This window comes from Phyllobacterium brassicacearum (assembly GCF_003010955.1).
Classification (GTDB): Bacteria; Pseudomonadota; Alphaproteobacteria; order Rhizobiales; family Rhizobiaceae; genus Phyllobacterium; species Phyllobacterium brassicacearum.
In genome coordinates, this window is sequence record NZ_PGGO01000002.1 from 1 (window position 1) to 226,921 (window position 226,921).

Genomic DNA, 226,921 nt, shown 5'->3' on the forward strand with positions numbered 1-226,921 from the left:
GGCTTGTGCGACCCCAGGCTTCCTTGGCGGCATGTGCTGCATCCAGTGCAGCCTCGACATCGGTTGCATCGGATCTGGCGATTTCGCAAAGCACCTGACCGTTTACCGGCGACGTGTTGTCGAAGTAGCGTCCGGATTTCGGCTCAACGAACTGTCCGTTGATGAAATTACCGTAACGCTTCTTGAAATTGGGTTTGACTGTGCGGTTGAATTCTACCTTGTTCATCGATCTTCTCCTCCCTGGCGCAGGTGCCCGCTCATGCGAGAACCGCCTGCGCTATGAAACACCGCCTCCCGCGGCATCTGAGGGAACATTTCAGCAAGGGCTGCCGCTGTCATCTGGTGCAGCCGAACAAGAAATTGAAAGTGTCTCAGATTTGAGACAATCGATGAAGTGATTCAGCTGGCGACGCTGAGCGTCAGTGGATACCCAGCTTTTTCAGTTTCCGATGCAGGGTTGCGCGGCCGATACCCATCATTGCGGCAGCGAGCGAAATATTGCCGCCAGCGCTTGCAAGAACGCGCTGTATCACACTGCGCTCAGCGGCTGCGAGTTCCCGTTCCGCGTCCGCGTGCTGGCCCAACAGATTTGCCGCAGGAAGAGGCTTGCTCATGGCCTCGTCATTCAATCCCAGCAGGCGACGCGCCGCACGCGAAGCCCCGATGACAAGATCATCCTCGTCGACGGCGATCAGCGCATGCATGGTCCGGTCGCTTATTGGATCTCCGACTCCCTGCGCCAACACAATACGCGCCTTGGGGAAGGCCAGACGGAAATTCTCGGCTTCGACCCGCCGTGCGGCGTCAACGACGGCAACCGCAATCAGTTTGACGAAATCCTCCGTCAGGTCCCAACGGGCAGACGAAACGTCGATTGCGGCCATCAAGCGACCACGATGATCAAAGATCGGAGCGACGGTGCAGGATAGCGCTGTATTCCTGCTGAGGAAATGCTGATCGCGGTGAATGGTCAGTGCCCGCTGCTCGGCAAGCGCTGTTCCGATGCCATTGGTCCCTTCGCTTTCCTCACTCCATACCGCTCCGGTCCAAAGACCCATCCTGTAGAAGACTTCATCGTCGGACGCAGAGCCGCGGCGGTCGACTGGAACGCCATCCTTGTCGGCCAGAAGGACACAGCATCCGGCACCGCCAACGGCTGAATAGAGGCGATCAAGGCTGGTCTGAGCGGTGTGGATCAGGGAACCAAGGCGCTCGCGTGCCTCTTGCAGTTCACGATCTGTCAGAACGTTTGGCGAGGTACCTTCCTCGGGATTCAAACCGTAGAGGCGCATCGATCGCCGCCATGACGCAATCAGCGCTGACTGCGCTGCGGCGCTGCCGGAAAGCGCAGATTGAATATGGTCAGCGTGTAAACAGTTCTGCAGTGTTCCCATGTTCTCCTCCCAGAGCCAGGGCGATCCGCCGATCAATTAGCCATGTTAGTCCCTTAAGTATGCCACCAGGTTCGCGGGCCCGAAGCAAAGAAATAATTCTCGAACACGATCTCGGACGACCGTTTTTGCCAAGTGGGCTCCCATCAGTCGGCCCTTACAGGGTTGGTCGTAGCTGCGAGACGTTCAGCAATGTGTTCACGTGGTGCTAGTGTGCCATCAGAACAGGTATGCTAGGCGCATTAATCATCGATTCTGTTACGCCTCCCGAAACACGTTCAAACATATGAGAATGACAGTGGTTACCAATGACTATCAGATCGGCGGAAATGTCTCTCGCGTGATGTTTGAGTACACTCGCAATTGACTTTCCCTGGCTTGGCAACCGATCCAGCACGGCCGTAATCCCATGGCCCGTGAGGTAGGCAACGATATGGTCTCCGGCGTCTCGGACACTTCGAGTGGGCCCGTTATCAGCGTCTACAAGTGTAACGTGCACTTCTTCCGCAGCAATCATTAGATCTAGCACTTCATGGGCCGCGCGGGTGCACTCCACACTTGAATCCCATGCCAAAAGGATGCAATTCGGTTGGAGCGGCGGCTTGCAACCGCGCGGAACAATCAGGATCGGGCCGTCGGACTCAAACAGACCGCTTCGAACTGCCCTCTCCTTCAAATTCTCGTTTTCGAGCAAGTCGCGACCGATGACCGTCGCGCCCCTAAAGCGCGCGCGTCTTCCGATCAAATGCGCTTCCCAAGTGCTGTCGGGAAGATCATCAACAAGGGTCGTTGGTTTATCTGCATCGCTCAGCAGCACTTCAAGCTTATTGATGAACGTCTTGAGCGTATCGATGTCTGACCGGAGTTCATCGGTTTTCTTCCGATCACGATCGACCTGTTTGCTATCGATGAGACTCAATAGGGTTTCTAGGTTCATCTTCTTCTCCGAGTAAATCCTGAAAATTGGTGCTCGTTGAATTTACCGCTAGTTGGGCACTCGTTCGTTGCGCTGGGACAAAGGGAAAATGCGATGACGGATGGAAGCAACCGGACTCCAGGTGTCAGTGCATCATGAAGACGGGAAGTGGTGGGGCGTCGATCATTGATCTTGTCACACCACCAAAGACCCGCTCGCGCAGGCGCGAATGCCCGTACGCACCCATCACGATTAAATCGGCCGAAATGTCGACGGCGTGTTGCCTGATGACTTCCGTGGCGGCGCGCCCCCAAGCAGGCAGGCGATCTGTCACAACCTTGGCACCATGACGTGCGAGGAAGGCAGCGATACTTGCAGGAAGGACGGGATTGGTTTTATCCGCTATGTTGCCCGTATCGACGACGGTTACGTGAACCTCCTCTGCTCCGGCCATCACATCGATCGCAGCGCGGGCCGCTCGCATCGCTTCCATCCGCGCATCCCAGGCAAACAATACTTTTCGCGGCCGCAATGTCGGATGCGCATCGGCCGGCAGGATCAAGATCGGGCTTCCCGAGTGAAACAGCACCCCTTCGATGGCAGAGGTTCTCAAGTCGGGTTGGCACAACAGGTCGGGACCGACGATTGTGAGATCCGAATAGCGGGCACGTTCACCGATGATCTCATCAGCCCAGCGCTCCGCGACGTAACAAATGTCAACGTTTGTCGACACGCCACAGGCGATCGCTAGTGATCGGATCCGTTGCTCGCGGGCTTTGATAGCAGCAACGTCCGCCTCGCGCTCGAGTGTCCAGGCGTCTGCAAGGATCGCCCCATATCCGCCCATCGGGACGGGGGTCAATCCAACGATCAGTACGCTCAGATGTGCATTGAGCTCGTTGCAAATATTGATCGCGTTCATGATGTCACGGTCACATCGATCTGTCCCGATAATGCAGAAGACGCTCTTGCACGGCATGACGTAGTCTCCGGTCCAACTCCGAGAGGCACATTACGTCTGCAGATCGCTATCTTCCTTGCGCTGGATCAAAGCAATCAAAGATGACGCTGGTAGATTTCATTCGAAAAGGAGAAATCTTCCATGGGCGAAACAGCGCAACTCACGTCCAAATTCCGGCGCATACGTATGGAACTCGCGCGGGAAAAAGGACATCCGGTACGGAATCCGCACGAAGGCTACGATCTTTTGGTTCCACTTGATGAGTGCGGTCGACTGGACGAGGACGAATACAAGCATCACCAGGACCTGTGTCGAGTTCGCCGCTTTCGACCCAAGGGCTCGGACCTACTGGGCAGAGTGCGCCGCAAGCCCGGGGGCCAATGGTATTTCGAATATGCCAACGGAGACTGCGACGACGAACTCGCCCTTCATTGGAGCGGAGAACATTTCCTCTGGGGTGAATACATTTCTGTTCAAAGCGGCGGGACGATCCACACCTACAGGATCACGCACATTGAAAGACCCGTAGAATAGTCCGTGAACTAAACGCACACCTGATCAGCAAAAAGGATCCGAGGCTGTGTCCCACCGCGACATACCGCGACCCGCGATACATACATATGGCTTAGGGGAACGATGTGCCGCCTGGTTAAGGAAATGAATTGTTGCTCGCTTCAAGCCAAACTGATCGGTGTGTCCATATGCAGTCCTCTTTGCTTCGCGACAACGTGGAACCAACTTTCCCCTTGTAGACCACTTGCTCGAAAGGAGCGCCTCCATGCAGCAAACAGCGCATCTGTGTTCTGGTTTCCGCCGAGTGCGTTTGGCACTGGCGAGGGAAATCGGCCGACCGGCCGGCGATCCGCGGAAAGGCTACGATCTGATGATGCCGCTCGACGGGCGCGCGCGACTCGATCTCCGAAAATGGGAGCATCATCAACGTTTGTGCACCGTGCGCCGTTTCCGAACGGTGGGCGAGGACGTGTTCGGCCACCTTCGACGCAAGGCAAGCGGGCGTTGGTACATCGAGTATGAGCAGGACGTAGACTACTTCTTTCATTGGGGTGATCAGCAGTTCATGGAAGGAGAATATATTTGTGTGAGAAGCGCCGGGAAAATGGAGACCTACGTCATTTCGGCGGTTGACGCGCCAGAGAACTTCAGAACGTTCACCTACGAGGTCGTATCGTGACGTACAAAACCATCCTGGCCAACCTCAACATAGACGGTCCGACAACTCCACTTATTGAGTTTTCGGTCAATTTGGCGGCTCGGTTCAATGCTCACCTCATAGGGTTCTCCGCCGCTGACACCCCTGTCCCGTCACCCACACTTGAGGGCCATCTGGTGGAAGGGGCATCCATGCGGAGGGACAGGCAAGAAATTGAGCAGCGTTTACGAAGTTTGCGCGAGGAGTTTGGCAGGATCGCCGGATCTACTGTTTCCAATGAATGGCGGGACGCAATTCAAAATCCGACCCGGTGCCTCGTTGAAACCTCACGAACGACCGACGTGATCGTCATGACCCTCTCGGGAACTGCAAGTTTTGGGAAGGCGGATCGTTCAGTCCATCTTGGCGACCTGGTGCTGCAAGCGGGACGTTCCGTCCTGATCGCAGCCCGAGGCGCTCGTTGCATATTTGCGAACACTGCATTAGTTGCTTGGAGGGACACTTGCGAAGCACGGCGGGCTATCCTCAATGCTGTTCCGTTGCTTCGTCAAATGAGAGAGGTCGTCGTAGCAACGGTAATCGCCGAGACAGACGGCCGCATCAAGCAGAGTCTCAATGATGTCACCACATATTTACTGCGACACGGAGTAAATGCGCGGTCGGAAATTATCCAAGAAAAACACGAAAGCAGGGCGTTGCTGCAATTCGCACGATTCATTGATGCCGAACTTGTAGTTTACGGGGCATATGGCCATAGCAAAGTGCGGCGCATGCTTTTCGGCGGCATGACTCGTTCGCTACTGAACGAGGACGGTATCAGTCGTTTCATGTCCTGCTGAGACGCATAAATTCTCAGACGGCCAAGTCCCTGATAGAAGCTTCAACATCGCAAATTGCTCGTTTGACAACATCCGAGGTTATTCTGCAGCCTTCCGAGGCGAGCCTGTGCGCTTCATTCGTGTACTCTGCCACGGCGTCGCGATAGAAATCATCTAAAACACCGAACGCGTTGTGATACTTTCCGGATGCTACAAGTTCGGTGATCAAATGCATGTCTTGTTCGAGGCGGTGCTGGTAAAATGACAACAGCCCAATCTGGACGCGGATCATTTCCTGGAGAGCATGTGCCCGTCTGCTCACAGCTGCCGCGCCAATTTTTTGGCCGTTGATCGTCATTGCAACTGAGTTGATAAAGGGCTTGGCTGTAGGGGCACAGCTATATGTCATGTCGTCGGCCTTTCTAAAAGTCAGGCTGGTTTCAATAGCACTCCAACATCTCACGGCAAACCGAAGTCATCCTTGAGCTAGGTCAAATAATTTTGTCCTATTCTTGGTGCTTTAAACCGTGAACCGCCTGCCACAGTTTCTGAACTGCCCCAAGCCTTGCGCTGGATCAAAGTGACACAACGCATCGATGGTAGGAATTCGGAAAACAACATGGAAGGCTGTCATGAACACAACACAACTGACTCGCAGATTCCGACGTGTGAGCTTGGTACCCGCGCGAGAACGTGGCCATCCCTACAGCGATCCTGATGAAGGCTATGACCTCCTTATTCCGCTTGACCGGGATTCGCGCCTCGACCAAGCGGAGTGGAGGACCCATCCACACTTGTGCCGAATCCGACGCTTTCGTGCGAAGAACGTTGCATCGTACGGACAGCTGCAACGCAAGCCGGACGGTCAATGGTATATCGAATACTCTAACGGCAAAACTGAAGTCGCATTCCATTGGAGCGATGAGCACTTCGTTGAGGAAAAATACCTCTCGATCAAAAGTGGCGAAACAATACACTGCTACCGCATCACCCTCGTCGAGAGACCCTGACCCCTCCTGATCGAGGAAAACGAGCTTCAGCGGGTTACGTCATCTTGGCCAACAGGAGTCCTCCTGCCGCCGCAATGTATGCCGCACATTAGCCTTAGCCTGATGGCTCTGATTGTTGTTGAAAAGACCGCATTTATTCTGCTCTGTGTTCTTGATACGACTCCGCACTCAATCCGGAACCCGATAGCACCATGCCAGCACGAGACATACCCGGCCTCAGGGGACGGCTTCTGCAAGCCGCCCTTTCCCCACGATTTGAAGGGACCCGGGGATATATGCTCGCGGCTATAGCAGTAGCGATCGCTTTCTTCATCCTGTTTGCCCTGCAAGGCCTGTTACAGGACAGGGCTGTTTTCAGTTTGTTCGTACCTGCAATCCTGGTCGCCTCAATTGCCGGCGGCATCGGTCCTGGACTCGCTGCCGTCTGTTTCTCACTTCTATCAGCTCTTTATTTGGGCGGCATGCAATTCGACCACTCGGAAAACGTGGTTGAGTTTGGCGTTCTCATTACCATCGGCCTTGTGATTGCATGGATGGGTGGACTGCTTCATCGCGCGAGACGGGTCAACGATAAGACGGTGAGCGACCTCGACGCTCGGGAAGCGCATCTCCGATCGATTCTGGATACTGTGCTCGACGCGACGGTCGTCATTGAAATGGATGGAACAATCACATCATTCAACGCTGCAGCTGTCCGCCAATTCGGCTACACGGAGGCTGAGGTTGCCGGCCGGAATGTCAGCATCTTGATGCCTGAACCCTATCAACACGAGCATGACGGTTACATCAACAGGTATTTGAAAACAGGCGAAAAACGCATCATCGGCATCGATCGGGTAGTCGTGGGCAAACGCAAGGATGGTTCAACTTTTCCGATGAAACTTGCAGTCGGAGAAATAAAGACAGGAGATAAAGTCTTCTTCACCGGGTTCATCCGCGACCTCACCGAGCGTGAAGAATCTGCGGCACGGCTACAGGAAATCCAGGGGGAACTGGCGCGACTGGCACGGCTCAGCGAGCTCGGGGAGATGGCCTCGACGCTGGCGCACGAACTCAACCAGCCACTATCAGCCATAGCCAACTATGCTCAAGGATGCACCCGCCTGCTGCGCGACATGGATGATACCCTCGCATCGAAAATGCGTGAAGCCTTGGAAGAGACTTCGCGGCAGGCATTGCGTGCAGGCCAAATCATCAGGCATTTGAGGGAGTTCGTGACACGCGGTGAAACCGATAAAACGGAGGAAGATATCCGTAAGCTGGTTGAGGAAGCTGGTGCCCTGGCACTCGTGGGCTCGCGTGAACGTGGCATCAGATCAGTGTTCGAGTTCGGTTCCGAAGCCAAGTTGGTCATGGCCGACGGTGTGCAGATCCAACAGGTCTTGATCAACCTGATGCGCAATGCCATGGAAGCGATGCGGGACAGTGAAAGGCGCGAGTTGCTGGTGCAAACCAGTTTGGACGGGGACGGAAGAGTGGTCGTTGAGGTTGCCGATACCGGAACCGGAATTCCCGACGAGGTTGCAGCGCAGCTCTTCAAGCCCTTCATGACCACGAAACCCGGCGGCATGGGAGTCGGTCTGTCGATATCCAAGCGTATAGTTGAGTCCCATGGCGGCGAAATAACGGCAAGGAAGAACGAGACCGGGGGCACCACATTCCGCTTCACGCTTCCGGCAATCGAGGATGCACACCCAAATGGCGATTAATGACTACACGGTCCATATAGTGGACGATGAAGAAGCTGTGAGAAAGTCATTGGCGTTTTTGCTGACCATGTCCGGCTTCACCGTTCGCGTACATGAGTCAGCAACGGGGTTTCTTGCTGCTGCGCCGACGATCCGCCATGGTTGCCTGGTCACGGACTTGCGCATGCCGGACATGAGTGGCGTGGAATTGCTGCGTAGCCTGAAGACGGCGGACCTTCAAATTCCGTCAATTGTCTTAACAGGGCACGGGGACGTGCCTATGGCGGTGGAGGCGATGAAGGCCGGGGCGCTGGACTTTATAGAAAAACCTTTTGACGAGGAGCTTTTGATCGCGGCGGTCAAGCGTGCAGCGGCACAATTGACTAATACGCACGAAGGTTTGGACGATACTTTGACCATCCAAGCACGGTTGGAGGAGTTAACCGAGCGCGAGAGGCAAGTCCTTTCAGGTGTGGTGGCGGGTCTCGCCAATAAAACGATAGCCTACGATCTGAACATTAGTCCACGCACGGTTGAGGTTCATCGCGCCAATGTCATGGCAAAAATGAAGGCCAAGAGCTTGCCGGAACTCGTGCGAATGGCACTTAATGTCAGGCTCGACTTCGATTGACAGTCTCACGCGGTCAATCTGCCGATTTGACTTAGCGCAATGCGCATCCTCAAAGACGCGATTAAATTAGTTTGGGCCATCTCCGGCGATCGATCACTCGGTCATATTTCGAGGGAATGCCCATTGTCAAATTCAGGCCAAATTCTTGTTGTTGCCCCCGACCGCGGGTTGCGACGGTCGCTTGAGTTTGCGCTCGAGGTTGAAGGATTTATCGTACTGCCGTTCGAGGATGTGACCGCTGCTCTTGCATCGCCTCGCGCCGCAGAGGGCGCTTGCATTGTAATAGACGAAGACGCGCTTTTGGATGACCCCTTGGCAACGGCTACTGTTCAACGATTCAAAAGGCCCACAGTGCTGCTGATAGATCGCTCTCGGCCTGTAGCGGAATCACTCGGCATGCAGGTACTCCGAAAACCAGTCTTGGGAAACGCTCTCATAAGAGCCGTAAGAGCGGCTGAAACTAACCGCACGGTTTAATCTACGTAGAAACGCGTAGGTACATAACCGAATTTTGCGACCCGACGAATTAGGCAATTGATGTCCCATCAAATCAAATGGGGAGATCGTTATGCTAGCCTACACCACAATTCAAATGTCAGCTCAGCTCAGATCGGATGGAGGCGAGACTCCGATCATTCCGTTGCCGTTCTGTCCTCATCCACAGCAAATAAATTTTTTCGCCCCTGGCTCCGAAATATACGCCCAAGGCGAAAAGGCAGTAAATATTTATCAGGTCGAGTTTGGTGCCGTCCGTATCTATCGGCTACTCGCCGATGGGCGGAGGCAAATCAGCGCGTTCCATCTATCCGGCGAGATCTTTGGCCTTGAAGCCGATGCAAACCACCATTTCTTTGCCGAAGCGATAACGGGCACCAATCTGCGCGTGTTTCCGCGCTCGAAGCTCGGCGACATCTCCCAGGAGCTCTTCTCACTGACATTGCGCAGCCTCACACGAGCGCAAGAACATTTGCTCGTTCTGGGCCGTCAGACTGCAGCCGAGCGCGTGGCGGCGTTCCTGCTCGATCTGGCGGAACGTCAGGGCGGCCTGGAACAGATTGAGATGCCCATGTCGCGAATGGACATCGGCGATTATCTAGGCCTCACAATCGAGACCGTGTCCCGGGTGTTTTCCAAATTAAAGGATACGGGAATCATTGCCCTCCCAACTCTGCGAAGCGCAGAAATTAGAAAATGGAATGCCCTTCAGGCGATGTGCGAGTGAGCCCCAATATAAACCCGTGAAGTCTGCGGCCAAACCATGAGAAGCTATTTGCGACGGCTGACCGGGCGAGTGAGAAGCGACGCTGCCGACCGCCACTTGGCCTATATAATGACTATCGTCGCGGGCGCGGCGAATGCCGGAGGATTTCTGGCAGTAAAGCAGTATACCTCGCATATGTCGGGCATCGTTTCGTTGATGGCCGACAGTTTTGCACTCGGCGACGTCAAACTTGCCCTTTTCGGATTGGGAGCGTTTGCCTCGTTCGTCGCAGGAGCAGCCGTCTCGGCTATCCTGGGTCTCAATTGGGGACGGCGGCAAGCGCTCCAGAGCGAGTATGCCTTTCCACTGATGATCGAGGCCATTCTCTTGCTTTGTTTTGGCCTCATGGGCAGCAACTTGTCCCGGCATGAATGGCTCTTTGTCCCTGCAATCGTGATGCTCCTTTGCTTTATCATGGGCCTGCAGAACGCAGTGATTACCAAGCTTTCCAACGCGCGAATTCGGACAACCCATGTCACGGGTATGACGACAGATATGGGAATTGAACTTGGAAAGCTGGTCTACTGGAACACAGTGCGCAACGATCTGGAAATACCACTTGTGCGCGCGGACCGCGCGAAACTGGGGGTTCACGCATTGCTAGTCTTCTTGTTCTTTGCCGGAGGCATAATTGGGGCAGTCGGATTCAGGCTCGCAGGCTTCGGCGCAACGGTAGTGCTCGCCATCGTACTGCTGGCCTCCGCTGCCGTCCCATTCAATGATGATGTGAAAGCAACGCTGGCCAAACGCTTCCGCGTTGATCAATGGCGTTAACGTCAGTTGATTGAGGTCAACACACGCAACCACTTACCAACTGCGGAAGGCTGACGGTCAAAACCACTTCGGTATGCGCTAGAACTAATTCCCAGAGGCGAAAGGCAGGAGTAGGCCGTCGCCCGCGTGCTGCCGCTGATGTCTCACTAAACTAGGCTACGATGAGCAAGTCCTCGACCATTTGAACACCGGGTGCGGACCAAGCGGCCTGCGCCGCCAGGTTGCGGTCCGACCAAACCTTCACGCGCCCTTCGAGCGTTACCTTGCCAGAATCGTCGACCGCCACCCTGATGTCCGATGCCCCGACATGAGCATTTCTCTTCAAGGCATCCTCAATTCGTTTTTTTAAGTCAAATGACGATAAATGCGGTTTGACCTGAATGTTGTTGGTCACGTCGAATACGCCTGCCAGCCCTCGGACCGCTTCGATAGCAGCGATTTTCTGGTAGTTCCATTCAACTGTGCCGGTGAGCACGACCGAGCCATCCTCAACCTGTACCTGGACGGCTCCTTCGGGAATGGCCGTGTTCCAATCGAGCAATTTCAATGCCCGCTTGGCGATTTCATCGTCGGCTGTGCGATGGCGGCCGGCCGGCCGCACTTCCATATCTTGAGCGATGCCGCGAACTCCCTTCACCCGGCAGACGACGTTTACGGCGGTGTTTTTTTCTATGTAGGTCGGCACATGGCCCGTCAACGTCACTACGCCATTCTCAACCGACACACCGATACTTGCAGCGTTGAGACTCGGCTCGAATTCGAGTTCGTCGAGAACGTTCTGTCTCAAAACCATATCGCTCATCGTGAATTCCCTTTCTGCAACGGCCATTGCCGAGACCGGAATTCTCGCGTTTTCACCCTTTCTACGCATTGATCGAGATCAATGCGTAGTCGGCGAGCAATCCGCTTATCGGTCGTATCTCTATTCCTCTGCTCATTGAAAACGGTGCTGTCGCGGCTCCACAGGAGAGTCCGCCATTGAATCCCTGCGACAATGCACTATTTCTGGCATCTACCCGTAAACGAGAATTCAGGCAGCCAGTAATGACGCTTGGACTTTCCGGGATTGAATGGGCGCTCCCCGGCAACGGGTTGAGCGCCCATTTCTTTTGATGCACCCTTGGGCAAACCACTCCCGATAGTCCTGCATGCGCATGGCGATGCCTGAGAACAAAAAGATCATCCCCTTGCACCTTCAATCATCCGTTGCAATTCGCCCCGGGCATAAGCGTCAAGGTCATCCGGAAACAGTCCGGCATCGACGTAGTCGCGGAAGACTTCAAATCCCGCCAGCGCAACCAACGCCCTCCTCAACAACGATTTTCTCGAAGCCGGAAGATTGACCGCAAGAATGTCGAATGCGGGTAACTCCGCCTTCGTATTGCCAAAGCATTTGTCGAACCCGGTCATCGGATATCCGGGGAGCTTAGGGAAAACGGCTCCGCCAGTCGGGATCCGCTATGGCTTCTGAGAAACCCTCTAAACCGGGAGAAGAGCGTCAGGCTTAACATTGCCAATTGACGCGTAGGTATGGGTCTCTCTTACACCGGGTAAGGGCAGGATGACTTCCTGCAGGAAACTTTGGTAAGCAGCCATATCCGGGATTCGCGCCTTAACCAGATAGTCGAACCCGCCGACCACCATGTGGCATTCCAGCACTTCCGTTGCTTTGGCTACAGCTTTCGCAAAGCGATCGAAAACATGAGGAGCCGTGTGATCAAGCCGGACCTCTATGAAGACAAGCGTTCCCCGCCCAATCTTTTGCGGATCGAGGACGGCTCTGACCGCTGTGATGAACCGATCCTTGAAAAGCCGTTTAACCCGTTGGCTGGTGCCAGTTGGCGACAGCCCTACACGCTCGGCCAAATCAAGCGTGGTTCTGCGACCATCCTCTTGAAGAAGCCGAAGGAGGCTGCGGTCTATTGAATCAAGATTATCCATTTGCATGACTCACATATTTTCCGTGTTTTCTGCGCGATAAACCCGCAATATATCGCAAATCAATGTATTTAACCACGCCGTTTGTCGCAATATTCTGTTTTATCGCCTGGTTCTAATGGCGAACCACGCGCCCGAAAAGAAAACGATGGAGGTTCAAAAATGTCCCAACCAGCACTTGGTCCGCTCAGTAAGAGTTCAGCCGAAATTATGAAGGGAGAAACAAAAATCTTAGTTTTGAGTGAGGCGGACGTTGTTGAATGCATCCGACTTGGTGAACTTCTGGAGGTCTTGGCTCACGGCTTTAAGGCACTCTCGCTTGGCAAGGTCATCAATCCGGAACGTCCGCAGCTTGATATTCCCCGGATGGGCTATTCACTTTCGATGCCGGCTTGGATGGAAGGCATGAATTTGACCGTGAAGATTGTCAACGTCTTCGAGGGCAACCTCGTCAACGACATACCCAGCCACCTGGCCACTATAAGCCTGTTCGATCCTCGATCGGGTCTACCAATTTGTGTCATGGATGGAACCTATATAACGGCTGTGCGAACGTCTGGCTCTGCCGTCCTATCGATCCGTGAACTGGCTCGTAAGGACGCAAAAATTGCTACCGTCGTCGGTGCAGGCGTCCAGGCGAACCAACATCTGCATCTGTTACCATTGGTCCGTAATTTCAGTGAGATACGTGTTGTTTCAAAGCATTTCGAAGACGCCAAGAGATTGGCTCGGCTTCACCCCAACGTTCGACCTATGCAGAATATCGAGCAAGCTGTCAGCACATCAGATGTGGTCTGCCTTGCAACTCACTCCTACGAACCAGTACTCGACCCAAGCTGGATTCTTCCCGGGACTCACGTTTCTTCTGTGGGTGTTGCACCTCCCGGCGGAGAAATGCCAAAAGAGCTGATTCGCAAGGCAACACTCTTTGTGGAGACTAAAGATTCCTTCAAACCGACCCCGGTAGGTTCTTGCGAACTTGCAGGGCTTCCGCCGGAAAGCGGCACTGAACTTGGCAACGTCCTGCTCCATCCGGAGCTTGGGAGGGAATCGAGTGAACAGATTACGGTTTACAAAGCAATGGGAATCGCCATGGAAGATATGGTGGCAGCGGACCTGGCCTATCGCTGTGCGCAGCGACTTGGCAAAGGACAAACAATCACGCTTTGATTGAAGCAATGGAATCACTCCACGGCCCTTTGCTGTGAAGTGATCGTGGTCAGCCCCGGCACCAACTCCGACCGAGGCGGGCGAGCGGAACAACAGCGCTCTGACTAACTCTCTTCCCTATCGCTAAGAAAACCGACGACTCCATCGGAAGACTCCCGTAGGTTCCTTTTCCATTGCGCTGCACTAATGCGCAGCGATCCGCCCGGCATAGATTGGACTTGGTTCACTCCGCACCCCTGGTTTCGTGCGAACTCCAACAAGATGGCCCACTGACCCTTGATGATCTTGCGTTCTGCCTCACGCAATGCGAACCAGCCTCAACGCCCTACATCTCCTTAGCGTCGGCACTCGCCTGCTTATGAGTTGCTAAAGCTGGTTGCTTACCTCAACGAGGTTGCCGTCCGGATCCCTGAAGTAGACCGAAAGGATCTTGCCCATTGCTCCGGCCCGCTCGCCTGGTCCGTCGATAACTTCTATACCCTGACGTTTGAGGTGCAGGATGACTTCATCCAGCGGGGTGTCGGTGAGCAAACAGAAGTTGCCACTGCCTGGAACGGTGTCGCGGGCGATACCTGGAGCTGCCGCGGCATCCTGAAGACTGATCTTGTTGGTGCCGAAATGCAGCGACCACTTGCCGGGCCGCTCTTCCTGCGGCTCCATGTGCAGCATCCGCTCGTAGAAGCGGCGGGTGGCATCAACATCGTTGACACAGAGCACGATATGGTCGAGCGCACGCATCTTCATGCTATATCTTAACCCCACACGCTGTGAGGTGCGAGCCGGCAAGAAAAGTTTGCGGACGTTGAACACCGTTGAGCGAAGTTTCTGCCACTGCCCCGGTGCTGGCGTTGGTGGCCTGGCTCTCTGACAAATCGGCAAGCTGGCGAGCCGGGTGAAAACATGACCTGGGGCTTTCCTTACTGTCACCTCAGCCTGGGCTGGAGTGTGAGTTTCATGTGCCGGTTGACGTCCTTGTAGAGCAGATAGCGGAAGGGGCCAACGCCGCCGGCATAGCAAGCCTGTGGGCAGAAGGCGCGCAGCCACATGAAATCGCCGGCCTCTACCTCGACCCAATCCTGATTGAGGCGATAGACGGCCTTTCCTTCCAGCACATAGAGGCCGTGTTCCATCACGTGCGTCTCCGCGAATGGAATGACGGCACCGGGTTGAAGCGTAACGATTGTCACATGCATGTCGTGCCGCATGTCGTCAGGATCAACGAAACGCGTGGTTGCCCACCGGCCGTCCGTACCTGGCATTGCTGAAGGTTCGATGTCGTTTTCATCGAGGATGAGCGGTTCCGGCAGATCGATGCCCTCGACGGGCTCATAGGCTTTGCGTATCCAGTGAAAGCGTACGCTCTGCTTCGCGGCATTGAGAACGGACCAGTCCGTTGCCGGGGGGATGAAGGCATAGCCGCCGGGCCGTAGCACGTGCGTCTTGCCGGCAAGCGTCAACTGCAGTTCGCCCTCGACAATAAAAAGAACGCCCTCGGCATCGCGATCCGGTTCCGGACGCTTGCTCCCCCCTCCGGGCGCAACTTCCATGATGTATTGCGAGAAGGTTTCGGCGAAGCCAGAAAGCGGTCTTGCAAGCACCCAGCATCGGGTCTTGTTCCACAAGGGCAGTGGACTGGTGACTATGTCCTGCATGACGCCTTTGGGAATGACGGCATATGCCTCGGTGAATACAGCACGACCTGTCAGAAGGTCGTTTTGCGAGGGATGACCTCCCTGCGGGGCATAATATGAATTTCGGGACATGAAAAACTCCTGAACGGTCAGATGCAGTATTGGCCACCTGACAATGCGGTAGACAATGTTTCCTGCCGGAACTCAAGCGGCGTGCCGGCACCTGGCAAATAATTACTCAGCCGCGCTTGAGCGGCCGCACCCGACCGGTCAGGCCTCTTCGCCTTCGGCAGGTTGCTTCTTGGCGAGAAGGCCGAAGTCGCTCACGATCAGATTTGTCATATAGTGCTGTTCGCCGCCGCTATCGGTGAAGCTATCCTGGCGCAGTCGGCCGCGGACAAACACGAGATCGCCCACCTGCACGTGCTCCGCGACATAGTTTCGCGTGCTCTTGCGAAAGATCACCACTTCGTTCCAGTGGGGATCATCCGCCCAGTTGCCCTGATCGTCCTGTCGGCGATAATTGGCCGCGACCGTTACACGAATGGCACCCTCGAACGGCTTGATCTTGCCAACGCGACCGGTGACCTGGAACTCTGCAAAGTTTTTCATTGGCGCTCTCCTTAATGTTGTTAACGGCATGTTAACGAGCCTGTGCAGTCGCGAAATCCATCAGAATTGCGGAGGTCCATTATTGCGAAACCGTCATTCTGATTGACGCAATTAGTCGTGCCAGGCGCAAATATCCCACTTGATCAACAGCATGACGGGAACGCACCCGGCAAAACTCGCAACTCCAGTCATCGCATTTCGCCGACTCCGGATCAATCGTGGTGTCCACTCGGCAGGTGTCTGAACGGCTTTGCCGGCGGACGATCAGTTCCGGCAATCGCGGCGATCAGCCGGCGGTTTTGATTGGAGCGCGAGGCACGAATGGTCTTGTCCAGCTGGAGCGGCCCGGCGCGATACCGTCCTGTCAGGCTGCCTGCCGCCCGCCGACAACAATTGCTCCGTGTTATGTCGTTAACAAAGCACGCAAAGGCCTGAAGGTTGCGAATAGCGTTAGGTTATATGTTTCGGTTTGCATGTAAAACAGCCACACGCGCTTTTGATGTCTCTTCCAGGTGCTCCCTGATGAGGCGTTTGACGTAGTAATTCAATGACCTATCCTCAGCCATCGCCAATTCCTTCAGTTTCTTTCCTGTCGTTCTGTCAATTCGTATACTAACAATCATATCACCCATTGTTTACTTCCCATCAACCAATGCTCATGTGTCGCTGTTTGCAGTCATTTGTATACATATTATCATTTATGTACTGATTATTACTCACAATCGAGCTAATTATAAATCAAAAATCGCAATATAGTTTAACTTTTTGTGTTTATTGAGAAATTTTATTGTGTTAATCATGACGTCGAGCCTGCTGCCGACAACCGAACTGAAAGAATGAAGTATTGTGAAGAAAGCACTGCTTCTGATTTTGATACTCACTGTTGGTACAGCGCCGGCATTGGCTGACGCACCCGATGCTGAAAACGCCGGGAAAAGCTCCGGCGGCAAATCGTCGGGGGGCAAATCGTCTGATAAGTCTTCTTCTGGAAAAGACAGCGCACCACGCGGTTTTTCCAAAGGCGGACCAAACCCGCCTGATCAATCCAGCTTTAACGTTAGCAGGAAGGACGCTGTGAAAGGCCTTGCAGCTGGATTGGATGCGCTAGGCGATCTGGCACCTTCCGGACCCGGAAAAGCTGGTGCCAAAGCGGCCGGAAAGGCGTTAGGTGATTGGGCTGATCGTCAACAGGACGATCCGAATGATCGCACAGGACGTCGCGGCGATGATCGTGGCCCGGGTGGTTCCGGCCGCAGCGGTGGTGACCACAAATAGCAGGAGAAATGCATGATCGGGATGGCAGTAACACTTTACGCGGTAGCTCTGCTCTGTATTGCTGCCATCCCTTTCTGGAAACTCCGTGGCAACCTAACCGCCCTGCAATATGGCGCGCACATGATGCTTTTCGTGGCGCTCGCAGGCGTCGTCCTTGGCGACATCTTTCCGCAATTCACAACATGGGCGATCCTGGCTTATGCGTTCAGCGAGGAATTGCCACGGGGAGTGTTGCTCTATCTCCTCGTCATCGCCGGAACCGGGGGCATTGCCCAACGTGCGATTTTGGGCGCGACCTTTGGCTGGCTGGAATTGTTCATCAAACTCTACACCGAGTTCAGTGCGGGATCAGCCACGATTGACGCACTTCCGTACCTTGGCGTTGTCGGAGGAGAATCCGTGCTGTTTCACATCGTCATATCAGTTGTGATCTATCGAAATCTGAAAAGTCCAGGGCAACTCATCTGGTCGATCATATTGGCGACACTGCTGCATACCGCGGCGAATCTCTTTGTTCAGAATGAGGTCTTCGGCGTAGCCGACAATCTGGCGAAGTATGTGCTTCCATCAACGTGTCTTCTGATCGTTTATGCCCTGATGCTTGGCATTGCCTGTTTCAGGAAGCTCCGTAGCGGCGAGGTCCGTCGCCTTCTCTCCGCCTGGAGGCAGTAGGCTCAAGAGGCGACGTACAAGGGCCCCTCGTTTTGTTCTGCATGGCAAAGCGAGGGGTTTTTGTAATACAACAGTATGGTAATGTAAGTATTTGTATGATAATGTAAGTATTTTATCTTTTTTGCCAAGCACAATTGTAATTTTGTCAAAGCTACATTAACGTCTTCCTTAGGTGATATATTCAATGCACCGGAGAATGCTCTATGACGCAGCGCACGCAACCTTAATAATGCTATTTGTTATTGTCGCATTCGTCAGAGTCTGCAGAAAACAGCAATCAGCGGCGGACCTTCCGACCAGATCGGAGGTGACCACCCAGTAAGAGAAAATTGCCCTTCGATATGAGGCAGAGGCGTTTCAAACGCCTCTGCTCCTGCAATCAAGCGAGGCCCCGTATGAACCGAACTATCGCAATGACAATCGCCATCGTCCTGTTGAGCGGCAGCCAATTGCTCGCTGTGGACACAAGCTCCGGTCGTCGCATGGCCGACGCCATGACGAAAAAGCTGAGAACATACGGCGTAATCGGGCGCATCTCTGCAGTTGCAGCCTTTCAAAACGAAGGTAAGCCAACTTGCAACCTGAGCCGTTTCAACGGAAGCAAGGCGCTGACGTACCTAAAGGACTGGAAGGTTGACCAGAACGTAATTGCTGGAATCGAAGACCTGAAGAAGTATGGCGATCCACTTACTGCCGGGTTTCAACAACCTGACATTGTGAACGCCAGACGTAATGCATTGTTGGTTCCGCACGATGAGGCCTTCTGCAAGCAGCTCGATCTCGACGCAGGCAAGGCAGATCTTTTGCAATGAGATTCTGAGGTGACAGATCCGCATGGAAATATTGAAGATGCCAACGGTGACGGTCGCAGGTAGCCGTACAGCATCGGCCAACGTGTGACCGCGGACCGGTTTATAGTTAGGGACTTGTTAAAGGATTGAAAGTTAACGTGACCCGGCTGATCCAACAATCAGCCCCGTTCTGCCGCTGTATCGTGCATCCGGCAGGAGGGTTTTGGGCTTTTGTCGCCGGGATTTCAGGCTACGACCGGCGTCAAAAAACCAGGCTGGTATTTCGTCATCAGCTTCTCAGACCTGGTCCGCTACTCCTTGGCGGACCAAGTCACTTTTTCAACCTTGGGTAAATCGTGGACCTGCACCACCCCGGCAAAGGGGCGGGCCCGAATGGGCGGCGCCAGGCCTCACTTTTTGGAACCAACCTCAATGCAACACGTTTAAGAGTTGCCGAGACAGCGTTGGACAAGTTCCGAAATGCATCTCGACAGGGCTCAGCGTTTTCACGACCAAAACCGTGACAATCTGGGCCCACTTTTTTGCCCGGAACAAATTGCCTCCGAACAAAGTTTCCCTGGCACGCTGAGACCAGTTCAGCAGAAACCCTAACCAGCCAACCCATCTGATTGTTCAGGACTCCTGGATTAACGGAGGGGCGTGACGCTCACCATCTTTTTTACTTCATATCAGAAGCCGGGATATGTCTTCCGCCCCTAATCATTTCTATTGAGCAGGCGATTTATTGCCGGGATTCGGCGACTCGCGCACCATGTGGAAAAAAAGAAAGGGGACCGATATGATGCGAAATCACGATATCGAACCGCTGCACTTCCGAGATTTTATGATCCTGCTCGCCTTGGTGGCGACGCTGACAATCGGACTTTGGGGAACAGTCTCAACGATTGCGAGCAACAGACAGAATTTTGAAGTTCCGCCTGTTGTCGCGAAGTAGCGTGATTTGAGATCAACAGGATGCTGAGAGGCTGCGTATCCACTAACTCTCCAGACCGGACAGATGCTACGTCGTCCTCACTCCAATTACCGACATCACGATTTATTGTAACTCTCTGGGAATTCATTGCACATTTCTGATGTGCCGATCATCCGTTAACGGCATAGGCTCGGCGCGAGCGGATTTCCCCAAGCGAGCCACCGCCGAGCCTCTTTTTTCATTTCCAATGCGACGATGCCTGCGCCGTTCCCAAGTGTGATTTGACTCAAATTGTGTGCATGGCGACAGTTGATTGTCGGATCTTGGGTTCGGCGCGGAGGCTCGGTGTGTTTCTACCTTACTCTGCGGGCAAACTACCGAACCTCTTCTACAACCTCAGAGAGCCGCCGCCGCAGCGAAGAATTGGTCCACCGTAGCCGCAACGAAACCCAATGCAGCATATCGGGCCTGCAGCATCACGGATGCGCCTTCGAAACGCTTCGACGGCAGACGGGAAGTGCGAGGAAAACGAACGGCTTTGCCTGCTGCCTTTTGACACCGCATGAAATCGACGCCGCGTGCATGTAAACCCTTGCGCAGTAGCAACTCGGGTTTCGTATTCGTCCCCCGGATACCGGACATCATCCGGCTGCGTGTCTGCGGATCTACAATATCAGGCAACAGCCCTCATCTTCCTGCGCGTTGATTTGTCCGTTTGGACAGCCCCTTTGATAAACGGCTCCATGTGCCGCGCCACAGCCTCCACCACGGGCACCACTACCACATTGCCAAACTGGCGATAGGCCTGCGTATCAGAGACGTCGATAATGAACTCCCTTTCGCCGGGCTTTTCGAAGCCCATCAGACGGGCGCATTCGCGTGGCGTCAGACGACGAGGATTTTTCCGTTTCTGGCTGACGAGTATTTCCGAACCGTCCTTATGATAGCGGGCACAAAGAATCCACAAAGATTCAATACGTAGTTTTCACAACCATCCCGGTACCGGAATTTATTCATACCCAGAATGCGGAATAGCGCGTGCTGATCGCGACCGTGTTTTCAACCGGGTTTTCTGTCGGCCAGAGTCATGCATTTTTCATTGGTTCTGTAGCTGGTCGGGTTTTTCACTATCGGCCTCTTACTTGACCACGAGCCATCCTTGACGCCTTATTGGTTGTTCGATCAGCGATCCGTCAGAAAACAGGGACGCACACGATACTGCCCGGGAACCATGGGAGGGTCCTCGCTTGACGCTACGCCACCAGATCATTGCGCTTGCGATCATTCCGCTCGTCATTGCAATCCTCGCGATCACTGCCTTTATCACCTGGCAATCGGCAAGCCTCACGCAGGACAATATCGCGACATTCGAGCAGAACATGCTGAAGGCCAAGGAGACGGAGATTCTCAATCTCACCCACCTCGCCCTGTCGGCGATCCAGGCCACCTACCGCGATGCCGGCGCGGACGACCAGGGCGCCAAGGACAAGGTAGCGGCAATCCTGACCTCGCTCGATTATGGCAAGGACGGATATTTTTTTGCCTATGATTTTGAGGGAAACAACGTCGTTCATCCGCGCCAGAGCTTCCGGCACGGCCGCAACTGGCTGGACCTGACCGACGCCGACGGTGACAAGGTGATCGCCGAGCTGATCACCACGGCCAAAGCGGGCGGCGGCCTGCATCAGTACAAATGGCAGAAGCCGTCGAGTGGGCAGAACGCCGACAAACTGTCTTTCGTCGTCAGCCTCGACAAGTGGAATTGGATCGTCGGAACCGGCGTCTACCTCGATGACGTCTTCGCACAGACTGCCGCCGCCAATGCCAGCATGCGCGCCAACATCAAAAGGACTTTCGTCATCGTGGCGCTGATCGCCGTGCCCGCTGTGCTGGTCGTCTTTACGACCTGCATGCTCCTGACTTTCCACGAGCGGCGCATGGCCGATGGCAAGCTGAAAGAACTGACGCAGCGGGTGATCGATACGCAGGAGGAGGAACGCGCGCGGCTCGCCCGCGAACTGCATGACGGCATTTCGCAGAACCTGGTTGGCGTCCGCTACGCCATGGATCTCGCCGGACGGAAGGTCAGGACCGACGTCAACGACGCAGCAATCACCATTGACCGGGGCGTGGAGGCGCTGAACGGAGCCATCAAGGAAATCAGGCGGCTCTCCCACGATCTTCGCCCGCGCGTGCTCGACGATATGGGTCTGACCGCTGCACTTGAGGCCCTTTGCTACAATTTCCAGGAACGCACCGGAATGACCACGGAAATCGACGCTTCGGATTTCGTCGACCGGCTCAGGCCCGAGGCGAGCACTGCGCTCTATCGCGTCGCACAGGAAGCGTTCAACAATGTAGAACGGCATTCCGGCGCGAGCCGACTTACCGTCAGACTCTGGAGCGAGGACGGTCGGGCTCGCATGACGGTTTCTGACAACGGAACCGGCTTCGGCGACGGCAGGGCGGGAGAATCGGTCGGGCGCGGCCTCGGTCTGCGCAACATGCAGGAGCGGATAGCGCATTTCCGCGGCCTGCTTCTGATCGACAGCACGGCAGCGGGTACGGGGCTGACGGCGATGATGCCGGAATCAGCGAACTTGCGGACCCATGAACAGGTCGTAGCCGCATGATCGAACATCCGAAAATCAAGGTGCTCCTGATCGACAACCATCCGCTGGTGCTGGACGGGCTGAAAGCTGTGCTCGAAACCTTTGAGCACATCGAAGTCGCCGGAACGGCCGGGCTCGCGCAGACAGGCCTCGACATCGGGCGACAGACCCGGCCCCAGGTCGTGCTGATGGATATCAACATGCCGAAGCTGAATGGCATCGACGCCATCGAACTCTTCCGGAAGGAACTTCCCGATGCACGGGTCGTGATGCTGTCCATGCATGACAGCCGGGAATACGTCTCCTCGTCAGTGATGCGCGGCGCTGCCGGCTATATCCTCAAGGATGTATCAACCGAGGAGATCGTTTCAGCGATCGAAACAGTAGCGGATGGTGGAAAGTATTTTTCCTCAGGTATCTTCGATGTGCTGATGGAGCGGGAGAGCGAAAATGACGCCGATCCTCTGACTCCGCGCGAGCGTGACACCCTGAGCCTGATCGTTGCGGGCAAGAGTAATCGGGAGATTGCCCAGGCGCTCGGGATAACGCCGGCCACGGCCGAAACGCATCGCAAAAACCTTAAAAAGAAGCTTGGCATCGCCACGACGGCGGGTCTGATCCGATATGCGCTCGATCGCGCGATCAGCGTCAAAGAGGCCTAGATCGCGTCTACCCACTTCTGGGTAGCTCCGGACATTTCACCACACTCGCCACCTTGAAGGGTCGAAACCTTCGCCATAGGACATTCACGCGGCTCCGTCGAAGGCGGGCCGCTGGGAGGAATTTCATATGGATACGTCGGCTTCTGCATAGTCGGAAACCCAATTGCAACGGCCCGAGCAAAACTCGTCGTGGCCGCCGGCTGACACACCCGCCTTCCACTTTTGAAAACTGGAACACGGCGGCCATACGCGGCGCCAGAAAGGTATCCGACATGGAAAAAACCTACAGCAAAGCAGCGCTCTGGCTGCTTGTCATTCCCTATATCGGCCTGCTCTGGCCGCCATTTTACAATATCCGGGAGCCCGCCCTGTTCGGCTTCCCCTTCTTCTACTGGTATCAGCTCCTCTGGGTACCGATCACCGCTGCGTTGACCTGGATCGCCTATCGGAGCACACGCCATGACGACTGATATCAACAGCACGGCGCTCGCCGTCTTTATCTTCTTCTTCGTACTGGTCACGGTCCTGGGCTTTGTCGCAAGCCGTTGGCGCAAGCCAGAAACGCTCGCCCATATCGACGAATGGGGCCTCGGAGGTCGTAGCTTCGGAACCTGGATCACCTGGTTTCTGGTCGGCGGCGACTTCTACACCGCCTATACGGTCATCGCCGTTCCGGCGCTGGTCTACACGGTGGGCGCCTATGGTTTCTTCGCCCTGCCCTACACCATCATCGTCTACCCCTTCGTCTTCATGGTCATGCCTGTTCTGTGGAAACGCGCCAGCGATTTTGGTTATGTGACGGCCGGCGACGTAGTCCATGGCCAATACGGATCGCGGGGCCTCGAACTCGCCGTGGCTGCAACCGGCGTCATCGCCACCATGCCCTATATTGCCCTTCAACTCGTCGGTATGACAGCGGTCCTGAAGGCGCTTGGGCTACATGGTGAACTGCCGCTCGCCATCGCATTCATTGTTCTGGCACTCTACACCTATTCCGCGGGATTGCGCGCCCCGGCGCTGATCGCTTTCGTCAAGGACATCATGATTTATATCGTCGTGATCGCGGCCGTCGCGCTCATACCCTCGAAGCTCGGCGGCTATGCCAATGTCTTCGCTTCCGCCGATGCCGCGTTCCAGGTCAAGGGAAAGGGTGATCTCCTGCTCGACAGCAGTCAATATGTCGCCTATGCGACGCTGGCGCTCGGCTCGGCGCTTGCGGCCTTCATGTATCCGCATACGCTGACGGGTATCTTCGCGTCAAATAGTGGCAAGACGATCCGCAAGAATGCGATCATGCTGCCTGCCTATACGCTGCTGCTCGGCCTGCTCGCCCTGCTCGGCTATATGGGCCATGCCGCGAACCTGCAGCTCGACAGCGCAAACGACGTGGTCCCGGCGCTGTTCAAGACACTTTTCTCGGGCTGGTTCTCAGGCTTCGCCTTTGCAGCGATCGCTATCGGCGCCCTGGTGCCGGCGGCAGTGATGAGCATCGGAGCGGCCAATCTCTTCACACGCAACTTCTGGAAAGCCTATGTCAATCCTGACGTCAGCGACGCTGGCGAAGCCAAGGTTGCCAAGATCACATCGCTCGTGGTCAAGGTCGGCGCCCTTCTCGTCATCCTGTTTCTGCCGACGCAATTCGCGCTTGATCTGCAACTGCTGGGTGGCATCTGGATCCTGCAGACGCTTCCCGCCCTGGTCTTCGGCCTTTACACCAACTGGTTCCGCGCACCCGGTCTGCTTGCCGGTTGGTTTGTGGGCTTCTTCGGCGGCACATTCCTTGTCTGGGATGCCGGCTGGAAACCGCTGCACCTGATCAGCCTCGGCGGTGAACCCTTCACCGTCTATACCGGGTTGCTCGCGCTTGCAGCAAATATTGCCGTTGCCGTGGCGGTCAACGCGATCGTTCCGGCAAGATCGACGGTCCAAGCATAGCAATTCATGCGAAGGGCCGTAAAGCGGTCCTTCGCATGAACCTGGCCGCGCCACCTCAAGGCAATTCCTACATCAACTGTGCCCGGTACCGGGCACGGAGAAGCGCAACTACGGCAGCATGGCCAACGTCGCCCTGGTATCTGGGCGCAAATCCGAATACGGCGGTTTATTCCGCCCTGAGGTAGCGGTGATTGCCTTTACCATACCCGACAGGGAGCTGTTATGAACCTCTGACTTGAAATCAATCATCAGGCTTGCGGGGTTGCAGACTTGTAGGGGAACACTTTGCCGTCGAGATAGCAATGATCCCCTTTACCGCGCGAATTGTCGTATCCAACTACCTTTTGCCGTGATGGCCGTAAAGCAACCGGCATTTAAAAGAATGGAAGCTTCCGGGCACTGGTACTTTCCAGATGACAATCTCGCTGATCGCACATCTGGAAAGACTTCGTTTCCCCTGAATGTAAGTGCTGCTTCCATGTTGGCAATCATGCCAACAGTAAGATGTTGTCAACGATGACGACGCCGATTTCGCGATCCAGTTCGATTTTTCCGATAGTGCACAGATAATCCATACCGCGACCCTTAAATATTAGAGTGCACCGGACCAGGCGGGACGGAACAGAGCAAAAAGAGCGGTTGCTGCAGGTGTTCGCGCAGATCGGTCAGCGCTGCGTTTTCGCGGAGGCGGAAATCGGGCCCCTCCTGATCAGAGTAATGCCAACGGAATTGCCAACAATCGCGGATTGCCAGTCTCGATGCGTCCGATTTTCGCCATATGGCGATCGCAACTCCGACAGAAAGAGATCTGCCCGGGCTCGACAGGCAACAGCAAGCAAAATATCTATAATATATGACCACAATAAACGATGATACGATTGCCAACCGCATCAGCCGGGTCCTCGCTGACAGGATCGTAACCGGGCAGCTGGAGCCGGGTGCGAAGCTGCGTCAGGACCATATTGCGGAGGAATTCGGCGCCAGTCACGTACCGGTGCGAGAGGCGTTCCGCAAACTGGAAGCGCAAGGGCTGGCAGTCAGCGAACCTCGCCGTGGCGTAAGGGTCGCATCCTTCGACCTGAAGGAAGTGCGGGAAGTGGCGCTGATGCGTGCTGAACTCGAGGGGCTTGCACTTCGGCAGGCTGCGCCGCATTTGACATCATCGATCCTCGACCAGGCAGAAGCGGCCACCGTCGCTGGAGACAATTCGCGGGACGTGCGTTCCTGGGAGGAGGCAAACCGGCGATTTCACCGGCTGATCCTTGTGCCGTGCGCAATGCCGCGCCTGCTTGCGGCGATCGATGATCTCCATTCCGTGAGCGCGCGTTTCCTGTTCTCGGCCTGGCGGTCCGACTGGGAAGTGAGGACCGACTATGATCATCGGGCGATCCTGGGGTTTCTGCGCCGAGGTAACCTCGACAATGCTGTTGCGGTGCTTGAACGCCACGTCCAATGGATCGGACAAAAACCGGTCAAAAGCGCAACCGGTTCGACGCGGGACGCTTTTGCGATTGTCGGGTAGCTTCCTTGCCTAGCGGCAATACGTGTAGGCAAACTCGTTGAAATGCCTACAACGAAGTTGGAGTTCCTGTAGACCGGTGGCCACAGGTATGTCCACGAAAGGGCGAAATGCTCCATCAAGATATTTCCGCAAGAGGAAAGGACGAGCCCACAGCGGACTCATTATCAACCTAGATTCCACAATCGGGTTAGTGGCAGGGGCCTTACTGTAATCCCTTTTGAACGGGGTTGCGCTTTCCCGCATGCGCCGTTTAAATTTATAGATAATTTGTGATTCTATCTATAAGAGCCGCTTCAAGTCGGGAGGATTTGCATGTCAGACAGGTCGGTGTCGGATAATAAAGACTATTCGGCACCTGACGATCGAAGGGTGAGCATCGCGGAAGCCAGGAAAATCTATAATTTGCCCTTTAACGACCTGCTGTTTCAGGCGCACACCATTCACAGGGCGCATTTCGACCCCAACGCTGTGCAATTGAGCAGGCTCCTGTCGATCAAGACGGGCGGGTGTCCGGAAGATTGCGGCTATTGCAGCCAGTCGGCGCATTATCCCACCGGTCTCAAGGCGTCCAGACTGATGGAGGTCGAGAAGGTCATCGCTGAAGCGCGAAAGGCCAGGGAGGGCGGAGCGACGCGCTACTGTATGGGGGCGGCCTGGCGCAGTCCGAAGGTCCGCGACATGGACATGATCGTCGCCATGGTCGAGGGCGTCCGCTCGCTTGGCATGGAGACCTGCATGACGCTCGGCATGCTCTCGCCTGATCAAGCTTGCAGGCTCGCCGATGCCGGCCTCGACTACTACAACCATAACATCGACACGTCGGAGCGCTTCTACAGCGAAATTATCACAACGCGCAGTTTCGCGGATCGTCTGGAGACGCTGGCGAATGTGCGGGAGGCAGGGATCAAGGTCTGCGCAGGCGGCATCCTCGGCATGGGCGAGACGAGTGATGATCAGGTCGCCATGCTGGTGACGCTCGCCAATCTTCCGGTTCCGCCGGAAAGCGTGCCGATCAACATGCTGATCCCGATCCCTGGATCCAGACTCGGTGACGCCGCGCCGATTGATCCCATCGACTTTGTCCGCGCCATTGCGCTTGCCCGCATCCTGATGCCACAAACGCATGTCCGCCTTTCTGCGGGCCGCACGGAAATGAGCGATGAGATGCAGGCGCTGTGTTTCTTTGCCGGTGCAAATTCCATCTTTGTCGGCGATACGCTGCTGACAGCCGACAATCCCGGCGAAGATCATGATGCCGGGCTGTTTCGCCGCCTCGGTCTGAAGCCGATGACGCTGGATGCAGCTGAATGATGCCCGAGCGTCTTGCCCGCTACGTGACGACGCTGAACGGGCTGGAGCGGAAGGGACGGAGGCGCGAGTTGGTAGCGCAGAATGGCATCGATTTTACATCGAACGACTATCTTGGTCTCGCCAGATCACCGCGCATCCGCGCCGCCATTGCCGGCGCGCTCGAGCGCGGAGTTGCCGGCGGTTCAGGTGGCTCCCGGCTGCTTCGGGGCAACCATCCGGAGCATGAGGCGCTTGAAGCGGAGGCTGCCGCCTTCTTCGGGACGGAACGGGCGCTGTATTTCTCCAGTGGCTATGCCGCCAATACCGCGCTGTTCTCGACGCTGCCGCAACGCGGCGATCTTGTTGTCCATGACGCTCTTGTCCATGCCAGCGCGCATGAGGGTATCGCGGCGAGCCGTGCAGCGGCTGTTCCCGTCCGCCACAATGACGTTCAGCATTTCGACGATGCAATCCGTCGATGGCGGGATGCGGGTGGTATGGGCCACCCATGGCTTGCAGTTGAGAGCCTTTATTCGATGGACGCAGACCGCGCCCCGCTGGCCGAGCTTCTGAAGCTGGCAGATCGGCATGATGGCTTTCTGGTCATCGACGAAGCGCATGCGACTGGCGTTTTTGGACCCAATGGCCGCGGTCTTGCTGCCGGGATGGAAGGTCGGGACAATGTCATCCTTTTGCATACATGTGGGAAGGCCTTGGGCGTTGCGGGGGCGCTTGTCGGCGCGAACAGCGTCGTTTGCGAGTACCTCATAAACCGTGCGCGGGGCTTCATCTACTCCACAGCACCTTCACCTTTGATGGCAGCTTCTGTTCGGAAGGCTCTGAAAATACTGGCGGATGAACCGGAACGCCGCGCAAAGTTCGAACAACTCTGGACGTTCGCCAATGCGCAACTGACTGCGGCGCTTGGGTTCGAAGGCAGCGGTTCGCAGATACTGCCGGTGATGATCGGGGACAACAGTCGCGCAATGCGTATCGCCGCACGGATGCGGGCCGAGGGCTTCGATATTCGCGCGATCCGCCCGCCGACAGTGCCGGAAGGGACAGCGCGGTTGCGGATCGCCATCACACTCAACGTCGACCGGTCTGCGATTGTGCGCATGTTCGACGCTTTGGCGAATGTGTTTATCGAGGAGGCTGCATGACGCTCCGTTTTGTTGTCACAGGGACCGACACCAATATCGGCAAGACCGTCTTTGCAGCGGCATTAACCGACGCGCTTGGTGCCTCTTACTGGAAACCCGTCCAGTCAGGGCTTGACGGCGAAACGGACAGCGAGACTGTCCAGCGTCTCGGACGGATATCGTCAGCACGCATATTTCCCGAGGCGTGGCGGCTCAACACGCCGGCCTCGCCGCACCTTGCCGCCAGAATCGACAATGCCCGGATTGACCCGGAAGCACTGTCACCACCGGTGACGGAGGCTCCGCTTGTCATCGAAGGAGCAGGCGGCGTGCTCGTCCCCTTGACCGAAAGCGAAGTGTTCGCGGATGTCCTTGCCCGCTGGCAGATACCGGTCGTCCTTTGCGCCCGTACCGGGCTTGGAACGATCAATCATACCCTGTTATCACTTGAGGCCTTGCGCCACCGCTCCATTCCGGTTTTTGGCGTGGTCTTCATCGGCGACGAACAGGCCGACACGCAAAAGATCATCGCGAAACTCGGCAATGTGAACTGCCTTGGGCGTCTGCCGTGCATCGACCCGCTGACGCCTGACACCTTGCGCCAGGCCTTTCGGGATCATTTCGATGTCTCTTCCTTTCAGAAAGGGATCCTGTGACGCCCTCCCCTGTCTGGCATCCCTTCACCCAGCACGCACTTGAACCTGCAATGAAGCGCATTATCAGGACAGAGGGAGCTTATCTCTTCGACGATCAGGGCAATGCGATCCTCGATGCCATCTCCTCCTGGTGGGTCATCACCCACGGACATCGGCATCCACTGATCATGGATGCGATCCGACATGCCTCCGAGTCTTTCGACCAGATCATCTTTGCCGAATATACCCACCAGCCGGCGGAAGAGCTGGCGAAACGTCTGATTGCCATCGCCCCTGCCGGTCTCGACCACGTGTTCTATTCCGATAGCGGCTCGACCTGCGTCGAGGTGGCGCTGAAGATGGCCCTGGGTTTCTTTCACAATTCTGGCGCGCCGCGCTCACGCATTGTCGTCATGGAGCATGGCTATCATGGCGATACGATCGGGACGATGTCAGCGGGCGAACGGGGCGTGTTTAATGCGCCCTATGAACCCATGCTTTTCGGTGTGGATCGCCTGCCGTTTCCGGTGCCGGGACGGGAGCAGGACACACTCGACGCTTTCGAGGCCTTCTGCCGGGGCGGACAGGTTGCAGCGCTGCTGATCGAACCATTGGTGCTCGGAGCCGGCGGCATGCTGATGTACCCGGCTTCACTGCTGGCAGAACTGAAGGCGATCGCGACAAGGCACGGCAGCCTGATGATTGCCGATGAGGTGATGACGGGTTGGGGCCGCACGGGCACTCTCTTTGCCTGCGAACAGGCGAACATCGCGCCGGATATCCTGTGCACGTCAAAAGGCTTGACCGGCGGGTCTTTGCCTCTGGCAGCGACCTTGTGTTCGGCGGAAATATTCGACGCGCATCTTTCATCCGATCGCAGCCGGACCTTTTTTCATTCGAGCTCCTACACTGCCAATCCGATCGCCTGTGCGGCAGCGCAGGCCAACCTTGACGTCTGGAAGACGGAGCCGGTCACAGCACGTGTCCAGTCGCTTGTCGCCATGCATGGGACAAGGCTGGAGCGGTTCAAGGCTGACTCCCGTTTCGGTAACGTGCGTCAGACCGGGACGATCGTTGCGCTGGATGTCAATGTCCCGGCGACCGGCTACTTTTCCGAGGCAGGGCCAAAGCTCAGGGCTTTCTTCAAGGGAAGACATCTCCTGATCAGGCCACTTGGCAATGTGATCTACCTGATGACGCCCTATTGCGTGACAGCCGCCAATCTCGATCGTATCTACGATGCCATTGATGAGGCAGCGGACATGATTGTCCAGGGCGGTGCCCGATGAACCCGGTCAAGGCAAGCCGGATCGCCGGATTTGGCCATTACGCGCCAGAGCGCCGTGTTGAAAATGCACAGATTGAAATTCAGCTCGGTCTTGAACCCGGCTGGATCGAGCGCCGGACCGGCATTCGATCCAGGCGCTGGGTGGCGGAAGGAGAGCTATTAACCGATATCGCGGCCAATGCAGGGGCAGCCGCCCTATCCGATGCCAACATCTCACCGGGCGACATCGCCCTGACTATCCTCGCCACCTCGACCCCGGATCACTTGCTGCCTCCATCAGCACCCCTGCTTGCCCATCATCTGGGTTTAGTCAATTCCGGCGCGATCGACCTTGCCGGGGCCTGCTCCGGGTTTATTTATGCGTTGACATTGGCCGACGGCTTTGTCCGCACGCAAGGCAGACCCGTGTTGGTGGTCGCAGCCAACATCCTGAGCCGCCGCATCAACCCGGCTGAACGAGCCACCGCCGTGCTCTTTGCAGACGCAGCCGGCGCTGTTGTTCTGGCTCTGTCAGATGATCCTGAGACGGGACTTCTCGGCGCGGACCTTGCATCGAACGGAAGCCGCTATGACCTCATCTCCATTCCGTCGGGGGGATCGAAGCAGCCATTTGGCCCGGGTGTGGCCGCCGAGGAATGTTTGATGACCATGCGCGATGGCAGGGAAATGTTTGCGCAGGCCGTGAACATGATGACACTCTGCGCCAAGCGGGCACTGGCACATGCAGGGCTTTGCACATCAGGTATCAGCCGGTTTGTCCCGCATCAGGCCAACGCCCGCATCTTCGACGTTGTAGGTGAGAATGTGGGGATTGAACCTGAAAGGATCGTCCGCACGATTTCAGAGTATGGCAACTCCTCCGCTGCAACCATTCCTCTGTCGCTGTCGCTTTCCCACCAGGCAAGGCCATTCATCTCGGGAGAAAAACTGCTGCTGACAGCAGCCGGTGCCGGCCTGACAGGCGGTGCGATTGTGTGGGGGACATAGCAGAACCAGTTCGTCTGCTGCCAAACCTGAGGACTACCAGTTCCATAGTACTGAAAATTTGGCAAACGCCAGAACGAGAACCCTCAGGGTCAATTTAATTGATCGCAATCTTGATCCGAGCCTGCCATCAACCTCAAATCAGGATGCCGGTGATCCGATTGCAACTGCCATCTGACCGTTGCGGAGTGCCTATGTGCATTACCTGGCCTCGTTTTCACCAGGGATCAAAGCGCACGGGGATGCAGCTATGCACTGAATACGCGGGTACCGTATCCCATCTATGACATCTTCCCGGCCATCGCCAAACTTCGCTGGTCCCTTAAATTCCCGCGTATGCGCAATGATATCGAGGGCGTAATTTAATACACCTCGCGAAGTCGCAGTTCGTCCTTGAACCCACCTGGCTTGATGGACTGACGGCATAATACTAGAGACAAAGGGCCTGCCGCAGGGGCGCATTGCCCGCGAGCTTGTAGTCAAGGTCTTCCTCGATATGATCGATATGATTCCGGATCACTTCGGCGGCTCTCTTGCCATCCCGAGCAACAAGTGCATCGAGAATATCCGCGTGCTCCGATCGCGCGCAGCTCGAAGCACCCGATTGCCCGTAGAGCGCGATGACGAGTGATGAGCGGGCGACCAACTCGCGCATGAATCGTTCAAGGATCCGGTTCGCCGCGACTGATGCCAGCATGAGATGATAGTCGCCAGAAGCCTTGATGGCAGCGCGGCGCGCATTGGGCCCACGCTCGGCCAGCAACCGCTCCTCATCCTTCAGATGCGCCTGAAACAGCCTGATGTCGGCTTCTGTCATCCGCTCGGCCGCCCGCTCGGCGATTTCCGGCTCGATCACCCGGCGGGACTCGAATATCTGGCGCGCTTCATCCGGCGTCGGGTGGGCGACAAAGGCACCGCGATTTCGCTCGATCTTTACCAGCCCTTCGAAAGCCAGCATCTGCAGCGATGCACGGACCACCGTGCGGCTGACGTCGAACAGTTCACCGACTTCCGTCTCGACCAGTTTCGCTCCGGGAGAAAGCCGCCGTTCGACAATGGCATTATGCAGCGCATCACGTATAGCTTGCGCCCGATCATCCTGCACGTCGTCTCGAACCGGCAATGCGCCATCCGCTTGATTCATTGTCATACCCTGTCTGCACTATTCCTTTTAACGCGATTTGTGCGCAAGACCAGCTCCAATATTGCACACCGTTGAACAGGATTGCATACAATTTCATCGTTGATTGAAAACATGAACATATTTTGTGCGTCGCAGCATCACAGCTTCGAATTGATGTTTGTGCACTCAAATATTGAAGCAAGGATTTCAGGGAGTTAACCGACGGGACGGAAGTTGGCACGATACATGCAGAGTCTCATTCAGTCAGAAAGGGAATGCTGCATGGGCAAAGCCGCTGAAATTGATATCGTCTCCGTTTCCAAAGTTTACGGCGCCACCACGGCCGTCGATACGATCAGCTTGAAGATACCGGCAGGCACCTATTGCTGCCTGCTTGGCCCGTCGGGCTGCGGCAAGACCTCGACGCTGCGCATGATTGCTGGCCACGAAACGATCTCAAGCGGCGATATCCGCCTCGGCAACACCGTCGTCACCGATTTCCCGCCGGCAAAACGTGGGACTGCGATGATGTTTCAGTCCTACGCGCTGTTCCCGCATCTCGATTTAATCGACAATGTCGGTTTCAGCCTGAAGATGAAGGGTATCGACAAGGAGCAGCGCCGTGCCAGAGCGCTGGCCATGCTCAAACTCATGCAGATGGATGGCTACGCAACACGGCGCCCCGCACAACTTTCCGGCGGTCAGCAACAGCGCGTAGCGCTTGCCCGTGCCTTGATCACCGATCCGGAAGCGCTGCTGCTGGACGAGCCGCTATCGGCGCTCGATCCATTTCTCAAAATCCGCATGCGCGCGGAATTGAAGAAGCTACAGATAAACCTCGGCATTACCTTTGTGCATGTGACCCATAGCCAGGAAGAAGCGATGGCGCTGGCCGATCTGATCGTTGTCATGAATGACGGCAAGATCGAACAGGCCGCGCACCCGCGCATCGTGTTCGAGCGGCCCGCGACCGCCTTTGTTGCCCGCTTCATGGGTGACCACAATGTCATTTCAGGCCGTGTGACGAACAGCGTGAATGGTCTGGTAAGTTTCGAAATTCCAGAGGGCGTCTCCCTCAGCGCATCGGGCCAGGCAGAAATCGGCAGTTCCGTCGACATCGGCATCCGCACGGATCGCGTGCGCATCAGCGATGCACCCGCCCCAGGCTTCGGCTTCACCGGCATCGTCGCCAACATCGAATATCGAGGTTCTTCCGTGAAAATCTCGGTCACCGGTGCAGGCATTGATGACTTCACCGTCATCGTCAGTGATCAGGCCTTCTTTGAAAAACCTGTTGCGGTGGGCGACGCCATCCCGCTCGCCTGGGATATTAACGACGCCATCATTCTTGGCCGTCTCGACTCTTGAAAAAACCAAACAACAAAAAGGGGAATTGAAAATGACTGATACAACCGATCACAAATCAGGATTGAGCCGCCGCACATTTCTCAAGACTGGCGCTGCGGCGGCAGGCCTGGCCGCCGGCTCGGGAGCAATCACGGGGTTTCCGACGATCTGGGCGCAGAACATCAAGAATGTCACACTGCGCCAATTCGGTACCGGTGTCTCCAACCTCAACGACGTCGCCAACAAAGTGAAGGAGGATTTGGGCTTTACCTTGCAGATGACCGCACTCGATTCCGATGCGGTCACTCAGCGTGCAGTTACCCAGCCCGACAGCTACGACATTGCCGATATTGAATACTGGATCGCCAAGAAGGTCTTTCCGGCAGGCGTGATGCAGCCGATGGACGTGTCGAAGATGAAATATTTCGACAAGATCGCTCCACTCTTCATCACGGGCAAGCTCACCCCCGAAAGCAAGATCGCCCAGGGAACAGCACCACATACTGTTGGCTTCGTGGAGAGTGCGGATTCGGTCACGTTTGCGTCTGCCCCGACCAACTGGATGACGCTGATCCCGACGATCTACAATGCGGACACGCTGGGCATTCGCCCCGACCTGGTTGGCCGCGACATTACCAGCTGGGCCGACATCATGGACCCGGCCTATAAGGGCAAGGCATCGATCATCAATATTCCGTCGATCGGTATCATGGATGCGGCAATGATCTGCGAGTCCATGGGCATCGTCAAATATGGCGACAAGGGCAACATGACCAAGGATGAGATCGACCAGACAGTCGCATTCCTGATCAAGGCCAAGGGCGATGGCCAGTTCCGCTCGTTCTGGAAGACCTTTGATGAGAGCGTCAATCTGATGGCGTCGGGCGAGGTGGTGATCCAGTCAATGTGGTCGCCTGCGGTTGCCGCCGTGCGTTCCAAGGGTATCGCTTGCAAGTATCAGCCGCTGAAGGAAGGTTACCGCGCCTGGGGCGGCGGTCTTGGCCTTGCCAAGCATCTGAGTGGCATCGAGCTCGATGCCGCTTACGAATACATAAACTGGTACCTTTCTGGTTGGGTCGGCGCCTATCTCAACCGTCAGGGTTATTATTCGGCGGCTCCTGAAACCGCCAAGAAATTCATGACTGCCGATGAATGGGGTTACTGGATGGAAGGCAAGGCGGCGACTGGCGATATCGTCGCTCCGGATGGCAAAGTAATGGAGAAGGCCGGTGCGGTACGCGACGGCGGCGCCTTCGAAGCCCGCATGGGTGCCGTAGCCTGCTGGAATTCGGTTATGGACGAAGATCGCTACATGGTCCGCAAGTGGAACGAATTCATCGCCGCTTGATGTTTGAAAGTGGCCGCCCTGCCTTTGCAAGGCGGCCATCGCTTGTCACGAGGAAAACAGGCCATGGCAGCAATTGCAGCAGATGACACAACGACAAGTTCAGAGAGCGTCGTAAGGCCCCGACATACTGGGAAGGTGAGGCGCGGCGGTGCGTCCTTGTCCTCTTATCTTCAGGCAACGCCGCTGGCGGTGATCCTCGGCCTGTTTCTGCTCCTGCCCATCCTGACCATCGGCATGGTCAGTTTCTGGGATTATGATTCCGTACGAATATATCCCGACTTCGTCACCTTCAACTACACCGAGACACTCGGGTCCTGGGTGACATGGAAGACCTATCTCAACACCATCAAATTCACGGTGATCGTCTGGTTATTGACCGCGGTAATCGGCTTCTGGGTCGCTTACTTTCTAGCATTCCACATCCGTTCGGCTACCATGCAGATGGTGCTGTTCCTCATCTGCACCGTGCCGTTCCTCACGTCGAACATCATCCGCATGATTTCCTGGGTACCGTTTCTCGGGCGCAACGGGTTGATCAATTCATCGCTGATCCAACTTGGCATTGTCCCCAAAGCGCTGGAATTCCTGCTGTTTTCCGAGTTCGCCGTCGTCCTTGCCATGGTGCACCTCTACACGCTCTTCATGGTAACCCCGATCTTCAATACACTAATGCGCATTGACCGCTCGCTGATTGAGGCCGCGCGCGATGCGGGTGCCTCCGGCTTTCAGGTCTTGACAAATGTTATCATTCCACTCGCCAAACCCGGGATCGCTATTGGCTCGATCTTTGTCATTACGCTCGTGATGGGCGACTTCGTCACCGTCCGCTTCATGTCAGGCGGACAAAGCGCATCTGTCGGTCTGATGATGTCGAACCAAATCTCGCTGCTGCAATATCCGGCCGCTGCCGCCAATGCCGTTATCCTGTTGATCGTCGTCCTCCTGATCGTTGCCGTAATCCTTCGTGTCGTCGACATCCGGAAGGAACTTTGACATGCATTCAGAAAGAGGCTCCCGAGAATTCTACATCCTCGCATTCTTCTTCTCGCTGTTCGTGCTGTTCCTTTATGGACCGCTCTCGACGATCTTTATCCTGTCGTTCCAGGGTCCGTCCGGAGGCCTGACATTCCCGATGAACGGCGTCTCCGTGCACTGGTTCGGCAATCTCTTCGAGCAGCAGGCGGTCGGTGATTTCGGCGGCTCGTTCCGCCGTTCCATAATCCTCGGCCTGATGACGACCACGATAACCGTTGTAGTCTCGCTGCTGGCTGGCCTCGCCTTCCGGCGCAAGTTCAAGGGATCGACCTTTCTGTTCTATCTGGCGATTTCCAGTCTCGTCGTTCCCTCGATCCTGATCAGCCTCGGCATCGGCCTCTTCTTCCAGGTGCTGGGGATCAGGCCGGCCTGGTGGTCGTCCGGCCTTGGAGCACACCTGACTTGGACCCTGCCCTTTGGCGTACTCATCATGTTCGCTGTGTTCAATCGCTTTTCTCCCGCTTATGAGGAGGCTGCGCGTGACCTTGGCGCCACACCGTGGCAGACCTTTCGCCATGTCGTGCTGCCGATGATAGCGCCAAGTCTGGTAGGTGTCGGCCTCTTCGGCTTCACTCTTTCCTACGATGAATTTGCCCGCACACTGATGACCGCCGGCACATTCAATACCCTGCCGCTGGAAATCTACGGCATGACGACAAATGTCACGACGCCGGTTCTGTACGCCCTCGGCACAGTCACAACCGTTTTCTCCTTCCTGATCATCTTCATTACGCTGACGGCGATCATTGTCGTCGGCCGCCGCCGTGGCCGTATTGGATAAAACACAGATAAAATGCGCATTCTCCTCGTCAATCCCAATACCACTTCGAGCATGACCGCGTTGATCGAAGGCGCAGCAAAATCCGTCGCTTCCCCAACGACTGAGGTCGTCGCCAAAACATCGCGCATGGGCCCGGTGTCGATCGAAGGCTATTATGATGAGGCCTTCGCGGTACCAGGGCTGCTTATGGAAATCGCCGAGGGCGAGGCGACAGGCGTCGAGGCGGCCATCATCGCCTGCTTTGATGACACGGGGCTTGATGCAGCGCGGGCGATGGTATCAATCCCGGTTCTCGGCATCTGCGAGGCAGCCGTCGCAACGGCTGCGCTGGTTGCCCAGCGTTTCAGTATCGTCACCACGCTCGAACGGTCTATCATGCCAGTGAAGGGGCTGGTGCATCGTTATGGTATGACGGAGCGTGCTACCGTACGTGCCGCGAATATACCCGTATTGTCCCTCGATGATCCATCATCGGGAGCATCGAACAAGCTTCGATCGGAAATCGAAAAGGCGCTCGAGATTGACGCTGCTGAAGCCATCGTCCTTGGTTGCGCCGGCATGGCCGACCTGGCCCATCATCTGCAGGAGGAATATGGCGTGCCGGTCATTGATGGTGTCAGCGCAGCCGTCAAGCTTGCTGAAGGCCTGATCTCCCTTAGCCTCAAGACGAGCAAGCGCGGTGCCTATGCAACGCCCCTGGCCAAATCCTATCACGGTATGCTTGCACCCTTTGCGCCAGGATTCGCTCCCTAACCAGGTAGATCGATTCGTCAGATCATGCCCCGTATCGAACATCGGTCTCACGAGGGACTTAATAACCGGGCGGAGAATTCGCATCTGCCACTTCGAAAACGGGAGCGGGCGATGCAGGGCTTCCGGTCCCCGGGAGGTCTTCGTTTCGATCTTTTCGGCTATGCGCAACCTCTTCGTCCCGTCGCGCTCCAAATGTTCCGCATTTCAAATTCACCTCCATCGCCTCAACGCCCACGCACAATGGAAGACGGTGACAGGTGCATTAGCCTGAAATCTGACAGCCAAAAGGATTTCTCCGCCGCGAAGAGTTAACCTGACAACACCCACGAGCCAATGCGGCAACTGCACGACCGCAAGCGGATCATTCAACCAATCGGTTGACTTTCTGAAAACGCGCATTTATATTCAACCACATGGTTGAATTAGAGACACTTCAGATGAGTTCCGTCTTTCACGCCCTCGGCGACGCCACGCGCCGGCGGATGCTTCGCGAACTCGCCAGTGGCGAGCGAACGGTAGGCCAACTTGCGGAACCCTTCGCAATCTCGCTCGCCGCCGCCTCGAAGCACATCAAGGTGCTGGAGAACGCCGGGCTGATCCGTCGCGAGGTGCGCGGCCGAACCCATCTGTGCCGCCTCGACCCCGGACCGCTCGCCAGCGCCCACCAGTGGCTGAGCTTCTACGAGCGCTTCTGGACCGACCGCCTAGATGTGCTCGAACGGCTCCTTCGCAAGGAGGACGCACCCGAATCCCCAACCCACAAAGGAGACGACCAATGACCGAACACGCGACTCTGGACGCCTATGGCGTGCTGACCGAGCCTGCCACTTTGAAGATCCAGCGCCTTCTGCCCGGCCCCATCGAGCGCGTCTGGGCCTATCTCACGGACAGCGAACTGCGCAGCCAATGGCTGGCCGCGGGTCGGATGGATATGAAGGTCGGCGCGCCCGTCGAATTCGTCTGGCGAAATGATGAGCTTTCCAATCCGCCCGCTCAGCGGCCAGCCGGCTTTCCCGAGGAGCACCGGATGCAGAGCCGGATCACGGAGCTCGATCCGCCCCACAAGCTCTCCGTCACCTGGGAAGGCAGCGGCTACGTCTCCTTCGAGTTGCAACGACAGGGCAACGAGGTGTTGCTCACCGTGATCCATCGCCGCCTGCCCGATCGCGAAACCCTGCTGCAGGTCGCAGGCGGCTGGCATATGCACCTCGACATTCTGATCGCCCGCGCCACCGGCAAGGAGCCGGAACCATTCTGGGACGGCTGGAGCCGCCTCAAGCAGGAATACGACCGGCGGCTACCCGCCTGACGGAATTCACCAGGTGCAGGCTCCGCCCGGTCCAACGGGCGGAGCGTGTTGTAACCATCCGGCCATTAAGAGGATAAGAGCTATGAAAATCACCTTGGCCCTGCCAATCATCGCAATCAGCCTTATTGGCATCTCGGCACGTCCAGGCCAGGCCAATGAGACAACTATCGAGCAAATGCCAGCCAGACTCGAAACTCAGTTTGCACTAAGCGCACTGCCTCCCGCGCTGCGGGACCAGGCAACCGTTTATCTTCTCGATCCGAAGAAGGGCTATCAACTTTCCCGACAGGGAACGAGTGGTGTGACTTGTCTTGTAGAGCGCACTGTCTGGGAACTGGCCGACTTTCGCGACGACATCTATATTCCTCTCTGCTACGACGCTGTGGGCACAAAGACTTACTTGAAAGTCATCATGGACACGTCCACGCTTCGCAGTCAGGGAATGAGCCCTGTTGCATTGAAAGCTGAAATTGAAAGTCGATACAACAACAAGACCTATAAGGTTCCAGAAAAGTCAGGTTTGTCTTATATGGTCGCGCCGGTCATGCGCACCGTGGGCCCCCCTGACATGAAGGTTCATACCATGCCCATGCCGCATGTGATGTTCTATGCTCCGAGCATCACGAACGAAGACATTGGAGCATTTCCAGATCTCAGTGTTCATTCCAGTCTTCTTTATCCGTTCATTGATAAACAGGGAATCGCTGAGCAAAGCTACATGATCCAACTTATCGGAGAGGCAGAGAAGGCCAAGATCATGGCTGATGAGAAGACTCTTCTCGATGATCTCTGCACCTATCGCGATATTCTTTGTCTTCCGCATACGGAGCATTGACACGTACGGATGCGCTATCAAAAAGCGGCCGACCGAGATCATTGCGCGACTCGGCGCCGACACAGCCGATATCACTTGCCAGATCCAAAAAGACTTCATAGCCGAGATGGCGACCCGTCTTCTGATTGAGTGCACGGTTGATCATTTTGCATCTCGCTCCATGATCCACTCGACCTCAGGCGCGGGAATGAACCGCCACTTGCGCAGCGGACCGGCCATGACATTGAGATAGTACATCTCAAAACCATAAGGTGCGCCGCAGGGGTGGTGCCCTCGCGGCACCAGCACGACGTCGTGATCCTTCACTGCCATGGTCTCATCGAGAAGCCCGTCGTCGGTGTAGACGCGTTGTATGCCAAAGCCAGAAGCGGGATTCAATCGATGATAATAGGTCTCCTCGAGATAGGTGATCCGGGGGAAATCGTCTTCATCATGCCTGTGGCTCGGATAGGACGACCAATGTCCAGCTGGCGTGAATACCTCCGTCACCAGCAGACTGTCGCAATAGTCTTCACCCTCCATGGCGATATTGTTGATATGCCGCGTATTGGCTCCCTTGCCGCGCCCCGTCAGCGAAATCCCGTCGGGACCGATGCGCCGTGCACGATGGCCGCTCTTGCCGGGCGCCGAGCACACCGCGATTGTACATTCGGTTTCAGCGTCCGCCCACCAGTCACTCGCATTAGGCACATAGAGGCAATGGGGCGCCGTTTTCTCGAACACGTCCATACGGTCGCCCAGCACACCCCAGTGCTGGCCGGCCGCATGGAAAGCCGCCTTCCCCTCGACCATGACGAGGATCACCTCGCGGTCGCCAGTGGCTTCCTCGACGACTTCACCCGGCCTCAATCGGTAGACCGAAAAGCCGACGTAGCGCCAGCCGGCGGATTGAGGGGTGATCTCATGAACTTTTCCATGAGAGCCAAACGGCCTGCGCAGCAATCCGGTCATTATCTCTCTCCGTCAATCAAACGGTCGTTGATGGGCAGCGTTTTCGTTGTAGCGCGCGCGAGCGCGCTCGAGACGGTCGGGTCCTCCGACCTGGGGCACTGCGACATCCCACCAGTGACCACCAACGCCTGTGGCGGGAACAGCGTCCGTGTCGATAACAATCACGCTGGGAATATCTCGGTTCCGGGCTTCAACGATCCGGACTTGCAGTTCCGCTATCGAGGCGACTTTCTCCGCATGCGCTCCCATAGACGCGGCATGCGCAACAAAGTCGATCTCTGGCTGCGTCTCGACATTGCAGTCCTTGTACATGTTGTTGAATTCGGCGCCACCGCACTCGATCTGGAGCCGATTGATGCATCCGTAGCCGCGATTGTCAGTCAGCACGACGGTGAACGGGACGCGGCGCGTAACAGCGGTCGCGAGTTCCGAGTTTGCCATCATATAAGAACCGTCTCCGACGAAGCAGATGACTTCCTTGTCGGGGAGGGCAAGCTTGATGCCCATGGCGCCGGCGACCTCGTAACCCATGCAGGAAAAGCCGTACTCCATGTGATACCCGCCTGGCATCGATTGCCACAGCACCTGCAACGCGCCGGGCATCGTGCCTGCAGCACACATGACGACCGTGTTGTCGGTCGCCACTCTTTGCACAGCACCGATCACCTGCGCGTCGGTGGGCAGGTTGTCCGGCCCCTCCGAAGCGGGAGCTGCCGTCACCCGACCAACGGCAGCATGCCAGTCAAGACGGCTCTGACCGTTAATAGCGGCGAAACGAAACGGACCAAGTGCTGCTGTCAAACGCTCGAGCGTGACCTTGGCATCTCCCACGCAAGGCAGCGCGTCGTGCTTCATTGCGTCGTAGCCAGCGAGATTGATCGAGGCCAGTCGACGGGAAGGGTTGCGAAAAAGCGCCCAGCTTCCAGTGGTGAAATCCTGAAAGCGCGTTCCAACGCCGATGATGAGGTCAGCGTCCGCACAAAGGGCATTGGCGCATTCCGAGCCGGTGACACCCGGAGACCCGAAATTCAACGGGTGATCCCACCCGTTCGCACCCTTCCCCGCCTGAGTTTCCACGAACGGAATATTGTGGAGCTCGGCAAACGCAGCGAGTTTGGCTTCGGCTCGCGAATAGATGACACCGCCCCCGGAAATGATTACCGGCTTCCGGGCGCCGCGAATGGCTTCGGCCAGGTCGGCAACATCTCGTGGGTCCGGTTCCGGGCGACGGATGCGCCATGTCTTCTGTTTAAAGAAGGCCTCCGGATAGTCGTAGAGTTCGGCTTGAACATCTTGACTGAAACCAAGAGTGACCGGACCACAATTAGCAGGGTCGGTCATTACGGCGAGCGCCCGCGGCAGGCACGTAAGAAGATGCTCTGGCCGGGAAATGCGGTCAAAGTAAGCAGATACTGGTCGGAAGCAATCGTTGGCGCTGACCGTACCGTCGTTCATATCCTCGATCTGTTGCAAGACTGGATCCGGACGGCGATTGGCGAAAACATCGCCCGGGATGAACAACACGGGCAGACGATTGACGTAAGCGAGAGCGCAAGCCGTCACCATGTTGAGCGCCCCCGGCCCGATCGAGGAAGTAACCGCGTGGGCTCGAGTGCGCTTCAGCGTCTTTGCGTAAGCAATCGCTGCGTGAGCCATCGTCTGTTCGTTCTGGCCGCGCCATGTCGGCAGCGCATCGCCGATCCCGTGCAGCGCCTCTCCGATACCTGCCACGTTACCGTGTCCGAAGATTGCCCATACGCCTTCGATGAAGCGTTCGCCCTCTTCAGTCATCTGTAGGGACAGCCATTTCACCATGGCCTGCGCAGCCGTCAGTCGTACCGTCTTTGTCATGCTGCCTTCTCCCGTGCGACGGTCCTGGCCTGATCCCAAATTGAGCACAGGCGCCGATAGCGATCCGCCATCTCTTCGATGGCCGTCTCGTCTTCCATTTCACCTGTCATCCAAAGCCTTGCGACCTCGCCGAAAATTGTCCGGCCAACCGCGAAGCCTTTGACCAGAGGGAATGCCGCAGCAACCTCGAAACTGGCCGCCAGCTCTACCTCCGGCGCATCCAGACCCAACACCACGATGCCACGCGTGTAGCGGTCATTTTTTTCGATCGCGGAGATGGTGTTAGCCCAGGCGCCTTGCGTCTTCATCGGTTCGAGCTTCCACCAGTCCGGAAAGATGCCGACGTCGTAGAATTGCTGGATCAAAACAGCAGTCGTCTCGTCCCCGACCGGCCCGACCTTTGACGGAATGATCTCCAGCAGGAATTCAAGGCCGTTTCGCCGCGAGGCTTCGAATAGACGTTTGATCGTCTTTTCCTGGTCCGCGCGCGTTTCAGCATCGTCGTCCGGATGGCAGAAGCAAAGTACCTTGACGACGTTTTCCCGCGCCCACTCACCAAGGCCGCCGTAATCGCTTCCCAATTCTGGTTCCAGAGCGAGTGGCCGCGACCCCGGCCACTCGCACGGCCGTCCAATCCACAGGCCGGACCCCGACGCAGCCTGAAGCGCTTTTCTTCCGATCCGATTGTCACAGAGAATACCGTAGCCGAGCCGTCCGGCCTGAACTCGCATGGCTGCCTGAAGGCAAAGCTCCTTGAAGGCGCCCCCCTTTTCGGGCGTGAAGCCCGGCATCTGCTCAAGCTGCATGCGGTGATCGAAGGCGAAGACCCGATATTCCGGCCAGTCTTCTGCGTGATTGCGATGGCGGTTTGTCGACCAGTGGATCTGCTCGAGCTCGGCATCGTTGCGCAAATCCGGCTGTTTGATGCCACGTTCCAGAAAGAACTCCAATTCCTCCAATGACGGATAGGCCGGCGTGCAGCCATGCCGGGAAACGGCGAAAGCGCCGCAAGCATTGGCGTATTTGAGCGTCGTCGACCAGTCCTTGTCCTCAAGCCAGCCTTTCAGCAAACCAGAGAAGAAACCGTCTCCTGCCCCAAGGACATTGAACACTTCAATCGGGAAGCCCTCGCCCGACACGCCCTCATCAAGATTGTCGGGGATTGCGCCATCGAATGCGACCGCACCCTTGGCGCCACGCTTGCAGACGAGCGTCGCTGCGGATACGCCACGAACGGCCCTGAGCGCTGCCACAGTGTCCGTCGTGCCACCGGCAATGTGGAACTCTTCCTCGGTACCGACGATCAGATTGAAGAAATGGAGTGTCGACTGGAGTTTATCGGTCACCTGCCGGCTCGCCACGAACCGGCTTTCCCCGTCGCCATGACCGGCGACGCCCCAGAGGTTTGGCCGATAGTCAATGTCGAGGGTCGTTTTAGCTCCGTACGCACGCGCGAACCCAAGTGCTTTTAGGACGGCCGCTTCTGTCCGGGGATTGGACAGATGCGTGCCGGTGACGACCACGGAGCGAGCAGACGCAATATACTTTTCGTGGATGTCGCCTTCATTGAGTGCCATATCGGCGCAGTTCTCGCGGTAGAAAATCAGCGGAAATGTGTCCTCATCTCGAATTCCGAGGAGAACCAGCGCTGTCAGCCGCTCCGGATCTGTCATCACGCCACCTGCGTCGACGCCTTCGCGTTGAAGTTGTTCGCGGATGAAGCGGCCCATATGTTCGTCGCCAACTTTCGTGATCAGGCCGGACCTCAGTCCAAGGCGCGCCGCGCCGCAGGCGATATTGGTCGGTGACCCGCCAATATATTTGTTGAACGAGCCCATATCCTCCAGTCGTCCGCCAACCTGTAGGCCGTAGAGGTCGACCGAGGACCGGCCGATAGTGATGACGTCGAGTGATTTCATGTCAAGACTCCGAATTGTTCAGAAACCGGTGCGCGCGAGGAAAGAGCGGCTGGCCGCCAAATCCTCAAGGATTGAACCGGTGTTACGCGGATCGCGCTCCTGTTCGATGGTGATGTAGCCGCTGTAATCAAGTTCTGTGAGAAGTGTGCGGATGGCTGGATAATCGATCGAGCCACGCCCGATCGGACACATGACGCCTTTGGCACAAGCATCGAAGAAGCGGATACGCTCGCCCATCACTTCCCGGTAGGTTCCGCTATCGATGTCCTTGAAATGGATATAGTCGACGCGGTCCCAATAGCGGCGCAAGGTGGCAACGGGGTCCATCCCGGAATAGGCCATATGCCCGGTGTCAAGGCAGAGGCCTGCCAACTCGGCGGGAACGTCGTCCACGATACGCTTCAGTTCGTCGGCAAATTCGATATAGCCGCCGGCGTGCGGATGGATAGTGGCGCGTACACCATATGTGTCACGAGCAAGCGTCGCGACGGCGCGGATGTTTTCGACCATCGCGTCCCACGCGACATCGTCAAGTCGTGGGGCACGGTCCGAATGACCGGCAGCATAGTCTCGCTCCTCATGTCCCCAGTCCATCACCGTCAGAAAGGGCGCCGCATAGCGCTGGCCCGGATGGGTCTCGGGCTTCGGCAATCGGGTGATCAGCGCGCAAATCTCTTCGGTCTGGCGCAGCAGATTGTCTCGGTTCGACGGCGAAACGAGATCGTCAAAGATTGTTCCAGCGACAACCTTCAGGCCGCGTTGGTTGAGCGCCTCAGACACCAGGCCAAGGTCGAGCGGCAGATAACCGTACGGTCCGAGCTCAAGTCCGCCAAATCCGGCCACCTGCGCCTCGTCGAGCACCTTCTCCCAAGGGGGCAGATGCGGGTTCTTCACATCATCGACACCCCAGCAGCAGGGCGCGGTAGTAATGGTGATCGGGTTAGCCATCTCGTCCTCAAGGTGGTTGGCGGGGGCCGCGACAGCGGCCCGCGCCGAAATCAGCGGCTGATCGTCGCTTGCAGCGCGGCAATGGAGGACTGGATGCCGGCCTCGGTCGACATGGTGAAGTCTTCCATCTCGAGGCTGACCCAACCATTGTAGCCGACCATGCGGACCACCGAGAAGAACTCCTTCCACCATTGCAGGTCGTGGCCTGCCCCGACGGCAACGTAATTCCAGGAGCGGTTTGCAACGTCGGTTACGTCCTTCAGCTCAAGCAGGCCGTTTACATCCGCGAGCCCGCGTTCGATACGGGTATCCTTGCCATGGCAATGGTGAATGGCCGGACCGAGTGCACGCGCCGAGGCGATCGGATCGGCGCCCATCCACATCAGGTGCGACGGGTCGAGATTCATGCCAACGGATGCGCCAACCTCGTTGCGCAGGCGAAACAGGGTTTCCGGGCTCCAGACGAGCATAGCCGAGAAGTTTTCAAGCGCGTATTTTTCAACGCCTACTTCCTTGGCGAGTTTCACCAGATCGTGCCAAAGCGGAAAAGCACGGTCTTCCCACTGATAACGATCGCGCTCAGGCATCTCATCGGGCCAGCTCTTGGTGTAGACAAGCCAGTTGGGCACGTTGTCGCCAGGTGCCGCTTCCGGCAACCCGGACATCGTCACGATGGTCTTGATCCCAATCTCGCCGGCGAGACGGATGGTTTGTTCCATCTCCTTGCGATGACGCTTGCCCATGTCACCGGGATCGAGGGGATTGGCCGAACAATTCAGTGCCGCGATCTTAAGACCGCGCGCTTCGATTTCCTTGAGTTTGGTTTTCAAGAGCCCCTTGTCGGCCAGAAGGTCGTCAGCGCGAAAATGCGGCGCGCGGGACCAGCCGCCACCAGTCATTTCAATGCCTTCAACACCGAGCTTTACACATTTGTCGAGCATATCGGTGAATGACAGGTCGCCCATCACGTCGGTGCAGATCGAAAGTTTCATTGTGCTATCTTTCCGGAGTAGAGATTGTCGGGGCGCTCGATGACGTGGGCAGCGACGCGCCTCTCTTTGGTCACTTGAAATCGACCCAAGCGGAGCCTGCATCGGCCGAACTGACGCAGTTTTCCAACCAGCGGACACCTTCGGTGCCCGCCTTGATGCCGGGGTAGTGGTGCGTCTTCAGGAAGGCTTCGTCGCCGCGATTTTTCGCGTCGATCGCCTGCGCAATCCAGAGATAGATATTCGACCAGCTATCGCCGAGACCTTCCGTATGCAGCGCACCCATACGATCAGCGACAAGGCTTTCCTCTTCAAGATAGGGCATGCCGTGATGCAGGATGCGATTCGGTTCACCCTGAACTTCGTAGATCAGCTGGTCAGGATGCGCGTCGGACCATTCGACGGAAGCCTTTGAACCAACGAAGCGATACCGCTGCGAACCCATATTGCCTGCATTGACAGACGAAACCCACAGGCGGCCACGAGCTCCGTTGTCATAATGCATCAGAACTGTTGCATGGTCCTCGAGCGGCGCACGGGTCGGGATGAAGGCTTTGCGGTCGCAGAGTAGCCTTTCGATCTTCAGATGCGGCAGAACTACTTCGGAGAGGTAATAGAGATGCGTGCCGATGTCGCCGAGAACGAAAGTCGGGCCAGCGGTCGTCGGATTGGTACGCCATTTTAGAGCCTCGCCCGCGCCAACGTCGTCGCCAGCATTGAAGCCATGGGTGTACTGCATATCGACGATGCGGATATCACCGAGCATGCCCTTCTTCACCATGGCTGCCATCTGAAGAACCAGCGGATGACCGGTGAAACCATAGGTTACCCCGACGATCAGGCCCTTTTCCTCGGCCAATTTCGCAACTTCATCGCATTCCTCAACGGTAAAGAATAACGGCTTCTCGCAGATCACATGGAGGCCGGCTTCAAGGCAAGCCTTGGTGATTTCGTAATGTGTGAAGTTTGGCGTGGCAATCGAGACGACTTCGACACCGTCCTCACGTGCTGTCTCCTTGGCGATCAGTTCCTTGTAATCGGCATAGCAGCGATCAGCCTCGACACCGAGTTTGACGCCGAAGTCGCGGCCACGCGCGGCGTCGAGATCGAAGGCCCCGCAGATGAGCTTGTAGGTCCCGTCGCGCAAAGCTCCGGTCCGATGCTTATAGCCCACCTGACCGGTGCGTCCACCGCCGACCATACCCCAGCGCAGAGGCCGTTCTATCAGTCGTTCGCCATTTATCATGTCTGTTCTCCTCCGGCCTCGTGCCGGCTTTGGTTTGCCAAAGCTTCCGCCCGGCGGCGGGACGGTCCCGTCGCCCACGTAAGCTGTCTCGTTGAATCTGGCCTGTGTGGTTGCTTCCGCGCCCTGGCCTATTTCTTCCAGTATTTGTCCACGTAACGCTGCATCTCGGAGCGCATGAACGTGCCCGAATGGTCGGCCTTGTCCTCCCAAGCGAAGACGCAGGCCGTCATGATACCGTCAAAGCCCACCTCGGCCAGTGTGCCGAAGAAATCGTCCCACGGCACTTCGCCCTGGCCGATATTAAGATGCTGATGGACGCGCGCCTGCGTGCCCGGCGGATTGAGAATGTAACGCAAGCCCGAACTGGCCTTGTGATTGAACGTATCGCCAACATGAACATGGGCCAACACATCAGCACATTCCCGCAGCATCGCTTTCGTATCGTCGCCGAAGTAGAAAGTGTGAGGAGCGCAATAAAGGAACTTGACGTTATTGGAGTTCACCGTGCGGATGATGTCCACGGCGGGTTGCAGTGTCTCGCACCAGTCTTCGGGATGTGGCTCGACATGCAGGTTGATGCCTTCCCTCTCGAAGAGAGGCACCAGATCCTCCATCGAGCGCCACCATGCATCCTCACAGGTCTCGATCATGCTGCCGGTGTGGCAGCAGTAGCAGGATCCCTTGTCGGGATGCGGTCCGCGGCCGAATTCCGAGTTCATCACATCCACTTCCATCTCGACCGCGATCTCGATGGCACGCTTCCAGTGCTTGACGGCAGCTTGCCGCTCGGCCTCGTCGTTGGAGGCCCAGCGATACATCGGCAGGATAGAAGCAATTCCGACGTTTGCACCCTTCAGTGCACGCTTGAACGATTTGATCCGATCAGGAAACACGCGGGGCGCCTTGAACCACTCAAGGAAGTCTCCGCGAGGAGAAAGTTCAATCCAGTCGTAGCCGAGTTCTTTCACCTTGGCAGGCAGTTGCTCAAGGCTTAAATGGCGATGCATGAACGGGTCGAGAGCGATTTTCATATGTATTACTCCGAGTGTCGGCGGCTGTTAAAGAAGCCCCGGCCGGTAGCGGCCGGGGCAGGTTCGGCGTTCAAGCCGCGGGAGGATTGTGTTGTGCTGCGAGATGGCCTTCGATCTCAGCCTCGAGTTCCGCCATGGCTTCGCCGCCTGCCATCAGGTCGGTGATCTCTTCGCGGGACCTTTCGCCCTTGCGGAAATCGGCGGCAACCGCGCCACGGATCAGCACCGCAAAATGGTCGCCGACGGTCATCGCATGTGTCACCTGATGGGTGATAAAGATCACAGCGAGGCCACGTCGACGTGCCTCCAGCACGATCCGCAGGACGTGCGCCGCTTCCTTGACGCCAAGTGCCGCGGTAGGCTCATCAAGGATCAGTACCCTGGCTCCGAAGTGTACGGCCCGGGCGATTGCCAGCGATTGGCGCTCGCCACCCGACAGACCGCCGATCAGCCGGTCGCCGTCATCGATGCGGGTGATGCCGAATTCCTGCACAGCCTTGACGGCAATCTCGTTGGCCTTCTTCCGGTCGTAAACCTTGAACGGGCCGAAGCCTTTGGTTGGCTCGACACCGATGAAAAAGGATCGGCCGATCGACATAAGCGGGAAAGTGCCGCCGAACTGATGCACCGTCGAAATCCCGGCTTCCTGGGCATCCCGAGGGCCGCGAAACTCGACGGGTTTGCCATCCATCAGCAGCTCGCCGGAACTGGGCTTGAAGACGCCAGCCATGGTCTTGATCAGAGTGGATTTGCCCGCTCCGTTATCACCGAGGAGGCAGAGCACTTCACCTGCATGCACCTTGAGCGAGATGTCGTGAAGCACATCGATCGGGCCGAAGGACTTGTCCACGTTTCGTAATTCCAAAATTGGAGTGATCATCACATATCCCTCACTTCTTCTTCGGCCTGTAGGCCAGCGCCATGTTGCGGAAGGTGTTGTTCATCAGGACAGCCAGTAGCAGCATGATGCCGATGATCAGGCTCGACCAGTTGCGATCGAACGTCGTGAAATAGATGCCCTGATTGACGATGGCGAAGGTGATTGTGCCGAAGAATATTCCGATTACTGAGCCGAAGCCGCCCGTAAGCAGAACGCCGCCGACGACAACCGAGATGATCGAGTTGAAGATGAAAGTCATGCCGCCCGAAACCTGTGCTGAATTGAAAAGAATGGCCTGGCACATGCCCACGAAAGACGCGCTGGTAGCTGAAAGGACGAAGAGAATGATCGTCAGACGTGTGGTCGGGATCCCGGCGTTGCGGGCGCTGACCTTGTCGCCGCCCATCGCAAAAATCCAGTTTCCATACGGCGAGTAGTGAACGAAAAAGATAAAGAGGGCTATGATGGCGAACCACCACAGGATGATCACCTGGAATGAGCCGCCGACAAACTGACCGAAGATGAACTTGGCCAATGGATCGGCTGTCAGAGCCACGCTTGTCGTGCCTGTCACGAGAACTGAAAAGCCCAGCAGAAGGCCCTGAACAGCAAACAGTGTACCAAGCGTAACGATGAGCGACGGGACCGCAGTGCGCACGACAAGAATGCCATTAATCAGGCCCACCCCGAGACCAAGAAAGAGCGAACCAAGCATACCGACCCAGATCGGTAGATCATAATGGCCGGAAAGTACCGCGACCATCATAGATCCTGCAGGGATCATCGCGCCGATAGAAATATCGAGTTCCCCCGCTATCATCAAAAGCCCGATTGGAAGCGCGACAATGCCGAGATTGGCGGCCACGTTGAGCCAGCTCGCCGCTCCGGCGGGCTCCAGAAATTTGGTGCTGCCGAAGATGACGAAGAACACAAGCACGGCAATAAGGCCAAGAAAGGCGCCCGCCTCGGGACGGCGCAGGAGGTTGCCGAAAGAAAGGTTGTTCATGTGCGATACCCCAATTTTGGGCTTGAGTTACGGACGCCGTGGGCCAGACACTCGGTACACTCCGCCCGCAGATCGATGTGCGGGCGGTGAGCCGGTTTCGATCCTATCAGCGGGCGCCTTTTTCAACGCCAGCAAGCGTCACATCGATATTCGATGCATCGACAATTCCAGGACCGGTGAGGACCGGAGCGGTCGGCAAGTTGGTGCCGTAGTCGATATGCGAGGCAAGCAGCGTTACGCCGAGCAGCGACTGCAGATAGGGCTGCTGGTCGATTGCAAAGGTCTGCGTACCGTCTTTGATGCGCGCTAACCCGGAGGCGTTCAGATCGAAGGTCCCATGGAAGACTTTTCCGGCCTTGCCCGCCTGCGCGATGCCACTTGCAGCCGCGTCGGCATCTGTGGCGCTGACATTAAGGATGCCGTCAACGGTGTCGTCCTGGAGCAGCGTTGCCTTCGTGGCTTCTGCGATGGCGGTCTGGTCACCGAAGCTCGTCGCCGGAAGTGGGAGTTGCTTGCCCGCCCCCCCCTTTCCGGTGATGCCATCAATAACACCCTTGCACCGGGCCTCCTGGTTCGCCGCACCTGGAACGGTGTTAACGCAAATGACGTTCTTGGCACCCTTGGAAGCAAAGTACTCTCCGGCGGCCTTGCCAGCGGTGAATTCGTCTGAGCCGACATAATTGATCGCACCAAGCTCACGGGCCTTATCGATACTTCCGGCGTTCATCAGGATAACTTTTATATTCGCCGCGACAGCCGCCTTGATGGCCTCGTCTTCCGCCTCTGGTACCCAGTTCGGGACAACGATGCCGGTTACGCCTTGGCTGATGGCAGTGCGCACAAGCTGGGCTGCGTCAGGTCCGAGATTGTCATAGGTTTGCAGCTGCAGGTAGCTTACGGAGCCGCCGTTCTTCTCAACCACTAAGCGGGCATCATCAACGCCCTTCTTGATGCGGTTCCAGAACTCGTCATCCGTCTTGCCGCCAACGACAGCGATGTTTGCAGCAAATGCCGCCGGAGCGGCGAAGGACACAATAGTGGTCGCAAGCAACGCTGCACAAAAGTGCTTCATATGTTTCATCAAAACTCTCCTCCCAAATCCATCCATCGATGGCTGCAGTAATTGCGTATTGATCTGTAGCGCTTGGAATGCCAGAATGGAACCATCTTGGCTGACAGAGGATCATTTCATTCCAAAGCATGCCATTCACAAATGACACAGAACGGAACTTCTGAATGAACAGACCAACCATCTCTGATCTGGCGAAGACCGCAGATGTCAGCCTCTCGACGGTAAACAGGCTTCTGCACGGGACGGGCACGGTTCGACCGGAAACGGTAGACCGCATTCTGGATGCCGCCGATGAGATTGGTTTCTATGGCCTGGGGGCCCTGCGGCAGCGTAAACGCGAGAACCTCCCGCATCGAAACCTGGGATTCCTGATGCAGCAGTCTCACCGTCCGCTCTATCAGATGTGGGCAGAAGCACTAATGTCGGCCTCGATGCGACGAACCGATGCGGTCATCGAGCCTAATGTTGTCTTCGAAGATGATCTTTCACCCGAAGCGGTGTCAGCCAATCTGCTGAGCATGGGACAGACCTCGGACGCCATTGCCGTCGTGACGGCCGATCATCCGCTTGTCAGTCAGGCAATCGATGAATTGCGCGGCAGGGGCATTCCGGTTGTGGCGTACGTGACCGACTTGTCGGCCGCTAGCCGGGCAGGCTTCGTCGGGACGGACAACTGGAAGAGGGGACGCACGGCAGCGTGGTTTATCAGTCAGACGGCGGATGGTCCGGGCAAAGTGTTCCCCCTCGTCGGGAGCAATCGCTATCAATGTCAGGATATCGCAGATGCCAGTTTTCGCTCCTATATGCGCGAGCATGCTCCCGCATACAACGTTAGCGAAACGCAGCTCACGCACGAGGTACCCGACAATGCCTACTCTATTGTTCGCCGCCTGATCGAAGAAGAGCCTGACCTTAGGGGTATTTTCGTAAACGGTGGCGGGATTTCCGGCGTCTTGCGCGCTTTGCGTGAATTGCCGCTGGACGAGCAGCGCACGATACGGATCGTTTGTTCTGACATCGGACCCGAAACTCGCAAAGGATTGAGCGAAGGCTTGATCACCGCATCGCTTTGCCACCCTCTAGATAAGATGCCGCAGGAACTGATTGATGTCATGCTGCGCTTGATCGAGCGGAGGGATGCCGCATCAATCGAACAAAGAATCGTCCCGTTTGACATCCTGACCCCGGAAAGCATTTGGACGTAGCTTTTACCAAAATCATTCGGCGGTTTCATTGCGTCAACCTACAATACGTGATCTAGCGAACGCCGATAACGTATTGATTTCAAAGGTCACTCGCGTTCTTGCGTTTCCGAAAGGGTTAAAGCCAGCTACCAGCCAGCGGGCAACGCTTGCGGCACAGCAGATCGGCTTCAATAGCTTCGATCTCATTGGAAGCCGAACTCCTTCCACTGGTGCAAAGCGAGTTCGTATACAAGCGCCCCCAACACCATCTTATCTTCGGGAAATCGCTCATCTACGAGAAACCAGTGCACGATCTCGTCTCTTCGATCGGACTCGTCTATGCCGTGATAAGCACCAAGAGCCTCGAATGAGGATCCATGGCAAGACATCAAAGGCAAGCTATTCGACGTGCAAACTCAAAGTTCTTGCGGCTTCTAACGACCTCTGCCTTCAATCTCGATGAAAAGCTTTACATCATCTCCTATCATGCCAAGTGCAGCCTTCATCCCGAAGTCGCTTCGCTTGACAGTCGTCTCGGCGCTGAAGCCAACGACATGACTCTTGTCCCAAGGGTTTTCGCCTTCCTTGTTGAAGACGACGTCCAGAACGGCAGGCTTGGTGACGCCTGCAATTGTCAGGTCGCCGAGGATGGTTCCTGATTTCGCGCCGGTCGTTTTGAATTCGTTGCCAACGAAAGTGATATCCGGGAATTCGGTAGCATTGAACCAGTCAGCGCCCTGGATGTCGCTGTCACGCTGTGTATTGTTGGTGGAAATGCTCGCGACCTTCACCTTCACATCAAGCGAACTCGCTTCTGGCTTGGCTGTGTCAAACTCGAAGGTTCCTTCAAAGCCCCTCGCAACACCAATGACACGCGAGAAGCCAAGATGGTCGATGAAGAATGCGATGTTGGAATGAACGATGTCGATATCGAAGGTTTTTGCCTGAAGCTGTCCTGGAGAAAGCACGGCGGCAAAAGCGGCAGATAAGATGTGGGCACGCGTAAGCTTGAACATTGACATTTCCTCCCTTGTCAAATTGGAAAGCTGGAACCGTATGAAAAAATGGCGATCGTGACTGCGCATGCGGCGGGGATTGCGCAAAGGAGCGCGAATCCCAGCAGACGAGTGAATCTGGCCTGAAGCCCGGCCAACCACTGCATGCGCCGACTGACTTCCGGAACGAAGAAGATGAGGCCGAGCGTCGCGAGCGCGAGGAGATCGGACTTGCGCGTTATCAGGGTTACTGCACACACGACCGCTAGCATCCCGCCAGCGCCGCCCAGAACGGCAGAGGTGCCGAACGGATTATCTTCCGTGCCGAGACTCCAGGGCAACGTCGCCAGAACCGCAACCGCAAAGATCAGGCAAAGCTGAAGACTGGTCGAAGATGCGCCCAGCAGGGCGATCGGGGCAAAGCCCAGCGACGCGATGGCAAGAAGCAGGGCGCGCTTCACGCCGTCCTCCGCCGCAGTTCCTCCCATCTTTCGCTGCAGCAAGAGCATCACGGCAACACCGGCGGCTGCGGCAACGAGAATCTCCAGCGGAGCCTCGCCCAACCGGCTTTGCCCGATATACAAGGCTGCTGCCAGCGGCTGGATCAGTATCAGCATTGCCGCGAGGCGTGGCCGACCCGCGAGGTCGGCCGCAAGGCCAACAAGAGCGCCGGCGAGTGCTATGTAGAAGACCTTGTTCGCCGCTCCTATCGGCGGAAAGGCCGGGACTTTGTTGTAGGCGACGGCATAGGCAGCGAGAAAAGCTGCCGATACGATAGCGCCGGACCAGGCTACGCCGAGACGTGACATGCGGCAAAGGCCGGCCAGCGTGAAGGCAACAAGGCCAACCGATACAATCCCAAACAGGAGCGCGTCCTGAGGAGAGTTTGCCACGGGTTTATACCGAACAGGCCACGGTGCCGCAACGCGGCAAGTCACAAGCAGCAAACGGAGAACTTGTAACGCCTTTACACCACACAATAGTGCGCATGACGACAGATGTGTCTTGATGATGCGTCAACATGTTATTCCCTCCCAATGTCAGCTCTGCATACCGATAAAATGCAAATACTAATCAGTCTCCCAATACAATAGGTATTTCAATTGTGTCCGATTGTCAACGATTGGTTACCTTGAACCTGCCATCGATCAATCTTCAGGCGCCAGGGTTACGATCATCCCTTCAAACTCTGGCTTGAAGGGAATTTGGCAAGAAAGGCGCGACTGCTCTCGCCGGTGATCTGAACTGTCAAGCAACTCATCCTCATCGATGGAAAGCGCCGGCAGACGACCATTCATGCCGTCATCAACGTAGACATGGCAGGTGGCGCAGGAACAGCAGCCGCCGCAGAGCGCAAGGAGTTCGTCGAGACCCGCATCCCGGATATGCTCCATGACTGACACGCCATTGCGTCCCTCAACAGGGACGACCTGGCCGGCGCGCGTGATTACTGTAAACGTAGACATCTCGATCCTCCCATATAGTCCGCGTCACGCATCGCGCGGCGATGACGCCAATTCACCTGCTCACCAACGATTTCAATGTGATGCTGGCGTCGGCCAGAATATCCGCAGCGATGCGCGCGCCGCGCTCAACAAGGGCGCGACCCTCGACATAATCTTTCACGGCATTGACGCAATCGAGCGCGATGACAACGCCCTCGCGGAGATAGACGACGCTAAACTTTCGCTCGTTTGGGTCACCCCGGACGACAGTCCGATCATATCCGCTCGACAACCCCACCGTCTGAAGACGCAGGTCATATTGGTTGGACCAGAACCAGGGCACCGAAGCATAGGGCACCGGTCGTCCGCATAGTGTCTTGGCCACCGCCGTGGCCTGGTCGCTTGCATTCTGGACCGACTCGATCCGGAGGCCATGGCCAGAGACCATACGCGCGCAATCGCCGATGGCAAACACGTCGGCCAGGCTGGTTCGGCAATGCTCGTCTATGTCCACTCCGTTGCTTCCCGCGGCGCCCGCGGCGATCAGGGGCTCGACGCAGGGCAGGATGCCGATCCCGACGATTGCCATGTCAGCAGACAAGGTTTCGCCACCGGTCAGCCGCACGCCGGTCAGGTGGCCATTGTGACCGACAAAGCTCTCGACGCCGGTTCCCAATCGCACGTCGACGCCGTGATCGCGATGCTCCTTTTCGTAGAAGCGAGAGAGAGGCTCGGCTGCCACGCGGGCAAGGACCCGGTCCATTGCCTCGAGGACGACAACTCGCTTGCCAACCTTGGTCAGAACAGCTGCCGCCTCAAGCCCGATATAGCCACCTCCGATCACGACTACGTGCTGGACGTTGCCAAGTTCCGCCATGATACCGTCGACATCGCCCCGACTGCGCACGGAATGGATGCCGCCAAGTTCCTGACCGGGACAAGTCATTTTCCGGGGCCGCCCTCCGGCGGCCCAGATCAGATGGCCATAGCCAAAGGCCGTGCCATTCGCACAAAGGATGCGCTTTTCCCTGGCTTCTAGGGCGATGGCTTCGTTTCCGAGCAAGAGGTCGATATTCCGCGCAGCCCAGAATTCGGGAGGACGGATGAGAATGCGCTCGAATGGTCTGGCTCCGGAAAGATAATCCTTGGACAGCGGCGGGCGCTCGTAGGGCAGATCGCAATCGTCGCTGACAAGCCCGATCGATCCGGGAAACCCATGCTGTCGAAGCGAGATCGCCGCCTGGACGCCACCGTGTCCACTGCCAACAATAAGACAATCGTAGTTCATCTCCGCGCTCCTCCCATCAGGCGCAATCGCTTCGAAATCGGTTCTTAAGCTGTGGTTCGCCGGATGGCGCTGCGCTCCATCAAGACCGCGTCGCGCCGATCAGGATAAAGGCCATCGTTGCCGGCGATGTGCCCTTGTTACGCCAGGCATGGCGTGTACCGCCCTGGATCGCAATGTCGCCCTGCCGAAGATGGACCTCCGCGCCGTCGTCGAGTTCCAGCCAGATCTCGCCTTCGAGCACGATGTCGTAATCGACCGTGTCCGTCGTGTGCATGCCGGGAGCCTCACTCTCGAAGAGCTCGGCGAGCCCAGGCAGATGCCGGCGCTGTTCTGCGTCGGCAGTTACCGGATCGAAGGACGGTCCAGCCATTGCGGAATCCGGCGGGAAGCGCACGACCATCAGACGCGTCTCACCCGGAGCGGGCGTTATGCATATTCCGGGCAGAGCCGGGTCAGTTCTATCGAGTGGCAGACTGAGCTGCGACGGCGTTGCCCAGCAGACCGAGGTCATGAAGCCCGGCACCGACTGGTGCAGGTGGGCGTTTGGAACGGTATCGTCGCTGATGAAGACCGACTTGCCATCGCGAATACCCGTCACCACACGGCGCGGCACTCTGGTGCTGATATCAATCGACATAGACAAGCCCCTCCTCCAGCAGTCTGAGACGCATGTCGTTCACGTCGAGGCTGAGTTCTCCGGCTGCATAACGCTGGCGTTTCTCCTCCTCCATCCGTTCCCTGCGGCGGGCTTTTTCCAGCACATCTGCGGCGCTCTCCATCGGCACCACGCAGACTCCGTCATCATCCGCAACAATCACATCGCCCGGCCGGACGAGACATCCGGCGCAAACAATCGGAACCTGTACGTTCGCCAGGGTCTCCTTGACGGTCCCCTGCGCGGAAACCGTCCTGGACCAGACGGGAAACCCCATCTCAGTCAGCGTAGCGATATCGCGAACACCCGCATCGATGACCAGCCCGTGAATGCCGCGAGCCATTGCAGACGTGGCAAGGAGATCGCCAAAATAACCGTCGTCACAGGGTGAGGTCGGGGATACGACGAGAATGTCACCTGGGCGCGCTTGCTCCAGTGCCACATGGATCATCCAATTGTCGCCAGGCGCCACTTCGCAGGTCAACGCGTTGCCGGCAATCTTCACAGGGCGATAGATCGGACGCAGAGACGAGGCAAGAAGCCCTTTTCTTCCCTGCGCCTCATGAACCGTCGCGACACCCAATTCGCCAAGAGCGCGAACAATGGCGTCGTCTGTCCGCATCACATTTCTCACTACCTTCGCCATGCTTACCTCCCGTAACTTCCATTGCAGGCGCGGCCGTCAACGATGAAGCCGCCAACTGATCAGGAAGCCTCCTCCGACTTCAATTCAGGATACCGCTAGTATCCGAATTCTATCTGGAATGTCAATAGTCATTTCGCATTGGGGGTGTTGAATCCGCACCGGACGCTGTCGCGACACCACGGCCAAAGAAAAGGGGGCAGCCTGCCCCCTGCGAACCACAGGTTCTTTTTCGATCAGTGCCTGGGTGTCTTGCCTTCGAACGAAATAACATCGCCCATTGGTTGATAGGCTGCCCCGTCGAACTGGAAGAGCTGAAGTGATTCGATCGGATAGACGTCCTCGCCGGTTTTTGTCGTCAGCGTGATACCCGGCAGCAGCAAATCCAGCTGAGCGTGATCGAGGTTGCGTGCAGCCTCCATCATAGCCTCGCGGGTTGGCGCTTTCATCGATTCAAGCACCTTTACCAGCGCATCGCCGATCGCATAACCGGATTGGCCGAGTGCGTCTTCCGTCGAGAACTTCGACTGGGCGGCCGCGTGATCGGCCAGGTAGCGTTTCACGCCCACATCATCTCCGGGCATCGATGCGTTGACCTGTTTCAGAAACTGGCTGGTAATGACCCCTTTGGCATTTTCGAGGCCCGCCGGTTTCAGTGAGGCGATCGACGCTGCAATGTTGGAGATGAGTGTCGTCGGCTTCCAGCCGCTTTCGGTGGCAAAGCGCACGGCTTCGGCACCCTGCCTGGGTCCGGTGATCACGACAAGCGTATCGGCACCGGAAGCCTTCAGCGTCGAAAGCTGCGTTTCCACTGTGGGATCGGCCGATGTCACAGGCTGAGCCGCAACGATCGTGACGCCGGAGTCACTGATCGCACTTTCCAAAGCGGCCTGGAACGTCTGCCCCGTTTCCGTGTTCAGATAGAGAAGAGCGACCTTGGCCTGACGTTTGTTGTCGAGGAGATATTTTGCGAAAGTCGCCGCCTCTGTGGTGAAGGACGGCACGAAGCCGATCTCCCATTCAGGACCGGCGAGTTCATGTACACCGGAATACATGAACAGGTTGGGAATGCCGCGCTGATTGATGTAGCGCCCGATGGCCTGGTTGTTCGGCGTGCCGGCCGTCGCCACTACGGCAAGGACTTCTTCCCGCTCGACGAGCTTGCGCACATTGGTAAGCGTGCGCTGTGGATCCAGTCCGTCATCCTCGACCAGCAGTTCGATCTTGCGCGTTTTGCCGTCGGCCATTCTAACTCCGCCAGCGACATTGATCGGATCGGTCCTTGTCCTTACACCATCGGCAATGGCGCCAAGCGCAGCTACCGGACCGGTCAGCGGTCCAGAAATCCCGATCTTCACCGTATCATCGGTAATGCCGGCCGACGGCTCCTCTGCTCGTGCTGGTGCCGCAGTCAGCATAGCGAATACAAGCGCCTGCAACGCAAGCGGGGCTTTGATGAGTGTAGGCAATCGCATGTCATTCTCCTCCCAATTGTCCGGGCAAGGGGCCCGGAACCCGTGACAGATCCTTTTTGTTGAAGATGCCTCCCAACGCCTGCAGGCTACGGCCAATCGGAAGCCCGGCTATGCCTTGCCGTGCCACCATCATCATGGCGATCAGGCAGAGACCATAGATCAGCCCCCCGAGTGCAGGATTAATGTCCGTTGTCCAACCCGGCACGAAGACGATGAAAACGGCGCCAATGAACGCTCCGGCCATGCTGGTGATACCGCCAACGATGCCGCCGATCAGAATGTCGATCGATTTCATCGGCAGGAATGACTGCGGACTTATGAAGCCGTTCAGGATGCAGAAGAGGCCGCCGCCGAGACCCGCCAATGCTGAGCTGGCCGCGAAAGCGGCCAGCCGCGCCTTGGTCAGATTGACTCCCAGCGATTCAGCGATCAGTGGATTGTCGCGCAATGCTCGCATCAGACGGCCAGTGTCACCACGCAGCAGTCGCCTCAGCATGAAGACCGAGATAGCAGCGCAGATCAGAGAAAGGCCATAGAGCCACAATTCCTGGCTGCCCGGGAACCACTTGGGCGCCAGCGGCTGGTCGGTCGCGAGACCGGTAACGCCGCCAGTGATCCAGTCCATCTTCAACAACAGCTGCGGAAACGCGCTAGCTACGCCGAACGTGACGATCGCAAGCTGCAGTCCCTGCAGGCGTAGTGCCGGCAGACCGATCAGAACACCGATGAGGCTGGTGATGATGGCTGCAAAAGGCAGAGTCGCGATCGGATCCATGCCGAAATTCACATTGAGGATGGCGGTCGCATAGGCGCCAATGCCGAAGAGTGCACCCTGAGCAAGACAGATCTGGCCGCTGAACCCTAAAAGCAGGTTCAGGCCGAGGATCGCGATGCCATAGCAGACAGCGATGCTGAACTCGAACAGCATGAAGTCCGGAGCAAGAAACGGGAGACAGAGGGCCACGGCCGTGACAAGCGCTGCGGGAGCGGACTGGAACAATCGGGTGCCGTTCATACTTTCACCACTGTGCTGGAGCCGAAGAGGCCGACCGGCCGAACCAGGAGAATTACAAGCGTCACGGCGATCGGAATGACGACGCGCAGATCCGCGCCGATGAAGGGGAGGAAGGTCGCACCGAGGCTTTCGGCAACACCGACGATCAATCCGCCGACCAGCGCTCCGAGCGGGCTATCCCAACCGCCCAGCGTTGCCGAGGCGAGTGCATAAAGCAGGATCGGCAGCATCATGGTCGGGCTCAGGAAAAGACGCGGGCCAACGAGGACAGCTGCGATGAATCCGATCGTGGCCGCAAAACCCCATCCGAGCATCAACATTCTTTCGACCCTGATGCCGACAAGCAGGCTCTTCTCGCTGCTATAGGCCGAGGCCCGCATGGCAAGCCCGAGACGGGTAAACCGGAAAATTGCACCCATGGTCGCGGCAAGACACAGCAGTACGAGCAGGATGCAAAGAGCGCTTGCGGTCACACGGACGCCAAGGATGTCCCAACCGCCGCTCGGGAACATTGCCGGGAACGCCCGCTGGTCGGCCCGCCAAAGCCACAGACACAGCGACTGAAAGAACACGAACAGCCCCAACGTGATGACGACGATCGTTTCAACAGGCGCTTTGGAGACCGGCTTGATGACGGCACGGAAAACAAAGACCCCGAGCAGGAACGACGCGGCCCCGACTATGAGGAAGGACAGCGCTACCGGCAGGCCCCATTCGCAGAGTTGCCAGGCGCAATAGGCAGAAAGCGTGGCCATCTCGCCTTGGCCAAAGTTGACGATGCGCGTCGCACGGAAGATCAGAACGAGCGCAAGTGCGAGGGACGCATAGATGGCGCCGGAAGCAAGGCCGTCAATGAGCAGTTGGAAAAAAAGCACCATTTCAAACCCCCAGGTAAGATTGCTGGACCGCCTCATTGCGCAACAGATCGCTCGCCGGGCCGCTGACCGTGATATCGCCGGCCTCCAGGACATAGGCGGTATGCGCGAACTGCAACGTGAGATCGGCGTTCTGCTCAACGACAAGCAGCGTCATGCCGTGATCGTGATTGAGCGACTTGAATATCTCGAAGATTTGCTCGGTTATCGCCGGCGCCAGTCCGAGGGACGGTTCGTCGCACATCAGGAGCTTCGGGCGGGACATCAGCGCCCGGGCGAGTGCCAGCATCTGCTGTTCGCCGCCGCTGAGATTGCCGGACTGCTGCCGCCGGCGTTCGGCGAGGCGCGGAAAAGCTGTGTACCAGCGTTCCATGTCTTCTTTGATCTGCCGTTTGCTGTTTATGGTGTAAGCGCCAATGGCGAGGTTCTCTTCAACGGTGAAATCACCGAAGGTGCCGCGCCCTTGCGGAATCTGTGCCAGCCCCAATTCCACGCGCCGGGCCGGGCTGCACTGGCGCAAATCCGTCCCGCCGAATTCAACAAGACCTCGCGACGGAAGAAGCCCCGACAGAGCACGCAGGATCGTGGTCTTGCCCGCTCCATTGGCACCGAGAAGGGCAACAATCGAGCCTTGTTCCACGGTAAAGCTTACCTTGTGAAGTACATCCGTGGCGCCATATCCTGCGCAAAGGTCCCGGACTGTGAGGATATTCATCTGGACCTCCCGAGGTAAGCGTTGATAACGGCCGGATTGGTTCTCACCTCTTCGGGCCTGCCGCTTGCCAAGTTCCGGCCGAGATGAAAGACCTCGACCCGGTCGCACAGGCTCATGACGAGCCCCATATGATGTTCGATGAGGACGACTGTTACGCCATAGGCTTCCCGCACCCGTGAGACCAGGGCGCCAAATTCTGTCACCTCGCCATGGGTGAGACCACCGGCGGGTTCATCAAGGAGCAGAAGGGTCGGCCTCGACGCCAGTGCGCGGGCGATCTCCATGCGTTTCTGCGTCGCATAGGGCAAAGACCCGGCAGCTACGTCGGCGACGTCCTCCAGGCCAAGGTCGGCAAGGATGTCCCTGCAGCGGCGCTCTATCTCCTGTTCCCGTTGCCATGAATGTCGGGGACGCACCAGGGCATCAATAAAGCACCCACCACTGATGTGATGGGCGCCGAGCATGACGTTTTCCAGCACAGTCATGCCGACGTAGATGCCAAGGTTCTGGAATGTCCGTGCAATACCGCTGCGAATGACCTGGCGGGGTGGCAGGGTCTCGATCGGTTGCCCGTTCAGCCGGATCGTGCCGGTGGCCACGGTGCTCAGCCGCGTAATACAATTGAACAGCGTCGTCTTACCCGCGCCGTTGGGGCCGATCAGACCGCAAATCTCGCCCATATGCACATTGAGCGAGACGCTTTTTAGCGCCTGAATGCCGCCGAAACGGACATCGACGTTTTCAACCGAAAGCACTGGGCAGCCCTCCTCGGCAGCCGGCGCAACCACAGCCATAGTCTCTCCTCCCTTGCCCTGGAACTACTTGTGCGAGCCATCTCTCCTCGTCGCGTTTCGCTCTCCTCAAAACGCGGTTGACAGCTCTTGATCCTTAACATACCGTAAAGTATCTGAAATCCTAACAGTATGTCAACCGCTACTTTACACAGGCAAGGAGAATTGTGGTGCCGACGTTAGACGCCACGTTGACGGAGCACGGAGGAGAACGTCCTGACGTTGGGCAGGCGGCTCCTCCCGCCCATTTTGGGCGCATGACAGACCTCAACCCGGTGCCTCGGCAATCCATCCGAGCCTCACCCTAAACAAAGGAGATTACTTTGATTGACGCGCGTACTGCCCCTTATGCCATCCTCGTCCTGCGCGTAGCGCTCGGCCTTTTGTTTCTCGCACATGCGGGGCTCAAGATCTTCGTGTTCACGCCTGCGGGAACGGCTCAGTTCTTTGGGAGCCTTGGGCTTCCCCCTGTGCTTGCCTATTTGACAATAGCGGTCGAACTTGCGGGCGGCTTTGCGCTAATCGCTGGCATCTTCGCACGCATCGCTGCCGTAGCACTCATTCCCGTGCTGCTTGGAGCCATATTCACCGTGCATGCCGCAGCTGGCTTCTTCTTCACCAACCCCAATGGCGGATGGGAGTTTCCTGCATTCTGGATCGTTGGCCTCGTTGCCGTCGCTCTGGGCGGCGACGGAGCGCATGCGCTTCGCCCCACCCTGAAGGCCTAGTGCTTCTGTCCGGCGGGCCGGCGCGCCAATGGACGCACAGGCCCGCCGGAAACATGTGCAGGGAGCGGCGTGGACAAAATTTTAGCCCTGCCAGCCGGTAAAAATGCTTATCGATTCTTACGGCCACCATACGATTGAGCTGAAATCCACCGGCTTTCCGCAAGGCGAAAATCGACTATGCCAATGACCAGGTGCGAAATGCCCTTGGGCGCGGCCATTCGAAGTTGGATGCACAAACCTGGAGCTCAAAGATTTTGATTGAATGTGGGCGCCGATTGGAGCGGTCGGCACCCGACAGCAGCACATCAGCTTGCGGTCGCGCGCTCCAGGCCATATGCCTTGTACATCGAGGTCAACGCGACCTTGACCAGTTCACCGACCGTCGGGCCATTTGTGAAGCTGGACGCTGCGCCGTACGTTAACTCGAACACAATTCCCCCGAGCGCCGCCGGTTCGGCCGGTGCCTTGCCGTCCGGGAACAGACGCAGCAAGATCTTGCCCAATCCTTCCCACTGTGCACGAAACAGATTCGAGTGTCGCTCGCCAAAAGTCGCGTCGCGTCTCGCGCGCCGAAAAAGTTCCAGCGCCAGCATGCCCCAGCTTGGGTCCGTTGAGCGCTGTTGCGCCCAGTTGCTGAGAGTGTCAATCAACAGCTGTCCGTCATCGATGTCCCCGAGAAGACGTTGCAGTTCCGTGACGTCTTCTCCGGAATGGGTCTCCAGAAGGTAAAGGAAGATGTCTTCCTTCCCGTTGAAGTTGGAATAAAACGCACCTTTGCTGAACCCCGCCTCCTCGGCGATGCGCTCGACTGTTGCGCCCTCATATCCGTCGCGTGCAACAACTTCACGCGCAGACACCAGCAGTTTTGCTTTCGTCTGCGCCTGGCTCTGTTCGCGTGTCAATCGCGCCAACTTTACACTCCTTGATTGCTCCGGCACTCAGATACTAACGCGTATCCCGAAAGCCGGCTGGCGTCAATGGAGTACGGAAAGTATGCAGGACACGGACCAGAACATCATGAATTCAGGCCCTTGCTTCTGCCATCGCCAGTTCCAGCCGTTTATCTTGAGTACGGCATAGCTGGCGCCCAGCAGAACCGCTACCGCCATGCCCGCCGCCAGCCAAGGAAAGATATTGAATACCAGACCCGCTCCAGCAATCAGCTCCACGATGATCGTCAAAATGACGAACAGGCGAGCAGGATGAAATCCGGCTTTGGCAAATGTCGCAGAGGCGGGACCGACATGTCTGATTTTCCCGACGCAATGCGGGATGAACCACATGCCGCACAGTACCCGCAGGATAGTCATAGGTTCAAAGGCGAATTCCATGACTTTATCCACCTAAGCTGCGACAGTATTGTTGACGAAGCTGTCGTCATACGCTGTCCGCGCCTGATCCAATATATCCTTCAGTTGAACCCGTTGTGCCCGTTGGCCGCCGGTTAGAGTAAGCATTTCAACCTCCCGATTTCGCAATAAGCCTGTGACCTGCGCAGGCAGGGCCGAGCCGGCATTTATCCTTCTGATTCAAGCCACCGTCGCATCTGCTGAAAGATATGGCTTGCAATTTCAGATACCCATCAGTATCTACAGACTATACCGAACGTCAAGACAAAATGGAGCCCGGCTCACCGAGGGGAAGACAACAGGAGGTACAACGAATGTCTGCGCGGCGTGGGACAGCCGACGATCGACCGGCTGATGCATCCGAAGCCGACGTTGTCGTCCAGGCACCAATCCGCAGCAGCATGACACCAGATCGCGGGGTCGTGCGGCACCATCCCTGTAGCAGTGTCCGACACACCGTTGCGCCCTACCAGCCGCCACGGTCCTTCTTCAATGCAACGAATGCGGGTACGCCCGCTTCGCGACAAAGGATTTTCACATGAAAGCACGCGCTGCGGTAGCCTGGGCGGCCAACAAACCTCTTACCATCGAAACGATCGATATCGGCGGACCCAAGGCCGGCGAGGTCCTCATCGAAATCATGGCGACCGGGGTCTGTCACACTGACGCCTATACGCTCTCCGGTCTCGATTCCGAAGGCAGGTTCCCGGCAATCCTCGGCCATGAGGGCGCGGGCATCGTTCGGGAGGTAGGCCGGGGCGTGACGTCGCTCAGAGTTGGTGACCACGTTATCCCGCTCTACACGCCGGAATGCCGGGAGTGCAAAACGTGTCTTTCCCGGCGATCGAATCTGTGCACCTCGATTCGAGGGACGCAAGGGCTGGGGCTGATGCCGGACAAGACCACCCGCTTCTCCTGCGACGGCGGAGAAATCTTCCACTACATGGGCTGCTCGACCTTCTCGAATTTCACGGTATTGCCGGAGATCGCAGTCGCCAGGATCCGGCAAGACGCACCTTTCGACAAGATCTGCTACATCGGCTGCGGGGTAACCACCGGCATTGGGGCGGTGATCTACACCGCAAAGGTCTGGCCGGGCGCCACTGTTGCCGTCTTCGGCCTTGGCGGCATCGGCCTCAACGTGATTCAGGGAGCCCGCATGGTCGGCGCCGACCGGATAATCGGCGTGGACCTCAATCCGGCAAAGGCCGAAATGGCCCGCAAATTCGGCATGACGGACTTCATCAATCCGCAGGATGTCGGCTCCGACAAGATTGTGCAGGCGATCCAGGATTTGACCGGAGGCGGTGTCGATTTCTCCTTCGATGCCACCGGCAACACTACCGTCATGCGCCAGGCACTCGAATGCTGTCATCGCGGTTGGGGTGAATCGATCGTGATCGGCGTCGCGGAAGCCGGCAAGGAGATATCGACAAGGCCATTCCAGCTGGTGACGGGGCGCGTGTGGAAAGGCAGCGCCTTCGGAGGTGCGCGCGGACGCACGGACGTTCCAAAGATCGTCGAATGGTACATGGACGGCAAGATCAACATCGACGATCTCATCACGCACACCATGCCGCTGGAGGAGATCAATACCGCCTTCGATCTGATGCGTGAGGGCAAGTCGATCCGGTCCGTCGTCACCTTCTGAGAAATCGGTTCAAACGCGGCTCGGTGCGAGGCACCCTCCATTCGTAACGGCAACAAACCCATGGGGTAAGATCATGGCTTCTTCTGGCTACACCTATGAAGTATCGCTAAGGCTGGTTCGAGGACGCGACGGTCACGCTCCCGGCAAGCCCGCCACTGTGACCTTCGAACACATCAGTCATGATGATATCATCGCTATTGTGGAACGCATGCGCGGCAATTCCGGCTTCCCGCCGGAAACGGCGGCGGCGGTGGCGCTCGGCACCAAGCTGCTTGGGGAAGTCATGCTAAAGGAAAAACACAATCCGCTCTTCAATCCGCTAAGAGCCGGGCTCCATGCTTTCATAACTGCATTAAAAAACACTACAACGACCGAGCGGACTGATCCTTGATCAGGCGTCGACCAATGCACTGTGCACCTCGCCGGTATCCGCCGGATACGGCGGGTGCCGACACAATGGAACAAGAACCGCACAATGCAGAAGCTGAGCATTCAAGGTCGAAACCAGTCCATGCCCGGCAATGAGCAATGCAGCTACAGGAAGGATCCGGCGATCCCGTCCTTTTCGGATGATAGGCCCATCTTCGTCTTCGACGGCCAATGCGTCTTTTGTTCTGGCTGGGTCAAATTTGCGCTAAAGCACGACAAGAGTGGCAGGTACCGGTTCATGACTGCGCAGTCGGAAGTCGGTTCGGCGCTGTATCGGCACTATGGACTTGACGACCGGGAATACAAAACCAACCTGTTTCTTCAAGACGGTCGGGCCTATTATCGCGCTGAAGGCACTATTCGGTTTGTCGCCGGCCTCGGGTTTCCCTGGACGATCTGCCGCATCCTGCGCCTCATTCCGGGAAAGTGGGCGGACGGGCTCTACGAATTCGTAGCGCGCAATCGCTACCGGCTCGCCGGGAGAACGACAGCTTGCTTCGTTCCGAAGCCCGAGGAAAGAGAACGCTTCATCCTTTAGGATATTCTATAGCGCCCGCCCGTATTGGCGGGCGTCGGCTTTCGAGCCATCGACCGGCAATGTCGTCACAGAAGGGCCGAGCAGGCCTGCCCTGCCCTCCCTTGAATGGGTACAGGCCCACTTTTATTCATAGTCGCTGTGAGTCCGCTTCGCCGGTCGGCTAGAGCGTAACAGCGTAGTAGGTAAAGCCGCCGTCGCCCTTGGTCACGCCGGAAATCGCTTCATTGATTTTTTCCAGCGGCCAGACCATCGGCTCCATAATCGACAGGTCAACCACATTGCCTTCGACCATGGCGGCGATTTCCATGCCCTCGGCCGCGGTGAACCAGACCGAGCCGATCAGTTCCATCTGCTCGTCCATCCACCATTTGACGTCGACGGGCAGATCGCCTGCCGTGCCACCGATATTGATGATGCGGCCGCCACGCCGGACCCCCTTCATGGCATCGAGCATGGACTCCAGGGGTGCCTTGGCACCAAGCGTGTCGAGCATCAGATCGACCCCCACACCGCCGGTTCTGGTTTTGACGAATTCAGCGGTAGAGCCGGTCCGGTTCGAGAAGGTTTCGATCCTGTTTGGGGCAAGCGCCTTCAGGCGAGCGAGCAACTCATCGCCGCGCGCGACTGCGTAAATCTTGCCGACACCCATGGCGAGCGCGAAGAGAGTCGCTCCTATCCCGAGGGTTCCAGTCGCACCATTGATGATCAGCGAGCGCCCCGGTAACGGGCCGCATTTCTTCAGGGCCGAGTACGACGTGCCGAGATAGCCCATGCGCGATCCCTGCACAAAAGACATGTTGTCGGGGATCTTCACGATCTGTGCTTGCGGCGCCAGCATGTATTCGCAGAAGCCACCGTACGGATAACGCTTGAACATCTCCAAGCTCTTCGGGTTGTAGCCGAAATAGCCGCCGAGCGTCCAATGCTGACAGGCCTGCGGATGACCCGACGAGCACGCGTGGCAAGCTCCACAAAAACGGCCAGGATTTACGTAAACCCGGTCCCCAGGCTTGAGGCCCACGACCTGTTCGCCGACCTGGTGAACGATCCCAGCAGGGTCGAGGCCGTGAATTGCAGGCCGCGGCGGCAGAGGCATCTGGGGGTACCACGTCTCCCAATTCGCAAGGACGTTCCCGAGATTGGGCACCATCCCGCAGGCCTTGACTTGCACCACGACATCGCTGCCGAAGCCGACTGGCCGTTCCACTTGTTCAATTTTCATCGGCTCGCCAACCGCGTGCAACCGCGCGGCGCGCATCGTCTGCGTCATGATTTCCTCCCAGTTATATTAGATACCAATAGTTTTCAAATACCAAAAAGTATCCGTATTGGCAAGACTGTTGCACCATTGGTCGGCTGGCTTGCCTGAATATCCGAAGATCCCCCGCTTCGAATCGCAGAAGCGGCCCTGAGTTTCGCAGCGAAGTTGCCCGGCCCATTGACAGCTGGATCGCTTTAGGATACCAATTAGTATCTGAAGTCTTTAGGTATGCGAAATGCTTCATCGGCCCGGCTTCCGGCCCGGCACGAACAGAGGAATCGTAACGGCGGGAGGAGCAGAGCTGAATCAGCACTGCCGCCTCAATGTGTTTAAACGGGAGGAAGAAATGGCGAACGACGCGTCGGCGCTGACTGGCGACAATTTGTATGCAGACCCCTATCCGGTCTATGCGCGGTTGCGCAAGGAAGCTCCAGTGGCCTTTTTCGAGGGGACAAAAGAGTATTTCGTCACCCGCTATGACGATTGCCGTACGGTCGGTGCAAATGACAGGATTTTTGGCCCGTCAGGCGCCGCCGACCGACCTGAGGCTCGCGTCATGGGCATGCCGAACGTCCTGACCATGTCGGGCGAAGAGCATGCATGTCTGCGGCAAGGCATTGAAATCGATCTGACAGCGGAGCGGGTTCGTTCCTATGTCGATCGCCTGACGCGGCCCGTGGTGCAGCGCTTCGTCGACCAGATCAAGGACAAGGGCGAGGCAAACCTGACGATGGAACTCTTCGAGCCGATTTCCGTGCGCTGCATCGGTGATGTGATCGGGCTGACGGGGACCTCGAATGACAATCTGGTCGAGTGGTTCCACGCCATGGCGCTCGGCCTGCAGAATGTTTCCAACGACCAGGGCGTCTGGGATCGGCTCGATGCGGCGCTCGAGGACATTAGCAATCAGCTTGGCGCGCTCTACGATGTGGCACTTGTCAAACCCAACAACACGCTGATGAGCCACGTCATGTATGGCGGCATGCCGGAAGGCAAGGTGCGCAGCCTGCAAGAAATCTCGCCAACGATGCGCGTCATCATTCTGGGAGGGCTGCAGGAGCCTGGACATGCGGCAGCGAATGCCTGCGCCGGCCTGCTTTCGAACTCCGATCAGGCGAAGGTGATGGCGCAGGACCCTGCGGCACACGCGCTCAGGGCTTTCGATGAGGGGTTGCGCTGGATCGCGCCGATCGGGGTGACGCCGCGTGTAGCCGCTATGGATTTCGATATCGCGGGCACAACGATCCCCGCCGGTTCCTCGGTGGCCATCGTCATGGGCTCGGCAAACCGCGACGAAGCACGTTTCGAAAATCCGGAGCAGTTCGACATGTTCCGCAAGAAGAAACAGCATGTCTCTTTCGGATTCCGGCCGCATTTCTGCTCGGGCCATTTCCTGTCTCGGGCGATGGGTGAGATCGCGCTTGAGGAGGCATTCAGGCAGCTCCCGAACCTGCGTCTCGATCCCGACAAGGAGCTGAAGGCCAAAGGCTGGCGCTTCCGAGGCGTGAACGTTCTTCCAGCAAGATGGGACGCGTGATGAGTTTGATTATCGACTGTCACGGCCACTTCACTACCGAGCCGCAGAAACATCATGACTTCCGCAAGGCACAGGTTGACTATGCGGAAGGCAAGGCGAATGAAAAACCGGTTTACCCGGGCATTTCCGACGAGGAATTGTCCGCGATCATCACAGGCAATCAGTTGCGGCTCCAAAAAGAGCGTGGCTGCGACCTGACGATCATCAGTCCGCGCGCGTCCGGAATGGGACACCATATTGGAGACGCCGATATCGCGACCGAATGGGCGTACATATCGAACGATTGCATCAAACGCATCGTCGAAATGTTCCCGAAGAATTTCGCTGGCGTTTGCCAGCTGCCGCAGACGGTTGACGGTGACCTCAAGCCGGTGATCGCGGAGCTCGAACGCTGCGTCGATCAAGGCTTCGTCGGTTGCAACCTCAATCCTGATCCCTCAGGGGGTCGGTGGAGTGCGCCGCCAATCTACGACGAATGGTGGGATCCTGTCTGGGAGGCCATGGCCGCGCTTGACGTGCCGGCGATGATCCATGTGTCAGGCTCATGCGAACGATGCCTGCATACGACCGGCGCCCACTACATCAATGCCGACACCGCCGTTTTTATGCAGCTGGTTCAGGGCGACCTGTTCGAACGGCATCCGAAGCTACGCCTGATCATCCCGCATGGTGGCGGGGCGGCGCCTTATCACTGGGGGCGTTACCGGGGCCTGTCGATCATGCTCGAGAAGCAGCCGCTTGGCGAGCATCTGATGAACAACGTGTTCTTTGACACCTGCGTCTATCACCAGGCAGGTATCGATACGCTCTTTCGGGTGGTCGACAAGAAGAACATCCTTTTCGGCTCCGAGCTGCTTGGTGCCGTGAAGGCCGTGGATCCGGAAACGGGGCACAACTTCGATGACACCAAGCGCTATATCGACGCGCTTGATCTCAGCGCCGAAGACCGGCACGCGATCTTCGAAGGCAATGTGCGGCGCGTTTTTCCGTTGCTCGACAAACGACTCAAGGCACAGAACCGCTAGTTCATCGCCGACATATTGGAGGAATGTTCATGACGATCACAGTTAAATTGGCCGGTGGCGCGCAGGGGTTCAACTGGCTGCCGGTCTTCGTCGCTGAAGAGCAGGGGATGTTCGAGAAGCGCGGGCTCAAGATTGAATATTTGCGCATGGGCAGCGTCGACAAGGCAACGACTGCCGTTCTGGATGGCGAGGCAGATCTCGCGATCACACCACCTGAAGGAGCTGTTGCAAATTACGTCCGGGGCGGCGAACTCCGTGTGGTGGCCTCGAACTCCAACCGTCTTCCCATGTCGATCGTGGCAAATGCTTCGATCAAGTCGATCGCCGAACTAAAGGGTAAGAAAATCGGTACCTCGTCGCTAACCGAGGGTACGGCAATCTACACGCAGGTGCTGCTTGCCCGGGAAGGGCTCAACTATCCGGGCGATTACGACTTCGCGCTCGCCGGCATCCACACCAAGCGCTGGGAGGCGTTGCAGGCAGGCGAGATCGATTGCGCGCCGCAGCCGGCGCCATGGAATTTCGTGGCCCAACAAGCGGGCTACAACCTGATCGGCGAGGTCAATGACGTCATTCCGGAAATTCTTTTTGCCGCGCTCATCGCCAACAGGAGTTGGCTTGAAGCGAATAGCGAGACGGTCGGGAAGCTCCTGGAGGCGCTGGCCGACGCCTATGCGATCACCAACGATCCCTCAAGGGAGGAGATCACGCTGCCAATCTTCCAGCGCGTCACCGTGCCGGACGATGCAGATCTGGCTCGCCGCGGGCTACGTTATATGCGTGACATGGGCATGTGGCCTCAAGGCCTCTCCATTCCCGACAAGGCGCTTGACGCGACGATCGACCTGATGATCCGCGCGGGTCTGCTCGACGAAGGAAACCGGGTATCGGCCGCTGGCGTCTTTGACCGCTCCTACCTCCAAAAGGCACTTGGGTGACACATGCCGAAGACATCCAGATAGCGGGCCGCCTGGCGCCGGCACAATGATCTCGATCTCAGGCTCTTCGGAACTTCAGAAGCGGAGGTGAGCAGTATTCCTCCGAGCTCCAGACATGGCACATGGTCTGCTGTTCCGCCATGTCGCGCCGCAAACTGAGCGCACAATCGACAGACCCAGAACTGGCTAGGTCGGCTTCACCAAGCGCGAGGCAATTAACACGCACGCCCATTTCGGCCAGTGCCCTGACCGTGGAGCTGACATCGATCGCGTCGCGGCCGAGCCGGTCGAGCTTCGTCACGATCATCCCCGACCTCGAAGCGGTCCGTGAGCCGATCAGGTGGAGTGGTCGCGGCCACTCCACCTGGCTATTCAGCTGCTGGCCGCCTTTCAATTTTATGTCGTCACGCATTTGCGCGCCGGCGTGAAGCGTGCGGGATCTATTTTGGCCGAGCCGCTCGTGCGCGCCGATGTCCCGTCTCAATTGCTCGACGGGCAGTTGGGGACCTCAGCTATTCATGAATATAGCTTATGACGACATGCAGTCTTTGCAATCTAATCAAATGGTCTGATGTTCAGTACAAGATTGGAAGGCGTGCCTTTGTCGAACCATGCCCTCGAGTGGAGGCATCAAAGCGCCTCGCTAGAGCATCGTGGGCAACTCCGGTCCGCGCGCGAGGTTGACTATCCTCTGCTTTCACCTGGTCCGCAGCCGACACTGGGAGACGAGTTAAGGCGGCGGTCACTTGGTTTTCAGCCTCTTCGGATGCAGGGCTACTGGCGCGGACCGCGACATACCCTCCATCGATTTATCGGTTTCTGGACCGCCTGTTATAGTACAGGGGAAACCGGAGCGCCGGTGGCGACATATATTCCGACAGCCGTAGACTTTTACGCGACAATCTCAACATGGAAGCGTTCAGCCCGGCAAGGCGATCGGCGGTGATGACTTGAAAGGTAATTCTGGCGAGACGTGCGCGAGTTCATGTGCTCCAAAAGTCGAAGTGCAGCTTCACATCCGTCGAAAACTCAGACACCACTCAGCCGGTGCAAAGCTTCGGCGACGGGCGTATCGCCTTGAGCTAGTTCGATTATGATACGGTTCACTTGCGGACTGTCGACCAGTTCGGCAAGCATCGCAGCCACATCATCGCGTGAGACATCGCCATACGGAACGGCAAGTCCCGCACGTACCTTGCCGCTGCCGGCCTCGTCCAGCAGCGTTCCCGGCCGCAGGATGACCCAGTCAAGGTCGCTTTCGGCCAGATGGATATCGGCGAGTTTCTTCACGGCCATATAGTTCTCAAAACTATCCGGCATCTGCTTGCCGCGGAGCGCTTCCGGAAAGGCGGAGACCAGAAGGAAGCGCCGGATACCGGCCTGCCGAGCCGCTGCCACTGCCAGTTCAAGACCGAGGCCATCGATAGCGTTAGTCATCTTCGGGCCGCCCTTGCCGCCAGCCCCTGCAGAAAACACCACAACGTCGCTGCCAGCCATCAGACGGGAAAGGCCGGCGGCATCAAGCTCCAGCAAGCTGCCCGGTACCGGTTTCGCACCAAGCTGTGACAATTCATCGGCCTGTTCGGGGTTTCGATGCAAAGCGAGCACCTGATGGTTCCGCTCGGCAAGTTGCTTGATAAGGCGTTTGGCAACTTTGCCAGCGCCGCCAACAATGAATACCTTAGTCATGGCGTATCCTTTCACGGATTTGGCGGGGTGTACCCAGCCGGAACAGACGGCCTAGTCAGCCGGTTGCGTGGGTGTGGTAGATCTTGTTGACCACGGTCCAATTGCCTTCAACCTTCAGCAGGTTGAAGAAGTCCGTGAAGGAGAAGCCCGAGATGTCGTTGGTGTCGATACGGGCGCTGGCCGCGGTGCCAACGATGTCGATGCGCACGATCGCAGCCTTGGCATCAGGCGACGGCTTGAAGGTGCTGTCGATCGTATCGAACAGACCCTGGATCGGCCCCCCGACCAGCTTGTTGTCGCTATCGATGCCGAAGATCGTCGCCTGCTCGCTAAAGGCGGGCTTCATGATGGCGCTGTCGGCCTTGGCACCGCCTTCATTGTACTTGTTCAGCACTTCGACGATGGCGTTATATTCATGGACATAGATGGGATTGCTCATGGCATGACTCCTGTTGAGTAAAATAGAAAAACTCTTTGATGCTTCATCCAGTATGGAGAAGATCCTATTATCCGAGGATCGTCGGCATAACTGTCTGGTCTTAAAGTCCGAGGGCTCGGCAGACCTCCTAAAGTGGCACATGGCGTGGAATGGCGCGGTGACGCCGACGATCTCCGCGATGTCTTCCAGTTGCAGGGAATAGTTGGTTTCGGCCGCCCTCGACTGGCCATGACTGCACACCGGCGTTGGCAGTCTTCGATCAGACCCGCAAGCATCTCACCTGACTTTGATTGCAAGAAACCGAGCGACCGGTCATTCGCATGTATCAAAATATCATTTGCCCGATTGCTTCTTCCACTCTTCGTAGCGGGCCTTGTTTTCAGCGTTTGCCGGATACAATCCCGGTAGGGCAGCGCCTTGATTGACCTGCTCCATGATCCACCCCTCAAGACGCTCCTGCTCGGGTGCTAGCTCAAGGATATCGTCGATCAAAGCTGCGGGGATGACCACAGCTCCATCGTTATCGACGACAATGATGTCATTCGGGAATATGGCAGCACCGCCGCAGCCGACGGGCTGGTCCCAATCGACAAAGGTGAGACCGGCGACTGACGGCGGAGCCGCGACGCCCGAGCACCAGACCGGAAGTTCTGTCCCCAAGACACCGTCGAGATCTCGGACCACGCCGTCGGTAACAAGTGCTGCCACGTGCTTCGTCGCCATCCGAGCGCAGAGAATATCGCCAAAGATGCCGGCGTCCTTGATACCCATGGCGTCAACGACCGCAATGCAGCCGTCCGGCATCGCTTCGATCGCCGCGCGGGTTGACTTGGGGGACGACCACGATTCAGGCGTTGCCAGGTCCTCGCGCGCCGGAACAAACCGCAGGGTGAAGGCACGTCCCACGAGACGTCCCTGCCCGGGTTTGATTGGCATTGCTCCGCGGATCCATACGTTGCGCAAGCCCTTCTTGAGCAGGGTGGTGGTCAGCGTCGCCGTCGTTACGCCGGAGAGGATTTCTTTGATTTCAGCATCGGTAGCCATTGGAATGCCTTTCGGGTTGTAGTGTTAGATGCTTGCGATCATTCCACCGTCCACGCGAATGATGCTTCCGGTGATGAAAGATGCCCTCGGACTGGCCAGGAACGCGACCACGTCGCCGTATTCCTGCGGCCTGCCATAACGGCCGACCGGGATCGATGCTGTGCTTTCCGCACTAACGTCTTCGATCGAACGCCCTTCCCGCTTGGCTTTTTGCTCATCAAGGAACATGATGCGCGGGGTGGCGATGCGACCAGGCACCACGATGTTGGACGTGATCCCGGCGCCGCCGACCTCCTTAGCAAGTGTCTTGGACCACCCAACGAGAGCCGATCGCAGCGCATTCGACAGCCCGAGATTCGGGATGGGAGCGATTATACCGGACGAGGTGGACGTGATGACGCGGCCCCATCCGGTATTGCGCATGCCCGGCAGCACCCGGTCTGTCAGTGCGATCACCGAGAGAACCATGGATTGGAAGAACTTGGCCCACTGCTCCGCTGGCTGGCCCGAGACGGTGGTCGGCGGCGGTCCACCGGTGTTGTTCACGAGGATGGCAACGTTGCCGTAACGGCTCTCAATGTCCGAGACATTGCTCTCGATTGCCGCAAGGTCGCTGATGTCCCATTCGATCGAGAATGCTTCGCCGCCCACCGATCTGATGCTGTCGGCCGTCTTTGCTGCAGCACCGCCATCGATGTCGGCGACAACCACTTTTGCGCCTTCTGCGGCAAGCGTATGGGCAATTGCCCCGCCCAGACCACCGCCAGCACCCAGTACAAGTGCGCATTTTCCTGAGATTCCGAGATCCATTTTCGTTCTCCTTTGATTATTCAAGCGCACCGCACGCTTCACCGATGCGCGAGCATGCGGCACGCAAGCGCTCGGTCGAACTGGCAAAGGAAATGCGGAAATAGTCTCCAAGCCCGAACGCCGAACCAGGAACAACAGCGACACCGGTTGATTCAAGCAGGTACGTCGCGAACTGAACGTCGTTTTCGATTGTCTCGCCGTTTGGCTGACGCCTACCTATGATCCCCGCGCAGGAGGAGAAGAGATAGAAAGCACCATCCGGCCGACGGCAGCTGAGACCAGGCGTCGAATTGAACGCGTTCAAGCAAAGGTCACGGCGTTCCTGGAACACCGCATTGCGTTCCGTGAGAAAGTCCATCGGCCCTGTCAGCGCAGCCACAGCAGCCGCCTGCGAAATAGAACTGGAATTGGTCGTGCTCTGCGACTGGATCGTCGCCATCGCTTTGATGAGATCCGCCGGACCACCGGCATAGCCGATACGCCAGCCGGTCATCGCAAATGCCTTGGAAACTCCGTTGCAGGTGAGGACACGCTCGCGCATGCGAGGCTCTACCGCCGCGATGGTGGCAAATTCCCAGCCGTCATACCGGATGTGCTCATACATATCGTCTGTCAGCACCAGGATGCTGGGGTGGCGCAGCAGCACCGCGGCAATGTCCTTGAGCTCGCTGGAAGAGTATCCCGACCCAGTGGGATTGCTTGGAGAGTTGAGAACAAGCCATTTCGTGCGTTCGGTGATCGCTTTCTCCAGGGCACTTGCCGTCAACTTGAAGCCGGTATTCTCGCCGCACGCAACGGTAACCGGCACACCGCCAGTCAAAAGCACCATATCGGGATAGGAGACCCAGTAAGGTGCAGGTATGATGACCTCGTCGCCTGTATCCAGCGTTGCTGAGAAGGCATTGAAAATCACCTGTTTTCCGCCTGTGCCAACCGAGACATTCGATAACTCGTAGTCGAGGTCGTTCTCGTTCTTGAACTTTTGAACAATGGCGCGCTTGAGGTCTGGCGTCCCGTCGACATCGGTGTACTTCGTTTCGCCGTTGTCGATAGCCTTTTTGGCCGCGGCCTTGATGTGATCGGGCGTGTCGAAATCAGGCTCGCCCTGCGAAAGAGCGATGATATCTTTGCCATTTCGCCGAAGCTCTGCGGCCAGCCGGGTTATCGCGATTGTCGGTGATGGCTTCACCGTCTTCAACCGTTGCGACAGGCTATCGGGGTCAAATCGCAAAGTCATCGCATGTCCTCTAGGCCAAGTTTCCGCCCTAGATTGACACGCGTATGAACGTGAGAAAATATGCGTTTTAGTGTGTTTGACATTCAGAAAGGCTAAACATTGGAGACCCGATTTCTGAAAACATTCCTATCCGTCGTCGAATCCAGTTCGATCGCTGCAGCCGCCCGCAAGGAGAACATTACGCCGTCCGCTGTGGTCCAGCGGCTGCGCGCACTGGAAGACGAAATCGGCGCGGTTCTGGTGCGCCGAGCCGGCCATTCGATGCGACCAACCGAGGCCGGCTCATCTGTGATCGAGACCACCCGGCGGATCGTGGAGGCCGCGGAAAGCATGCAGACAATTGCCAACCAGAAGGAAGAGATCGGCACCATTCGCATTGGCGTGATCCATTCGATGATCACAGGTCTCCTGCCTGAAATATTGACCACGATGAAAGAAAGGCGACCGGGTATTCAAGTGGAAGTGCAGCCCGGCCAGTCATCGGACCTCTATCAAAAGATGGGCGAAGGGCACTTGGACGCCGCGATACTGGTCGAGCCTCCATTTGCGATTCCAAAGGAATATGGCTGGTACGAACTTCGGCAGGATCCCCTGATTGTCTTAACCAGCATCAATGAAACTGAGACGGATCCACTCGCCCTGCTGAGGAGTGCACCGTTCATCCGCTACGATCGAAAGCATTGGGGCGGGCGACCCGGAGACACATACTTGCGGCGTATCAGGCTGAACCCGAAGGATAAATACGAACTGGACTCGCTCGAGGCGATTGTCGTGCTGGTGAACCGCGGGTTGGGCGTGTCCCTGGTGCCTGATTGGTTTCCCCCCTGGCCAGAGGGCTTGTTCTTGCGAAAGCTTCCTTTAGAGGGCGCGCCCTCCCGCGGCGTCGGCCTAATCTTCCCAAGGCTTGCATCAAATGAGCGTCTGGTGCGTGCCTTTGCGGAAGAGGCCCGCGACGCCGCGAAATTGAAAGAAGCATCATTGGTAAATACTTAAAAAAATCAATGTCTATGCGATTTGTTGCTCGAGTCGAAATCACTTGGAACGCTACTACTAGGAAGAAATAAACCTCCGATCTCGCGGCAAGGCGGATCTCGACGACGCCAAAGCCCTCGCCCTGCTTGTCTCCGACAAGTTTTTTTAACGAACTCTATTCCCCTTTTCTTGGCCATTCTTCCAATTGGCTTTTTGGCCCGCACTTTTGTTCGATCTCTGTGTCGTTTCAATGCTCAGGGCTCATTCCGTTCCCGGATTCTGTCGCCACTAACAACATGGTATGGATGAAGCGGAGTCTTGCCTCCGATAAGTCGAGTCTCAGCGTCGTCCTCCATTCCTCGAGCGTGTACTGAATCATGGGCAAGAGCGCGGGTCCCGACGAAATCGACATTGCCGAGAAAGCCCAGACACTAGCCCCGCGGCGGCCAGTCAAGGCTGCACCACGGGGCGCGCGGGAGCTGCAAGACGCTGAGGCGAATGATGTTACTGCTTGTTCTTCCCACCCTGCCAGAGGCCTGTCTCGTCGTTACGCCACCATAGCCCTCCGACAATAGCTGCAACGCAGAGCAATATCACGAATAAATAATACGAATCTTTGGGGAAAAATTGATAGGAAATGAGTGTGGCCACACCGACAATCAAACCTCTCAATAGCAATCTTGCCAGAAATGAAGTTCTTATAATTGCGTTGTTTGCTGATACTAAAAGTTCCATCATTGATATCTTCCTTCCATAAATCACATGCGTGCTTCGGCTCTTTTGCGATTAGTTCCTGGAATTCAGCAACTAGTGATGATCGCCAGCATCTCGACCACGTCCACCTGGACCACTGCTGCCCCCGCCGTAATTGCCCATTGCGTCGTACTGAGAGTCGTCAGGCACGCCACTCCAATCAGTGTCGCCCAGTTGTTTGCCGACACGCTCCCCGATTTCTCTTCCGGCCTGGCTTCCCAGGCCTGTTCCTATGGCGCCCCCGGTTGGACCGCCCACTGCAGCACCTCCAGCTCCGCCGAGGCCAGCGCCAACAGCGCCGCCGATTCCGCCGCCAATACTCTCGCCATCAAGTGCACCGGCAAGCACCGGTTGTATAGCAATAATCACAGCAAGCGCAGAAGCCGAAGTGATCAGGGCAAGAGAAAAGGGACGAGCTTGAAATGGTTTCGTTGTCCGCATGTCTGAATAATCTCCTCAATTGTTAAAGCCTCCCAGGAACGACGATGAAAGTGTTCTTTCCTGGCAGAAGTATAATCACATGAAATATTGCAAATTGACCATGTATGCTGGTATCTATAATATGACATATAGTATATAATAAATATCCAATGATAAATGGATATGCCGAGCCGATCATGATCTATGATCGCAATGGACCAATTCCACGCTCATACATTTCGCAAGATTCTGGCCCGCAACATGCGGATCCGGCGTGCGGAGCTGGATATCACCCAGGAAGAGGTTGCTCTGCGTACGGGACTCACCCAGGCGTATCTCAGCGGCATCGAGCGGGAGAAAAGGAATGTCACCCTGGACAACATTCAAAAAATTGCCCTGGCTCTCGAAACAACAGGGGCGGAACTGCTCAACATTCGTTAACAGCTTGATCGTATTGGACGTTACAGTAGTCGCTGCCGGAGGATGGCCCTGACGTATTTGGTGTCGCCCTCTGATCGCGAAGGCCCCTGCTCTAAAGGTGCATGCTCGCGGCTGCTAGGGAGTCTAGTTGGAGCGGGGCTTCTTCCTTGGAACCACTGGTTTCTCGATCGCTTCTGGGCACACAAGAAGCGATCCTGTAGTGCCTTTCTGTTCTGTTTTGGTCACCTCGTCGCCTCTGAGGCGGCGTTTTGGGCAAGCTGGCGAAGTGACATGCAATGAAACCGAAAACATCTCACGGCAAAACGCCAGTCCGAATGTGTGACAATCCCTGCTTTCCACAGGCCGGCAGTCCCTGTCGTAAGTTGACTTCGGTTATCAGTCGGGCATGTTGAGGAAATCATGGCCACCGATTGGGTCACGACACTGCAGGAACAAGCGGATTTTGCGACACAGATCGCAGAAGACGTGAAGCAGACCCTCAAAATGCCAGATCTGACAGCTACCCAGGCGTCCCGGCTCTATCGGGTGGTCGAGCAAGGGGCTCAAAGCTTTGACCGCATTATCGATGAAATGGAGCAACACGATATAGAGAGTAGTCTTACCGAGGCAGCCGACACGATCGCTGACATGTGGACTAGTCTTTCGATCGCTACTGCAAACAGGTTACGCGCTTTACAGGGCCTGAAGCCCATCGAATTCCCGTCCGATGAAAGCGTTACCGACAGCAATACTTGAAATGAAAGTTTGGAACCTACAATCTTCCGGTTATGGAAATTACCTGGAAGCCGATTCACCTCGATGCTCGTAACAACCCAGATGAATTTGTCGCGATTGCGTCCGACATCGTTATCGGCCGTATTTACCGCATTTGCGGCGGCCCCAAACACGGAAATTGGTACTTCAACTTTCAGCTTGGTCGCAGGCCCTTTCGTACGAGTGCCATGAACGGAGTCGTTTCGAAACGAAAAACAGCTCAACAACGTGTGTTGCAATTATTCATAGATTTCTTGGCAACGCCATCTGATGATGGCGGCGGCAAATCCGGCGCGCCTAGCGGCCAGTAGCGCTATCTTACATATGCCGAAGATGCCGCGGGTGCGCACTTGCACACAACCGGAGATTGTTTAACATTCTTTGCACAACGGTGCGTAGAGCGGGATCATCAGTAGTAGTCGGAATGCCTTTATGGAGCGCCTGAAGAGGGTCATCCTCGAGTACGAGGAGACGATCGAAAGGCTCGAGACCGGGCAAGAAATGGGCCACCGAAGCGGTACGGCCAGGAATGGTATTGCAGCGAGCACAAACGGGACGGTGAGAACGGAGGCTAACCCGTCAATCGCTTCTGACCGATGTAGATATCAGCTTCTCGCGCAGCTTCCAGGCTGTCCTTAGTCCGATGCCTGCCCCACCCCCCAACGGCTTTACTGCTACCGAGGATGAGCTGTCGAACGATGTAATACTTTTAATCGAAGGAATTATTATAAGTATAAGTGTCGAGGTGACACTTAAGACAAATACGCGCATGTTAAACTGCCTAAAAACTTACTTTCGGCGAGGGAGAAATCGGGATGACACAGAAAAAACTGGTGCAAATGGTCTTACTTGGCATCGGAATAGCACTTGCCGGTGCGGGCGCCCCCGCGGCCTACGCGGGCGACTATGGTTGCGAGCCGCCGGGAGAGCAGGCCAAGGGCAACAACGGATGGGGACAAGAGAAGAACAAGGGTACGACGGACGGAACCAATAATGGTAGCGACGATGGCGCCACGGCGGAATCGAAGTCTGTCAGCACGGCTCGATAGTTCCAACACATTCATTTGGACGGCGGCGGTATTGCGTTATCGCCGTCTTTCGCTGTCCGGACCCAGGCATTTCTGATACCGTTTTGAGACGATGGAAGATTACAAACCGTTCAAAATCGTCTCTGTCCTGCGCGACGGCAAGGCAATAGGCATCACCTCTGCCTACGACGCAGCGGTATTCATGCTGGAGAAGTGGCCTGATGAGGATGGTCTCAAAGCCAGGCGGGCGCGCCAAATCCTATTGAGCTGTCTCGCTGGAGAATGCTCGGCCGCTGTCGCTCGTGTGGCCTTTGTTGAAGCTGCAAAGGAAGCGGGCATCTTTATAGAGACGACGCCGCAGCTGCCGGACTTCTTCTTGACGACGGTCATGCCGGCGCGATCTACAATGCTACCGGTCCCGTAGCAGTGACCGGCGCAGACCGAGCCGCAATCATTTCCGAAATCACGGGGAAGCCTCTGCGCTTTACCGTGCTCGATGAAGCGCAGCTTCGCCTCAGTCTCCCGCAGGCCGGCGTACCCGATCGATACATCGACTCCTTGATCGATATTGAAAAGCATTTCCTGGCGGGTAGTTTCAACATCGTCACTGGAGATGTGGAACGCATCTCGGGCCGTCCACCGCAGCGCCTTCGCGAGGTTCTTTTACAGCAACTCGCCTAGCCGATGGCTGTCTCGCGGCTCGCCCGTCCTGGCCCAGGCCCAACCGCAAGGACAACCAATCAAGCTTGTCGGCATTCAGAGCAGAGCGGCCCACGCCCCCTACAAATCAAGGATGAGCGAGCCACAGTCAGGCAAGACCGTCGAGCACGTAATGGTATGAGTCTAAGAGTACAGCGCAACAATCCAAACAAAGGCGCAACTTTTGCCGACAAAGAGCAATTTCTATAAAGTTCATCCCTTGTGCAATCGCCAATGGTGCTGAATAGGGGATCGTCGGGTCTGTAAAAGACGCCATAGACGACAATGGTAGGTTTCTGCGTTGGAGAGGAGGACTACGGGAAAGCGGTCTCTGGAGTGCATTAGCACACAGGAACCTGCCAGCCGAGCATGGGGGAGCCTCGAATGCCGAAGAAGATTCGGAACGCGACTTCAGAGCATCGCCTCGCCGATTGGTATGAAAAAAGCGGGCTGGCGCGCTTCTGCGAAACCATGGAATTCCGCGCCAAGGGTACCGTTGAGATGTCTGATGTCTCTAACAAGCGGCTGCATGGAACGGTCCCGGCTGCGACGGGAATCCTTATCGTCAACAGCCGTGGGTTTGGGCATTATCGACGCAACCTTGGCTACGGCTGGGAAGAAGGCCGTCAAAACGGTACCGTGACACTTGTCTTGCCGGCAAATTGTGATTGGGATGTCGCTTTCGAACACCACACCCGGTCTTTATCATTAGACCCGGCCCAACTTGAAACGCAGATGCATGTCCGCGCCGAGCGCCTTGCGGCAGCGTTCGAGCGCCTGTCAAATCACTGCTTCACCAAAAACTTCGTCAATAGCCTGATGAAGGAGATGTGGCACAACAGCGCCGAGGAGACGGGATGGCTTGGCGAACTCTTCTGCGACAGTGCATCGCTGGCACTCGTAGCTTACTTGCTCCGCGAGGAACTGCGGTCCGATCAACAAGCCAAACGAGGAGGGTTAGCACCGCATCAAATGAGAATGCTCATCGAATTCATGTCGTCTCGTCTCAGTAACAAGCTCCGGATATCGGAACTGGCGGGTATCGCAGGCTTAAGTGAATATCATTTCATTCGGGCATTCCAGCGGGAAACTGGCATCACGCCGTACCAGTATGTCCTGCGTATGCGGGTCAACAAAGCAAGCGAGTTACTGCGGCAACAACCATATATTTCCATCGACGAAATTGCGCTTCTGTGCGGATTTGGTTTGGCGTCTGCGCTGGCACAGCAGTTCCGGCGCCTGATGGGTATGAGCCCCCGGGCATATCGTGATCGGCTGTGACTGGGAGCGACCATTCACTTTGCCCTGTTTGCGGAGTCCAGCCATTCCAGCACTACAAAGAAAGAAGTCAACGCTCCTTGTTCGATTATGTGAAGGGCGAGCATCCCTGACAGCGGCTATCTGTCCGGTCGTTTCCTGACCAGGTGCCGAATGTTGAGAGCGACTTGAGTGAACGGGTCCCCTGCAAGATCGGCTATCGTATAGTGATCGAGACGCGCGAAAAAGGCAGTTTTCGCGTGCTCGATTGCGAAACGATAGATCGAATTCGGATGCTGGACAACGCCGTGTTCGTCGGGTTCCAGCCAAGGGACAAGGGCAAGATCCTGCTCGAGCATGGCGATCATTTCGCCAAGAGAGAGCGTTGACGGATCCCGGATGAGTGAATATCCGCCCGACCGGCCAGCATGAGACGTGATTATTTCGTTATCGTTCAAGGTTTTCAGCGGGCGCTTGAAGGCAGTTGGTTTGATGTCAAAGGTTTTCGCCATGTCTGCGATAGAGACAAGCTTCTCTTTGCTGGCAGCCATATAGACCAGGGCTTTCACCCCGAGGTCTGTCGTAAACAGCAGATGCATTAGTTTATTTCCGCCCTTCAGCCGCGGATTTCTTAAGCGATTTCGCCGCTCTTGTCCAAATATTGCTGTCACCATCAAATTATTGCCATAACCGGAAAAGTGTTTGATCGTATGGACTTATCATCAATCAAGGTAAATGGGCACATCCATTGCTTTTGTTTAATCTAACTCGTATGTGACACTTTCTATTTTTTACGATCGCGACGTGTCCGAAGCCATAGCCAACACGGTCACATAAAAGCGCGTTATTGCATTGAATTTACACATATTTATAACTTTTTGAAACTCGTTGTCGCGGTTGAGTTTCAAGCAAAATCCTGATCGTTTGAACAATGCAATTGAATTGTCACACTTCTTTTATTGACATCAAATGTCATTAATAGGTATTTCTAATCTTCTATTTTAGGAGACCAATTGTCGTCAGCAAGCGACTTGCAGGAGAGACGATGAGTTCGAATGTTCTTAACATGGCGTTGTTCCTGGGCGGCTTGATTGCCGCTGGAATGGCAGTTCCAGCGCCTGCCAGGGCCGATGACTGGGCCTGCAAAGTTGCGCTTTGCATTTCAAATCCGGCTGGGCCAATGGCAGTTTCCCAATGTGTGCCTCCGATGAGAAAGCTCTATCGTCATCTGGCGCGCGGCGGTTCGTTCCCGATCTGCAAGTCGGCTGATGGCGATGTGAATGTCAGGAGATATGGCCAGGAGCACTATGACGATTGTCCGGCTGGCACGAAAGCGGTCAACCGAACGATTGGAGACAAGGGGCGTGGAAACCGCCGTTACTGCGAAACATTCGCGCCAGTTAAGGGCGCTCGTTCCATCGGCCGGGGCGACTCTGATCGTCAATATGCCGTTCGCATCATCAACGGCAAACGCGTTTGGGGAAGGGTCCAACTCAGTCTGCCGCCACGACGGGAAAAGCCAAGCTATCTGGAATACGTCGTCCGGGGTCAAACACAGCGCATCTGGTGGTGATCCATGGATGCTCTTTCGATTTTAGCACTCGCCACGCAATGCGTGACGGCAGCGCCGGCCCCGGTCGTTGCCGCAATGGCAATCGCGGAAACCAATGGCTCAGCCTATGCAGTAACGATCGGCGACGAACCCGTGTCGCCAGCAGATATCGACGCAGCGGTGCAAGCCGCTGCAATCGGACTCTCGAATGGCCACGTCGTCAAAATTGGCATCGCGAGCGTCCCGACAACGGAATTCGATAAGCGAAATATCGCTTATTCCGATGGTTTTTCCATCTGCCGCAACATGGCTGTCGCCGGCGATCAGTTGCGAGAGTCCTGGCAACGGTTCGGCGCTCGAGACGAGCACTGGCGTCTCGCCGTGCTCGAAATCGCCACCGGTAATCCCGGCGTCGAAGGTGATTTCGCGCACAGGTTCGACACAGCGATGACCGAAGTGCGAAAGGCTGCGCAGGGTCTTCGGCAACCGTCAGGAGCGGCCGTAGCTGAAGCACCTGCGAAACCGGCCGCTCGTAGCGGTTCGTCATATGCCGACACAGAAACCGCACCCTCTGAACCAGCAAAGGCAGCTGGTGCATGGGACGTCTACGGCCGCGATTCATCGCAGTCGCTCTTGATTTTCTCAAAGTGAACCAAGGAGCTCACGAATGTCTATCAGCGCATCGCGCTTCCTCCCGTTGACTATTGTGGCGCTGTTGCTGTCAGTGCTTTTTGTTGAGCCGGCCGCTGCTCAAAGCCTCGGCGGCGCAGAGAACATTCTCCAGACCATCGTTGATGCCCTGACCGGCAACATTGCCCGTCTGATCGCAATCATTGCCTGCATCATCATAGGCTTCGCGTTCCTCTTCGGGTACGTGGATCTTCGCACTGTCGGCTACTTTGTCGTGGGCGCCATCATCGTATTCGGTGCCAAGGAAATCGTAGACCTTCTGGCACAAAAATAGGCAGGCGCTCGAAACGATGGCGGCATACGTTCCCGATACAGAAAAGCCAACAGAAGATTTGCTGTTCCTTGCCTGCACTCGACCGACAATGATGGCCGGTGTAACGATCGAGGCTGGCTTCATCATCCTCATTGTCACCGGCATTGTTTTCCTCGCCGGTGGCAGTCTGCTTTACCTGCTGTCGGGTGTGTTCATTTATGCAGCGTGCCGCACGATGTGCGCGCAAGACCCTAACCAGTTTGCAATTCTGTTTGCCTGGGCTCGCACCAGGATGCGGTGCAAGACACGGGCATATTGGGGTGGCTCGTCCACCGTGAGCCCGTTGCGTGTGCGCAAGCCACGAACCTGGCGTGAATTTGAAAAATGGGAGGCCTGGAGATGAAACTTGCATCGGGCGCGCATGCATTGCGACGAGAAGCAGATGCGGCGGAGCAGCTTCCCTATCGCCGGCACATTACCGATAATGTTATCGGCCTCCGAAGCGGTCAGATGATGGCGGTGATCGAACTCGAAGGCGTATCCTTCGAGACCACAGATCAGACCGAACTGAACGATCTTCATACCAAGCTCAACTTGCTCTGGCGCAACGTCAATGACGAACGTCTTGCTCTTTGGTCCCACGTCGCACGCATGCGCGAACGCAATTACCCGGACGGCACATTCCGTTCGGATTTCGCCCGCTGCCTGGACACAAAATACAAGGAACGCATGACCGGCGAAAAGCTCTATCGTAATCGCCTGTTTCTTTCGCTTGTATGGGCCCCGGCGCGGGGCATGGAGAAAGTTTCGTCCCTGGCGGCACGGCTGCGCGCAGCTCGCAAGAAGGGCGTTGAGTTGAACGAAAAGGCACTGCGCGATTTCGAGGTTGCGTTGCCGACGATTGTTGCGGGCCTGGAACGCTATGGCGCGCGCCTGCTCGGCCTCTATCACCACAACGATCTCATTTACAGCGAGATCAACGAATACCTGAACGCAATCGGGACGCTTGATTTCCGGCGCTTTCCGTTGGTTGCAGGGCCTATAGGCGGAGCAATCCTGCTTGATCGGCCGCTTTTTGGTCGAGAGGTAATTGAGCTTCGCGGTGCGGGGTCGTCCCGCTTTGCGGGCATGTTCGGCGTCAAGGAATACTCGGCCGTCACACGACCCGGTATGCTGGATTCCCTTCTTCGGGCTCCTTTCGAGTTTGTCCTGACGCAATCGTTTGCCATGGCCTCGAAAGCCGAGAGCCGGACAATCCTTTCCCGCAAGCAAAACCAGATGACCAATGTGGGCGACCGTGCACTTTCGCAAATTGGTGAGCTCGATACTGCGATTGACGATCTGGAATCGAACAGGCTCACCATGGGGCGCTATCATCTGAATATGATGGTCGTTGCGCGCGACACGAAAGCCCTGTTGGATCAAATGGCAATCGCGCAACGCTATTTGTCGGACGGCAACATCGTTGCAGCTCGCGAAGATCTGGCGCTTGAACCGGCCTACTGGTCGCAGTTTCCCGGCAACTTCCAGCATCGCCCGCGGGCCGGACACATATCGTCGCGAAACTTCGCATCGCTTGTTCCCTTCCACTCCTACCCGAAGGGCGAGCTGACGTGCGAATGGGGGCCTTCGGTAGCGCTGCTGAAAACCCCGTCCGGTTGCGGTTTTCACTTGAACCTGCACGTGGGAGACCTTGGAAACACGTTCATTTGTGGTCCCTCGGGTTCCGGAAAGACCGTTCTGCAGAACTTCATACTTGCGCAGCTTCAGAAGCACGAGGCGACGATGGTGTTCTTTGACAAGGACCGTGGTGCTGACATTTTCGTCAGAGCTGCCGGCGGAACCTATCTGGCACTGCAAAGCCGTCGCCCGACTGGCTGTGCACCTCTGAAGGCGCTCGATCTGAATGATCCCTCTCAGTACGATTTTGCAGTCAAATGGGCGACAAAGCTGGTGCACAGGTCTGACAAGCCGCTAACGGTGACCGAGCAGAGGGAAATCGAAAACGGCATCGTCCAATTGCGTCATCTGCCGCAGGACCAGCGCACCATTGGCGCACTGCGGGCGTTTCTGGGGCAGCGCGACCCGGAAGGCATCGGGGCTCGCATGGAGCGTTGGACGAAAAGCGGGCCGCTCGGATGGGTGTTCGATAATGAGTTCGATGCTCTTGGCCTCGATGCGAAGTTCATGGGCTTCGACATGACGGATTTTCTGGATGATGCCGAAGTCCGTACACCTCTCATGATGTACCTGTTCTATCGCATTGAACGACTGATCGACGGGCGCCGCATCGTTATTGACATTGACGAATTCTGGAAAGCGTTGGGTGACGAGGCATTCCGTGACCTGGCCAGGAACAAGCTCAAGACCATTCGTAAGCAGAATGGCTTGATGGTGTTCGGTACACAGTCGCCGGCGGACGCGATCAAATCTCCGATCGGCTATACGATCATCGAACAGTGCCCGACAAAGATTTTTATGCCGAATGCCTATGCCACGCCTGAAGACTACATTGATGGCTTCGGGCTCTCGCGCAAGGAATTCAAACTTATCAAGGAAGAGATGACTGTTGAAAGCCGGCAGTTCCTCATTAAGCAGGAACATAATTCGGTGGTGGCTGAGCTGTCCCTCCACGGTTTCGATGATGAATTGACCATTCTTTCCGGCCGCACCGCGTCCGTAAATCGTCTCGATGAAATCCGTGCCCGGGTAGGCGAAGATCCGGCGATCTGGATGCCGATCTTGCTAAACGAAGGAGTTTCCGCATGACGAGGATCTATGCAGTTCGCTCGCAAAGCCAATTCGGGCGGGTGTGCAAACTGATACGCGTTTCACGCTCGATAGTCCTGGCCACAGGAGTGGCATTGGCTGCAGCGGCCAGTGCGCATGCTCAGGGCATCCCTGTCATAGACGCGACTGCTGTTGCCAAGCATCTGGAGCAAATCTCCGAGCTTCAGAAGCAGCTCCAGGAAGCCAGGAAAATCTACGATACCGCAAACCACCTCAAGGAGAGCATGAACGGTATCACCGACATCAAAGACGTCGCGGGGCTCCTTAGTAACAGCGATTTTCAGCAATATCTGCCGCAAGAGTATAGCCAATATTCGGGTGCGGTGAATGATCTGATTAACGGCAACGTGGGCGGCTTCGCAAAGCAGTACGATTACTATCAGCGCGAGGGCAACAGCCCAGCAAATGATTTTTATTACAATGAGTTGAACCGCCGCAAAGATGAAACCTACAAAGACATGGCCGTAGGCGAGGCTGTCTACAATCAGGCATCCAGGCGTGCCGAAGGTCTAAATGAGCTCAAGGACAAGCTGGCGTCCGCGTCCACACCAAAAGAAGTCCTCGACCTTCAGGCCCGCATTTCGGCCGAAAGCGCATTTCTTCAGAACGACATTAATCGGATGCAGGGCCTCGCGATGATTCAAGAGGCGCGCAATCGCGTCGATCGACAGCGTAGCATCGAAAGAAAAAACCAATATCTGGACGAAATTAGAAGTGCAGTCGGGTCGAAAGGTTAACTATGCGATACGCAATTTTTGTGCTGGCAATCTTCTCTCTTACTGCGTGTGGAGAAGACATGACCAAGAAAGCAGATCACGATGCTACTGCCCGCGATGTCCAATATTTCCTCGATAATCCGGATGAGAGGAAGGCTGTCTTCTCCAAATGTGAGAATAATCCAGGTGAATTGAGAAACGCTCCCGAGTGTCAGAACGTCAGAGAAGCAAATAGTAAAGCTTACCTCGATGACATCAAGAAGGCTGTGAGCAAATAAAGGTCACCGAAAAATGGCGTACGCCTCCGATTTTGTAGAGAAATTTACTGATCCACTGGATAGATTCATGACGGATGGCGTAACGTCACTTGCCGCAGCCGTGAAAGGTCCGCTTTATGCTGGCGCAACGCTCTACATCGTAATTTTCGGCATATTCATACTTCTTGGCTACGTGCGTGCGCCGATTTCCGACTTTATCGGAAATGTCCTCAAGATAACTATCGTAGTCACATTAGCCACCAAAGTAGGCGACTACAATTATTATGTGAAGGATCTATTCTTTACACACCTCCCGGAGGGTATAAGCAACGCAATAGGAAAAGTAGCTAGTGGCGACACATCTGCAACGTCCGTGAGCAACGGAAAAGCGTTTGACGATGTGACCGATCAATTAATCGCATTCTCAACGGCTGTTTATTCCCAGTGGGATTGGGACAATTGGTATCCTCTTTTGGCAGCGGCAATAGTGCTACTCGGTCTCATTCCTATCGCGGCTTTACTTGCCGTCGTGTTGCTAGCAAAGGTAGGACTCACCTTGATATTGGTGCTAGGGCCGGTTTTCATACCACTGTTTCTATTTAGGCCAACGCAGTCATTCACGTCGGCGTGGATTAGCGCGCTAGTGAACTTTGTCGCTCTACAAGTTCTGTCTATCACCTTCATCACCTTAATGTTGAATATCACGACTGGCTTTATCGACGATGCACAGACGCTGGAAGGTGGCGCGCAAGCGGCAGCGGCCTTAAGCATTTTCTTAATTTTCGTCCTGGCTCTTATTCTGGCGGTCTACCTCCCTACCATTTCTGCGCATCTTGCCGGCGGAGGGTTCCAGATTGGATCCAGCCTCATCAATTCAAGTAGCGATCCGACACGTACCGTAGGCAGCGCAGCGGGCAGTGGTGCTACGCGCGCCGCCAGGTGGGGCTGGAACAAAGTGCGCGGCCTTGGCCAGAGCAATACTGTCAAAAAAACGGGGTAGTTATGTCATTAGTTTTTCGCGTGCTGACGCTGTCAGCCACCCTGTGTCTTGCCCTAGGTGCCTGTGCGTCCATCGAAACAAAGGGCCTCCCTAGATGCTCTGGTCAGGATCGCCGGCCGCTAAACGGTGACCTTTGGCAATGGAGCGATGCGCAGCCTTCGTCACAAGCCGGAGCTGAACCGATGGAATTTGCCGCCGCGAATGCGCAGCAGTCGGGAGGCGTCACCGCGTTACATCGGATTGTCGCTCCCGAGGGTGCGCCGCGATGGAATATCGCAGCATCCGAACAGCATTGCCGGTAGGGGGAAACTGGCATGGTCACTGAAGAAAATCTCAAAGAATATTTCGAGCGGTCCCGACGCTGGGAACAGGATGAGCTTCGCTCCGCGCGTCGCTCGAAGCGATTGGCGTGGACGGTCGCGGCTGTGGCAGCGGTTGGAATGATTGTCTCGGTCGGTGCGGTTGCAGCGTTGGCTCCGTTGAAAACAGTTACGCCGTTCCTTGTACGCGTCGATAACACAAATGGCATTGTGGATACGGTTGCGTCTCTGAAGGACGCACCGGTGCAGGTTGACGATGCCATGTCACGCTATTTCGTGGCTAAATATGTTCGGGCTCGCGAGGGCTATTCCCCTGACACGGCGAAATTTAACTATGATGTGGTCAGCAACATGTCCGCCGGCCCGGTTCAGGAGTCTTACGCGAATGCTATTTCGGGTAACAATCCCGCCTCGCCGCAACGTATCTACGGCGCGCAAACCAGGGTGTCGGTAGACATTACATCAGTCCAGCTCGTCAGTCCTGGCCTTGCTTCGGTGCGTTATCGCCAGACGATTGAGTACGAGCAAAACCGCACGACAAAGCACTGGATTGCAACGGTAGTTTATCAGTTGCTTCCGGAAGCCGAGTTGACCATCCAGCAACGTCTCATCAATCCGGTTGCCTTTGCCGTCACAGAATACCGGACCGATCCGGAGGTCATAGAGTAATGGGGTCCTTGCGCACCTTTTTGCTGGCATGCGGTGTTGCGTTGGCTGTATCGCCCGCATTCGCGCTGGACACACCTGTGGGTGGGTCCAGTGACAGGCGCATTCGCTTCGTGGACTACACCCCGAACGATGTTGTGAAAGTCGTTGGGCGTTTCCGCGCAAGCACACAGATTGAATTCGCGCCTGGCGAAGAAATCGCCCATGTGGCTATCGGCGATAGCGTGGCATGGGAAGTAGCACCAGCAAAGAACATTCTGTTCGTGAAGCCGCGCGAAAAGAACCCGGCGACGAATTTGCAGGTCGTTACGATCCGGCAGACTGGCGAGCGGCGCGTCTACCAGTTTGAACTGCAAGCGGCCGAAGGCGACGTGCGACGAGAGGATGCCTATTTCGTCGTACGGTTCCGCTATCCGAGCGATCTTGCGGTACAACGCAAGGCAGAAGCTGCCGCACAACGGGCCGCGGTCGACCGCAACCGGGTAGACGATGCGCTATCGTTGCATCAAACCTACGGCGCGCGAAACTGGCGCTATAGCGCGCAAGGATCCCGCGCAATTCAACCTGATGCAATTTATGACGATGGCAAGGTCACAACGTTGCGCTTTGCGGGCAATCGCGAGATCCCGGCAATCTACATGGTCCAAAGCGACGGTAACGAAACCCTGATTCCGTGGGACGCCCGCCAAAACGGTGAGGTTGCCGTCATTCACGGCACTTCCCGCGAATTCCGCCTGCGTCGGGGTGGCGACGTCCTTTGTATTTTCAACGAAGCCTATGATCCGGTCGGCGTGAATCCCGGCACCGGCACCACATCGCCATCCGTGGAGCGCGTTGTTCGGCCCAAACCGCGAGGGAGCGACCGTTGAGCAACAAAAATCAGAAAAACGAAGAATATCAGATCGATGGCGAGCGCGGCTCAGGAATTACTTCTGTCGCGGGTGAATCGAGTACGGGGCAAAATTTCGGCAAGATGGTGCTGGTTACCTTTATAACGGTCGTCGGGCTCAGCTTTCTTTATTTGACTTGGAATAGCGGCGAGGAGGCACCAGGAGAAGATGATCAGCGGCGCACGTCGATTTCACCCTCCGTGCCCTTCACGCCCGCTGCAACTCCGCGACCGGCCGATCCGGCTCCGGCTGTTGCGCAACCGAATGAGCCCGAGCCGGCACCTGCGGATCCGGAGATCAATGAAATGCTGGAAGCGAGCATCCGCGCTCCAGTTATCGCGTTCAGTGCCGACGTGAACAGAAACGACAACCAGCAAGCCTCTGGCGACGGTGCACCGCAGGACTTTTCGATGGGACTGCCTCCGGGTCTCGTGGAGGGACAGCAGCAGCAAGATCGCTTGCGTGACAAGTTGCAGCCCACGCCACTTGAAGGCGTGAGCGCATCGGTTCTGCCAAACCTGCACATGGTGGTGCCGCAAGGCACGCAAATTCCCTGCATATTGCAGACTGCCGTTTCGTCTGATCAGCCGGGTTTCGTAACCTGCGTGGTGCAACGCGATGTTCTCAGCGCTTCCGGCCAGGTCGTGCTGATGGAAAAAGGCTCGACGGTCGTTGGCGAATATGAAGGCGGACTTCGACGCGGACAGCGCCGAATGTTTGTGCTGTGGAACCGCGCAAGGACACCAGGTGGCGTTATCATCAATCTTGAATCGCCGGCGGCAGATGGCCTTGGTCGATCCGGCTTTGACGGAAAGATCAAAACGCATTTTTGGGAACGGTTCGGCGGCGCCATCCTTATGTCAGTTGTGTCAGATGCGACGAAATACGCTTTTTCGCATCTGGTTGAGGGCCAGGACCTTGAGACCGAGAACACTGAACGCGCCTCACAGGATGCCGCATCGATCGCGCTGGAAAATTCGATCAACATTCCACCGACGCTCTACAAAAATCAGGGTGATGTGGTTTCCATCTTCGTTGCGCGTGACCTCGATTTTTCAAGTGTTTACGACTTGAAGCTAACGCAAACGCGCAAGCAGATTTATGACCGTGCTGTCACCGGCGACATGCGACGGGCTCCTGGTATCATTACCAAATGAGTGTTGATACGGGAGCGCTGCGCACATTTCTGGAACCGATTGGTGCGTTTCTCAAAGAAGACGGGCTAACTGAACTGTGCATCAATCGCCCGTATGAAGTCTGGTGCGAAGGGCGTAATGGCTGGTCGCGGCATGAGCTCAAGGACGAGAAGCTTGGCTTCTCCGGCCTTATGGGATTGGCGCGGCTTGCTGCGTCCTTCACGAAGCAGGATATCAATGAAGAGTGGCCGGTGCTCTCTACAACCCTCCCAGACCGCGAGCGCTGTCAGATCGTTATTCCTCCAGCCGTGCCGGAAGGCACGGTTTCGGTGACTATCCGAAAGCCGTCCGATGTGAAATTCAGCCTGTCAGACTTCGATGAACTGGGCTTCTTCAAAAACGTCGCTCCTGATACCGGTCAGATAAGTGACGTCGACAAAGAGCTTGTCAACCTTCGGAAGAGGGGTTCATGGCTCCGTTTTTTCGACCTGGCGGTCAAGACCCGGAAGAACATCATTATTTCCGGGGCGACAGGTTCTGGTAAGACAACCTTCTCCAAATCCCTTATCGAGTGCATTCCGTCGCATGAGCGTATCATCACCATTGAAGATACGCTCGAGCTTGATGTGCCACTACCGAACCATGTTAGGTTGCTCTATTCCAAGGACGGGCAAAGCCTGTCGAAAGCTGGGCCGAAACAGCTTCTGGAAAGCTGTTTGCGTATGCGGCCGGACCGTATCCTGCTCCAGGAACTGCGCGACGGAGCAGCCTTTTTCTATTTGCGTAATGCGAACTCCGGTCATCCGGGATCGATCACCACGGTCCATGCCGAAAGCCCGATGCTCGCTTTCGAGCAACTGACCTTGCTGGTGAAGGAATCGGAAGGCGGCTCGCAAATCGACCGGGCCGATATTCGCGCGCTGTTGCTTATGCTGGTCGATATCGTCGTCCAGGTAAAAAAATTTCCGGACGGTCGTCGGCAGGTCACCGAGGTCCATTTCGATCCGGAGAAGCAGCTGGCGCAAGGTATCTAATTCACGACGGTGGTGCTGCATGTCTTTCAACCCGAAATACACGCTATGGGGTCTTGTCGGCACCCTTCTCCTTATGGCGGTGATCGTCTTTGCCTCGAATTTTGCGCTGCTCGTCACCCGCTCACATGACGGTCAACTTCATCTCTTCGACGTTTTCAGTCTGTTGACCGGATCTGACGAGCGTGCGGCGGGAGCGGCGAGGCTCGGCCTCATCATTGGAGCCGCCGCCGCGTTCTTCGCTTTGGTGGGGATCTGGCGAGCACGGAATGCGAAAGAGCTTTACGGCTCCGCGCGCTTCGCCTCTGAAGGCGAGATCAGGAAAGCGGGCCTACGCTCCAGCACCGGAATAGTGGTTGGCAAGCTCCGCGGCCGCTATCTGATCTTCGGCGGCAATGAGCATGTCATGGTCTATGCGCCCACACGTGGTGGTAAAGGTGTCGGCGTCGTTATTCCGAACCTGCTCAACTGGCCAGGTTCTGCCATTGTTCTCGATATCAAGAAAGAAAACTGGCAGCTCTCGGCCGGTTTTCGCAAGGCGTCCGGACAGGACGTCTATTTGTTCGATCCTTTCGACCCTGAGGGCCGCACGGCGCGCTATAACCCCCTCGCCTATGTGCGCCGGGACAATCCGACCGATCTCTACGACGACCTGCAGCGCATTGCCGGAATGCTGTTTCCGGTAGAAGGCCGAACGGTCGATCCATTCTGGACGGAGAGCGCCCGCACGGCATTTCTGGCGATCGGCGGCTACGTGGCTGAGACGCCAGAACTGCCTTTCACCATAGGCGAAGTACTCCGCCAGTTTGCAGCATCGTCAGACATCTCCAGGCACTTCAAGACTGTCATGCAAGACAGGGCCGCGGATCGCCCGCTTTCGTGGCAATGCCAGACGGCCATGAATGATTTTCTGGCTGCGTCAGAGAACACGCTGCAGTCGGTGCGCAAGACAGTGACTGCCAAGCTCGGGCTTTGGCTGAATGCGCGCATTGATACGGCGACGAGCGGAAACGATTTCGATCTGCGCGACCTCCGGCGCAAGCCCATATCCATTTATCTCGGTGTCACGCCCGACAATCTCGACCGCATGGCTCCGCTGCTGAACCTCTTTTTCCAGCAAACGGTTGATCTCAACACGCGCGCCCTGCCGGAACGTGATGGGAGCCTGACGCTTCAGGTCATGCTCATGATGGACGAGTTTCGCGCCATGGGAAACGTCGAAATCATTGCGAAGGGCGTTTCGTACGTCGCCGGCTATAGCCTGCGCATCGTGACCATCGTGCAATCTCCCGCTCAGTTGCGGGAGGTCTATGGTCCGGACGCCGCCACCAATTATATGACCAACCACGCTGTTGAGGTCGTCTTTACGCCGAAAGAACATCACGTTGCCACAGAGCTTAGCGAGCGCTTCGGCTATGACACAGTCAAAGGTCGCACCAGGTCGCGCGGTCTCGGTTTCTCTCGGTCAGCGTCGCGATCAGAAACAACGAGCGATCAGCGCCGGGCACTGATGCTGCCGCAAGAGCTCGTGCTGACGCCCTTTGAAGAGGAATATTTGCTCAAGGGCGGCATCCGCCCAGTGAAGGCAAAGAAGATCGTCTATTACAAGGACCCGGTTTTCAGGAAGCGCCTGCTGCCGCCGCCTGTCGTCGAGCCCCACACTGACGAAACCCAAATTCGGATTCCGGTTCTGGAGCACCCAATTGAGGCGCCAGGTCGCCCGCCTGCGGAGCGCATTGTTCGCACACCGACCATGGCCGAAGTCGTTGCAGGCGAGCAACCCGCAGACGGCGAGGACGGCAAAATCTGGACGCTGCCGAACGATCTGGCCGATGCCTTTAGAGATGTGAAAATCTCCGACGATCCAGAGGAAAATCGCGAGAACGCGGAACGCAAGGTAGCGGCATGGCTCGATTCTGTTACAGGCGATCTGGAGCGCGCAGGGTAAGAAGGAGTGGGATGATCCATGAAACCTGTCGTGATCTGCGTGAAGCCATCCCAGGCTCGTTACGTTCAAGCCGCCGTGGGTGCCGCCACACAGATGAACGTGGCGGAGAGAATTGCCGAGGCAAAGCGACTGACGATCCCCCTCCTGGAAACGTTGCAATCGACGTCGCTTCCATACGGCTGGATTGAAGCGAATGGCAGTGGCGGGTCAAGGAAGTCAAGCGACACAAAAGGCCAAAAACCGCGAGGAAGAAGCGATGAATCCGAATGACGAGGAAGAAAAGCAGCTCGAATTCTCGCTGGAGATCAAGCGTGATCCCAACAAGGAGATTGCACGACCAGCCGCGGCGGTCGACCACAGTACCGCTGAAGAGATCGCTGAAATTCGCCTTAACCCCGATGGGCCTCAGCTCGGTACGCAAAAAGCCGAAGATCGATCGAACCCTGTTGATCGGGATCGCGAGGAAGAAAACCGACGACGCCAGAAGGACCAGGGCGAGACCAGCAAAGACAATGAAAGGGAACAGCCGAAAGAGCACCAACCCGATCGTACCTTTCCGGCCGATATTCAACGCCGGCTTTATATCCGCGCTGATCATCGTGGCGATCAGCACGTCTATGCGGATTCGCAGGGCAAGCGCGAGATCTTTCAGGAATCTGGCGATAAGCTGTGCACCAAGGTCAATGATGCACACGCGGTCAAGCTTATGCTCGATACGGCCGCCCACCGTGGCTGGTCCAGCATCAAAGTCAAAGGCTCGCAGGAATTCCGCCGTGAAGCCTGGCTTGAAGGACATGCCCGCGGTATCGCCGTGACAGGTTACACGCCCACCGAGCTCGATCTGCAAGAGTTGAAGAACCGCGAACAAGCATACTTGCGCAACGAGATCGTGCCTGCCGGAGATCGAGCGATTACCCAGGACCGGCCGCAAACCGTTGTAACAGACACGCGGCGCTCGTCTCCAGGCACGATCGGAGAGCCGAACCGCGACGACGGGCCGGGCGCTCCTGACGAACATACGCGTGCTGACAGAAGATCATCGGATTATCGCGATGGCCTGGAGGGCGTCCTCGTCGAACAGGGATCGCGCCCCTATAAAGACAATCCAGGCAATGACCCCTCCCCTTATGTCACCCTCCAGGACAATCGGGGCGAACGGCATACCGCGTGGGGTGTCGGACTGCCTGATGCCATGCTCAAGTCCGGCGCACATCAAGGCGATTATGTGCGTGTCCGGGAAGCCGGCATGGAAACCGTCACCAAAACCGTTCTGCGCGAGATTAATGGACAAACGGTGCGTGTTCCGAAGGAAGTGCAGCGACGTGCTTGGGATGCGGAAGTCTTGCAAGAACGCGAGGCGAGCCGGATCGAACACGTTGATCATGAACCTCAATCGTCAGATGATCGTGTAAGCATTGGCAATGCCGCCAACCGCGACGTTGGCCGGTCGGTATCTTCTGCAGAACGCACGCTTCATGTCGGCCCGGGCCGCGATGCAGCGCTTGAAGATGGCGTCTATGCAAATGAAGCGCGTGCCGAGGAATACATGGCGACTGGGCGCATTGCTGCTAGCCGCACACCCGAATTGAAGAATGCCGCCGGTCTGGAAGCGTACGTGGAACGCAAGGTCAGGCAAAAGTATCCAAATGATCCGGTCCTCGTTGAAAGAGCGATGCAAACCGCCCGCACCAGGATTAGTCATTCACTCGCTCGCGGTTACGACTTCCCGCAGCCGCGTGTTGTCGAAATGAAACAGTTCGATCAGGGTCGCCAAGACCGCGATCAACAGGGTTCGCAGCGGGAGCAAAGCCAAAGCGAACAGCGTGAACAAAACCGAAATCACAACCGGAGCCGATAAAAGCTTGCCTCCAAGAATGCGCGAATAATTGAAGGGGTCACGTTTTCCATCCCTACTTCGGATCAATCCGTGTTCTTGAGCGTTGGAAAGCCAGCACCTGAAATCCAAGAGGAGGACACAGCTATGCACGCCGCCAATTTGCAACTTGAAGGTCTCTGTCTCGCTCTCGCATCCATAAACCGCTTGTTGGTTGCCAAAGGCGTCGTCACCCAGGAAGAGTTGGACATTGCATTCGAAAAGGCCGAGGCAACGGCCCGCGGCGACAATCGATTTGCCGGCAACATGTCGTCTGCAAACCGGGACGCCGTGTGCTTTCCTATAAGAGTGCTGCAAATCGCCAACGATACTGGCGCCGAAACGCCATGGTCATTTTCAGAACTTGCCAAACTCGTCGCGGAAACCAAAGAGCCCTATGGCGAAAAATTCTCTTCTAGAAAAAACCTGCGCGAATAAGGGGGCCTTTTGTTCAATCCAACAATCCATGTTCAGACAAGCTTGCGACAGCGAGCCACTTCTTGCTTTCCGGCGAGAGTCACGATTGATTTCTTTCCCATGTAAGCGAGCGGATTCGCCGCTTTAGCTATCAGGAGACATTCGCAAAATGGACACGAGTGATTTGCCAACGGACTTTATCTGCTTACGTACATCTGCTTCGCGCTAAACTTGGGCCACCCCGTCCGCTTCCGTTGTCGACCCACAATGGCCATTTCTCGGCTACTCGACGATATGCTTGAAGCCATCCGGAAGATAGTACAGTGTTATGGCCGATACTTTTTCCAACGGCTCCGATGAGGGTTAGGCCATGGCCGGTGATGTGAGTCTGACGAACATGCCGGCCTACGAGGTCGTTGATCTTCTGAACCGGGGAACGGTGTCGCCGTTCGACTGCCTGGAAGCGCTCGAGGCTCGCATCACGGCTGTTGACGGCGCCGTCAACGCCCTTCCCACCCTCTGTTTCGACCGTGCCCGCGATCAAGCCCGCCGATTGATGCAACTGCCCCTCGGTAACCGGGGCCGTCTGGCGGGATTGCCGGTGCCAATCAAGGATCTGACGGACGTGGCCGGAGTGCGCACCACGTACGGCTCGACTATTTTCGCCGAGTACATTCCCGAGACGTCCGATATACTTGTGGAGACCATCGAGGCTGAAGGTGGCGTCATCTACGCGAAGTCCAACACGCCTGAATTTGGCGCCGGCGGCAACACGTTCAACGAGGTATTTGGTGCCACGCTGAACCCTTGGAATACGCGGCTCTCGGCCGCGGGATCATCAGGCGGGGCCGCGGTCGCCCTTGCGACCGGTACGGCCTGGGTGGCGCAGGGATCTGACCTTGGCGGAAGCCTGCGCAATCCTGCAAGCTTCTGCGGGGTGGTCGGATTAAGACCAAGCCCTGGTCGCGTTGCCAGCAATCCGGGAGCGAAGATTGATCGCCTGCTCGGCGTCAAGGGCCCGATGGGTCGTTCGGTTGAAGATACGGCCCTCCTCCTCGACGCGATGACGGGAGAAAGCCCCGCAGATCCTGTTTCGCTGCCGAGGAGCGAAGGCTTCCTCGCTGCTGCGCGATCCGGCTGGCGACCGGCACGCGTTGCGTTCTCCGCAGACCTCGGTATTACGCCAGTGGATCCGGAAGTGGCTTCCATTTGTCGAACCGCAGCCGCACGTTTCAGTGAAATGGGTGTCGTTGTGGAGGAAGCACATCCCGACCTTTCCAAGGCACATGACACATTTCAAGTCATGCGAGGCGTGGCCTTCGCGACGAGTTATGCAGGACTTCTTGAGCGCCATCGGGACAAGATGAAGCCGGAAGTCGTCTGGAATATTGAGAAGGGCCTCAGCTACTCGATCGCGGACCTCGTGCGAGCGGAGAATGATCGCGCCGCCATGCTCCGGCAGATGAACCTTTTCTTCGACTCCTACGACCTGCTTCTATGTCCCGCCACAATCGTCGCTGCCTACCCAGTAGGCGAGCGCTATGTCAAGGAATGCGCCGGCCACACATTCACCAATTATGTCGAGTGGCTAGCGATCGCCTATGCGATAACTTTGACGACTTCCCCGGCCCTTAGTCTTCCTTGCGGCTTCACTAATGATGGCCGCCCCGTCGGGCTCCAGATCGTTGGCCGCCCCCGCAGCGATGGACGAGTGCTGGCCGGAGCCCGCGCGCTTGAGCTAATTCTCAATTTGCGATCCGTCACGCCGATCGACCCACGCTCGCCCACCTGAATTTGCTGTAAGTTGGTGGCGGTCGGGTATTGAGCCATCTGGAAGTATGGCTGCTTGGGCCAGCACCGGACTTTCGACCCCGGGGGAGAAAGGCTGATGGCGCGATTGTCGAAGCGATCTACCTCGTTGAAATCGATATGCACTTCGATGATACTCGAGCTGCCCGCATCCACCGAAAACAAGAAGCGAAGTCGGACAGGCCTCTACGAAAATGCAATTCCCAAAAAGGCGAGGGCATTTTCGTAAGGGGCAGCAAGAACCGTTTGCGGCGTGAGTGTCCGAATGGCGAAGTTGGCGCGAAGCCGATGTTGATAGCTGGCGATTAATTCGATCGCACCCGCTTACCGCCCACGGAAGCGCTTCCAGCCGAAAACGCTCAATCCTGTCCGGCGTTGCCATTCGCGCCTCTGGCCTCGTTGGCCATGATTATCCTTGCCAAGAGGTCCCTGAGCAATTCCCGCTCGTGATCTGACAAGGGAGCCATAGCACGGTCTAACACGCCATCCATCGCCGGGCGCAACCGCGGGTAAAGCTCAGCACCCGATTGTGTTAGAATCAGTCCCAGTGAGTATCGCCTGTCCAAATTTGACAGGTGCTGAACGAGCCCGTGACGCTCCAGTCGCTTAATCATTCGCCGAGCGATCCCTGCGTCAATACCAACTCGCTTTGCAAGCGCGCGTTGGCTGATACCCGGCGCATCGCCGAGCGATGCGAGTATTGCAAATTCGATCGGCTCCAGGCCCTCCTGTCTGGAGACCTCCGTCAGCGCATCGCGGAAAATCTTGTGGCAGCGCCTTACAAGGTTCGCCTCATTATTTCGATGGATCGGCGGAATGGAATACAACGTTGGTGGCCCTGACGGCCGAGCCATATAAGCATGGACGGGGGTATCGAGATTCTTCACCCACTGTAGTCCAAGATCTTCGAAATCCGCCGGAACGGTTCTGCAGGCATACTCGTGCGCGGTTGCGGAGAGGCACACAAGTCCAGGCTTGGCCAAAGTCTGCATACGGGCAGCGATGTTCACTCCGTCGCCGAACAGGTCGCCATTCCTGATCATTGCCTCTCCGACATGTATGCCAATACGGAACACTACACGTCGCTCATCAGGAACTTCCGCATTTACGCTGGCGACTTTCTCCTGAATGTCGAGTGAACATCGAAGAGCATCTACAGCGCTTGGGAACTCAGCCAAAATGCCGTCCCCCGCAGTGTTGGCAATGCGACCGCCGTGTTGCAGGATAAAACGGTCTGTCATCTCCCGATGAGAAGCAAGGAGACGCAACGTTCCGACCTCATCGGCATTCATCAAACGGGTGTAACCTGCAACATCAGCCGAAAATATCGCTGCAAGGCGTCGTTGAACGATAAAGACAGGCTTCCGCATTGCACCAGCCCCCTCACCAAGATAAGCGCAAAGCACGTTCCCGACAAATAAATATCTCGCTCCCGAGTGCCTATTGGGTTCGACTCACCGGGTGCCTAGAGCCATGGTACAGTTCTGAGTCGGTAGGACCTGACGGGCCGGCGCTAGGGACGTAATGGGAGACAGGAACCGCTTACATCGGCCCCGTCCAACGCCTGCCGAGCAAGAGAAAAACGATATAATGCGTTACGATTAGTGCGGGAACCCAAAATGCGGGTATCCAATAAGCTGGCCCCATAAAGGGTGCGGCGTTGTAAACAGTGGCACGCACAATCGCGTCGATTAGGTCAAGCGTTCCTACGACGTTGAAAATTCCGACAAGCGAACGAGCGGCACGCGATCTGGCCGACACCGCCCCAATGGCAATAAGTGCCAATACTGCGGTAAGAAGATCCCCATAGGCTGCTGGCGTCGAGAATTCCGAAGGGATTCCAGCATAGACAGCGCCAGGAGCGAGGAACATCAGACCTAAATGTCGCAGGGAATGCAGCAGAAGTATTGGCAACACAACGGCAGAAGGTTCCAGTTCTGACAGCTTTGGCAGGAGATAGATTCTGGCGGCGATCCAGAATACGAGCGTGCTGAACAGCAGATTTACAGTCAGGATATTCACGGAAGCCTCCTTTATCAAGACGTGCTTGCTCTGAGGCGGGGGCCGGGTCATGCATGTACCTGGCCCTACTTCCCCACCCCTTGCCAGAGTGCTGTGACCCATTGGGCCATCTCCGCGATTGAGCGCGCGGGAGGACACAAGCGCTAACGTTGACTGTTTCAGTCAGCCAGGACACGTCGATCGATTTCTTCGATGCTCTTGACGCCGGTGAGCGCCATGGTGACATCCAGTTCCTTGCGGATGATCTCGATTGCCCTGGCGACGCCGGCCTGGCCGCCGGCGCCCAGGCCGTAAATGTAGGCGCGGCCGATCAGGCAGCTCCTGGCGCCGAGCGCGAGCGCGCGCATCAGATCTTGTCCAGAGCGAATACCACCGTCGAACAGGACCTCAATCTCCGAGCCGACTGCGTCCGCAATTCTCGGGAGCATCGATATCGACGACGCACCGCCGTCCAGCTGTCTGCCGCCGTGATTGGAGACGACGATAGCCGCCGCGCCCGTTTTGCTCGCAAGCTTGGCGTCCTCCACGTCGAGAATGCCCTTGATGACCAGTTTTCCTGGCCAGATGCTCCGGATCCACTCGACATCTTTCCAGTTCAGGGTGGGGTCGAATTGATGCGCGATCCATTCAGCCAGCGCGGTGACCCCTTGCTCGCCCTTGAGGTGGCCGGCGAGATTACCGAAGGTCCAGCGCTTTCCGGTGAGCACGCGATAGACCCAGCCAGGCTTGGTTGCCATGTCAATGAGGTTCTTGATCTTAAGCGACGGCGGTACCGAAAGGCCGTTCCTGATGTCGGCGTGGCGCTGCCCGAGTACCTGCAGATCAACCGTCAGCACCAGCGCGCTACACTTGGCGTCCGCAGCGCGCTCGATGAGGGAGCGCGCGAAGCCCCGATCCTTCATGACATAAAGCTGGAACCAAAACGGTTTCTCGACTGCGTCGGCAACGTCCTCGATCGAGCAGATCGACAGCGTGCCCAAAGTGTAAGGAATGCCCGCGGCGTGGGCGGCGCGACAGGCGAGAATCTCGCCATTGCCGTATTGAAGTCCGCCGATTCCGATCGGCGCCAGCGCTAATGGGAGCGAGGCTCTCTCATTAAGGATTTTCGTGCTCGTGTCTCGTTCCGAGACATCGACCAGCACCCGCTGGCGGAGCCTTACGCGTTCCATGTCGGCACGGTTGGCGCGCAGCGTTTGTTCCGAATATGAGCCTGCCTCAGCATAGCCGAAGAAGGCGCGCGGAACTTTGCGGTGAGCGGCTTGCCTGAGGTCTTCGATGCAGGTCATGTTGTTGAGCGAAGAGAGTGCGGGTGAAGACGCAACCTTCTCGCGAACTTGTGCCTTTGAGGGCTCATGAGTCTGATCTGTCAACGGCCTTCTGCCGTAAGCGCTTTCGCTAGCAGTTCTGAGGATTTCTTCGTCGCCGTCACGCATGAAGATCACAGCCTGGATAGCCCCTTTCATCTTCTTAATAACCATAACAAAATTGCCGTCTAATGTCTCTGAAATGGAGAAGTCGAATTTTCCAGGCTGAATTTCGCGGGTGAAGGACCAGCTGACCGTCATCTTGACTGGAGCAGGTCCGGAAATTCAGATTATGATGGAGGGCCGCTTCCCCGCCTTCGCGGCAAGACATCTTCTCAGCCGAGACACTTCGCCTTCGCCCTGAAGCGGTTCCGCAGCGTAATCTTCGGGGGCTGAGCTCGTGAGCCCGATCGACCATACAAGCTGCGGCGCAAGACGCCCCCGGTCTCTGGTGATATAGTTGTATGTCTCTGATACTCGGAGCCTAAAAATGACCGAAAAGTATTTCTCGACACTTGCGGCCGCAATATTCGCAGTCGTTGCCGTGTTGCACCTGGTTCGCATTCTCATAGGCTGGTCGATTGTCGTCGACGGCTGGACGGTTCCTATGTGGGTGAGTTGGCTCGGCCTCATCATCGCCGGTGCCTTGAGCTACTACGGCGCCAGGCTCGCCATGAGATGATCCAAGCCGGTTGTCACGAGCGTGGATGTGGCGTCGCAATGCAGACGTTTTGTCTGGCGGCGTAATGGTCACGAATTGGCGCGCCTTGTTCGTTCGGGTGGACAAAAACAAACAGCCGTATTGCGCCTCTTAATGGCAGTTGTCAGGTAAGCTCACCTTGCATCTCTTCAGAGCTCTCGCTGAATTTGAGCACAACCTTATCCGGGAACGGGCCGTCCGCAGCTCGAGCCCGGGGAACGCAAAGGCGGACGACCGCCTGTGCTCGACAGGGATAAGCGCGATCTTGCCGTCCAGCTCTACAGTGAGAAGCCAGGTCACGCTTGATATCGACCGGCAAACCGCCCGCGACGATCGGGATACATGCGCCCAGGTTTGTTCATTGCAGCGGCGTAGTAGCCTTCGGCCGCGCGCTCAAAATAACGGCGCGCAAGTTGGAGGTCTTTCGGCAGGCCGTCGTGTCTTACGGCTAAATCCTACATGTCCACCGCTTGCGCGATTTCGATCGTGCCACCCGCTTTGAGCAACGGACAGCCCCTGGCCTTGTGGTGAGCGTCTTCGAGGCTTGACGCCTCGATCAAACTGTAGCCGCTCGCCGGATTGGCGCCGCCGCCAGTGACGAGCGAGCCATCCGGTTTGACGGTGCTCGATTGACCTACGGGATTTCCGCCATCTATCACGGCAGTACCCATGGAACCAAACCAGGCTCCCCAGGCATCCATCGTCTTCTTGATTTCATCGGGGTTTGTTGGGGCCTTCGCCCCGTGATAGACAAACAGGTATTTAGCCATTGCGCTACTCCTTCGGACCACATCTCGGAAAATGGTTATTATTCCCAGAGGCATGCCTTGAACATGGTGATACTTCTGGTAAATTGACCAGTCTCGCTGTGAAGACTTAACAATGGCTGCACATCAACACCCCGAGCACGGAGCGCTTCGGCGGGCTTTGGCCCTGCTTGCCGAAATCGGCATCGTTCCGCACGCGGCCGCGGCGCTCGACTACACAATCGAAAACATGCACAGCATGCTTCGCGATGCCGTGCTGGCGGACGTTCCGGCTTTCAATCATTCAGGCAACCCTGATGTGCTGCCGGAGCTCGATCGGCATGGCGGCGAAAACCTTCATGAAATCCGGCGGCTATTGGGCGGCGGCGAGGTTGGCGGCTTCGAATTCGTCAGGATACATGCGCAGCGCCGGGCAGCACAGCGCTTTCCTCTCGAAGCGATCCTCGACGCCTATCGGTGCGGCCATCGAATCCTGTCCCGTTGGCTGCGCGATGCGGCCATTGCAGCGGGCTCCACCGACCTTGAAAATGGTATTGCCGCGATCACCGACTTTGTCATTGAATATACAAACACCGTCAGTTCCATCACCACGGCTGAATATGTCGATTGCATACGGGCACTGGCGGAAGCCGAGGGCGATCGCCGCAGCGAGCTGTTCAACATTCTTCTGAATGGCTACGATGAATCCGATGGCCGCGTTGCAAGGCTACTGAAGCGCGCGGGTTATCTCGAGCAACGCCAGGCCTATTGCATCTGCGCTGTGCAGCCCATCAATGCATCTGAGATGGAAAATCCGGCACGGGCACAGCGTATCGCGACTGCACTGTCCGAGTCTTTGGCTGCCGCGTCCATCCGGTTGCTCATCGGGATACGCAACAATGCCGTGGTTGCCGTCATTTCGGCCAGACGGCGGCAATCGGGCTGGACAGCTCCGCAAACCAACCTCTCCGAGCGCATTCACCCTATGCTTTTTGTCCTGGGTCCTGCCGTTCTTGTCGGCCTAAGTGCCGATCATCCATCCATGTCGTTTCTGCCAACAGCCCTGCATGAGGCGACGATTGCGCTAGACTTTGCCAGCGTGGAGAACCGCGTCGTGCAATTCTCCCGTCTGCCGATCCGAGGTTTACTGGTTCATCGCGGCATTGAGTATATACAATCCGCACCGCCAAACTGGGTTGTCGCGCTTATTGCCTCAGATGCAAAGGCGGGCGGCGCTCTCGTCCAGACACTGCGCGCCATCGCCGACGCTGACATGAATATGCAAAGGGCCGCCCGCATCCTCGGCAAACACCCGAATACTGTTTATACAAGGATCGAGCGGATAAGGGACCTGACAGGACTCGACGGCCAACGCTACCACGATTTGACCGAATTGCTGCTGGGTACCGACTGCGCGGGGGCCGACCCACTCCGTCTGAAGTCAACGCAATAGCCTGGTACAGGGGATCGGAAATGATGGACTCTTTTGGCTCAGCCATCGCTGCCGCTGCTAACTCAGCTCCTGGGTCTGACCTCGTAATAGATTGACGTTTTCTGATCGGGGCCCTTACCGACTGCAAAGACATCGTAACTGGCATTGGGGTCGCTGCCCATCCCGAGCGAGCCCTCAGGCATGCCGGGTACCGCCAACCCGGCAAGATCGGGCTTTTCATCCAGTAGTTTTCTCACCGCTTCCAGGGGCACGTGCCCGTCGAGGAAATAGCCATCGACGGTGGCGGTGTGACAGCCTTCAACCTCTGACGGCACGCCGAAACGCTTCTTGATGCCAGGCAGATCATCCGTGTTCACTCGCTCGACCGTGAACCCGGCGTTTTCCATGGCCTTTGCCCAAAGGTTGCAGCACCCGCAGTTCGGGTCCTTGTAGATCGTCATCACCGAACGCCTTGCGGCGTTGGCCTGCTCAGAAGTCAGAGCAATAGCTATTGCTCCGATGCCAGTGCTAATAAAGTCGCGCCTTCTCATCTGGTGGTACCTCCTTTATTCTCCGCCGCTGACAGCCCACCCCCATAATCAAGAAAGATCATGTTGTTACTGTTTCTATAAATTAGGTACAACACTTTCAGGACGCCCCCCGCCTTGCGTTTAGAAGAAGCCAGCCGGGAAATGCTGAAGTCAGCAATCATCGAGGCCTGTCGATTGGACCAAAAATCTCCTCATAGCTTTGTATTCGATATTCCAGCCTAGCCCGTGTCGAAGGCCTGAGTCACTTGCTCCAGAGCTTTTTTTACGAATAGTGGCCCCATTATGGCTGTGGTGTTTTCCAAAAAAATAAATCTATATGAAGTCAGAGATGACATATGGTTTCTCCTGCCCCAACGTTTTCGTCAATCCAGAGTTCTCAATGAAGCCTACGAAATCATTTGTAGTTGAAATCAAACGCAACGGCCGTCGGCAGGCCGTCCGGGATCAAGAACCTCTCTGGGATCCAAAGCTGCTTAAATCAGCAACGGACGCGGTCGAGGAGTACCAAAAAGCCACTGAGTCAGACGCTCAAGCAAAGTAGGTCGACACCCGGGTTCAGGCTTGCTTTGGTTATGCGGGCAACGGCTCGCGCCGAAACTGACCAGGACGCTGATCCCCTCGCGAAATCTTATCAAAAGGCGAGAATCCATGGGTGTCGATTGGGTAGCTGCGCTGCATCCGGCACCTCTCAAACGGCATTCTTCAGATTGACACGTTTCTCCAGTTCAGCTGCGCTCTCCTTCCGCTCGCTGTAGCGGTCGGTGAGATACCCCGAGACATCGCGCGTCAGTAGCGTGAACTTGACCAATTCTTCCACCACGTCGACGACGCGGTCATAGTAGGCGGACGGTTTCATGCGACCGTGCTCGTCGAATTCCTGATAGGCCTTTGCCACTGACGACTGGTTGGGAATGGTGATCATGCGCATCCAGCGTCCCAGCACGCGCATCTGGTTAACCGCGTTGAACGATTGGGAGCCTCCCGAGACCTGCATGACGGCAAGCGTGCGCCCCTGGGTGGGCCTGATTGCTCCCATCGCCAACGGTATCCAGTCGATCTGCGACTTCATAACCCCGGACATGGCACCGTGTCGCTCGGGGCTGGTCCACACCTGGCCTTCCGACCAGAGCGACAGCTCCCGGAGTTCCTGTACCTTCCGGTGATCGGTCGGCGCGCCGTCCGGAAGCGGGAGCCCGGCGGGATCGTAGATGCGGGTCTCCGCACCGAAGTGCTCCAGCAGCCGCGCCGCTTCCTGCGTGAGCAGACGGCTGTAGGACACTTTGCGCAAAGAACCGTAGAGCAGGAGGATGCGTGGACGATGCACCGAATGCGGACTGGAGAGCCTGGAAGCATCAGGCACCCGCAGCGCATCAGGGACAGTATTCGGCAGATCAGACAACACGCTTTCCTTCAGAGTCGATTACGACCTCGCCATCTTCCTTTGTGAACGCGCCTTGTTGAGGTGTCGGCAGAATGTCGAGGACCAGTTCGGACGGCCGACTGAGACGCACACCTTTCTCCGTGACGACAAAAGGACGATTGATCAGGATCGGATGGGCTTCCATGGCGTCGAGCAGTTGCTCGTCGGTCAACGACATGTCATCGAGACCGAGCTCAGCGAATGGCGTTCCCTTCTCGCGGATGGCCTCGCGGACTGTCAGTCCTGCGCTGCGGATCAAGTGTTTGAGTTCCTGACGGCTCGGGGGTGACTTCAGATATTCGATGACGGTCGGTTCGATACCCGCGTTGCGGATGAGAGCCAGCGTGTTGCGTGAAGTGCCGCAAGACGGATTGTGGTAGATGGTGACGTTCATGGTCATTCAGCACCTTTCAGTTTGTTGAGCGCTTGGGGCGTAAGGTTCTGGTCAGCCAGCATCCAACTGGCTAGTCCCATCGCGAGCAGTGCGCCGAGGAATTCTGCAATGATAAAGCCGGGTAAATCGACGGGCCGGATGCCTGCGAAGGTGTTCGACAGTGCTCGCGCGATCGCGACGGCCGGATTGGCAAACGATGTCGAAGCGGTAAACCAGTAGGCGGCGGTGATATAGAGTCCGACCAGCCAGGGAATTGCATCTGGCCGGAACCGAAGGCCGGCAAGAATGGTAAACACGAGACCAAAGGCCGCCACGGCCTCTGCAATCCACTGCCCCGTCCCGGTGCGCACCGTCGCCGAAATCTCGATGATGGGAAGCTCGAACATCGCGTGGGCTGTGAGCGATCCTAAAATGCCCCCCGCGATCTGCGCAATGATGTAGAGGAGCGCCGCCTTCGCTTCGATCTCGCGCCGGAGCGCGAAGACCATAGTCACTGCCGGATTGAAGTGTGCGCCCGAGATCGGTCCCAGAATGGTGATCAGCACCACCAGGATCGCGCCAGTTGGGATCGTGTTCCCGAGGAGCGACAGCGCCACATCGTTGGTCAGCCGGTCAGCCATGATCCCGGAACCGACGACGGTAGCAACGAGCATCGCCGTGCCGAGCGCTTCTGCCGTGAGGCGGCGGGACAGGTCGGGCATGGCTTTCCTTAAATTGAAACGGAACGCGTCAGGACGGACGCTGTCGCAGGGCATAGGGTCGAGGCCTGCGGCGTTGCCAAGATCGCGGCGGGTACAGCGGTTCGTTCAATCGGATTGAAGCCGAGTTTGCCGAAAAACGGAGCCGCATCAGTCGTCAGGACATACCCAGTTTCCGCGCCCTGAATGTCGGCATACCGGAGCAACAGTCGTGTGATCGCGCTGCCGTGACCGTGCTTTTGCGTTTCGGGAGGCACCGCGATCGAGCGCAGCAGAGCATCCTTGCCGTAGAATTCGATACCGCCATATCCGACACGATTGCCTTCTCGGTCGGAGAAACGAAAGAACTTTCCGTTGGATTGGCCCAAATCTTCCGTCGGAAGAGATGCCGAACGCAAAGTCGCGTCAAATTCATCGTCGATCGGACTGATCTCTTCAGCTTCCAGCCCCTCACGCCGGCCGATGGCTTGCAGCTTTGTTGTCAGCCACAGCCGATCGATGGAGTCGTGCCGCAGATTGAGGAACGCCATGATCCTGTTCTTCATGTAGCGGGCGGCCAGCGAAAAAGCCCTTTCCTTTTCGATGTCCTTGCCTTCGACGACGGCAGGATCTTCGATGCCCCAATGAGCGGTCAACGGATGCCCGGGCCAAATCGGGCACGCCTCCCCCGCTGCGCTGTCGCAGACCGTGAAGATGAAATCCATTTCCGGCGCGCCGGGTTCGGCAAATTCGTCCCAGCTTTTCGAACGGAAACCTTCCGTTGGATAACCGAGAGCATCGAGGACCTTCAACGCAAACGGGTTGACCTCCCCCTTCGGCTGACTGCCAGCAGAGTACGCGCGAAAGCGCCCTTTGCCCTCCGTGTTCAAAATCGATTCTGCCAGGATCGATCGTGCAGAGTTTCCGGTGCAGAGAAAGAGAACATTGTAGATGCGATCATGCATTGAACTTCTCCTTGGGCGGGCAGCATGGGACGATGTCGGCAAGCAACGGCGCGCAAATGTCGGGATGGCCCGCGCAGCAATCTTTCAAGAGGAAATTGATAGCTTCGCGCAGGTTCTCGAAGTTGGCCCTGTAAATGATCGAGCGGCTCTGTCGTTCCGAGGAGATCAACCCCGCCCGCGTCAGGATCGCGAGATGGGTGGACATGGTGTTCTGAGGAACGTCCAGGACGCGCGACACCTCGCCAGCGGCGATGCCGTCCGGTTCGTGCATCACGATGAGCTTGAAGGCGTCCATGCGCGTTGGCTGCGCTAGAGCCGAAAACGCTTCAATGGTCTTGTCTTTTTCCATATATCGGGATTTACAGATGTGTTCTTGCGATGTCAATCTTCGTATGACTTTGAAGTTCCGTTCAAAAAATGACGCTCTAACTTGCCCTACACAGGCGGCAATGCAAGAGAGACATCTGGAGAAGCCATCAGGAGGTCATGTGCGCGAGAACAAACCTGCGATTTTTGGTGCCGGGTCGATGGTCGGCATTTCTCGGTGGTCTAATCGGACTTGGCGGTGCAGAATTCCGTTTGCCCCTCCTGATTGGACTATTTCGATTTGGCGCACTGGAAGCTGTTGTCGTGAACAAGGCCACGAGCCTCGTCGTTGTCGCCACAGCCCTTCCCTTCCGGACGGCAGCGATCCCGCTTGCCGAGGTTGCCGCCCAATGGCCGATAATCCTCAACCTTTTGGCGGGAAGTCTGTTGGGCGCATGGTTCGGCGCAGGATGGGCCACGCGTTTGAAATCCGCCACGCTCTACAGGGTTATCGCCCTGTTGCTGGTGGCGATTGCGGTCATCCTCGTACTTGACCATGGAACGGGTTCGGCGGAGGGCCCTGCTCTGACAGGCATGGTGCTCGTAGTCGTCGGCTTAATCGCGGGATTTTGCATCGGGGTCGTCGCAGCCCTTTTAGGTGTTGCCGGCGGAGAACTCCTCATCCCGACGCTTGTGCTGCTGCTCGGTGCAGACATCAAGTTGGCTGGCAGCCTGTCTCTAGCCGTGAGTTTGCCGACAATGATCGTGGGGTTTGCCCGCTACAGCCGAGATCAAAGCTTCACGGTTCTCGGGCGAAACAAAACGTTCGTATTGATCATGGCGGCTGGTTCCGTCGTCGGAACATTCATCGGCGGTCAATTGCTGGTATCGTTCCAGAAGGCGTGCTTCTTCCGGCACTGGGGGTCATCCTGATTGTCTCGGCATTCAAAGTCTGGCAGCACCGATGATGCCGCCAGCATGGGGCATGCCCGCTGAAGCGGGCATGCACTGAGCCGCGTCACGTTGTCGAATATTGGTTCGACTTGAACGACCGATACTTCACGTTGTCCGGGGCATCCGAAATTTTCCGGATGTTGGCCCAAGTCTGCTTGTAGTTGGGAAGCACCAATTCGTTGGTCCCGGCGTTGATCACATTGCCGACTGCGCCCGTCGGGTACCCAAACAACATGAATGTCTCGCCCTTTCGCGCCGCCGGCGTCGGATAGACAATGGCCTGCGTCGAGCCGCTTTCGTTATAGATTTCAACGAGGTAACCGTTACCGATGCTAAGCTCCTTCATGTCATCGGGGCTCATTTCGATGAATGGATACGGACACGGTCATGCCATATCGGGTCCACAGGAATGGCTCGGATGGCGCGCCGATCCTTGCTTTCAAGTGTTCAATCGGCGATCTTTCGTACCGTGCGGAGGCTTCAACCATGCAGGGCAGACCAAGATCACTTAGCTTGACCCCGGCCCTCGTCGCACGGGTCCATCGCGCGATCGAAGACAGTGGCATAGAACCGGGTGTGGAGCTTCACAACGATGCGGACTATGACGATTGGGTGAAGCGGATCATCAAGACCCATCCCACTCCGGGTTCACCAACTCTCCTCTTCGCGTATGGTTCATTGATATGGAAACCGGAGATCGAACATGTCGACGAACAAATAGGCGTTGCTCGAGGTTGGCATCGTTCTTTTTGCTTTCGAATGACCCGCTTCCGGGGGACGCCCGAACAGCCTGGCCTTATGATGGCTCTCGACCGCGGAGGGCAGTGCCGGGGTATCCTGTACGAGCTACCGAAGAATGACCTGGAAGGGCAATTCGGGAAACTGTTTCGGCGCGAGTTCAAGTACAAACCTGCTAACAGCATGCCGCGCTGGATCACGGTCGAGACGACCTCTGGCTCAATCCCAGCCTTGGGCTTTGTCATGAACCGCGCTTCACCGCTCTACGCAGGAAATCTCTCTCTCGAAGTTGTAGCGGATGTGTTGGCTCAAGCATGTGGTCACGTGGGTTCAGGGGCAGAATATCTACTCAACACTGTGACGCACCTCGAGGCAAAAGGCATTCGAGACCGCAATCTGTGGCGGCTGCAAGCGCTCGTAGCGCAGCAGATCGACCGCAAGAGCGGGATAGCAAACCCACCAGATCGTCAAATCTTGAACGAAGGCCTATGATGTTTTGAGCGGGTGGTCCACTGGAGCACCAAGGTATGAAAGAGAAGCTGCAGACCGAAGAAGGTTCCCGATACGCTTTCTACCGTGCGCAATACGCTCGGTTCGGAAGCCCACTCGCCGCCGAGATCAGGCAAGAGGTTTACGGTGAGGATATCGGGCAGGTGGGCTGGCGAACGCTTGAAGAGCAGGACAAGATCACTGCACTCGTCGCCGAGCGGCCGGACTCCCACCTCCTCGACATCGCGTGCGGATCCGGGGGACCATCGCTGGCAGTCGTTCTCTCGGCTGGTTGCCGCCTCACAGGGGTGGATATTGAGCCCGAAGGCATCACGGAGGCCAGACATCGAGCCCTTGCAATGGGCCTGGACGTTGGCGTTGAGTTTGTAATCGCTGACTGCAGTCAGCCGCTGCCTTTCAATGGGAATACCTTTGACGTGGTGGCCTGCATCGATGCGGTGCTTCACCTCAAAGATCGATTTGCGCTGCTTGCCGACTGGTTCCGGCTCCTTAAGCCAGGTGGTCGCCTGCTGTTCACGGACGCTGCCGTCTTGACTGGTGCGGTATCTAAGCAAGAACTGGACGTTCGTGCCTCTCAAGGCGAGTTTGTTTTCGTCCCACCCGGGTTAAATGAGGCCGCCATTGTCAATGCGGGCTTCCGATTGCGAAAATGCGAGGATACGACCCATGCCACGGCTGACATAGCAAACCGCCTGCACGCGACGAGACACGCTCGATCGAAAGCATTGCAAGAAGAAGAAGGAGCCGAATGGTTCGCAAAGCGGCAGACCTTTCTGGCCATGACCGCCGATCTTGCCGGTGGAGGTAAGCTGTCGCGATTTCTCTACGTCGCAGATAAGGGTTGAGGCAAGTTGCCTATTATCGCTTGCGTTCAATCCGAATGGGAAATGTCCACAATCGGCGCGCATGGCAGAAATACACTTCGTGAACCACACTCCTCGGCGGTTAACGATAATCAGCAAACGGCAATGAGGTTGGGCATTTGCTAGCGCTCCTTCGGAACCATTCCAAAGCGGGCCATCTTTTCCCACAATGGAGTTCTCGAAATGGCTAGCAAGCTTGCGGCTTTCGAAATCTGGCGGCCCGTTGGACTTTTTCAATAGTATCGGCGACAAGCGGCCGCGTGCATCCACTGATGATCCCATCAGCGGCCCTATCTCAATAGGTTTGCGTAGGACGGGCCAGCTCATTTGGATCGATAACCCTCGAATCGAGCCCACCTCGACAGCTGGGCGCATTGGCTGTACCCGAATGAGCCGTTTTCTACCGGGTCGATCTGGCTCAAAAAGCTCCCAAACTGCGCCAGCTGTAAACGCCGTCTCTTTGCCTCGGCCGCGTCGGACGAGTCGCTTGATCGCTTCGCCGGGCTTATGGAAGTTCGATCTCGCCGTCCACCACGTGGGTGAGGCCGGTGCCTTCCGCTGTCAACGTCATGCGGACCTTCAGCTTCCTGCCGCCGTTCTGCTCTTCGCGCACCATCTCCTCGATCTTGCGCTGAGAGGTGACGCCGACTTCCTTCAGGAACTTGCGCAGCGACATGTTGAACGCGTCTTCGCTCATGGGGGAACTCCTCTGTGTCGGGATTTCTTTAATAATTTTCGCTCGCCGCAGTCCAGATCAGCAGAGCCAGGCCGGCGAGGAACACGATGTCGCCGAGCCAGCCGGCCGGCACCGCCGCCGGCAAACGGCAGCGGAAAAAGCCAACCGAGTGCGAGCCCGGCGATCGCCCAGGCGATCGGCGGCCGTACCGCCGCGCCTGAACTGTCGCGCAAATTTCCGGCTGCGTCGTTCATGTCGCCCGTCCGATCCGCTTCCCGGTCTGCCGAAATTTTCGCTCAAAGGGAATGGGTTTTGTCACTCCTGCCAAGGCTTCCTCCACCGGTGGGAGTTTATTGGCAGCCAATCCGCTGTATCAGTTTAGAAACGTCTCGCTGTGGGCGTGACACTCCCATCCATGTGACCCGCGAATCCAAACAGAACTATCGGCTGCTCTCAGATTTTGCGACTTGCCGTCCATCGTAACGCTCTGCCGAACTGTGTATGCAATAAGCGCAATGTCGGAGGAAGGCGTTGACACTTCGACATCTTCGAGGACATAGGATTCGAGGCTCCAATTTCCTTCCTCGGTCATCTTCCCCATTTTCTCTTTCTCGATACGCATAACCCCCTGTGCGCCGGTGACGAGGGCTGTCTTCCCCGAGAGTTCTGAAGTGCGACGGCCGTCTTTCGACTTCATCGCGTCCCAATAGGATTTCTCAAGGGCCACGATCTCGTCCTTTGTTGGCATGGCTTGAGCGTTCATGATGTCCTCCTGCGATGTTGTATCACCGCAAAACGCTCTACATCTGCCTCAAGTTCCAGCAACCCCGCCCATCCACGGGAGCGAGACCTGCAGATGCCGCGATTGTTGAGGCAATGTACCTCGCGGAAGTCGACATGCAGTTCGATGACACTCGCGCCGCCCGCATCCATCGCAAGGAAGAGGCGAGATCGAAGGTGCAGTCCATGCAGTATCGCTCCATTTGAATCAGCGACCATTACTACGTGAGGCATCCGACGTCATATTTACTGTAACGTACTTCCCAACTTTGCCGCCAATTGCTTGTTTCTTGATCACGTCGAATACCGATGTCGTCAACATCTCGAACAAGAGAGCAAGGGGGCGCGAAACGTGGACGGGATCCTTCTTCTCTTATGGCACTCCGATTGGGTGCTCTTGGCTTTCTCTGTCCTCATCTTTGAAATACCCCGCTACACTTTTTCGCTCGTCTCTCTCGCCGTTCTGGTAGTCGGCAGGAGTGAGCCACGCGCAGCCAAGCCCGACTTGCGCATCAGTGTCGCAATTCCCGCGTTCAACGGTGCCGGTGGTCTTCGTCAGACAATTGCGTCGCTTCGCAATCAGTCTGTACCGCCGTACGAAATTATAGTCATCAACGATGGCTCAGTTGATCAAACACCCGCCATAGCAGAGCAGGCGCTTGCCGAGGGGCTGATCGATCTTGTCATTCACAATCCCAGCCGCTGTGGCCGTAGCCCAGGCGTGAACGCCGCAGCACGTTTTGCACGTGGGGATCTTATCCTCACCGTTGATCCGGACACCGTGTTTTCTCGCACCGCCCTCGAGCGAATGTCCGCGGCGTTTATCGATCCACACCTTGCGGCGGTAAGCTGCAATATCGGTGTCAGGAACGAGAGCGCTTCGATCTGGACTGAATTGCAGGCGCTCGAATACCTGATGTCCATAAGTGCTGGAAAATCCTTTCTCGCGCAGATCGGTGCCATCTCCTGTTGCTCTGGCGCCTGCTCGCTCTATCGACGCGACATCTTCTTCGATCGCGGTGGGCTCGACGTAGGACCGGGGGAGGATCTTGAAATCACGTTGCGATTGCGGCGGTTCGGCCATCGGATTGGTTTCGTGCCAGAGGCGTGGGCATCGACGATGGCACCTGAATCGTTCATCGCCCTGGCCCGCCAGCGATTGCGATGGGACCGCGATGCCCTGAGGGTCCGACTCATCCAGTATCGTGAGTGCTGGCCCTTCAAATCAGAGGGGCTCGCCGACACGCTTCAACGGCTGGACTTTATTGTCTTCGATGTCGTTCCGACGCTTTCTCTGCCGTTTTATCTGGCCTATTGCGTCCTTGTATTCGGTCCGGACACACCGCAATTCCTTGCGGGAGTGAGCCTGCTTCTCATGATCCTGGGCTTGTTCAATCTTGCGCTGACCGGCCTTCTGTTCAATCAGCGACCGAGACTTTTCAGCGTGCTCGTCGCTCCGATCTTCCCAATTTACCAAGGCATACTGATGAAGAGCGTGCGCTTTTGGGCTTTCACGTCGGAACTGCTGTTTTCAGCCTCGCATCAAGATGACTTCGTACCTCCGCGCGTCCGACGAGCGCTTGCGGATCCATCTCCGAGGGAGATTTCACCATGAATCGTGAGATTCATCGCCTAGACCCCAACGTACCCGACCCGGTCGAAAGTCGCCGTGCTGGGGCAGGAAGAATTGTCCGGTTCGTTTATGCCGCCCTCGTGTTCGGGATACTCGGGTTCTTTGTCATCCGTTTTGGCGCCCCGCTCGTCTTGCTCAATGGACCAGGCGTGGTCACCGCCCAACTCTCGGTGATTTCCTCGCCATATCTCGTACAGATCAAGCGTATGGAGGTACAGCCTGGTGCCAAAGTTGAGGCGGGCACGCCGATCGCCATGGTGAGTTCCCCCCAAGTCGATCAAACCTCCTCAGACCTTCTGCGGGCACTTGCGGAAGTCACCGGCAGTGAGGCCGAACTGCGGGTCAAGGCGCGCGTCGCACGTGATTCTATCGATGCCGCCCGGGCGCGATCCCGTATGGCCGATGACACGCTCCAACGTTTGGAAAAAGCAAATAGTGGGGAGGATTTTGGCCTGATCTATCGCACCGACGTATACCGGGAGCGCGCAGAGGCCGTCCAAAGTCTGTTAGCGCTTGAAGCTGAGGCTGACGAGGCCGCGGCTCAGCTCGTACGACTTGAGGCAGTTCGACGGGAAATCCGCGGACAATATGATGCAGTCAAAAGGGAATTTGACGACGGGCGCATCCTGTCGCCAGCAAGCGGCATCATTGCGGCACGGACAGGCCACGCCGGCGAATCCGTGGTTGCCGGCTCCTCCATCGCGGAGATTTTTATTGACGGCGACACGTTCGTCGATTGGTACATCCCCAACTTTCGGCTGGTCGACCCACGCCCGGGCCAAACGGTCGTCGTCGTGTACGGTCGCACGCGGCTACCAGGTACGATCAGTGAGATTCTTCCGATCTCCGACCAGCTCGAATCGCGGCGCAGTTCGGTCTTGCGCGAGCCGTCAGCTGGACAAATCGGCCGCATTCGATTTGACCCCGGGGTGTTGCCACCACCGCTGAACGCAACCGTGCATGTTCACATGTACTATTCGGAGTTTACCGATCGCATCGCTTGGGCACTTATAAGGCTGTTCAATCTCAACTGAAACGGTAGCGACGATGAACGACCGGTCTTTTCCCGAACGGTGCCCCGCCTGCAATTCCACCGAACTGGAACGGCATGTTATCGTCCACCATATGATTTGTGCCTATGTGGGACCCGAATACGATTTCGCGCGGAATTCAGAACAAAAGCGCTGCCCCAAATGCATGCGGCGATTGCTGGGCTGCGGGGACGATTGGGAAGCGGTGGGAACAAGCGTGCTGTGTGGGCAGTGCGGAAGCGAAGCAATTCTGCCGCCTTGACCGGCTGCCTACAGGAGATCGCCGTGGAATTCGTTGCGAGCTTTTCACCAAGCTTCAGAAGGCGGGCATCGTCGTCGCACGCAAGGGAATCGGCGGCGGCTTTGCGCTTGCGCTCCCCGCGACAGACGTCACCGCTGTTGAAGTCGTTGAAGCTGTCGATGGACGAAAAGCCCTGTTCGAATGCAAGGGCATCCGTGCTCAATGCGCGCGCTTCGGCGACCGCACGCCCGCCTGGGCCGTGGACGGCGTCTGCTCCATCCACGCTCTGATGCTCGAGGCCGAGCAGCGGGCAAGAGATGCGATGGCGGCTCACACACTGGCAAGCATCAAGGGGCGCGTATCGACGAAGACACCCAAGGACCACACTGGCCGCGTGCAGGAATGGTTGGCGGCGCGCACGCCGAGGCGCGGCCGCCGCCGCTCATAGCTCCCGAGCGACAAAGGAGCAGGCCGGCGTGCTGCGTTCGGTCCGCTTGGGCTCACGTGAAGTCAGCGGAATGAAGTCTGACGAAGTCAAGCACGTTGGTCGGTGCCTTACCTGTGAGCTTGAAAAGGTCATTGGTCATACGATCATAGCGACCCTGCGCGTGGAGATCTGCCATGACCGCAAGGTGGCTAATCAAATGCGCGGGCACGCCAAGTTCCCGAAGTTTTTCGACCCAAGCATCAAGCGGAACGTTACGGTAACGAATCGTCCGGCCCAGCGCCTCGGAGAAGACCTGCGCATAGCGATCCAAATCCGCAGACTCGAAACCAGTCAGATTGTAGATCTTCCCGATATGCGGGGCGGGGTTGTCAAGGATGACCGAAACAGCCTCGGCAACGTCGACGGCGGAGATAGGCGAAGTTTTGCTATTACCAAGCGGCAGCATCAACTCGTCATTTGCCTTCACGCCCGCTGCAGCTAGGCGGAGAAAGAACCCCTCCAGGAACACTGTAGGGCGGACAGTCACCACTGGCAGCCCCGACCATGCGAGGGCCTGTTCGCCAAGCCAGTGCAGCTTATGTTGCGGACTATCGGTAGTTTCGGTGATGCTCATCTGTGTCACGGTCATCTGTGACATGTTGACGAAAGCTTCTACGCCATGATGGCGTGCCACAGCTGCAGTGTTGACGGTAGCTTCCAGATATGCTGCGGAAACAGACATACCGAAATAGATGCGCGAACAACCTTCGATCGCGCAATGCATCGAACTGAGGTCTGTCAGGTCGCCCTGTACGACTTCGGCACCAAGCCGTCGCAGAGCTTCGGCTCGCTCGTCCTCTCGCCGAACCAAGGCGCGTACCTTGTGTCCTTTGGAGAGAAGGCTTGCGGTGAGATTTCGGCCGACGGCGCCGATGTCGCCTGCCGCACCTGTGACCAGAATTGGCCTTTCTTGGCTAGAGTTCGTTGCCATATCTATCTCTCATTCGTGCCTTTGGGTTCTTCAGTATCCAAATGCTTCAGCCTTGGCGTAGTCGTCAGCAGCCTCGCCCACAGGGGGCAGTCCGGGCGAGAACCTTGCACCATATATTGCATATACAACATATTAGAACTCATTACTCGCTAAACTCGACATGGGCGATGCTGTCGGCGATGCCGACTATTGCATCAAAATTTTCCTTGCCGAGCAACTGCTTCGCCTTGACTTGCGCTTCGCTCCAAGTCGGTGCCGCAGTACCCAGTAACTCTCTGCCCGTCTGCGATATCACGATCGGTCGACGCCGTCCGCCGCCTTCGGTTACCTGTTCCTCAATCCAGCCTTCCACCAGGAACAGTGCCAAATTACGTGTCAGGGTTGAGCGCTCCTGATAATTCGCTCGTCCGATCTCCGCACGACTGGCCGCCCCAAGCTTGGCGATGAGGACCAGCAGCGAAAACTGCGGTGCATTTATACCGTGACGTCGAAGTGCCTGATCATAGATGTTAGTGACAAGACGGGATATCCGACGCGTACGTGTCAACATACAGTCGCGGGTTATCTCGCGAACAACGTCGGCGTTAACGCCTTTATCTTTGGAACTCATCTGCATACGGCCGTATAGTGTATATACAACATAGTGTCAATTCCTCGCTCGTGAAATGGAGCGTTTCGGGGGCGTGAACCGCTTCGAGTGGGGTTTCGAGTGTGTGGTTTCAGACGAAACATTCTGCGATTTTCGAAGTACAAAACGGGAATTTCGGTTTAACCCTAACGTCGACAACGCTCTTAACCGAGCCGCCGCCCTTGGCCCATTCGAGAACAGTATCGGCCAGATGCGGACACCCAAGTTTGATCTCTATGCGCCCAGCGGTACGTGCAGGCCAACCTTGACCCTGTCCATCGCAACAAAGGTCCGGAAGCGCTTGACGTTGCTGTTACCGAAGAACAGCCGCCTCGTCAGGGCCTCGTAATCACCCATGTTCGGAACCACAATGACGAGGATGAAGTCAGCCTCGCCGGTGACGTAGTAGCACTGCTGGATTTCCGGTGCAGCCGCGAACTCCCGCTTGGCATCCTCGATCTGTGCTGCCGTTTCGCTGATCACCTCGATCTCCACGAAGATCGTGATCGACTGGCCGACGGCGGCTGGGTCAAGAACTGCTACATTGGCCTGGATTACTCCGGCTTCGGTCATCCGTTTGATCCGGCGCTGCACCGCCGGAGCCGACAGGTTGATGGCGTCGCCGATCTCGCGCTGTGGCGTCGTGTTGTCCTGCTGGAGAATGTCGAGGATTTTCCTGTCGAAGGCATCCAACGGGGGCAATTGAACGCGTTTGTTCAAAATCGGGTCTCCAATGAAACAAACTTGCAAATGAGAGCCCCATATTCAGCGCACATTTCGCCCGGTTTGCAATATCGTTCGGTAATCAAAGACGAGGCGACCATGTTCCTGGTGAACTCCACATCCGACTACAAGAAACCGTTGATCGCGGGAGATGCCGATACTCTTGGGGTAGATGCAGCCGTCGAGGTCGAACGTTACCTCACCTTCCGGGACAATCATGCCGAGACACCGCTCGTCAGTCTTCCGGCACTGGCAACGGAAATCGGTGTCGGTGCGATCCACATCAAGGACGAAGGCCAAAGGCTTGGGCTCGGCAGCTTCAAGGCGCTCGGCGGCTCCTATGCCGTCATTCGGCTGGTTCTGGAGGAAGCGGGCCGCAGTCTCGGCCGGAACGTGGATGTCTTTGAACTCCAATCCCCCGAAGTCCGGGCCATCGCCAAGACCATGACTGTCGCCTGTGCAACCGATGGAAACCACGGTCGCTCAGTGGCCCAGGGCGCCCAACTTGTCGGCGCTAAGGCGGCGATCTTCGTGCATTCCGGCGTCAGCGACGAACGGGTCGCGGCCATCGCCCGGTTCGGCGCTGATATGATCCGGGTCGACGGTACCTATGACGACTCCGTGCGGGAAGCAGCGCGTGTTGCCACCGGGCGTGGTTGGACGATCGTTTCGGATACATCATGGCCAGGTTACGAGCGCATTCCGGGTCTCGTCATGCAGGGGTACACGGCCATCGTCCGCGAGGCGTTACGGGAGATGCAGGAACCACCGTCCCATGTCTTCGTCCAGTCAGGTGTAGGCGGAATTGCGGCTGCGATCTCCGGCCACCTGGCGGTCGTTATGGGAGAGGACCGGCCGACCTTCGTCGTCGTCGATCCAGCGCGAGCCGCCTGCATCGTTGAGAGCGCCAAGGCCGGGTATCTGATAAAGATCGATCATGGCGAGCCGACGGTGATGGCGATGCTGGAATGCTACGAACCGTCCCTGGTCGCGTGGCGCGTGCTCTCTCGTGTCACCGACGCTTTCATGACGGTCGATGAGGATGACGCTGTGGCGGTAATGAGAAAGCTCGCCAATCCCGCGGACAACGACCCGGCCATGGTCGCCGGCGAAAGCGGCGGTGTCGGTCTTGCAGGACTGATCAAGGTTGCGTCCGATCCCGGAATGAAGGCCGCGCTTGGTCTCGATCAAGCCTCGCGCGTTTTCCTGATCAACACCGAAGGCGCGACCGATCCGAAAAAATATGAAGAACTCGTAGGCCGTACGCCTGAGTCTGTTGTCGCGAACACATTCGAGAGAGCAAAGGCATGACCACCGTTCAATCGACGTCGGTGCAAACGTTTTGCTCGATGTCGTGAAGCGGCTCACTGGAGAGGCATAATGCCGAACGATCTCAACATTCTGCGCCAGGAGATGATGGCTTGGCGTCATCATCTGCACGCCCATCCCGAATTCGGCTTCGAGGAGACCGGAACGGCGGCATTCGTGGCCGCCAAGCTTCGCGAATTCGGCCTCGATGATGTGACGGAATGCGTCGGTGGGACAGGTGTCGTCGGCATGCTCAAGCGTGGTTCGGGCAATCGAGCGATCGCGCTTCGTGCGGACATGGACGCGCTGAGAATCACTGAACGGAGCGAACATGCCTATCGCTCTCGGAACCCCGGCCTGATGCATGCCTGCGGTCATGATGGGCACACCACGATGCTGCTTGGAGCCGCCAAGATTCTCGCTGAAGAGGGAAACTTCGACGGCATCGTGCGCTTCATCTTCCAGCCCGCAGAGGAATGGGGCAAGGGTGCGCTCGCCATGCTCGACGATGGCTTGATGCAGCGATTCCCATTCGATGAAATTTACGGCCTGCACAACATGCCAGGTCTCGCGGTTGGAAGGTTCGAAACTCGCTCCGGCCCTTTCATGTCGGCGGAAGACAATTTCGAGATCGTACTCAGGGGTCTTGGTGGGCACGCTGCCCGACCCCACCAGGGCAATGAGGTCCTGGTCGCCGCTTGCGCCTTGGTGACCAATCTGCAGACGATCGTGTCGCGGCGGCTCAGCCCTGCCGACATCGGCGTCGTTTCTGTCACCGAGCTGGTCACCGACGGTACGCGCAACGCGCTTCCGGGGCTGGCCCATATCCTCGGCGATGCCAGAAGCTTCAGACCCGAGGTCAGCGCATCGATCGAAAAGCAGATGCGGATCATTGCCGAGGGCACAGCACTTGCGCACAACGTCGCGGCGGAGGTCACCTACACCCGCGAATTCGTGCCGCTGATGAACGATCCAGTGCTCGTCGAAGAAGCCTTTACTGCGGCACGGACCATTCTCAATCCCGACGATGTTGCAGTCGCCAATGAACCGATGACAGCGTCCGAAGACTTCGCCCAATTCCTCGCGCATGTTCCAGGCTGTTTCGCCTTCCTCGGCAATGGTAAGGAATCGGCCCCGTTGCACAATCCGAACTATGACTTCAACGACGATGGCCTGCTGCGCGGAGCCAATTTCCATGCGGCCATCGTTCGCAGACGACTGCCGATGGCGTAACCCAGAACGGGTCTCGGATATACGATCGAGTACCTCGGCAGAGGTCTGGGGCGCGCCAACAGGGACGCCCGATTAGAGAAGCGGTCACTGATGATGGCCGCTTCGTTCATCGCTTTGAACGTCAGATACATGATGGGATGTGGGCAGCGGCATACTACCGATTGAGAACGGAAAGTTCGTGTCTTTTGATGTCGAAGTTCCTGAATTTGCAGCAGTGGATACGCGGAACACTTCTGCTTGCCTCGAATTTGGCGAGCGAAGAAGCGCCAATCCCGGCCGGAGTTGTCGACCGCATGCTGGAAGGCGAGAACAAGGTTAAACGTTGGCGCGAGCATCGAGAGCTTACTGTCCGGGAAACCGCTGCCATCACCGCTCCGGCCCGTCCCGCTGCTTCACGGCCGTTGGCGGCGGCTTTGCTCTTTGTGCAAGTTGCCGCTCAAGCGCCTGCTTGTAGAGATCGTGCGCGAACATGGGCGCCGGCATCGATCGAACGAACTGCTCGACCTGTTGGGCAAGCTTTCGATCGGCCGGGCTTGCGCTTGCAGCTAGTTCGCGTGCGGCGGCGGTATACACCGCCTTGACGCCCGCATGGCGCTCCCTCGCCGCCTTGACCCATGGGCGTAGTTTCTCCTCGTCTTCGGGATGTGAGGCGCCGTTCCTCGCGCGCTCAAGATCCCGGAAAGCCTCCCGGATGGCTGCGCTCTCGGTGCGGGGTATCAGCCCTTTCGCGCGCATATGGCGCGCATGCGAGCGCTCGGACTTCATGGTATGCCCGCGCGCACAACGCGGCGTTGCTTCCGCCTCGATGCCGCGATGGCGCAAGGCGCCGGCAAAGACCTCGCGAAAGTGCGCAAGCACCGGCGGTCCCGGATTGAAGGTTTTGCCGTCGTGCTGACGACCGCGCACGGTCACATGCGCGTGCGGGTGTTCCGTGTCGTCGTGAAACGCCAGCATGACATCGACACGCGGCCGCAGTTCGGCGTCGACGAAATCGCGCACCGCATTGCGGAAGGCGTCCCGGTCAACGCCGGGTGGCATGGACAGCACCATGTTCACCGACGGCGGCGCCTTGCGGACCTGGTGCTGACCCGTGTAGATGATTTCATCGTCCGACCAGTCGGCATGGATATCCCTGACGGCGTCCTTGCCTTGCATGGCGCCGTAATCGGTCTCTACGGCCACCTTCCCGTTGCGGGTGATATAATCCATATGCGCTTTCAGATGCGCGCCATCGCGTGTGCGGCCGCTGATCTTGATCATGACTTCCGGCGCCTTGTTGGCGATGCGGGCGAGCCTTGCCTTGTCCGCCGCCGTGTTGCGCGGCCTTGGCCTGGCCCGCCCCTTTAAAAGCGCATCGCGATAAACCCTGATGTGCGATGGCGGCGTCCAGGCCGCGGCCACACCGACCTCTTTGTAAAAATCGTCGTAAAGCATGCGGACCTTCGGGTCATTTGCCATCGGCCTGCCCCTCCCAGACGCGAACATTGCCACGCGCCAGCAGATGCAGCGCGGTCAGCGTCCGCTCGACTTCGCCGCGCGCGGTGTCAACAACCTTTTTGTCGACGGCGAAGGGCGCATGTTCCAGGCGGGCCTCATGGGCGGCGCGGACAAGCTGATTGAGATTGACGCCGATCCTGCGCACCTGGTTGGTCAGGGCGCGCAGTTCGTGCAGCTCCGACGCGCTGTACTGCGTGCCGGCCCCGAGACGCACGCGCACCACCGCGCGAAGCCATTGCGCCGGCTTCATGCCCCGGGCGGTCGCCGCCCTCCTGACCGCCACAACCTCGTTGGCCGAAAGCCGCAGCGACAGATGCACGGTCCGCCCGGCGGGGTCGGGCAACCTCGGCGTTTGTTCCGGCGATGATCCATCGACGGCCAAACGCACGAAGTGACGCAGCAACGCCGACTTTCCGCCATGCGCCCGAGCCAGCGCTGAAAAGCGTTCGGCCAGTCTATCATCGATGTGGGTGCTTAAGTGCTGCATCTCTCCCGTTGGCGCCAGTTGGCAAAATTCAGTCGCGACAGCTATCCCGCCCTAGAAACATTTTAGCCAAAAAATCTGTGAGAACAAACGTTTACATGTCTGTGCTGTCTCGCTGCGCTCGGCAGTTGAAATTGGAAGGGGGGAAGGCGCTCCGCCCTCCCCCTGAACCCCACCCGGACACCCTCCAGGGGTTCACCCGAAACGCCGCTTCGCCAAGCCCTGTGTCACCGCCTCACCCATGCAAGGGACGCTTCGCTCCTGCCCCTGCATGGCCGCGTTGCGGCGGCATGGCCGGGATGTGCGCGGCTCCGGGGGTTCACCACCAGGTGAGCAAATGCCCCAGGGTGCAGACACGCGTTCACCGTCTGGCCACATGAGATTCGTTCAAGCAGACGTTAAATCTCATCATTTGCGACGGTGTTTCAAAATCCCAATAGTTTCCTCGTCAGAAATTCTTAAGGAGACGTCAAATGTTAAAACACAGTTTCTTAGCCAGTGTCTTCGGTGCTTGCCTTCTGTTTACCGGAACAGCAGCGATGGCCGATGTGACCTTGAGCGGCCGGGAGGCCACTCCTGAAATGATCGTGCGCGTGGCTAAAGGTGAGGTCGTCACTGTTACTCGCGAAAGCCGCGACAAGGTAGCGCGAGCATATGCTGTACTGCTCCAGGGAGCGAAGGAGGGGCAGGAAATCTACGGCCTTACCGTCGGTGTCGGGTGGAACAAAGACCGCAAGATGGTCGACGCGAAGGGCGACCTTACTCCGGAACTGATGGAAGCCTCACGCGAATTCAACGAAGGCCTTTTGCGGGCCCATTCTGTTGGTGTCGGTCCCGACACCGAAGTTGTAGTCGTCCGGGCAACAATGGCAGTGCGTCTCAATAACATTCTGACCGGCGGCCCGGGCGTACAGCCCCACGTGGCCGATACCCTCCTCGCATTCCTGAACAAGGGGATCACCCCGATAATGCCTTCGCGCGGATCGGTGGGCCAGGCGGATATGACACTACTCAGCCACATCGGGTTAGCCATGCTTGGGGAAGGAGAAGTCGACTATCAAGGGCGGCGCATGCCTGCATTGGAAGCGTTGAAGGCAGCAGGCATTGAACCTTTGAAGCCGTTCGGGAAGGACGGCCTCGCGATACTCAGCTCTAATGCCTATGCTGCGGGATTGGCGGCGCTGGCCGTCCATGATGCCGAGCAGATGCTGGCCACTTCGCAATTGGTCTATGCCCTTAGCCTGGAGGGGTTGAACGGCAATGTCTCGCCGCTTCTTGAGGACGTGGCCAATCTGCGGCCATTCCCAAGCTACATCAGCGCGACCAACGAACTTCGTGGACTTCTCGCCGGGAGTTATCTCTGGCAGGAAGACGAAAAGCGGATTCTCCAGGACCCGCTAAGCTTCCGTACGGCACCCTATGTGCTAGGGAGTTTGGCCGACAGCCTGGCGAGGACCAGGGCGCTCGTGCAAATCCAGATCAACTCGTCGGACGACAATCCCGGCATCGCCGTCGGCGTTCTGCCCAAATCCGAGTTCCCCCAGGCGCGCCGGGGCTACGTCGAAGGCGGCGCAGTACTCCCGACCGCGAACTTTGAGCCACTACCATGGGTGATTGCTTTCGAAGAGCTCGGCATTGTCCTTGCACACCACACCACCGCTTCGTCGGAGCGCGTCCTGAAGCTGAACAATCCTACGCACACGAAACTCGCGCGATATCTCGGCACCGGGAACACCCATCACGCGTTCCTGGTCGTGGAAGCGCCGCTCATGGCGATAGCGACGGAGAATCGCGCACTCGCACAGCCCACCTCTTTTGATTCCCGGCCCATTGCAGGCGGGGTGGAAGATGTCGGTACCAATGCACCGTTCGTTGTCGAACGCGTGCGTGAGCAGATTGAGAACAGCTTCACGATTTTCGCCATGGAGCTCCTCCATGCGGCGCAGGCCGCTGACCTGCGGCTGAAGGAGCACCCCGAGCGTAAACTGGCTTCATCTACCATGGCCTTCCATGATGCCTTTCGTGAGAAAGTACCGTTCCTTGACACAGACCGGTCGATGACGCCGGACATTGTTGCAGGCACCACGTTTCTAAAAGGCTATTTGACGAAGGACGATTGACGTCAGATCGACGGTTTCGGCCCGGTTGCCTGCGATCCATTTGACCGCAGCCAGCCGGGCTATGCACATTACTGCTGCCGGATCCAGTCAAGAAATTTTCGGATTGCCTTTTCATTGGCGCGGCGCTGTAGATAGGTGAGATACCAGCCGCCGGGTTGCATGACATCGGATTGAACCGGTATCGCCAATGTCCCAGTAGCCAGGTCCGCTTCGACCAGAAACTCAGGCACCACCACCACTCCTTGCCCGTTTACTGCGGCCTCGATCGCCAGAAGGTTGCTGTCAAAAACAGGCGAGGATTTCTGGATAAGGCCGGGAAGCCCGACGCTTGCGGCCCAAATGGATGAGTCCTCGGCCGTACCGGTCACCGCCAGAAACGGAAATTGCCTGATATCCGCAGGTGAAGATATAGCCTTGGCGGTTGCACTTGAGCACACAGCCACAAGCCGCTCCCGCCGCAAAAGCGTATAGCTCACATTCGGCCGGTCCGGCGAGCGCGTGTAAATCAATCCTATATCGGCCCGATCGGCATTGAACTCCCAATCCAGAAGGCTGGCATCGAGACTGATGGCAATTTCAGGCGAGGCGTCCTTGAATTTCTGGAGCCTTGGAATAAGCCAGCGAACCGCTACAGTCACATAGACCTGCACAGTCAGCGCTGCTGGCGCATGGCTTTGCCGAATGAGATCGGTTGTGAGTGCGATCCGGTCCAGGGCGTCCTGGACGACCGGAAAATAGAGTTCGCCCGCTTTGCTCAATTCAACCCGGCCCGGCAGCCGCCGGAATAGTGACGTTCCGAGATTTCGCTCCAGCGATGCAACCTGATGGCTGATAGCAGACTGGGTGACGTTCAACTCCTCAGCTGCCTCCTTGAAACTACGCAGGCGCGCGGCAGCCTCAAACGCTTTCAACGTAGACAGTGGAGGTAACGTTCGCCGAACCATTTTCACCTACATGAATTTTATTCATGTAGACGTTATTTCTAATCGTTTGCAAGGACCCCAAGGCGTTTTCATACTCCAGTCATAAATCCTGGAAAAATCAGGGGAACGAAGATGAAACACCACCTTCTGAAGTCTACAGCTCTCGCTCTTGTCGTTGGCGCCTGTTCGTTAAACGTTACAACTGCCTTCGCCCAACAAAGCTGCGTGCGTGTGCTCGGCTACGAGTCCGACGGTGAAAAGCAGACCATGGATCCCGCGGCTTTGATCGGCACCGACAGTGCCTACCATATCCGTGCTGTTTATGAACCTCTCGTTGACCGCAGCAACACCATGACGCCCGTGCCCGTTCTGGCTGAATCATGGGAGTCAAATGCCGATGCGACCGAATGGACATTCCGTCTGCGAAAGGGCGTAAAGTTCCATGACGGGTCTGATTTTGATGCCGCGGACGTGGTCTATTCCTATCGCCGGCTGCTCGATCCGGCTGTTTCCCCCGGCGGATTTTCAACCCTTGCCTTCCTTAACGCGGAGGGGATCACAGCCCTGGACGACCATACTGTCCAATTCAGGCTCAACGAGCCTGTGGTCGAATTGCCGACGCTGATCGCGACCAAATATGCGCTGATGGTGCCCGAGGGAGCAAAGAGCGAGGATTTGCGCACCAGGGGCAATGGCACTGGCCCCTTCACGCAGGAGACCTTTACTGTCAACAGCCCTGTCCGGGTGATGCGGCGCAACCCTGCCTATTGGAGGTCGGGCCTGCCCAAATCCGAATGCATCGAGATAACCACCAGTCTTGAAGCGACATCCCGTTTGTCGGCCCTCTTGTCAGGATCGGTCGATCTGTCACTGACGGTCGACCCGGCAAGCCTCATTACGCTGAAGGACAATCCTGCCGTCGATCTTGTATCGACGCCAGGTGCGACTTCGCTTTACCTGGCGCTCTGGACCGACACGCCGCCTTTCGATGACGTCAAGGTCCGGGAGGCATTGAAGCTCGTAATGGACCGTAAAACGATCCTCGACACTGTCCTGTTGGGTTATGGTGAGGTTGGCGGGGATACGCCGATACCTCTGACCTCACCGCTCGGTCTCGGGACGCCACCAAAAGTGTCCGACATCGACCGGGCGAAGACCCTGCTTGCCGAGGCCGGCCATCCGGACGGTATCGAATTTGATCTTTACACGTCCGATTCCTATCCCGGCATGATGCTGCTCGCGCAGGTCTATGCCCAGATGGCGGCTCCCGCCGGTATCAAAGTCAACGTCATTACGTCACCGGCAGAAGGTTACTGGGACACCGTATGGCTCAAGAAACCAGCTGTCATCTCATATACCGCGGCCCGCCCGCCTGCGGAAGCACTGACGCTTTCGCTCAGCAGCAAGTCTGAATGGAATGAGACGCATTGGAAACGTCCCGACTTCGATGCGCTTGTTGCCAGGGCTGGTCAAACCATAAATGAAGAAGAGCGAAACAGGCTTTACCGCGATGCACAGCGCATTGTCGCCGAAGAAGGCGGCATGGTTTTGCCAGTCTTTACCTCCGTGGTTGCAGGACTTCGCAAGGGCTGCACAGGCTATACGCCGCATGTCGACGTGAACCGCCTCGATTACGCGGAATTAAGCTGCGCCCAGTAGCAGCCAGCTTCCTCCCGATTGACCATATCAGCCACGGAGCCTGATCGCTCCGTGCCGGAGACCTGACGCATGACGCATCGCAAATTGACGAAGTTCATTCAATGTTTCGCCGATGAACTGGATCGCGGCGAAACGCAAATCGCGCGGTCGCATGCAAACCGTTTGCGCGCCCTGCAAGCGGACCTGACTGGCGCGGGCGAGGTTCCTGACGGACGCGTACCGGTCCAGGACATCTGCGAAGCCGAGCTGGCTGCCTGTGCACCCGATGCTTCGTTGGCGAAAGCACTTCTGGATCTGATGCCGTCGCTGCACTTTACCCGAAGCAAGACATACATGGCGGCCCCTCCCAGCGCCGGTTTTGGCAGCAACTACGGTTATGGAGTGATCTGTGGACCGGTGAGTGGTCCGCCGGTTTTGATGACGGATCCCGACATTGCCTTCGGCGTCATGCTACTTGGACCCAATACTCATTATCCGCTTCACCACCACCCCGCCGACGAACTCTATTACACAGTCACCGGCCCGTCCGCGTGGCGGACCGGACGCGATCCGTGGGTCTCGCGCGGAATCGGCGAAATCATTCACCACCCCTCCTGGATGCCGCACGCCACACTTTCTGGCGATCGGTCCCTTGTGCTCTTGTATGTCTGGCACGGTGATCTGGAGACGGACGCTGCCTTCCTTCCGGATTTCATGGCACCTGACGCCGTTTTGCAGACGGCGAGAACGGATGTGAAATGACAATTCTTCGCCTGATCGTTAGCAGAACCCTACTCTCTGTCCTGACCCTGCTTCTGGTCTCCGTCATTATTTTCCTGATACTCGAGGCGCTTCCAGGAGATGTGGCTACCCGTATTCTCGGACGTGATGCCACCGCAAAAGCGCTTGAAGTTCTCCGTAGCCAGCTGCATCTCGACCAGCCGGCACTGAGCAGGTACCTGCACTGGCTGGTCGATCTGCTTCGCGGGAATCTCGGCGTTTCACTTGCAACCGGCCGTCCTGTCGCGGATGTGCTTGGACCGCGCATCGTCAACACGCTGCTGTTGTCTCTGCTCGCTTTTGTAATCTATCTGGTCCTTGCGATTGTTCCGGCAATCATTCAGGCAACGCATCGCGGCGGAATAATCGACAACGCAATTTCGGTTTTGACATTGCTGTTGTTGTCGCTTCCCGATTTCCTGCTTGCAACGATCCTGCTTTTTACTTTTGCGGTGGCGGTGCCGATCCTGCCCGCCCTCGCAACGGTGTCAGAGGCCAGCAGCTGGCAGGACACCCTCCGCGCCATCATACTGCCTGCGGTCACTCTTGCCATTATGATGGCCGTTTATGCCATCCGCGTTCTGCGCGACAGCCTTATCGAGGTGCTGCGTTCGGACTATGTCCGCCTTGCCGAACTGAAGGGACTTGGCGCCTATGCAGTGCTTTGGCGACACGCTTTGCCGAACGCTATCGTACCGGCGTTAAACGTGACCGCACTCAATCTTGGCTTCCTGATCGGCGGTGTCGTGATCGTCGAACGGGTGTTCTCGTATCCTGGATTCGGCACGCTGCTGATCGATGCGCTGCAACTGCGTGACATCCCGCTGATCAAAGCGACCGTAATGATCAGTGCGGTGGTCTATATCGCGGCCAATCTCGTCGCGGACATCTGCGCAATTCTCCTTCAACCGCGTCTGAGGGCAGGCCAATGACCTTGACGACATCCAATCTCCGGAAGCGACCGGTCACCCCACACCTTGATATCGGGCGCTGGCGCGCCATGTCAGGCCCGTTCAAAGTCGGATCAGTCATTCTTGTGGTTCACGCAATTTTTGCTGTCGTCGGCATGTTCTGGACTCCCTACGGTTTTGCGCAAATGGCGACCGGAATACCACTTTCCGGCGCATCGTGGCAGCATCCGATGGGCCTCGACCAGATCGGCCGCGATGTACTCAGCCGCTTCATGTACGGTGCCCACATAGTTCTCATACTTTCTTTCGCGGGAACGATCCTTGGTATGGTTCTCGGCACAACGCTGGGATTGCTGTCAGGGTATCTCGGCGGCTGGTTCGATGAGATCGTGCAGCGCCTGGTGGAGGCAATGATCAGCATCCCGTTTCTGGCATTGGCGCTGGTGATGATTATCGCTGCGGGCCCTGCACTCGCGGGGGAACCAGCACTGATCGTCCTTGTCGTGGGGCTTGTATATGCGCCGCGCATCGCCCGAATAGCGCGGGCGGCCGCAATGGAAATCGCCACTCGCGAATACGTTGCCGTCGCCGAGCTGCGTGGTGAGGGCACATGGTCCATCATATTCCGAGAAATTCTCCCAAACACCGCTAACGTGCTTCTTGTCGAATTCTCGCTGCGTCTCAGTTACGCGCCAATCCTGATCGGCGCACTCGGATTTCTCGGCTTTGGCATCCGGCCGCCGACACCTGAGTGGGGTCTGATGATCAGCGAGAACCGCAACCTTTTGATCGCATCTCCTGTGACGGTATTCGGGCCGGGGCTCGGTCTGGCTTCCCTCGTTATCGGATTCAATCTCTTTACCGATGGTCTTTCGCGCATGCTTGGCCAACGGCCGGTTGTCGGAGCCTGACAATGAAAAGCCTTATGGAAGTTCGAGACCTTGGAATAGCTTACGGCAGGGAGGGCGGCTGGATCGATGTTGTTGAAGGGGTCTCCTTCGACATCGAACGGGGAGAAACGTTTGGCCTCGTAGGGGAATCGGGTTGCGGGAAATCCACCGTAGCTTATCGGCTGCTCGGCTATGGTATCGGCAATAACACCGTCAGGACGGGACAGATCCTGTTTGAAGGCTCTGACCTGCTCAAAGTCAATTCCCGTGCCCTCACGCGCCTGCGCGGGAACCGCATCGCGTTCGTTCCGCAGAACCCGACCACTGCACTGAGCCCCGGTATGCGGGTTGGATCGCAAATTCGCGAGATGATCGCAAAACATCGCGCGCTTCCAGATGGCTCGACCATTGAAAGCCGTATTGTGGAACTCTTTGCCCTGGTTGGCCTGCCCGATGTGAGCCGGCGCTACCCGCACGAACTGTCAGGCGGGCAACAGCAGCGTGTCACGATCGCTATGGCTGTCGCCTGCAATCCGGACCTGCTCGTCCTCGACGAGCCGACCACCGGTCTCGATGTCACCACCCAACGTCAGATCATCCAACTGCTGCAGGATCTCAAAAACCGCATTGGCATGGCGATGCTGTACGTCACGCATGACCTCGCCCTGCTTGCCCAGATCGCCGACCGTGTCGGCGTCATGTATGCTGGACAGCTTGTGGAGGTGGCATCCTGCGACAAACTCCTATCGAACCCGGCGCACCCCTACTCCCGTGGGCTGATAGCCTCGATCCCGACAATGGAACACTCCACTGCAAGATCGCGGGGTTTGCGCGGGCTGCTGCGACGCGATCAGATCCCGGCTGGATGCAAGTTCGAGCCGAGGTGCGACTTTGCGACAGCCGCGTGCCGCTCTACAGCACAATCGCTGGTCGCTGTTGGAGAACGGCACTCGGTCGCCTGCATGCATTGGTCAGACATCAATGCAAGAGACGCCAGACAGACTGAAAAGCCCAATACGACAATTCCTGCCCGGCCAGACTCGAAACCTGAGAGCGTGCTATCCGTAGACGACCTGACGCTGTCCTACACAAAGCCCGACATTCTGAGCAGGATCTTCTCGACGGCACGCCCGCCCGTCGCGCGCAATATCAGCTTCGATCTGCTTCCAGGTGAAGTCATGGCGCTGGTTGGAGAATCCGGCAGCGGCAAATCCACCATTGCCCGTGCAATAAGCGGGCGTCTGCCTCCCCAATCGGGTAGCGTGAAGTTGGATGGAAAATTACTGCAACCCACGCTGAAACTCAGGCCACCCGAACAGTTGCGGCAGATCCAGTATATTTTCCAGAATCCCGACGCATCGCTCAATCCGCGCCGGACCATCCGTGCAATTCTCGAGCGGCCACTCATTCATTTCGGTATTGAGGCCGAGCCGACAACTCTTGAGACGGCCCTGGAAAACGTCGGATTACATGCAGCGTATCTGGACCGCTTTCCGGAACAGTTGTCAGGTGGCGAACGCCAGAGGATCGCTATCGCCCGTGCCCTACTGGTAAATCCGAAGATATTGATCTGCGACGAAATCCTCTCCGCGCTCGATGTGTCTGTCCAGGCAAAGATCATCGAATTGCTCAAGGCGCTCAAGCAACAGCATTCAGTATCGATGCTGTTCATCTCGCACGACCTCGCCGTCGTGCGGCAGCTGGCCGACAGAGTGGCGGTGCTGTATCGCGGTGAACTGATGCAGGTGGAAGATGCGGACGCTCTGCTCAATTCGCCTTTACACCCCTATACGGAAATGCTGCTGCATGCGGCCCCCGATCTGCGCAAGGACAACTATGAACCGAGCGTACCGGCAATGCCGGAATCCAGATCAACAGGGAACAAAGGTTGTCCCCTTGCCGGACGCTGTCCTCGGCAAATTGGTACAATATGTGGTGACAGCCCGCCGCCACTGCAGGCGACAAGCGGCGGCTTCATTCGCTGCCATATCTCGACCCGGCAGTTGGCCACCCAAACTTTCAGGCAACATCGCGACAGGAGCCAGATATAACGGGCGTCGGTCCTTGCAGAAAGACCGTAGCCTGGATGTTATGACGGTGGATGGCGACATCAATCATTAGAGGTTTCGAGCCAATCATCGTTTCCCGACGGCTTTTGCGAGATGCTTTGTCACGAACTTTTCTCGTAACAGCACGTGCTTTCCAATAAGCTCGAAAAGCCGCGCAAGCATGGACTTGCCGTCAGTCATGCTCGCGAACCGAAACTTGCAACTTGCCAATCATATAAGTCTGTGCTTATGTGTCTGCATGAGTGAAACAGAATTCTTCAAGGCTCTCGCCGATCCGACAAGACGCGCCGTTTTCGAACGGCTGGCTGATGGTGAAATGAATGCCACGGACCTGCGGCAAGGATTTGCGCTGTCACAGCCGGCCATGTCACAGCATCTGGCTGTTCTGCGCACAGCCGGACTGATCGCGGAACAGAAGCATGGCAGGAATGTCCTCTACCGGATCAATCCCGATGGCGTGGCCCGAATTCACCGATGGCTCAGCCGCTACAACGCGTTCTGGCCAGGTCGCGTGGACGACCTGAAGCAGCTTCTTAAGGAGATGGACCAATGACGCACAAGACCGACGCGAGCATTAAGCTAACGTATGAACTGGACGCTGCTCCGTCAAAGGTGTGGCGGGCATTGACGCTGCCAGAATACGTATCGCGGTGGTTAAAGCGACCCACCGGCAAGAGCGGTGTTCCGGAGGAAAATACGCCCGAGCCATCCATCGAAATTCATCTGATATCCGCCGATCCCCATACCCGCGTGCGCTATAGCATGAAGGATAATGACGCCGTCAGTTACGTGACATTCCAGATCGGGGCAAATGGTAGAGGTGGCACGACCTTTAGCATAGTGCATGAACTGGCGATGAGCGTAGCCAACAATAACCGGCCGCAACCTCGGCGCGCAGCAGCCTAGGACCAATTCCTGAACATTACAGAAAGGAGGTCGCCCATGCGCGACATGATGCAACTCGTCCCTATGGTAGTTGAACAATCCAGTCGCGGCGAACGATCATTCGATATCTATTCGCGTTTGCTGCGCGAACGTATCGTGTTCCTGAACGGCCAGGTCGAGGATGGGATGGCCGCACTGATCTGCGCGCAATTGCTCTTTCTCGAATCGGAAAGCCCCAACAAGCCCGTTTCAATGTACATAAACTCGCCGGGCGGCGTCATCACCAGTGGTCTTGCGATCTACGACACAATGCAGTTCATCACCTGCCCGGTCGCAACATTGTGCATGGGTACGGCTCGATCCATGGGTTCTTTCCTCTTGATGGCAGGTGAACCCGGTCAGCGAACGGCTCTGGCGAATTCAAGTATTCATGTGCATCAGCCGCTCGGCGGATTTCAGGGGCAGGCTTCCGACATCTTCATCCATGCGGAAGAAATGCGCCAAACCAAGCATCGGATGATCAGCCTCTACGCAAAACATTGCGGACGCTCGTTCGAGGAGGTGGAAAAAACTCTGGATCGCGATCATTTCATGACTGCGGAGGAAGCCAGGCAATGGGGCCTCGTCGATACGGTTCTGTCAAAACGGTCCGGGATCGAGCTCCTGCCACCCGAAATACCTCGATAGTACGAAGAAGGCGAGCTCTCCCGTTGCGCGTGCAATATCAGCGACGGCTGGATTGGGGAAGCGCGTTCCCGGTTCCTGTTGAGCCAGCACGCTGCAAGCCCAGGCCTGGTACAGTCCTGGAGTCGCCCATATATACTGCGCATTTGGGCGCTTCACATATAAGAGTGCGATGGCAATTCAGTGGGTTTCTCCGGAGTGCTCCGTTGAGCGCGGTCTGGCTGGACGATTGTTACATGTGCGGGCGTGGGCGTTAACCTGAGAGGCGAAGAAAGGCATGGGTAATCAGTTCACTTTTGGATCGATTGCCGAGCAACGTCATCAGACGCGAGAAGAGAATTTCACCTTCCAGGCGCCGACAACCTGCAGGAAGCGAGCGACGCTGGACGCTCGCTTCCTGTATATTTCGTTTAGCCTTTCAAACGGGAATTGCACAGGCTGTAATAGCCGCCTCCCTTCTGAATCCATTTCAACCCGCCAAGCGAATTGCTCTCCTTGTTGGCATAATATTGATCGAGGCATGTGTGCATGCGGGCTTTGCCGGCGCTTTCGTTGGAATACTTCGACGAAACACCTCTGGGGAATGCGACGCCGCGCGGTGCAGCTGTTGTTGGTGCAGCAGGCTCTTGTGTATAGGTAGCGGTATCTGTCGTCGGAGCGGTCTCGTCGTCATTGGCTGCTGCGCTGGCACTGCATTGTGCCTTGCGGAAATCATTCCATTTCATTCCGCCAAGGGTGCCGGCGCTCTTGGCCGCCTGATATTTTGCACTGCACTCCTTCATCGTCAGACCACCACCATCACTGCTGTCATCTGATGGAGCGGTCGCAGTCCTGGTCGGTTGAACCGGTTCGGGTTTGGCGGCGACCGATGCACCAGCCCCACATTGGGCTTTGCGGAAATCATTCCACTTCAGCCCGCCCAGTGTTCCGGCGTTTTTGGCGGCCTGGTATTTGGCGCTGCACTCTTTCATCGTGAGGCCATCGCCATCGTTGTCACTGCTTGACGCAGCTTTCTTGGCAGTTTTGGTGGGGGTTGCCGGTGCCGTAGCGGCAGAGTCGGCGCTGCACTGGGACTTGCGGAAATCATTCCACTTCAGCCCGCCCAGTGTTCCGGCGTTTTTGGCGGCCTGGTATTTGGCGCTGCACTCTTTCATCGTGAGGCCATCGCCGTCATCGGTACCTTTGGCAGTGGATGTTGTGGTATCGGTCTTCGTCTTGCTTGCTGGCTTTTTGGTGTCGGTTGTCGCCGCCGCATCCGATGCGCATTGCGCTTTGCGGAAATCGTTCCATTTCAGCCCTCCGAGCGTTCCCGCCTCCTTGGCTGCTTGATACTTGGCGCTGCATTCCTTCGCCGTTAGCGCATAGGCTGGTGCAACGGCAAATGATGCCGCGGCAATCACGCCGGTGAATACGAGATTTCGTATGATTGACATCATGGACTCCCTCAATTGACCGGAACGCATGAACGCGGGACCGGCATCGCTTCCTCGTCCCAAGACCGGGCAAAGAACCATACCAAGCCAGGTTTCTTTTTAGTCTTGCAAAAACCTGCTCTTGCATAAAAAAATATTTCGGATCACCAGCAAGCGTGAAGAAGCAAGCTTCGAAGAGTTGCGGGGGAAAGGCCGCCTGAAACATACACAAGCTGATTTGGGCAATCCACTTTGTCACCCGATCCTCACTGTGCCTCTCTGGCCAGTTGAACGAGCACGTGCCTGGATTCCTCATCGCCCTGTGCGGCGACCTGCGAAACCATTTGATAGCTTGCCTGGAGTCTCGGCGTGCCGCCATAATACATGAAGCCCACGTAACGCTCGGCGAATGGCGTTCCTCTGGTCGGCACACTTGCGATACCAATGCAAGGCTTCGGTATAACTTTTAGCGACGCCGCTGTTCACTCCCCATTGGATCTAATTGCGGACTTTTAAACCGCAAGCTTCCAAAATCCGATCTTGCTCCCGTGCCTGGACCTAAGGTCCGCGAGATAGTCTTCATGCGAATTGATGGGATTGCTATCTTTGAGCTCCGCTGAGAGCCGCTTGGCCTCAGCTAAATGACGAGCCGCGTGCCTGTATCGGGTGGTCCGTGCGCGGTCGAGCGCGAAGTCGATCATTGCGCGCAGCATGATGATTGATGCCAGGGGGTGTTTATCCCGCAGCGATTCGGCTGCGGATGTCAGGAATTCATAACGGTCGCCATCAAGTTCTGCCGCTCGCGAAATCGCAATCTTTGCCGCGTCATGCAGTGCTGGCCATGACAACAGGAATGCCAAGGCATCGTGGACATCCGCGTAGCGCCCCGCGAAAGCAAGCGCCTTCTCCTCCGCCTCCATGTCATCAAAGTCTGGCAGGCGTTTCAGATATGCGCGCAGATGATCAGCATGCAGCGTTCGTTCAAAAGACTGCCACCGAAATTCCTGGGCCTCATCTTTGCGTCCCAGCGCTTCCAATACTTCCGTATAGACGGCTTCCCATTCGAAAGGGACTGCGTCGCTGTCTGTGAGGTCGGCCCTGTTAATCGCGTCGAGCGCTTCGTCCGGTCGCCCGGCGGCCATCAACCTGCGAGCAATCTTGGCGGCGGTCGCTGGCTTTGATCTGGTTTGCTCATCCTGCAATGCGATGAATGCGTCTACATCTCCTTGAGTATCGGCGATCTGTTCCAGAGCCGTTCGTATGGTTCGATCTCGTTTTCGGAGATTGAGGATATCCTCGTAGGAGGCCCTTCGATCGATATGGCCGGCGACGGCCCGGTCAGGTCCTGGCAGATGGCCCTCGGCCTGTATTGACCATTCCACAAATAGCATTTTCAAGTGGTCGAGACCGTCCACGCCGAGGGCAGGCGCTAACACATCTATGAGAGTGTCGTACTGGCCATAATCGTTGTGCTGCAAGGCACTGAAGGCGCGGTCCGCAAGCAAACGTCGATCCGGTCCCGCCATCTTTGCAATCATGCCCAGATCCACACAAGCGAGACGGAAAATCGCCATGATCGTCCCATTGCTGTCGGCGCAACGGCCAAAGACAGACTGAGCCACCCCCATAAAACGCCACATCACCTCCAGCGCTTCATCTGCGTCGCTTCCGGCGATAGTTTCAGCGATGACACGACGTTGGGTGTCGAGGTCGCTTTTGAGCGCTTTAACGCGCCGCCAACCTATCTTCGCCTGTGACCGATCAATGAATGACAGACGCTTGGTCACTTCCCGAGCAACCTCTTCGCCGCTCTGCATTCCTGCGAGCTCTATTCGCAAACGTCGTTTGTTAGCCGCACTTCCCTTGCTGATATCAATCAGCAATGCGGCCAGTCTTTCAACGCCGAGCGCTTCGAGATTTTTTGCGTTTAATGTCGTCTTTGATGCCATGCCACCTGTTGTTCCTGCGTCCTTCGTCGTGGGGACCTTACAGACCGTCGACAGGTTCGGCCAACGATCGTCGCAAAATCGTTTAGATCAGGGATGCGAATGCTCGCACGGCGGCCATTGCCACGCTCTACCCGACTCCGCGAGCGCCCCGTCAAAGGTCCAACAGCGAACAAAGGATGCGATCTCGACTGAGGAGCCTGCGCCCCATGCTGGAGCCAACTAGTAATCCGAAATTTGGGTAAATCCACATATCAAACATAGTTCCTTTGCAGCGCTTTTTGCCTTCATACTCTTGTCGGCAAGGTCAGCAAGCGACTACGTTTACTTTCAGGTAGCAAAAATTTGAGAAACCATGACAAAACAAGAACTTCTTCTCGCCTCTGAACTCACGTCCGGTTTTTCGAAGATCCGTTCAATCCTCGCAGACAGACTTTACGGCACGAAACTCATGATCGTTCCAACAGCTGCATACGGCGAAGGATGGAAGCCAGACTACGAAAGTCATTACCGCCCGTTCGAGGAGATGGGTTTCGAGGTGATCGATTTCGACTTGGTCGGCAAGAGTCCGGATCAGGTCAGTGTGGCTCTCAATGAAGTCAGCGTCGTCTATGTAAGTGGAGGGAACACATTTTACCTTCTCGATCACATGCGCAGGAGCGGCTTTTATGATCTTGTGCGGACACGGATCAGCGATGGCATGATCTATATCGGCTCAAGTGCCGGATCCGTTGTTGCCACTCCGGACATCGGATACGCGGATGCGCTGGACGACAGATCAAAGGCGAGCGAAGTTAACGATGCCGGCCTCAACCTGGTGAATTTCGCTATCCTGCCTCACATGGACCATGCCGACTTTAGTACGCTTGTTCAAAAAACCTATGCAGCGTTTGACGGTAACGGAACGATGTGCCTCGGCCTCAACGATGATCAGGTCATCCACGTTTTGGCCGATTCGTTCAGAGTTGTTTGAGAATTCTCATACGCCGCCGAACCAGACACATTTTGTCAGTGCGGTATCGAGATCAGGGATAAACTTTCGCGCGCCGCCTTGAGGAATCCGGCTAAGCGCGACATTAATCTTCTGCTCGCTGCCGTCTGTTCGTTTTTTGGCTGGCAATTCCGTGCATGTATATCGGACCGAGATCGGACTGGGCACCAGCACGACCAGCTTCGCTTTGCTGAACCAATAAATCGCCTCGGCATTTGATGGCACCACACCACGTCCCTCGATGGCCAACAGTATGGTGGCACCGTCATTCAGCATAAAGAAGAAGCGCGGCACCAATCACAACGGCAATTACGGCAGGTAAGTTTTTCGACAATCCCAGAAACCGTAGACCCTGCTTGTCCGGTTCCAACGATGGTGCATTTTCGTTGTCAGCGGATTGAGGTGGCCGGCTCAACTTGCGATGACCGAGCGCCACCCAGGTGGAATACAGTACACCTGCTATTACGAGAATCGCACCAACGAGCTTTAACATCGCCTGGTTTGCCTCCTCCGTCACAAACATCGCTCAAGCATTTTCGTTCCATGCAGTGGGGAGAATTGGCCTCTCATGGCGTAGCGGAAATCGCAAGGCGCATCGGCGGCAAAGGAGGTCGAAACGATATTCATGGCTGAGATCGGCCTGAATTTTTGGAGATACCGTCGGCCCGTGTCCACAGCAGGGAGGCGCAGCAATATGTGCGAAGGACTTCCCATGTGACAAGCGGACGGTCAGGTTTTGTGGGCAATATCGCAACGGTGCCATTATTCATCCTGACATGAATGAGCCGACAGTCATGATAGTGTGAGCGCGCCTGCTGGTGTTAGCGAACCCGGTCTGGCAGCCCGCGATGCCGTGATAGGAGACCAGGGGAGAGTTCGCCATGTCCAGGATTAACCGCCGTGCCTTGCTTCTTAACTCTGGCAGCGCCGTCATCGCCTCGACGGTTGGGGCAACGGCTCTTGCTACAGACCCGCAAGGCCAGTACCGCGCATCGTCCCGTGATCTGCGGGCGCTGATCAAGGAGCACAAGGAAACATACGCGGCATTCTCCAGTGCAATCCACGCAATGGACGACAGTGACCGGGGCCACGACACCGCGGGCCGGGCGGAGGAAAGGGCGCTGTTGGCAGTATGCGCCTATCCTGCGATCAGCGAAGGTGATCGCAGGGCGAAGGCTCGATATCTTTTGAAGATTGAGGCGCGCGGCGAGCTCGACCTGGCCGAGCACATGCAGACTCTTCTTCGTTCGACGATGTGGTAAAGATAGCCTCGGCTTCCACAATCGCCGCTTGAGTCCAGGTAATTATCGCTACCGAAGTGAACATAATCCTCTGGTGGACAGGTGTCTTGATGTTGGGTAATTATGCCTATTACTCTGTCAGCGTTGCTTTGACGACGTAGAAAGTCGTCAAAGGGCGAACCCATTGACCAGAGGAAAATCAACCGTGTCCAGCACCGAAAGACTTACCGTTCTTGCAGGGCGTCATTGACCCTGGCGCAATGTTTGAACTGATCCTGGTTGGTTCTCAGTAGTCTCTTCTCGCGATAAAAAGGCAAGTGCCGCCAACAGCGCGAACATCGCAGCGAGTGTGGGTAGCACAATGGATTGCTGTGTCATCGACACCTCCCATCATCGATACAAAGAACTGATTTAGGGCACGATTTGTTCCGTACAATGTAAGCGCCAAGCTGAGGCCGTTCAGGGGGCGTAATTCCAAGGCCGGGGTGCAATGGCGCGGGAGCGCCAGCGTACGAAAAGAGCCCCCTTTCGAGGGCTCCTCCTGCTTCGGCCATCAGTCCCACGGGATGACCGCCATCAGGGTCGTGTCGTCCTGGCCGGGGTAACGCCCGAGATTGGCGTTCAGCTTGTCGTAGCCGGTGTCTACGGACAGGGTGTAGTAGGTCGTGCCCTTCGCGCTGGTCTTTTCCCAGATGCCGCCGATCTCGATCTTGCGGCCGCGCGGTGTCTTGGCGAAGAGCTTGAAGACCGGAGCCTTCGGGTTGTCGCTGTTCAGCTTCTCGCCGGTGATGTCGATGTCGAAAGCCACAGTGGCAATATTGCCGGAGATCGTGTTGTCTTCGTTGATCTGGATGAAGTTTACGAGGGTGTCGGTCATCGCGTTTGCTCCTTTGTTCGCGTTGTCGATGGACACGGTTAAGGACCGGCCATAGGCCGGGAAGCATCCGCAGGACCGCAACGCATGTGAAGGACAGCGGGATCCGAAGCGCAGCCATAGGCAAGCGGATAATTTTGGACCGCGAGGAATGGCCACAAGGACAGGGGAAAATCATTCGGACCCGCCGTTGCTTGCTGGACAGACGGTCTTGGTGCTCCATTGTCAAGACAACGCCGAACAGGAGCAAAAGCGCCATGATTTCGACTAGCCTCAGTTCATACAGATCAACGAAGACAATCCGATCGGCCAGGATGATGCCGCGTCGTTTTTGACACGGGCCTTCACCGGCGGCGCCAACGAATGACAATGACGGAGCTACAGACTTCACCAGAACCATCAAGCCCACGACATCGCAATGCTGCAGGCTCGGATACGTCGCGCAATCTAGACACCACCTCAGCAGACCTGCCACACCCTGTCCGTCAACACCGGCTTCGACCGGATGAACCGCTGACTATCCGGAAAGGCGCTTTTTTCCGCCCGAAAGGGCCGGAGCGAGTTCCGGCACGCATCGAGCGCGACCGGCGAGGTTGGAACGCGCTGTCATGGGGCGCCGCAGCGAAGTCACATTGACGCCAATCCGCCAATAACCGGCTTGTTTCGCCAGGTCGCCCTGGCGGTCCGCAAATTGCCTCGCGCTCGGCCCATCTTTGCGCTCAAAAGAAAGTTCGCACCTGGAATTGCACACATCACCCGCCTGGTAGGTTAAGCTTCGGCGACGCCAGCCACGTCTGATCATTTTGGCTGGCCTCTTTTGCCAAGCATCGTTTTGGCACTACGATCACCATTCAGGTTCGTTTCATTTCCCCATTTTCGTTTTTGCGCTGCTCTTTGATGTGCTGTCTAATTATCCTGTTCAGGTAATAATTTATGGAGCGGTCTTCAGCTGCGGCCAATTCTTGCAGTAAATCTCTGGTGACTGTTTCAACACGAATAGTCAAATTGGCGTATTCCATGGTGTGTGCCTCCTTGTGCAGTTGGGTGTAGCTAAGCCATAAGGATCAGGAAAAAAAGTCACGGCGCTGTCCCTGGTCAGGCAGTCGTTCCGATTGCAGCAACTTCTTTACTTTCCAGCAATTTTTGGCTCTTCTCTATTCGGCGTGTTGAGGTCAAGCGCTTTTGAGCTTTCCGTTCTGTCGGTGATTGATGTCTTTCGCGGATCCTTGTGACGGCCAGTGACGTCGCCGGGCTGCTGGCGCGAGGCCCATCTGAAACAGCAGATCGGTCGCGAGCTCGACCGCCTCGAGCTGCTGGTTGACCAGATCAAGTCGGTCGGGGCCGAATGCGACGCCATGCTTGCTACCGAGAAGGCCATCTCTCCTGTCCCGGCGATGCTGATTTGCGCGCTCAAAGGCATCGGGGCGGACCTTGCCACCGTCCTGTGGTCCGAAGGCCTGTCCCGCCACTATGACAACCGGCGCCAGCTTGCCGCCTATGCCGGCCTTGCGGCAACGCCCTGGAAGAGTGGAGCGATCGATCACGAGCAAGGGTGTCGAAGTTCGGCAATTCGAGGCTGCGACCGACGCTCGTTCAACTCGCTTGGCTATGGGTGCGCCATCGTTGCGGCCAGACATCCAAAAGCTCTGTGGATTGGGTATCAACTCGACCTGTATCCGAGAAAATTCTTCTGCATCAGAAACTTATGCAAAAGGTACCGGCCTCCGGCTGGTTCGGCCGACGCGACGCATCATCTGGTGATGACGTTATTTTCACCCCTTGGCGCCTGGTCAATAACAAGGATTTTCACCGGGTTCTTGCCGACATTCTTGCCCTTATGCCACTGAGACAGCGCCTCGACAAAGAAATCTCCTGCTTCGAGCGTAGTAATCTTGCCGGACTCGATATTGGTAACGGCAAGCGTACCAGACAGCATGTAAGCATAGCGCGGGAATGGGTGTTTGTGCACTTTCAACTCCGCACCGGGCGCAATTTCACAGACGCTTGCGGTAACCTCAGGGTTTTTCGGCATTTCGATCGGCTGCCCCGAGACAGTCCGGGTTGTTTTCATGAGCGGCGTTACTGTGACTGCTTGAGGCTCCTTTGCCGCTGCCGGCAATGTCATCAGAATGAATGATAGAATCCAGATCTTGTTCATGATTACTCGCTTTCGGTGTCGGGCAGCTCCACACGCGTCGCGTATCACGATGCGCCTGTCTGCTCGCCAGACGTAGTATCCGCAGCAACACGCACCACCTCGTTGTCGCGAGTCACATAGAGGCAACCTGGTCATGATAGCAATATTGAGATGGACGAGGGTAGATCATCCGGAAAGAGTAACTACGACGAAATGGCGCCGTAAGCGTCACGTCACGGCTGCCGGGTGCCCACGCGCTCCCAAAGGCAGCCACGATCAGAATCTATGTTTTGTCCGGATCATCGACATCAGCCCAGACTTCTTCATCATTGTCGTTGAGTTGAGTTGTGTCCTCGGGTGACGGTTCAGTCTCGCTCATCGATCGCAATTTATTTTCAGCCTCATTTTGCAGCTGCAGCCAGGTTCGGGCCAGGCTTTCCGCAACTTCCCGGTACTGCTCATCGACGTCCATCTGATCCATAGTTTGCAGAACGTCGTCAAAATCGCGAACGCCTTTCTCGATGACAGCATGCAAACGTTCCGCTTGCTCAAGGGTGAGACCCGGGCGCGCCAGTGCCCTTGGAACTTCCTGGACAAGACTCTGAATCAGATCGGCATGTCCCTTCAGCCGGGAGATCCATTCAGCTGCCATATGCCTGGTCCCTCAATGGACAGTCTTCGTTGGCATACTACTTCATGATAGCGGTTTTCTCCAAGGAGCCCTCGACGTATCTTCATTCGTTTTGAATTCGGACTGCGCGCGTCGCGTCAACCATCCGAAGCATGCGTTATCCAGTTGGTCGCATCGCCTCACAGTAAAGATGGCAACTGGTGCTGATTATACTATTGACTTGTGTGGTCGCCGCCCGGGATGCAACCACACAAGCCATCCAACGATTTTCGAAGCCAGGATCGCGCGGACATTAGCGACGGTTCAGCGCTGAGAAACCATGAGAACCTGTGGCACACGTTCGTTTGAAAATGCCGATAGCGCGCAATGTGGTTGATGCGCAAAATGCTGAATATTCACTATGCTGCGCGTATCAGCGACAACAAATCTCGCGAGCTCACATGACTAGCAAATTACTTCAACTTTTGAATCAAATACATAACTGGACTGAATCGAAAAGTGAGAAACGTCTCCAAACGGGCTTGTTCTGAGCTGATAGCTTAACCTGTAGAGATAAAACCCTAATACTGAGGCTTTTGTAGAGGAAAGCCCTGATTAATTCTTTGACCTCTTTTAATCACTCTACCCCTGGTTGCAAAATCGATTGCCAAGCCCCGGTTCGTTTCATAAATCTGTCACGCAATCTTCATGACAGATTATCAGAGGTGATCGTATGGGCATTCTCGATTTCAATCGTCGTTTATTCGCACCGCTTCAACGCAATTTGTTTCTGCCACAGGCCCCAAAGACGGACCTGTTTGCAAACGCCGTGCAAAAAGCCAAACAGCCATCGGTGCCCCAAGGCGACCCTGAAAAGGAGAAGGACGGCCGAATAGACCATACGATTCGAAAGAACGAGACGCTCAGTGGAATAGCGCCGCTCTACGAACAGACGGTCCCCGACATAATGCTGACTAATCCCTACATTCGCGATGCCGATGTGATTAACGAGGGCGACACGTTGCGGGTCCTCAACGAGGAACGGCGCACAAGCCTTGATACGATCAATCAGTTGCAAACGGATGTCGACAAGGCGGCGAGCCCGGGCGAGAAAGATGAAAAGACGAAGGCGCTGAAGCTTGCGGTCCACACTGATCTGGAATCCGCTGGCAAGAACCAGGCCTACACACCGGGCACGCTCAAAGTCTATCTCGATGAACGTCAGGCTGACCTTTTGGCGCTCGGACCACAGACGGAAGACTATAAGAACCTGGTGCTGGAGGAGCGGAAAAACGTTGAGACAAATCTCAATGCTGTTTTTGAGCCGATTAGCAACGCGATAACGGCCGCCCAACAAAATCCTGCTCGATGGGGCGAAGTGCAGGCCGAGCTGGTCCGGCAGTTTGAAACACTCGCCAAGGATGCTCCCGACGGCGGCGAGGCCGCTATCAACAGCGCCAGAGAAGTGTTGAAAACATATGGCCCGGCCGACAAAGGCTTCATTGACGCGCTCGACGCCAGTGGACGGGAAATACTGGTGAACAGACCCGCGCAACGTGTGCAGGATGCTTTCCGCGAAGGCAAAAACGACTTCAAGGGTCTTGACGGCGAGAACGAGGCGCAGTCCAGGAGAGAAGATGGCGCAAGCCGTGCCGCCAAAGTACTCAATGAAGTGACGAAGGGTGTTACCGACGAAACGGCCGTCCTGATTATCCAGCAGGCCAATCAGCCAACGGAGGCTTTTGGCGACAAGAACGTCAAGGTGCTCGATGTTATCCAGAAGACGATCGGCCAACGAACGGCGATCGAGTCCGGGGCGCTGCCCGACAGTCTGCTGGGCGGAAAGAATTCCAGCGCCTCGAAGGAAATCAACCTGTCGCTCATAATGACGCAACGCGACACGCTTGCCGATTATTCGGAGGTGCTCGGCCGGATTCCCAACGCTCCAGGTGGCCAGAAGATCATTGATGACAGCGCAAAATCGATCACCAGGGCGATCAAGGATACCACGGACAAGACGTTTGCAGATTGGGAAAACAGGCTCCCGGAAGAAGCGAGGAAGTTTTCGCTCGAAGACAAGAAGAAGATCGGCAAGGAAATGGGCATTCCCTATCCAGAGATCAAACCTGCGAATCCCGAGGCTGCAGGGGATCCATTCCGCCGCGCCATTGCAGGCGGCAATGACCCGACCCTGACGCTCGCAGTGGTCAAAGAGCTCAACAAATCCGGAAATACCTCCGGCGCGAATGCTATCTTCGATGCAGCAATCAAGGGCACGGACGACCTGACGAAGAACAGCCAGAATATCGTTGGTGAGTTTGCCAAGGACCACCTTGTTGTGGCCAATGACTGGAAGTCATCCTTGTCTGCAAAACAGCTGACCGATGGCCTCAATGATTCGATTGCCGGCAACAAGGGCAGCAAAGACAAGATGGACGAGCAGGGTGCCAGGATTTTCCGCACCTTGAGTGTTCTGCATGGAGCAGAGAGCGATCTGAAAGACTTGAAGGGGCTCGATGGTTTTGATCGCTACAAGGCCGCTACCGACGGCCTGGAGAAGGACGAAAAAAGTCAGTTTGCTGTGAGCAACAGTGAGCAGGCCTGGACAGAAATGGGCAAGGCCTATGTGGAAGCCACCGCAAAACCGTCAACCGAACCGGTGCCGGCTGTACCTACACTGTACTGGTCGGGCCGTGCCGTAATCGGGATGCACAGAACCGTGGCGGCCTATGAAGCTCTTGGTGGAAACAAGTCCTACAAGCCCCCCACACCGGGCAGCATCGATACCGCATCCCGCATGAGCCCCGGGCAGTTTGACCCGAAGCTCGCACAAAGTTCATCCGTTCTTCTCAACGGACCGAATGCCGCAACCGATCCTAAGGCACGCAAAGCTGCCATTGAAAGTCTCAGCAAGGCTTTTGATGGATCAAAGTTCGACCCGCGTGCCGGAATAACGACGGCGTCCGGATTTGGTAAAGGATTGGCCGCGGTTCAGGGCCTGCTTTATCTGGGAAGCGCAAAGGATAATTTCGCCACGCCCGGCCTTCTCACGCAATCGTTCGGTGTTTGGCTTACGGCCGGGATCGCGCAAGAAGCGGCCCAACTGACTGCCGGTGGCGTGCGCTCGCTCATTGAACATGGCAAGGTGGCGGAAGGCGGTTTCCTGGACAGGACCACGCGTTTTGCCGAGGTCAGCGGCACGTCGAAATGGGGATGGTTCTCCAAGTATTTCGACCGCGCCGGGGGAGCTTTGATGGTCGCCTATACGCTCGACTATGCGGCGAAAGGCAAATGGGCAAACTCGGCCTTCGCAGCCACGACCACTGTTGGAACGTTCCTGTCTCTGATGAAATCCCCAAAGGCGGGCTTGTGGGGCGCTGGCCTTGCTGCCGTCGGCATCATCGGTGAGGCGATCTACAATCAGTATCGCAGGACACAGATCGCAAACTATTACGAGGGGCCGACCGAGAAATTCCTCGTGCAGGCGGGGTTCGACCAGGAGGCGGCCAGGATCCTTTCAAATCACGACGGTGACGGCAACAGCGTCGGCTCCATCGTCGAACCCCTTGCAAAGGAATTGGGCATGACCCCGCAGGCTCTAACCGAGTCGCTGCGAAAGACCGAAGACATGGCCAAGCTACGTGAATTCGTGCGGGGCGTACACGAAACCAAGCCGGACGAACATGGCAAATACCCTATGACAGCGCCCAAACGCCTCGAACCACTAGAGATGCCGGATGGTGGAACAATCTCTCGTGATCCATCGATGGGGCGGCCGCGCACGATCCCGGAATTGGCCGAATGGACGAGGCAGAATCTCATTTTGACGAGCTGATGAGAGAAGGCCGGCAGGTCAACGATACCCCTGCCGGCACATCGATAACAGTCAAAGCACGACGACTTTGGTTCCAACCTTCACGCGGCGGGAAAGGTCAACGACGTCGTCGTTGGTCATTCGAAAACATCCCGATGATGATGATTGGCCAACGCTCCCGGGCTCGTTGGAGCCGTGAATGCGATAAAGCGTATTCCCCAGATACAGAGCCCTTGCCCCAAGGGGATTGTCCGGCCCGCCGGCCATGTGTGCGGGAAGATCCGGGCGGCGGGCGAGCATGTCCGCCGGGGGCCGCCATTCCGGCCACTCGCGCTTGCTTGAGATACGTTCAGTGCCGCGCCAGCCATAGCCTTCCCGCCCCACACCAATGGAATAGCGTAGCGCGCGCCCGTTTGGCTGCACCAGGTAGAGCGCGCGGTCCTGGGTCTCGATGATGATGGTTCCCGGCTTCTCATGGGTCGCGTAGGCAACCATCTGACGCGCAATGGCGGTGTGGATGGAGCTCGCCGACGCACTGGCGCTGCGTGAATGGCGAGGAGGATAGCTCTCCGACCCCATGAGAAAGTCGATGTAGCCGGGCTGTAGCCAGACTTTCCTGTTCTTCTTGTCCAGCACGGGCGGAGACGGCTCTCTGGTTTGTGCCAATGCACCGATTGAAACGGGAAAAAGACCAACTGCGAACAATACCGCAAATACTCTGGTGCCGGATTTCAGGACGGCCATTGGACGATTCCTCTGTCTTGAGATTCGTTGCAGCGATGGGATAGCAACATTCAGATCAGCCCCGCTGCGACGAGTGCATTTGCAACCGGTTGGAACGCTCGTTCCGGGACCGGATCACCAATTGCCGCCGTGTTGGCTATCTGACGTGCAAGGTCTCCGTCCGTTGACAGAGGAATGCCCAATTGTCCGGCCTGACCATGCATCTGCATCGTAACGGGGCCGGACGCGCGGCAGACAATGACAGGTACAGGGGTCTCGCCGCGAACGTAGCGAATTCCGACAAGAACTGTCCCGGGTTCACCTATGAGGAGGACGGCGCTCCGCAGGCCCAGCTTCGTTCCCGCGACACTGCGGCGTAGTCGCTGGCGTTCCTGACGGATGAGTGGATCACCCTCCATGTCCTTCTGTTCGCGTTTGCTTTCAGTCTTCGTCATGCGCATTTCACGCAGAAATAACCAGCGCTGAAGAAAGATGTCGCAAAATCCGATGATCAGAAATGCTGCTACGGCAATTGCCGCCAGCGGCCTGATCATGGCAATGAAAGTCGCTTGCAGGCATGCACCTCCACACGCCAGGGATTGAAAAAGCACCCCTAAACCAGCCTGGAACACCACAACAAACGCCGTCGTCACCGCAGTGATCTTGAATATTGCCTTGGCAAACTCCACGACACTTTTGAGCGAAAATATCCGTTTCAGACCGGTTGCAGGATTGATCCGGTCAAAGTCTGGCTCGATGGGTTTGGCGGAGAAAACAAATCCCCGGGTGACGGCCACGTTCGTAATGAGAATGGCAAGGACCGTAATGAGCAGAATTGGCAAGGTCGCCGTGAGCAGGGCTTGTACCGCAATCGTGCTCAGACGATGCCATACGTCGGCAAAAGGCCGGTCATGGATATGGGATGCCTCTTCAACCAGGGCGCCAATCTTTGCTCGCAGGACCGGAGCTATATAAATCAGAAAAATCGTGCAGGACAGCATGATCACGCCCGAAACCATATCGGGACTATGAAGCACCTGGCCCTTTTTTCTCGCGTCCTCGATCTTCTTGTCCGAAGCGGGAAGCGTTTTTTCTTCGCTTGTCTGACTCACATTTCAAACCTTGACATCAAGTCGACGCAAGCAGTCCGATTGCCTGCGCTCGTTCCGCCGGACTTTGAATTGAACGCAATTTTGCGGCCTTCGCCAATATCTGGTTCTTCTGGTTTGCCGGCATGTCCGGAATGTCGATCGCACGCGCACGCGCCGTATCTCCAGACAGGCTCAGGATGATCATGTAGTTGACGAAGTGGCGCTTTTCCGCCAGTGGCGATGCCACCACACTGTCCATGCCGATCGATGCGTCCGGAAGCTTGTTCGACAACGCCTGGGCGAGCGCGAGGTTGGTCTTTGTGTCGAGATTGGAAGGCTGAAGGGCCAAGGCTTTTGTGAACGCTCCTTCAGCCGCCGCGCCGTCACCAGCGAGGACCAGCGCAGTTCCGAGTTTGTTGTAGGCGGATACGGAATTTACGGCTTGCGCCGCCGGAGCAAGCGTCTTTGCCGCCCCGATGGCGTCGCCGTGCTGCAACTGTATTGTTCCAAGCCCGAGCAGCGCATCCGCGTCTTGCGGATTGATCTGCAACGCCGTCCGGTAAGCTTTTTCGGCGCCCTCCGGGTCGCCATCCTTCAGGCGGGCATTGCCAAGTTTGACATGTGTCGTCGAATCATTCGTCGACATCTCCGCCGCGCGCTCATAGAGCGCAAGAGCTGTACCGGTCTCACCCTTCGCATCGATATCGCGGGCGATATTCAACAATCTGGATTGCTCGCTTACAGGCTTGCCAGCGGAACTTTCCGGATCGCTGGCAGAAACGCAGCCGGAGACCAGTCCCGCTCCAACGAGTACTGCAAGAATAGCCATGGTCCGCGAACAACTCAACACCATGTGAACACATCCCTGTACCGATCGATCATGCTGATTGTCCCTATTGTGTTGGTTGACTGTAATCGTCTACGCGTCGGCGCTGACGGCGATCCTCGGGAGCAACTCCGTCGATGTAATTCTGCGCCGCCCTCGCAACGGGTGCAGCCATCGCCGGACCCATTTCCCGCCCCTGCATCAGGTCCTGCTTCCTGGCGGCCATATGCTGCAGGTTGAGGTTGTTCGAGCATCCCGACGGCAGATAGACGGGGTCATCGGCGGTATCGGGCGTAATACACGCATCGGGGACAAGGACGGTCTGCGGTGACGCCATTTGGTCGTACCCCTTCCTGACCACTCCAGGTCTGGCGTCCTTCATTCTGAGATAGCTGTAATTCGGCGAGTAGGGCTGCGGTTGATTGCCGATGCATCCGGTGAGAATACAAAAGCAACCGAGAAGAGCTGCGAGACGAATGGCCGTCGGCCGGGTGCATCGGCGATCATTCAACATAGAAGCCATATCCCTTGTTGGCGTTCTTCCTGGTTTTTTTGCGCGGTCCCGATATTGTGCCGGTGGGGCTGTCCAGCGGTGTTTTGAGGTTTCGCGATGATGTCGGCGTTACCAGGTAGGGTGTAATCAGGATGACCAGTTCCGTCTCGTTGCGCTGAAACCGCTTGGACTTGAACAGTTCGCCAAGTATCGGCACGTCGCCTATGACCGGCGTTTTGTCGATCGATCGCGTGTCCTGCCTTTGGAAAAGGCCGGCGATAGCGAAGGTCTGTCCGCTTCCCACTTCAACAGTGGTATCGGCACGCCTCACACGCAGAGATGGGACAACCAGTCCGTTGATGGATACGACGCTGTCCTGGGAAACATTGCTGACCTCTGGCCGCACCTGCAAGGCGATGCGATCGTTCGGCAGGAGCGTGGGCGTGAACTGCAGCGACACACCAAACTGCTTGTACTCAATGCCGATCTGGTCATTGCCAACCGGGACCGGGACAGGAATTTCACCACCCGCCAGAAAGCTGGCGGTTTGTCCGGTGACGGCTGTGATGTTCGGCTCGGCGAGGATTGTCAGAACACCGTTCGATTGCAGGGCATCGAGCAGCACATTTACGTTCACATTGCTGCCTGAGACACCGATGGCTGTACCGCCCCCCTCGCCGCTTGTATTGCCGGTCCTCACAATGCCAAAGGAGAATGAGCCGCTGTTGACGAACGCGCTCCAGTCGAGGCCATAGCGAGAGAGCTCGTTGCGCGCAACTTCTGCAAACCGCACCCGGATATTGACCTGATTTGGTCCTGAAATCGTGGTGTTGTTCAGAGCAGGTTTATCGGGTTTCGAATAGCTTTGCAGTACATTGTCGGTATCCACCGCCTCGCCCACGCTCTTCGTCTGACCTGTACCGACAAACTGCTCGCCGAACAGGGTGATATCGACCGTCGTCGTGGGCTGCAGGGCACGGGCGGATTGCTGGGCGTCTCTCGGATTGCCGACAACCCGAATTTGAACCGTCCCGCGCGTGCTTTGATCGGGACTGAGGGCAATGAGATTGGTATTGCCGATCTTGGTGGCGTAGATGTAAACCGCGCCTGGCGACACGACACGCACATCGGCGATGGACGTGTCGGCGAGAAACACCGATTCAACAGGCTGGTCGAAACGCAATATCTGCCCTTGCCCCATCGTCAGTTTGAGCACCTGGCCTGCAGCTGCATCGACTTTCACCTGGGCGGACGCCGCAGGCAGTTGTGCGACGATGGCCAGCAGCAAGGCAATAATAAATCCGGCCGTATGTTGCATCCCGGATGTGAACGCCCTTCGAAGGAAGGAAGGCCTCAACATAGGCTCATTGGCCACCACGTCTTGATGTCGCCGATTACGGGGTACGATCGAGAACTTATTCACTTGTTCCACTCATTTCGATCTGCCGAGTTTCCCTTGAGGCTGGAAGCGATACATAGCCGAGGGAATGCACACTGAACTCTGGCGAGATTTCCTGGTACGACAGCACTGGCAGGTTGATATCGTTCCTGATCAACAGGTTTCTGATGGGCCGTCGGATATCCATTGCCGTCAGCACGGTCCGGATGATCTCAGCATCATTGCCATTGAACTTGTTCTTGAACTGCTCGACGATTGGCCTTGCGATTTCCTCCGGAATATTGCCTGCCGATACACCTGATCCCTGTTGGACGCTGGCGCGCACTGCATTCTCGGTCTCTCTTGTCAGAAGATAGGCGGAAACAACCCTGTTCATTTCTGAATGGCGGTGGCAGATCTGCCGTCCCAATCCAATGCGCGCGTATTCGGACAGTGCATGGGGGCTTTGTATCTGGGCTCCCCATTCAACGATCGCCTGGAGGATGACCCGCAAATTGTTGATCGGAACGTCTTCCTCGACGAGCCGGCGAAGAACGTCCGAAATTTTCTGCAGGGAGGATCCAGCGACAGCTTCTTTTACCAGATCGCCATAATCCTCCTCAACCTGCGACAGAAGGAACCGTGTCTCCTGTACATCGATGAAATCAGAAGCGTATCTGCGCACGACACGCGCCAGCACTTCCATCAGCACCGCGATCGGTTCGTGGAACGTCATTCCGGCATCATCCAGCGTCTGCCTGTGACTGTCTTCAACCCACACGGAATCGCGACTCCCGATCAGTGCGGGGCGAACCTTATAGGGAACCGACATGAGGTCGAGGTGAACCGGCTCGTCAGTTGCCAGCAAATGATCGACGACGATCATCCCGTCCGTGACGGGCACACCCTCAAGATCGACGCGGAACTGTTCCGGGTCCAGTATCGCGTCAGATCGAATGGCAATCTGGGGTATGCGAACGCCAATGTCTGCAAAAACATCGCTTCGGACCTTCTCTATATTTCGCTGCAGCGCCGGCACCGATATGGTTTCGGCCATGCCCGGGCCAAGACAGATTACCAGACGTTGCGAAGCGGACAACAAACCGGATGCGTTGTTTGCCGGCCCCTGGCCTGGACTGGTGATGTTTCCTATCTGCATAACCGTGTCGTCGGCGTTGTTTGCGCTGTCCACAGGCGGGGCAGCGGAACGCTTTCGAACAAGGCGAGCAAGACCGGCCGCCATCGCCGCCAACGTCCAGAAAACCAATGTTGGAAAACCGGGAACAATACCGAATCCAAACAGGATAACCGCAGCCAGCGCCAATGCACGATGGTTGGCTCCAAGCTGCCCGACGATCTCCGTTCCGAGATCTTCATTCCGGTCCGATGTCACGCGCGTTACAACCGTCCCGGCCGCCACCGCCATCATGAGTGCCGGAATCTGGGAGATCAGACCATCGCCAACCGTCAACAGCGAATAGGTGTGTGCCGCCTCGCTGAACGGCATCCCGTGCTGTAACGATCCGATCGCGAGTCCCCCGATGAGATTGATCGCGATAATGATCAACCCGGCAACTGCGTCACCTTTGACGAATTTCATGGCGCCATCCATGGCTCCATAAAACTGGCTTTCGCGTTCCAGACCTTGACGTCTGCGCCTTGCTTCAGCCTGGTCGATATCGCCGCTACGCGCCTCGTTGTCTATGCTCATCTGTTTGCCGGGCATGGCGTCCAGCGCAAACCGTGCTCCAACTTCGGCGACGCGCTCCGCTCCCTTGGTAATAACGACAAACTGCGCAATGGTGATAATCAGGAACACCACCAGACCGACAACCACTTCGCCTCCAATGACAAAATCGCCGAAGGCTGAAACAATCTGTCCGGCATCGGCCTGCAGCAGGATTAGCCGGGTGGTTGTGATGGACAGGGAGAGACGAAACAGCGTCCCAAGCAGTATAACCGAGGGCAATGCGGAAAACTGCACTGGCCGGGAAATATAGAACGCCACAACGAAGATCAGCAGGCTGAATGCGATGTTCATCCCGATCAGCATATCGACAAGAATTGTCGGCATGGGGATGATCATCATGACGATCGCAAGTAACATGAATGCGGCGACGACAATGTCAGATCGTTTTGATGCAGCGCGGGCAAAACGGTTGAGCGAGGCAAGTAGCGTCATGAGGGCAACCTTTCCCTCATATAATCGCGGAACGTTTTTCTTGCTTGCTCGTGTTCACCCTTCAACCACTGGGCCCGAGCCTTGAGCAAGGTCAGGCCAGGCGATGTTCTGCCTTCGATATCTTCAATTCTGTCTATGGCTGTCAGAGCACGGGCGGCGGATTCAGTTTCGACAAAGACCTCGGCCAACGAACGAAGGACTGCCGTCTCGTGCGGTGCGATCCTGGCAGCAAGCAGGAGAAATACCAGGCCGCGCTCCGGTTGGCCGGCCCGGCAATAAAGATAGCCCAGCCCATGAAGAAACTCTACGCTGTCCCGGCGTTGCTCCGTCACTGGGTCTGTACCTGACTCAACCGGTTTTGCAGCTCGCGCCGATTGTCGATCTCCTCGCTCAGCATCGTGGCCGTGATCGATGCAATCTCCTTGTCAATATCCAGTTCCGGCAAGAGATCATTGATGAGATAGTTGAGTATCTCTTGTGAGCGCGACAGGTCGAACAGGCCCGGATTGGCGAGTTTTGGCTTTCTTGGCCGCCCAATCTGACCAATGAATGTTTCCTTTGTGCGCCTAGCAGCCTGTTCCGAGCGCGCGATCGATGCGTCAAACGCCTTTGCCTGAACTTGCTCGACCTTCGTGGCATCGGACCGCGCAGAGACTGAGCCGGCCTGCGCGCGAATTCGATCTTCTTGCCGACGAATGTCGAGTGCCATTCATATCCCCCGTTACTGCGCAGTCCGCGCCACCCATGTGGACCAGTTGCGGAATGCAGTAACATCTGAAACGACGCTTCGGCCCCTCCAATCGGTTCCGACCTGAGGGATTGTGCGCCGTCCGAACAATTAAAATGTCAAAACGAACTCTTCGCCCTGCCTGCCTGCCACAAGGCGACCGTCACGAATATCCTTGATAATCCAGCCGTCTTCCAGCGCCGCACCCTTGTAGAGCCTTGTGCCATCCGAACCGATTGCATAGGGCGCTTCGCCGAACCAGACTGCTTGCAGATTGAACTTTGGATATACCTTGGCTGCCTCCGCCCCCACGAGACTTGTCAGCACGTAAGATCCGCCATAAGTGCGATCAAACCAGCTCTGGATGTCACTCCAGGTCTTCCGGTGGCCCTCACCAAGATTACCCGATACGGTCAGCCGTGTTCCTTCCGCCTCCACTTTGAGCGTGCTTAAACCTGCTTCGGCCAGTCGGGTCGCCAGCGACGCCGCAACCGGACCGCCGACAATCGGAGCGGGATCCTTTGCCGGAGCACCGGATTGTTCGACCGGTTGATAGGCGAGCGGCGTGTTCGTCGAACCCAGAATATCGCCGACACCAGCCTGTACCGCAGCTATGGTCAGCAGCGAAAGCGCTGCGCCGCCAATTGCAATCCAACCTCCACGCGGAATCTTTCGGGCCTCGGTCCGGTGCGAACGCGGCCACGACAACTCGATGGTAGCGCCGCCAATCTGAAGCACGCAGGGCATCGCACAGCGCAAGCCATGCCCCACCGGCACGAGTGCATGTTCATCGACGACGATGTCACCTCCGATAGCTTCAATCAACAGGTCGGAGCCCTGACGTTGAAATGTCATATGGTGTGCGCAAACATCACGGTCGCTGAGCGTCAGATCGCAGTCAGCGGCGGATCCGATCCGATATGTCTGACTGTCGAGTGGAAGCGAAACACCGTCGTGAACTCCGGCAGTCACCTTGAGTAACAATGCCGCTTTTTCTTCGTGAAGTCTTACGATGGAGCCCATATCAACTGCCTCGTTGCAAGGTATTCATGTATGGTCATGTGCTTCGCATTCGGGCGCAAACTGGCAAGGCGCCCTGCTCACGTTCCGAACTGGGTGCAGACGGCGCGAACGCCGTCTGCAAGAATTTGTGGATCAGTTGTTGGGACGCTGCTTGGCAGCATCGAGAGCAACTTTTTTCTCAGTGGTGATTTCGGTAATCTTGGACGACTTCTCGATTGCTTTGTCAAAAGCAGCGGTCATTTTCTCGATCGAATTGTCCGAGCTCTGTGACCCGCCAACACCTTGAACAGCCATGCTATTTCTCCTTGAGTAAACAGTCATCTATGGAAGCAATTGTCACTTCGCACCGCCTGGGCGCCAGCCTTTACCGATAGACTTGAACCAACTATCCGGCAGCCGGTGATAGTATGAAAAAATAAAGAAGGCAATTTTGTTAGAGGTCAGTTCATATTACGCTCTGTAACGATAGTTGATGCGATGATTGTCTCAGTACAATTTGCTGCATACCAACATAAAAAATTACTTCAAAATTTTAAATATCATAAATAAATCACTTTACTACTGACACAAACTGTCAGTACCATACCTGTTCATTCACTTTATAGTTGCATCGCGCGATTTCGTGGATGATATAGAGTCTATTGTGACGCTTCATACCAAAGGGTGCTTCGCATGACTATTCCGATAGCAGGTGGGCATTTGCGAGCACTCGTGTGCGCATCCGTTACAGCGGCCGTCATTCTGGGCGCTCCATATCGTGTCTTCGCCAATACACCCGATTGGTTCGCAAAGCCTTATTCCTACATACTCATCAACCAGGATATCCGCGACGCACTCAAGGAGTTCGGGCGCAATCTGAACGTTCCGGTTTCGCTGTCGGACAAGATTCGGGGGCAGGTCAGAGGCGAGGTGCGAGCAGAGACTGCCGGCGCTTTCCTGACCAGACTGGCTGAGGCCAACGGGCTGATCTGGTATTTTGATGGCTCGGTTCTTTACGTCAATTCCACAGAGGAATTTGCGACGCAGATTATCGATGCCGGCCGCGCTAACGGAGCTATGGTTATCGAGGAAGTCAGGCGGCTCAGCCTGATGGACGACCGTTTTTCCATAAAGTCTACCCCCAATGCACCGGCATTGCGTGTATCGGGACCTCCAGCCTTCATAGCGATGGTTCAACAGGTTGTTTCGACTGTTCAGCCCCCGCCCCTGGCGACGGCAGACGATCCGCGTGTGCGTGTTTTCAGGGGTGGTCAGAATGGCGAGGTCACCGAACATTTCGCCCGGCAGGAAGATGGAACCTCAACGCCAGACACCAGGCAGCGGCCGCCTTCTGTGAGGACGGGCGCCGGGAGCAAACAGGAGATCAGTAAATGACAACAATATCAGCCTTGAATGCCGCACCTCAGACAAGCAACCCCGCACAAACTCCTTCTGCGTCCCAGGAGCAGTTTGAAGCAGCACTCAACCAGGCCGTGATCGGAGGGGGCAGTTCGTTGCTTGCCCAGGAAATGATGAAAGTTGCCAATGAAATGCTCAATGAAGCCATGTCGGAAGATGAGTAATGGCGATCACAAGGTTCGCAAGCCAGCATGAGAGGAGCATTGGGTCATGACGTCAGTAGCAGTTACAGCTTCGATCCCGACAAATGCGGGGCCAGCACAGGCGATAGCATCGCAAAACCTGTTCGAACACATGGCAGGCAATATCCAGACCTTGCCCCATGGGGCCAGTCCCGCCGATCTCGGGCGCACCCTCGTTGACGATCTGAAGGGATTTGTCGAGCGAACAGGCAAATTTGCGAACCGGGCCAACGAGGTTCCTCAGACGGCAACGCAGGCCTCCTTCAAAATTGCTGTACCTGAAAAGGTTCCGGCCAGGAGTGTAGAAGACCAGCAGATCGCACGTGTGGTCGAGTCGCTCGGAACAATGTTCGATCATTCGATTGAGACGCAAATGGTGGTGCGGGGAACGACGCAGGTTTCCGGTGCCGTAAACACACTTGTCAAAGGGCAGTGACCGTCACATGAAAATCGCCACGGCCCAGCGGCTACTGACGCGATGTGTGGCAGTGGCGGCGCTCTGCCTCGCCATTCAGGCCTGCAAGGAAGACCTCTACACCAATCTTGAAGAGCGGGAAGCCAACGCAATGGTTGCAGTTCTGCTGCAGAAGGGCATTCCCGCCAGCCGTGTGATCCAGAAGAACGGCAAATTGTCGGTCACGGTCGAGGAAAGCCAGTTTGCCCAGGCAGTCACCGCGCTTAACGAGGCCGGGCTGCCGAAAACACAGTTTGCAACAATGGGCAGCGTGTTCAAACAGGAGGGCCTGGTCGCCTCGCCCGTGCAAGAGCGTGCGCAGATGATTTATGCACTCAGCGAAGAGCTGTCGCGAACCGTGTCGGAGATCGACGGCGTGGTTTCTGCGCGGGTGCATGTGGTTTTGCCAGATAATGACCCGCTGCAACGCAATGCTGTCCCGGCCTCCGCCTCGGTATTTATCCGGCATGAGCCCGGACTCGACATCAACACGCTTATCCCGCAGATCAAGACGCTCGTCGCCAATGGCATTGCCGGCCTGACCTATGAGAAGGTATCTGTCATTCCGGTGGCCGCAGCGACAACGAATCCGACAAATCCAAACACTGAGCTGACGTCGTTCCTGGGCATCTGGCTGTTGCCTGAAAGTGCCGCCAAAGCCAAATGGATGTTTGGAGCATTGATCGGTGCTGTGCTCGGGCTTGCTGCTGCCCTTGCCTATTTGTTGATGCACAGGAAACGCCGGCGAATTTTTCCGCTTGTACCCGTTGAGCCAGCAAAGTGATCGAGACCCCGGACCTGGCAGTGGAGGCAGAATCTGCGTCCATAACGCAAGAACCCACGGATATCGTGGCAGCGCCTGCTCGATTCGTGCATCCTGAGAGGATTGTCGCCTGTTACGATGGCGCCATTACCCTCGATATTGCCAGGGATCTGCAGTGTTCCGATCGGGTGCAGCAACAATTGACGATTTTGCTGATGGACCATTTTGAATTGTCTGCACTACCGGACCTTACGCATCTGGATGAAGCAGATCTTGCATTGATGACCGCTTCGTTTGAACAGATCGGTGATCTCGTATCGCTGGCCGGGGCTGTTTTCTGGTCACATGTTTTTGCATCGGAAATCAGGACCAGCGAAGTGGCTGCGATGAAACGTCGGTTTGGCGAGACCATTTTCCAGACGGCTATCGCCCATCGCGATCTTGCCGGTAACCTTCCGGGCCCGGACGATCTCGCCGCGCTTGAGGCTCTGATGGCAAGTGACGGTTTACGTTGCATCGCCAGCTGGCACGAGGCGCTTCCGGCTCGCATCGGGGCCTGGGCACGGCTGAGACATGCAAGTGACAGCTTGCCATCGCCCGATACGGCGCACGGAAAATACGGCCCTGCGATCATACGCAGGCTGGCCGCCGACCTGCCTCGATTGCACAAGGATGGAGCGCAATGACGCAGCTTCCCGCAACGCCTGGCCAAAAGATTATCCGCCAGTCGGAGGTTCAGCCCTGGATCGACGGCTACGCTTTTCTCGCCGCCGCCAGGGCGGACGCACAACATCAGATACACAAGATGGGCGAAGTTCGCGAGGCCAGCCGGAAGGAGGGTTATGAAGCCGGCTTTGCAGAAGGTGCGCGTGACGCTGCGCTCTTGCTGACGGCAACCACCGCCCGTGTGAACGATTATGTCGCCGCGCTTGACCAGCAGTTTGTTGATCTCAGCCTGTCGATCATTGCAAGGATTTTCGGCAGGTTCGACGATGCCGACCTTGTTGCGAGGCTGGCACGGCACGCACTGCAGGGATTTCAGCGAGAGCGTGACATTACGCTCAGCGTGGCACCGGATATTGCCGAGGACGTCTCACAGCGGATCAGCTCCGAATACGCCGACGTATCGCTTAACATCACGGTTTTGGGCGATCCGCGTTTGAGCGGCACGAAATGTGTGCTTTCCAATTCAATCGCGGTGGTCGATGCCAGTCTCGAAACGCAACTGGCGGCCATACGAGAGGCGCTCGTCGCGCGTCCGGAACACAGGACGCCTCCATGACACAGGAGGTTACCACGCCCGATCTCAGTCACCTTATGGGGCGGCTGCAAGAGACCGCATCGAAGGTTGAAACACGGCCTGTACGCGGACGGATTCGCAGAATCACCGGTATCATTGTGCATGCGACTGTCTCAATGGTCAGAATTGGCGAGTATTGTCATCTGCGCGACCCGGTGTCCGGCCGCATCGTGCCTGCGGAAGTTGTGGGCTTCCATGACGAGGAGGCCGTTCTGACGCCGATCGGTGACCTTGACGGCATGTCGACGCGCGCCGAGGTAATTCCGACAGGCCATACCTTGCAGATCCCCGTCGGGCCTCAATTGCTGGGACGCGTGCTCAATCCGCTCGGAGAGGCAATGAACCGGACAGGCGCTGCGCCGTCGCCTCTGCAGACCGGCGTTTACTATCCCACACACAATGTTCCGCCGCAGCCGCTGCAACGTGATCTTATTGAAGAGCCGTTGCAGCTCGGCATCAAGTCAATCGACGGCCTCCTTACGGTGGCACGCGGACAGCGCATCGGCATATTCGGTGAAGCCGGCGTCGGCAAGTCCTCGCTGCTATCCAGCATCGTCCGGGGAACCCAGGCAGATGTCATTGTCATTGCGCTCATAGGCGAACGCGGTCGCGAGGTCAGGGAATTCATCGACATCCAGCTTGGAGAGGAGGGCCGCAAGCGATCCGTCGTTGTCGTCGCGACCTCTGACCGCCCGGCAATCGAACGCGTCAAGGCGGCCTATGGCGCAACTGCGATTGCCGAATATTTCCGGGACCAGGGACAGCACGTCCTGCTGCTGATGGACAGCGTCACCCGCTTTGCGCGGGCGCAGCGTGAAATTGGACTTGCGGCCGGCGAGCCCCCAACCAGGCGCGGCTTCCCGCCTTCCCTGTTCGCAGCGCTGCCGCGCTTGCTTGAGCGTGCCGGCCCTGGCGCCGGCGGTTCGATTACGGGACTTTACACCGTCCTCGTCGAGGGAGATGGATTGCTCGATCCTGTTGCGGAGGAGACCAAGGCGATTCTGGACGGCCATATCGTCTTGAGCGGCGATCTTGCCCAGCGCGGTCACTTTCCGGCTATCGATGTCCTTCGCAGTCGCAGTCGTCTGATGGACGCTGTGGTGACCAGATCACATCGATCCAATGCGGCGAAAATTCGCGACCTGATGGCCCGCTACGAAGATATTGAATTGTTGTTGCGGGTCGGAGAATACAGGCGTGGTGCAGATACGCGATCGGACGAAGCACTGGACAGACATGAGCGGATCGAACGATTTCTGCGACAGGAGAGCGATGAACATTTTGGCTTTGCGGAGACCCAGTTGCAGTTACAGGGACTTCTCGCATGAGCCAGAAAAACCTGCACAAGCTCATGGATCTGCGAAAAATCCGCATAAGGATTGCCGAGGAATCATCGATCCGGCAACAACGCATCTACGATGCGGCCGCCGTCGACGTCGACATGGCCGCCGGTCAGATTGACCAGAACGACGAGAAGCGGCTCAGCCGTGAAACCGCGATGTACCAACAACTCTCGAACCAAACGATACGGCGCGAGGAACTCGACGACTATCTGGATGCACTCTCAGCACTGGACTACCACGCATCCAGGCTGCGGCAGCAGGAAGAACAGGCAAGGAACCGGCTGGAAATTGAGGCAGAGAAGGCCCGCGACGCGAACGCCGCTCTCCGGGCCAGACTTCAGCAATACGACAAGCTGAAAATTTTGCTGGAGAAACAATCTTCCGCCAAAAACAAAAATGCCAACTTGCTGGCTGAACTAGATGACGAGGACCAGTTGCGACCCTCACCTTTAACGCATAGAGGGTCTTGACGTGAATATTCTGGAGCAAGATGCAGGATTGCCGAAGCAATCCATAGCGGGATTGACGGATGATCTGACGTGGTTGCCAGCGGTCGATCCCGACCATATCGACATTCTGAACATGTTCCGGCGGAATGCTGTGCCTGTGCAGCTGAACATTTCCGGCCTGAGTGGAACCTTGTCAATCGCCGATCGCGCCTGCCCACTTGTCGAACCCGTTGCGATACCCCTGTCGGTCGGGCCATGGGCAGGCAAGCTGGTTCTGCCGGCCGGAATGCTGCAACCTCTGTTGCAGCGTCGTGTTGTGGTCGGAAATGTCACCGACCTCACACCGCTTCAACGCAGTATCCTTCTTGAACATCTACTGGCTGGGCTATTGAATGAACTCGAGGCGGCCATCGCCCGACCAATTCGCTTTGATTGGCTGGATCAGGTTGCAGAATTTGACGTTACCCTGCCATGGGTCATCCAGCTCGAGGATTTCCCGCGCCATGCAGAACTGCATTTGAGCACGGGGGCTGCGCGCGCACTTGGACAATTCATCAACGAATCCTCTGGCGATGACCCCGGCGCGTTGGCATCGTCCATCGTTTTTCCAATTCAGCTTTGCGCCGGCACACAGTCGCTGACCGTGTCGGAGTTAAAGAGTTTGCACCCTGGTGACGTGATCCTGTGCGGAGAACCTCCCGGGACTGATACTTTTGCCATTCTGTCGGACCGCTTTTTTGCGCCCACCAGGACGGATGGCGACAACCACGTTCTTGACGCGGCGTGGAAGCCACTCAACCAACCGCAGGAATCGTTGATGAAGTCGCAAACCAAAATTGACACCGCCACAACTCCCGGCGATCCGGATCAATTCGAAGATCTGCCAGTGCAGCTGGTTTTCGAAATTGGCCGCTGTGAACTGCCTTTGAGCGAAATTCGAAAGCTCGGCGAAGGTAGCATTGTACCGACGGCACCAGGTACAGCGAACGCTGTGAACATTCTGGCAAACGGACGACTGGTGGGAAATGGCGAACTGGTGAAAATCGGCGCCGGTATTGGCGTAAGGGTATTGCGGCTGTCCAGGCATGGGTGAGTACCAGACCAATCTCATCCCCATTATTGTCATTGTCTCGACGATCGGGCTCATTCCGCTGGCGGTAGTGACGATGACGGGTTTCCTGAAAATTTCGATCGTTCTGTTCCTGATTAGGAACGCGCTTGGAATCCAGCAATCCCCGCCGAACCTCGTATTGTATGGCATTGCTCTCATCCTGACGGTTTATGTGACAACGCCACTGGTCGGTGAAATGTACCGAATTCTCGAGGCACAACAGGTTGATCTGCAGTCGGTGGACAGCATGAAAACCGCAGCCGAAGCGTTGCGTCCGCCGCTGCAGACGCATCTTGCCAAGTTCACCAACGAGAACGAACGACAATTCTTCATGCAGGCGACCGAGAACGTCTGGTCGCCGGAGGCCCGGGCCGATCTCAAGCCGGACAGCCTTCTTGTTCTCATACCGGCCTTCGTCAGCTCGGAACTGACACGCGCGTTCGAAATCGGTTTCCTGCTCTATCTGCCGTTTCTGGTAATCGACCTGATCGTCTCCAATGTTCTGATGGCGATGGGCATGATGATGGTCTCGCCAACGCTCATCTCAATCCCTTTGAAAATCTTTCTGTTCGTGGCAGTCGACGGCTGGTCTCGCCTGATGCACGGGCTCATCTTGAGTTACGGATAGTTGGCGATGGGTCAGACGGCTTTCCTTGCCCAGATGCAAAACGCCCTCCTGACAGTGCTGCTGGCTTCTGCGCCCGCATTGGCTATTGCTATTGTGATCGGCATCGGGGTCGGGCTGATCCAGGCACTGACCCAAATTCAGGATCAGACGCTGCCACAAGCCGTCAAACTCGTCGCTGTGATGCTTACACTGATCGTTCTCGGTCCGGTACTGGCGGCTCAGGTCGCAAACCTTGCGAGCCATGTCCTTGACAGTTTTCCCGCGATGACGCGGTAGCTGATAATGGACGCTGTCTCGACCACATCGTCATTGCTGTCGCTTGCCTATCCCTTGATTATTGCTTCGGCTATCGCGATGGCGCGCGCTCTTGGCATGATCATCGTCACGCCAGCCTTCATTCGCCTTGGCCTGACCGGGCTGATCCGCTCCGGTGTCGCGGTAGCCATTTGCATTCCGGTGATACCTGGCGTGTTGAATTCTATGCTCATGGAAGGTCCAATGAGCAGTCTCCTCATAACGGGCTTGCTCATCAAGGAACTGCTTGTCGGCACCATCATCGGAATAGCATTTGGTATCCCGTTCTGGGGCGCTGAAGTGGCAGGAGATCTGGTCGATCTTCAACGCGGTTCAACCTCTGCGCAGTTAATTGATCCGTTGCAGGCGAGTGAAACCAGCATTGCTGGAACCTTGTTCGTGTTTGCGCTGCTCGCGCTGTTCTTCATGTCGGGCGGCTTCCTGCTGCTTGTCGACGGGTTCTACAAAAGCTTTGAGATTTGGCCCGCCGCCAGGTTTGCTCCCGTCTTGAATGTCCAGGCTGTACCGGCTTTGCTTGGTGTCCTGGACCGCATCATGCAGATCGCCGTTTTGCTGATCGCTCCGGTTGTCCTGGCGCTCTTGCTGGCGGATATCATGCTGGCCTATCTTTCTCGCATGTCGCCGCAGTTGCATATTTTTGACATGTCTTTGGCCATCAAGAATCTGCTGTTTTCGCTGTTGATGGTGCTCTACATTGCCTACCTTGTTCCTTATATGATGGCGGAACTGAAAGATCTTCGGGGTACATCCGATATTATGCGAGCGCTTGTAGGCCCAAAGCCAGACAACTCACCCTGACCTGATCCTGCCCCGAGGCTGATCCGCCCTCAAAAGAATTTGCGTTTGCCAAATGCGTGCAGCGTGATCATTATCCCTGGAGCATTTGCCTTTTCAGCACCAGGACATCGGCCAGGGAGGGTGGCGTTGGCACAGCCCATCAACAATGTCGGATCGCAGCAGGCGCTCGAAAGCAACTGGAACGACGAAAACGCAATACAGAAATTTGAGCGTGCAAGAGAAAGCGCGTCGCGTGAGCGCCGGGATGAGATTTTGTCGGCCCAATCGCGACCCCATGCTGTCGAACTGAGAGCACGCCCATCTTCCGCCGATCGCAAATCCGGTCCCGACAGTGACGACAACCCTCTTGAACCACGCGAACATGAAGCCAAACGCTCACCCGATCGTTTGCGGGTAAAAAGGAACGGCCTCATCCAGTCTCCGACCAGCCGTGAACTGCCACGATACCTGACCGGATCCATTATACTTCTTTGTGCGATGGCGCTGGCTGTGGGGCTGTATCTCGCTTAGGCGAGTCGGTGGCCGAAGCTCGCAAGCCCGGCCCATCCATCAGGCCACCGGGATGCCGATGCCCAGTTCGGCAAGGACGACATCGATCTGTGCGACTGATGAAGGGCTCGCCTCGCCTGACCTGATCCTGTCGGCAGTGCTCGGAACATATACGTCACTACCCGTGTACCGATAGTTCAGCTCATCGGGGTCGGTGTAGTTGGCATCGCCGTCGGCGGTGGCAGTCAACCTGGAAACATCGCCGCCGAAATCGTCGAGCGTATGATGAATGTTGTCACGCAGGGCTTCCAGCTTGTCGTTGGGAATACTGTTTAGCCAATTAACGAATTGCTGCCGGTCTGTCGGTTGATCGAGCTCATAGCCCTTCATCTCGGCATATTTGGCAAGCATGGGCACGGGGCTGTGTCCATCGCCGCTTTGATCGACAAGGGCACCGGCAACCCTCTCGTCAAGATCGGCGTGTTCAAGGAAGTGTTTCGATGTATCGGTCATGTAGATATTGGAATGGCGCGTGTCACCAACGATCATCTGGCCGATAACTGCCGCGCCGACGATGACCAGACCTGCCGGACCAAACATCGTACCCGTGCCAAGAGCCGCCATGACAGTTCCACCGGCAGCGACGGCCGAAAGGCTACCCATCAGGGGATCACCGGATTTGAAATAGTCGACTGCGTTCCACGCATCGAAGCCGGCGCTGAGTGCCCCGAGGAATTTGACCGCTGGCCGGCTGCTGCTGCCGAAATGCCTGACGGAGGCCGATTCTGGATCAATCCGCTCCATGCCTCCAAGGATCTCGACAGTACGCTGCCCAAGGCCCGCTACATCGATGACCACTTTGAGACTGTTTTTCAGTGTCGGGTCGTTTTGCAGGTTTGTCGAGGAGTTGGCGAGCGTTGCGCCCGTAGCTGCCACCCCGATCATGCGGAGCAGTTGGCCCGGCACTGCGGTATTGGCGAAAGACCTTACGCCGCTGGAACTCTTCAGGCCATTGAGATCGCTGTCCAGCTGCGCCATTTTGGCTCTGGCTTGCTCGAGTGTATCGCCAGGTTCCGGCATCGATCTTTTCAGGGCATCAATAGCCTTGTTCATGTCTCCCTCGGGAATGCCGAGCAGGGTGGATACCTTGCTATCCCTGAGATTTTCGAGACTTGCCCTTGCCCTTTCGATACTCGCCGGATTTGCGTTGCTCAAGTCGCCAAAGCTGGGCAGCACCATACGGCGGACGATCTGCGTGGTGGCTTCCTCAGCCAGCTTGCGGCCGCGATCGCTGAGCCGGGCCTGGCTTCCCAGAAGATTGAGAACTTGTGGTTTGTCCAGCAGCTCCGGCTTCTTTTTCATGGCGATATCAATCGCCATTGCGGTTTTTTCGTCCGAGAGGATTTGCGCTATACGGTCGTTGACAGCAGACTGCTGCGAGGCCAGTTCCGGGGGCAGATCACCTAGCTGTGTGAGTTGTGCCAGGAGCTTTTCGCCGCTGCTGGCAATATTGTCCTCGAGGCGCTGCTCCGTCGCTATCCAGTCCGGGCCTTTCTCTTTCTTGTAGTCCTCGATTGCTTTTGTCAGTTGCTCCGGTGTCATGGTCGCACCGTGATTGGTGATCAGCCACTGCAATTCCTGCATGTGCATGGCATAGGCGACCACGTCCCTGTTCACTGTGCCTGTGGCGTACTGTTCCACATGAGGCATGATGCTTTGGGTGACGAACTCCGGGCTGCCGGTCGCGCTTTCGGCGGCAAACGCAATCGGGTAGTCGAGGCTGGAGCCGGAGGTGATCGCCGGTGGAATTGAATTTGGATGGTAACCGCCCAACTGAACGAAGGTTTCGACTATCCGATCCGCCCCGGGCGTGCCGGATATACGGTCGATGATCTTCATCATGTCCGCCTGACCATTGAGGCCAATCAGCTGACCGCCAATTTCCCGTTGCTTTCTGGCATTGGCTGCCTCGATCGTTGGCATGGCCGCTGAAACCAGATCAACAGCGAGCCTGGGGTCAGCACCATCGGTCAGCTTCTCAAGATTCATCATAGTCGTTGCCGCATCGCCCTGGTCACTGACCGCTGTTTCAGGGTCATATTCAGCCAGAGGCCGTGCTGCCCATTCGGAAGCGTTGGTGACAAGCTGGCTCGCATCTTCAGACCTCAGGAGTACCTGCCGCAACTCGGGCGACGCTGAATTATAGGCCTCGCTGAGCTGACGAAACGCTTCGTCCGGTTTACCGGTCGCATTGGCTTCATCAATGATTTGCCGCGCCCGGTCTTCGATCTCCACACCGGCATGCGTGGACGGGCGCAAGGCAATACCGAGATCCTCTGCCGCATCTTCGATTGCATTCCGGGCAGGCGCAGCGTCCTGCCAATTGCGATCGAAAAGACGTTGCAGGGCGGCGCTTCGCTCGCTCTCCGGAAGCTGCCCGATATAGGATTTAACGTCGCTTGAGATAGTGTTGGTTTCGGCCTGGTAGTCGATGTTCGGGCTTTCCGAATACTGCACTGCGTTTCCGCGGTCGTAGATGCCGGCAGCGAATGCAGCCTCCGGATCGGTCTCAAGGCCGCGCTCTTCTATGGCCGCTGTCACCGCATTGCCGGCAGGTCCCGCGTCGAGCCAGTCGCTTTGCGCCAGCCGCAACGCAGCGGCCTGTCGTTCGGGGGCCGGCAGGTTATCGAGATAGGTCCCGACCTCCCGCTGCATGGCCCTTGTTTCCCCATCATAGTCGACACGCGACGGATCGTCCGCATAGGCAAGCTGATTGCCGCGGTCATAGAGGTCGCTGATGAACGCCGCCTCACCTTCCGGTACGCCGTTGCCGTTTGCCGAACCATTCGCCACAACTTCAGGGGAGCTCTGCGGCACGATCAGAACTTCATCGGGCCGGATGGCAGCATCGCCCGTAATTCTGTTGGTGGCTAACAGATCATCGAGGGTGACGTTGTTTTCCCTGGCGATGGTCCAAAGATTATCGCCCCGCTCGACGACAACAGTCTTTTCCCGAAGAGGATCGAGCCGGTTGGGGCCACCGCCCTCCGCACGTTCTCGCACAGCTTGTCTGATCTGCTCTACGAAGAGTCGTTGCTGTTGATCGGCGACGGGAGAAGTTTGATTTCCAGCGGCGTTGTAGCGACTTCTTCCATCAATATCGATGCGGTACGACATGTGCACGGCTCCCGGCTGTTCGTGTTCCGGGAGCGGAATTTCGCAGCTCACGGATCGGTGCAACTAAGATGACAAACACGCCGATGATGGCGAGCGCCGGTAACGGTTTGATGACATCATGCAGGTTTAGTAGCTTCGTCCACGGAAGACCGCCGCCGTCAATCCCGATCCCATATCCACGCAGACAAGAATTCTGGTTGCCAGCAAGGACAGTGCCAACGCTGCAGTTTCATCCGGCTTACCCACGCATCCGCATCCGATAGCGCGCAACCAATTGTTCGGTTGCAATATTTCAGGCCACTCACTCAGGCATCGGACCCTCGATCGGCCTGGCGCAATTGCATTGATACGGACGTTGCAGCCATTCCTTGGCGGCTGCGCGTGTCATGACCATAACTACAGGTCTCGGAGGCTTCCTGCGGCGATCGTTCAGTCAACTCGTGGGAAACCGACAGCGAACTGGCAAATAGTGCGGGGCGATCAAAATCTCCCTGCATCGTTGTGATCAGGATGGCGAAAAGCCCGATGCTGATGAGATATTTACGCCCGAAATTCTGCGTTGCTTCAATTCGCTCCCGAACATATTCAGGGTCGCGTTCGATATTCTGACGATGGTGCATTAATCCGCTCCTGTTTGGGCCTGGACTTATGAACCGGCAGTCCGGCCAGTACCTTGTCCAGGGTGATTGGAAACTCGCGAACCCTCGTTCCGGTCGCGTTGAAAATCGCGTTGGCAATAGCTGCACCTGCGCCACAAACTCCAAGTTCTCCAATGCCCTTGCTTCCAAACACATTGGCGTTGCTGTCGGCTTCCTCCAGGAAAACGACATCGAGTTCGGGCACATCGGCACTCACCGGAACATGGTATTCCGCAAGATCATGATTGACGAAGTGCCCATATCTCGGGTCAAGGACACTTTCTTCCATCAGCGCGGCACCTATTCCCCAGATCATGCCGCCGAGTATCTGCGAGCGTGCTGTTTTTGGATTGAGAATGCGGCCGGCTCCAATGACGCTCAACATTCGGCGCAACCGTATCTCGGCCGTGTCCACGTCCACCGCAACCTCGGCGAAATGCGCTCCGTAGGAATGTTGTGAAAAGTTGCGGTAATTGTCGCTCGCTGCTTCAACCGCACCGTGAGCATCCAATCCTTGCGGCGCAATGCGGTTGATCAGTTCCGCAAGGCCGACCGAACGATTGCCTGCCCTGATCTGTCCGTTCACGAAGTCGGTCTGGCCGTTGTTCAAGCCGTGGAATGGAGATTCTGCTGCCTCTCGAGCAGACATTAATATCTTCTGCTTTAATGTCTCGCAGGCATTATGAACCGCAGACCCCGCGCTGGCAGCTCCCCACGACCCGCCCGACCCGGCGGTACGCGGGAACCCGCTGTCTCCCAGTCGAACATCAATTGCCGAGAGTGGAAGGCCAAGGCTGCTGGCTGTGATCTGTGCCAGGATCGTGTAGGTGCCCGTCCCGATATCGGTCATATCCAGCTCGACCTTCACCTGCCCCTTCCCGTCGATCCTTATCCGAGCAGCCGACGCGCCAATGTAGTTGGGTCGGATAGCCGCTGCCATGCCAAAGCCAACCAGCTTGCGCCCCTCCAGGGCCGAACCTGGTTTCGCTCGTCTCTGGTCCCAGCCAAAGCGACGTGCTCCCTCTTGCATACAGGAGACAAGGTTGCGAGTTGAGAAAGGAACGTTGCGTTCGGGATCGATTGTCGGTTCATTGCGTATGCGAAGTTCGATCGGATCCATACCGATCTGATTAGCCAATTCGTCCATGGCGCATTCGAATGCCAGCATCCCTGGCGCTTCGCCCGGCGAGCGCATCCACTCGCCGCGGTTTGTGTCAAGCCCTACCAGACGATGACGTGTCATCCGATTGGCGGCAGCATACAGAGATCGTCCGAATACAGCTGTCTGTTCGCAGAATTCCTCGAAACGGGCCGTTGCCGAACATACCTCATGCGCGATACTGGTCAGCCTGCCTTCGCGGTCGGCGCCCAGTCGAACGGATTGGATCATCTTTGCTCGATGACCGGCATTGGCGAACATCTGTTGTCGGGTCAGCGCAACCTTGACAGGGCGCCGAAGTTGCCTGGCTGCGAGTGCCGCAAGAATAGTGTCCTGATGCACGATCAGTTTCGACCCGAATCCGCCCCCGACAAATGGACTGACTATCCGCACCTTCTCGCCGGGAATTTGCAACGTGTTCGCGATACCTGCCCGAAAGTTCGCAAGAGTCTGCGCGCTCGTATAAATCGTCACTTCATCACCGAACCACACCGCAAGCGTAGCGTGCGGTTCCATCGGGTTGTGATGCTCGTAGGGTGTCGTATAGATCGCATCGACTTTGACGTCGCTCCCTGCGAATGCCGCCTCGAAATCTCCGACAAGCGAATCCGTCTGAAAGCCGGCATTCGTGCGCTGCGGTGCATAGGCGTCGGCAAGTTGGCTGTCCAGGTCGTATGCACCGCGTTCATTCTCATACTCCACCGTAATGAGCCCGGCGGCGCCTCGCGCCGCCTCGAACGTTTCTGCCACGACCAAAGCAACAGGCTCGTCATAATAACGAATGCGGTTCGTTGAGAATGCGGGGCGCGCACGCGTAAAGACCTCGCGTACCTCTCGCGTGACGGAGGGACCAAAAGCTGGTTGTGCCGGTGCATTCCTATACGTCATCACGTGGACGACACCCGGCGCGGATTCGGCCCGCCTGGTGTCCATCGCTGTGATGCGCCCGCGCGCGATACCTGCGCCAAGAATGTAGCCAAAGGCCACTGGAGTATCGGAGGGGTGTTCATAGGCGTATGTCGCGGCCCCGGTGACTTTAAGCTCACCATCGATACGATCGATCGGCTGGCCGATAAGGGATTTTCTGGAGTCCACCACTGGTGCAGATTTGGTCATGACTTTCCTCAACCGCGTTCTGAAGCAGCGGCGAGAGCGTATTGTATCGTCCGCTTTGCCAAGGGGATTTTGAAGTCGTTCCCGCCTCGGCCAACGGCGTTGGTCAGCGCGATGTCTGCCGCACCTTCAAACACCTCCGCCGAAACCGTTTCGCCGATCAGGTGAGTCTCGGCCTCGGGAGCGCGCCAAGGTTTCGCAGCAACCCCGCCAAGCGCGAGCCGGGCCCGAACGATGGTGTCTCGCTCGACATCGACGACGACGGCGACCGAGACAAGTGCAAACGCATAGGACGCGCGATCCCGAACCTTGCGGTAGAGCTGCCTTCCTCGCTGGGGCGGTGGCAAGATAACGGCCGTGATCATTTCCCCGGGGGTAAGCCCTGTTTCAATATTGGGTGTTGTCCCTGGCAAGCGGTGCAGATCGCCGATTGGGATTTGCCTTGTCACTCCGCCGGTGTCCATTACCTCGACCATTGCGTCGAGCACGAGCATTGCAACCGCCATGTCGGACGGGTGGACCGCAATACAGGCGTCGCTCGATCCAAGAACGGCGTGCATCCGATTGAACCCGTTGAGGGCAGAACATCCGGACCCGGGCACACGCTTGTTGCAGGGGGTATTCCGGTCATAGAAATAATAACAGCGCGTCCTCTGCAGCAAATTTCCGGCTGTGGATGCCTTGTTCCGTATTTGAGCTGACGCGCCCGACAGCAAGGCCTGGGCCAAGACCGGGTAATCCGAACGTATTCGCTGGTCGGCGGCGAGGGAACTGTTACGAACCTGGGCACCGATGCGAAGGCCCCCATCGGCTGTTGCCTCAATTGCATCAAGGGGCAGCCGGCTTATATCGATCAGATGTGTCGGCTGCTCGATTCCGAGCTTCATAAGATCCAACAGATTTGTACCACCGCTGATGTACGTCGCTGTAGGAGCGACTGCTGCGGCCATCAACGCGGCGCGCGTATCTACTACCCTTTGATAGGTGAAAGGCATCATATCTCAGACCTCATTGGCTGCGTCGCGGATTGCGGCGACAATGTTGGGATATGCAGAGCAGCGGCAAATGTTACCGCTCATGCGTTCGCGTATTTCTGCATCGGTCAAAGGGAGGGCCGGACCGGAAAGCGGTTCGCTGACGTGGCTTGGCCAGCCATCTGCTGCCTCCTGCAACATGCCGACCGCCGAACAGATCTGGCCGGGTGTGCAGTATCCGCACTGAAACCCGTCATGCGCTATGAACGCAGCCTGCATCGGATGGAGATCGCGGCCGTTGGCGAGGCCCTCGACCGTCGTGATGGTATCGCCTTCGTGCATCACGACAAGCGACAGGCAGGAATTGATCCGCCGGCCATTCACAAGCACTGTACATGCTCCGCATTGCCCATGATCACAACCCTTCTTGGAGCCGGTCAATCCGAGGTGATTGCGCAACGCATCGAGCAATGTAGTCCGTGGATCGAGCCCGACCGCATAATTGCGCAAGTTGATGTTCAGGGTGACGTCGACGGGATCTACAGACCTTGTGCCTGCCTCGCCATAACGTTCGGCGCCGTCGGGCACCTGTTGACCGGATGCCGGCAAACCCGTTGCGAGGACAAATCCGGCTGCTGCACCGGACTCCAGGACGGTTCGGCGCGTTGGGCCCGTTTTTCTGGGCTGTTCAGTCATTGCTTCCGCTCCTTGAGTTCACAACGATCATGGAGGCCGTACCGGCAGAAAAGTCCGCCGGCACGAGACTTCTGAACGGATTGATCGAGACTAACGATCAACCTGGCTGCTGGCTCGTATCGGCAGGCAATTTTTGTTGCGTGTCCGGGGAACGCTCACTCTCGGTACTCGCGGAGTTGAGCTTCTGGCAAGCAAGCGAAGTACCGCCTGAAAGGGCGACACCGACTGCTGCAATGGCTGCTATCAGATATCTGTTCATGACAAACTCGCTTTCTGAATAGATCTACGGGACAGTTGTTCACTTACACCAGTCAGCGTAGTTGCGGTTTGTCGCAGAGTTGTGCCGTAACAAGGGTGGAGTTGTCGCAAAGTATCGCAGGACTGCGTTACGGGACATTTCGCTACAAACTGGAGGGGTTGACACCACGTCATGGGTCATGATGTGCCAAGACAGCCGTTAAGCGATTTCAAGTCCCTTGCGTCTACCAGTTTCGCCACGTCCGCACTGTAGAATTTCAATTACTTGGAGATTTGCGGTGTGCCGCATCGGATGAACTGCAAACTGCATCGGTAACGACGATCACTCGGTAACCTATGTCGATTGCGCCAAGCACCGAGGACAAAACACACACTGTCTCGCCAAGAGGGTATCAACCCTGGACTTTGTCAGAGCCGCCTGCAGTTCGCCCGAATACCAGGGGGAGTAAACGCGTTTGTCGAAAACACTCGCAGGCGGGACATAGTTCAACAGAACCGGCACAAGATCGAGTTTGTTGTGATCTAGATGTTCCAACGTCATCATTGGCCACTTCCGATAGTAGCGGTGCCAATTACCACCTGTCGAAGCCGGGTCATCCGCCGGAATAAACCGGGTGAATACTGAATCGGCCGGCTGTAACGCTACAAGTTTGTGAATGTTTGGAAGAACGCGTTCGAAACACGGCATCGCCCAAAGGCTACTTCCTGTAAAAATCCCTTGCATGTCGACGCATAAATGTTTTGCACGCGGCCCGATGGGGCCAAATCGCAAACCAGTCGCCACTTCGTCCTCCGTCGACGGACTGGGTCCGAGAGCGTGCCACCGTTGGTTTGCGGCAGCACGCTTTAGAAATTTAGGCGGCTTTGGCGGACTGGTTTAAGGAACTCTCGGCCAGAGCCGTCAAAGCTTTGTCAGTGTCTCTCTCTTCCTGCAGTGTAGTAGCCAGCAGCTTCTGGGCGTCTTTCATGCCTAGCTCGCCCGCCCATCTGGCCAAAGTCCCATAGCGAGCCATCTCGTAATGCTCGACGGCTTGCGCGGCCGACGCAAGTCCAGCATCGATGGCTGGCTTGCCCTTGAAGTCTTCGAGGATTTCTTCGCCTTCTGCGATGAGGCCTTCAATCGCTTCACACGTCTTGCCCTGGGCGCGCTTGCCGAGGATATCGAACACCTGTTGCAATCGTTCGACGTGGACTTCGGTCTGATCACGATGTTTTTCAAAGGCAGCTTTCAATTGTGCTGAATTGGCTCCCTTCGCCATTTTCGGCAATGCTTTTAAGATTTTGCGCTCAGCGTAATAGACATCTTTCAACGTCTCGTGAAATAGGGTTGCCAGCGTTTTTTTTGCCATGTCCTCTCTCCTTGGCTGCATCACTGTGACCGTGCTGTAACTAATGAGAGCAGTGAGAGTTCCCTCGATACTGGCGGGTTTAAATAACTTGCATACTAACGGCAGTCTTGCTGCATGCACTCGGACTGCAAGTCGAGGGGAGCGTTCGGCATTGAGAACCGATATGGAAGGACCCTCATCGCGGCTTACGTCTACAAGGCACCACTGTGAGAGACTATCGCTACTCGGCCCTCAGCAGATCCGCTACAAATATCGTGCTCATAAGTTCAACTTGTTCATTGTAGATGCGCACGACCCTTACCTTCGTTGACACGACGTCGCGTCCGCCGCCGACTGGGAAGCTGGAGCGCTGGCATAAGAGCAAATCGCGACGGCGTTCTTCAGAATACCACGATTGCAAGTCGCCAATTCATTGTGAAAGGGTGCTCATCCGCGATGTAGATATTTGCGTCCTAGGCTGCTTCGATGAATGTAGTTCGCGCGAGGTACGCATCAATGCTTTAAGGCAGGCCTGACTAGCAAGACCGTGCCATCGGTCGCTTGCCCGGGTGATGTTCCGGATCTTACCCGGCTTTTCGGATTCAACTTTCTCGACGGGGCATTGGACGTTCTCCATTTTCCGAGAACGCTGAATCGTTCACCTTGTTCCTGGCAGACCTTGGCGGGGCTGTGGCTCGTGTTTTTTCCGCCACGTAAACGCCGATTTCCTTCGCGGCCTCCACAAATGCAAGCCTTGCTCCTTCCACCGCAACCCTCTCTTTCAAGGCATTTGCGCACATTTCCACAGCCACCGCATGTTTGGGCCCGCACTGTTTCGTCCAACAGTTTTCCAATAGTTCGGATGCCTGTTTTACGGAAGTGACGTTCAGAACCGTGCCTGAGCGTGGAGATTGGATCAACACATGTTCGAAGTATGGATCGCGCATGACGAAGAAATGCGGAACATTCGACTTGGTTCCGGATCGGGGCTGGGATTGGCGAAAGTCAAAACCAGGTGCTCCTCAGCGGCAGATGATCGGCTTCAAATTACCCCGGGCGAAGGTCATACTGAGACTGCTGTTAACGAGGTTTTTTCGTTTCAGCGCCACAGTAGTGTGGCAAAGGGGAGATGCCGCTAGTGGGGGCTTACGGGTGGAACGAAAAGTTGTTTCCCAATGTTCAATTTTGGCGTGAGTTTTATTTTATCGTGCCTCGTTTGCTGTAGTGGTATATGGGAACTCCCACCGCCGAGTAATCCGGTTCTGTCCATCATTGGTGCAATCACTCGCAATTATGTAACAAATGCCACAAAACATGGCATAAAATATTGATATAAATCAATAAAATTCCATTCATATTTCATTGCTTATGCCGTCTTTCAGGCTTTGGATGTGCGCAAACTCAAGCGTGACATTCTCGGCTAATGGTAGGATTGTGTCTCATGAACACTGCCCGCCTCATTCTCGTTGTCGCATTCACCCGTACTGATGATGGTGAACTTGTGCCGGCGTATGATCCGATGCAGTTCAACACCGAGGAAGATGCCATCGGTATGGCACGTTCTCTTGCTGCAAGCTGCACGGGCGTTCTCGCGTGGAGCCGTGACGCGCAACCTGACATCTGCGAATATGGCCCACCGACGATTCTGTTTCCCGAGATGGAGTGATTTTGAAGCCTGAACGATTTAATGAATGCCTCAGTTTCCTTCGCTGGTCCCAAATTGATTTAGCCGCGGCCCTAGAATGTGACATTTTTCTGGTGAATGCTTGGGCCAATGGCATCGAGGCAATTCCTGACGACATCGCTGCATGGCTAGACAAGCTCGCCAAGGCACACGCAAAGGCGGGAATACCGGAAAACTATAAGGGCGTTCAGCTTAAGATGAAGATTAGGAAATACCACAGACCCGGCAGCGAAACGATGTAACGCATGGAGGTAACCTGGGAGCCGCTTCACATTGATGATCTCAACAAGCCAGATGACTTAGTCGCGATTGCGCCCTGTTTTCATTCCCATTTCGTCAAGGACGAAGATGCCGCGCTGGCTTCTTGTACACAACCCGAGATGGGCTATCATCGGGCATGATCGTACCCAGGCCACACCATCCACGAAGCCATCCAGACCGTTTCAGCGAGTGCCAGAGGGCGGTTGAAGATTATGTGCTTGAGCTGCTTGGAGATGCAGTCGAGGCAGGGTGGAACAAGGATGAGATTTTGGCAGCAATGATCGAGGTGGCGGATAATAATGCTCTGGCGATGCATCAAAACGTGCTGGTATCCGTGGAAACGGAATTGCGAAAACTGATGAAGAAAAACCGTAACTAAAAAAATGCGATTTTGATGCGGGCTGCGCATGCTACCTGGTTTTGGCTCTCAACAGGTCCGCGACAAATACGGTTCTGATAAGTTCACCAGGCTCATTGTAGATGCGAACCACCCAAGCGGTCGGATCGTATTCTTCTACATCGACCAGCGTCTTTCTTGCTGCCTTTTTGGCGGCAAGAATCGCTGCTTTATGATCGGGGAATTCGATTGGCGTTACGTCTTCAAGTACAGCCCCCTCTTCAAAAACAAAACGAAACAGCGGCATAGCTACCTCGCACTCATCTACCTATAGTGAACTCGCTGCTGTACAATTCGTTCCGTCGAGCAATTGATTGATGGACAACATGTCTGAAGCCCCGCCGAAACCCACCTACCCTGAACATATGGAAAAGGCTCCGGCCGGACTGTTCGAGCACTAAAGTCATGGGGAGCGTTCGGCTTTGAGAAGCGCCATGGTCTCGAATGGTTCTGCAGTGAGCACAAGACGGATGGTGAGAGCTGAATGGACACAGTCCTCGAGATTGTGCTGCTAGCCATCGAACATATCCTTCCAAAGAGGCTCCGCTGGATCGTTTTATACCTCACTCTGCTTTGTGTGGTCGGATATACGATTTACTATTTTTACTTGACCTGGAGCTATGGTCGAACTGGCTCAACGAACCTTGATCCATCACACAACTACCTAAACCGACGACTTGTGACGATCAATGCTCAAGGCATTAAGGATGTGCGGGTATCGCCGGATGTTATTCCGTGGACAAGAATCCAGAGCATCGAAACCCGAAAGATCGATCGTGTGTGGCAAATACTGCTTCGCGTTGATAATGCCAGCCAGCTAGCATTCTCTCCAACTTACAAGGGTTTTCGGGGCGACTTCGATCCAGCATCGGACAGTAGGACGATAAACATTACATTTCACCAGCGATGCTGAACGTAGATCGCCTAGTTCTGGAAGATATTCTGAGGATGTATCAGCGCGCGCTTGGTATTCGCTAATCGCACGGACTGGTGCCGACAAGAGAGCATCCCCAAGTTCGAAGGGCACGTTCGGACCCGACAAGCGCTACGGCCATGCTGTTGTGGCGAGCACAAGCGAGACGGGAGAGTGAAAGGCATAGGATAGAAACGAGTTGACTGTTCCCGCGCCAACGAGCACATGTCCTAAGTCGGACAAAAATCCGAGGGTGGGACCCGGTTTCGATCGATGCTAATAACGGCCGGGTCCCATTCCGGACTGGTACTGGTCGTCGATAACATTGGCCTAAAGGCCGATTAAGATAAACAGTCCGCCCACAAGAATGATCAGGGCAGCAACAAGGCAGGCAGTATATGCCCAGCCTGGCGCCAATTCTTTCCGCGACACAGTTTTGAGCGCGTGGTTCTGTGGGTCGCGCATATTCTGCTCAAAATTATTCAGTTCACAATGACGCTTCGTTTCGTTCTGGTGCATCCGCGCGCCCAACATTTTGCCCTGTTAGAGCACGCCCCAGCTCCAAACGCAAAGACGCGCCAGACTGCGAGGCTAACGGGCGCTGAGCAAACGCAAGGAACGTAAATTGCTTACAGCCGCCAGTGGGCGTAATACTACTTGTAGTTGCCTGTGAGCGCGCCCATGTCGCACATTTGCGGAAACACTGTTCAAACACTTCCCATAGTTCCAACAGCGACAGGCGTGCCCGCACGTTTGGCCCTTGCCCATATTGAACGAAGAAATATCGATCCGGACCCACTGCTCAATCGGTGCGGCCTAACACGTACCGCGCTTGATGAACGGAAGCGCATCAAACTAGCTTCCCAAATCGATTTTCTGGAAGAAGTGGGCCAAGCAGTCAGGAATGATTGGCTTGGGCTTGATCTGGCCAGTCAGGTTGAACTGCGCGAGATGGGAATGATCTACTACGCGGCATCATCGTCGCAGGTCTTTGATGAAGCGCTCCATCGTCTAATACGGTACGTTCGCATGAGCAACGAGGCATTGGTGCTCCAGATGGACCAAAGCACGACCTGTCGTATAACGCTCTCGTATGCCGGCGTGGCTCGTTACAAGGACCGCCATCAGACGGAGTTTCTGGCACTGGTACTCCTGCGGCTGTGTCGCCAGCTACTCGGACAGCAGATTGTTCCTGTTTCAGCGAGTTTCGTTCATCACCGCTCGGGTGATCTGGGACCGATCCAACAAAGGTTTGGTTGCAAGGTCCAGTTCGACGCCTATGTTGACCAACTGAGTTTTGACGGGGCACTACTGAAACGTCCGGTCATCGGGGAAGACCATTATCTCAACGAGATAATGGTTAAAGTCTGCGAAGATGCGATCGCAGTCCGGGTCCCTAACATCGGCTCGTTTCGTACGGTGGTCGAGAATACGATCGGCCCCCTTCTTCCTCACGCCGAAGCGACTGCAGCTACCGTTGCGAAACGGCTTGGCTTAAGCGAGAGGACGTTTGCTCGACGCCTTGCCGCAGAGGGCGCGACCTTTGGTGAGATTCTTGACGGGTTGCGGCGCGATATGGCGCTCAACTATCTGCAAGAAGGGCTCCAGGCCTCTCAGATCGCCTGGCTGCTCGGCTTTCAACAACTCAGTTCGTTCACCCATGCCTGCCGTCGCTGGACAGGAAAGTGCCCATCCGAACACCGGCGCACCTACAAGCAGAGAATGGTTGCCTGAATCAGTTTGTGACGACACAAATATCCGTCCCTCGGCCGATTGAATTATCCAAAGTTTGTCTCTTCGAGCCAATGCTTTGCGGTTTGACGCCAACCCACTTGCGGATTTGACGTAGACCACAATGTTTCCGTTCGAGTTTGGGAACCGGGACAATCGTCATCTTTCTCGATTTCATCTCACGCTTGCGACTGATGTGTGTATCGGGTTCCGCCAGAAGGCCGGACGCGTAATGCCGCAACTCCTGGCGTCGAAGTGGTTGGACTACCGAAATTCGAGATGGTGCAAATGCCGTCGTCGGCAATGAGACAATTGAGACTAGGCAGACTTCAACCCACAACTGGTTCAACGAAAGAATGGACGACAGGAAGAAATGAAAACCCGCAAGTGGTGGGAAGAGCTCCACCCCGATCTCGAAGAGAAACTCTACAGCGACACGCAGTTGTTCGATTTACTGGACGACGAAACAATTAAGTCAGCTTATCGCACGGGTGTCATCACCAGCGACGACGTTCTCGCGGCGCGTAAGGAGAAACGCCGTGAGACTGCTTAAGCCGCCGTTTCCAAACTCGCCCGGACCAAATGCCGGGCCCATTGGCAGAGCGTAAAAAGTAAACAGGACAACGGGCAATGAAAAAATTTCTTATCGCGGCAGGAACTGCCGCAGCGGCCCTGGGGGCGACGCAAGCAAGAAAAACCACTTACGCGCCAGCAAGGCTCAAGTAACTGGTACTCGTTCAACACAAACGGAAAAACCGCGATGCATATGAAAAAGCTAAAGAAGTTGAGATTCGATGAAGACACAGGGGCACTCAAGATTGCTGGTGAAAACGGTTTCGGCAAAGACAAGACGGTTTACGTCGATGTCGAGAACCCAGAACTGTTCCTGAATGCCATCAAATCGGCGTTCCAAATGGGCGGCAAAGACATTGAACTCACCCCCGAATGAAAGCGGGCGTCCGAACGCACGATCCGCACGGCTGGGCGTAGGCATTGCCTCCGCCTGTGATGCGGTGAATACGCAATCCGCGAGCTGAAGGTGCTCGCGCGTCGTGGGAGAAAACCAAAAGTGTTAAAGTTTAAAGACTTGCCCTTGTACGCCAAGCTAAAAACTGCGGCATACCAACGCCTCAAGTGGTGGATGTCGGAGAATGTCTACAATCACGAAGGTGCGGCGAGGCTCGTTGCGTTTGCGGAAGGGGCGGCATACGCGGCTTCAAATATGAAAGGTGCCATAGCCTGTGATTTCAAAGACGATGTGATGATGAGGACCCTAGACCTGGCTCCGCCGGAAGGTCTCGTTCTGGAATTTGGAGTATGGAATGGGGCCACGGTCAACATGATTGCTGACCGAGTTGGATCGTCGCGACAGGTTCATGGTTTTGACTCTTTTGAAGGACTGCCAGAGGATTGGTTTGGCGAATATGTAAAAGGAATGTTCCACACGGGGGGCAAACTTCCCAATGTGCGCCCGAATGTGAAACTGCATGCTGGCTGGTTCGAGAATACGCTGCCGGACTTTATCTCCAAACAGCGCGAAAACATCGCCTTTATTCACGTGGACTGCGACCTCTACTCCTCCACCAAGACCATCTTCGATTTCTTGGGGGATCGCCTTGTTCCCGGAAGTGTCATCCTGTTTGATGAGTACTTCAATTATCCAGGCTGGCGCGAGCACGAGTATCGCGCCTTTCACGAACTGATCGAGGAGCGCGCGCTCAAGTATCGTTGGGTTGCCTACAACCGTCGTGAGTATAACGCCGGAGTCCAGATCACGAACTGACGGTGTTGCCGTCGTGTAGCCCCCTCCCCTTGTCGATCTGCTCCGAAATGAAGAAGTAGTCCGGATCGGAAATGACTTTCAGCACATGCCGGGTGTACACCCGCAATGGCGGCCTGCCAACCGCTGGCGCAGGAGTTGATTAAAGAGCAAAGCATCCTCGCCAGTCTGTCCAAGCAACAGAATCAAGCTGCGACTGGCGATGCGGTTGGAGTGTTTTTTCTTGGCGTACCGGCGTCGAGCACCCTTGGTGGTGACAAAGAAGGGCAAGTCGCTGTTTCCAAGGGAAAGGTGAAGCCATAGAGTCAGCAATCAAGAGCAAGGGCTGCAAGTAACCGACCCCCATCGTCGAGCGCAGATCGCCGAACGGACGATGGGCAGCCGGTTCCGGCGTACACCTTGGCCGTCAGCTGTGCGGGGTGCTTGCATGGGGCCGCAACCCTGATCCAGACATCGGGTGTCTGGGGACCCCGACAATCCTGTTTCAGTCCGGCGATGTGCAGGAGTTGGGATAACTACTCGCTCGATCAAACGTGTTTCGGTACTGGCACCTCATCGGGATTTGGCAAAGGTGTCTCGTCGGGCAATTGATTTGGCGGCGGCTCCTTAACAGGAGGTATTTGATCAGGTCCCGGTATCGGATTGGGCGGTTCATGAGGCAGTGGAATTGGCGCGGGATCGGGGTCCGGGCCTGGGATTGGGTCACCCATATCAGATCTCCTTGTTATCGGGTCTTAACTAATAAGCGTCGAGGAATGTTCCGAAGACGAGTTTATCAAAGCGGCTCAATCATCAGCGCAACCCATGAAGCGATGCGGCAGCTGTTCGTCAAGATACTTATCGGCCGGTTGATCGAGCCTCTCAGTGCTCGTAATAGACCTCCCAGACGGAGACGATCAGCGCATAGTCGTTATTCCGCAAGGTGTCGTGCAGTACTGGATAGGCGCTCATGAGCCCGGCGTTCCTCGATGCGCTTCTGGTCGAAGTTGCCCGCTCAGCAAACCGGACGTCGAGCTTAGCTCTGTCACGCATATATCCCGATGGGGTGGGCAGATCGGATACCAGATATCCATCAGGAAAATTCGCCGGCGGAGGCTTAAGCGGCCCGTAATACCGATCATAATATTCACGCAACATGTCGCTTACGCTCAAGCCATACGTTGGCGGCTGCCAGCCGATGCGCCTCATCGTTTTGTCGAGTTTTTCCGCGTGCTGACGAAAATCTCCGTCGAATCCATAAATTGCCGTCATCCCTTGTGTGCACTGGTAGGCATAACCGTCCCGGACCTTCCAGTTGTTCTGGCCTTTCCGGCATTGATCGATTTCGTAAACCGAATCTTCCCTCAGGAAGTCCGCCGCGGCCGGCAATTCGCTGAGAGAGGAACGCATTGACTGCTTTGCCGTGTCGCGGCGTGCTATCAGGCTCGGACTCTGCGGGTCCGGAGCGGACCTGAGATTGATCAGGATGCCGGTCAGTCCACCCGACAGGGAGGCGTACAGCGCCATATAGCCGATCAGCGCAATGGCAACCAGCGCACCGACAGCCACGATCGCGGCCTTCATGAACGTGTTAGCAGTGCCTGCAGACATGTGCGGTTCTCCATCATGCGGGCCGATGCCGCCGCTGGGTACCAAAGGGTGATAGCACCACTAGCAGCCGCTTCCAGTCAGTATGTGATCACTGTCTCGCCGGGTGTTCAAGGTTGCTTCGGAACTGCCCCCTGTCGGTCTCCCGACCAAAAGATAAGATTTCCGACCGAGCCTATATAAGTGGTTTGATCAAACGCGGACGCAAACAATTTGCATGCCCGATTTCGAGAGATCGTTGCGGATTTCATCAGCATGATGGCCTTGTCCGCAGTCGGACATGGCGGAAAGAGATTACAAAGAAGAACTTGAACTGCTGTTAAGGGTCTTGATGGCGGTGGGCGCGATTGCGGTATTTGGCTTGCTGGCATTCGCAATCCTTGTCGACATCGTAGTGTAGTTTTCTACGGCTTAGGGATGATCTTCCTTATGGTTATTTGCGTTCGAGCTTTTCGGCATGAGAAATCGAAAAACCGGCGAGCCATGAAAGTAAAAGCAGAAGCGTTAAGAACTCTCGAGCACGAAGAGCTTGAAGCCGCTAGGAACTGGAACAAACGAAGACCCAGTTGAGAACACTGATACGCGTACTGCCTTGACGGAGATTGCGATATCTGCTGCTTAAGACTTCATTAACTTTAGAATGCCATCGTTGCGATTTGGGAGTAGTAATTCGAGAACCACTTTCGGTTTTCGGGAGGACAAGGTGCCGGACTCTCCGCACAGAGGACAACCGCCGCCAAATTCGATAGAAGCACACGAAGGCGCGCGAACCAAAACCAGCTCCGACCCGCCGCTTGAGCGGCGGCGCTGGCCCCGGCAGTCAACGGCGACTGCAGAAGCACTTGCGCCCTCCCCACCTGCCCTCGAACCACTAACATTTTCGACCCGTGATATAGACGCCAAGGATCAATTTGCAGCTTGGCAGGCTTACTTATCACCTTTGGTCGACATCAGATTGCCGGATGGTGTGCCCGAGGAATCCGGATTTCCGGCAGACCACACAGCCTGGAATCTCGGTAGTATGCTGGTCGTCCAACAGCGCGCGCCCCCTCACAGCTTCACACGATCGGTTGCCAAACTGCGATCAAATGCAATTGACCACTGGCACCTCACATTACTACGTAGCGGCAGGACATGGACGGAAGTCGAGGGGCAAGTCTTTGAGGGCAAGCCGGGAAATGTAGAGCTCAGATCCCTTGGGCAGCCATTTAGGGGCCGGGCAACGGAGTCGGAAAGCCTCTCGTTTTACTTGCCACGCGAGTTGTTCGCTGATGCAACCGTGGTCAATGCGGCATTGTCCGGGACCTATACCAACCTGCTAATCGAATATTTGGACAGTCTCGAGCCCAAACTGATCAGCCTGGCAGCAGGAGACCTTCCCCGTGTCGTACAGACGACACGCGATATGATCGTAACATGGCTTGCATCGACCACGGAACAGAATGGCTCGACAGAGTCACAGGGAAACTTTGCGCTGATGGAACGTGTCCGTCGGTTCATCCAGAAAAATCTGAACTCGTCTAACCTAACACCGGACAGAGTCTGCCGGGAACTCGGTATGTCGCGCACCCGCCTCTATCAGTTGTTCGAACCAAGCGGCGGTGTTCTTCATTATATTCAAAGACGGCGTCTCCTGGCAGCTCATGCCGCCTTAAGTAATTCGGCCAATCGCCGCCAAATTGTCGAGATCGCCAACGATGTTGGGTTTACCTCCGCTGCCCATTTCAGCCGAGCATTCAGCAAGGAATTTGGCTACAGCCCCCGCGAAGCCCGAAATGTTTCGGTGCCGCCTTATTTCGCGCACGCGGTTCCTCTTGTGGACGTGTCGGACAGTGCAAACTCATTTGGTGAGTGGCTAAAATCCCTCGGGCACTAAGCCAACAGCGATCCCAGCGCTTAGCTCACAGACCCGATCCATACACAATTTGACTGCAGAAATGGACGCTGATGCAAATATCAGGATGCGCATCTAACGACAGTCAACACAGCCCCAATTATACAAAAAGCTACAAGAACAACGCCGACATAAAAACGCTTTGAACTGATTAGGTCCTTTGATCAGAAAAGAATCGGCAAACTTTGGGGTTCGAATGATGAAAAGCATGCGTCACAATTCCAGCCGTCATAATATTAATGCGATCTTTGGTGATGTACGTGTCGTCCGCTCCAAGCAACGGTCGCGACATATTCTTGTAACCGGGGGCGCTGGCTTTCTTGGCTCACATCTTTGCGAGCGCCTTCTTAAAGCCGGACAGACTGTAATCTGCCTGGATAACTTCTCAACTGGATTAGAACGCAACATACGTCATCTGCGCAATTTCGAACGTTTCAGCGTCATTAAACATGACGTTGTTGATCCAATCGATGTTGAAGTCGATGAAATCTACAATCTTGCGTGCCCGGCATCGCCTCCTCATTATCAGGCCGATCCCGTACACACGATGAAGACGTGCGTATTCGGCGCTCTCAATTTACTGGAACTCGCCGCAAGGACCGGCGCTCGTATTTTTCAAGCTTCCACATCAGAAGTATACGGTGATCCGCTGGTCCATCCACAGGTCGAAGGTTACTGGGGCAACGTGAATTCGTTTGGGCCACGGTCCTGCTATGACGAGGGCAAGCGCAGCGCCGAAACACTGTTCTTCGATTTTCATAAACAGCACCACGTCGAGATCAAAATCGCACGAATATTCAACACTTATGGTCCCAACATGCGCCCCGACGATGGCCGTGTCGTATCAAACTTCGTTGTGCAGGCGCTGAAAGGTCAGGACATAACGATCTATGGCGATGGTTCACAGACACGCTCGTTCTGTTTCGTCAATGATCTCATCGACGGCTTTCAGCAGCTGATGGCAACCGACCCTTCATTCACCGGACCTGTCAACCTTGGGAATCCAGGTGAGTTCACCGTTCTGGAACTCGCCGAGCAAGTGATCAAGCTGACCGGCTCCCGTTCGAAGACCATCCGCAAGCCTTTGCCAACCGATGATCCGCGCCAGCGCCGTCCCGATATATCCCTTGCGCAGCGTGAACTTGGATGGCAGCCGAAAGTGTCTCTCTTGGCCGGTCTGGAAAAAACGATCTTCTATTTTGATCGCCTCCTTACCGAGGAAGCAGTCGAACTGGCGGAGACTGCATGATGGCTCAGCGCAAGGTTCTGGTAGCAGGTGGTGCCGGTTACATAGGCAGCCATACGGCCAAATTACTCCACGCAAACGGCATCGAGCCGATTGTCTTTGACAATCTGGTTACAGGCCATCTCTCCTCGGTCCGCTGGGGCCCATTCGTGCATGGTGATATCCTCGATACGAGCAGCCTGACGCGAACCCTGATGCAATATAAACCCGATGCAGTCGTACATTTTGCTGCATCTGCTTATGTCGGAGAGTCCGTCGAGGATCCCTCAAAATACTACCGGAACAATGTTGCAGGGACACTTTCTCTCCTCGATGCCTGCCGCCATGCGCAAATCGACAAGATCATCTTTTCGTCAAGCTGCGCAACCTATGGCGTGCCGCCGTCGCTTCCCATTACCGAAACGACCCCGCAGCAGCCAATCAATCCCTACGGCAGGACGAAACTCATTGCCGAGCAGATTTTAGAGGATTATGCGGCTGCCTATCGTTTGAAGTACGTGGCCCTGCGGTACTTCAACGCGTGTGGCGCGGATCCTGATGGCGAACTCGGTGAGTGGCATAACCCCGAAACACATCTGATCCCAAGAGCATTGCTTGCTGCCGGCGGCGCCATCTCCCATCTAGCCGTGTTCGGTGACGACTATGACACCGAAGATGGAACCTGTGTTCGTGATTATATCCACGTGACGGATCTGGCCCGGGCACATGTTCTGGCGCTCGATCACCTCATCAGCGGCGGTCAAAACCTTTCTGTCAACCTTGGAACTGGCCGCGGCTTGTCGATTGGCGAGATATTGAAGGCAATCAGCCGTGTCACCAAGCGTGAAGTACCGGTTGAGATGCATCCAAGGCGAGCTGGCGACCCCCCTACGCTTTATGCCGATCCAGCATTTGCGCGTCGGACGCTTGGCTTTGCTCCCGAATACTCGGACATCGATACGATCGTGCAGACTGCAGCTCCCTTCTTTGGTCTGGAGTCACGGGCATGACGAACACAACGCCCAGAATTAGAGCAGGTATGACCGAACCGACCCTGGTTCCGGTGCTTGAGGGATATCGCAAGGTAGAATATCTCGTCGGCACTGCAATCTGGCTGGCCATGATTGTTTATTTCTGGGCCTGGTGGCTCAAGCCAGAGCATTATATCGGTTTCTGGAGTTTCGCTCTGGTCACCGCGACACTGGCATGGGTAACCCTTCTGCCAGCCTACTTCATGACAATATTCTACCGTGCCCGCAAACCCAACGGGCCGCTTCGACTGCCGGTTGGCAGTCGGGTTGCCATGGTTGTGACCAAGGCACCATCCGAGCCATTTGCAATCGTTGCGACAACATTGGAAGCCATGCTTGCCCAGGACTATCCCCACGACACGTGGCTTGCGGATGAAGATCCAACTCCGGAAACATTGAACTGGTGCAAAGAGAACAGCGTCTTTGTTTCGACGCGCAAGAACAGGCCGGATTATCACCGGACTACCTGGCCACGTCGCACACGCTGCAAGGAAGGCAACCTTGCGTTTTTCTACGATCACTTCGGCTATGACCGCTACGACTTCGTCGTGCAGCTCGATGCCGACCATGTTCCGGAACCGGGCTATCTCGCTGAAATGTTGCGCCCGTTTGCCGATGCGGACGTTGGTTACGTGTCTGCGCCCAGCATCTGCGATAAGAACGCATCAGAAAGCTGGTCTGCCCGAGGACGTCTTTATGCTGAAGCAAGCATGCACGGCTCGCTCCAGGCTGGCCACAGTGGCGGACTTGCCCCACTGTGCATCGGATCGCACTATGCCGTACGAACAGTTGCCTTGCACAAAATCGGCGGGCTCGGTCCGGAGTTGGCCGAGGACCATTCGACAACATTGATGATGAATGCGCATGGCTGGCGCGGTGTGCATGCCCTGGACGCTATCGCTCACGGTGACGGACCCCGCACATTCGCAGATCTTGTCACGCAGGAATTTCAGTGGTCACGCAGTCTCGTCATGCTGCTCTTGCAATATTCGCCGGTCTACGTGCCGCGCCTGCCGCTGCGACTGAAGATCCAGTTTCTGTTTTCTCAGCTGTGGTACCCGCTATTTTCCCTATTCATGGCTTTGATGTTCGCAATGCCGATACTTGCGCTTTTTCACCATCAAAACTTTGTCGCGGTGACGTACCCAGAGTTTCTTGCGCATTTCGCTCCACTCTCTATCACCCTGATGTTGTTGGCTTTTCGGTGGCGCCAAAGCGGCTCGTTCCGCCCGTTCGATGCAAGGATTCTGAGCTGGGAAGCGATGTTTTTCCTCTTCGCACGCTGGCCTTGGGCCCTGGCTGGAACCATCGCTGCAGTCCGTGACTGGATGACCGGTTCTTTTGTCGATTTTCGCATTACACCCAAGGGCGCATCGGAGGTGGATCCACTGCCCGCGCGGGTTCTGATGCCTTACGCTTTCCTTTCAGTGGTTTCTGTGCTGCCAGTCCTGTTTGTAGAGGACGCCGGAGAAACACGGGGCTTCTATATTTTCGCAATCGTGAATGCGGTGATCTATACCCTGCTGTTGCTGACAATCGTCGTTCAGCACGCACGAGAGAATGTGGTCAGGATCAAGACCAGAACGTATCGTCCAGCTATGGCTGCGAGCCTCCTCTCCCTCATCATCCTTCCAGGAATCGCGACAGTTGAGCGCGGAAAGGACGGATTGGATTCCCTGACCTGGGGTGCAGGTCGATTCAGACTTTATCAAACGACATATGCGGTGGCTGGTGCTGGCCTCAAGGGCGGAGAGCACCGCAAGCTAACCTTCAAGCCACACTGGCTGCCCGAACAAGACAACAACGCCTCCTACTCAGAAGGCGCTCGTAAGAGCGGAGCAAGATCATGACAATGGGAAGAGTAAGTTTTGTGAGTTTCGACCGTGTGGCCAGATCAGTAACGCTGTGCTTCGGATCCATCCGCTCTTCACTCGTTGTCGCGGCTTGTTTGTCGGCAACACTCGTGGGTCCCTCCTCTGCCGGCGAAGCAAACATCCCATCGGCCGATGCCCGGCCAATGAGCGCCCCGGAGCTTTACCTGCTTTTCCGCGACAAGACGTGGGTGTGGTCTGACGGAGCCGGACGCTTCGACGATGAGGGTCGGCATTTCACCGCACGATCAGGCACCGGGAATACAACGGCGTGGGCGCAAGGACGGTGGACCGTAACGGACGATGGCCGACTATGCCTCAACGCAGAGTGGCACATGGTCTCCGGCGTTCACGCCAACAAGACTTGCTTTAGGCACAAGCTTAACGGCGGAACCATCTATCAGAAGAAAGAGCCGTCTGGCGCCTGGTACATTTTCAAGCACAGCGTGCCGACCGAGAACGATGAATTCAAGAAGCTCGTCGCAGAAAATCTGGTCTCCCCAGATCTAGCGACTATTAAATCTGATCTTGAGGATCAGAAACGACTAGCGGGCAATGCGATCCCTAGCAGGAGGAAAATCCAATGAAAAATAAGAAGACTAGTACTGCAATTGTAGTTTCGTTTGCGACGCTGGTGCTGACAGGTACTGTGCTGGCGGCGAGCATTCCACGCGGCATCCCGGCGGGCCAGAAGCCTGCTACTACGGGCCACCTTAGTGATAAACGGCCAATTATCGGTCCGGATTCCATAACTTTCGGGGCATACGATCCGCATGGCGACTTCACCGACGATCCCAATTCAAAGATCGAACATCTCTTCCTTCCCTGGGAGGATGTTGATCTCTCGACGCTGTCGCTCGCTGATGAATATGCCCAGAAGCGCGGACGAAAGCTCCTCATCACAGTGGAGCCGTGGTCGTGGGCCCTGGACTGGCGATCTTCACCTGAAGCGCTCATCAGCGGCATTTTGGCTGGCAAGTACGATGCCAATATGGCCGCGGTTTGTTCGACGGCAGCAACACTCAAGAGCGATGTGACCATTCGCTGGGCGCAGGAAATGGACGAAACCGACAACCAGTTTACCTGGGCCCATTGGGCGCCGGCCGACTATGTGACTGCTTACCGACGGATGGTAACCGTATGCCGCGAGCATAATAAAACGGCAAATTACATGTGGTCTCCCAAGGGGAACCCGACCCTCACAGCCTTCTACCCGGGGGGTGATTTCGTCGACATCGTTGGCCTTTCCGTGTTCGGCCTGCAACAGTATGACAAGGATCATTTTGACAAAGAGCAGACATTTGCCGAGGCGCTCGCGCCCAAATACCGACTGGCCAAAACCTTTGGCAAACCTGTTGTCGTTGCTGAACTTGGCTACGAGGGCGACTCTGACTACGTTCGCAACTGGGCCGAAGACGCCGCCAAAAGCTCTCCGGAGTTTCCGGATCTGACAGCCGTCGTCTATTTCAACGACAAGGAAGTTTATCCTTGGCCCCGCCCATATGGGCTACCCGATTGGCGAGTTGTTAGGGAAGCGACAAATTAACCAGGATGCACCAGTAGCCCCATTAGGAGGAACAAATGTCTACATTCCGAGTGCTATCGTTACTGTGCATCCTTGGCGCAGTGGCCACATTTGCCCTTGGCGCCAGCGAAGCGCAGAGCAAACCATCGAAACCCCCAGCGATGTCTGACCCGCTGACCAGTCAGGAGCTGTACAATCTCTACAGTAATCGATCCTGGATCTGGAAGGCTGGTGCCGGCTATTTTGCAAACAGGCAGCGCGAGTTTAAATCCTGGACTGCTGACGGCGGAGGTTCGTACGGCCTTGGTCGCTGGTTCATAACTGATCCAGGAAAGCTGTGCTTCAGGGCGGTATGGTACGCGAAGAGCGGCAATGCTCCAGCGCTGACCTGTTTCAGCCACCGCAAGAAGGGAAATGCTGTTTTCCAGAAACGCGAGCCTGACGGGGATTGGTATCAATTCAAGACCACGCCAGCACGGGCTGACGACGAATATCGTAAGATACGGTCTGGCGATTACGTTACGGCCCGAATGAATCGGATGAAAACGAGAATATCGCGCGGCAACTAGCAAAAAGAGCGCGCTAAATCTTGCCGGATACAAGGAACGGCTGGGTCTTTGGCCCTGCCGTTCGCATCGCTCTCATCTGGCAAAGCAGGTGGACGTACGCCCAAATCCGCTTGGCGTGCAAATAAAGGGGGCTCGCCCGAGGTAAGGCGCTCTTGCAACAGACACGACGTTGCGGGTTTTGATGGTTTTTCTCGTTATCACATAGGTTTTCGCCGAGCCGGGATAGCCGAGTTTTATCGACTTCGACCGCGCTTCACTAGCCATTGTTGGCGCCGTAGTGCATAATGAAACAGCCACCACGAAAGCAATCGTCAGCATGCCTTTGACCGCACTCGAGCCAGGCACCGCTTTTATATTCTCTACTTCGCAGTTTTTGATAGTAAATACTTCATTACTGCTGCACATATTTAAGCACTCCCCACATTTGATATGCGAATGCTTACCATGCGATACATTTCGGGCCGTTTAAGCGAATAGATACAATTAGAAACAACAGGATAAATTGGTCAACATTGACGGCTGCACCAATTCGACCACAGTCACACGGACTCACACGGCGCGAAGCAGCCGGTTCAGCACGATCCGCAATTCTGACCCAGCGCTCGCAGATCGCACCACCGAACGCAGTCATGAGCCCGAAACACATTTGTTCAGGCTCATCAGCAATGTAAGGCTATCCGTGGCGTAACGCAAATGGCACACCATCGCATTAAGCGGATGGTGCAGTTTGGGTGCTTTGTCGACATTGTCCGTTGAGTCAAGTGGAAGCACGCGCGGCCGCTTGTGGGCACACAAAGCTGTCATTTGCGCTTGTTGCGAATCACGACGCCCGCTAACCTTTGCTACACAGGCTTGGCCCGCGCCTCCCCCTCCTTTCGGGGAAGTATCGCACATGCGCGGCAACATCATCATCGAACCATCCGTTTGAGCACCGCATGAGGAGGGATTGCGTTTCTGGCTCGGAATGGAGGTCCTTGATGAAACTTTCTGCCCCTATCTTCCAATTGAAACGCCGGGCCAAGCTCCTGGTCCGGAAGAATAATGTTCCCCCCTGCACGAAGCATTGGATCAGATTGCACGTGAGGAGGGATTCGCAAGATGGAGCCTGCTTTCGTCTCAGGTCGCAGCGGGATCACTGTCGAAAACCGTACTATCCCGGCTGGACGAGGGGTCGCCCTCAATGAACCGCTTCATCAAACATCTCCAAAAAAGAATCTGGGAGATTGTGTATCTGAATGTGGCTATCTGTTTGTATTCATAGCCAATTTTGCAGGGGAAAGTTGAAGATTATCCCTCGGCGATCGGCCGCCACTCGTGGATGATCTTGTAGCCCGGCAAGTCGAACGCGAAGAAATGTCCCTGGAACGGTTGATCCCGACTGCGCGAAATGGTCGTGTCCAATAGCTTGCAGAGCAGGAGTGTGCCGACACCGCCGTGCGCGATAAAAGCAATGTCGCCGTCGCGATGGGTCCCAAGAATGCGAAACACCGCCCGTGCTACGCGCTCTTGGGCATCGACCGCACGCTCCCATCCGCGGACACTCTCATGTGGATTAGCGAAGAAGGAGTCAGCAACTCGCTCGAACTCGGCAGGTGGAAGGAAGCCTGTCGCGGTGCGGTCATTCTCGCCAAGGTGCTCATCCACTTGGACAGGCAAACCAAATCCTGCGGCCAGCAGGCCTGCCGCTTCAATGGCTTTGGCCTCAGAGCTCGACCAGATCGACGTCAGGCCGGACAGCAACGCACTCCCTGCGAAAGTCCTCATCCGGGCGACACCACGGTCCGAAAGCCGCCAGGCTGGGACTGGCAGGGCGGGATCAACGGAAACTTCTGGGTGAGTGATAAAGAAGGCAGTCGCCATGCCGTTGTGCTCCGACAAAAATCGTTCCGGATACCTAACAGAGCTGATCGAAAGCAGGAAGTGACAACACGCCAGCCTACATCATTGCACGGGCGCCTTTTTACACAGCCTCCACCCATTGCGCCCTCTCAGCCAAGGGTGAAATCGGTAAATTCGCCCCCAGCTTGCAGCGAGGGGAATTACGGACGCTTCAGTTCATCTTTCGGGGTGGCCCTATGCACTGGAAGCGCCACGATGAAGCAAGCGCCGCCGCCCGACGGAGATTCGTATCGGACCGCGCCGCCGTGGTGCTCGGCGATCTGGCGCACCAACGCCAGCCCCAAGCCCCAGCCGCCCGTGGCCTCGCCGCGCCCAGAGGGCCGGTAGAACGGCTCGAAAACGCGGGTGCTCTCGGTTTCCGGTATGCCCGGACCGTGGTCACGGACCCTGATTTCCACGTCGCCGCCGGCCTGCGCGACAGTGGCCGTAACAGGAGTGCCGCCGTGGCGCAGCGCATTCTGCATGAGATTGCGCACGAGCCTGCCGAGCAGGCGTGCATCGCCTGTGACCATCGCCGGCGTGCCGGAGACCTCGACACCGTTGTGCGCGCCCTCCTCCGAGACAAGAGCTAGAAGGTCAAGGGACTCCGGCGCATCGAGCTTCTCAACATGATCGAGCCTGCTCGCCAGCAGGATCTCCTCGACCAGAATATCCAGCTCGGCGAGGTTGCGTACGATCTCCCCCTTTCGGTTCTCGTCTGGCGCTTGCTCATACAGGTCAATTGCGATGCGCAGGCGCGCAAGCGGTGAGCGCAATTCGTGGCTTGCATTGGCGAGCAGAGCGCGGTGTGACCTGATCAGCCGCTCGACATGATCTGCGGCCCTATTGAAGCTCTTCGCCACCGCTGCGACCTCGTCGCTGCCGTCCTCCGGCACACGCGCCACCAAATCACCCCTGCCCCAGGCATCCACGCCCCCGCGTAGCCGCTCTAGCCGGCGAGTTAGGTGACGCACCACCGGATAGGCGGCGAGCCCGATGACGCTGGCGATCAACGCCAGATAGGCGAGCGGATTGCGACCGGCCGGCCGGAAAGGCCGCTCCATGCGTGCGGCCACCGCGCGGCCGTCGGGCAATTCGGTCACTATGGTGTGAAGGTTGCCTGGCGGGCTGTGGTGCCAGCGACGTTCGACGATCTCGCGCGGAAGCGGCTGGCCAGCGCTCGCGATCAGCCTACCGCGAGGGTCGTAGACCGATATGTCGGCGTCGAAGGCCCGTGAAAGCCGCCGCAGCGTCGCCTCGACCGACTGCGGGTCCATGTCAGGCGGAATCAACGCGGTGACGAACCGCGCGCGCTGACTCTGCCAACTGGACTCCTCCTCGCCCTGTCCCAGCCACACGAAGGCCGCGCTGGCGATGGCGACCGCGGCAAGGCTCGCTAGTAGCGTGAGGTAGATTTTCAGGAACAGTCGGCTGCGCATCGCATTATCTCTCGTCATTCCTGGAAACGGGCAAAGACATAGCCGGCGCCGCGGACGGTGATGATGCGCCTCGGATGCTTGGGGTCGCTCTCGATGGCCGCCCTGATCCGAGAAATATGGACGTCGATGGAACGGTCGAAGGCTTCCAACTCCTCGCCCTTGACTGTGTCCATCAATTGCTCGCGCGACAGCGTGCGGCCGGCATTTTCGGCAAGCGCCACAAGCAGGTCGAACTGGTAGCTGGTAAGCGCACATTCGCGGCCGTCGATCTGGATCGAGCGGGATCCCGGATCGATCTCCAGCCGTCCGAAGCGCAGGACGCGCGAAACCACCGCGCTACCTCTGCGGCGGCGTAGGATCGCTTTGAGCCGCGCCAGCAGTTCGCGCGGATTGAAAGGTTTGGGCAGATAGTCGTCGGCGCCGAGTTCCAGCCCGACGATGCGATCAGTCTCCTCGCCCTTGGCCGTGAGCATCAGGATAGGCACGTCGGAGACGGCACGCATCCGCCGACAGGTCTCGAAGCCGTCGAGGTCGGGAAGCATGACATCGAGGATCACGGCGTCCGGCGCACGGCGGCCGAGGTCAGTGAGACCTGCCGTGGCCGTCGCCGCGGTGTAGACGACGTAGCCGTTTCCGGAGAGATAGTCGCCGAGCATGGCGGAGAGACGTATATCATCATCGACGATCAGGACCCGCTCCGCCATCGCTCCGCTCTCCGTTCAGTCTCCTGGCCGACTCAATCTACCACCGACCGCGGCCTCCGCGCTCCTTCAAATGCTCGACCAGCTTGGTGCGCTGTTCGGGCGTCAGCACCTCGGCGGCGTCGAGGAGCGCAGTCGTCATCGTGCGCGAGGCCTCGTCGATGGCTGAGATGCGCTCACTGCGCAGTTTCTCAGCGGCCGCACGGTCGATGGTTGGCGCGCCGAGGAGTTCGATTACGTCCTCACGCGTCTTGCGGAAGTCCCGGAAAGTCGGCCTGATCTCATCGCGCGCCTTGTCGATGATGTCCCAAACCTTGTCTTCCTGTTCGTTCGTCGCGTTGAGTTCGTCGAGCACAGAGCCGATCCGCTGTTCCATAAAGCCGCCACCTCCCATATGCGCGTGCATCATGTGGCCGCCCATGCCGAAATCGTCGCTGCGCGCAACTGCAAATCCTATCCCGCTGACAATCGCGACGGTCGCTATGCCGCCGATTACTACTCGCCGGCTCCAGCTCTTCGAAGCGGGTTCGCTGGCCATCGGGCTCTCCAGGTTCTTGTCCTCGTTTTCCATCATCAGTCTCCTTTTCCTCTGCAGCATCTGCTGCAATGGAGGAAAGCTAGCAGCGCAAGGTTTCGAGCGTTCTGGACGAATGTAAAGAAATGTAAAGCCGGAGCGGCGCGGCGGCCCAGCGCCTCTGCTTCGCCCGCCTGATTGAAGAAGCGGCAGAACGGGGCGGATTTCTCCCATGTCTTTGGGCGGCGCTCCGGTCCTGATTCAAATCGAATACTGTGATATGGTTGCCGAGAAGGTGGCGAGATGACCGTACTGCGCATCGTTGCGAATATCGCAGCAACAACCACGGTCCCGGACATTCGGAACTTCTATTCCGAGCTATTCGGGCTGGATCCTATCATGGATCTCGGATGGATAGTCACTCTGGCGTCCCGCGAGACTGCCGTCCCCCAGATCAGTATCCTCAGCGAGGGCGGCTCGGGCGCGCCTGTGCCTGACCTCTCGATTGAGGTCGACAATGTGGACGAGGTGTATCGTCGTGCGAGAGAGATCGGATGCAAGGTCGTCCATGATCTAACCGACGAACCCTGGGGAGTAAGACGTTTCTTCATTTCCGATCCCACCGGCAAGCTGATCAACGTGCTCTCGCATCTTCGCTAGATGGGGGCATTGGCGACCTTCCGTACGCTGATACGGACTTCTGCGACTATCGCGATGGCAGCTTATGGCGCAATGTATGGACCGGCTGCGTTTCGCAAGTGAGTTCGTGCATGAATAGCGGAATTCCACTTTTCGTCGAACGAGTGCGACCCGATTAAAATCAGGTCTTGAGGCGCGAGAGGATGCCTTCTAACGTCTTGACGGCGCTTGCTTTGTCAAGCTTCTGCAAGTCGAGAAAGATTTTCAGCCCGTCTTGCTCTTCCCGTATCGCCTTGCCATGTTGGACCAAGTCGTCGATCCGCTCGAGCACCCTGTAGTTTCGCACCGGCTTGGCGATGCCCTTTGCCTTTATGGGTTCCCGCTCCTCGGCCAGAACCCTGTCCTTGACCAACGAATAGGCCGCGTGGCTCAAAAGGATACCGCCAACCTCGGCATGGGACTGCAGCCTGGACGCCAGGTTAACTTCGCCGCCGATGATGGTGTACTCCATGCGGTCTTCGCTGCCGAAATTGCCGACCGTGCAATAGCCCGTGTTGATGCCGATCCGCAGCTGGAACGGCTTCTGCAGTCCCTTGTCACGCCATTCTGTCTGCAAGTTCCGCATCCGCCGCTGCATCGCGATCGCCATGTTGACGCAGGCCATCGCATCCTCCTTGACGCCCCTCGTCTCGGGATCGCCAAAGAACGCCAGAATCGCATCGCCGATGTACTTGTCAACGGTCGCGCCGTGCGCCAGAGCGATCTTCGTCATCTCCGTCAGGTAGTGGTTGATCAGCGCCGTCAATTCCTCGGATTCCAGATCATCTGTCGTCTCGGTGAAATCGGCGATGTCAGAAAAGAATATGGTGAGCTTCTTGCGGCTTGAGGCTATCCTTACTTCCTGTGTACCCGCGAATATCGATGAATAGACTTGGGGTGACAGATATTTCGACAGCTTGTTCGACAAAGCCTCCAGCGTCTTGTTCTTCTCGGTCACGAGCGCATTCGCCAGCTCCACCTTGGACTTGGACTTGCGGATCTTTGCTTCGGCCTGCTTGATTGCCGTGATGTTCGTGTATACGGCAACGGTTCCGCCCTCTGTCGTCTTGCGCTCGTTGATCTGAATCCAGCGGCCATTGGCTCGCTGTTGTACATGGGGTTGGCCCGGTTGCCTGTGTCTCGCCAGTCGCTCGTCGATCCATTCGTCAACGCGTCCTTTCGCGTCCTCGACAAGGCCTTGTTCCGCCGCGTTACGGATGAGCATTTCGTACGGCGTACCCGGCGCTGGCGTGCCCAATCCCGGATAGAGGAGTTCGCCATAGGCGCTGTTGCAGACGATCAGCCGGTCCTCCGCGTCGTACAGGGAAAACCCCTCCGAGATTGATTCGATCGCGTCCGTCAAACGCTGCTCGCTGCGCTGGGAATCGATCTCCGCGTGCTTGCGCGCGGTCACGTCACTCCACGAACCGATGACTTCAAGCGGCTGGCCGTCCTTATCGCGAACCAATTGCTGTTCATCATTCACCCAGCAAAAGCTGCCGTCCTTCTTACGAAATCGATACTCGACCGTGTGGCGGCCTTTCTTGTACAAATGGACGGACTCGGCCTCCACTGCGGCAAGGTCGTCGCGGTGCACTCGGTCGCGCCAGAAATCGGCATTCTCCAGGTACTCGCTCGGCTCATATCCGAGCAAGCTCTTGATATTCTCGCTGATGATGATGGGCGCGTAGTCGCCAGTCGCCTTGAAGCTGTAGATGACCGCAGGGGCAGACGACAACACGCGTACGAGGCGGTCCTGGGAGGCAACCAAAGCTTCGCTGATTTGCTTGCGGGCTGTGATGTCGTTCCACGCACCGACCACCTCGATGGGATCGCCTGCAGCGTTTCGCTGTAACTGCAGATCGTCACTGATCCAGCAATAGTTGCCGTCTTTCTTGCGGAACCGGTACTCGTTGGCGATGCGACCCTCCTCGAAAAGTCTCGCATAATCTTTCTCGATGCGCGGCAGATCCCCGGGATGCACACGGCTGCGCCAGAAATCCGGGCTTTCGAGATATTCCTCACGCTCATATCCGAGCAGGTCCTTTACGTTCGGGCTAATGAACGTCGGCCAAAAGTCGCCCGTTGCTTTGAAGCTGTAGATCACCGCCGGCACGCAGGTGAGTAAATATGAGATGCGGTCCTGGGCAGCCGCTGCGGCTTCTTCCGCGCGCTTGCGATCGGTGATGTCGCTCCACGAGCCGACCACCTCGACCGGCTGGCTTTCTGCGTCCCGGATCAAGTGCTGTGCGTCATTTACCCAGCAGTAGGTACCATCCTTCTTGAGAAATCGATACTCGACCGTATGGTGGCCTTGTTTGAACAAGTGGAGAGACTCGCCCTCCACCGCGGCAAGCTCGTCGGGATGCACGCAGCGCCGCCAGAAATCTGCGTTTTCCAGGTATTCCTGCGGCTCGTAGCCCAACAAGTTCCTGATGTTTTTACTGACAAAGGTCGGCGCAAAATCTCCTGTCGCCTTGTAACTGTAGATCACGGCAGGTGACGAACTCAGCAGTCGGGCCAAACGCTGCTGCGCAGCTGCCTGCGCTTCCTCCGCCGTCTTGCGCGCCGTGATATCGCTCCATGATCCGACGATCTCCAGCGCCTGGCCCTCCTTGTCACGGATCAGTTGCTGCTCGTCATTCACCCAGCAATAGGAGCCATCCTTGCGGCGAAAACGATACTCCACCGCGTGGGTTCCGTTCTCGAAGAACCGGGAAATCGCCTCCTCGACTCGGGTCAGGTCGTCGGGGTGGACCCGGTCGCGCCAGAAAGACGGATTCTCGAGGTACTCGCCTGGCGCATACCCGAACACGGTTCTGATGTTTTCGCTTACGAACGTGGGGGCGAAATCCCCTGTCGCCTTGAAGCTGTAGATCACGGCAGGTGACGAACTCAGCAGCCGAGCCAAACGCTGCTGCGCGCCTGCCTGCGCTTCCTCCGCCGCCTTGCGCGCCGTGATATCGCTCCATGATCCGACGATCTCCAGCGCCTGGCCCTCCTTGTCACGGATCAGTTGCTGCTCGTCATTCACCCAGCAATAGGAGCCATCCTTGCGGCGAAAACGATACTCCACCGCGTGGGTTCCGTTCTCGAAGAACCGGGAAATCGCCTCCTCGACCCGGGTCAGGTCGTCGGGCTGGACCCGGTCGCGCCAGAAAGACGGATTCTCGAGGTACTCGCCCGGCGCATACCCGAACACGGTTCTGATGTTTTCGCTTACGAACGTGGGGGCGAAATCCCCTGTCGCCTTGAAGCTGTAGATCACGGCAGGAGACGAACTTAGCAGCCGCGCCAAACGCTGCTGCGCGGCTGCCTGCGCTTCCTTCAATTGTTCGCCGACCCTGCTGTCGCGGTCGCGCGTGGCGTCTCTTATGGCCTGCTCGATGACAGCGGCGGTGCCGTCGTTATCGAATTCGTCCGCCGGGATCTGTAGAATATGATGCAGAACGGCCGTCGCGTTCTTCGCGTATTCCCTTGCGGTCATCATGGTATGGAACCCCCCTCAAATGAGGCGTCGGGTTTAATTCTAACACACGCGGTTAGTGTTAGTCTTTAGCGCAAAGTGGTTAGGTCCAGTGCCCACGGATATACTTTAAATAATTCTTCAGAGATGGACGCTTGACAACAGCTGCGCCCCGCAGCCAACCCTTTTTTTGCAAGAAATAGCCCAGTGCTCCATCAGCTCCGTGGAGTCCTATACATTACAGGCGAATGTCCTCTTGTGGCCGATAATGTTCTCTAATGGGTCAAGGGCGGCGGCGGACCCAGGATCTCCAGTCCAAACTCGCCCGCCGCGACGGTCGCAGTCTCGTCCAGGTTCTCGTCTTCGAGACCCACGCTCAGCAACTACTTTGAAGAAGCGCTCAAAGCCAGCGGGCAGGATGACGGTCAGGAGGCGGCCAGGAGCCGTGCCAATGTTTTTGAAGGAGTGGACCTGATGGCGGCGCAACAATGCGACGCCGCCAGGGCCCATGTCGAGCACCTCATCGCCACGCCAGATCCGAAACGTCCCTTCGATCACGTAGGAAATCTCATCCTCCCGCCCATGGCGGTGCAGCGGTGCAGCCACGCCTGGCGGCACGATCTCCTCAATCACGGCCTCGAAGTTCCGATCGGCAAGGTCGTTGCGCATCAGCATGATGGCCTTTGTGCAAAGTCGCACCTCCGTGCTCTCAGCTGGCGTAGAGGATCCGAAAGCGATCAGGTTCCGCCGGATCTCGATCAACGACTTGGATTGGCGTCCAGGCCCATTGCCAAACGCTGATGCCTGGCGTGCGGGAGAACTGGATCAGCCCACGGGTGCCTTCAACTGCAACGCGCGGCCAGGATTCGGCAATATGCGCCCGATCCGCGCCGTGAGAACGCAGCACATCGGCGAGGACAGCGACCGTGTCGTAGCCCTCGAAGGCGACGAAGGAGGGTGCTTCGGCTAGCCGCTCACGGAGGGCCGTCTCGACTCGTGCACCGAGTGGGCTGAGGTGCTCGGGCAGGTAGCGCAAGAACGGGATCGCGGCGCTGTCGCCGCCCAGCAACGTCGCCCATTCCGCGAACTCCGGTTGCCCGGCCGGAGCACCAATCATGATCTCGGCAAGGCGCTGGTCGTGGCGGACGGACTTGACGATCGACACTGCCGGCTCCGGGTGGCCAACCAGAAGAAGGAGGGCTGTCGCGCGATTGTCGACGAGTTCGTCGCACACCGCGGTGGGAGCGAGCGAGCACATGTCGAGTTCGATGACGGTGCCTCCGCGTGGAGCGAGGTAGTCCCGCAGAATGCGGGCTCCAGATGCCCAGTAGACACTCGACTCGGCTGCTACGGCTATTCGACTGTGGCCCGCGCTGAGGAGGAAGTCTGCGTAGATCTGCCAGCCGTGGGACTGCGCCGGGGCCAGGCGCGCGACCCATTTCGTTGGCTGTTCAGTGAGCGCGTCGAGAACCGCTGACGAGCAGAGGAACGGCAAGCCGAGGGCGTCGGCCCTGGCAGCAGCGGCGCGAGTGACGACGCTGTGATACTCCCCTGCCAGGGCAACCACGCCCAGGCGAGCCAATTCATCTACGGCTGCGACGGCCTTCTGTGGATCGGCCGCGGTGTCTCGGACCACCAGCTCGAGTGGTCTTCCGATGATCCCGCCAGCGTCATTGACGTCGCAAACGGCCAGCTCGAGTCCAGCGAGCAAGTGTTGGCCTGCCTCGACCCAGCCAGGCCGAGTTAGCGGAACCAGAGCGCCGATCCGGACGGTAGATTCGTCAGTCCGCTCTGCTCTAAGTGGCGATCGTGGCGTGCTCATGCGTCAGCGTCTCCCGGTGACGATTCGGTTGAGCATTGTCACCTCGTCGATAGGCAATAGCGGTTGGAGACTGGCGGTGGTAGAAACAGTGCGAGGCAATCCGATCATTCTGTATTGGTAAGGTGATCCATACAGTTTGTCTGGAGTTATAGAGCATCGCGGGCCGGTACGGGTAGACCGGGATTGCGAGAGGGAGCCTCTTGAATCCGACACGTCCGAAAACGCGGGCAAACGGAATACCTGTCTTAAGGAAGAAGCGGGCGTACTATAAATGCATTCGGTCTTGTGAACAGGCGATCAAGCCTGCCCCCTCGAAGCGAGAGGCCACTTTCCCTCAGCACCGCTTCCTAAGTCATGACCAAGCTCGAGCCGTCGAACCGAACTTCGCGATGAGCACGGCGAGGGTCGCAACGAACAGGATGTAGGCGAGAGCAGCCTGCCATGCCCCCATGGGGAAACCAATCATCAGCAGCGTGTCGTTGCCACCAGGAATCAGCAGCGCACCCACTCCCATAAGGATGCCCCCAAACGTTCTCCAGAATATGGTCTTGATTGTGGGCCATTTCAGCACGAAACGACGCTTCCTGAATCTTGCTGAGACTATGCTGCCACAAAACATGCAGACCAAGGTCATGGGGCCCACGACGGGTATCGAAATGATTGACCCAATCGAGGCCGTAATCGAGAAGCCAGGCGCAAAAACTGCCAGGATCGTAAAGGTGATTCCAATCGCGCCCATACATACCGTCAGGCGCGCAAAATTGGTCTCGGATTTCAGCGACATACCGAACCTCAGCGCCATGGCGGCCAAAAGCGCGATTGCGAGAAGCAGCGGTCCAAATGGCACGGAAGCACTTATCGGCGACCGATCCGGAAGGAGCTCAAATGCAGAATCGATGTACAGCACTGCAAAGATGCCCAAAAACGTGAACAAGAACTCGGAGTCGCCATTTCCGAAATGTCCGACGGACCCGAACACACAAGCGCCGTTCACATGGAGGCCGATCCCAAACAATATGGCTGCTGGAACCACATATCCGAAGGGCGACCAACCCAACTGCATCGTCGGCGACGTTTCGAGGATTGCATAAACGATGGCAGCCCAGACAGCACATTCAACGATAGCGATGAATCGCGCCGGCCTCTTTTCCAACACCAGCTCTCTCGTGGCGATGACAGTGCAGATTGATCCATTATTGAGCGCGAAGCCGAGAACAAATCCCAGCACTCCGAGTGCAGCCATGCCTGTCCAAAGCTCTATGCCAGAGAGACCAGCTCCTGATATGCCCACGAGGAACTCGCTCACTCCCACCTGCTCCGGTTTCAGACACGTCCAGAGATTCGCATTGATTACTGTCGCTGCGATTTTCCCGCTACTGCTTCTGGGAAGAATGCTGTACAGGCGCAGTGTGCAGGGCGGACACTCCCCGCAAGGTTATAGTAGGTCAATTCCTCACGTTAGGCCACAGGACGCCTTCTCTGCCTCAGATAAGCTTGGCACGTGACATATCTGGCGAGTGGGCATCCAAATTCCATCCTTGTGTCCGGCGCTGCGCCGGACACAAGAAGTCGACTAGAATGCGACAGTGTCCCCAATCGAGGAAAGACTGGTCGCCTATTCGGCAACCGCCCGCTTGGGCAGCACCCAGCCTGCGCGCGGGAAATGGCAGGTGTAGCCGCTGGGGTAGCGCTCGAGGTAGTCCTGGTGCTCCGGCTCCGCCTCCCAGAAATCTCCCACCGACTCGACCGCGGTTGCGGCCTTGCCGGGCCACAGGCCCGATGCATCCACGTCTGCGATGGTTTCCTCGGCTATTCTCTTCTGCTCATCGTCTGCGTAGTAGATCGCCGAACGGTATGCGCTGCCGACGTCGTTGCCCTGTCGGTTGCTCGTGCTCGGATCGTGGATCTGAAAGAAATACTCCAGAATCCGCCTGTAGCTAATCATCTTCGGGTCAAAGATGATCTCGATGCCCTCAGCATGCGTACCGTGATTACGATAGATTGCATTCGGCACGTCGCCGCCCGTGTAACCTACACGGGTGTCGATTACGCCGGGGAGCTTGCGGATCAGGTCCTGCATACCCCAAAAGCATCCACCGGCCAGAACAGCTTTCTCGGTCATTTAGATATCCTCTACCTGATTGAGATACACGCCGTAGCCCTCGCCCTCCATTTCGTCGCGCGGGATGAAGCGAAGTGAAGCGGAATTAATGCAGTAACGAAGTCCGCCCCGGTCTTGAGGGCCATCGGGAAACACATGGCCGAGATGACTGTCGCCATGCACCGAGCGCACCTCAGTGCGGGTCATACCATGCGAGTTGTCCCGCAGTTCGTTGACATTTGTCGGCACGATGGGCTTGGTGAAGCTCGGCCAGCCGCAGCCGGAATCAAACTTGTCGGACGAGGCGAACAGCGGTTCGCCGGAAACGACGTCGACATAAATCCCCGACTCCTTGTTGTCGTTGTACTCCCCAGTAAACGGCCGTTCGGTGCCGCTTTCCTGCGTCACCCGATACTGCACGGACGTCAGTTTGCTGACCGCCTCATCAGTCTTTGCATACTTCATTGCGTTACCTCCATTCTTGTTCTTTCCTTATATGGCGAAAGGCCGCGGGGATTCCCAATACAGGGAGTGCATAGATTCAATAGCCGTTCGACACGGCCGGTTCCGGCCGCTCAAGACCAGTCGTGCCTTGCAGCCAACTGCGCAATCTTGCGGATTTCGAGCGGGGTACCGGAACCGGAAACTGTTACAAATACCAGTCCGCGTTCCAGCGACATGCCCTGAACTGGTCGGGTTACTATTCCCTGCACCACGGCGGAATGCTCGGGCATAATGCAGATCGCGAGGCCTTCTGCCACCATTTGCTGGACCCAGTCCTCGCGCTCGGCACTGAACCGCGGCTGCATGACCGCATCATTGTCCATCAGGTGCTCGGTGATCTGTGTGTGAAACTCGCAGGCCAGCCGGTCGACATATGGGTAGGAGGCCAGGGCCCCGGTGGTGACGACGTCATTTCCGGCCAGCGGATGGTCCTTTGCGCAGGCCAGGAGGAATCGCTCACGAAACAGCGGCACAACGTTGAGCTTGGGGTTGGGACGCGGCATCCCCGGCAGGATACAGGCGTGGTACTTGCCCGATAGCACCTCGTCCGCACCCTCCCCAGCCAATAGCTGATGCATGTTGATCTTTACAGAGGGAAGCTGGCCAAGCACGTCGGCCAAGAATGCGGTGAATTTTGCTGGACCGATGGTCGTGGCAACGGCGATGTCGAGAACACGGTGCCGGCCCAGTACTGTGCTCTCGGAATGCTCGCGCACATTTCGGAGGGCGAGTTCAATCCGCATGAACTCGGCTTGAATGTCCCGACCAAGCGCCGTTAGACGGCTGTGCTTACCATCGCGATAGATGAGCGGACTGCCCAATTCTTCCTCGAGGCGCTGAATTGCCCGGGTTAGACTGGGCTGCGAAACACGGCTTCGACGCGCGGCTTCGGTGAAGTTCAACGTTTCGGCCAGATTGAGGAAGTACCTGACCTGATTGATGTCCATGGATGACGTCTCACTTTGGTTACCCGGGTACTTGATAGTATCTCACCGAATGCGCTGCTATTCCTCGATCGCCGATTCGGCCGCCAACTTTTAAGCCGCTTTGTTCCGGGTCGACGTTCCGGCCAAGATGCCCTGATTGCGCTGAACGACCTGCGTGAGGAAGTCGGAAACGACGCGGATACGTTTTGCACGTCGCAGATCATTAGGAACAATCAACCAAATATCTTCGTCCTGCAGATAATGCGCAGGATTGATCCTCACAAAATGGTCTTCATCGTCCGCCGTGATGCAGGGGAGAATCCCGATGCCCACTCCGGCTTTTACGGCGAGCACCTGCGCCTGGACAGAGTCCAGAACTAGCGTTGCCAAGCTGCCATCGGACCATAAGCGCATTGCCCTCGGCAAGGCCGTGTAGGCCATAGGGTCGCCCCACATAATCAGACGATGGCCGGTAATGAGCGTTGCGTTCTTTGCGATCGGATGGCGTTCCAGATAAGCGCGGGACGCATACAAGCCGAAGGATATGCCGCCGACACGTTTGACAGCGTAAGGTCCTTGCTCGGGTCGGCATAGCCGCAAGGCGATATCCGCTTCGCGTTGTGGCAGGCGTGAAAGAGACGCGTTGATCGCTATGCCGAGTTGCAGCGCTGGGTTGGCGTTCTGCAATGCTGGAAGATTGGGTATTATGATTTGGTTCGCCAGTGTTTCTATGGTTGCGACACGAACCATTCCGGATGGCTGTATATCGCGTTCTCCGAGATCATCCGCAATCTCAGCCATGCTCCCTTCAATCGCAATGGCCTTTTCCATCATCTCCCGACCTTCTTCGGTCAACTGATATCCGTGGGTATGGCGTTCGAAGAAGCGCGTTCGCAACGCGGCCTCCAAGGTCTCGACACGTCTCGCAACAGTGGATTGGCTAACGCCGAGTTGCTTTGCCGCGCCCGTCAGACCGCTATGTCGGGCAACGGCAAGGAAATAGCGGATGTCGTTCCAATTCATGTTTCTACTTTCAGAAAACCATATGCTGATGATAGCCGCATGCATTCATAATTGAAATGAAATAGACTATTCCGAACGTCGGACCGTAAAACCGCTATCTGACGCGGTTTTATTCTTCTTAGACGCAGATTTATCCCTAAGACCGTCTAAATCGAACTGGATGGCCAAACCCTTTTATGAAAAATGTATCAACTACGGGCATCGCGGCAGCTATATTTGCCTCTCTCACATGGTCGATGAACTTTGTCGCTCCTTTTGTGATCGGAGATTATTCGATCTTCGACCTTGCCGCATGTCGATTTCTGCTGTCTGGGTTGATCGGGATCGTGATCCTTATTGCCAGCGCACATCTTTGTCGTGGGCTCACGCTACAGGATTGGTTTGTCGCGGGTGGACTCGGCTTCATCGGATATGTGGGCTACTTCCTCACCGTCATGGTTGCCGCCGTATACGCAGGCCCTGTGATCCCTCCAGCCTTTCTCGGGCTCGTGCCTGTCGTCCTCGCGATCACCGGCAATTTTGGCGGGCGGAGTATCTCGTGGCCGCCTCTTCTGATGCCCCTTGCTCTGGCGGCGACAGGGCTGCTGTTAGTCAATGGTAGCAGTATCATGCAGGTGGATGTACAGGGAGAAAGATCGCTTACGATCGGTATCGCTTTTTCCATTGCGGCGGTAGCTCTGTGGACCTGGTTCGGGATCGCCAACCACAATGCACTACTGAAAAGACCCAACCTGGATGCACGCGTCTGGACGGCGCTGATGATGATCGGGGGAAGCATCCAGACATTGGCATTTCTCCCGATTGGCTACGGCATGGAATTATTCAGGGCTCCGGACATCGGTTTTGGTCTGGGGGCCATCCGCAATCTCTACCTACCAGCTTTCATGTTGGCAGCTGTGGCATCAATCGGGGGAGCGTGGGCTTGGACTATAGCATCACAGCGCCTTCCAGTAGCGCTCGCAGGCCAGTTGCTGATGACGGAGATCGTTTTTGCCACCTGTTTTGGGCTGATGGTCCAGCATCGGTGGCCAACCCTCGCGGAGGCGGTCGGAATGATACTGCTCGTTCTAGGCGTTGTGATGGCTATCAACGCCTTCCACTCTAAACGTCAAACCAGAGCTTAATAAGGTGTGGGTGTCCATTGCCGTTGACCGCCGGTCGACTCGGGAAAAGCTCGGCAGTACATAGGGTCTGCTTGCGTCGCCGAGACTTGGATCAGCCATTTGCAGGGTGACGAACGGCATCCCGGCAATCGATGAGAAAGGCCCTTGGTATTGAGATCCCGCGAAAGGTGAAGGGCCGGCTCGTAATAAGCATGGGGTAGCCGGACACCGTAGCTGATGTAACAATGGATACTCGTGACAGCAAAGGAGCTAATTATGGCTTTCAACACGCAACGGCTGCAATTTTCCGGCCATTCCGGAGCAACCCTGGCCGCCCGCCTCGACCTACCCAACGGTCCTTTACGCGCCTACGCATTGTTTGCCCATTGCTTCACCTGTTCCAAGGATTTGGCGTCAGTGCGACGCATTGCAGCGGAGCTTGCGCGCGAAGGTATCGCCGTCCTGCGCTTCGATTTTACAGGCTTAGGATCAAGCGAGGGTGAATTCGCCTCGACAAATTTCTCTTCAAATGTTGCCGACCTGCTTTCGGCGGCCGACTACTTACGCCAACATCATCAGGCACCGTCGTTGCTGATCGGCCACTCGCTCGGCGGCGCAGCGGTCCTGGCTGTGGCCAAGGATATACCTGAAGTGCGCGCCGTCGCCACGATCGGTGCGCCGGCTGATGTCGGCCATGTGTTGAAGAACTTCGGAACGAGCCTCGAGGAGATTGAGAAGTGGGGTGCGGCCGAAGTCGATCTCGCCGGTCGTAAGTTCCTTGTCAGAAAGCAATTTGTCGAGGACGCGCGTGCACAGTGCATCAAAGACGCTGTCGCGTCCCTGAAGAAGCCTCTTCTCATCCTTCATTCACCGCTGGACCAGACGGTCGGAATCGAGAACGCTACCGAAATCTTCCTTGCGGCCAAACACCCCAAAAGCTTTGTTTCGCTGGACAAGGCCGACCACCTGCTCACTGACCTTGAGGACGCGGCCTTCGCCGGACGGATTATTTCGGGATGGCTGAAGCGTTATCTCGCCGCCGACGCGCCGCAGGGCACAGGGCCGATCGAGCATGTACGCGTGATGGAAACGGGCGAAGGCAAGTTTCAGAACTCGGTTCAGGCTGGCAGCCATCGCCTTTTCGCGGATGAACCTGAAAACGTTGGCGGGCTCGATTCCGGACCGTCACCCTACGACTTCCTGTCGATCGCGCTTGGCGCTTGCACTTCGATAACGCTGCGCCAATACAGCGATTACAAGAAGCTGACGCTCGGACGCATCGGCGTCGACGTCTCGCATGCCAAGATTCATTTTAAGGACTGTGAAGAGTGCACCGAATCCGAACGCAGCGGCAGCGGCAGGATAGACCGTTTCGAGCGCATCATTTCCGTCGATGGCGACGTCACCGAGGAGTTACGCGGCAAGATTGCCGAAATTGCCGACAAATGCCCGGTGCACCGTACCCTCGAAGCTGTGGCAAAGATAAAAACCGTCGTGAAGTCGGGGGTATGAGCGGGCGCGCATGCTGCCGCCAACAAAAGCCAATGGACGCCTGACACATCGTGACGTCAGCGGGAGGGGGTGAACCGATGAATAATTTCAAGGAGGCGGTCACAAGACCTCTCAACGTGCTGTAGAGGGCACGTTGTAATTCCCAACAAAAGGCCGGATTGCGCGGAGGCCGACGATGCGTGCCAAACCGATAACGGCGCGGGAGCTAAGCCGAAGGCGAGTGTTTCCCGGACGATGGATACGTCTGGCATGCCATTGGCGAACCGAAGCAGAGCAGCCAATCCGGCGGTGGTCACAGCAATCTCATTTGCGCGCGTTTCAAGACATTGCAACAATGCGTCTCGTTGCGCAGCGTATGCACGCTTGGTGCGCCGGAGGTGCCGCAAATAGTGACCTTCGCTGATGAATTCGGCGGTGGCAAGCTGTACGGATGGCCCAGGTGGCGGTGCCAAGCATGCAGCCACCTCGGCGAAGCGGGAGGCGAGATGCGGAGGAGCAAGCACAAAGCCAAGGCGCAAGGTTGGGCTAATGGTCTTGCTGAACGAGCCGATATGGATGACCCTCCCCGTACGATCAACCGAGGCGAGTGCTGGCGCGGCGCGGCCGTTCAATTGTAATTCGCTTAAATAGTCATCCTCGATTACCCATGCCCCCTGCAGATCCGCCCACTCCAGAAGCTGCAATCGGCGTGATAGCGAGAGCGTAGTCCCAATAGGAGCCTGCTGTCCTGGCGTCACAACTGCGAGGCCCGCGTCCGGCGCGTATCTCAGGCCATAGTCGACATCGATGCCCCCGGAGTCGACGGGGATAGGAACCGGCGACAGGCTTGCAAGCTCGAGCCCGCGTCGAGTGAACGGAAAGCCTGGGTCCTCCATCCACGCCTTGCGCCCCTCAAGGCCCAGCACGCGGAGCGCCAGCCCGAGGCCACTTGCAAAGCCACCAGTAACAAGGATCTGAGAGGGCAAACACTCTATTCCCCGGGCAATGGCAAGATAGGCAGCAATCTCTCGCCGTAACTCAAGTTCTCCCCGCGGATCGGGATACACCGCCGGCGTACTTGCTTCGGCACGCACGGCATGCGCGCGAATTCTTGCGATGAGTTTGGCGGGAAAAGTCTCCCTCCCCGGCACGCCCATCTGGAAAATCGCCGGACCCAATGTCATCTCCTGGTACATCTCCATGAAGGAGCCAGGTTCAGGTGTGGGATCCCGCGGCAAGGATAAGATCGGTCTTTCCGTGACGCGGGTCCCGGCCGCTCGCGATGCAACAATAAGCTGCGCCGCTGACAACTTATCGTAAGCGGCACGCACGGTACCACGTGCGACGCCAAGTTGGACTGCCAGGTCCACCCAGGATGGAAGGCGTGCACCTGCTGCTAACACGCCGCTTTCGATGGCCGCTGTTATGCCCACACAAATCTGGTCGGCCAGTGGGATCTTCTTGGTTCGGTCGAGTTGCAACTCAAGCGGCTTGGTCATCCGTGGTACATTATTTTTGAGCGTTCTTGGTGCTTTTTATAGAACCAGCAGAAGAATATTAATAGCGGGAAAGGAAAACACTCACAAAGGAGAAATACCAATGAACATACGATCCTTCATCCGCGGAGCCTCTGCAGCTGTCGCTATTGCCGTCGCACTGCCTGCCGCAGCACACGAGCCCGCTGAAACAGTCACGCCAAGCTTCGAGCAGGTCATCCCTAACATACCTGGCAAGTCAGTTCGCGCGCTGGTCGTGGACTATCCACCGGCAGGAGCGTCATTCCCGCATACCCACGCAAAATCAGCTTTCATTTTTGCCTATGTCCTGTCGGGAGAAATCGAGTCGCAGGTTAATGATGAACCCAAGCGGGTATATCGCGCCGGTGAAAGCTTCTACGAGACGCCGGGCTCGACACATCTTGTGAGCCGCAACGCCAGCAAGACAGAGCCCGCGAAGCTGCTTGCGGTGTTTATCGCTGACACCGACGACAAGGAACTGACTACCACCATCGGCCCGAAGGAGTGAGAAAATGACCAGCCGTCTGGATTACAATCAAATCGCTCCTGCTGGCGCGAAAGCGCTGGGCGGCGTCTACGGTTACGTCATGCAAAGCGGTCTTTCCCCCGTTTTGCTGGATCTGGTTTATCTGCGCGTCTCGCAGATAAATAACTGTGCTTACTGCCTCGACATGCATACGCGGGATCTTCTGAAGAAGGGCCAGGCGATCGAGAAGATCGCATTGCTGCAGGCCTGGGCGGAAGCCGGCAATCTCTTCGACGAGCGGGAGCGGGCTGCCCTGGCATGGGCCGAAACGGTCACGCGAGTCGCAGAGACCGGTGTGCCGAACGACGCCTACGACGCTGCAATCGCTGTGTTTAACGAACGCGAACTCGTCGATCTCACGATCGCGATCAGTCTGATGAACAGCTACAATCGAATGGCTATCAGCTTCCGAAATACACCTCACGCAGCGATCGAAAGATAGCTAGGAAGCAACGCGTTCGCGGGTGGGCGTTAGTCGCGCATCCGCAACGCGAACTGCATTTGCGAAGGTTCACTATTCGCAAGCCGACACAACGACTTGATCGTGAACGCCGTGTTCATTGCTCAGCCGCGATGGTAAAATATGTAGATCAAAAAGTCATATTGTGTCCGGGCGAGGCGAAGATTGGAAGGCGCGCGCGTTGCCTAGCAACAATGTTACCTTCCTGAGCAGCGGTGGACCAAGCTCTAAAAGGCGAGTTCACAGGGACGTGACGACGACATGCCCCTCTATCGGTAATCGTCCTGGAAAGACTTGGCGTACCACTCACGGTCTAAGCCTTATCGGCCGACCTCGGTATAGTCACTGGCCCAGTGGGCTCGTTTGCAGATGCCTGCTTTAGTCCAGACAAGATAAACAACCTGTCAGGAACCATAAGGGGAAGCACACAAATGTCCTTGTACAACACTTCAATTATGTTCGCCGCGCTTGCTGTCGCGCAATCCGTTTATTTGCCTGAAGCAGCAAAGGGTGGTGAGCTGGAAGAGGTGCGGCCAGTTTTCGAACACGTTCTTCCGAACGCACCGGGCAAGAAATTGGTTGCACTTGTGGTCGACTATGGGCCAGGCGGGAAATCGGATGCCCACATACACGCAAAGTCAGCCTTCATTTATGCACGCGTATTGTCAGGAGAAATACGAAGCAAAGTCAACGATGAAGAGGCAAAGGTCTACAAGGTCGGTGAGCAGTTCTTCGAGCTTCCAGGCTCCCGGCACGGTGTAAGCGAGAATGCCAGTACCACCGAGCCAGCAAGTCTGTTGGCGGTATTTATTGTGGATGAGGGTGACGAACCCCTCACGACTTCCGAAAAGTAATGTGCGATATGCTCATCGTAACCGCGTCATTGGCCCGCAGCCAGTCTAGTTTCGGTCGGCTAATCCGAAATGTGCTGGCACACGCCGACCGAAGGCGACATAACGCTCGAGACAAGCTCGTCCTGATTGCCCTCAGTCATGGAAAGCCGGTCTGGACAGAGCTTTGCTGGAGGCGAACCGACCAATATCACCTTGGACCGAAAGGAAAGTAAATGTCGGGAGGTTCAACGAGTTTCTCAGGGTTGGTGTGGCGCATCCATGAATTTGGCCCGCCGGATGTAATGCAACTTGAGTCATCGGACACCCCCGCTCCAAGTGCAAGCGAAGTCATCGTTAGGGTGCATGCGTCGGGTGTCGGCCCTTGGGATGGGTGGATCCGCTCGGGCAAGAGCGCGTTGCCCCAACCTTTACCCCTTATCCTCGGCTCCGACATATCAGGTGAAATCGTTGCGGTCGGCGCGGCCGTCACCCGGTTCAAAGTTGGAGACCAGGTGTATGGTGTGACCAACAAGCGTTTCTGTGGCGGCTACGCGCAATATGCGGTCGCCAATGCTTCCATGCTCGATATAAAGCCAGACACCATTGACCACATTGCAGCAGCATCGTTGCCGGTCATAGCGGTGACGGCATGGCAAGCGCTTTTCGATCAGGCCGGCCTGGAACGAGGTCAAACCGTATTGATCCACGGGTCGGCAGGCAACGTGGGGGCATATGCCGTGCAGTTCGCCAGAGAGGCGGGTCTCCGAACCGTGTGCACCGCCTCGCCCGATGATGTCGACAGAGTTGTTGCACTCGGCGGTGACAGGGTTATCGACTTCACCAAAACTCGTTTCGAGGATGAGATTCTCGGTGTCGATGCGGTCATAGATCTGGTAGGAGGAGAAACGCAAACGCGATCGTTCAAGGTGCTGAAAAACGGAGGGAAACTGATTTCGGCAGTTTCCGTTCCGGATCAGGATCTGGCGGAAGAGCACCAAGTCTTGGCCAAGTTTTTTCTAGTCGACGTATCCACAGAAAGCCTGGCCCGCATCTCATCACTGGTCTCCCGGAACGCTCTGACGATCAACGTTGGAGCCACATTGGCGTTCGAGCAAGCTCGTGACGCGCACCTGATGCTCGAGGGTCAGCTGCCGCGCCCAAAGGGAAAAATCGTGCTCGTAACGGACGAAATTTCCAAGCGTCAGCGAGAATTCGCTACAGTTTGAGACCGACATTCAAGCAAATCGGTCCGCAATTTGCTTGCGCGAACGACGACTATCCAACGACGGCTCGAAGGGTCAGGCATCGAGCCGTCGTTGGATCATTCAATGTGTACCCTTTCACCGAAGTGACTTGAAGGCCGCCCTCACTTCGACGCTGAAGAGCTCGGGCTCTTCCCATGCCGCAAAGTGCCCGCCTTTATCGACTTTGTTGTAGTAAATCAGGTTTGGGTAGGCTCGCTCAGCCCAGTGTTCAGGTGGCCTATAGACCTCTCCAGGAAAAATCGTCACCGCAACCGGGACTGTGATGATGCCGGGCATTGCCGTGTTCGCGGAGTTCTCCCAATAAATTCGGGAGCTTGAAGGCCCCGTATTTGTCAGCCAATAGAGCGTGATGTTGTCAAGGATTTCGTCGCGGGTGAATGCGCGTTCTGGTTCCCCGCGGGTAAATACCCAGTCGGCGAGCTTGTCATAAAACCAGGCGGCCAGTCCAACCGGCGAGTCGGCGAGGCTGTATCCAATAGTCTGCGGGCGCGTCCCCATGATGGCGGCGTAGCCAAAACCCTTGCTCAGAAACTCTCTGGCCTCATTGAAAACCGTCTTCTCTTCTTCGCTGAGATTTTCCGGAGCGGGATCCCCATTCTTCAGCGCTTTTCCGACTTCCGGCGGAATCGTCGTTGAACGCTCGATTCTGTTGACGTGAATGCCGAGTAGCCCCTCAGGTGCCTGTCGGCCCATGCTATCGGAAATGATGGCCCCCCAATCTCCGCCCTGTGATGCGTACTCTTTGTATCCAATGCGTTTCATCAGGACGTCCCAGGTTCGAGCGATACGATCGGGATTCCATCCGGTGCCCTGAGGCTTCTCGGAGAAACCGAAGCCTGGAATCGACGGAAGGACAAGATGGAAGGCGTCCTGTGCGCTGCCACCATGCGCGGTCGGGTCGGTAAGCGGCCCGATTACCTTCAATAACTCGAAGATCGATCCAGGCCAACCATGCGTCATGATGAGCGGCATCGCGTCCGCATGGGGCGAGCGAACATGGATGAAGTGGATGTCCACTCCGTCTATTTTCGTCAGGAACTGTGGCAGCGAATTGAGTTTTTGTTCCGCCTTGCGCCAGTCGTAGTCGGTCTCCCAATAGCGCACGAGCGCCTGAAGCCTGGATAATTGGACACCTTGAGAGCGGTCATCCACGGTTTCCGCTTCGGGCCATCGCGTTGCAGCGAGGCGGCGACGCAGGTCGGCCAGAGACTCGGCGGATACATTGACACGGAACGGTCGGATATCGTTTGACGCCAAAGCCTGAGCACCCGCCTCGACAACCGCCATCTGGGAACCAAAAACCGCTAGAGTCGCTACCACCGCTCCGTTGACGAGCAATGCCCGGCGGGTCAGAGCAGTCGGCCTTTTCGTTTGCTGATTAAACATCTCTGCCCCCTAACATATTCTTCGTATGTCCGAGCATCAAAGAACGCTCACTTGGCCGGCTCGACGAGCGTTTTTCCCGTTTCAACGATGTAAGTTGCAAGCTCGGAGGCCTTTGTTCCGCCGACGTTCTTGGCCAGGTGAGCCACGCCAGACGGAATGAACAAGGCCTCGCCTGCCTCCAGGGTGATTGGCTGCCGGCCTTCGAGCGTATACTCGAGGCTGCCTTCCAGGACATACGCGACTTCTTCGCCGGGGTGCGAATGCTTGATTGAGACTGCGCCTGGTTCAAAGTCCACGCGAACCTGTACCGCTTCGTGGCCTTTAATACTGATGGCTTCCTGCACAAGATCGGTGCGCGAGATTCCGTTCTGCTGTGCCATCGCGACATTCATTGTGAAGCCGCAGCCTACAAAAAACATCGCTGCCATAATCATTTGATTGCGTTTCATATATTTATCCTTTTTCGTCGTTCGATAGTAGAAGGCACTAAACGGGGCGACCATTGTTTCCGGCTTGCCGTCAAAAGCCACGACCCGCCTGCACATGAAGGGGCGCAATGGATCTCCGGCTGCGCATTGACGCCTCCGAGTCGCATGGCAGCACTGGCGCTGGTGCGCTTGTAGGCATGGTCTTTGTTATTCGGGCCCTAACTGAAGCCAGCGACCTCATTTGACCAAAGTGTTGTATTGCGAATGTGTCTGGCGAAATGGCCTTTTGTATCTCAATGTATTTGTGTCGAAATATGAACCCCGATCATGAGGAAGCCACGTGACCGGGGGCAACGTTCTCGCGATCTTCGACGCATTATCGAAGCGACTTGAAGCCGGCACGCACCTCTTGGGCGAAGAGTTGCGGCTGTTCCCAGGCAGCGAAGTGCCCGCCCTTCTCCACTTGATTGAAGTGGATAAGCTTGGGATAAGCCCGCTCTGTCCAGCTCCGCGGAGCCTCGTACTGCTCACCAGGGAAGACGCTCACGGCCACCGGAATAGAGACGCCCTTGGTGTTGAAAAAGCCGCCCTTGTATTCCCAATAGAGACGGGATGCCGAGACCCCGGTGTTGGTCAGCCAATAGAGCGTGATGTTGTCGAGAATCTCATCTCGCGTCAGTTCGCCCGTGGAGCTCTCTGTGCGGTTCAGAGCCGTGGTGACCGCGGCAGCTGGCTGGCCATCAGCATCATTGTGGTCGAGAAGCCACGCAGCCAGGCCGACGGGCGAGTCCGCAATCCCGTACAGGGTTTGCGGGCGCGTTGCCATCAGCCTTGCATAGTCGACCTGCTTGAATGTCGCGATGAGCTGCTCATAGGCGCGTCGTTCTTCAGCCGACAGATCAGATGGCGGCGGCGCGCCGACCTGGAGAGCTTTATCGACATCGGCCGGTACAGTGGCAGGCATGTTGGTATGGATGCCGAGCAATCCCTCAGGAGCCTGCAAGCCCATCTGGTCGACGACAAATGCTCCCCAGTCGCCGCCTTGGGCAACATAGCTTGTGTAACCAAGGCGCTTCATCAATTCGGCCCACGCTCGACCCATGCGTTCGGGACCCCAGCCGGTCGTGGTCGGCTTGCCTGAGAATCCGTAGCCCGGCATTGACGGAATCACCACATGAAAGGCGTCGGATTCACTGCCACCGTGCGCCGTGGGATTTACCAATGGCTCGATGATCTTCAATTGCTCGAAGACCGAACCTGGCCAACCGTGCGTGACGATGAGTGGCAACGCATTTTCGTGCGTAGATCGGACGTGGATAAAATGAATGTCCAACCCATCGATTTCCGTGATGAACTGGGGAAAGGCATTCAATTTCGCCTCCCCCTTTCGCCAGTCGTAGTCGGTCGCCCAATAGCGCGCGAGTTTCTGGACCGCGGCAAGCGGAACGCCTTGCGAGCTATCTTCTACAGTTTCCTTTTCGGGCCACCGTGTGGCCACTATGCGCTGGCGAAGTTCAACAAGCTGCTCCTCCGGAATAGAGACGCTGAAGGGTCGAATTTGGCCCTTGCCGCCTGATGCCGCGGGCTGGCCGGGGATCAGACTGATCACGCTTGCGGCGACCGCGGTCGCAAGCAAGCTGCGCCGTGTGATCGCCGGAACCGTAAAGTTGTCACGCTTGTGTGTGTAGAGCAATTCCCTCATTTCTTATGCCTCCTCCTATTATATATGTTGAAAAGAGACTTGGATCGCTGATTCATAATCGAGCAATAAATGAGGTAACGTACGCCTAAGCGTCAGTCTTAACCAGCGTGGAAGACCAAGAGCTTGTTGCCGTCGAGATCACGGAAATATCCGCAGTACGGACCATCCTGGTTTGGACCTCGCGGACTCGGCTGCCCCTCGTCGGTGCCGCCGAGCTGAATTGCAAGGTCGTATACTTCATCAACATGGGCACGGGAACGCGCGCTCAACGCAACCATGTTACCGTTGCCTACGTTGGCGCGGTCGCCATTGTAGGGATTGATCACGCCGAACTCGAGCATCGTCGTTCCGAAGTACACTGCCCGGCCAGGCTGTTCGAGAATGCGGCCTACGCCGAACAGAGCGAACAATTTGTCATAGAAGTTTGTGGCGGCGTCTAACTCGTTGGTTCCCACAACGGCGTGTCCCAACACTTGATGCGCGGCTTTAGCGGTCATATCTCGTCCTTCCTGATTGGTCCAATTTCGCCGTGGCTCATTGCCCTTCCGGCTCACGGGACAAAGCGCTCTCTTCGTGTATGGATTGGGTCTGTTACGCCGCCGGATTGTAAGCAAATGCGGGAGTGGATCAGGCGAGACACGCTTTGATACGATCGGGAATGCCGAACATCCGGCTGACTCTATCATGAAAGGCAGCACAGAGCGCATACCAGCGGCATCTCTCGCGACAAGCTTGCAACGCTTCCTTCCTCGTGGACGAGATGGCCGCATTTTTGCCCAGCGACCGAACGTGCGAGTGTTCCACGGACGTGCTGCTTCCGGCGCGCCGCGAGTCATGTCTCAACGGATGGCTTAGGATTTTCGACGACCGTGGCTGGTGCGACCTAAACGGGGGATCGGTGCTGGCGACAGGCTAGAAGTCAGCCTTCATGCCTGCAAGGCTGACGCATCCGCTCGCCGGGCAGCCGGTTCCAACGGAGACCGTCCTGCCGTCGTGAGCAACTGGCTCGCCAAGCTTTTCGCCTGCCGAGCAGGCTCGGCACTGCGGGTTATCTGTGCAACTGCCATCGCACCCTCGTGCAGCAGGTTGATCTCGGCCGCGATCTGCTTCGGCTCGGCGAACCGCGCGGCATGAGCGAGTTCCTCAAAATACGCGAGCACTAGGCGCTTATGCATTTCCGCAGCGCGGAACACGGGGTTTGCGGGGTCCTTATGCTCTCCGGCGGCGCTCACGAAAATGCAACCGCGGTACTGCTTATCGTTGAACGAGGCTTCAAGGAAATCGAAGGTTGCCAGAAGGCGCTCGACCGGATCGCTTGCGTGCTGCTCGACAAAAGTACGCAAGGCAACACGGTCCTCCTCGTCGCGCCGTTCGAGGGCGGCCAGGATCAGGTCCTCCTTGGTTTCGAAGTGCCGGTACAATGTCGTCTTCGCAACGCCACTTTCGGCAATGATCAAATCGATACCTGTCGCGTGATAGCCGCGCTCATTAAACAACCGCAGTGCAGTGTCGAGCAGATGGTCCCGGATTTCTGAACGGCGCATTTCATCCTCACAATAAATAAAAGGCCTGATCTGTATCGTTAGATAGCGATGGCTGAAGAGAAAAGCAAGATGGATCCTTGCCGACTCGCACGTTTGGAAATGTCTTCCAGGCAGTGGCAGGGCTCTGGAAACAGATAGAAGTACATATCTGTATCCTTTTGAATCGAATAGTAGGCGTCATTTGACTGAGATTCCGTCGTTCTGGCAGCGCTTGCGTTGATCTTTCGCAATTTCACCGAACAATCTCTGTCTTGGACGTTTGGAATCATAGAGACACAATCGTATCTTTTTTAGTTAACGTCTTCTATTAAGAGCAGCGCTTTTGCGGTGTGACCGCATCCAAGACGAACGTCCAACAAAGCGGAGATGCAAAAAAGTTTCGCTCGGATCTTGCAAAACAATACAGATCGGTATACATCCATGCTCATGCGATACAGATCGGTATCGTTTCCCGCGCTAACCGGGCAGATCGCCCACCGCGGACAACCAAGGAGAAGACAACAATGCCTCGTGTTTCTATCCAGAGTGCCGCTGCAAATCCGACCCGGGTGCGCGCCGTGTTCCTCGATCTCGTTGACCGCTATGGCCAGACCATCACCACGGCGGGCATGTATGCCTCGCTGGCAGTGATCTACTTCTGGTTCGGTGGCATGAAATTCACGGCCTATGAAGCGGAGGGCCTGACTGGCCTGGTCGGCAATAGTCCGCTGTTGAGCTGGACCTATTCTCTGTTCAGCGTGCGAGCCTTCTCAGGCCTGCTCGGTGTTGTTGAAATCAGTATCGGCGCTCTGATCGCGGCACGGCTCTTGAACCCGCTGTACTCCCTCATTGGCGGCGTGCTCTCGGCCGGGCTGTTCGTGACCACGCTCAGCTTCATGGTGACGACCCCTGGCGTGTTCTTGCCCGAGCTGGGGTTTCCGGCGATATCGGTCGCTCCCGGGCAGTTCCTGCTCAAGGATATTGGCCTGCTCGCGCTGTCCTTACGGATCGCCATCGACTCTCTCGCTGCATTCCGATCGGCAGATGCCTGACCAAAGATGGGGGGGTGCCTGCATGGTTCGCCCTCATCTAGCTGTCACGATGGCAGCAACCTTCATTTCCCAAACCGGCCGTGACGGTCGGTTCAACATAAAGGAACGACCATGCTTATAGCCTATATAGTGTCAAGAATCCGCAGCCACCTGCGCTATCGCCAGAGCATCCGCGAGCTTACGAAACTCACCGATCGAGATCTTGAGGATGTCGGCATCTCCCGTCACGAGATCGATCTGATCGTATCGAACGCGAGATTCTGACCCACGTTTTGAACCTGTCTTCCTCATGGTCGAGGAAGAAGACGAACATTGAAAACAATCAGGATCACACCATGAGCACACATCACACTAAAGTCTTGATAATAGGGGCCGGACCAACAGGATATACCGCTGCCATCTACGCTGCCCGTGCAAATCTCAAGCCACTTTTGTTGACTGGCATCCAGCCTGGTGGTCAGCTCACGATCACTACGGATGTCGAGAATTACCCGGGCTTTGCGGAACCAGTTCAAGGACCTTGGCTGATGGAGCAGATGCGGCAGCAGGCAGTAAATGTCGGCACGCAGCTGGTGTACGACACGATCACCTCGGTCGATCTCTCCAAACGTCCGTTCCGTGCCCAAGGTGACTCCGGCGACACGTACGTCGCTGACGGACTCATTATCGCTACGGGAGCTCAAGCCCGCTGGCTCGGTATCCCGTCGGAGGTGGCGTTCAATGGCTACGGCGTGTCGGCCTGCGCAACTTGTGATGGTTTTTTCTATCGAGACAAAGAAGTCGTAGTCGTGGGCGGTGGCAACACGGCCGTCGAGGAAGCGCTCTACCTGTCGAAGATTGCCTCCAAGGTCACGGTCATCCATCGCCGAGATCGATTCCGCGCGGAACCGATCCTGCAAGACCGTCTTTTGGCCAAACCGAATGTCGAGGTGGTCTGGAACCACGTCGTCGAAGAGGTTCTCGGGGAGCATGAGCCGACGAAATCGGTAACTGGCGTACGTATCCGTGATGTAAGAACAGGTCAGACGAAAGAGCTTCCCACAGACGGCGTCTTCGTTGCAATCGGTCACGACCCGGCCACTGCGCTGTTCCGTGGCCAGCTCGACATGGATGAGGCCGGCTACATCAAAGTTGGCTCCTGGTCGACCAAGACATCCGTTCCCGGATGCCAGGCGGCCGGCGATGTTATCGACCCGGTATTCCGCCAAGCCATAAGCTCCGCCGGAATGGGATGCATGGCAGCCTTGGAAGCCGATAAATTCCTTGCCGAATATCCAAGTGATCCTGACAAATGAGCGTAAAATTGTGCGCCTATTGCAGTTCGAACGGCGGAGCGCGTGATGCAATCAGCTGTTCGGGCTGTCGATAGAAGCCGGCTATGGAAGGTGGCGTGTATAGCCTCAGCTCATCCCGAAGTCGGTGAGGTCGATCCAGACATAAACCCGATCGCGATCGGGACGGCCATCAGCACTCCGGGGGTGAGCGCGTCGTTTCGTCGGAAACCTGATGCCATCGGCCGTTACCATGTCATAGACATACTGGGCCGCGGGAAAGCTCCCGGAAATATCGACCTGATAGTCATGGCGACGCAGTAGAAAATCTGGTCCAAAATAGAATTCCTGAACCGGGCAATGGCTTTCAATCTCCTTGGGAAATGTTGCCCGCAACACGCGCCACGTTTCCCCCTCTTCGTTCCACGGTGCGATCTCCTCAACCTTGAAACCCGGCAGCGCCATCAGGAACGGCGTATTCAAATAAGTCCACATCGCATAGCCATTGAAGTAAGCGCGGTGCAGCGGGTCCCATGGGGTATTTAGCGTGTGGCCGGCAAAGGCAGCGAGGGGATTGTCCCGTTCAGCGATGATCTTGTTGTCCGGGGCCTCAATCACAACCCGTTCGGGCACGAAAGTCATACGCCAATCGGGATCGCCGTAGGGCGCCACGTCCATCCACTCGTGGTGTATTGCAGCGGTTACACGACGCGGCGTCGCATCGGCTTCGATGCCTTTCATCCCCCACAATTCGCCGCCTGAGACAATCGTCACGCTAGCTTTCTCAAAGGAATTCCAGTGGTCAAGGCCGCCATGGGCGGCAAGAACATCGCTCAATAGGTCCACCAGGTGGATCGAACAGGGCGAGCCCGGAGGCGTGAACTGAACGGCGCGAGACCCGTCATTTCTGACGAAGTCGGCATCGAGCCGCCAACCCAAGCTTGCGTAGAACTCCTTCGACCGCTCGACATCCGCAACAGGGATGACGGCGACTTCAAGCTTCAGGTCAACTCCTGCATGTGTCATGATTCTCTCCAATGATGATTTAAGACCTTCTCAATCTGCCAAGCGGCCGACATGGTAGCCGAGCCGGTTCTCAACGTCGCCGAGGCGATGAAGACCGCGTTCCAGCAAGAGCTTGATCCGGTTCTGACTGGCAGGTCGCTGAACGGAAGCGATGAAGGCGTCCCGGACGCTGCAAGGCTTCACATGCTTATCGTGCAGCGCCAGATTACAGTCTGCATTAAGGTAAAAAGCTTTGTCGGCAAGTTGGGGTAAGCAAGCGGCTCCTTCTGTTTGAGGCGGGAACGCTGATATCTCTCAAACGTCAGTGGCCAAAGAAATGCCTGACGACATTGAAACTGTCTGCTCGTTGGTCATTCCAGTCAATGGCCGCCTAAAAAGCGATCTGGATGCCAGTGCGCGCGATCCGGGCGTCGGCAACGAGATAACCGTCATCGCGCCGGCGCGTTCCCCGACGGCTACAGCGTCTGTGAATTGCATGGGATCGTCCCTATTTATAGATTCAGTGAAGACGGATCGGAGGACAGCCATGGAAGCCAGAACCGCCACGCGACAAGACCTTAGTCATGTCTTCTCGCATCTCGCCGTCAGAATTAGCCAAGAATTTTCAGCAGCCGGAGAGACTGAAGGAAGCGCCAAAGAGCATCTCTTGATGGACCTAAGAGAAGGTCGAGGACACGCTTTGCGAGAAGGAGACCAAATCCTGGCCGTTATCACGTGGCATGAAGATGATGGAAAGGCGTACACTTCTTTCGCTGCTAATGAAGCGTTTTTCGCAGCCAAGACCGTTCGCTTCTGCAAACGACACATTCAGAAAATCCAACAACTTTGCGGCAATATTCCTGTCCGGTCGGTGATCTGGAGTAATCGTCCGGATGTCGATCGCTGGTTTGCTGCGATTGGGTTCAACAAAGTCGAAGCGAACGAGACAAGCACCACCTACGAATTGCCTGCTCGTGAAGATTAGTCACCCCAGATTTTCGATCACAGTCGGCGAATTGGCCGCTCCACGGCGTTTCGTTTCTGAATTCGTCACCTATATCCCCGTGGATTTTTGCAATCCACTAAGCCGAATATATTATTCCTCTTCCCGCTTCATGTCATGATAAAGTAGGGATTAATCCCAATGGAGCAGCGCCGACCTAACACCCGATTTGGTTTACGCGCACCACGGCAGCCTCAGTGTCTTGGCTCAATTTTCTGCCGGCTGTATTGCCGTTGTTGATTGGTGCCGCACTCCTTCTTTATGCTGAATGACGGCGCCACTCTACCTGCTCGCTCTCGAAGGAGACACCTATGGTTGAAAACCAGTCCGCAAGTGGCCCCGACCTGTCACAGGGCATACCTGTTCATGCCCTTCATGAAGGGAAGCTTCTCGGTCATGTCGGCGGAAAAGACGTTCTCGTGGTGCGAACAGCGGACGGGATATTCGCCATTGATGCGCTGTGCAGCCACTATCATGGTCCGCTTGTTGATGGACTGGTGGAAGGGAATACCGTGCGATGCCCATGGCACCATGCCTGTTTCGACCTGCGCAGCGGGGAAGCCGTCCGAGCACCTGCCTTAAGCCCATTGTCGTGCTGGGAAGTGGATCAGCGAGACGGGAAGCTCTTTGTTCAGAACAAACGCGATCAACCAAAACAGGAGCAGCCCGCACGATCGGACACGCCGGAGAAGGTTATCATAATCGGTGGCGGTGCGGCGGGTTTTGCCGCGGCGGAAATGCTTCGGCGGCGCAATTATCAGGGCAGTATCGTCATGCTAAGCGCGGACACAGCCGGACCCGTCGATCGGCCGAACCTTTCGAAGGATTATCTGGCTGGCAGCGCGCCTGAAGAATGGCTGCCGTTGCGATCGGACAAATATTACAGCAAGCAGAACATCGACGTTCGCCTTCGGACAGAAGTCACTGCAATCGACGTCACGGCACGACATGTCGTCACCGGAAACGGCGACAAGATTCCATATGATCGGTTGCTCCTGGCAACAGGTGCGGAACCAGTGCGCTTGACTATACCCGGCGCGGATCAGCCCAATGTCTATACGCTGCGAACGCTTGATGACAGCCGCGCCATCATCGC

Annotated in this window: 236 protein-coding genes and 9 pseudogenes (1 of these 245 cut by a window edge); 128 read left to right on the plus strand and 117 right to left on the minus strand. The window is 56.7% G+C overall.

The window, feature by feature from the left end; all coding sequences use genetic code 11:
- The 4 genes from CU102_RS02730 to CU102_RS02745 form a co-directional block, all read right to left on the minus strand.
- Window positions 1-226 (minus strand): aldehyde dehydrogenase family protein (locus CU102_RS02730; protein ID WP_146146461.1); only part of this gene is annotated, 226 nt, incomplete at its 3' end.
- A gap of 193 nt (window positions 227-419) precedes the next feature.
- Window positions 420-1,394, minus strand: a complete 975-nt coding sequence (locus CU102_RS02735) for a GAF domain-containing protein (protein ID WP_106709458.1) — start codon at window positions 1,392-1,394, stop codon at window positions 420-422.
- A 205-nt stretch (window positions 1,395-1,599) separates the two neighbouring features.
- Entirely contained in the window at window positions 1,600-2,328 is a 729-nt protein-coding gene (locus tag CU102_RS02740) for a universal stress protein (protein WP_106709459.1), read from the minus strand.
- Between the two features lie 124 nt (window positions 2,329-2,452).
- Entirely contained in the window at window positions 2,453-3,286 is an 834-nt protein-coding gene (locus CU102_RS02745; RefSeq protein ID WP_106709460.1) for a universal stress protein, read from the minus strand.
- A 123-nt stretch (window positions 3,287-3,409) separates the two neighbouring features.
- Here CU102_RS02745 and CU102_RS02750 point away from each other — a divergent pair, with 123 nt between their 5' ends.
- The 3 genes from CU102_RS02750 (at window position 3,410) to CU102_RS02760 (ending at window position 5,278) form a co-directional block, all read left to right on the plus strand.
- Window positions 3,410-3,802 carry a hypothetical protein gene (locus tag CU102_RS02750; protein ID WP_106709461.1) on the plus strand — a complete coding sequence of 131 codons (393 nt, stop codon included), beginning with the start codon at window positions 3,410-3,412 and terminating at the stop codon, window positions 3,800-3,802.
- A gap of 244 nt (window positions 3,803-4,046) precedes the next feature.
- Window positions 4,047-4,460: a hypothetical protein gene (locus tag CU102_RS02755; protein ID WP_106709462.1), complete on the plus strand. Its 414-nt coding sequence runs from the start codon at window positions 4,047-4,049 to the stop codon at window positions 4,458-4,460.
- Window positions 4,457-5,278, plus strand: a complete 822-nt coding sequence (locus tag CU102_RS02760; RefSeq protein WP_106709463.1) for a universal stress protein — start codon at window positions 4,457-4,459, stop codon at window positions 5,276-5,278. Before CU102_RS02755 ends, CU102_RS02760 begins: the two co-directional genes overlap by 4 nt.
- Window positions 5,279-5,291: 13 nt before the next feature.
- Here the strand turns inward: CU102_RS02760 and CU102_RS02765 are convergent, their stop codons facing one another.
- Window positions 5,292-5,615 carry a hypothetical protein gene (locus CU102_RS02765; RefSeq protein ID WP_106709464.1) on the minus strand — a complete coding sequence of 108 codons (324 nt, stop codon included), beginning with the start codon at window positions 5,613-5,615 and terminating at the stop codon, window positions 5,292-5,294.
- Window positions 5,616-6,458: 843 nt separating this feature from the next.
- Here CU102_RS02765 and CU102_RS02775 point away from each other — a divergent pair.
- The 4 genes and pseudogenes from CU102_RS02775 to CU102_RS02795 form a co-directional block, all read left to right on the plus strand.
- Window positions 6,459-7,976 (plus strand): PAS domain-containing sensor histidine kinase, encoded by a 1,518-nt coding sequence (locus CU102_RS02775; RefSeq protein WP_106709466.1) that lies wholly within the window; start codon window positions 6,459-6,461, stop codon window positions 7,974-7,976.
- Window positions 7,972-8,586: a response regulator FixJ gene (fixJ, locus tag CU102_RS02780; RefSeq protein WP_166648368.1), complete on the plus strand. Its 615-nt coding sequence runs from the start codon at window positions 7,972-7,974 to the stop codon at window positions 8,584-8,586. The genes CU102_RS02775 and fixJ overlap by 5 nt, the downstream gene beginning before the upstream one ends.
- Window positions 8,587-9,154: 568 nt before the next feature.
- Window positions 9,155-9,808, plus strand: coding sequence for a helix-turn-helix domain-containing protein (locus CU102_RS02790; RefSeq protein ID WP_106709468.1), 654 nt, complete (start codon window positions 9,155-9,157; stop codon window positions 9,806-9,808).
- Between the two features lie 36 nt (window positions 9,809-9,844).
- Window positions 9,845-10,579: pseudogene (locus CU102_RS02795) on the plus strand (YoaK family protein); the annotation flags it as partial.
- A gap of 193 nt (window positions 10,580-10,772) precedes the next feature.
- Here CU102_RS02795 and CU102_RS02800 read toward each other — a convergent pair.
- The 3 genes from CU102_RS02800 to CU102_RS02810 all read right to left on the minus strand — a co-directional run bounded on the left by CU102_RS02800 (window position 10,773) and on the right by CU102_RS02810 (window position 12,562).
- On the minus strand, window positions 10,773-11,423 hold the full coding sequence (locus CU102_RS02800; RefSeq protein WP_106709920.1) for a BON domain-containing protein: 651 nt from the start codon (window positions 11,421-11,423) through the stop codon (window positions 10,773-10,775).
- A 377-nt stretch (window positions 11,424-11,800) separates the two neighbouring features.
- The gene (locus CU102_RS02805) at window positions 11,801-12,031 is read right to left on the minus strand and encodes a hypothetical protein (RefSeq protein WP_106709470.1); all 231 of its coding nucleotides are present in this window, start codon (window positions 12,029-12,031) and stop codon (window positions 11,801-11,803) included.
- A 69-nt stretch (window positions 12,032-12,100) separates the two neighbouring features.
- A complete protein-coding gene (locus CU102_RS02810) occupies window positions 12,101-12,562 on the minus strand; it encodes an Lrp/AsnC family transcriptional regulator (RefSeq protein WP_106709921.1) in 462 nt (153 codons plus the stop codon).
- A 159-nt stretch (window positions 12,563-12,721) separates the two neighbouring features.
- On the opposite strand from CU102_RS02810, the gene CU102_RS02815 reads away from it, so the two are divergent.
- Window positions 12,722-13,729 carry an ornithine cyclodeaminase family protein gene (locus tag CU102_RS02815; RefSeq protein ID WP_208113808.1) on the plus strand — a complete coding sequence of 336 codons (1,008 nt, stop codon included), beginning with the start codon at window positions 12,722-12,724 and terminating at the stop codon, window positions 13,727-13,729.
- 366 nt (window positions 13,730-14,095) lie between these two features.
- Here the strand turns inward: CU102_RS02815 and CU102_RS02820 are convergent, their stop codons facing one another.
- The 4 genes from CU102_RS02820 to CU102_RS29350 all read right to left on the minus strand — a co-directional run bounded on the left by CU102_RS02820 (window position 14,096) and on the right by CU102_RS29350 (window position 16,991).
- Window positions 14,096-14,473 (minus strand): VOC family protein, encoded by a 378-nt coding sequence (locus tag CU102_RS02820; RefSeq protein WP_106709472.1) that lies wholly within the window; start codon window positions 14,471-14,473, stop codon window positions 14,096-14,098.
- Window positions 14,474-14,652: 179 nt separating this feature from the next.
- Window positions 14,653-15,492, minus strand: coding sequence for a bifunctional allantoicase/(S)-ureidoglycine aminohydrolase (locus CU102_RS02825; RefSeq protein WP_106709473.1), 840 nt, complete (start codon window positions 15,490-15,492; stop codon window positions 14,653-14,655).
- A 138-nt stretch (window positions 15,493-15,630) separates the two neighbouring features.
- The gene (locus CU102_RS02830; RefSeq protein WP_106709474.1) at window positions 15,631-15,972 is read right to left on the minus strand and encodes a single-stranded DNA-binding protein; all 342 of its coding nucleotides are present in this window, start codon (window positions 15,970-15,972) and stop codon (window positions 15,631-15,633) included.
- 731 nt (window positions 15,973-16,703) lie between these two features.
- A complete protein-coding gene (locus CU102_RS29350; protein WP_133624475.1) occupies window positions 16,704-16,991 on the minus strand; it encodes a hypothetical protein in 288 nt (95 codons plus the stop codon).
- Between the two features lie 55 nt (window positions 16,992-17,046).
- On the opposite strand from CU102_RS29350, the gene CU102_RS29355 reads away from it, so the two are divergent.
- From CU102_RS29355 to CU102_RS02845, 3 genes are all read left to right on the plus strand, one after another.
- Window positions 17,047-17,247, plus strand: coding sequence for a hypothetical protein (locus CU102_RS29355; RefSeq protein WP_133624473.1), 201 nt, complete (start codon window positions 17,047-17,049; stop codon window positions 17,245-17,247).
- Between the two features lie 12 nt (window positions 17,248-17,259).
- Window positions 17,260-17,919, plus strand: a complete 660-nt coding sequence (locus tag CU102_RS02840; RefSeq protein WP_133624471.1) for a hypothetical protein — start codon at window positions 17,260-17,262, stop codon at window positions 17,917-17,919.
- Between the two features lie 413 nt (window positions 17,920-18,332).
- Window positions 18,333-18,731 carry a hypothetical protein gene (locus CU102_RS02845; RefSeq protein ID WP_146146462.1) on the plus strand — a complete coding sequence of 133 codons (399 nt, stop codon included), beginning with the start codon at window positions 18,333-18,335 and terminating at the stop codon, window positions 18,729-18,731.
- Window positions 18,732-20,040: 1,309 nt separating this feature from the next.
- Here the strand turns inward: CU102_RS02845 and CU102_RS31060 are convergent.
- Both CU102_RS31060 and CU102_RS02860 read right to left on the minus strand, forming a co-directional pair.
- The gene (locus CU102_RS31060; protein WP_106709479.1) at window positions 20,041-20,325 is read right to left on the minus strand and encodes a PDDEXK family nuclease; all 285 of its coding nucleotides are present in this window, start codon (window positions 20,323-20,325) and stop codon (window positions 20,041-20,043) included.
- Complete coding sequence (locus tag CU102_RS02860) at window positions 20,318-20,611, minus strand: DNA cytosine methyltransferase (protein WP_280951866.1); 294 nt, start codon at window positions 20,609-20,611, stop codon at window positions 20,318-20,320. Before CU102_RS02860 ends, CU102_RS31060 begins: the two co-directional genes overlap by 8 nt.
- A 280-nt stretch (window positions 20,612-20,891) precedes the next feature.
- Here CU102_RS02860 and mctS point away from each other — a divergent pair, with 280 nt between their 5' ends.
- From mctS to CU102_RS02915, 10 genes are all read left to right on the plus strand, one after another.
- Entirely contained in the window at window positions 20,892-22,277 is a 1,386-nt protein-coding gene (gene mctS / locus CU102_RS02865; RefSeq protein WP_106709480.1) for a two-component system sensor histidine kinase MctS, read from the plus strand.
- Window positions 22,274-22,918 (plus strand): two-component system response regulator MctR, encoded by a 645-nt coding sequence (gene mctR / locus CU102_RS02870; protein ID WP_106709481.1) that lies wholly within the window; start codon window positions 22,274-22,276, stop codon window positions 22,916-22,918. Before mctS ends, mctR begins: the two co-directional genes overlap by 4 nt.
- A gap of 272 nt (window positions 22,919-23,190) precedes the next feature.
- Window positions 23,191-23,388, plus strand: coding sequence for a DUF3311 domain-containing protein (locus CU102_RS02875; RefSeq protein WP_106709482.1), 198 nt, complete (start codon window positions 23,191-23,193; stop codon window positions 23,386-23,388).
- The gene (gene mctP / locus CU102_RS02880) at window positions 23,378-24,853 is read left to right on the plus strand and encodes a monocarboxylate uptake permease MctP (protein ID WP_106709483.1); all 1,476 of its coding nucleotides are present in this window, start codon (window positions 23,378-23,380) and stop codon (window positions 24,851-24,853) included. Before CU102_RS02875 ends, mctP begins: the two co-directional genes overlap by 11 nt.
- 853 nt (window positions 24,854-25,706) lie before the next feature.
- Complete coding sequence (locus tag CU102_RS02890; protein ID WP_106709484.1) at window positions 25,707-26,375, plus strand: GntR family transcriptional regulator; 669 nt, start codon at window positions 25,707-25,709, stop codon at window positions 26,373-26,375.
- A 312-nt stretch (window positions 26,376-26,687) separates the two neighbouring features.
- A complete protein-coding gene (bioB, locus tag CU102_RS02895) occupies window positions 26,688-27,686 on the plus strand; it encodes a biotin synthase BioB (protein ID WP_106709485.1) in 999 nt (332 codons plus the stop codon).
- Window positions 27,683-28,828, plus strand: coding sequence for an 8-amino-7-oxononanoate synthase (locus tag CU102_RS02900; RefSeq protein WP_106709486.1), 1,146 nt, complete (start codon window positions 27,683-27,685; stop codon window positions 28,826-28,828). The genes bioB and CU102_RS02900 overlap by 4 nt, the downstream gene beginning before the upstream one ends.
- Window positions 28,825-29,463, plus strand: a complete 639-nt coding sequence (gene bioD, locus CU102_RS02905) for a dethiobiotin synthase (RefSeq protein WP_106709487.1) — start codon at window positions 28,825-28,827, stop codon at window positions 29,461-29,463. Before CU102_RS02900 ends, bioD begins: the two co-directional genes overlap by 4 nt.
- Window positions 29,460-30,731, plus strand: a complete 1,272-nt coding sequence (locus tag CU102_RS02910) for an adenosylmethionine--8-amino-7-oxononanoate transaminase (RefSeq protein ID WP_106709488.1) — start codon at window positions 29,460-29,462, stop codon at window positions 30,729-30,731. Before bioD ends, CU102_RS02910 begins: the two co-directional genes overlap by 4 nt.
- A complete protein-coding gene (locus CU102_RS02915; RefSeq protein ID WP_106709489.1) occupies window positions 30,728-31,717 on the plus strand; it encodes a beta-ketoacyl-ACP synthase III in 990 nt (329 codons plus the stop codon). Before CU102_RS02910 ends, CU102_RS02915 begins: the two co-directional genes overlap by 4 nt.
- A gap of 427 nt (window positions 31,718-32,144) precedes the next feature.
- On the opposite strand, the gene CU102_RS02920 is transcribed toward CU102_RS02915, so the two are convergent.
- The gene (locus CU102_RS02920; RefSeq protein WP_106709490.1) at window positions 32,145-32,858 is read right to left on the minus strand and encodes a GntR family transcriptional regulator; all 714 of its coding nucleotides are present in this window, start codon (window positions 32,856-32,858) and stop codon (window positions 32,145-32,147) included.
- 261 nt (window positions 32,859-33,119) lie between these two features.
- Between CU102_RS02920 and CU102_RS02925 the strand changes: the two genes are divergently transcribed.
- From CU102_RS02925 to CU102_RS02965, 9 genes and pseudogenes are all read left to right on the plus strand, one after another.
- Window positions 33,120-34,205: an ABC transporter ATP-binding protein gene (locus tag CU102_RS02925; RefSeq protein WP_106709491.1), complete on the plus strand. Its 1,086-nt coding sequence runs from the start codon at window positions 33,120-33,122 to the stop codon at window positions 34,203-34,205.
- A gap of 31 nt (window positions 34,206-34,236) precedes the next feature.
- Entirely contained in the window at window positions 34,237-35,532 is a 1,296-nt protein-coding gene (locus CU102_RS02930; protein WP_106709492.1) for an ABC transporter substrate-binding protein, read from the plus strand.
- A gap of 63 nt (window positions 35,533-35,595) precedes the next feature.
- A complete protein-coding gene (locus CU102_RS02935; protein ID WP_106709493.1) occupies window positions 35,596-36,525 on the plus strand; it encodes an ABC transporter permease in 930 nt (309 codons plus the stop codon).
- Between the two features lies 1 nt (window position 36,526).
- The gene (locus CU102_RS02940; RefSeq protein WP_106709494.1) at window positions 36,527-37,348 is read left to right on the plus strand and encodes an ABC transporter permease; all 822 of its coding nucleotides are present in this window, start codon (window positions 36,527-36,529) and stop codon (window positions 37,346-37,348) included.
- Between the two features lie 12 nt (window positions 37,349-37,360).
- A complete protein-coding gene (locus CU102_RS02945; protein WP_106709495.1) occupies window positions 37,361-38,101 on the plus strand; it encodes an aspartate/glutamate racemase family protein in 741 nt (246 codons plus the stop codon).
- A 15-nt stretch (window positions 38,102-38,116) separates the two neighbouring features.
- A pseudogene (locus tag CU102_RS30215) lies at window positions 38,117-38,372 on the plus strand (DDE-type integrase/transposase/recombinase); the annotation flags it as partial.
- A 142-nt stretch (window positions 38,373-38,514) separates the two neighbouring features.
- Window positions 38,515-38,880, plus strand: a complete 366-nt coding sequence (locus tag CU102_RS02955; RefSeq protein WP_106709496.1) for an ArsR/SmtB family transcription factor — start codon at window positions 38,515-38,517, stop codon at window positions 38,878-38,880.
- Window positions 38,877-39,410 (plus strand): SRPBCC family protein, encoded by a 534-nt coding sequence (locus tag CU102_RS02960; protein WP_106709497.1) that lies wholly within the window; start codon window positions 38,877-38,879, stop codon window positions 39,408-39,410. Before CU102_RS02955 ends, CU102_RS02960 begins: the two co-directional genes overlap by 4 nt.
- 82 nt (window positions 39,411-39,492) lie before the next feature.
- The gene (locus CU102_RS02965; protein WP_106709498.1) at window positions 39,493-40,245 is read left to right on the plus strand and encodes a hypothetical protein; all 753 of its coding nucleotides are present in this window, start codon (window positions 39,493-39,495) and stop codon (window positions 40,243-40,245) included.
- 141 nt (window positions 40,246-40,386) lie between these two features.
- Here the strand turns inward: CU102_RS02965 and iolB are convergent, their stop codons facing one another.
- The 10 genes from iolB to CU102_RS03020 all read right to left on the minus strand — a co-directional run bounded on the left by iolB (window position 40,387) and on the right by CU102_RS03020 (window position 52,147).
- Window positions 40,387-41,196, minus strand: coding sequence for a 5-deoxy-glucuronate isomerase (gene iolB, locus CU102_RS02975; protein ID WP_106709499.1), 810 nt, complete (start codon window positions 41,194-41,196; stop codon window positions 40,387-40,389).
- Between the two features lie 12 nt (window positions 41,197-41,208).
- Window positions 41,209-43,047 carry a 3D-(3,5/4)-trihydroxycyclohexane-1,2-dione acylhydrolase (decyclizing) gene (gene iolD / locus CU102_RS02980; RefSeq protein ID WP_106709500.1) on the minus strand — a complete coding sequence of 613 codons (1,839 nt, stop codon included), beginning with the start codon at window positions 43,045-43,047 and terminating at the stop codon, window positions 41,209-41,211.
- Window positions 43,044-44,966: a bifunctional 5-dehydro-2-deoxygluconokinase/5-dehydro-2-deoxyphosphogluconate aldolase gene (locus CU102_RS02985; RefSeq protein ID WP_106709501.1), complete on the minus strand. Its 1,923-nt coding sequence runs from the start codon at window positions 44,964-44,966 to the stop codon at window positions 43,044-43,046. The genes iolD and CU102_RS02985 overlap by 4 nt, the downstream gene beginning before the upstream one ends.
- Before the next feature lie 18 nt (window positions 44,967-44,984).
- Window positions 44,985-45,914, minus strand: a complete 930-nt coding sequence (locus CU102_RS02990; protein ID WP_106709502.1) for a TIM barrel protein — start codon at window positions 45,912-45,914, stop codon at window positions 44,985-44,987.
- A gap of 50 nt (window positions 45,915-45,964) precedes the next feature.
- Window positions 45,965-46,906, minus strand: a complete 942-nt coding sequence (locus tag CU102_RS02995) for a sugar phosphate isomerase/epimerase family protein (RefSeq protein WP_106709503.1) — start codon at window positions 46,904-46,906, stop codon at window positions 45,965-45,967.
- A gap of 70 nt (window positions 46,907-46,976) precedes the next feature.
- Window positions 46,977-48,149 (minus strand): Gfo/Idh/MocA family protein, encoded by a 1,173-nt coding sequence (locus CU102_RS03000; protein WP_106709922.1) that lies wholly within the window; start codon window positions 48,147-48,149, stop codon window positions 46,977-46,979.
- Between the two features lie 128 nt (window positions 48,150-48,277).
- Window positions 48,278-49,180 (minus strand): sugar phosphate isomerase/epimerase family protein, encoded by a 903-nt coding sequence (locus CU102_RS03005; RefSeq protein WP_106709504.1) that lies wholly within the window; start codon window positions 49,178-49,180, stop codon window positions 48,278-48,280.
- A gap of 70 nt (window positions 49,181-49,250) precedes the next feature.
- A complete protein-coding gene (locus CU102_RS03010) occupies window positions 49,251-50,060 on the minus strand; it encodes an ATP-binding cassette domain-containing protein (RefSeq protein WP_106709505.1) in 810 nt (269 codons plus the stop codon).
- Between the two features lie 10 nt (window positions 50,061-50,070).
- Window positions 50,071-51,066 (minus strand): ABC transporter permease, encoded by a 996-nt coding sequence (locus CU102_RS03015; RefSeq protein ID WP_106709506.1) that lies wholly within the window; start codon window positions 51,064-51,066, stop codon window positions 50,071-50,073.
- A 106-nt stretch (window positions 51,067-51,172) separates the two neighbouring features.
- On the minus strand, window positions 51,173-52,147 hold the full coding sequence (locus tag CU102_RS03020; RefSeq protein ID WP_425351510.1) for a substrate-binding domain-containing protein: 975 nt from the start codon (window positions 52,145-52,147) through the stop codon (window positions 51,173-51,175).
- A gap of 155 nt (window positions 52,148-52,302) precedes the next feature.
- On the opposite strand from CU102_RS03020, the gene CU102_RS03025 reads away from it, so the two are divergent.
- Complete coding sequence (locus CU102_RS03025) at window positions 52,303-53,343, plus strand: LacI family DNA-binding transcriptional regulator (protein WP_106709507.1); 1,041 nt, start codon at window positions 52,303-52,305, stop codon at window positions 53,341-53,343.
- A gap of 413 nt (window positions 53,344-53,756) precedes the next feature.
- On the opposite strand, the gene CU102_RS03035 is transcribed toward CU102_RS03025, so the two are convergent.
- From CU102_RS03035 to CU102_RS03085, 11 genes are all read right to left on the minus strand, one after another.
- Window positions 53,757-54,338 (minus strand): YceI family protein, encoded by a 582-nt coding sequence (locus tag CU102_RS03035; protein WP_245425145.1) that lies wholly within the window; start codon window positions 54,336-54,338, stop codon window positions 53,757-53,759.
- A 17-nt stretch (window positions 54,339-54,355) separates the two neighbouring features.
- On the minus strand, window positions 54,356-55,210 hold the full coding sequence (locus CU102_RS03040) for a hypothetical protein (RefSeq protein ID WP_106709510.1): 855 nt from the start codon (window positions 55,208-55,210) through the stop codon (window positions 54,356-54,358).
- A 255-nt stretch (window positions 55,211-55,465) separates the two neighbouring features.
- Window positions 55,466-55,783 carry a 2Fe-2S iron-sulfur cluster-binding protein gene (locus CU102_RS03045; protein ID WP_106709511.1) on the minus strand — a complete coding sequence of 106 codons (318 nt, stop codon included), beginning with the start codon at window positions 55,781-55,783 and terminating at the stop codon, window positions 55,466-55,468.
- Window positions 55,784-55,835: 52 nt separating this feature from the next.
- A complete protein-coding gene (locus tag CU102_RS03050) occupies window positions 55,836-57,050 on the minus strand; it encodes an NAD(P)/FAD-dependent oxidoreductase (RefSeq protein ID WP_106709512.1) in 1,215 nt (404 codons plus the stop codon).
- A gap of 79 nt (window positions 57,051-57,129) precedes the next feature.
- Window positions 57,130-57,687, minus strand: coding sequence for a cupin domain-containing protein (locus CU102_RS03055; protein WP_106709513.1), 558 nt, complete (start codon window positions 57,685-57,687; stop codon window positions 57,130-57,132).
- Window positions 57,677-58,351 (minus strand): 4-carboxy-4-hydroxy-2-oxoadipate aldolase/oxaloacetate decarboxylase, encoded by a 675-nt coding sequence (locus tag CU102_RS03060; RefSeq protein WP_106709514.1) that lies wholly within the window; start codon window positions 58,349-58,351, stop codon window positions 57,677-57,679. Before CU102_RS03060 ends, CU102_RS03055 begins: the two co-directional genes overlap by 11 nt.
- A gap of 233 nt (window positions 58,352-58,584) precedes the next feature.
- Entirely contained in the window at window positions 58,585-59,823 is a 1,239-nt protein-coding gene (locus CU102_RS03065; RefSeq protein WP_106709515.1) for an ABC transporter substrate-binding protein, read from the minus strand.
- A 1-nt stretch (window position 59,824) separates the two neighbouring features.
- Window positions 59,825-60,838 carry a branched-chain amino acid ABC transporter permease gene (locus CU102_RS03070; protein ID WP_106709516.1) on the minus strand — a complete coding sequence of 338 codons (1,014 nt, stop codon included), beginning with the start codon at window positions 60,836-60,838 and terminating at the stop codon, window positions 59,825-59,827.
- Window positions 60,835-61,716 carry a branched-chain amino acid ABC transporter permease gene (locus tag CU102_RS03075; RefSeq protein WP_106709517.1) on the minus strand — a complete coding sequence of 294 codons (882 nt, stop codon included), beginning with the start codon at window positions 61,714-61,716 and terminating at the stop codon, window positions 60,835-60,837. Before CU102_RS03075 ends, CU102_RS03070 begins: the two co-directional genes overlap by 4 nt.
- Before the next feature lies 1 nt (window position 61,717).
- Entirely contained in the window at window positions 61,718-62,428 is a 711-nt protein-coding gene (locus CU102_RS03080) for an ABC transporter ATP-binding protein (protein ID WP_106709518.1), read from the minus strand.
- Window positions 62,425-63,222 (minus strand): ABC transporter ATP-binding protein, encoded by a 798-nt coding sequence (locus tag CU102_RS03085; RefSeq protein WP_106709519.1) that lies wholly within the window; start codon window positions 63,220-63,222, stop codon window positions 62,425-62,427. Before CU102_RS03085 ends, CU102_RS03080 begins: the two co-directional genes overlap by 4 nt.
- A 320-nt stretch (window positions 63,223-63,542) precedes the next feature.
- On the opposite strand from CU102_RS03085, the gene CU102_RS03090 reads away from it, so the two are divergent.
- Entirely contained in the window at window positions 63,543-63,947 is a 405-nt protein-coding gene (locus CU102_RS03090) for a DoxX family protein (RefSeq protein WP_106709520.1), read from the plus strand.
- Window positions 63,948-64,252: 305 nt separating this feature from the next.
- On the opposite strand, the gene CU102_RS03095 is transcribed toward CU102_RS03090, so the two are convergent.
- Both CU102_RS03095 and CU102_RS03100 read right to left on the minus strand, forming a co-directional pair.
- The gene (locus tag CU102_RS03095) at window positions 64,253-64,858 is read right to left on the minus strand and encodes a TetR/AcrR family transcriptional regulator (RefSeq protein ID WP_106709521.1); all 606 of its coding nucleotides are present in this window, start codon (window positions 64,856-64,858) and stop codon (window positions 64,253-64,255) included.
- A 63-nt stretch (window positions 64,859-64,921) separates the two neighbouring features.
- Window positions 64,922-65,278, minus strand: a complete 357-nt coding sequence (locus tag CU102_RS03100; protein WP_106709924.1) for a DoxX family protein — start codon at window positions 65,276-65,278, stop codon at window positions 64,922-64,924.
- A gap of 556 nt (window positions 65,279-65,834) precedes the next feature.
- On the opposite strand from CU102_RS03100, the gene CU102_RS03105 reads away from it, so the two are divergent.
- From CU102_RS03105 to CU102_RS03115, 3 genes are all read left to right on the plus strand, one after another.
- Window positions 65,835-66,947 carry an S-(hydroxymethyl)glutathione dehydrogenase/class III alcohol dehydrogenase gene (locus tag CU102_RS03105; RefSeq protein ID WP_106709522.1) on the plus strand — a complete coding sequence of 371 codons (1,113 nt, stop codon included), beginning with the start codon at window positions 65,835-65,837 and terminating at the stop codon, window positions 66,945-66,947.
- Between the two features lie 73 nt (window positions 66,948-67,020).
- Window positions 67,021-67,338 carry a DUF3861 domain-containing protein gene (locus CU102_RS03110; RefSeq protein WP_106709523.1) on the plus strand — a complete coding sequence of 106 codons (318 nt, stop codon included), beginning with the start codon at window positions 67,021-67,023 and terminating at the stop codon, window positions 67,336-67,338.
- A gap of 84 nt (window positions 67,339-67,422) precedes the next feature.
- Window positions 67,423-67,914, plus strand: coding sequence for a thiol-disulfide oxidoreductase DCC family protein (locus CU102_RS03115; RefSeq protein ID WP_245425147.1), 492 nt, complete (start codon window positions 67,423-67,425; stop codon window positions 67,912-67,914).
- Window positions 67,915-68,074: 160 nt separating this feature from the next.
- Here CU102_RS03115 and CU102_RS03120 read toward each other — a convergent pair whose 3' ends face one another.
- Window positions 68,075-69,184 (minus strand): alcohol dehydrogenase catalytic domain-containing protein, encoded by a 1,110-nt coding sequence (locus CU102_RS03120; protein WP_106709525.1) that lies wholly within the window; start codon window positions 69,182-69,184, stop codon window positions 68,075-68,077.
- Between the two features lie 337 nt (window positions 69,185-69,521).
- Here CU102_RS03120 and CU102_RS03125 point away from each other — a divergent pair, with 337 nt between their 5' ends.
- From CU102_RS03125 to CU102_RS03135, 3 genes are read left to right on the plus strand one after another with little or no spacing between them, the layout of a single operon-like run.
- Entirely contained in the window at window positions 69,522-70,712 is a 1,191-nt protein-coding gene (locus CU102_RS03125; RefSeq protein ID WP_106709925.1) for a cytochrome P450, read from the plus strand.
- Window positions 70,712-71,737 (plus strand): amidohydrolase family protein, encoded by a 1,026-nt coding sequence (locus CU102_RS03130; protein WP_106709526.1) that lies wholly within the window; start codon window positions 70,712-70,714, stop codon window positions 71,735-71,737. The genes CU102_RS03125 and CU102_RS03130 overlap by 1 nt, the downstream gene beginning before the upstream one ends.
- 29 nt (window positions 71,738-71,766) lie before the next feature.
- The gene (locus CU102_RS03135; protein ID WP_106709926.1) at window positions 71,767-72,675 is read left to right on the plus strand and encodes an ABC transporter substrate-binding protein; all 909 of its coding nucleotides are present in this window, start codon (window positions 71,767-71,769) and stop codon (window positions 72,673-72,675) included.
- 175 nt (window positions 72,676-72,850) lie between these two features.
- Here the strand turns inward: CU102_RS03135 and CU102_RS30220 are convergent.
- The 6 genes and pseudogenes from CU102_RS30220 to CU102_RS03165 all read right to left on the minus strand — a co-directional run.
- Window positions 72,851-72,982: pseudogene (locus CU102_RS30220) on the minus strand (recombinase family protein); the annotation flags it as partial.
- A 722-nt stretch (window positions 72,983-73,704) separates the two neighbouring features.
- Complete coding sequence (locus CU102_RS03145; RefSeq protein ID WP_106709527.1) at window positions 73,705-74,364, minus strand: NAD(P)H-binding protein; 660 nt, start codon at window positions 74,362-74,364, stop codon at window positions 73,705-73,707.
- A gap of 55 nt (window positions 74,365-74,419) precedes the next feature.
- Window positions 74,420-74,803, minus strand: a complete 384-nt coding sequence (locus CU102_RS03150; protein WP_106709528.1) for a nuclear transport factor 2 family protein — start codon at window positions 74,801-74,803, stop codon at window positions 74,420-74,422.
- Window positions 74,804-75,136: 333 nt separating this feature from the next.
- Window positions 75,137-75,847 carry a ribonuclease activity regulator RraA gene (locus CU102_RS03155; protein WP_106709529.1) on the minus strand — a complete coding sequence of 237 codons (711 nt, stop codon included), beginning with the start codon at window positions 75,845-75,847 and terminating at the stop codon, window positions 75,137-75,139.
- Window positions 75,848-75,871: 24 nt separating this feature from the next.
- The gene (locus CU102_RS03160; RefSeq protein ID WP_106709530.1) at window positions 75,872-76,657 is read right to left on the minus strand and encodes an SDR family oxidoreductase; all 786 of its coding nucleotides are present in this window, start codon (window positions 76,655-76,657) and stop codon (window positions 75,872-75,874) included.
- Between the two features lie 16 nt (window positions 76,658-76,673).
- Window positions 76,674-77,894 carry a pyridoxal phosphate-dependent aminotransferase gene (locus tag CU102_RS03165; RefSeq protein ID WP_106709531.1) on the minus strand — a complete coding sequence of 407 codons (1,221 nt, stop codon included), beginning with the start codon at window positions 77,892-77,894 and terminating at the stop codon, window positions 76,674-76,676.
- Between the two features lie 99 nt (window positions 77,895-77,993).
- On the opposite strand from CU102_RS03165, the gene CU102_RS03170 reads away from it, so the two are divergent.
- Window positions 77,994-78,887 carry a LysR family transcriptional regulator gene (locus CU102_RS03170; RefSeq protein ID WP_106709532.1) on the plus strand — a complete coding sequence of 298 codons (894 nt, stop codon included), beginning with the start codon at window positions 77,994-77,996 and terminating at the stop codon, window positions 78,885-78,887.
- Between the two features lie 786 nt (window positions 78,888-79,673).
- On the opposite strand, the gene CU102_RS03180 is transcribed toward CU102_RS03170, so the two are convergent.
- Window positions 79,674-80,060 carry a bacteriocin gene (locus CU102_RS03180; protein ID WP_106709534.1) on the minus strand — a complete coding sequence of 129 codons (387 nt, stop codon included), beginning with the start codon at window positions 80,058-80,060 and terminating at the stop codon, window positions 79,674-79,676.
- A gap of 183 nt (window positions 80,061-80,243) precedes the next feature.
- Between CU102_RS03180 and CU102_RS03185 the strand changes: the two genes are divergently transcribed.
- From CU102_RS03185 to CU102_RS03220, 7 genes are all read left to right on the plus strand, one after another.
- Window positions 80,244-80,480, plus strand: coding sequence for a helix-turn-helix domain-containing protein (locus tag CU102_RS03185; RefSeq protein ID WP_245425149.1), 237 nt, complete (start codon window positions 80,244-80,246; stop codon window positions 80,478-80,480).
- A gap of 399 nt (window positions 80,481-80,879) precedes the next feature.
- On the plus strand, window positions 80,880-81,215 hold the full coding sequence (locus CU102_RS03190; protein WP_106709535.1) for a hypothetical protein: 336 nt from the start codon (window positions 80,880-80,882) through the stop codon (window positions 81,213-81,215).
- A gap of 32 nt (window positions 81,216-81,247) precedes the next feature.
- Window positions 81,248-81,544 carry a hypothetical protein gene (locus CU102_RS03195; protein WP_106709536.1) on the plus strand — a complete coding sequence of 99 codons (297 nt, stop codon included), beginning with the start codon at window positions 81,248-81,250 and terminating at the stop codon, window positions 81,542-81,544.
- Between the two features lie 504 nt (window positions 81,545-82,048).
- Entirely contained in the window at window positions 82,049-82,282 is a 234-nt protein-coding gene (locus tag CU102_RS03205; RefSeq protein ID WP_106709538.1) for a hypothetical protein, read from the plus strand.
- Window positions 82,283-82,373: 91 nt separating this feature from the next.
- Entirely contained in the window at window positions 82,374-82,685 is a 312-nt protein-coding gene (locus CU102_RS03210) for a DUF982 domain-containing protein (protein WP_106709539.1), read from the plus strand.
- Between the two features lie 2 nt (window positions 82,686-82,687).
- Entirely contained in the window at window positions 82,688-82,942 is a 255-nt protein-coding gene (locus tag CU102_RS03215; protein WP_106709540.1) for a Rossmann-fold NAD(P)-binding domain-containing protein, read from the plus strand.
- Between the two features lie 402 nt (window positions 82,943-83,344).
- Window positions 83,345-84,241 carry a helix-turn-helix domain-containing protein gene (locus CU102_RS03220; protein ID WP_166648367.1) on the plus strand — a complete coding sequence of 299 codons (897 nt, stop codon included), beginning with the start codon at window positions 83,345-83,347 and terminating at the stop codon, window positions 84,239-84,241.
- 116 nt (window positions 84,242-84,357) lie between these two features.
- On the opposite strand, the gene CU102_RS03225 is transcribed toward CU102_RS03220, so the two are convergent.
- Window positions 84,358-84,816 (minus strand): RrF2 family transcriptional regulator, encoded by a 459-nt coding sequence (locus CU102_RS03225; protein WP_166648366.1) that lies wholly within the window; start codon window positions 84,814-84,816, stop codon window positions 84,358-84,360.
- A gap of 446 nt (window positions 84,817-85,262) precedes the next feature.
- Here CU102_RS03225 and CU102_RS03230 point away from each other — a divergent pair, with 446 nt between their 5' ends.
- The 16 genes from CU102_RS03230 to CU102_RS03305 all read left to right on the plus strand — a co-directional run bounded on the left by CU102_RS03230 (window position 85,263) and on the right by CU102_RS03305 (window position 101,548).
- Entirely contained in the window at window positions 85,263-85,790 is a 528-nt protein-coding gene (locus CU102_RS03230) for a hypothetical protein (RefSeq protein WP_133624467.1), read from the plus strand.
- Between the two features lie 3 nt (window positions 85,791-85,793).
- Window positions 85,794-86,420: a lysozyme family protein gene (locus CU102_RS03235; protein ID WP_133624465.1), complete on the plus strand. Its 627-nt coding sequence runs from the start codon at window positions 85,794-85,796 to the stop codon at window positions 86,418-86,420.
- A gap of 16 nt (window positions 86,421-86,436) precedes the next feature.
- Entirely contained in the window at window positions 86,437-86,733 is a 297-nt protein-coding gene (locus CU102_RS03240) for a TrbC/VirB2 family protein (RefSeq protein WP_106709545.1), read from the plus strand.
- Window positions 86,734-86,749: 16 nt separating this feature from the next.
- Entirely contained in the window at window positions 86,750-87,115 is a 366-nt protein-coding gene (locus tag CU102_RS03245) for a VirB3 family type IV secretion system protein (RefSeq protein WP_106709546.1), read from the plus strand.
- A complete protein-coding gene (locus CU102_RS03250; protein WP_106709928.1) occupies window positions 87,112-89,481 on the plus strand; it encodes a VirB4 family type IV secretion/conjugal transfer ATPase in 2,370 nt (789 codons plus the stop codon). Before CU102_RS03245 ends, CU102_RS03250 begins: the two co-directional genes overlap by 4 nt.
- Complete coding sequence (locus tag CU102_RS03255; protein ID WP_106709547.1) at window positions 89,478-90,239, plus strand: TrbJ/VirB5 family protein; 762 nt, start codon at window positions 89,478-89,480, stop codon at window positions 90,237-90,239. The genes CU102_RS03250 and CU102_RS03255 overlap by 4 nt, the downstream gene beginning before the upstream one ends.
- A 2-nt stretch (window positions 90,240-90,241) precedes the next feature.
- Entirely contained in the window at window positions 90,242-90,496 is a 255-nt protein-coding gene (locus tag CU102_RS03260; RefSeq protein WP_106709548.1) for an EexN family lipoprotein, read from the plus strand.
- Window positions 90,497-90,509: 13 nt separating this feature from the next.
- Window positions 90,510-91,475 (plus strand): TrbL/VirB6 family protein, encoded by a 966-nt coding sequence (locus tag CU102_RS03265; RefSeq protein ID WP_106709549.1) that lies wholly within the window; start codon window positions 90,510-90,512, stop codon window positions 91,473-91,475.
- 314 nt (window positions 91,476-91,789) lie between these two features.
- On the plus strand, window positions 91,790-92,464 hold the full coding sequence (locus tag CU102_RS03270; protein WP_106709550.1) for a VirB8 family type IV secretion system protein: 675 nt from the start codon (window positions 91,790-91,792) through the stop codon (window positions 92,462-92,464).
- Window positions 92,464-93,330 (plus strand): P-type conjugative transfer protein VirB9, encoded by an 867-nt coding sequence (gene virB9 / locus CU102_RS03275; protein ID WP_106709551.1) that lies wholly within the window; start codon window positions 92,464-92,466, stop codon window positions 93,328-93,330. The genes CU102_RS03270 and virB9 overlap by 1 nt, the downstream gene beginning before the upstream one ends.
- On the plus strand, window positions 93,327-94,508 hold the full coding sequence (virB10, locus tag CU102_RS03280) for a type IV secretion system protein VirB10 (RefSeq protein WP_106709552.1): 1,182 nt from the start codon (window positions 93,327-93,329) through the stop codon (window positions 94,506-94,508). Before virB9 ends, virB10 begins: the two co-directional genes overlap by 4 nt.
- Complete coding sequence (virB11, locus tag CU102_RS03285; protein ID WP_106709553.1) at window positions 94,505-95,521, plus strand: P-type DNA transfer ATPase VirB11; 1,017 nt, start codon at window positions 94,505-94,507, stop codon at window positions 95,519-95,521. The genes virB10 and virB11 overlap by 4 nt, the downstream gene beginning before the upstream one ends.
- 19 nt (window positions 95,522-95,540) lie before the next feature.
- The gene (locus CU102_RS03290; protein WP_106709554.1) at window positions 95,541-97,466 is read left to right on the plus strand and encodes a type IV secretory system conjugative DNA transfer family protein; all 1,926 of its coding nucleotides are present in this window, start codon (window positions 95,541-95,543) and stop codon (window positions 97,464-97,466) included.
- A 256-nt stretch (window positions 97,467-97,722) separates the two neighbouring features.
- Window positions 97,723-99,324, plus strand: coding sequence for an LPD7 domain-containing protein (locus CU102_RS03295; RefSeq protein WP_133624461.1), 1,602 nt, complete (start codon window positions 97,723-97,725; stop codon window positions 99,322-99,324).
- Window positions 99,325-99,447: 123 nt separating this feature from the next.
- Entirely contained in the window at window positions 99,448-99,777 is a 330-nt protein-coding gene (locus CU102_RS03300; protein ID WP_106709556.1) for a hypothetical protein, read from the plus strand.
- 349 nt (window positions 99,778-100,126) lie between these two features.
- Complete coding sequence (locus CU102_RS03305; RefSeq protein ID WP_106709557.1) at window positions 100,127-101,548, plus strand: amidase; 1,422 nt, start codon at window positions 100,127-100,129, stop codon at window positions 101,546-101,548.
- A gap of 376 nt (window positions 101,549-101,924) precedes the next feature.
- Here CU102_RS03305 and CU102_RS03315 read toward each other — a convergent pair whose 3' ends face one another.
- The 3 genes from CU102_RS03315 to CU102_RS03325 form a co-directional block, all read right to left on the minus strand.
- Window positions 101,925-102,935, minus strand: coding sequence for an adenylate/guanylate cyclase domain-containing protein (locus CU102_RS03315; protein WP_106709559.1), 1,011 nt, complete (start codon window positions 102,933-102,935; stop codon window positions 101,925-101,927).
- Between the two features lie 172 nt (window positions 102,936-103,107).
- Entirely contained in the window at window positions 103,108-103,587 is a 480-nt protein-coding gene (locus CU102_RS03320) for a hypothetical protein (RefSeq protein WP_133624459.1), read from the minus strand.
- Between the two features lie 158 nt (window positions 103,588-103,745).
- Window positions 103,746-104,873: an alpha-hydroxy acid oxidase gene (locus CU102_RS03325; protein ID WP_106709929.1), complete on the minus strand. Its 1,128-nt coding sequence runs from the start codon at window positions 104,871-104,873 to the stop codon at window positions 103,746-103,748.
- Window positions 104,874-105,381: 508 nt separating this feature from the next.
- Here CU102_RS03325 and CU102_RS03330 point away from each other — a divergent pair.
- Window positions 105,382-105,573, plus strand: a complete 192-nt coding sequence (locus tag CU102_RS03330) for a hypothetical protein (protein WP_106709561.1) — start codon at window positions 105,382-105,384, stop codon at window positions 105,571-105,573.
- 473 nt (window positions 105,574-106,046) lie between these two features.
- Here CU102_RS03330 and CU102_RS03340 read toward each other — a convergent pair whose 3' ends face one another.
- Complete coding sequence (locus CU102_RS03340; RefSeq protein ID WP_106709562.1) at window positions 106,047-106,361, minus strand: YciI family protein; 315 nt, start codon at window positions 106,359-106,361, stop codon at window positions 106,047-106,049.
- Window positions 106,362-106,473: 112 nt separating this feature from the next.
- Between CU102_RS03340 and CU102_RS03345 the strand changes: the two genes are divergently transcribed.
- A complete protein-coding gene (locus CU102_RS03345; RefSeq protein ID WP_106709563.1) occupies window positions 106,474-107,790 on the plus strand; it encodes a PucR family transcriptional regulator in 1,317 nt (438 codons plus the stop codon).
- Window positions 107,791-107,852: 62 nt separating this feature from the next.
- Here CU102_RS03345 and CU102_RS03350 read toward each other — a convergent pair whose 3' ends face one another.
- The 7 genes and pseudogenes from CU102_RS03350 to CU102_RS03380 all read right to left on the minus strand — a co-directional run bounded on the left by CU102_RS03350 (window position 107,853) and on the right by CU102_RS03380 (window position 112,125).
- Entirely contained in the window at window positions 107,853-108,320 is a 468-nt protein-coding gene (locus CU102_RS03350; protein WP_106709564.1) for a DUF411 domain-containing protein, read from the minus strand.
- Window positions 108,321-109,008: 688 nt separating this feature from the next.
- Window positions 109,009-109,722 carry an arsenical resistance protein ArsH gene (gene arsH / locus CU102_RS03360; protein ID WP_425351511.1) on the minus strand — a complete coding sequence of 238 codons (714 nt, stop codon included), beginning with the start codon at window positions 109,720-109,722 and terminating at the stop codon, window positions 109,009-109,011.
- Complete coding sequence (gene arsC, locus CU102_RS03365) at window positions 109,712-110,140, minus strand: arsenate reductase (glutaredoxin) (RefSeq protein WP_208113807.1); 429 nt, start codon at window positions 110,138-110,140, stop codon at window positions 109,712-109,714. Before arsC ends, arsH begins: the two co-directional genes overlap by 11 nt.
- Window positions 110,137-110,835 (minus strand): aquaporin, encoded by a 699-nt coding sequence (locus tag CU102_RS03370; protein WP_106709567.1) that lies wholly within the window; start codon window positions 110,833-110,835, stop codon window positions 110,137-110,139. The genes arsC and CU102_RS03370 overlap by 4 nt, the downstream gene beginning before the upstream one ends.
- Before the next feature lie 8 nt (window positions 110,836-110,843).
- Window positions 110,844-111,278 carry an arsenic resistance N-acetyltransferase ArsN2 gene (gene arsN2 / locus CU102_RS30225; RefSeq protein WP_425351516.1) on the minus strand — a complete coding sequence of 145 codons (435 nt, stop codon included), beginning with the start codon at window positions 111,276-111,278 and terminating at the stop codon, window positions 110,844-110,846.
- Window positions 111,264-111,776, minus strand: a pseudogene (locus CU102_RS30230) (arsenate reductase ArsC); the annotation flags it as partial. The pseudogene CU102_RS30230 and the gene arsN2, both read right to left, overlap by 15 nt.
- Window positions 111,769-112,125 carry an ArsR/SmtB family transcription factor gene (locus tag CU102_RS03380; protein ID WP_106709569.1) on the minus strand — a complete coding sequence of 119 codons (357 nt, stop codon included), beginning with the start codon at window positions 112,123-112,125 and terminating at the stop codon, window positions 111,769-111,771. The pseudogene CU102_RS30230 and the gene CU102_RS03380, both read right to left, overlap by 8 nt.
- A gap of 178 nt (window positions 112,126-112,303) precedes the next feature.
- Here CU102_RS03380 and CU102_RS03385 point away from each other — a divergent pair.
- Window positions 112,304-113,050: pseudogene (locus tag CU102_RS03385) on the plus strand (sulfite exporter TauE/SafE family protein).
- Window positions 113,051-113,100: 50 nt separating this feature from the next.
- On the opposite strand, the pseudogene CU102_RS03390 reads toward CU102_RS03385, so the two are convergent.
- Window positions 113,101-113,415 (minus strand): annotated as a pseudogene (locus CU102_RS03390) (molybdopterin dinucleotide binding domain-containing protein); the annotation flags it as partial.
- A gap of 107 nt (window positions 113,416-113,522) precedes the next feature.
- Between CU102_RS03390 and CU102_RS03395 the strand changes: the two are divergent.
- Complete coding sequence (locus CU102_RS03395; RefSeq protein WP_106709931.1) at window positions 113,523-114,266, plus strand: gamma-glutamylcyclotransferase; 744 nt, start codon at window positions 113,523-113,525, stop codon at window positions 114,264-114,266.
- A 35-nt stretch (window positions 114,267-114,301) separates the two neighbouring features.
- On the plus strand, window positions 114,302-115,129 hold the full coding sequence (locus CU102_RS03400) for a class I SAM-dependent methyltransferase (RefSeq protein ID WP_106709570.1): 828 nt from the start codon (window positions 114,302-114,304) through the stop codon (window positions 115,127-115,129).
- A 523-nt stretch (window positions 115,130-115,652) separates the two neighbouring features.
- Here the strand turns inward: CU102_RS03400 and CU102_RS03405 are convergent.
- Both CU102_RS03405 and CU102_RS03415 read right to left on the minus strand, forming a co-directional pair.
- Complete coding sequence (locus CU102_RS03405) at window positions 115,653-115,844, minus strand: DUF6494 family protein (protein WP_106709571.1); 192 nt, start codon at window positions 115,842-115,844, stop codon at window positions 115,653-115,655.
- A 352-nt stretch (window positions 115,845-116,196) separates the two neighbouring features.
- Complete coding sequence (locus CU102_RS03415) at window positions 116,197-116,586, minus strand: nuclear transport factor 2 family protein (RefSeq protein ID WP_106709572.1); 390 nt, start codon at window positions 116,584-116,586, stop codon at window positions 116,197-116,199.
- Between the two features lie 14 nt (window positions 116,587-116,600).
- Between CU102_RS03415 and CU102_RS03420 the strand changes: the two genes are divergently transcribed.
- From CU102_RS03420 to CU102_RS03435, 5 genes are all read left to right on the plus strand, one after another.
- A complete protein-coding gene (locus CU102_RS03420; RefSeq protein WP_106709573.1) occupies window positions 116,601-116,810 on the plus strand; it encodes a hypothetical protein in 210 nt (69 codons plus the stop codon).
- A 145-nt stretch (window positions 116,811-116,955) separates the two neighbouring features.
- Complete coding sequence (locus CU102_RS03425) at window positions 116,956-118,218, plus strand: glycosyltransferase family 2 protein (RefSeq protein WP_106709932.1); 1,263 nt, start codon at window positions 116,956-116,958, stop codon at window positions 118,216-118,218.
- Window positions 118,215-119,270, plus strand: coding sequence for an HlyD family secretion protein (locus CU102_RS03430; RefSeq protein WP_106709574.1), 1,056 nt, complete (start codon window positions 118,215-118,217; stop codon window positions 119,268-119,270). The genes CU102_RS03425 and CU102_RS03430 overlap by 4 nt, the downstream gene beginning before the upstream one ends.
- A gap of 13 nt (window positions 119,271-119,283) precedes the next feature.
- Entirely contained in the window at window positions 119,284-119,529 is a 246-nt protein-coding gene (locus CU102_RS31065) for a TackOD1 domain-containing metal-binding protein (RefSeq protein WP_166648365.1), read from the plus strand.
- Entirely contained in the window at window positions 119,492-119,956 is a 465-nt protein-coding gene (locus CU102_RS03435) for an Rrf2 family transcriptional regulator (RefSeq protein WP_245425151.1), read from the plus strand. Before CU102_RS31065 ends, CU102_RS03435 begins: the two co-directional genes overlap by 38 nt.
- A 52-nt stretch (window positions 119,957-120,008) precedes the next feature.
- Here the strand turns inward: CU102_RS03435 and CU102_RS03440 are convergent, their stop codons facing one another.
- The 3 genes from CU102_RS03440 to CU102_RS03450 form a co-directional block, all read right to left on the minus strand.
- Window positions 120,009-120,926, minus strand: coding sequence for an NmrA family NAD(P)-binding protein (locus CU102_RS03440; RefSeq protein WP_106709575.1), 918 nt, complete (start codon window positions 120,924-120,926; stop codon window positions 120,009-120,011).
- A 142-nt stretch (window positions 120,927-121,068) separates the two neighbouring features.
- Window positions 121,069-121,536, minus strand: coding sequence for a MarR family winged helix-turn-helix transcriptional regulator (locus CU102_RS03445; RefSeq protein WP_106709934.1), 468 nt, complete (start codon window positions 121,534-121,536; stop codon window positions 121,069-121,071).
- 252 nt (window positions 121,537-121,788) lie between these two features.
- Window positions 121,789-122,274 (minus strand): Lrp/AsnC family transcriptional regulator, encoded by a 486-nt coding sequence (locus CU102_RS03450; RefSeq protein ID WP_106709576.1) that lies wholly within the window; start codon window positions 122,272-122,274, stop codon window positions 121,789-121,791.
- 102 nt (window positions 122,275-122,376) lie between these two features.
- Here CU102_RS03450 and CU102_RS03455 point away from each other — a divergent pair, with 102 nt between their 5' ends.
- Complete coding sequence (locus CU102_RS03455) at window positions 122,377-123,588, plus strand: diaminopropionate ammonia-lyase (protein ID WP_106709935.1); 1,212 nt, start codon at window positions 122,377-122,379, stop codon at window positions 123,586-123,588.
- Window positions 123,589-123,657: 69 nt separating this feature from the next.
- Complete coding sequence (locus CU102_RS03460) at window positions 123,658-124,818, plus strand: M20 aminoacylase family protein (RefSeq protein ID WP_106709577.1); 1,161 nt, start codon at window positions 123,658-123,660, stop codon at window positions 124,816-124,818.
- 366 nt (window positions 124,819-125,184) lie between these two features.
- Here the strand turns inward: CU102_RS03460 and CU102_RS03465 are convergent, their stop codons facing one another.
- Window positions 125,185-126,276, minus strand: a complete 1,092-nt coding sequence (locus CU102_RS03465) for a relaxase/mobilization nuclease domain-containing protein (RefSeq protein ID WP_106709578.1) — start codon at window positions 126,274-126,276, stop codon at window positions 125,185-125,187.
- The gene (locus CU102_RS03470; RefSeq protein WP_106709579.1) at window positions 126,266-126,802 is read right to left on the minus strand and encodes a plasmid mobilization protein; all 537 of its coding nucleotides are present in this window, start codon (window positions 126,800-126,802) and stop codon (window positions 126,266-126,268) included. Before CU102_RS03470 ends, CU102_RS03465 begins: the two co-directional genes overlap by 11 nt.
- Before the next feature lie 470 nt (window positions 126,803-127,272).
- Here CU102_RS03470 and CU102_RS03475 point away from each other — a divergent pair, with 470 nt between their 5' ends.
- Window positions 127,273-128,919 (plus strand): HAL/PAL/TAL family ammonia-lyase, encoded by a 1,647-nt coding sequence (locus tag CU102_RS03475; RefSeq protein ID WP_106709580.1) that lies wholly within the window; start codon window positions 127,273-127,275, stop codon window positions 128,917-128,919.
- A 68-nt stretch (window positions 128,920-128,987) separates the two neighbouring features.
- On the opposite strand, the gene CU102_RS03480 is transcribed toward CU102_RS03475, so the two are convergent.
- Entirely contained in the window at window positions 128,988-129,863 is an 876-nt protein-coding gene (locus CU102_RS03480; protein WP_106709581.1) for a LysR substrate-binding domain-containing protein, read from the minus strand.
- 111 nt (window positions 129,864-129,974) lie between these two features.
- Between CU102_RS03480 and CU102_RS03485 the strand changes: the two genes are divergently transcribed.
- From CU102_RS03485 to CU102_RS03520, 8 genes are all read left to right on the plus strand, one after another.
- A complete protein-coding gene (locus CU102_RS03485) occupies window positions 129,975-131,501 on the plus strand; it encodes an ABC transporter substrate-binding protein (RefSeq protein ID WP_106709582.1) in 1,527 nt (508 codons plus the stop codon).
- A gap of 69 nt (window positions 131,502-131,570) precedes the next feature.
- Complete coding sequence (locus CU102_RS03490; RefSeq protein ID WP_106709583.1) at window positions 131,571-132,242, plus strand: dimethylsulfonioproprionate lyase family protein; 672 nt, start codon at window positions 131,571-131,573, stop codon at window positions 132,240-132,242.
- Window positions 132,239-133,192, plus strand: coding sequence for an ABC transporter permease (locus CU102_RS03495; protein ID WP_106709584.1), 954 nt, complete (start codon window positions 132,239-132,241; stop codon window positions 133,190-133,192). The genes CU102_RS03490 and CU102_RS03495 overlap by 4 nt, the downstream gene beginning before the upstream one ends.
- Window positions 133,189-134,082: an ABC transporter permease gene (locus CU102_RS03500; RefSeq protein WP_106709585.1), complete on the plus strand. Its 894-nt coding sequence runs from the start codon at window positions 133,189-133,191 to the stop codon at window positions 134,080-134,082. Before CU102_RS03495 ends, CU102_RS03500 begins: the two co-directional genes overlap by 4 nt.
- Window positions 134,083-134,084: 2 nt before the next feature.
- On the plus strand, window positions 134,085-136,112 hold the full coding sequence (locus CU102_RS03505) for an ABC transporter ATP-binding protein (RefSeq protein WP_106709586.1): 2,028 nt from the start codon (window positions 134,085-134,087) through the stop codon (window positions 136,110-136,112).
- Window positions 136,113-136,368: 256 nt separating this feature from the next.
- Entirely contained in the window at window positions 136,369-136,683 is a 315-nt protein-coding gene (locus tag CU102_RS03510; protein ID WP_106709587.1) for an ArsR/SmtB family transcription factor, read from the plus strand.
- Window positions 136,680-137,036, plus strand: coding sequence for an SRPBCC family protein (locus CU102_RS03515; RefSeq protein WP_106709588.1), 357 nt, complete (start codon window positions 136,680-136,682; stop codon window positions 137,034-137,036). The genes CU102_RS03510 and CU102_RS03515 overlap by 4 nt, the downstream gene beginning before the upstream one ends.
- Window positions 137,037-137,072: 36 nt before the next feature.
- The gene (locus CU102_RS03520) at window positions 137,073-137,702 is read left to right on the plus strand and encodes an ATP-dependent Clp protease proteolytic subunit (protein WP_106709589.1); all 630 of its coding nucleotides are present in this window, start codon (window positions 137,073-137,075) and stop codon (window positions 137,700-137,702) included.
- A gap of 407 nt (window positions 137,703-138,109) precedes the next feature.
- On the opposite strand, the gene CU102_RS03525 is transcribed toward CU102_RS03520, so the two are convergent.
- The 3 genes from CU102_RS03525 to CU102_RS03530 form a co-directional block, all read right to left on the minus strand.
- Window positions 138,110-139,132 carry a hypothetical protein gene (locus tag CU102_RS03525; RefSeq protein ID WP_106709590.1) on the minus strand — a complete coding sequence of 341 codons (1,023 nt, stop codon included), beginning with the start codon at window positions 139,130-139,132 and terminating at the stop codon, window positions 138,110-138,112.
- 245 nt (window positions 139,133-139,377) lie between these two features.
- The gene (locus CU102_RS29655) at window positions 139,378-139,542 is read right to left on the minus strand and encodes a hypothetical protein (protein ID WP_170115301.1); all 165 of its coding nucleotides are present in this window, start codon (window positions 139,540-139,542) and stop codon (window positions 139,378-139,380) included.
- 81 nt (window positions 139,543-139,623) lie between these two features.
- Window positions 139,624-141,060: a DUF6880 family protein gene (locus tag CU102_RS03530; RefSeq protein WP_106709591.1), complete on the minus strand. Its 1,437-nt coding sequence runs from the start codon at window positions 141,058-141,060 to the stop codon at window positions 139,624-139,626.
- Between the two features lie 352 nt (window positions 141,061-141,412).
- Between CU102_RS03530 and CU102_RS03535 the strand changes: the two genes are divergently transcribed.
- Window positions 141,413-142,030 (plus strand): Type 1 glutamine amidotransferase-like domain-containing protein, encoded by a 618-nt coding sequence (locus CU102_RS03535; protein WP_106709592.1) that lies wholly within the window; start codon window positions 141,413-141,415, stop codon window positions 142,028-142,030.
- Between the two features lie 6 nt (window positions 142,031-142,036).
- Here CU102_RS03535 and CU102_RS03540 read toward each other — a convergent pair whose 3' ends face one another.
- Entirely contained in the window at window positions 142,037-142,342 is a 306-nt protein-coding gene (locus CU102_RS03540; RefSeq protein WP_133624456.1) for a hypothetical protein, read from the minus strand.
- The gene (locus CU102_RS03545) at window positions 142,314-142,541 is read right to left on the minus strand and encodes a hypothetical protein (protein WP_106709936.1); all 228 of its coding nucleotides are present in this window, start codon (window positions 142,539-142,541) and stop codon (window positions 142,314-142,316) included. The genes CU102_RS03540 and CU102_RS03545 overlap by 29 nt, the downstream gene beginning before the upstream one ends.
- Before the next feature lie 388 nt (window positions 142,542-142,929).
- Between CU102_RS03545 and CU102_RS03550 the strand changes: the two genes are divergently transcribed.
- Window positions 142,930-143,310 carry a hypothetical protein gene (locus CU102_RS03550; protein ID WP_106709594.1) on the plus strand — a complete coding sequence of 127 codons (381 nt, stop codon included), beginning with the start codon at window positions 142,930-142,932 and terminating at the stop codon, window positions 143,308-143,310.
- Between the two features lie 532 nt (window positions 143,311-143,842).
- Here CU102_RS03550 and CU102_RS03555 read toward each other — a convergent pair.
- Together CU102_RS03555 and CU102_RS29660 are read right to left on the minus strand one after the other, a co-directional pair.
- The gene (locus tag CU102_RS03555) at window positions 143,843-144,166 is read right to left on the minus strand and encodes a DUF736 family protein (protein WP_106709937.1); all 324 of its coding nucleotides are present in this window, start codon (window positions 144,164-144,166) and stop codon (window positions 143,843-143,845) included.
- An 848-nt stretch (window positions 144,167-145,014) separates the two neighbouring features.
- Entirely contained in the window at window positions 145,015-145,182 is a 168-nt protein-coding gene (locus CU102_RS29660) for a hypothetical protein (protein ID WP_166648364.1), read from the minus strand.
- A gap of 252 nt (window positions 145,183-145,434) precedes the next feature.
- Here CU102_RS29660 and CU102_RS30235 point away from each other — a divergent pair.
- Window positions 145,435-145,787, plus strand: a pseudogene (locus CU102_RS30235) (transposase); the annotation flags it as partial.
- Window positions 145,788-145,913: 126 nt separating this feature from the next.
- On the opposite strand, the gene CU102_RS03570 reads toward CU102_RS30235, so the two are convergent.
- The gene (locus CU102_RS03570; protein ID WP_106709597.1) at window positions 145,914-146,321 is read right to left on the minus strand and encodes a cupin domain-containing protein; all 408 of its coding nucleotides are present in this window, start codon (window positions 146,319-146,321) and stop codon (window positions 145,914-145,916) included.
- Window positions 146,322-146,583: 262 nt separating this feature from the next.
- Window positions 146,584-146,952, minus strand: a complete 369-nt coding sequence (locus CU102_RS03575; protein ID WP_106709598.1) for a hypothetical protein — start codon at window positions 146,950-146,952, stop codon at window positions 146,584-146,586.
- Between the two features lie 787 nt (window positions 146,953-147,739).
- Between CU102_RS03575 and CU102_RS03580 the strand changes: the two genes are divergently transcribed.
- Window positions 147,740-150,745, plus strand: coding sequence for a LysM peptidoglycan-binding domain-containing protein (locus tag CU102_RS03580; protein WP_245425155.1), 3,006 nt, complete (start codon window positions 147,740-147,742; stop codon window positions 150,743-150,745).
- Window positions 150,746-150,796: 51 nt separating this feature from the next.
- On the opposite strand, the gene CU102_RS03585 is transcribed toward CU102_RS03580, so the two are convergent.
- The 10 genes from CU102_RS03585 to CU102_RS29665 form a co-directional block, all read right to left on the minus strand.
- Window positions 150,797-151,468, minus strand: a complete 672-nt coding sequence (locus CU102_RS03585) for a L,D-transpeptidase (RefSeq protein ID WP_106709600.1) — start codon at window positions 151,466-151,468, stop codon at window positions 150,797-150,799.
- Between the two features lie 50 nt (window positions 151,469-151,518).
- Window positions 151,519-152,559 carry an EscU/YscU/HrcU family type III secretion system export apparatus switch protein gene (locus tag CU102_RS03590; RefSeq protein ID WP_106709601.1) on the minus strand — a complete coding sequence of 347 codons (1,041 nt, stop codon included), beginning with the start codon at window positions 152,557-152,559 and terminating at the stop codon, window positions 151,519-151,521.
- Window positions 152,560-152,575: 16 nt separating this feature from the next.
- Window positions 152,576-153,367 (minus strand): tetratricopeptide repeat protein, encoded by a 792-nt coding sequence (locus CU102_RS03595; protein ID WP_245425157.1) that lies wholly within the window; start codon window positions 153,365-153,367, stop codon window positions 152,576-152,578.
- Window positions 153,368-153,431: 64 nt separating this feature from the next.
- Entirely contained in the window at window positions 153,432-153,701 is a 270-nt protein-coding gene (locus tag CU102_RS30240) for a hypothetical protein (RefSeq protein WP_245425159.1), read from the minus strand.
- A 166-nt stretch (window positions 153,702-153,867) separates the two neighbouring features.
- On the minus strand, window positions 153,868-155,175 hold the full coding sequence (locus CU102_RS03605; RefSeq protein ID WP_106709603.1) for a type II and III secretion system protein family protein: 1,308 nt from the start codon (window positions 155,173-155,175) through the stop codon (window positions 153,868-153,870).
- Between the two features lie 97 nt (window positions 155,176-155,272).
- Entirely contained in the window at window positions 155,273-157,417 is a 2,145-nt protein-coding gene (sctV, locus tag CU102_RS03610) for a type III secretion system export apparatus subunit SctV (RefSeq protein WP_106709604.1), read from the minus strand.
- Window positions 157,414-157,749 (minus strand): type III secretion protein, encoded by a 336-nt coding sequence (locus CU102_RS03615; protein ID WP_106709605.1) that lies wholly within the window; start codon window positions 157,747-157,749, stop codon window positions 157,414-157,416. Before CU102_RS03615 ends, sctV begins: the two co-directional genes overlap by 4 nt.
- On the minus strand, window positions 157,746-158,126 hold the full coding sequence (locus CU102_RS03620) for a hypothetical protein (protein WP_106709606.1): 381 nt from the start codon (window positions 158,124-158,126) through the stop codon (window positions 157,746-157,748). Before CU102_RS03620 ends, CU102_RS03615 begins: the two co-directional genes overlap by 4 nt.
- Window positions 158,127-158,255: 129 nt before the next feature.
- Window positions 158,256-159,167 (minus strand): SctD/MshK family protein, encoded by a 912-nt coding sequence (locus tag CU102_RS03625; RefSeq protein WP_106709607.1) that lies wholly within the window; start codon window positions 159,165-159,167, stop codon window positions 158,256-158,258.
- 132 nt (window positions 159,168-159,299) lie between these two features.
- The gene (locus tag CU102_RS29665; RefSeq protein WP_166648363.1) at window positions 159,300-159,461 is read right to left on the minus strand and encodes a hypothetical protein; all 162 of its coding nucleotides are present in this window, start codon (window positions 159,459-159,461) and stop codon (window positions 159,300-159,302) included.
- A 378-nt stretch (window positions 159,462-159,839) separates the two neighbouring features.
- Here CU102_RS29665 and CU102_RS03630 point away from each other — a divergent pair, with 378 nt between their 5' ends.
- The 13 genes from CU102_RS03630 (at window position 159,840) to CU102_RS03690 (ending at window position 168,418) form a co-directional block, all read left to right on the plus strand.
- Entirely contained in the window at window positions 159,840-160,541 is a 702-nt protein-coding gene (locus tag CU102_RS03630; RefSeq protein ID WP_106709608.1) for a type III secretion protein, read from the plus strand.
- A complete protein-coding gene (locus CU102_RS03635) occupies window positions 160,538-160,729 on the plus strand; it encodes a hypothetical protein (protein WP_245425161.1) in 192 nt (63 codons plus the stop codon). Before CU102_RS03630 ends, CU102_RS03635 begins: the two co-directional genes overlap by 4 nt.
- 46 nt (window positions 160,730-160,775) lie before the next feature.
- Entirely contained in the window at window positions 160,776-161,183 is a 408-nt protein-coding gene (locus tag CU102_RS03640) for a hypothetical protein (protein ID WP_106709609.1), read from the plus strand.
- Between the two features lie 7 nt (window positions 161,184-161,190).
- The gene (sctJ, locus tag CU102_RS03645; RefSeq protein ID WP_106709610.1) at window positions 161,191-161,985 is read left to right on the plus strand and encodes a type III secretion system inner membrane ring lipoprotein SctJ; all 795 of its coding nucleotides are present in this window, start codon (window positions 161,191-161,193) and stop codon (window positions 161,983-161,985) included.
- Window positions 161,982-162,650, plus strand: a complete 669-nt coding sequence (locus CU102_RS03650) for a type III secretion protein (protein ID WP_106709611.1) — start codon at window positions 161,982-161,984, stop codon at window positions 162,648-162,650. Before sctJ ends, CU102_RS03650 begins: the two co-directional genes overlap by 4 nt.
- Window positions 162,647-163,246 (plus strand): FliH/SctL family protein, encoded by a 600-nt coding sequence (locus tag CU102_RS03655; protein ID WP_106709612.1) that lies wholly within the window; start codon window positions 162,647-162,649, stop codon window positions 163,244-163,246. Before CU102_RS03650 ends, CU102_RS03655 begins: the two co-directional genes overlap by 4 nt.
- Window positions 163,243-164,592: a FliI/YscN family ATPase gene (locus tag CU102_RS03660; RefSeq protein ID WP_106709613.1), complete on the plus strand. Its 1,350-nt coding sequence runs from the start codon at window positions 163,243-163,245 to the stop codon at window positions 164,590-164,592. The genes CU102_RS03655 and CU102_RS03660 overlap by 4 nt, the downstream gene beginning before the upstream one ends.
- The gene (gene sctO, locus CU102_RS03665; RefSeq protein WP_106709614.1) at window positions 164,589-165,077 is read left to right on the plus strand and encodes a type III secretion system stalk subunit SctO; all 489 of its coding nucleotides are present in this window, start codon (window positions 164,589-164,591) and stop codon (window positions 165,075-165,077) included. The genes CU102_RS03660 and sctO overlap by 4 nt, the downstream gene beginning before the upstream one ends.
- A 1-nt stretch (window position 165,078) precedes the next feature.
- Window positions 165,079-166,149, plus strand: coding sequence for a type III secretion system cytoplasmic ring protein SctQ (gene sctQ, locus CU102_RS03670; protein WP_106709615.1), 1,071 nt, complete (start codon window positions 165,079-165,081; stop codon window positions 166,147-166,149).
- Window positions 166,142-166,795 (plus strand): type III secretion system export apparatus subunit SctR, encoded by a 654-nt coding sequence (gene sctR, locus CU102_RS03675; RefSeq protein ID WP_106709616.1) that lies wholly within the window; start codon window positions 166,142-166,144, stop codon window positions 166,793-166,795. The genes sctQ and sctR overlap by 8 nt, the downstream gene beginning before the upstream one ends.
- Window positions 166,796-166,801: 6 nt before the next feature.
- Window positions 166,802-167,071 (plus strand): EscS/YscS/HrcS family type III secretion system export apparatus protein, encoded by a 270-nt coding sequence (locus CU102_RS03680; RefSeq protein ID WP_106709617.1) that lies wholly within the window; start codon window positions 166,802-166,804, stop codon window positions 167,069-167,071.
- 6 nt (window positions 167,072-167,077) lie between these two features.
- Complete coding sequence (gene sctT / locus CU102_RS03685; RefSeq protein WP_106709618.1) at window positions 167,078-167,908, plus strand: type III secretion system export apparatus subunit SctT; 831 nt, start codon at window positions 167,078-167,080, stop codon at window positions 167,906-167,908.
- Window positions 167,909-168,034: 126 nt separating this feature from the next.
- The gene (locus CU102_RS03690; RefSeq protein ID WP_106709619.1) at window positions 168,035-168,418 is read left to right on the plus strand and encodes a hypothetical protein; all 384 of its coding nucleotides are present in this window, start codon (window positions 168,035-168,037) and stop codon (window positions 168,416-168,418) included.
- 39 nt (window positions 168,419-168,457) lie between these two features.
- Here CU102_RS03690 and CU102_RS03695 read toward each other — a convergent pair whose 3' ends face one another.
- The 10 genes from CU102_RS03695 to CU102_RS31080 form a co-directional block, all read right to left on the minus strand.
- On the minus strand, window positions 168,458-171,574 hold the full coding sequence (locus CU102_RS03695) for a LysM peptidoglycan-binding domain-containing protein (RefSeq protein WP_106709620.1): 3,117 nt from the start codon (window positions 171,572-171,574) through the stop codon (window positions 168,458-168,460).
- 305 nt (window positions 171,575-171,879) lie between these two features.
- The gene (locus CU102_RS03700; RefSeq protein ID WP_106709621.1) at window positions 171,880-172,194 is read right to left on the minus strand and encodes a hypothetical protein; all 315 of its coding nucleotides are present in this window, start codon (window positions 172,192-172,194) and stop codon (window positions 171,880-171,882) included.
- Window positions 172,160-174,487 carry a xanthine dehydrogenase family protein molybdopterin-binding subunit gene (locus CU102_RS03705; protein WP_106709622.1) on the minus strand — a complete coding sequence of 776 codons (2,328 nt, stop codon included), beginning with the start codon at window positions 174,485-174,487 and terminating at the stop codon, window positions 172,160-172,162. The genes CU102_RS03700 and CU102_RS03705 overlap by 35 nt, the downstream gene beginning before the upstream one ends.
- Before the next feature lie 8 nt (window positions 174,488-174,495).
- A complete protein-coding gene (locus CU102_RS03710) occupies window positions 174,496-175,482 on the minus strand; it encodes an FAD binding domain-containing protein (RefSeq protein WP_106709623.1) in 987 nt (328 codons plus the stop codon).
- A 3-nt stretch (window positions 175,483-175,485) separates the two neighbouring features.
- A complete protein-coding gene (locus CU102_RS03715) occupies window positions 175,486-176,154 on the minus strand; it encodes a 2Fe-2S iron-sulfur cluster-binding protein (RefSeq protein WP_106709624.1) in 669 nt (222 codons plus the stop codon).
- A 97-nt stretch (window positions 176,155-176,251) separates the two neighbouring features.
- On the minus strand, window positions 176,252-176,413 hold the full coding sequence (locus CU102_RS29670) for a hypothetical protein (RefSeq protein WP_166648362.1): 162 nt from the start codon (window positions 176,411-176,413) through the stop codon (window positions 176,252-176,254).
- A gap of 256 nt (window positions 176,414-176,669) precedes the next feature.
- Window positions 176,670-176,786, minus strand: coding sequence for an isochorismatase family protein (locus CU102_RS31070; RefSeq protein WP_106709626.1), 117 nt, complete (start codon window positions 176,784-176,786; stop codon window positions 176,670-176,672).
- The gene (locus CU102_RS31075) at window positions 176,747-177,136 is read right to left on the minus strand and encodes an isochorismatase family protein (RefSeq protein ID WP_106709627.1); all 390 of its coding nucleotides are present in this window, start codon (window positions 177,134-177,136) and stop codon (window positions 176,747-176,749) included. The genes CU102_RS31070 and CU102_RS31075 overlap by 40 nt, the downstream gene beginning before the upstream one ends.
- A gap of 130 nt (window positions 177,137-177,266) precedes the next feature.
- Window positions 177,267-177,761 (minus strand): YciE/YciF ferroxidase family protein, encoded by a 495-nt coding sequence (locus tag CU102_RS03735; RefSeq protein WP_106709939.1) that lies wholly within the window; start codon window positions 177,759-177,761, stop codon window positions 177,267-177,269.
- Window positions 177,762-178,342: 581 nt separating this feature from the next.
- Window positions 178,343-178,687: a DUF982 domain-containing protein gene (locus CU102_RS31080; RefSeq protein WP_106709628.1), complete on the minus strand. Its 345-nt coding sequence runs from the start codon at window positions 178,685-178,687 to the stop codon at window positions 178,343-178,345.
- Between the two features lie 494 nt (window positions 178,688-179,181).
- Here CU102_RS31080 and CU102_RS03745 point away from each other — a divergent pair, with 494 nt between their 5' ends.
- The 3 genes from CU102_RS03745 to CU102_RS29675 all read left to right on the plus strand — a co-directional run bounded on the left by CU102_RS03745 (window position 179,182) and on the right by CU102_RS29675 (window position 180,064).
- Window positions 179,182-179,406 carry a hypothetical protein gene (locus CU102_RS03745; RefSeq protein WP_106709629.1) on the plus strand — a complete coding sequence of 75 codons (225 nt, stop codon included), beginning with the start codon at window positions 179,182-179,184 and terminating at the stop codon, window positions 179,404-179,406.
- A 2-nt stretch (window positions 179,407-179,408) separates the two neighbouring features.
- Window positions 179,409-179,666 (plus strand): hypothetical protein, encoded by a 258-nt coding sequence (locus CU102_RS03750; RefSeq protein ID WP_106709940.1) that lies wholly within the window; start codon window positions 179,409-179,411, stop codon window positions 179,664-179,666.
- Window positions 179,667-179,899: 233 nt separating this feature from the next.
- On the plus strand, window positions 179,900-180,064 hold the full coding sequence (locus tag CU102_RS29675) for a hypothetical protein (protein WP_166648360.1): 165 nt from the start codon (window positions 179,900-179,902) through the stop codon (window positions 180,062-180,064).
- A gap of 31 nt (window positions 180,065-180,095) precedes the next feature.
- On the opposite strand, the gene CU102_RS03755 is transcribed toward CU102_RS29675, so the two are convergent.
- A complete protein-coding gene (locus tag CU102_RS03755) occupies window positions 180,096-180,329 on the minus strand; it encodes a DUF6894 family protein (protein ID WP_106709630.1) in 234 nt (77 codons plus the stop codon).
- Between the two features lie 1,347 nt (window positions 180,330-181,676).
- On the opposite strand from CU102_RS03755, the gene CU102_RS03770 reads away from it, so the two are divergent.
- The 5 genes and pseudogenes from CU102_RS03770 to CU102_RS03790 form a co-directional block, all read left to right on the plus strand.
- Window positions 181,677-182,729 (plus strand): AraC family transcriptional regulator, encoded by a 1,053-nt coding sequence (locus tag CU102_RS03770; RefSeq protein WP_106709633.1) that lies wholly within the window; start codon window positions 181,677-181,679, stop codon window positions 182,727-182,729.
- 370 nt (window positions 182,730-183,099) lie between these two features.
- The gene (locus CU102_RS03775; protein WP_106709634.1) at window positions 183,100-183,279 is read left to right on the plus strand and encodes a hypothetical protein; all 180 of its coding nucleotides are present in this window, start codon (window positions 183,100-183,102) and stop codon (window positions 183,277-183,279) included.
- A 207-nt stretch (window positions 183,280-183,486) separates the two neighbouring features.
- Window positions 183,487-183,675, plus strand: a complete 189-nt coding sequence (locus tag CU102_RS03780) for a hypothetical protein (RefSeq protein WP_106709635.1) — start codon at window positions 183,487-183,489, stop codon at window positions 183,673-183,675.
- Between the two features lie 120 nt (window positions 183,676-183,795).
- Complete coding sequence (locus CU102_RS03785; protein WP_133624450.1) at window positions 183,796-184,509, plus strand: TylF/MycF/NovP-related O-methyltransferase; 714 nt, start codon at window positions 183,796-183,798, stop codon at window positions 184,507-184,509.
- Between the two features lie 111 nt (window positions 184,510-184,620).
- Window positions 184,621-184,841 (plus strand): annotated as a pseudogene (locus CU102_RS03790) (hypothetical protein); the annotation flags it as partial.
- Window positions 184,842-185,367: 526 nt separating this feature from the next.
- Here CU102_RS03790 and CU102_RS03800 read toward each other — a convergent pair.
- Window positions 185,368-186,096, minus strand: a complete 729-nt coding sequence (locus tag CU102_RS03800; protein WP_133624449.1) for a hypothetical protein — start codon at window positions 186,094-186,096, stop codon at window positions 185,368-185,370.
- Between the two features lie 700 nt (window positions 186,097-186,796).
- On the opposite strand from CU102_RS03800, the gene CU102_RS31085 reads away from it, so the two are divergent.
- The 7 genes from CU102_RS31085 to CU102_RS03835 all read left to right on the plus strand — a co-directional run bounded on the left by CU102_RS31085 (window position 186,797) and on the right by CU102_RS03835 (window position 194,208).
- Window positions 186,797-187,969 carry a helix-turn-helix domain-containing protein gene (locus tag CU102_RS31085; protein ID WP_425351512.1) on the plus strand — a complete coding sequence of 391 codons (1,173 nt, stop codon included), beginning with the start codon at window positions 186,797-186,799 and terminating at the stop codon, window positions 187,967-187,969.
- 253 nt (window positions 187,970-188,222) lie between these two features.
- Window positions 188,223-189,236 carry a UDP-glucuronic acid decarboxylase family protein gene (locus tag CU102_RS03810; protein WP_245425192.1) on the plus strand — a complete coding sequence of 338 codons (1,014 nt, stop codon included), beginning with the start codon at window positions 188,223-188,225 and terminating at the stop codon, window positions 189,234-189,236.
- A complete protein-coding gene (gene galE / locus CU102_RS03815; RefSeq protein WP_106709640.1) occupies window positions 189,236-190,222 on the plus strand; it encodes a UDP-glucose 4-epimerase GalE in 987 nt (328 codons plus the stop codon). Before CU102_RS03810 ends, galE begins: the two co-directional genes overlap by 1 nt.
- Window positions 190,219-192,093 (plus strand): glycosyltransferase, encoded by a 1,875-nt coding sequence (locus tag CU102_RS03820; protein WP_106709641.1) that lies wholly within the window; start codon window positions 190,219-190,221, stop codon window positions 192,091-192,093. The genes galE and CU102_RS03820 overlap by 4 nt, the downstream gene beginning before the upstream one ends.
- Complete coding sequence (locus CU102_RS03825; RefSeq protein WP_106709642.1) at window positions 192,090-192,701, plus strand: DUF995 domain-containing protein; 612 nt, start codon at window positions 192,090-192,092, stop codon at window positions 192,699-192,701. Before CU102_RS03820 ends, CU102_RS03825 begins: the two co-directional genes overlap by 4 nt.
- Complete coding sequence (locus CU102_RS03830) at window positions 192,698-193,660, plus strand: glycoside hydrolase family 26 protein (protein ID WP_106709643.1); 963 nt, start codon at window positions 192,698-192,700, stop codon at window positions 193,658-193,660. The genes CU102_RS03825 and CU102_RS03830 overlap by 4 nt, the downstream gene beginning before the upstream one ends.
- Window positions 193,661-193,695: 35 nt before the next feature.
- Window positions 193,696-194,208 carry a DUF995 domain-containing protein gene (locus tag CU102_RS03835; protein WP_106709644.1) on the plus strand — a complete coding sequence of 171 codons (513 nt, stop codon included), beginning with the start codon at window positions 193,696-193,698 and terminating at the stop codon, window positions 194,206-194,208.
- Window positions 194,209-195,495: 1,287 nt separating this feature from the next.
- Here the strand turns inward: CU102_RS03835 and CU102_RS03850 are convergent.
- From CU102_RS03850 to CU102_RS03865, 4 genes are all read right to left on the minus strand, one after another.
- Window positions 195,496-196,068 (minus strand): histidine phosphatase family protein, encoded by a 573-nt coding sequence (locus CU102_RS03850; RefSeq protein WP_106709942.1) that lies wholly within the window; start codon window positions 196,066-196,068, stop codon window positions 195,496-195,498.
- A gap of 179 nt (window positions 196,069-196,247) precedes the next feature.
- A complete protein-coding gene (locus tag CU102_RS03855) occupies window positions 196,248-197,525 on the minus strand; it encodes an ATP-binding protein (RefSeq protein WP_106709646.1) in 1,278 nt (425 codons plus the stop codon).
- A gap of 14 nt (window positions 197,526-197,539) precedes the next feature.
- Window positions 197,540-198,229 (minus strand): response regulator, encoded by a 690-nt coding sequence (locus tag CU102_RS03860; RefSeq protein WP_106709647.1) that lies wholly within the window; start codon window positions 198,227-198,229, stop codon window positions 197,540-197,542.
- Between the two features lie 37 nt (window positions 198,230-198,266).
- A complete protein-coding gene (locus CU102_RS03865) occupies window positions 198,267-198,797 on the minus strand; it encodes a Spy/CpxP family protein refolding chaperone (RefSeq protein ID WP_106709648.1) in 531 nt (176 codons plus the stop codon).
- Between the two features lie 246 nt (window positions 198,798-199,043).
- Between CU102_RS03865 and CU102_RS03870 the strand changes: the two genes are divergently transcribed.
- On the plus strand, window positions 199,044-199,400 hold the full coding sequence (locus CU102_RS03870) for a VOC family protein (protein ID WP_106709649.1): 357 nt from the start codon (window positions 199,044-199,046) through the stop codon (window positions 199,398-199,400).
- A 160-nt stretch (window positions 199,401-199,560) separates the two neighbouring features.
- On the opposite strand, the gene CU102_RS03875 is transcribed toward CU102_RS03870, so the two are convergent.
- The 8 genes from CU102_RS03875 to CU102_RS03910 form a co-directional block, all read right to left on the minus strand.
- Complete coding sequence (locus tag CU102_RS03875) at window positions 199,561-202,908, minus strand: PAS domain-containing protein (RefSeq protein WP_106709650.1); 3,348 nt, start codon at window positions 202,906-202,908, stop codon at window positions 199,561-199,563.
- 207 nt (window positions 202,909-203,115) lie between these two features.
- Entirely contained in the window at window positions 203,116-203,559 is a 444-nt protein-coding gene (locus tag CU102_RS03880) for a cupin domain-containing protein (RefSeq protein WP_208113806.1), read from the minus strand.
- Window positions 203,560-203,593: 34 nt separating this feature from the next.
- Window positions 203,594-204,706, minus strand: coding sequence for an ABC transporter substrate-binding protein (locus CU102_RS03885; protein ID WP_106709651.1), 1,113 nt, complete (start codon window positions 204,704-204,706; stop codon window positions 203,594-203,596).
- 352 nt (window positions 204,707-205,058) lie between these two features.
- On the minus strand, window positions 205,059-206,012 hold the full coding sequence (locus CU102_RS03890) for a YeeE/YedE thiosulfate transporter family protein (protein WP_106709652.1): 954 nt from the start codon (window positions 206,010-206,012) through the stop codon (window positions 205,059-205,061).
- 309 nt (window positions 206,013-206,321) lie between these two features.
- Complete coding sequence (msrA, locus tag CU102_RS03895; protein WP_106709653.1) at window positions 206,322-206,828, minus strand: peptide-methionine (S)-S-oxide reductase MsrA; 507 nt, start codon at window positions 206,826-206,828, stop codon at window positions 206,322-206,324.
- The gene (msrB, locus tag CU102_RS03900; RefSeq protein ID WP_106709654.1) at window positions 206,829-207,272 is read right to left on the minus strand and encodes a peptide-methionine (R)-S-oxide reductase MsrB; all 444 of its coding nucleotides are present in this window, start codon (window positions 207,270-207,272) and stop codon (window positions 206,829-206,831) included.
- Window positions 207,273-207,382: 110 nt separating this feature from the next.
- Window positions 207,383-208,258, minus strand: a complete 876-nt coding sequence (locus CU102_RS03905; RefSeq protein ID WP_106709655.1) for a LysR family transcriptional regulator — start codon at window positions 208,256-208,258, stop codon at window positions 207,383-207,385.
- 90 nt (window positions 208,259-208,348) lie between these two features.
- Window positions 208,349-209,260 (minus strand): LysR family transcriptional regulator, encoded by a 912-nt coding sequence (locus CU102_RS03910; protein ID WP_166648357.1) that lies wholly within the window; start codon window positions 209,258-209,260, stop codon window positions 208,349-208,351.
- Window positions 209,261-209,436: 176 nt separating this feature from the next.
- On the opposite strand from CU102_RS03910, the gene CU102_RS03915 reads away from it, so the two are divergent.
- On the plus strand, window positions 209,437-210,384 hold the full coding sequence (locus CU102_RS03915) for a DMT family transporter (RefSeq protein WP_106709657.1): 948 nt from the start codon (window positions 209,437-209,439) through the stop codon (window positions 210,382-210,384).
- 255 nt (window positions 210,385-210,639) lie between these two features.
- On the plus strand, window positions 210,640-211,875 hold the full coding sequence (locus CU102_RS03920) for a bifunctional alpha/beta hydrolase/OsmC family protein (RefSeq protein ID WP_106709658.1): 1,236 nt from the start codon (window positions 210,640-210,642) through the stop codon (window positions 211,873-211,875).
- Window positions 211,876-211,931: 56 nt separating this feature from the next.
- Here the strand turns inward: CU102_RS03920 and pdxR are convergent, their stop codons facing one another.
- Window positions 211,932-213,353: a MocR-like pyridoxine biosynthesis transcription factor PdxR gene (pdxR, locus tag CU102_RS03925; RefSeq protein ID WP_106709659.1), complete on the minus strand. Its 1,422-nt coding sequence runs from the start codon at window positions 213,351-213,353 to the stop codon at window positions 211,932-211,934.
- Between the two features lie 100 nt (window positions 213,354-213,453).
- Here pdxR and CU102_RS03930 point away from each other — a divergent pair, with 100 nt between their 5' ends.
- From CU102_RS03930 to CU102_RS03945, 4 genes are all read left to right on the plus strand, one after another.
- On the plus strand, window positions 213,454-213,879 hold the full coding sequence (locus CU102_RS03930) for a cupin domain-containing protein (protein WP_106709660.1): 426 nt from the start codon (window positions 213,454-213,456) through the stop codon (window positions 213,877-213,879).
- Between the two features lie 4 nt (window positions 213,880-213,883).
- Window positions 213,884-214,339, plus strand: coding sequence for a carboxymuconolactone decarboxylase family protein (locus tag CU102_RS03935; protein ID WP_106709661.1), 456 nt, complete (start codon window positions 213,884-213,886; stop codon window positions 214,337-214,339).
- A 449-nt stretch (window positions 214,340-214,788) separates the two neighbouring features.
- The gene (locus tag CU102_RS03940; protein ID WP_106709662.1) at window positions 214,789-215,211 is read left to right on the plus strand and encodes a cupin domain-containing protein; all 423 of its coding nucleotides are present in this window, start codon (window positions 214,789-214,791) and stop codon (window positions 215,209-215,211) included.
- 212 nt (window positions 215,212-215,423) lie between these two features.
- Window positions 215,424-216,416, plus strand: a complete 993-nt coding sequence (locus CU102_RS03945) for an NADP-dependent oxidoreductase (protein ID WP_106709663.1) — start codon at window positions 215,424-215,426, stop codon at window positions 216,414-216,416.
- Window positions 216,417-216,530: 114 nt separating this feature from the next.
- Here CU102_RS03945 and CU102_RS03950 read toward each other — a convergent pair whose 3' ends face one another.
- The 5 genes from CU102_RS03950 to CU102_RS03970 all read right to left on the minus strand — a co-directional run bounded on the left by CU102_RS03950 (window position 216,531) and on the right by CU102_RS03970 (window position 221,515).
- Window positions 216,531-217,841: an epoxide hydrolase family protein gene (locus CU102_RS03950; protein ID WP_106709664.1), complete on the minus strand. Its 1,311-nt coding sequence runs from the start codon at window positions 217,839-217,841 to the stop codon at window positions 216,531-216,533.
- A gap of 47 nt (window positions 217,842-217,888) precedes the next feature.
- Complete coding sequence (locus CU102_RS03955; RefSeq protein WP_425351517.1) at window positions 217,889-218,275, minus strand: cupin domain-containing protein; 387 nt, start codon at window positions 218,273-218,275, stop codon at window positions 217,889-217,891.
- 370 nt (window positions 218,276-218,645) lie between these two features.
- Window positions 218,646-219,971 carry an epoxide hydrolase family protein gene (locus tag CU102_RS03960; protein ID WP_106709665.1) on the minus strand — a complete coding sequence of 442 codons (1,326 nt, stop codon included), beginning with the start codon at window positions 219,969-219,971 and terminating at the stop codon, window positions 218,646-218,648.
- Between the two features lie 98 nt (window positions 219,972-220,069).
- A complete protein-coding gene (locus tag CU102_RS03965) occupies window positions 220,070-220,468 on the minus strand; it encodes a VOC family protein (RefSeq protein WP_106709666.1) in 399 nt (132 codons plus the stop codon).
- A gap of 429 nt (window positions 220,469-220,897) precedes the next feature.
- Window positions 220,898-221,515, minus strand: coding sequence for a TetR/AcrR family transcriptional regulator (locus tag CU102_RS03970; RefSeq protein WP_106709667.1), 618 nt, complete (start codon window positions 221,513-221,515; stop codon window positions 220,898-220,900).
- 503 nt (window positions 221,516-222,018) lie between these two features.
- Here CU102_RS03970 and CU102_RS03975 point away from each other — a divergent pair.
- The 3 genes from CU102_RS03975 (at window position 222,019) to trxB (ending at window position 223,841) form a co-directional block, all read left to right on the plus strand.
- Window positions 222,019-222,546 (plus strand): YkgB family protein, encoded by a 528-nt coding sequence (locus tag CU102_RS03975; protein WP_106709944.1) that lies wholly within the window; start codon window positions 222,019-222,021, stop codon window positions 222,544-222,546.
- Between the two features lie 111 nt (window positions 222,547-222,657).
- Window positions 222,658-222,810 carry a DUF1127 domain-containing protein gene (locus tag CU102_RS03980; RefSeq protein WP_106709668.1) on the plus strand — a complete coding sequence of 51 codons (153 nt, stop codon included), beginning with the start codon at window positions 222,658-222,660 and terminating at the stop codon, window positions 222,808-222,810.
- Window positions 222,811-222,881: 71 nt separating this feature from the next.
- Window positions 222,882-223,841 (plus strand): thioredoxin-disulfide reductase, encoded by a 960-nt coding sequence (gene trxB, locus CU102_RS03985; protein ID WP_106709669.1) that lies wholly within the window; start codon window positions 222,882-222,884, stop codon window positions 223,839-223,841.
- An 825-nt stretch (window positions 223,842-224,666) separates the two neighbouring features.
- On the opposite strand, the pseudogene CU102_RS29680 reads toward trxB, so the two are convergent.
- Window positions 224,667-224,843 (minus strand): annotated as a pseudogene (locus tag CU102_RS29680) (VOC family protein); the annotation flags it as partial.
- 51 nt (window positions 224,844-224,894) lie between these two features.
- On the opposite strand from CU102_RS29680, the gene CU102_RS31090 reads away from it, so the two are divergent.
- The 3 genes from CU102_RS31090 to CU102_RS04005 form a co-directional block, all read left to right on the plus strand.
- Entirely contained in the window at window positions 224,895-225,095 is a 201-nt protein-coding gene (locus CU102_RS31090) for a hypothetical protein (RefSeq protein WP_208113805.1), read from the plus strand.
- 64 nt (window positions 225,096-225,159) lie between these two features.
- Complete coding sequence (locus CU102_RS04000; RefSeq protein ID WP_245425164.1) at window positions 225,160-225,807, plus strand: hypothetical protein; 648 nt, start codon at window positions 225,160-225,162, stop codon at window positions 225,805-225,807.
- A gap of 329 nt (window positions 225,808-226,136) precedes the next feature.
- On the plus strand, window positions 226,137-226,921 hold the 5' portion of the coding sequence (locus CU102_RS04005) for an FAD-dependent oxidoreductase (RefSeq protein ID WP_106709670.1). It continues 736 nt past the right edge of the window; only the first 785 of its 1,521 coding nucleotides appear in the window; its start codon is at window positions 226,137-226,139; its stop codon lies off the right edge, out of view.

Bases quoted from the DNA above. Each gene is read 5' to 3' on its own strand.
- CU102_RS03440 (WP_106709575.1), bottom strand. From the start codon at position 120,926: ATGGCAACGAACTCTAGCCAAGAAAGGCCAATTCTGGTCACAGGTGCG.
- CU102_RS03245 (WP_106709546.1), top strand. From the start codon at position 86,750: ATGGCGGCATACGTTCCCGATACAGAAAAGCCAACAGAAGATTTGCTG.
- CU102_RS03420 (WP_106709573.1), top strand. From the start codon at position 116,601: ATGTTGTATCACCGCAAAACGCTCTACATCTGCCTCAAGTTCCAGCAA.
- CU102_RS02825 (WP_106709473.1), bottom strand. From the start codon at position 15,492: ATGTCCCGAAATTCATATTATGCCCCGCAGGGAGGTCATCCCTCGCAA.
- CU102_RS03625 (WP_106709607.1), bottom strand. From the start codon at position 159,167: ATGGGCTCCATCGTAAGACTTCACGAAGAAAAAGCGGCATTGTTACTC.
- CU102_RS02985 (WP_106709501.1), bottom strand. From the start codon at position 44,966: ATGAAATCACTCGACGTCATCACTATCGGCCGGTCCTCGGTCGACCTC.
- CU102_RS03660 (WP_106709613.1), top strand. From the start codon at position 163,243: ATGACACAGGAGGTTACCACGCCCGATCTCAGTCACCTTATGGGGCGG.
- CU102_RS03530 (WP_106709591.1), bottom strand. From the start codon at position 141,060: ATGGCATCAAAGACGACATTAAACGCAAAAAATCTCGAAGCGCTCGGC.
- CU102_RS03500 (WP_106709585.1), top strand. From the start codon at position 133,189: ATGACCTTGACGACATCCAATCTCCGGAAGCGACCGGTCACCCCACAC.
- CU102_RS03400 (WP_106709570.1), top strand. From the start codon at position 114,302: ATGAAAGAGAAGCTGCAGACCGAAGAAGGTTCCCGATACGCTTTCTAC.
- CU102_RS03185 (WP_245425149.1), top strand. From the start codon at position 80,244: ATGATCGCAATGGACCAATTCCACGCTCATACATTTCGCAAGATTCTG.
- CU102_RS03780 (WP_106709635.1), top strand. From the start codon at position 183,487: ATGCATATGAAAAAGCTAAAGAAGTTGAGATTCGATGAAGACACAGGG.
- CU102_RS03260 (WP_106709548.1), top strand. From the start codon at position 90,242: ATGCGATACGCAATTTTTGTGCTGGCAATCTTCTCTCTTACTGCGTGT.
- CU102_RS03150 (WP_106709528.1), bottom strand. From the start codon at position 74,803: ATGAGCAATCCCATCTATGTCCATGAATATAACGCCATCGTCGAAGTG.
- CU102_RS03130 (WP_106709526.1), top strand. From the start codon at position 70,712: ATGAGTTTGATTATCGACTGTCACGGCCACTTCACTACCGAGCCGCAG.
- CU102_RS03975 (WP_106709944.1), top strand. From the start codon at position 222,019: ATGCCTCGTGTTTCTATCCAGAGTGCCGCTGCAAATCCGACCCGGGTG.
- CU102_RS30240 (WP_245425159.1), bottom strand. From the start codon at position 153,701: ATGGCGTCACCGCAGACCGTCCTTGTCCCCGATGCGTGTATTACGCCC.
- CU102_RS03935 (WP_106709661.1), top strand. From the start codon at position 213,884: ATGACCAGCCGTCTGGATTACAATCAAATCGCTCCTGCTGGCGCGAAA.
- CU102_RS03510 (WP_106709587.1), top strand. From the start codon at position 136,369: ATGAGTGAAACAGAATTCTTCAAGGCTCTCGCCGATCCGACAAGACGC.
- CU102_RS03910 (WP_166648357.1), bottom strand. From the start codon at position 209,260: ATGAATTGGAACGACATCCGCTATTTCCTTGCCGTTGCCCGACATAGC.
- CU102_RS03050 (WP_106709512.1), bottom strand. From the start codon at position 57,050: ATGAACTACGATTGTCTTATTGTTGGCAGTGGACACGGTGGCGTCCAG.
- CU102_RS03020 (WP_425351510.1), bottom strand. From the start codon at position 52,147: ATGAAACATATGAAGCACTTTTGTGCAGCGTTGCTTGCGACCACTATT.
- CU102_RS02740 (WP_106709459.1), bottom strand. From the start codon at position 2,328: ATGAACCTAGAAACCCTATTGAGTCTCATCGATAGCAAACAGGTCGAT.
- CU102_RS02790 (WP_106709468.1), top strand. From the start codon at position 9,155: ATGCTAGCCTACACCACAATTCAAATGTCAGCTCAGCTCAGATCGGAT.
- galE (WP_106709640.1), top strand. From the start codon at position 189,236: ATGGCTCAGCGCAAGGTTCTGGTAGCAGGTGGTGCCGGTTACATAGGC.
- CU102_RS03490 (WP_106709583.1), top strand. From the start codon at position 131,571: ATGACGCATCGCAAATTGACGAAGTTCATTCAATGTTTCGCCGATGAA.
- CU102_RS03145 (WP_106709527.1), bottom strand. From the start codon at position 74,364: ATGACTAAGGTATTCATTGTTGGCGGCGCTGGCAAAGTTGCCAAACGC.
- CU102_RS03710 (WP_106709623.1), bottom strand. From the start codon at position 175,482: ATGATGCCTTTCACCTATCAAAGGGTAGTAGATACGCGCGCCGCGTTG.
- CU102_RS03695 (WP_106709620.1), bottom strand. From the start codon at position 171,574: ATGTCGTACCGCATCGATATTGATGGAAGAAGTCGCTACAACGCCGCT.
- CU102_RS02735 (WP_106709458.1), bottom strand. From the start codon at position 1,394: ATGGGAACACTGCAGAACTGTTTACACGCTGACCATATTCAATCTGCG.
- CU102_RS03085 (WP_106709519.1), bottom strand. From the start codon at position 63,222: ATGGCTGTGGTTGCGCCGGCTGCCGAGGAGGGCTGCCCAGTGCTTTCG.
- CU102_RS03025 (WP_106709507.1), top strand. From the start codon at position 52,303: ATGAACAGACCAACCATCTCTGATCTGGCGAAGACCGCAGATGTCAGC.
- CU102_RS03405 (WP_106709571.1), bottom strand. From the start codon at position 115,844: ATGAGCGAAGACGCGTTCAACATGTCGCTGCGCAAGTTCCTGAAGGAA.
- iolD (WP_106709500.1), bottom strand. From the start codon at position 43,047: ATGACAAAGACGGTACGACTGACGGCTGCGCAGGCCATGGTGAAATGG.
- CU102_RS03745 (WP_106709629.1), top strand. From the start codon at position 179,182: ATGAACACTGCCCGCCTCATTCTCGTTGTCGCATTCACCCGTACTGAT.
- CU102_RS03445 (WP_106709934.1), bottom strand. From the start codon at position 121,536: ATGAGTTCCAAAGATAAAGGCGTTAACGCCGACGTTGTTCGCGAGATA.
- CU102_RS03065 (WP_106709515.1), bottom strand. From the start codon at position 59,823: ATGCGATTGCCTACACTCATCAAAGCCCCGCTTGCGTTGCAGGCGCTT.
- CU102_RS03220 (WP_166648367.1), top strand. From the start codon at position 83,345: ATGCCGAAGAAGATTCGGAACGCGACTTCAGAGCATCGCCTCGCCGAT.
- CU102_RS03775 (WP_106709634.1), top strand. From the start codon at position 183,100: ATGAAAACCCGCAAGTGGTGGGAAGAGCTCCACCCCGATCTCGAAGAG.
- CU102_RS03350 (WP_106709564.1), bottom strand. From the start codon at position 108,320: ATGAGAAGGCGCGACTTTATTAGCACTGGCATCGGAGCAATAGCTATT.
- CU102_RS03505 (WP_106709586.1), top strand. From the start codon at position 134,085: ATGAAAAGCCTTATGGAAGTTCGAGACCTTGGAATAGCTTACGGCAGG.
- CU102_RS03735 (WP_106709939.1), bottom strand. From the start codon at position 177,761: ATGGCAAAAAAAACGCTGGCAACCCTATTTCACGAGACGTTGAAAGAT.
- CU102_RS03830 (WP_106709643.1), top strand. From the start codon at position 192,698: ATGAAAAATAAGAAGACTAGTACTGCAATTGTAGTTTCGTTTGCGACG.
- CU102_RS02845 (WP_146146462.1), top strand. From the start codon at position 18,333: ATGACAATCGCCATCGTCCTGTTGAGCGGCAGCCAATTGCTCGCTGTG.
- CU102_RS02820 (WP_106709472.1), bottom strand. From the start codon at position 14,473: ATGAAGATGCGTGCGCTCGACCATATCGTGCTCTGTGTCAACGATGTT.
- CU102_RS03230 (WP_133624467.1), top strand. From the start codon at position 85,263: ATGAGTTCGAATGTTCTTAACATGGCGTTGTTCCTGGGCGGCTTGATT.
- CU102_RS03035 (WP_245425145.1), bottom strand. From the start codon at position 54,338: ATGTTCAAGCTTACGCGTGCCCACATCTTATCTGCCGCTTTTGCCGCC.
- CU102_RS03190 (WP_106709535.1), top strand. From the start codon at position 80,880: ATGGCCACCGATTGGGTCACGACACTGCAGGAACAAGCGGATTTTGCG.
- CU102_RS02750 (WP_106709461.1), top strand. From the start codon at position 3,410: ATGGGCGAAACAGCGCAACTCACGTCCAAATTCCGGCGCATACGTATG.
- CU102_RS03980 (WP_106709668.1), top strand. From the start codon at position 222,658: ATGCTTATAGCCTATATAGTGTCAAGAATCCGCAGCCACCTGCGCTAT.
- CU102_RS03575 (WP_106709598.1), bottom strand. From the start codon at position 146,952: ATGGCAGCTGAATGGATCTCCCGGCTGAAGGGACATGCCGATCTGATT.
- CU102_RS03265 (WP_106709549.1), top strand. From the start codon at position 90,510: ATGGCGTACGCCTCCGATTTTGTAGAGAAATTTACTGATCCACTGGAT.
- CU102_RS03485 (WP_106709582.1), top strand. From the start codon at position 129,975: ATGAAACACCACCTTCTGAAGTCTACAGCTCTCGCTCTTGTCGTTGGC.
- CU102_RS03155 (WP_106709529.1), bottom strand. From the start codon at position 75,847: ATGGCTACCGATGCTGAAATCAAAGAAATCCTCTCCGGCGTAACGACG.
- CU102_RS03820 (WP_106709641.1), top strand. From the start codon at position 190,219: ATGACGAACACAACGCCCAGAATTAGAGCAGGTATGACCGAACCGACC.
- CU102_RS03930 (WP_106709660.1), top strand. From the start codon at position 213,454: ATGAACATACGATCCTTCATCCGCGGAGCCTCTGCAGCTGTCGCTATT.
- CU102_RS03700 (WP_106709621.1), bottom strand. From the start codon at position 172,194: ATGCACCATCGTCAGAATATCGAACGCGACCCTGAATATGTTCGGGAG.
- pdxR (WP_106709659.1), bottom strand. From the start codon at position 213,353: ATGACCAAGCCGCTTGAGTTGCAACTCGACCGAACCAAGAAGATCCCA.
- CU102_RS03415 (WP_106709572.1), bottom strand. From the start codon at position 116,586: ATGAACGCTCAAGCCATGCCAACAAAGGACGAGATCGTGGCCCTTGAG.
- CU102_RS03340 (WP_106709562.1), bottom strand. From the start codon at position 106,361: ATGGCTAAATACCTGTTTGTCTATCACGGGGCGAAGGCCCCAACAAAC.
- CU102_RS02960 (WP_106709497.1), top strand. From the start codon at position 38,877: ATGACCGAACACGCGACTCTGGACGCCTATGGCGTGCTGACCGAGCCT.
- CU102_RS03755 (WP_106709630.1), bottom strand. From the start codon at position 180,329: ATGCCGCTGTTTCGTTTTGTTTTTGAAGAGGGGGCTGTACTTGAAGAC.
- CU102_RS03005 (WP_106709504.1), bottom strand. From the start codon at position 49,180: ATGAAAATCGCTCTCGACCCGTTCATGCATCGCCATTTAAGCCTTGAG.
- CU102_RS03460 (WP_106709577.1), top strand. From the start codon at position 123,658: ATGCCGAACGATCTCAACATTCTGCGCCAGGAGATGATGGCTTGGCGT.
- iolB (WP_106709499.1), bottom strand. From the start codon at position 41,196: ATGACCGGATTGCTGCGCAGGCCGTTTGGCTCTCATGGAAAAGTTCAT.
- CU102_RS03955 (WP_425351517.1), bottom strand. From the start codon at position 218,275: ATGATTATGGCAGCGATGTTTTTTGTAGGCTGCGGCTTCACAATGAAT.
- CU102_RS03555 (WP_106709937.1), bottom strand. From the start codon at position 144,166: ATGACCGACACCCTCGTAAACTTCATCCAGATCAACGAAGACAACACG.
- CU102_RS02935 (WP_106709493.1), top strand. From the start codon at position 35,596: ATGGCAGCAATTGCAGCAGATGACACAACGACAAGTTCAGAGAGCGTC.
- sctO (WP_106709614.1), top strand. From the start codon at position 164,589: ATGAGCCAGAAAAACCTGCACAAGCTCATGGATCTGCGAAAAATCCGC.
- CU102_RS02815 (WP_208113808.1), top strand. From the start codon at position 12,722: ATGTCCCAACCAGCACTTGGTCCGCTCAGTAAGAGTTCAGCCGAAATT.
- CU102_RS03115 (WP_245425147.1), top strand. From the start codon at position 67,423: ATGCAGAAGCTGAGCATTCAAGGTCGAAACCAGTCCATGCCCGGCAAT.
- CU102_RS02775 (WP_106709466.1), top strand. From the start codon at position 6,459: ATGCCAGCACGAGACATACCCGGCCTCAGGGGACGGCTTCTGCAAGCC.
- CU102_RS03885 (WP_106709651.1), bottom strand. From the start codon at position 204,706: ATGAGCACGCCACGATCGCCACTTAGAGCAGAGCGGACTGACGAATCT.
- CU102_RS03550 (WP_106709594.1), top strand. From the start codon at position 142,930: ATGTCCAGGATTAACCGCCGTGCCTTGCTTCTTAACTCTGGCAGCGCC.
- CU102_RS03180 (WP_106709534.1), bottom strand. From the start codon at position 80,060: ATGCGGACAACGAAACCATTTCAAGCTCGTCCCTTTTCTCTTGCCCTG.
- CU102_RS03305 (WP_106709557.1), top strand. From the start codon at position 100,127: ATGGCCGGTGATGTGAGTCTGACGAACATGCCGGCCTACGAGGTCGTT.
- CU102_RS03770 (WP_106709633.1), top strand. From the start codon at position 181,677: ATGTCGCACATTTGCGGAAACACTGTTCAAACACTTCCCATAGTTCCA.
- CU102_RS03915 (WP_106709657.1), top strand. From the start codon at position 209,437: ATGAAAAATGTATCAACTACGGGCATCGCGGCAGCTATATTTGCCTCT.
- CU102_RS03345 (WP_106709563.1), top strand. From the start codon at position 106,474: ATGGCTGCACATCAACACCCCGAGCACGGAGCGCTTCGGCGGGCTTTG.
- CU102_RS03635 (WP_245425161.1), top strand. From the start codon at position 160,538: ATGACAACAATATCAGCCTTGAATGCCGCACCTCAGACAAGCAACCCC.
- CU102_RS03055 (WP_106709513.1), bottom strand. From the start codon at position 57,687: ATGTCGATTGATATCAGCACCAGAGTGCCGCGCCGTGTGGTGACGGGT.
- CU102_RS03430 (WP_106709574.1), top strand. From the start codon at position 118,215: ATGAATCGTGAGATTCATCGCCTAGACCCCAACGTACCCGACCCGGTC.
- CU102_RS03875 (WP_106709650.1), bottom strand. From the start codon at position 202,908: ATGATGACCGCAAGGGAATACGCGAAGAACGCGACGGCCGTTCTGCAT.
- CU102_RS03250 (WP_106709928.1), top strand. From the start codon at position 87,112: ATGAAACTTGCATCGGGCGCGCATGCATTGCGACGAGAAGCAGATGCG.
- CU102_RS03800 (WP_133624449.1), bottom strand. From the start codon at position 186,096: ATGTCTGCAGGCACTGCTAACACGTTCATGAAGGCCGCGATCGTGGCT.
- CU102_RS03940 (WP_106709662.1), top strand. From the start codon at position 214,789: ATGTCCTTGTACAACACTTCAATTATGTTCGCCGCGCTTGCTGTCGCG.
- CU102_RS03270 (WP_106709550.1), top strand. From the start codon at position 91,790: ATGGTCACTGAAGAAAATCTCAAAGAATATTTCGAGCGGTCCCGACGC.
- CU102_RS03080 (WP_106709518.1), bottom strand. From the start codon at position 62,428: ATGAATATCCTCACAGTCCGGGACCTTTGCGCAGGATATGGCGCCACG.
- CU102_RS03680 (WP_106709617.1), top strand. From the start codon at position 166,802: ATGGGTCAGACGGCTTTCCTTGCCCAGATGCAAAACGCCCTCCTGACA.
- CU102_RS03850 (WP_106709942.1), bottom strand. From the start codon at position 196,068: ATGGCGACTGCCTTCTTTATCACTCACCCAGAAGTTTCCGTTGATCCC.
- CU102_RS04000 (WP_245425164.1), top strand. From the start codon at position 225,160: ATGCCTGACGACATTGAAACTGTCTGCTCGTTGGTCATTCCAGTCAAT.
- CU102_RS03000 (WP_106709922.1), bottom strand. From the start codon at position 48,149: ATGATAAATGGCGAACGACTGATAGAACGGCCTCTGCGCTGGGGTATG.
- mctP (WP_106709483.1), top strand. From the start codon at position 23,378: ATGACGACTGATATCAACAGCACGGCGCTCGCCGTCTTTATCTTCTTC.
- CU102_RS31075 (WP_106709627.1), bottom strand. From the start codon at position 177,136: ATGCAAGGGATTTTTACAGGAAGTAGCCTTTGGGCGATGCCGTGTTTC.
- sctV (WP_106709604.1), bottom strand. From the start codon at position 157,417: ATGACGCTACTTGCCTCGCTCAACCGTTTTGCCCGCGCTGCATCAAAA.
- CU102_RS03135 (WP_106709926.1), top strand. From the start codon at position 71,767: ATGACGATCACAGTTAAATTGGCCGGTGGCGCGCAGGGGTTCAACTGG.
- CU102_RS02920 (WP_106709490.1), bottom strand. From the start codon at position 32,858: ATGAATCAAGCGGATGGCGCATTGCCGGTTCGAGACGACGTGCAGGAT.
- CU102_RS03290 (WP_106709554.1), top strand. From the start codon at position 95,541: ATGTCTTTCAACCCGAAATACACGCTATGGGGTCTTGTCGGCACCCTT.
- CU102_RS02965 (WP_106709498.1), top strand. From the start codon at position 39,493: ATGAAAATCACCTTGGCCCTGCCAATCATCGCAATCAGCCTTATTGGC.
- CU102_RS03595 (WP_245425157.1), bottom strand. From the start codon at position 153,367: ATGGCTATTCTTGCAGTACTCGTTGGAGCGGGACTGGTCTCCGGCTGC.
- CU102_RS03945 (WP_106709663.1), top strand. From the start codon at position 215,424: ATGTCGGGAGGTTCAACGAGTTTCTCAGGGTTGGTGTGGCGCATCCAT.
- CU102_RS31090 (WP_208113805.1), top strand. From the start codon at position 224,895: ATGGTAGCCGAGCCGGTTCTCAACGTCGCCGAGGCGATGAAGACCGCG.
- CU102_RS03205 (WP_106709538.1), top strand. From the start codon at position 82,049: ATGACACAGAAAAAACTGGTGCAAATGGTCTTACTTGGCATCGGAATA.
- CU102_RS03525 (WP_106709590.1), bottom strand. From the start codon at position 139,132: ATGTCAATCATACGAAATCTCGTATTCACCGGCGTGATTGCCGCGGCA.
- CU102_RS03970 (WP_106709667.1), bottom strand. From the start codon at position 221,515: ATGCGCCGTTCAGAAATCCGGGACCATCTGCTCGACACTGCACTGCGG.
- CU102_RS03835 (WP_106709644.1), top strand. From the start codon at position 193,696: ATGTCTACATTCCGAGTGCTATCGTTACTGTGCATCCTTGGCGCAGTG.
- CU102_RS02915 (WP_106709489.1), top strand. From the start codon at position 30,728: ATGAACCCGGTCAAGGCAAGCCGGATCGCCGGATTTGGCCATTACGCG.
- CU102_RS02745 (WP_106709460.1), bottom strand. From the start codon at position 3,286: ATGCCGTGCAAGAGCGTCTTCTGCATTATCGGGACAGATCGATGTGAC.
- CU102_RS03455 (WP_106709935.1), top strand. From the start codon at position 122,377: ATGTTCCTGGTGAACTCCACATCCGACTACAAGAAACCGTTGATCGCG.
- CU102_RS03630 (WP_106709608.1), top strand. From the start codon at position 159,840: ATGACTATTCCGATAGCAGGTGGGCATTTGCGAGCACTCGTGTGCGCA.
- CU102_RS03715 (WP_106709624.1), bottom strand. From the start codon at position 176,154: ATGACTGAACAGCCCAGAAAAACGGGCCCAACGCGCCGAACCGTCCTG.
- CU102_RS03535 (WP_106709592.1), top strand. From the start codon at position 141,413: ATGACAAAACAAGAACTTCTTCTCGCCTCTGAACTCACGTCCGGTTTT.
- CU102_RS03585 (WP_106709600.1), bottom strand. From the start codon at position 151,468: ATGGCCGTCCTGAAATCCGGCACCAGAGTATTTGCGGTATTGTTCGCA.
- CU102_RS03620 (WP_106709606.1), bottom strand. From the start codon at position 158,126: ATGGCACTCGACATTCGTCGGCAAGAAGATCGAATTCGCGCGCAGGCC.
- CU102_RS03860 (WP_106709647.1), bottom strand. From the start codon at position 198,229: ATGGCGGAGCGGGTCCTGATCGTCGATGATGATATACGTCTCTCCGCC.
- CU102_RS03950 (WP_106709664.1), bottom strand. From the start codon at position 217,841: ATGTTTAATCAGCAAACGAAAAGGCCGACTGCTCTGACCCGCCGGGCA.
- CU102_RS02765 (WP_106709464.1), bottom strand. From the start codon at position 5,615: ATGACGATCAACGGCCAAAAAATTGGCGCGGCAGCTGTGAGCAGACGG.
- CU102_RS03480 (WP_106709581.1), bottom strand. From the start codon at position 129,863: ATGGTTCGGCGAACGTTACCTCCACTGTCTACGTTGAAAGCGTTTGAG.
- CU102_RS03960 (WP_106709665.1), bottom strand. From the start codon at position 219,971: ATGAGGGAATTGCTCTACACACACAAGCGTGACAACTTTACGGTTCCG.
- CU102_RS03870 (WP_106709649.1), top strand. From the start codon at position 199,044: ATGACCGTACTGCGCATCGTTGCGAATATCGCAGCAACAACCACGGTC.
- CU102_RS03825 (WP_106709642.1), top strand. From the start codon at position 192,090: ATGACAATGGGAAGAGTAAGTTTTGTGAGTTTCGACCGTGTGGCCAGA.
- CU102_RS03225 (WP_166648366.1), bottom strand. From the start codon at position 84,816: ATGCATCTGCTGTTTACGACAGACCTCGGGGTGAAAGCCCTGGTCTAT.
- CU102_RS03255 (WP_106709547.1), top strand. From the start codon at position 89,478: ATGACGAGGATCTATGCAGTTCGCTCGCAAAGCCAATTCGGGCGGGTG.
- CU102_RS02830 (WP_106709474.1), bottom strand. From the start codon at position 15,972: ATGAAAAACTTTGCAGAGTTCCAGGTCACCGGTCGCGTTGGCAAGATC.
- CU102_RS29660 (WP_166648364.1), bottom strand. From the start codon at position 145,182: ATGGAATACGCCAATTTGACTATTCGTGTTGAAACAGTCACCAGAGAT.
- CU102_RS02755 (WP_106709462.1), top strand. From the start codon at position 4,047: ATGCAGCAAACAGCGCATCTGTGTTCTGGTTTCCGCCGAGTGCGTTTG.
- CU102_RS03515 (WP_106709588.1), top strand. From the start codon at position 136,680: ATGACGCACAAGACCGACGCGAGCATTAAGCTAACGTATGAACTGGAC.
- CU102_RS03165 (WP_106709531.1), bottom strand. From the start codon at position 77,894: ATGACTTTGCGATTTGACCCCGATAGCCTGTCGCAACGGTTGAAGACG.
- CU102_RS03570 (WP_106709597.1), bottom strand. From the start codon at position 146,321: ATGAACAAGATCTGGATTCTATCATTCATTCTGATGACATTGCCGGCA.
- trxB (WP_106709669.1), top strand. From the start codon at position 222,882: ATGAGCACACATCACACTAAAGTCTTGATAATAGGGGCCGGACCAACA.
- CU102_RS29665 (WP_166648363.1), bottom strand. From the start codon at position 159,461: ATGGCTGTTCAAGGTGTTGGCGGGTCACAGAGCTCGGACAATTCGATC.
- CU102_RS03160 (WP_106709530.1), bottom strand. From the start codon at position 76,657: ATGGATCTCGGAATCTCAGGAAAATGCGCACTTGTACTGGGTGCTGGC.
- CU102_RS02925 (WP_106709491.1), top strand. From the start codon at position 33,120: ATGGGCAAAGCCGCTGAAATTGATATCGTCTCCGTTTCCAAAGTTTAC.
- CU102_RS03240 (WP_106709545.1), top strand. From the start codon at position 86,437: ATGTCTATCAGCGCATCGCGCTTCCTCCCGTTGACTATTGTGGCGCTG.
- CU102_RS03865 (WP_106709648.1), bottom strand. From the start codon at position 198,797: ATGGAAAACGAGGACAAGAACCTGGAGAGCCCGATGGCCAGCGAACCC.
- CU102_RS03880 (WP_208113806.1), bottom strand. From the start codon at position 203,559: ATGCTGATGCGCAACGACCTTGCCGATCGGAACTTCGAGGCCGTGATT.
- CU102_RS02995 (WP_106709503.1), bottom strand. From the start codon at position 46,906: ATGAAACTTTCGATCTGCACCGACGTGATGGGCGACCTGTCATTCACC.
- CU102_RS03520 (WP_106709589.1), top strand. From the start codon at position 137,073: ATGCGCGACATGATGCAACTCGTCCCTATGGTAGTTGAACAATCCAGT.
- CU102_RS03195 (WP_106709536.1), top strand. From the start codon at position 81,248: ATGGAAATTACCTGGAAGCCGATTCACCTCGATGCTCGTAACAACCCA.
- msrB (WP_106709654.1), bottom strand. From the start codon at position 207,272: ATGAAGTATGCAAAGACTGATGAGGCGGTCAGCAAACTGACGTCCGTG.
- bioB (WP_106709485.1), top strand. From the start codon at position 26,688: ATGTCAGACAGGTCGGTGTCGGATAATAAAGACTATTCGGCACCTGAC.
- CU102_RS03070 (WP_106709516.1), bottom strand. From the start codon at position 60,838: ATGAACGGCACCCGATTGTTCCAGTCCGCTCCCGCAGCGCTTGTCACG.
- virB11 (WP_106709553.1), top strand. From the start codon at position 94,505: ATGAGTGTTGATACGGGAGCGCTGCGCACATTTCTGGAACCGATTGGT.
- CU102_RS03060 (WP_106709514.1), bottom strand. From the start codon at position 58,351: ATGGCGAAGGTAGTGAGAAATGTGATGCGGACAGACGACGCCATTGTT.
- CU102_RS03495 (WP_106709584.1), top strand. From the start codon at position 132,239: ATGACAATTCTTCGCCTGATCGTTAGCAGAACCCTACTCTCTGTCCTG.
- CU102_RS03920 (WP_106709658.1), top strand. From the start codon at position 210,640: ATGGCTTTCAACACGCAACGGCTGCAATTTTCCGGCCATTCCGGAGCA.
- virB9 (WP_106709551.1), top strand. From the start codon at position 92,464: ATGGGGTCCTTGCGCACCTTTTTGCTGGCATGCGGTGTTGCGTTGGCT.
- CU102_RS02805 (WP_106709470.1), bottom strand. From the start codon at position 12,031: ATGACCGGGTTCGACAAATGCTTTGGCAATACGAAGGCGGAGTTACCC.
- mctR (WP_106709481.1), top strand. From the start codon at position 22,274: ATGATCGAACATCCGAAAATCAAGGTGCTCCTGATCGACAACCATCCG.
- CU102_RS31080 (WP_106709628.1), bottom strand. From the start codon at position 178,687: ATGCGCGATCCATACTTCGAACATGTGTTGATCCAATCTCCACGCTCA.
- CU102_RS03100 (WP_106709924.1), bottom strand. From the start codon at position 65,278: ATGGAATTCGCCTTTGAACCTATGACTATCCTGCGGGTACTGTGCGGC.
- CU102_RS03325 (WP_106709929.1), bottom strand. From the start codon at position 104,873: ATGACCTGCATCGAAGACCTCAGGCAAGCCGCTCACCGCAAAGTTCCG.
- CU102_RS03470 (WP_106709579.1), bottom strand. From the start codon at position 126,802: ATGCAGCACTTAAGCACCCACATCGATGATAGACTGGCCGAACGCTTT.
- CU102_RS03235 (WP_133624465.1), top strand. From the start codon at position 85,794: ATGGATGCTCTTTCGATTTTAGCACTCGCCACGCAATGCGTGACGGCA.
- CU102_RS02930 (WP_106709492.1), top strand. From the start codon at position 34,237: ATGACTGATACAACCGATCACAAATCAGGATTGAGCCGCCGCACATTT.
- sctJ (WP_106709610.1), top strand. From the start codon at position 161,191: ATGAAAATCGCCACGGCCCAGCGGCTACTGACGCGATGTGTGGCAGTG.
- CU102_RS03465 (WP_106709578.1), bottom strand. From the start codon at position 126,276: ATGGCAAATGACCCGAAGGTCCGCATGCTTTACGACGATTTTTACAAA.
- CU102_RS02945 (WP_106709495.1), top strand. From the start codon at position 37,361: ATGCGCATTCTCCTCGTCAATCCCAATACCACTTCGAGCATGACCGCG.
- CU102_RS03300 (WP_106709556.1), top strand. From the start codon at position 99,448: ATGCACGCCGCCAATTTGCAACTTGAAGGTCTCTGTCTCGCTCTCGCA.
- CU102_RS03655 (WP_106709612.1), top strand. From the start codon at position 162,647: ATGACGCAGCTTCCCGCAACGCCTGGCCAAAAGATTATCCGCCAGTCG.
- CU102_RS02875 (WP_106709482.1), top strand. From the start codon at position 23,191: ATGGAAAAAACCTACAGCAAAGCAGCGCTCTGGCTGCTTGTCATTCCC.
- CU102_RS03295 (WP_133624461.1), top strand. From the start codon at position 97,723: ATGAATCCGAATGACGAGGAAGAAAAGCAGCTCGAATTCTCGCTGGAG.
- CU102_RS03855 (WP_106709646.1), bottom strand. From the start codon at position 197,525: ATGCGCAGCCGACTGTTCCTGAAAATCTACCTCACGCTACTAGCGAGC.
- CU102_RS02890 (WP_106709484.1), top strand. From the start codon at position 25,707: ATGACCACAATAAACGATGATACGATTGCCAACCGCATCAGCCGGGTC.
- CU102_RS03705 (WP_106709622.1), bottom strand. From the start codon at position 174,487: ATGACCAAATCTGCACCAGTGGTGGACTCCAGAAAATCCCTTATCGGC.
- CU102_RS02940 (WP_106709494.1), top strand. From the start codon at position 36,527: ATGCATTCAGAAAGAGGCTCCCGAGAATTCTACATCCTCGCATTCTTC.
- CU102_RS03605 (WP_106709603.1), bottom strand. From the start codon at position 155,175: ATGCAACATACGGCCGGATTTATTATTGCCTTGCTGCTGGCCATCGTC.
- CU102_RS03370 (WP_106709567.1), bottom strand. From the start codon at position 110,835: ATGCCCGACCTGTCCCGCCGCCTCACGGCAGAAGCGCTCGGCACGGCG.
- CU102_RS03010 (WP_106709505.1), bottom strand. From the start codon at position 50,060: ATGATCACTCCAATTTTGGAATTACGAAACGTGGACAAGTCCTTCGGC.
- bioD (WP_106709487.1), top strand. From the start codon at position 28,825: ATGACGCTCCGTTTTGTTGTCACAGGGACCGACACCAATATCGGCAAG.
- CU102_RS02810 (WP_106709921.1), bottom strand. From the start codon at position 12,562: ATGGATAATCTTGATTCAATAGACCGCAGCCTCCTTCGGCTTCTTCAA.
- CU102_RS03395 (WP_106709931.1), top strand. From the start codon at position 113,523: ATGCAGGGCAGACCAAGATCACTTAGCTTGACCCCGGCCCTCGTCGCA.
- CU102_RS02900 (WP_106709486.1), top strand. From the start codon at position 27,683: ATGATGCCCGAGCGTCTTGCCCGCTACGTGACGACGCTGAACGGGCTG.
- CU102_RS03120 (WP_106709525.1), bottom strand. From the start codon at position 69,184: ATGACGCAGACGATGCGCGCCGCGCGGTTGCACGCGGTTGGCGAGCCG.
- CU102_RS03105 (WP_106709522.1), top strand. From the start codon at position 65,835: ATGAAAGCACGCGCTGCGGTAGCCTGGGCGGCCAACAAACCTCTTACC.
- sctR (WP_106709616.1), top strand. From the start codon at position 166,142: ATGGGTGAGTACCAGACCAATCTCATCCCCATTATTGTCATTGTCTCG.
- CU102_RS03110 (WP_106709523.1), top strand. From the start codon at position 67,021: ATGGCTTCTTCTGGCTACACCTATGAAGTATCGCTAAGGCTGGTTCGA.
- arsC (WP_208113807.1), bottom strand. From the start codon at position 110,140: ATGACCATGAACGTCACCATCTACCACAATCCGTCTTGCGGCACTTCA.
- CU102_RS03045 (WP_106709511.1), bottom strand. From the start codon at position 55,783: ATGTCTACGTTTACAGTAATCACGCGCGCCGGCCAGGTCGTCCCTGTT.
- CU102_RS02840 (WP_133624471.1), top strand. From the start codon at position 17,260: ATGATCGGGATGGCAGTAACACTTTACGCGGTAGCTCTGCTCTGTATT.
- CU102_RS03640 (WP_106709609.1), top strand. From the start codon at position 160,776: ATGACGTCAGTAGCAGTTACAGCTTCGATCCCGACAAATGCGGGGCCA.
- CU102_RS02990 (WP_106709502.1), bottom strand. From the start codon at position 45,914: ATGGCTAACCCGATCACCATTACTACCGCGCCCTGCTGCTGGGGTGTC.
- CU102_RS03315 (WP_106709559.1), bottom strand. From the start codon at position 102,935: ATGCGGAAGCCTGTCTTTATCGTTCAACGACGCCTTGCAGCGATATTT.
- CU102_RS03545 (WP_106709936.1), bottom strand. From the start codon at position 142,541: ATGTTAAAGCTCGTTGGTGCGATTCTCGTAATAGCAGGTGTACTGTAT.
- CU102_RS03965 (WP_106709666.1), bottom strand. From the start codon at position 220,468: ATGACCGCTAAAGCCGCGCATCAAGTGTTGGGACACGCCGTTGTGGGA.
- msrA (WP_106709653.1), bottom strand. From the start codon at position 206,828: ATGACCGAGAAAGCTGTTCTGGCCGGTGGATGCTTTTGGGGTATGCAG.
- CU102_RS03380 (WP_106709569.1), bottom strand. From the start codon at position 112,125: ATGGAAAAAGACAAGACCATTGAAGCGTTTTCGGCTCTAGCGCAGCCA.
- CU102_RS03905 (WP_106709655.1), bottom strand. From the start codon at position 208,258: ATGGACATCAATCAGGTCAGGTACTTCCTCAATCTGGCCGAAACGTTG.
- CU102_RS03210 (WP_106709539.1), top strand. From the start codon at position 82,374: ATGGAAGATTACAAACCGTTCAAAATCGTCTCTGTCCTGCGCGACGGC.
- CU102_RS03475 (WP_106709580.1), top strand. From the start codon at position 127,273: ATGTTAAAACACAGTTTCTTAGCCAGTGTCTTCGGTGCTTGCCTTCTG.
- sctT (WP_106709618.1), top strand. From the start codon at position 167,078: ATGGACGCTGTCTCGACCACATCGTCATTGCTGTCGCTTGCCTATCCC.
- CU102_RS03075 (WP_106709517.1), bottom strand. From the start codon at position 61,716: ATGGTGCTTTTTTTCCAACTGCTCATTGACGGCCTTGCTTCCGGCGCC.
- CU102_RS31065 (WP_166648365.1), top strand. From the start codon at position 119,284: ATGAACGACCGGTCTTTTCCCGAACGGTGCCCCGCCTGCAATTCCACC.
- CU102_RS03330 (WP_106709561.1), top strand. From the start codon at position 105,382: ATGACCGAAAAGTATTTCTCGACACTTGCGGCCGCAATATTCGCAGTC.
- CU102_RS03125 (WP_106709925.1), top strand. From the start codon at position 69,522: ATGGCGAACGACGCGTCGGCGCTGACTGGCGACAATTTGTATGCAGAC.
- CU102_RS29670 (WP_166648362.1), bottom strand. From the start codon at position 176,413: ATGAACAGATATCTGATAGCAGCCATTGCAGCAGTCGGTGTCGCCCTT.
- CU102_RS02955 (WP_106709496.1), top strand. From the start codon at position 38,515: ATGGTTGAATTAGAGACACTTCAGATGAGTTCCGTCTTTCACGCCCTC.
- CU102_RS03015 (WP_106709506.1), bottom strand. From the start codon at position 51,066: ATGAACAACCTTTCTTTCGGCAACCTCCTGCGCCGTCCCGAGGCGGGC.
- CU102_RS02800 (WP_106709920.1), bottom strand. From the start codon at position 11,423: ATGAGCGATATGGTTTTGAGACAGAACGTTCTCGACGAACTCGAATTC.